This is a genomic window from Bacillus sp. XB1 (assembly GCF_053557995.1).
This window is the reverse complement of record NZ_JBNRIL010000001.1, coordinates 1,564,868-1,795,553: the sequence shown is the minus strand read 5'-3', so window position 1 is coordinate 1,795,553 and position 230,686 is coordinate 1,564,868. Positions and strand designations below refer to the sequence as shown.

The 230,686-nt window shown below is 34.0% G+C and carries 246 protein-coding genes, 9 pseudogenes and 2 other annotated features (2 of these 257 cut by a window edge); of the genes and pseudogenes, 196 read left to right on the top strand and 59 right to left on the bottom strand.

The window, feature by feature from the left end; genetic code table 11:
* A protein-coding gene (locus ACK1U5_RS09115) for an alpha/beta fold hydrolase (protein ID WP_001194306.1) crosses the window boundary here: on the bottom strand, positions 1–97 show its 5' end (the start). 668 nt of this gene lie to the left of the window's left edge; the window shows 97 of its 765 coding nt (coding positions 1–97); its start codon is at positions 95–97; the stop codon falls past the left edge of the window.
* 240 nt (positions 98–337) lie between these two features.
* Between ACK1U5_RS09115 and ACK1U5_RS09110 the strand changes: the two genes are divergently transcribed.
* From ACK1U5_RS09110 to hitS, 3 genes are all read left to right on the top strand, one after another.
* Positions 338–2,098, top strand: coding sequence for an ABC transporter ATP-binding protein (locus tag ACK1U5_RS09110; RefSeq protein WP_000453867.1), 1,761 nt, complete (start codon positions 338–340; stop codon positions 2,096–2,098).
* An 85-nt stretch (positions 2,099–2,183) separates the two neighbouring features.
* Positions 2,184–2,861, top strand: coding sequence for an envelope stress response regulator transcription factor HitR (hitR, locus tag ACK1U5_RS09105; protein WP_000612414.1), 678 nt, complete (start codon positions 2,184–2,186; stop codon positions 2,859–2,861).
* Positions 2,858–3,931, top strand: a complete 1,074-nt coding sequence (gene hitS / locus ACK1U5_RS09100; protein ID WP_001231622.1) for an envelope stress sensor histidine kinase HitS — start codon at positions 2,858–2,860, stop codon at positions 3,929–3,931. The genes hitR and hitS overlap by 4 nt, the downstream gene beginning before the upstream one ends.
* Before the next feature lie 24 nt (positions 3,932–3,955).
* Here hitS and ACK1U5_RS09095 read toward each other — a convergent pair.
* A pseudogene (locus tag ACK1U5_RS09095) lies at positions 3,956–4,024 on the bottom strand (DUF3139 domain-containing protein); the annotation flags it as partial.
* 196 nt (positions 4,025–4,220) lie between these two features.
* Here ACK1U5_RS09095 and ACK1U5_RS09090 point away from each other — a divergent pair.
* The 4 genes from ACK1U5_RS09090 (at position 4,221) to ACK1U5_RS09075 (ending at position 7,455) form a co-directional block, all read left to right on the top strand.
* Complete coding sequence (locus tag ACK1U5_RS09090; RefSeq protein ID WP_063217776.1) at positions 4,221–4,940, top strand: 3-ketoacyl-ACP reductase; 720 nt, start codon at positions 4,221–4,223, stop codon at positions 4,938–4,940.
* A gap of 287 nt (positions 4,941–5,227) precedes the next feature.
* Positions 5,228–6,100: an aminoglycoside 6-adenylyltransferase gene (locus tag ACK1U5_RS09085; RefSeq protein WP_001258503.1), complete on the top strand. Its 873-nt coding sequence runs from the start codon at positions 5,228–5,230 to the stop codon at positions 6,098–6,100.
* 118 nt (positions 6,101–6,218) lie between these two features.
* Positions 6,219–7,046 carry a peptidoglycan-N-acetylglucosamine deacetylase gene (locus tag ACK1U5_RS09080; RefSeq protein WP_000291215.1) on the top strand — a complete coding sequence of 276 codons (828 nt, stop codon included), beginning with the start codon at positions 6,219–6,221 and terminating at the stop codon, positions 7,044–7,046.
* Positions 7,047–7,116: 70 nt separating this feature from the next.
* On the top strand, positions 7,117–7,455 hold the full coding sequence (locus tag ACK1U5_RS09075; RefSeq protein WP_025966230.1) for an SdpI family protein: 339 nt from the start codon (positions 7,117–7,119) through the stop codon (positions 7,453–7,455).
* Between the two features lie 47 nt (positions 7,456–7,502).
* Here the strand turns inward: ACK1U5_RS09075 and ACK1U5_RS09070 are convergent, their stop codons facing one another.
* Positions 7,503–8,111, bottom strand: coding sequence for an NUDIX hydrolase (locus ACK1U5_RS09070; RefSeq protein WP_000141384.1), 609 nt, complete (start codon positions 8,109–8,111; stop codon positions 7,503–7,505).
* An 81-nt stretch (positions 8,112–8,192) separates the two neighbouring features.
* Here ACK1U5_RS09070 and ACK1U5_RS09065 point away from each other — a divergent pair, with 81 nt between their 5' ends.
* The 22 genes from ACK1U5_RS09065 (at position 8,193) to ACK1U5_RS08960 (ending at position 33,089) form a co-directional block, all read left to right on the top strand.
* A complete protein-coding gene (locus tag ACK1U5_RS09065) occupies positions 8,193–8,831 on the top strand; it encodes a pyridoxamine 5'-phosphate oxidase family protein (RefSeq protein WP_000402130.1) in 639 nt (212 codons plus the stop codon).
* A gap of 383 nt (positions 8,832–9,214) precedes the next feature.
* Positions 9,215–9,446, top strand: a binding site (T-box leader).
* A 114-nt stretch (positions 9,447–9,560) separates the two neighbouring features.
* Positions 9,561–9,792, top strand: a binding site (T-box leader).
* A 151-nt stretch (positions 9,793–9,943) separates the two neighbouring features.
* Positions 9,944–11,239, top strand: a complete 1,296-nt coding sequence (locus ACK1U5_RS09060) for a homoserine dehydrogenase (RefSeq protein ID WP_001066897.1) — start codon at positions 9,944–9,946, stop codon at positions 11,237–11,239.
* Positions 11,232–12,290 carry a threonine synthase gene (thrC, locus tag ACK1U5_RS09055; RefSeq protein WP_000276433.1) on the top strand — a complete coding sequence of 353 codons (1,059 nt, stop codon included), beginning with the start codon at positions 11,232–11,234 and terminating at the stop codon, positions 12,288–12,290. Before ACK1U5_RS09060 ends, thrC begins: the two co-directional genes overlap by 8 nt.
* Positions 12,287–13,180 carry a homoserine kinase gene (gene thrB / locus ACK1U5_RS09050; RefSeq protein WP_000612105.1) on the top strand — a complete coding sequence of 298 codons (894 nt, stop codon included), beginning with the start codon at positions 12,287–12,289 and terminating at the stop codon, positions 13,178–13,180. Before thrC ends, thrB begins: the two co-directional genes overlap by 4 nt.
* 131 nt (positions 13,181–13,311) lie before the next feature.
* Positions 13,312–13,521, top strand: coding sequence for a DUF6366 family protein (locus tag ACK1U5_RS09045; protein WP_001031483.1), 210 nt, complete (start codon positions 13,312–13,314; stop codon positions 13,519–13,521).
* Between the two features lie 207 nt (positions 13,522–13,728).
* On the top strand, positions 13,729–16,032 hold the full coding sequence (locus ACK1U5_RS09040; protein WP_000750825.1) for a glycoside hydrolase: 2,304 nt from the start codon (positions 13,729–13,731) through the stop codon (positions 16,030–16,032).
* Positions 16,033–16,352: 320 nt separating this feature from the next.
* Positions 16,353–17,354 (top strand): LCP family protein, encoded by a 1,002-nt coding sequence (locus ACK1U5_RS09035; RefSeq protein WP_001987131.1) that lies wholly within the window; start codon positions 16,353–16,355, stop codon positions 17,352–17,354.
* Between the two features lie 164 nt (positions 17,355–17,518).
* The gene (locus tag ACK1U5_RS09030; protein WP_044584364.1) at positions 17,519–18,766 is read left to right on the top strand and encodes a hypothetical protein; all 1,248 of its coding nucleotides are present in this window, start codon (positions 17,519–17,521) and stop codon (positions 18,764–18,766) included.
* Positions 18,767–18,778: 12 nt separating this feature from the next.
* On the top strand, positions 18,779–19,468 hold the full coding sequence (locus ACK1U5_RS09025) for a response regulator transcription factor (protein ID WP_044584365.1): 690 nt from the start codon (positions 18,779–18,781) through the stop codon (positions 19,466–19,468).
* A complete protein-coding gene (locus tag ACK1U5_RS09020; protein WP_044585073.1) occupies positions 19,465–20,823 on the top strand; it encodes a sensor histidine kinase in 1,359 nt (452 codons plus the stop codon). The genes ACK1U5_RS09025 and ACK1U5_RS09020 overlap by 4 nt, the downstream gene beginning before the upstream one ends.
* A gap of 101 nt (positions 20,824–20,924) precedes the next feature.
* Positions 20,925–21,746 (top strand): peptidoglycan-N-acetylglucosamine deacetylase, encoded by an 822-nt coding sequence (locus ACK1U5_RS09015; RefSeq protein ID WP_000409484.1) that lies wholly within the window; start codon positions 20,925–20,927, stop codon positions 21,744–21,746.
* Between the two features lie 14 nt (positions 21,747–21,760).
* On the top strand, positions 21,761–22,417 hold the full coding sequence (locus ACK1U5_RS09010; protein WP_000873574.1) for a YkyA family protein: 657 nt from the start codon (positions 21,761–21,763) through the stop codon (positions 22,415–22,417).
* A gap of 159 nt (positions 22,418–22,576) precedes the next feature.
* Positions 22,577–23,257: an MgtC/SapB family protein gene (locus ACK1U5_RS09005; protein WP_000119510.1), complete on the top strand. Its 681-nt coding sequence runs from the start codon at positions 22,577–22,579 to the stop codon at positions 23,255–23,257.
* A gap of 94 nt (positions 23,258–23,351) precedes the next feature.
* Positions 23,352–23,894: a GNAT family N-acetyltransferase gene (locus ACK1U5_RS09000; RefSeq protein WP_043328419.1), complete on the top strand. Its 543-nt coding sequence runs from the start codon at positions 23,352–23,354 to the stop codon at positions 23,892–23,894.
* A 315-nt stretch (positions 23,895–24,209) separates the two neighbouring features.
* Positions 24,210–26,018, top strand: coding sequence for an IucA/IucC family protein (locus ACK1U5_RS08995; protein ID WP_044584366.1), 1,809 nt, complete (start codon positions 24,210–24,212; stop codon positions 26,016–26,018).
* 60 nt (positions 26,019–26,078) lie between these two features.
* Positions 26,079–27,917, top strand: a complete 1,839-nt coding sequence (locus tag ACK1U5_RS08990; RefSeq protein ID WP_001261835.1) for an IucA/IucC family protein — start codon at positions 26,079–26,081, stop codon at positions 27,915–27,917.
* Positions 27,904–29,142 (top strand): AMP-binding protein, encoded by a 1,239-nt coding sequence (locus ACK1U5_RS08985; protein ID WP_069605453.1) that lies wholly within the window; start codon positions 27,904–27,906, stop codon positions 29,140–29,142. The genes ACK1U5_RS08990 and ACK1U5_RS08985 overlap by 14 nt, the downstream gene beginning before the upstream one ends.
* Positions 29,139–29,405, top strand: coding sequence for a petrobactin biosynthesis protein AsbD (gene asbD / locus ACK1U5_RS08980; protein ID WP_001250561.1), 267 nt, complete (start codon positions 29,139–29,141; stop codon positions 29,403–29,405). The genes ACK1U5_RS08985 and asbD overlap by 4 nt, the downstream gene beginning before the upstream one ends.
* A gap of 23 nt (positions 29,406–29,428) precedes the next feature.
* Entirely contained in the window at positions 29,429–30,412 is a 984-nt protein-coding gene (locus ACK1U5_RS08975; RefSeq protein ID WP_000200704.1) for a DUF6005 family protein, read from the top strand.
* A 37-nt stretch (positions 30,413–30,449) separates the two neighbouring features.
* Complete coding sequence (locus tag ACK1U5_RS08970; protein ID WP_000877671.1) at positions 30,450–31,292, top strand: sugar phosphate isomerase/epimerase family protein; 843 nt, start codon at positions 30,450–30,452, stop codon at positions 31,290–31,292.
* 124 nt (positions 31,293–31,416) lie between these two features.
* On the top strand, positions 31,417–31,623 hold the full coding sequence (locus ACK1U5_RS08965) for an alpha/beta-type small acid-soluble spore protein (RefSeq protein ID WP_000113545.1): 207 nt from the start codon (positions 31,417–31,419) through the stop codon (positions 31,621–31,623).
* A gap of 236 nt (positions 31,624–31,859) precedes the next feature.
* Positions 31,860–33,089: an MFS transporter gene (locus ACK1U5_RS08960; RefSeq protein WP_033667350.1), complete on the top strand. Its 1,230-nt coding sequence runs from the start codon at positions 31,860–31,862 to the stop codon at positions 33,087–33,089.
* A gap of 53 nt (positions 33,090–33,142) precedes the next feature.
* Here ACK1U5_RS08960 and ACK1U5_RS08955 read toward each other — a convergent pair whose 3' ends face one another.
* A complete protein-coding gene (locus ACK1U5_RS08955; RefSeq protein ID WP_001287305.1) occupies positions 33,143–33,757 on the bottom strand; it encodes a LysE/ArgO family amino acid transporter in 615 nt (204 codons plus the stop codon).
* Positions 33,758–33,875: 118 nt separating this feature from the next.
* Between ACK1U5_RS08955 and ACK1U5_RS08950 the strand changes: the two genes are divergently transcribed.
* Together ACK1U5_RS08950 and ACK1U5_RS08945 are read left to right on the top strand one after the other, a co-directional pair.
* Positions 33,876–35,318: an aminotransferase-like domain-containing protein gene (locus ACK1U5_RS08950; RefSeq protein ID WP_069605454.1), complete on the top strand. Its 1,443-nt coding sequence runs from the start codon at positions 33,876–33,878 to the stop codon at positions 35,316–35,318.
* Between the two features lie 12 nt (positions 35,319–35,330).
* Complete coding sequence (locus ACK1U5_RS08945) at positions 35,331–35,498, top strand: DUF3933 family protein (protein WP_000816389.1); 168 nt, start codon at positions 35,331–35,333, stop codon at positions 35,496–35,498.
* A gap of 113 nt (positions 35,499–35,611) precedes the next feature.
* Here the strand turns inward: ACK1U5_RS08945 and ACK1U5_RS08940 are convergent, their stop codons facing one another.
* Together ACK1U5_RS08940 and ACK1U5_RS08935 are read right to left on the bottom strand one after the other, a co-directional pair.
* Positions 35,612–36,577: a patatin-like phospholipase family protein gene (locus tag ACK1U5_RS08940; RefSeq protein ID WP_000686789.1), complete on the bottom strand. Its 966-nt coding sequence runs from the start codon at positions 36,575–36,577 to the stop codon at positions 35,612–35,614.
* A gap of 87 nt (positions 36,578–36,664) precedes the next feature.
* Positions 36,665–36,811, bottom strand: coding sequence for a YjcZ family sporulation protein (locus ACK1U5_RS08935; RefSeq protein WP_000540425.1), 147 nt, complete (start codon positions 36,809–36,811; stop codon positions 36,665–36,667).
* 223 nt (positions 36,812–37,034) lie between these two features.
* Between ACK1U5_RS08935 and ACK1U5_RS08930 the strand changes: the two genes are divergently transcribed.
* The 4 genes from ACK1U5_RS08930 (at position 37,035) to ACK1U5_RS08915 (ending at position 39,896) form a co-directional block, all read left to right on the top strand.
* The gene (locus ACK1U5_RS08930; RefSeq protein WP_001034836.1) at positions 37,035–37,787 is read left to right on the top strand and encodes a YwqG family protein; all 753 of its coding nucleotides are present in this window, start codon (positions 37,035–37,037) and stop codon (positions 37,785–37,787) included.
* A gap of 150 nt (positions 37,788–37,937) precedes the next feature.
* Positions 37,938–39,098, top strand: coding sequence for a transglutaminase domain-containing protein (locus tag ACK1U5_RS08925; protein WP_069605222.1), 1,161 nt, complete (start codon positions 37,938–37,940; stop codon positions 39,096–39,098).
* A 107-nt stretch (positions 39,099–39,205) separates the two neighbouring features.
* Positions 39,206–39,403, top strand: coding sequence for a DUF4083 domain-containing protein (locus tag ACK1U5_RS08920; RefSeq protein ID WP_001048102.1), 198 nt, complete (start codon positions 39,206–39,208; stop codon positions 39,401–39,403).
* A 31-nt stretch (positions 39,404–39,434) separates the two neighbouring features.
* On the top strand, positions 39,435–39,896 hold the full coding sequence (locus tag ACK1U5_RS08915; RefSeq protein ID WP_000024999.1) for an NUDIX hydrolase: 462 nt from the start codon (positions 39,435–39,437) through the stop codon (positions 39,894–39,896).
* 49 nt (positions 39,897–39,945) lie between these two features.
* On the opposite strand, the gene nadE is transcribed toward ACK1U5_RS08915, so the two are convergent.
* Entirely contained in the window at positions 39,946–40,764 is an 819-nt protein-coding gene (gene nadE / locus ACK1U5_RS08910; protein ID WP_000174891.1) for an ammonia-dependent NAD(+) synthetase, read from the bottom strand.
* Between the two features lie 269 nt (positions 40,765–41,033).
* Between nadE and ACK1U5_RS08905 the strand changes: the two genes are divergently transcribed.
* The 5 genes and pseudogenes from ACK1U5_RS08905 (at position 41,034) to ACK1U5_RS08885 (ending at position 45,182) form a co-directional block, all read left to right on the top strand.
* Positions 41,034–42,914, top strand: a complete 1,881-nt coding sequence (locus ACK1U5_RS08905; RefSeq protein ID WP_044584370.1) for an ABC transporter permease — start codon at positions 41,034–41,036, stop codon at positions 42,912–42,914.
* Positions 42,915–43,029: 115 nt separating this feature from the next.
* Positions 43,030–43,317, top strand: a complete 288-nt coding sequence (locus tag ACK1U5_RS08900; RefSeq protein ID WP_000648325.1) for an AbrB/MazE/SpoVT family DNA-binding domain-containing protein — start codon at positions 43,030–43,032, stop codon at positions 43,315–43,317.
* 276 nt (positions 43,318–43,593) lie between these two features.
* Entirely contained in the window at positions 43,594–44,541 is a 948-nt protein-coding gene (locus tag ACK1U5_RS08895) for a serine protease (RefSeq protein ID WP_000099756.1), read from the top strand.
* Positions 44,542–44,597: 56 nt separating this feature from the next.
* Positions 44,598–44,927, top strand: a pseudogene (locus tag ACK1U5_RS08890) (MFS transporter permease); the annotation flags it as partial.
* A gap of 48 nt (positions 44,928–44,975) precedes the next feature.
* Entirely contained in the window at positions 44,976–45,182 is a 207-nt protein-coding gene (locus tag ACK1U5_RS08885; protein WP_001101740.1) for a hypothetical protein, read from the top strand.
* 39 nt (positions 45,183–45,221) lie between these two features.
* Here ACK1U5_RS08885 and ACK1U5_RS08880 read toward each other — a convergent pair whose 3' ends face one another.
* Positions 45,222–45,446, bottom strand: a complete 225-nt coding sequence (locus ACK1U5_RS08880) for a hypothetical protein (RefSeq protein WP_000162602.1) — start codon at positions 45,444–45,446, stop codon at positions 45,222–45,224.
* Positions 45,447–45,530: 84 nt separating this feature from the next.
* Positions 45,531–45,878, bottom strand: a complete 348-nt coding sequence (locus tag ACK1U5_RS08875) for a DUF4257 domain-containing protein (RefSeq protein ID WP_000426317.1) — start codon at positions 45,876–45,878, stop codon at positions 45,531–45,533.
* A 196-nt stretch (positions 45,879–46,074) separates the two neighbouring features.
* Here ACK1U5_RS08875 and ACK1U5_RS08870 point away from each other — a divergent pair.
* The 5 genes and pseudogenes from ACK1U5_RS08870 to ACK1U5_RS08850 all read left to right on the top strand — a co-directional run bounded on the left by ACK1U5_RS08870 (position 46,075) and on the right by ACK1U5_RS08850 (position 51,209).
* Positions 46,075–46,616 (top strand): annotated as a pseudogene (locus ACK1U5_RS08870) (DinB family protein).
* A gap of 167 nt (positions 46,617–46,783) precedes the next feature.
* On the top strand, positions 46,784–47,836 hold the full coding sequence (gene rsgA / locus ACK1U5_RS08865; protein WP_001073075.1) for a ribosome small subunit-dependent GTPase A: 1,053 nt from the start codon (positions 46,784–46,786) through the stop codon (positions 47,834–47,836).
* A 200-nt stretch (positions 47,837–48,036) separates the two neighbouring features.
* Positions 48,037–50,019, top strand: a complete 1,983-nt coding sequence (locus tag ACK1U5_RS08860) for a methyl-accepting chemotaxis protein (protein WP_044584373.1) — start codon at positions 48,037–48,039, stop codon at positions 50,017–50,019.
* 196 nt (positions 50,020–50,215) lie between these two features.
* On the top strand, positions 50,216–50,521 hold the full coding sequence (locus ACK1U5_RS08855) for a hypothetical protein (protein ID WP_000539571.1): 306 nt from the start codon (positions 50,216–50,218) through the stop codon (positions 50,519–50,521).
* 322 nt (positions 50,522–50,843) lie between these two features.
* Positions 50,844–51,209: a DUF3979 family protein gene (locus ACK1U5_RS08850; RefSeq protein ID WP_000965059.1), complete on the top strand. Its 366-nt coding sequence runs from the start codon at positions 50,844–50,846 to the stop codon at positions 51,207–51,209.
* Positions 51,210–51,243: 34 nt separating this feature from the next.
* On the opposite strand, the gene ACK1U5_RS08845 is transcribed toward ACK1U5_RS08850, so the two are convergent.
* A complete protein-coding gene (locus tag ACK1U5_RS08845) occupies positions 51,244–52,284 on the bottom strand; it encodes a YkvI family membrane protein (RefSeq protein ID WP_000370203.1) in 1,041 nt (346 codons plus the stop codon).
* Positions 52,285–52,524: 240 nt separating this feature from the next.
* On the opposite strand from ACK1U5_RS08845, the gene ACK1U5_RS08840 reads away from it, so the two are divergent.
* The 3 genes from ACK1U5_RS08840 (at position 52,525) to ACK1U5_RS08830 (ending at position 54,685) form a co-directional block, all read left to right on the top strand.
* Positions 52,525–52,968: a Dps family protein gene (locus ACK1U5_RS08840; RefSeq protein ID WP_000105199.1), complete on the top strand. Its 444-nt coding sequence runs from the start codon at positions 52,525–52,527 to the stop codon at positions 52,966–52,968.
* Between the two features lie 102 nt (positions 52,969–53,070).
* Positions 53,071–53,526 (top strand): DUF3939 domain-containing protein, encoded by a 456-nt coding sequence (locus ACK1U5_RS08835; RefSeq protein WP_000488207.1) that lies wholly within the window; start codon positions 53,071–53,073, stop codon positions 53,524–53,526.
* 214 nt (positions 53,527–53,740) lie between these two features.
* Complete coding sequence (locus ACK1U5_RS08830) at positions 53,741–54,685, top strand: alpha/beta hydrolase (protein ID WP_000798318.1); 945 nt, start codon at positions 53,741–53,743, stop codon at positions 54,683–54,685.
* Positions 54,686–54,729: 44 nt separating this feature from the next.
* Here ACK1U5_RS08830 and ACK1U5_RS08825 read toward each other — a convergent pair whose 3' ends face one another.
* The gene (locus ACK1U5_RS08825) at positions 54,730–55,731 is read right to left on the bottom strand and encodes an LLM class flavin-dependent oxidoreductase (protein ID WP_069605220.1); all 1,002 of its coding nucleotides are present in this window, start codon (positions 55,729–55,731) and stop codon (positions 54,730–54,732) included.
* 104 nt (positions 55,732–55,835) lie between these two features.
* Complete coding sequence (locus ACK1U5_RS08820) at positions 55,836–56,027, bottom strand: DUF3896 family protein (protein ID WP_000683359.1); 192 nt, start codon at positions 56,025–56,027, stop codon at positions 55,836–55,838.
* A 177-nt stretch (positions 56,028–56,204) separates the two neighbouring features.
* Between ACK1U5_RS08820 and ACK1U5_RS08815 the strand changes: the two genes are divergently transcribed.
* Both ACK1U5_RS08815 and ACK1U5_RS08810 read left to right on the top strand, forming a co-directional pair.
* Entirely contained in the window at positions 56,205–57,668 is a 1,464-nt protein-coding gene (locus ACK1U5_RS08815; protein WP_061139427.1) for a flavin monoamine oxidase family protein, read from the top strand.
* A gap of 84 nt (positions 57,669–57,752) precedes the next feature.
* Positions 57,753–58,337 carry a GNAT family N-acetyltransferase gene (locus tag ACK1U5_RS08810; protein ID WP_001068743.1) on the top strand — a complete coding sequence of 195 codons (585 nt, stop codon included), beginning with the start codon at positions 57,753–57,755 and terminating at the stop codon, positions 58,335–58,337.
* Positions 58,338–58,361: 24 nt separating this feature from the next.
* Here the strand turns inward: ACK1U5_RS08810 and ACK1U5_RS08805 are convergent, their stop codons facing one another.
* Positions 58,362–59,264 (bottom strand): aldo/keto reductase, encoded by a 903-nt coding sequence (locus tag ACK1U5_RS08805; RefSeq protein WP_000442784.1) that lies wholly within the window; start codon positions 59,262–59,264, stop codon positions 58,362–58,364.
* 164 nt (positions 59,265–59,428) lie between these two features.
* Between ACK1U5_RS08805 and ACK1U5_RS08800 the strand changes: the two genes are divergently transcribed.
* Positions 59,429–60,379: a CobW family GTP-binding protein gene (locus tag ACK1U5_RS08800; protein WP_000613422.1), complete on the top strand. Its 951-nt coding sequence runs from the start codon at positions 59,429–59,431 to the stop codon at positions 60,377–60,379.
* Positions 60,380–60,491: 112 nt separating this feature from the next.
* Here the strand turns inward: ACK1U5_RS08800 and ACK1U5_RS08795 are convergent, their stop codons facing one another.
* Complete coding sequence (locus ACK1U5_RS08795) at positions 60,492–60,962, bottom strand: GNAT family N-acetyltransferase (protein ID WP_069605219.1); 471 nt, start codon at positions 60,960–60,962, stop codon at positions 60,492–60,494.
* A gap of 138 nt (positions 60,963–61,100) precedes the next feature.
* The gene (locus ACK1U5_RS08790) at positions 61,101–62,051 is read right to left on the bottom strand and encodes a metal ABC transporter substrate-binding protein (protein WP_001126151.1); all 951 of its coding nucleotides are present in this window, start codon (positions 62,049–62,051) and stop codon (positions 61,101–61,103) included.
* A 266-nt stretch (positions 62,052–62,317) separates the two neighbouring features.
* Here ACK1U5_RS08790 and ACK1U5_RS08785 point away from each other — a divergent pair, with 266 nt between their 5' ends.
* Positions 62,318–62,467 (top strand): hypothetical protein, encoded by a 150-nt coding sequence (locus ACK1U5_RS08785; protein ID WP_000540932.1) that lies wholly within the window; start codon positions 62,318–62,320, stop codon positions 62,465–62,467.
* Between the two features lie 115 nt (positions 62,468–62,582).
* Positions 62,583–63,242 (top strand): oxidoreductase, encoded by a 660-nt coding sequence (locus ACK1U5_RS08780; RefSeq protein WP_044584377.1) that lies wholly within the window; start codon positions 62,583–62,585, stop codon positions 63,240–63,242.
* Between the two features lie 29 nt (positions 63,243–63,271).
* On the opposite strand, the gene namA is transcribed toward ACK1U5_RS08780, so the two are convergent.
* Positions 63,272–64,309 carry an NADPH dehydrogenase NamA gene (gene namA, locus ACK1U5_RS08775; RefSeq protein ID WP_044584378.1) on the bottom strand — a complete coding sequence of 346 codons (1,038 nt, stop codon included), beginning with the start codon at positions 64,307–64,309 and terminating at the stop codon, positions 63,272–63,274.
* A gap of 133 nt (positions 64,310–64,442) precedes the next feature.
* On the opposite strand from namA, the gene ACK1U5_RS08770 reads away from it, so the two are divergent.
* From ACK1U5_RS08770 to ACK1U5_RS08745, 6 genes are all read left to right on the top strand, one after another.
* Positions 64,443–64,895 carry a methylated-DNA--[protein]-cysteine S-methyltransferase gene (locus ACK1U5_RS08770; protein WP_000283913.1) on the top strand — a complete coding sequence of 151 codons (453 nt, stop codon included), beginning with the start codon at positions 64,443–64,445 and terminating at the stop codon, positions 64,893–64,895.
* A 7-nt stretch (positions 64,896–64,902) separates the two neighbouring features.
* The gene (locus tag ACK1U5_RS08765) at positions 64,903–65,907 is read left to right on the top strand and encodes a DUF2628 domain-containing protein (protein WP_002061181.1); all 1,005 of its coding nucleotides are present in this window, start codon (positions 64,903–64,905) and stop codon (positions 65,905–65,907) included.
* Positions 65,908–65,991: 84 nt separating this feature from the next.
* Positions 65,992–67,653 carry a peptide ABC transporter substrate-binding protein gene (locus tag ACK1U5_RS08760; RefSeq protein ID WP_000824281.1) on the top strand — a complete coding sequence of 554 codons (1,662 nt, stop codon included), beginning with the start codon at positions 65,992–65,994 and terminating at the stop codon, positions 67,651–67,653.
* 59 nt (positions 67,654–67,712) lie between these two features.
* Positions 67,713–68,129, top strand: a complete 417-nt coding sequence (gene fosB, locus ACK1U5_RS08755) for a FosBx1 family fosfomycin resistance bacillithiol transferase (RefSeq protein ID WP_000943769.1) — start codon at positions 67,713–67,715, stop codon at positions 68,127–68,129.
* A gap of 13 nt (positions 68,130–68,142) precedes the next feature.
* Complete coding sequence (locus tag ACK1U5_RS08750; RefSeq protein ID WP_069605218.1) at positions 68,143–68,688, top strand: short-chain dehydrogenase; 546 nt, start codon at positions 68,143–68,145, stop codon at positions 68,686–68,688.
* 13 nt (positions 68,689–68,701) lie between these two features.
* Positions 68,702–69,313, top strand: coding sequence for a phosphoserine phosphatase 1 (locus tag ACK1U5_RS08745; RefSeq protein ID WP_044584380.1), 612 nt, complete (start codon positions 68,702–68,704; stop codon positions 69,311–69,313).
* A gap of 45 nt (positions 69,314–69,358) precedes the next feature.
* On the opposite strand, the gene exsB is transcribed toward ACK1U5_RS08745, so the two are convergent.
* Complete coding sequence (exsB, locus tag ACK1U5_RS08740; protein ID WP_000817498.1) at positions 69,359–69,937, bottom strand: exosporium protein ExsB; 579 nt, start codon at positions 69,935–69,937, stop codon at positions 69,359–69,361.
* A gap of 181 nt (positions 69,938–70,118) precedes the next feature.
* On the opposite strand from exsB, the gene cotH reads away from it, so the two are divergent.
* The 8 genes from cotH to ACK1U5_RS08700 all read left to right on the top strand — a co-directional run bounded on the left by cotH (position 70,119) and on the right by ACK1U5_RS08700 (position 77,968).
* Positions 70,119–71,195, top strand: a complete 1,077-nt coding sequence (gene cotH, locus ACK1U5_RS08735; protein ID WP_000937999.1) for a spore coat protein CotH — start codon at positions 70,119–70,121, stop codon at positions 71,193–71,195.
* A gap of 104 nt (positions 71,196–71,299) precedes the next feature.
* Positions 71,300–71,917: an NUDIX hydrolase N-terminal domain-containing protein gene (locus ACK1U5_RS08730; RefSeq protein ID WP_000153576.1), complete on the top strand. Its 618-nt coding sequence runs from the start codon at positions 71,300–71,302 to the stop codon at positions 71,915–71,917.
* Between the two features lie 104 nt (positions 71,918–72,021).
* On the top strand, positions 72,022–72,624 hold the full coding sequence (locus ACK1U5_RS08725) for a DedA family protein (protein WP_000880691.1): 603 nt from the start codon (positions 72,022–72,024) through the stop codon (positions 72,622–72,624).
* 97 nt (positions 72,625–72,721) lie between these two features.
* Positions 72,722–74,101 (top strand): putative polysaccharide biosynthesis protein, encoded by a 1,380-nt coding sequence (locus ACK1U5_RS08720; protein WP_000678847.1) that lies wholly within the window; start codon positions 72,722–72,724, stop codon positions 74,099–74,101.
* Between the two features lie 332 nt (positions 74,102–74,433).
* A complete protein-coding gene (locus tag ACK1U5_RS08715; RefSeq protein WP_000932389.1) occupies positions 74,434–75,375 on the top strand; it encodes a magnesium transporter CorA family protein in 942 nt (313 codons plus the stop codon).
* A gap of 198 nt (positions 75,376–75,573) precedes the next feature.
* Positions 75,574–76,470 (top strand): permease, encoded by an 897-nt coding sequence (locus tag ACK1U5_RS08710; protein ID WP_000418716.1) that lies wholly within the window; start codon positions 75,574–75,576, stop codon positions 76,468–76,470.
* A gap of 3 nt (positions 76,471–76,473) precedes the next feature.
* Complete coding sequence (locus ACK1U5_RS08705) at positions 76,474–77,343, top strand: TIGR03943 family putative permease subunit (RefSeq protein ID WP_000488043.1); 870 nt, start codon at positions 76,474–76,476, stop codon at positions 77,341–77,343.
* A gap of 118 nt (positions 77,344–77,461) precedes the next feature.
* Positions 77,462–77,968, top strand: a complete 507-nt coding sequence (locus ACK1U5_RS08700; RefSeq protein WP_000141164.1) for an acyl-CoA thioesterase — start codon at positions 77,462–77,464, stop codon at positions 77,966–77,968.
* 126 nt (positions 77,969–78,094) lie between these two features.
* Here ACK1U5_RS08700 and ACK1U5_RS08695 read toward each other — a convergent pair whose 3' ends face one another.
* Positions 78,095–78,181: a YjcZ family sporulation protein gene (locus ACK1U5_RS08695; protein ID WP_000505094.1), complete on the bottom strand. Its 87-nt coding sequence runs from the start codon at positions 78,179–78,181 to the stop codon at positions 78,095–78,097.
* Positions 78,182–78,341: 160 nt separating this feature from the next.
* Here ACK1U5_RS08695 and cls point away from each other — a divergent pair, with 160 nt between their 5' ends.
* The 4 genes from cls to ACK1U5_RS08675 all read left to right on the top strand — a co-directional run bounded on the left by cls (position 78,342) and on the right by ACK1U5_RS08675 (position 81,137).
* On the top strand, positions 78,342–79,526 hold the full coding sequence (cls, locus tag ACK1U5_RS08690; protein ID WP_030025390.1) for a cardiolipin synthase: 1,185 nt from the start codon (positions 78,342–78,344) through the stop codon (positions 79,524–79,526).
* A gap of 31 nt (positions 79,527–79,557) precedes the next feature.
* On the top strand, positions 79,558–80,016 hold the full coding sequence (locus tag ACK1U5_RS08685) for a spore coat protein (RefSeq protein ID WP_044584381.1): 459 nt from the start codon (positions 79,558–79,560) through the stop codon (positions 80,014–80,016).
* A gap of 216 nt (positions 80,017–80,232) precedes the next feature.
* On the top strand, positions 80,233–80,412 hold the full coding sequence (locus tag ACK1U5_RS08680) for a hypothetical protein (RefSeq protein ID WP_001045960.1): 180 nt from the start codon (positions 80,233–80,235) through the stop codon (positions 80,410–80,412).
* A 101-nt stretch (positions 80,413–80,513) separates the two neighbouring features.
* Positions 80,514–81,137, top strand: coding sequence for an NAD(P)-dependent oxidoreductase (locus ACK1U5_RS08675; protein ID WP_000861655.1), 624 nt, complete (start codon positions 80,514–80,516; stop codon positions 81,135–81,137).
* 24 nt (positions 81,138–81,161) lie between these two features.
* Here the strand turns inward: ACK1U5_RS08675 and ACK1U5_RS08670 are convergent, their stop codons facing one another.
* The 3 genes from ACK1U5_RS08670 to ACK1U5_RS08660 all read right to left on the bottom strand — a co-directional run bounded on the left by ACK1U5_RS08670 (position 81,162) and on the right by ACK1U5_RS08660 (position 84,031).
* Positions 81,162–81,644, bottom strand: coding sequence for a DUF456 domain-containing protein (locus ACK1U5_RS08670; protein ID WP_000217334.1), 483 nt, complete (start codon positions 81,642–81,644; stop codon positions 81,162–81,164).
* 1 nt (position 81,645) lies between these two features.
* A complete protein-coding gene (locus ACK1U5_RS08665) occupies positions 81,646–82,953 on the bottom strand; it encodes a hemolysin family protein (RefSeq protein ID WP_000353738.1) in 1,308 nt (435 codons plus the stop codon).
* Positions 82,954–83,161: 208 nt separating this feature from the next.
* Complete coding sequence (locus tag ACK1U5_RS08660) at positions 83,162–84,031, bottom strand: hypothetical protein (protein ID WP_030025400.1); 870 nt, start codon at positions 84,029–84,031, stop codon at positions 83,162–83,164.
* Between the two features lie 256 nt (positions 84,032–84,287).
* Here ACK1U5_RS08660 and cbpA point away from each other — a divergent pair, with 256 nt between their 5' ends.
* From cbpA to ACK1U5_RS08640, 4 genes are all read left to right on the top strand, one after another.
* Positions 84,288–84,935 (top strand): cyclic di-AMP binding protein CbpA, encoded by a 648-nt coding sequence (gene cbpA / locus ACK1U5_RS08655; RefSeq protein ID WP_001220526.1) that lies wholly within the window; start codon positions 84,288–84,290, stop codon positions 84,933–84,935.
* A 454-nt stretch (positions 84,936–85,389) separates the two neighbouring features.
* A complete protein-coding gene (gene brnQ4 / locus ACK1U5_RS08650; protein WP_011110049.1) occupies positions 85,390–86,727 on the top strand; it encodes a branched-chain amino acid transport system II carrier protein BrnQ4 in 1,338 nt (445 codons plus the stop codon).
* A 65-nt stretch (positions 86,728–86,792) separates the two neighbouring features.
* A complete protein-coding gene (gene csaA / locus ACK1U5_RS08645; protein ID WP_001263016.1) occupies positions 86,793–87,122 on the top strand; it encodes a chaperone CsaA in 330 nt (109 codons plus the stop codon).
* A complete protein-coding gene (locus ACK1U5_RS08640; RefSeq protein WP_000435829.1) occupies positions 87,103–87,669 on the top strand; it encodes a DUF1572 domain-containing protein in 567 nt (188 codons plus the stop codon). Before csaA ends, ACK1U5_RS08640 begins: the two co-directional genes overlap by 20 nt.
* Here the strand turns inward: ACK1U5_RS08640 and ACK1U5_RS08635 are convergent.
* Together ACK1U5_RS08635 and ACK1U5_RS08630 are read right to left on the bottom strand one after the other, a co-directional pair.
* Positions 87,630–87,947 carry a hypothetical protein gene (locus ACK1U5_RS08635; RefSeq protein ID WP_002098535.1) on the bottom strand — a complete coding sequence of 106 codons (318 nt, stop codon included), beginning with the start codon at positions 87,945–87,947 and terminating at the stop codon, positions 87,630–87,632. The genes ACK1U5_RS08640 and ACK1U5_RS08635 overlap by 40 nt on opposite strands.
* 4 nt (positions 87,948–87,951) lie before the next feature.
* On the bottom strand, positions 87,952–88,248 hold the full coding sequence (locus tag ACK1U5_RS08630; protein ID WP_000770734.1) for a hypothetical protein: 297 nt from the start codon (positions 88,246–88,248) through the stop codon (positions 87,952–87,954).
* Positions 88,249–88,336: 88 nt separating this feature from the next.
* On the opposite strand from ACK1U5_RS08630, the gene spoIIP (ACK1U5_RS08625) reads away from it, so the two are divergent.
* The 5 genes from spoIIP (ACK1U5_RS08625) (at position 88,337) to ACK1U5_RS08605 (ending at position 93,123) form a co-directional block, all read left to right on the top strand.
* Complete coding sequence (spoIIP, locus tag ACK1U5_RS08625; RefSeq protein WP_001079280.1) at positions 88,337–89,491, top strand: stage II sporulation protein P; 1,155 nt, start codon at positions 88,337–88,339, stop codon at positions 89,489–89,491.
* 255 nt (positions 89,492–89,746) lie between these two features.
* Positions 89,747–90,244 carry a GNAT family N-acetyltransferase gene (locus tag ACK1U5_RS08620; RefSeq protein ID WP_000617574.1) on the top strand — a complete coding sequence of 166 codons (498 nt, stop codon included), beginning with the start codon at positions 89,747–89,749 and terminating at the stop codon, positions 90,242–90,244.
* An 11-nt stretch (positions 90,245–90,255) separates the two neighbouring features.
* A complete protein-coding gene (locus tag ACK1U5_RS08615; protein ID WP_000747647.1) occupies positions 90,256–90,996 on the top strand; it encodes a M15 family metallopeptidase in 741 nt (246 codons plus the stop codon).
* Between the two features lie 23 nt (positions 90,997–91,019).
* Positions 91,020–91,466 carry an NUDIX hydrolase gene (locus ACK1U5_RS08610; RefSeq protein WP_000178289.1) on the top strand — a complete coding sequence of 149 codons (447 nt, stop codon included), beginning with the start codon at positions 91,020–91,022 and terminating at the stop codon, positions 91,464–91,466.
* 181 nt (positions 91,467–91,647) lie between these two features.
* Positions 91,648–93,123: an amidase family protein gene (locus tag ACK1U5_RS08605; protein WP_069605250.1), complete on the top strand. Its 1,476-nt coding sequence runs from the start codon at positions 91,648–91,650 to the stop codon at positions 93,121–93,123.
* Positions 93,124–93,172: 49 nt separating this feature from the next.
* On the opposite strand, the gene ACK1U5_RS08600 is transcribed toward ACK1U5_RS08605, so the two are convergent.
* Complete coding sequence (locus tag ACK1U5_RS08600; RefSeq protein WP_069605249.1) at positions 93,173–94,390, bottom strand: MFS transporter; 1,218 nt, start codon at positions 94,388–94,390, stop codon at positions 93,173–93,175.
* A gap of 274 nt (positions 94,391–94,664) precedes the next feature.
* Between ACK1U5_RS08600 and ACK1U5_RS08595 the strand changes: the two genes are divergently transcribed.
* The 6 genes from ACK1U5_RS08595 to ACK1U5_RS08570 all read left to right on the top strand — a co-directional run bounded on the left by ACK1U5_RS08595 (position 94,665) and on the right by ACK1U5_RS08570 (position 99,150).
* Positions 94,665–95,093, top strand: a complete 429-nt coding sequence (locus ACK1U5_RS08595) for an NfeD family protein (protein ID WP_000741974.1) — start codon at positions 94,665–94,667, stop codon at positions 95,091–95,093.
* Between the two features lie 2 nt (positions 95,094–95,095).
* The gene (locus ACK1U5_RS08590; RefSeq protein WP_000226253.1) at positions 95,096–96,064 is read left to right on the top strand and encodes an SPFH domain-containing protein; all 969 of its coding nucleotides are present in this window, start codon (positions 95,096–95,098) and stop codon (positions 96,062–96,064) included.
* A 15-nt stretch (positions 96,065–96,079) separates the two neighbouring features.
* Positions 96,080–97,288: a stage II sporulation protein P gene (gene spoIIP, locus ACK1U5_RS08585; protein ID WP_002098533.1), complete on the top strand. Its 1,209-nt coding sequence runs from the start codon at positions 96,080–96,082 to the stop codon at positions 97,286–97,288.
* An 89-nt stretch (positions 97,289–97,377) separates the two neighbouring features.
* Positions 97,378–97,968 carry a histidine phosphatase family protein gene (locus ACK1U5_RS08580; RefSeq protein ID WP_001166433.1) on the top strand — a complete coding sequence of 197 codons (591 nt, stop codon included), beginning with the start codon at positions 97,378–97,380 and terminating at the stop codon, positions 97,966–97,968.
* 6 nt (positions 97,969–97,974) lie between these two features.
* On the top strand, positions 97,975–98,751 hold the full coding sequence (locus ACK1U5_RS08575) for a Cof-type HAD-IIB family hydrolase (RefSeq protein WP_000278964.1): 777 nt from the start codon (positions 97,975–97,977) through the stop codon (positions 98,749–98,751).
* A 39-nt stretch (positions 98,752–98,790) separates the two neighbouring features.
* The gene (locus ACK1U5_RS08570) at positions 98,791–99,150 is read left to right on the top strand and encodes a hypothetical protein (RefSeq protein WP_003284084.1); all 360 of its coding nucleotides are present in this window, start codon (positions 98,791–98,793) and stop codon (positions 99,148–99,150) included.
* Positions 99,151–99,268: 118 nt separating this feature from the next.
* Here the strand turns inward: ACK1U5_RS08570 and ACK1U5_RS08565 are convergent, their stop codons facing one another.
* Positions 99,269–99,730 (bottom strand): DinB family protein, encoded by a 462-nt coding sequence (locus tag ACK1U5_RS08565; protein ID WP_000498002.1) that lies wholly within the window; start codon positions 99,728–99,730, stop codon positions 99,269–99,271.
* Positions 99,731–99,901: 171 nt separating this feature from the next.
* On the opposite strand from ACK1U5_RS08565, the gene alr reads away from it, so the two are divergent.
* Complete coding sequence (gene alr / locus ACK1U5_RS08560) at positions 99,902–101,077, top strand: alanine racemase (RefSeq protein WP_001987589.1); 1,176 nt, start codon at positions 99,902–99,904, stop codon at positions 101,075–101,077.
* A 22-nt stretch (positions 101,078–101,099) separates the two neighbouring features.
* Here alr and ACK1U5_RS08555 read toward each other — a convergent pair.
* From ACK1U5_RS08555 to ACK1U5_RS08545, 3 genes and pseudogenes are all read right to left on the bottom strand, one after another.
* Positions 101,100–101,362, bottom strand: a pseudogene (locus tag ACK1U5_RS08555) (class I SAM-dependent methyltransferase); the annotation flags it as partial.
* Complete coding sequence (locus ACK1U5_RS08550; protein ID WP_000354430.1) at positions 101,363–102,232, bottom strand: GNAT family N-acetyltransferase; 870 nt, start codon at positions 102,230–102,232, stop codon at positions 101,363–101,365.
* Between the two features lie 23 nt (positions 102,233–102,255).
* Positions 102,256–102,414 (bottom strand): annotated as a pseudogene (locus ACK1U5_RS08545) (nitrate reductase); the annotation flags it as partial.
* Between the two features lie 380 nt (positions 102,415–102,794).
* On the opposite strand from ACK1U5_RS08545, the gene ACK1U5_RS08540 reads away from it, so the two are divergent.
* Together ACK1U5_RS08540 and ACK1U5_RS08535 are read left to right on the top strand one after the other, a co-directional pair.
* Entirely contained in the window at positions 102,795–104,003 is a 1,209-nt protein-coding gene (locus ACK1U5_RS08540; RefSeq protein WP_069605248.1) for a macrolide family glycosyltransferase, read from the top strand.
* 180 nt (positions 104,004–104,183) lie between these two features.
* Entirely contained in the window at positions 104,184–105,029 is an 846-nt protein-coding gene (locus ACK1U5_RS08535; RefSeq protein WP_000755125.1) for a YitT family protein, read from the top strand.
* An 88-nt stretch (positions 105,030–105,117) separates the two neighbouring features.
* On the opposite strand, the gene pdxR is transcribed toward ACK1U5_RS08535, so the two are convergent.
* Positions 105,118–106,533, bottom strand: a complete 1,416-nt coding sequence (gene pdxR / locus ACK1U5_RS08530; RefSeq protein WP_000348039.1) for a MocR-like pyridoxine biosynthesis transcription factor PdxR — start codon at positions 106,531–106,533, stop codon at positions 105,118–105,120.
* A gap of 129 nt (positions 106,534–106,662) precedes the next feature.
* Here pdxR and ACK1U5_RS08525 point away from each other — a divergent pair, with 129 nt between their 5' ends.
* A complete protein-coding gene (locus ACK1U5_RS08525; protein WP_001101112.1) occupies positions 106,663–107,085 on the top strand; it encodes a GNAT family N-acetyltransferase in 423 nt (140 codons plus the stop codon).
* Between the two features lie 173 nt (positions 107,086–107,258).
* Positions 107,259–108,386 (top strand): metallophosphoesterase, encoded by a 1,128-nt coding sequence (locus ACK1U5_RS08520; protein WP_030025422.1) that lies wholly within the window; start codon positions 107,259–107,261, stop codon positions 108,384–108,386.
* Positions 108,387–108,406: 20 nt separating this feature from the next.
* Here ACK1U5_RS08520 and ACK1U5_RS08515 read toward each other — a convergent pair whose 3' ends face one another.
* Positions 108,407–109,033, bottom strand: a complete 627-nt coding sequence (locus tag ACK1U5_RS08515) for a DUF1648 domain-containing protein (RefSeq protein WP_030025424.1) — start codon at positions 109,031–109,033, stop codon at positions 108,407–108,409.
* Positions 109,034–109,170: 137 nt separating this feature from the next.
* Between ACK1U5_RS08515 and ACK1U5_RS08510 the strand changes: the two genes are divergently transcribed.
* The 27 genes and pseudogenes from ACK1U5_RS08510 to ACK1U5_RS08380 all read left to right on the top strand — a co-directional run bounded on the left by ACK1U5_RS08510 (position 109,171) and on the right by ACK1U5_RS08380 (position 134,085).
* On the top strand, positions 109,171–109,737 hold the full coding sequence (locus ACK1U5_RS08510) for a GNAT family N-acetyltransferase (RefSeq protein ID WP_001089593.1): 567 nt from the start codon (positions 109,171–109,173) through the stop codon (positions 109,735–109,737).
* A 6-nt stretch (positions 109,738–109,743) separates the two neighbouring features.
* Positions 109,744–110,304 carry a 2'-5' RNA ligase family protein gene (locus ACK1U5_RS08505; RefSeq protein ID WP_000270892.1) on the top strand — a complete coding sequence of 187 codons (561 nt, stop codon included), beginning with the start codon at positions 109,744–109,746 and terminating at the stop codon, positions 110,302–110,304.
* A complete protein-coding gene (locus ACK1U5_RS08500; protein WP_000221048.1) occupies positions 110,301–110,786 on the top strand; it encodes a GNAT family N-acetyltransferase in 486 nt (161 codons plus the stop codon). The genes ACK1U5_RS08505 and ACK1U5_RS08500 overlap by 4 nt, the downstream gene beginning before the upstream one ends.
* Positions 110,787–110,798: 12 nt before the next feature.
* Entirely contained in the window at positions 110,799–111,164 is a 366-nt protein-coding gene (locus ACK1U5_RS08495; protein WP_030025429.1) for a cupin, read from the top strand.
* Positions 111,165–111,167: 3 nt separating this feature from the next.
* Positions 111,168–111,596, top strand: coding sequence for a GNAT family N-acetyltransferase (locus ACK1U5_RS08490; RefSeq protein ID WP_000635649.1), 429 nt, complete (start codon positions 111,168–111,170; stop codon positions 111,594–111,596).
* Between the two features lie 298 nt (positions 111,597–111,894).
* The gene (locus ACK1U5_RS08485) at positions 111,895–112,191 is read left to right on the top strand and encodes a WXG100 family type VII secretion target (protein WP_000918601.1); all 297 of its coding nucleotides are present in this window, start codon (positions 111,895–111,897) and stop codon (positions 112,189–112,191) included.
* A 126-nt stretch (positions 112,192–112,317) separates the two neighbouring features.
* A complete protein-coding gene (esaA, locus tag ACK1U5_RS08480; RefSeq protein WP_061139415.1) occupies positions 112,318–115,848 on the top strand; it encodes a type VII secretion protein EsaA in 3,531 nt (1,176 codons plus the stop codon).
* On the top strand, positions 115,820–116,323 hold the full coding sequence (gene essA, locus ACK1U5_RS08475; RefSeq protein WP_000595655.1) for a type VII secretion protein EssA: 504 nt from the start codon (positions 115,820–115,822) through the stop codon (positions 116,321–116,323). The genes esaA and essA overlap by 29 nt, the downstream gene beginning before the upstream one ends.
* Positions 116,324–116,327: 4 nt before the next feature.
* On the top strand, positions 116,328–116,579 hold the full coding sequence (locus ACK1U5_RS08470) for an EsaB/YukD family protein (protein WP_001007571.1): 252 nt from the start codon (positions 116,328–116,330) through the stop codon (positions 116,577–116,579).
* A 73-nt stretch (positions 116,580–116,652) separates the two neighbouring features.
* Positions 116,653–117,852, top strand: coding sequence for a type VII secretion protein EssB (gene essB / locus ACK1U5_RS08465; RefSeq protein WP_000136611.1), 1,200 nt, complete (start codon positions 116,653–116,655; stop codon positions 117,850–117,852).
* 39 nt (positions 117,853–117,891) lie between these two features.
* Positions 117,892–118,173, top strand: a pseudogene (locus tag ACK1U5_RS08460) (FtsK/SpoIIIE N-terminal domain-containing protein); the annotation flags it as partial.
* Positions 118,168–122,397 (top strand): annotated as a pseudogene (gene essC, locus ACK1U5_RS08455) (type VII secretion protein EssC); the annotation flags it as partial. The pseudogenes ACK1U5_RS08460 and essC, both read left to right, overlap by 6 nt.
* Complete coding sequence (locus ACK1U5_RS08450) at positions 122,394–123,233, top strand: DUF3952 domain-containing protein (RefSeq protein ID WP_070183744.1); 840 nt, start codon at positions 122,394–122,396, stop codon at positions 123,231–123,233. The pseudogene essC and the gene ACK1U5_RS08450, both read left to right, overlap by 4 nt.
* Positions 123,234–123,247: 14 nt before the next feature.
* Entirely contained in the window at positions 123,248–124,831 is a 1,584-nt protein-coding gene (locus tag ACK1U5_RS08445) for a lipase family protein (RefSeq protein ID WP_000715953.1), read from the top strand.
* A 39-nt stretch (positions 124,832–124,870) separates the two neighbouring features.
* Entirely contained in the window at positions 124,871–125,131 is a 261-nt protein-coding gene (locus tag ACK1U5_RS08440; RefSeq protein WP_000363098.1) for a hypothetical protein, read from the top strand.
* Position 125,132: 1 nt separating this feature from the next.
* Positions 125,133–125,489: a DUF4176 domain-containing protein gene (locus tag ACK1U5_RS08435; protein ID WP_000656384.1), complete on the top strand. Its 357-nt coding sequence runs from the start codon at positions 125,133–125,135 to the stop codon at positions 125,487–125,489.
* Between the two features lie 70 nt (positions 125,490–125,559).
* Positions 125,560–126,381 carry a DUF3952 domain-containing protein gene (locus ACK1U5_RS08430; RefSeq protein WP_000768454.1) on the top strand — a complete coding sequence of 274 codons (822 nt, stop codon included), beginning with the start codon at positions 125,560–125,562 and terminating at the stop codon, positions 126,379–126,381.
* Positions 126,382–126,400: 19 nt separating this feature from the next.
* A pseudogene (locus ACK1U5_RS08425) lies at positions 126,401–127,073 on the top strand (lipase); the annotation flags it as partial.
* A gap of 37 nt (positions 127,074–127,110) precedes the next feature.
* Positions 127,111–127,371, top strand: coding sequence for a hypothetical protein (locus ACK1U5_RS08420; RefSeq protein ID WP_001016548.1), 261 nt, complete (start codon positions 127,111–127,113; stop codon positions 127,369–127,371).
* Positions 127,372–127,383: 12 nt separating this feature from the next.
* Positions 127,384–128,022, top strand: coding sequence for a hypothetical protein (locus ACK1U5_RS08415; RefSeq protein WP_000473571.1), 639 nt, complete (start codon positions 127,384–127,386; stop codon positions 128,020–128,022).
* 463 nt (positions 128,023–128,485) lie between these two features.
* Complete coding sequence (locus tag ACK1U5_RS08410) at positions 128,486–129,244, top strand: hypothetical protein (protein WP_000267149.1); 759 nt, start codon at positions 128,486–128,488, stop codon at positions 129,242–129,244.
* Positions 129,245–129,319: 75 nt separating this feature from the next.
* The gene (locus ACK1U5_RS08405; protein ID WP_069604982.1) at positions 129,320–130,123 is read left to right on the top strand and encodes a DUF3952 domain-containing protein; all 804 of its coding nucleotides are present in this window, start codon (positions 129,320–129,322) and stop codon (positions 130,121–130,123) included.
* Positions 130,124–130,156: 33 nt separating this feature from the next.
* Positions 130,157–130,975, top strand: coding sequence for a DUF3952 domain-containing protein (locus tag ACK1U5_RS08400; RefSeq protein WP_000044423.1), 819 nt, complete (start codon positions 130,157–130,159; stop codon positions 130,973–130,975).
* A 117-nt stretch (positions 130,976–131,092) separates the two neighbouring features.
* Positions 131,093–131,164, top strand: a complete 72-nt coding sequence (locus ACK1U5_RS08395; protein WP_117616460.1) for a DUF3952 domain-containing protein — start codon at positions 131,093–131,095, stop codon at positions 131,162–131,164.
* 218 nt (positions 131,165–131,382) lie between these two features.
* Positions 131,383–132,153 carry a hypothetical protein gene (locus tag ACK1U5_RS08390; RefSeq protein WP_070179288.1) on the top strand — a complete coding sequence of 257 codons (771 nt, stop codon included), beginning with the start codon at positions 131,383–131,385 and terminating at the stop codon, positions 132,151–132,153.
* 205 nt (positions 132,154–132,358) lie between these two features.
* Positions 132,359–133,135 (top strand): hypothetical protein, encoded by a 777-nt coding sequence (locus tag ACK1U5_RS08385; protein WP_078384704.1) that lies wholly within the window; start codon positions 132,359–132,361, stop codon positions 133,133–133,135.
* A 176-nt stretch (positions 133,136–133,311) separates the two neighbouring features.
* Positions 133,312–134,085, top strand: a complete 774-nt coding sequence (locus ACK1U5_RS08380) for a DUF3952 domain-containing protein (protein WP_113710723.1) — start codon at positions 133,312–133,314, stop codon at positions 134,083–134,085.
* 283 nt (positions 134,086–134,368) lie between these two features.
* On the opposite strand, the gene ACK1U5_RS08375 is transcribed toward ACK1U5_RS08380, so the two are convergent.
* Positions 134,369–135,154: a GNAT family N-acetyltransferase gene (locus ACK1U5_RS08375; protein WP_048567943.1), complete on the bottom strand. Its 786-nt coding sequence runs from the start codon at positions 135,152–135,154 to the stop codon at positions 134,369–134,371.
* A gap of 131 nt (positions 135,155–135,285) precedes the next feature.
* Between ACK1U5_RS08375 and ytfJ the strand changes: the two genes are divergently transcribed.
* From ytfJ to ACK1U5_RS08355, 4 genes are all read left to right on the top strand, one after another.
* On the top strand, positions 135,286–135,711 hold the full coding sequence (gene ytfJ, locus ACK1U5_RS08370) for a GerW family sporulation protein (protein ID WP_000349986.1): 426 nt from the start codon (positions 135,286–135,288) through the stop codon (positions 135,709–135,711).
* Between the two features lie 160 nt (positions 135,712–135,871).
* A complete protein-coding gene (locus ACK1U5_RS08365; RefSeq protein WP_000014087.1) occupies positions 135,872–136,648 on the top strand; it encodes an oxalate:formate antiporter in 777 nt (258 codons plus the stop codon).
* A 51-nt stretch (positions 136,649–136,699) separates the two neighbouring features.
* Positions 136,700–137,020, top strand: coding sequence for a hypothetical protein (locus tag ACK1U5_RS08360; RefSeq protein ID WP_000761171.1), 321 nt, complete (start codon positions 136,700–136,702; stop codon positions 137,018–137,020).
* A 69-nt stretch (positions 137,021–137,089) separates the two neighbouring features.
* A complete protein-coding gene (locus tag ACK1U5_RS08355) occupies positions 137,090–137,302 on the top strand; it encodes a hypothetical protein (protein WP_000798747.1) in 213 nt (70 codons plus the stop codon).
* 29 nt (positions 137,303–137,331) lie between these two features.
* Here ACK1U5_RS08355 and ACK1U5_RS08350 read toward each other — a convergent pair whose 3' ends face one another.
* A complete protein-coding gene (locus tag ACK1U5_RS08350; protein WP_001253202.1) occupies positions 137,332–137,670 on the bottom strand; it encodes a hypothetical protein in 339 nt (112 codons plus the stop codon).
* A gap of 335 nt (positions 137,671–138,005) precedes the next feature.
* Between ACK1U5_RS08350 and ACK1U5_RS08345 the strand changes: the two genes are divergently transcribed.
* The 6 genes from ACK1U5_RS08345 to ACK1U5_RS08320 all read left to right on the top strand — a co-directional run bounded on the left by ACK1U5_RS08345 (position 138,006) and on the right by ACK1U5_RS08320 (position 143,742).
* Entirely contained in the window at positions 138,006–138,686 is a 681-nt protein-coding gene (locus ACK1U5_RS08345; protein ID WP_000160044.1) for a class I SAM-dependent methyltransferase, read from the top strand.
* Between the two features lie 94 nt (positions 138,687–138,780).
* Positions 138,781–140,469 (top strand): formate--tetrahydrofolate ligase, encoded by a 1,689-nt coding sequence (locus ACK1U5_RS08340; protein WP_013141915.1) that lies wholly within the window; start codon positions 138,781–138,783, stop codon positions 140,467–140,469.
* A gap of 90 nt (positions 140,470–140,559) precedes the next feature.
* Positions 140,560–141,087, top strand: a complete 528-nt coding sequence (locus ACK1U5_RS08335; protein WP_000460219.1) for a hypothetical protein — start codon at positions 140,560–140,562, stop codon at positions 141,085–141,087.
* A gap of 19 nt (positions 141,088–141,106) precedes the next feature.
* Complete coding sequence (locus tag ACK1U5_RS08330; protein ID WP_000588613.1) at positions 141,107–142,276, top strand: DEAD/DEAH box helicase; 1,170 nt, start codon at positions 141,107–141,109, stop codon at positions 142,274–142,276.
* 217 nt (positions 142,277–142,493) lie between these two features.
* Positions 142,494–143,303, top strand: a complete 810-nt coding sequence (locus ACK1U5_RS08325; RefSeq protein ID WP_069604844.1) for a sugar phosphate isomerase/epimerase family protein — start codon at positions 142,494–142,496, stop codon at positions 143,301–143,303.
* 55 nt (positions 143,304–143,358) lie between these two features.
* Complete coding sequence (locus ACK1U5_RS08320; RefSeq protein ID WP_000581467.1) at positions 143,359–143,742, top strand: VOC family protein; 384 nt, start codon at positions 143,359–143,361, stop codon at positions 143,740–143,742.
* Between the two features lie 45 nt (positions 143,743–143,787).
* Here the strand turns inward: ACK1U5_RS08320 and ACK1U5_RS08315 are convergent, their stop codons facing one another.
* On the bottom strand, positions 143,788–144,426 hold the full coding sequence (locus ACK1U5_RS08315) for a zinc dependent phospholipase C family protein (protein WP_000535630.1): 639 nt from the start codon (positions 144,424–144,426) through the stop codon (positions 143,788–143,790).
* Positions 144,427–144,467: 41 nt separating this feature from the next.
* Entirely contained in the window at positions 144,468–145,442 is a 975-nt protein-coding gene (locus ACK1U5_RS08310) for a quinone oxidoreductase family protein (RefSeq protein WP_030025448.1), read from the bottom strand.
* A gap of 206 nt (positions 145,443–145,648) precedes the next feature.
* Between ACK1U5_RS08310 and ACK1U5_RS08305 the strand changes: the two genes are divergently transcribed.
* Both ACK1U5_RS08305 and ACK1U5_RS08300 read left to right on the top strand, forming a co-directional pair.
* Positions 145,649–146,227: a sigma-70 family RNA polymerase sigma factor gene (locus ACK1U5_RS08305; RefSeq protein WP_000675559.1), complete on the top strand. Its 579-nt coding sequence runs from the start codon at positions 145,649–145,651 to the stop codon at positions 146,225–146,227.
* Complete coding sequence (locus tag ACK1U5_RS08300; protein WP_000050675.1) at positions 146,224–146,904, top strand: DUF3600 domain-containing protein; 681 nt, start codon at positions 146,224–146,226, stop codon at positions 146,902–146,904. The genes ACK1U5_RS08305 and ACK1U5_RS08300 overlap by 4 nt, the downstream gene beginning before the upstream one ends.
* 56 nt (positions 146,905–146,960) lie before the next feature.
* Here the strand turns inward: ACK1U5_RS08300 and ACK1U5_RS08295 are convergent, their stop codons facing one another.
* From ACK1U5_RS08295 to ACK1U5_RS08285, 3 genes are all read right to left on the bottom strand, one after another.
* Complete coding sequence (locus ACK1U5_RS08295) at positions 146,961–147,395, bottom strand: hypothetical protein (RefSeq protein ID WP_001174543.1); 435 nt, start codon at positions 147,393–147,395, stop codon at positions 146,961–146,963.
* Positions 147,396–147,480: 85 nt separating this feature from the next.
* Positions 147,481–148,452: an MBL fold metallo-hydrolase gene (locus ACK1U5_RS08290; protein WP_069604800.1), complete on the bottom strand. Its 972-nt coding sequence runs from the start codon at positions 148,450–148,452 to the stop codon at positions 147,481–147,483.
* A 95-nt stretch (positions 148,453–148,547) separates the two neighbouring features.
* On the bottom strand, positions 148,548–148,757 hold the full coding sequence (locus tag ACK1U5_RS08285) for a DUF3925 domain-containing protein (protein ID WP_000844984.1): 210 nt from the start codon (positions 148,755–148,757) through the stop codon (positions 148,548–148,550).
* A 223-nt stretch (positions 148,758–148,980) separates the two neighbouring features.
* Between ACK1U5_RS08285 and bsaA the strand changes: the two genes are divergently transcribed.
* Positions 148,981–149,463 carry a glutathione peroxidase gene (bsaA, locus tag ACK1U5_RS08280; protein WP_000219434.1) on the top strand — a complete coding sequence of 161 codons (483 nt, stop codon included), beginning with the start codon at positions 148,981–148,983 and terminating at the stop codon, positions 149,461–149,463.
* A gap of 83 nt (positions 149,464–149,546) precedes the next feature.
* On the opposite strand, the gene ACK1U5_RS08275 is transcribed toward bsaA, so the two are convergent.
* The 5 genes from ACK1U5_RS08275 to ACK1U5_RS08255 all read right to left on the bottom strand — a co-directional run bounded on the left by ACK1U5_RS08275 (position 149,547) and on the right by ACK1U5_RS08255 (position 155,306).
* Complete coding sequence (locus ACK1U5_RS08275; RefSeq protein WP_113710722.1) at positions 149,547–151,775, bottom strand: transglutaminase TgpA family protein; 2,229 nt, start codon at positions 151,773–151,775, stop codon at positions 149,547–149,549.
* On the bottom strand, positions 151,772–152,986 hold the full coding sequence (locus tag ACK1U5_RS08270; RefSeq protein ID WP_069604798.1) for a DUF58 domain-containing protein: 1,215 nt from the start codon (positions 152,984–152,986) through the stop codon (positions 151,772–151,774). The genes ACK1U5_RS08275 and ACK1U5_RS08270 overlap by 4 nt, the downstream gene beginning before the upstream one ends.
* Complete coding sequence (locus tag ACK1U5_RS08265) at positions 152,986–153,948, bottom strand: AAA family ATPase (protein ID WP_030025451.1); 963 nt, start codon at positions 153,946–153,948, stop codon at positions 152,986–152,988. The genes ACK1U5_RS08270 and ACK1U5_RS08265 overlap by 1 nt, the downstream gene beginning before the upstream one ends.
* Positions 153,949–154,347: 399 nt before the next feature.
* Entirely contained in the window at positions 154,348–154,689 is a 342-nt protein-coding gene (locus tag ACK1U5_RS08260) for a hypothetical protein (protein ID WP_000877039.1), read from the bottom strand.
* 116 nt (positions 154,690–154,805) lie between these two features.
* Positions 154,806–155,306: a hypothetical protein gene (locus ACK1U5_RS08255; protein WP_000764324.1), complete on the bottom strand. Its 501-nt coding sequence runs from the start codon at positions 155,304–155,306 to the stop codon at positions 154,806–154,808.
* 477 nt (positions 155,307–155,783) lie between these two features.
* Here ACK1U5_RS08255 and ACK1U5_RS08250 point away from each other — a divergent pair, with 477 nt between their 5' ends.
* Genes ACK1U5_RS08250 through narI form a run of 4 tightly spaced genes read left to right on the top strand, consistent with a single transcriptional unit; the run spans position 155,784 to position 162,189 of the window.
* The gene (locus ACK1U5_RS08250; RefSeq protein ID WP_113710721.1) at positions 155,784–159,467 is read left to right on the top strand and encodes a nitrate reductase subunit alpha; all 3,684 of its coding nucleotides are present in this window, start codon (positions 155,784–155,786) and stop codon (positions 159,465–159,467) included.
* Positions 159,457–160,932: a nitrate reductase subunit beta gene (narH, locus tag ACK1U5_RS08245; protein ID WP_000692665.1), complete on the top strand. Its 1,476-nt coding sequence runs from the start codon at positions 159,457–159,459 to the stop codon at positions 160,930–160,932. The genes ACK1U5_RS08250 and narH overlap by 11 nt, the downstream gene beginning before the upstream one ends.
* Before the next feature lie 19 nt (positions 160,933–160,951).
* Positions 160,952–161,482 (top strand): nitrate reductase molybdenum cofactor assembly chaperone, encoded by a 531-nt coding sequence (gene narJ / locus ACK1U5_RS08240; protein ID WP_001249923.1) that lies wholly within the window; start codon positions 160,952–160,954, stop codon positions 161,480–161,482.
* 17 nt (positions 161,483–161,499) lie between these two features.
* Entirely contained in the window at positions 161,500–162,189 is a 690-nt protein-coding gene (narI, locus tag ACK1U5_RS08235; protein WP_000969225.1) for a respiratory nitrate reductase subunit gamma, read from the top strand.
* A gap of 136 nt (positions 162,190–162,325) precedes the next feature.
* Here narI and ACK1U5_RS08230 read toward each other — a convergent pair whose 3' ends face one another.
* Positions 162,326–163,018 (bottom strand): Crp/Fnr family transcriptional regulator, encoded by a 693-nt coding sequence (locus ACK1U5_RS08230; protein ID WP_000013866.1) that lies wholly within the window; start codon positions 163,016–163,018, stop codon positions 162,326–162,328.
* Between the two features lie 277 nt (positions 163,019–163,295).
* Between ACK1U5_RS08230 and moaA the strand changes: the two genes are divergently transcribed.
* From moaA to ACK1U5_RS08185, 9 genes and pseudogenes are all read left to right on the top strand, one after another.
* Positions 163,296–164,309, top strand: coding sequence for a GTP 3',8-cyclase MoaA (gene moaA, locus ACK1U5_RS08225; protein ID WP_000545033.1), 1,014 nt, complete (start codon positions 163,296–163,298; stop codon positions 164,307–164,309).
* A gap of 17 nt (positions 164,310–164,326) precedes the next feature.
* Positions 164,327–165,340: a molybdopterin-synthase adenylyltransferase MoeB gene (locus ACK1U5_RS08220; RefSeq protein ID WP_069604796.1), complete on the top strand. Its 1,014-nt coding sequence runs from the start codon at positions 164,327–164,329 to the stop codon at positions 165,338–165,340.
* 43 nt (positions 165,341–165,383) lie between these two features.
* Positions 165,384–166,673 (top strand): molybdopterin molybdotransferase MoeA, encoded by a 1,290-nt coding sequence (locus tag ACK1U5_RS08215; protein ID WP_000884819.1) that lies wholly within the window; start codon positions 165,384–165,386, stop codon positions 166,671–166,673.
* 43 nt (positions 166,674–166,716) lie between these two features.
* Positions 166,717–167,187 carry a molybdenum cofactor biosynthesis protein MoaE gene (locus ACK1U5_RS08210; protein ID WP_069604795.1) on the top strand — a complete coding sequence of 157 codons (471 nt, stop codon included), beginning with the start codon at positions 166,717–166,719 and terminating at the stop codon, positions 167,185–167,187.
* Entirely contained in the window at positions 167,184–167,417 is a 234-nt protein-coding gene (moaD, locus tag ACK1U5_RS08205; protein ID WP_000573673.1) for a molybdopterin converting factor subunit 1, read from the top strand. Before ACK1U5_RS08210 ends, moaD begins: the two co-directional genes overlap by 4 nt.
* Positions 167,418–167,497: 80 nt before the next feature.
* The gene (narK, locus tag ACK1U5_RS08200) at positions 167,498–168,667 is read left to right on the top strand and encodes a nitrate transporter NarK (protein ID WP_000841858.1); all 1,170 of its coding nucleotides are present in this window, start codon (positions 167,498–167,500) and stop codon (positions 168,665–168,667) included.
* Between the two features lie 238 nt (positions 168,668–168,905).
* Positions 168,906–169,034: pseudogene (locus tag ACK1U5_RS08195) on the top strand (PspC domain-containing protein); the annotation flags it as partial.
* Positions 169,035–169,343: 309 nt separating this feature from the next.
* The gene (locus ACK1U5_RS08190) at positions 169,344–170,261 is read left to right on the top strand and encodes an AEC family transporter (RefSeq protein ID WP_000497508.1); all 918 of its coding nucleotides are present in this window, start codon (positions 169,344–169,346) and stop codon (positions 170,259–170,261) included.
* A gap of 323 nt (positions 170,262–170,584) precedes the next feature.
* Entirely contained in the window at positions 170,585–170,962 is a 378-nt protein-coding gene (locus ACK1U5_RS08185) for an STAS/SEC14 domain-containing protein (protein ID WP_000043364.1), read from the top strand.
* A gap of 190 nt (positions 170,963–171,152) precedes the next feature.
* Here the strand turns inward: ACK1U5_RS08185 and ACK1U5_RS08180 are convergent, their stop codons facing one another.
* The 7 genes from ACK1U5_RS08180 to ACK1U5_RS08150 form a co-directional block, all read right to left on the bottom strand.
* Positions 171,153–171,626, bottom strand: coding sequence for a precorrin-2 dehydrogenase (locus ACK1U5_RS08180; protein WP_069604794.1), 474 nt, complete (start codon positions 171,624–171,626; stop codon positions 171,153–171,155).
* The gene (locus ACK1U5_RS08175) at positions 171,619–172,329 is read right to left on the bottom strand and encodes a sirohydrochlorin chelatase (protein ID WP_069604793.1); all 711 of its coding nucleotides are present in this window, start codon (positions 172,327–172,329) and stop codon (positions 171,619–171,621) included. Before ACK1U5_RS08175 ends, ACK1U5_RS08180 begins: the two co-directional genes overlap by 8 nt.
* A complete protein-coding gene (locus ACK1U5_RS08170) occupies positions 172,326–173,750 on the bottom strand; it encodes a uroporphyrin-III C-methyltransferase (protein WP_069604792.1) in 1,425 nt (474 codons plus the stop codon). Before ACK1U5_RS08170 ends, ACK1U5_RS08175 begins: the two co-directional genes overlap by 4 nt.
* A 58-nt stretch (positions 173,751–173,808) precedes the next feature.
* Entirely contained in the window at positions 173,809–174,126 is a 318-nt protein-coding gene (gene nirD, locus ACK1U5_RS08165) for a nitrite reductase small subunit NirD (RefSeq protein WP_000616684.1), read from the bottom strand.
* Between the two features lie 15 nt (positions 174,127–174,141).
* Positions 174,142–176,547, bottom strand: coding sequence for an NADPH-nitrite reductase large subunit (gene nirB, locus ACK1U5_RS08160; RefSeq protein WP_000746949.1), 2,406 nt, complete (start codon positions 176,545–176,547; stop codon positions 174,142–174,144).
* Positions 176,548–176,755: 208 nt separating this feature from the next.
* Positions 176,756–177,463 carry an iron-sulfur cluster repair di-iron protein gene (ric, locus tag ACK1U5_RS08155; protein WP_000401360.1) on the bottom strand — a complete coding sequence of 236 codons (708 nt, stop codon included), beginning with the start codon at positions 177,461–177,463 and terminating at the stop codon, positions 176,756–176,758.
* 202 nt (positions 177,464–177,665) lie between these two features.
* Complete coding sequence (locus tag ACK1U5_RS08150; protein ID WP_000025810.1) at positions 177,666–178,529, bottom strand: excalibur calcium-binding domain-containing protein; 864 nt, start codon at positions 178,527–178,529, stop codon at positions 177,666–177,668.
* A gap of 208 nt (positions 178,530–178,737) precedes the next feature.
* Here ACK1U5_RS08150 and exsG point away from each other — a divergent pair, with 208 nt between their 5' ends.
* Both exsG and ACK1U5_RS08140 read left to right on the top strand, forming a co-directional pair.
* Positions 178,738–178,890, top strand: coding sequence for an exosporium protein ExsG (gene exsG / locus ACK1U5_RS08145; RefSeq protein ID WP_000395679.1), 153 nt, complete (start codon positions 178,738–178,740; stop codon positions 178,888–178,890).
* A 218-nt stretch (positions 178,891–179,108) separates the two neighbouring features.
* Positions 179,109–179,318: a hypothetical protein gene (locus tag ACK1U5_RS08140; protein ID WP_000824207.1), complete on the top strand. Its 210-nt coding sequence runs from the start codon at positions 179,109–179,111 to the stop codon at positions 179,316–179,318.
* A gap of 96 nt (positions 179,319–179,414) precedes the next feature.
* Here the strand turns inward: ACK1U5_RS08140 and ACK1U5_RS08135 are convergent, their stop codons facing one another.
* Positions 179,415–180,254, bottom strand: a complete 840-nt coding sequence (locus ACK1U5_RS08135) for an arylamine N-acetyltransferase family protein (RefSeq protein ID WP_000988428.1) — start codon at positions 180,252–180,254, stop codon at positions 179,415–179,417.
* A gap of 553 nt (positions 180,255–180,807) precedes the next feature.
* Between ACK1U5_RS08135 and ACK1U5_RS08130 the strand changes: the two genes are divergently transcribed.
* Positions 180,808–182,409 carry an esterase/lipase family protein gene (locus ACK1U5_RS08130; RefSeq protein WP_001238691.1) on the top strand — a complete coding sequence of 534 codons (1,602 nt, stop codon included), beginning with the start codon at positions 180,808–180,810 and terminating at the stop codon, positions 182,407–182,409.
* 152 nt (positions 182,410–182,561) lie between these two features.
* Here ACK1U5_RS08130 and ACK1U5_RS08125 read toward each other — a convergent pair whose 3' ends face one another.
* A complete protein-coding gene (locus tag ACK1U5_RS08125; RefSeq protein ID WP_000536153.1) occupies positions 182,562–183,110 on the bottom strand; it encodes a hypothetical protein in 549 nt (182 codons plus the stop codon).
* A gap of 610 nt (positions 183,111–183,720) precedes the next feature.
* Between ACK1U5_RS08125 and ACK1U5_RS08120 the strand changes: the two genes are divergently transcribed.
* Positions 183,721–183,996, top strand: coding sequence for a stage V sporulation protein S (locus ACK1U5_RS08120; protein WP_000427801.1), 276 nt, complete (start codon positions 183,721–183,723; stop codon positions 183,994–183,996).
* 220 nt (positions 183,997–184,216) lie between these two features.
* Here ACK1U5_RS08120 and ACK1U5_RS08115 read toward each other — a convergent pair whose 3' ends face one another.
* Positions 184,217–184,456 carry a hypothetical protein gene (locus tag ACK1U5_RS08115; protein ID WP_000071988.1) on the bottom strand — a complete coding sequence of 80 codons (240 nt, stop codon included), beginning with the start codon at positions 184,454–184,456 and terminating at the stop codon, positions 184,217–184,219.
* A 210-nt stretch (positions 184,457–184,666) separates the two neighbouring features.
* Between ACK1U5_RS08115 and ACK1U5_RS08110 the strand changes: the two genes are divergently transcribed.
* Entirely contained in the window at positions 184,667–185,080 is a 414-nt protein-coding gene (locus tag ACK1U5_RS08110) for an HNH endonuclease (protein WP_232487518.1), read from the top strand.
* A 262-nt stretch (positions 185,081–185,342) separates the two neighbouring features.
* On the opposite strand, the gene ACK1U5_RS08105 is transcribed toward ACK1U5_RS08110, so the two are convergent.
* The gene (locus tag ACK1U5_RS08105; protein WP_000541074.1) at positions 185,343–185,690 is read right to left on the bottom strand and encodes a YolD-like family protein; all 348 of its coding nucleotides are present in this window, start codon (positions 185,688–185,690) and stop codon (positions 185,343–185,345) included.
* 190 nt (positions 185,691–185,880) lie between these two features.
* On the opposite strand from ACK1U5_RS08105, the gene ACK1U5_RS08100 reads away from it, so the two are divergent.
* On the top strand, positions 185,881–186,954 hold the full coding sequence (locus tag ACK1U5_RS08100; protein WP_000109862.1) for a response regulator aspartate phosphatase: 1,074 nt from the start codon (positions 185,881–185,883) through the stop codon (positions 186,952–186,954).
* A complete protein-coding gene (locus tag ACK1U5_RS08095) occupies positions 186,951–187,076 on the top strand; it encodes a hypothetical protein (RefSeq protein WP_000709202.1) in 126 nt (41 codons plus the stop codon). The genes ACK1U5_RS08100 and ACK1U5_RS08095 overlap by 4 nt, the downstream gene beginning before the upstream one ends.
* A gap of 521 nt (positions 187,077–187,597) precedes the next feature.
* Here the strand turns inward: ACK1U5_RS08095 and ACK1U5_RS08090 are convergent.
* Positions 187,598–188,734, bottom strand: coding sequence for a site-specific integrase (locus tag ACK1U5_RS08090; RefSeq protein WP_448814816.1), 1,137 nt, complete (start codon positions 188,732–188,734; stop codon positions 187,598–187,600).
* Between the two features lie 23 nt (positions 188,735–188,757).
* Positions 188,758–189,273 carry an ImmA/IrrE family metallo-endopeptidase gene (locus tag ACK1U5_RS08085; protein ID WP_078187620.1) on the bottom strand — a complete coding sequence of 172 codons (516 nt, stop codon included), beginning with the start codon at positions 189,271–189,273 and terminating at the stop codon, positions 188,758–188,760.
* Between the two features lie 209 nt (positions 189,274–189,482).
* On the opposite strand from ACK1U5_RS08085, the gene ACK1U5_RS08080 reads away from it, so the two are divergent.
* From ACK1U5_RS08080 to ACK1U5_RS08070, 3 genes are all read left to right on the top strand, one after another.
* Positions 189,483–190,478 carry an HNH endonuclease gene (locus ACK1U5_RS08080; RefSeq protein WP_448814815.1) on the top strand — a complete coding sequence of 332 codons (996 nt, stop codon included), beginning with the start codon at positions 189,483–189,485 and terminating at the stop codon, positions 190,476–190,478.
* 32 nt (positions 190,479–190,510) lie between these two features.
* A complete protein-coding gene (locus ACK1U5_RS08075; RefSeq protein WP_098773614.1) occupies positions 190,511–190,906 on the top strand; it encodes a (deoxy)nucleoside triphosphate pyrophosphohydrolase in 396 nt (131 codons plus the stop codon).
* 95 nt (positions 190,907–191,001) lie between these two features.
* A complete protein-coding gene (locus tag ACK1U5_RS08070; protein WP_448814814.1) occupies positions 191,002–194,193 on the top strand; it encodes a pentapeptide repeat-containing protein in 3,192 nt (1,063 codons plus the stop codon).
* A gap of 238 nt (positions 194,194–194,431) precedes the next feature.
* On the opposite strand, the gene ACK1U5_RS08065 is transcribed toward ACK1U5_RS08070, so the two are convergent.
* Positions 194,432–194,827, bottom strand: coding sequence for a helix-turn-helix domain-containing protein (locus ACK1U5_RS08065; protein ID WP_078187400.1), 396 nt, complete (start codon positions 194,825–194,827; stop codon positions 194,432–194,434).
* A 150-nt stretch (positions 194,828–194,977) separates the two neighbouring features.
* On the opposite strand from ACK1U5_RS08065, the gene ACK1U5_RS08060 reads away from it, so the two are divergent.
* The 12 genes from ACK1U5_RS08060 to ACK1U5_RS08005 all read left to right on the top strand — a co-directional run bounded on the left by ACK1U5_RS08060 (position 194,978) and on the right by ACK1U5_RS08005 (position 201,834).
* The gene (locus tag ACK1U5_RS08060; protein ID WP_078187399.1) at positions 194,978–195,157 is read left to right on the top strand and encodes a helix-turn-helix transcriptional regulator; all 180 of its coding nucleotides are present in this window, start codon (positions 194,978–194,980) and stop codon (positions 195,155–195,157) included.
* A 58-nt stretch (positions 195,158–195,215) separates the two neighbouring features.
* On the top strand, positions 195,216–195,515 hold the full coding sequence (locus ACK1U5_RS08055; protein WP_448814813.1) for a DNA-binding protein: 300 nt from the start codon (positions 195,216–195,218) through the stop codon (positions 195,513–195,515).
* A 67-nt stretch (positions 195,516–195,582) separates the two neighbouring features.
* Positions 195,583–196,098, top strand: coding sequence for a helix-turn-helix domain-containing protein (locus ACK1U5_RS08050; RefSeq protein ID WP_448814812.1), 516 nt, complete (start codon positions 195,583–195,585; stop codon positions 196,096–196,098).
* 30 nt (positions 196,099–196,128) lie between these two features.
* A complete protein-coding gene (locus ACK1U5_RS08045) occupies positions 196,129–196,350 on the top strand; it encodes a hypothetical protein (RefSeq protein WP_000151152.1) in 222 nt (73 codons plus the stop codon).
* Between the two features lie 178 nt (positions 196,351–196,528).
* Positions 196,529–196,813: a hypothetical protein gene (locus ACK1U5_RS08040; RefSeq protein WP_448814811.1), complete on the top strand. Its 285-nt coding sequence runs from the start codon at positions 196,529–196,531 to the stop codon at positions 196,811–196,813.
* Between the two features lie 117 nt (positions 196,814–196,930).
* Positions 196,931–197,908, top strand: coding sequence for a DnaD domain-containing protein (locus ACK1U5_RS08035; protein ID WP_448814810.1), 978 nt, complete (start codon positions 196,931–196,933; stop codon positions 197,906–197,908).
* Positions 197,909–197,913: 5 nt separating this feature from the next.
* Entirely contained in the window at positions 197,914–198,126 is a 213-nt protein-coding gene (locus tag ACK1U5_RS08030) for a hypothetical protein (RefSeq protein WP_000387013.1), read from the top strand.
* The gene (locus tag ACK1U5_RS08025) at positions 198,126–198,488 is read left to right on the top strand and encodes a cell division protein SepF (protein ID WP_448814809.1); all 363 of its coding nucleotides are present in this window, start codon (positions 198,126–198,128) and stop codon (positions 198,486–198,488) included. Before ACK1U5_RS08030 ends, ACK1U5_RS08025 begins: the two co-directional genes overlap by 1 nt.
* Positions 198,489–198,641: 153 nt before the next feature.
* Complete coding sequence (locus ACK1U5_RS08020) at positions 198,642–198,845, top strand: XtrA/YqaO family protein (protein WP_016512926.1); 204 nt, start codon at positions 198,642–198,644, stop codon at positions 198,843–198,845.
* A 134-nt stretch (positions 198,846–198,979) separates the two neighbouring features.
* Positions 198,980–199,462, top strand: a complete 483-nt coding sequence (locus ACK1U5_RS08015; RefSeq protein ID WP_448814808.1) for a hypothetical protein — start codon at positions 198,980–198,982, stop codon at positions 199,460–199,462.
* A 107-nt stretch (positions 199,463–199,569) separates the two neighbouring features.
* Positions 199,570–200,067 carry a sigma factor-like helix-turn-helix DNA-binding protein gene (locus ACK1U5_RS08010; RefSeq protein ID WP_448814807.1) on the top strand — a complete coding sequence of 166 codons (498 nt, stop codon included), beginning with the start codon at positions 199,570–199,572 and terminating at the stop codon, positions 200,065–200,067.
* Positions 200,068–200,334: 267 nt separating this feature from the next.
* Positions 200,335–201,834: a reverse transcriptase domain-containing protein gene (locus ACK1U5_RS08005; RefSeq protein ID WP_448814806.1), complete on the top strand. Its 1,500-nt coding sequence runs from the start codon at positions 200,335–200,337 to the stop codon at positions 201,832–201,834.
* A gap of 97 nt (positions 201,835–201,931) precedes the next feature.
* Here ACK1U5_RS08005 and ACK1U5_RS08000 read toward each other — a convergent pair whose 3' ends face one another.
* Positions 201,932–203,176 (bottom strand): hypothetical protein, encoded by a 1,245-nt coding sequence (locus ACK1U5_RS08000; protein ID WP_448814805.1) that lies wholly within the window; start codon positions 203,174–203,176, stop codon positions 201,932–201,934.
* 32 nt (positions 203,177–203,208) lie between these two features.
* Here ACK1U5_RS08000 and ACK1U5_RS07995 point away from each other — a divergent pair, with 32 nt between their 5' ends.
* Positions 203,209–203,385 carry a hypothetical protein gene (locus tag ACK1U5_RS07995; protein WP_448814804.1) on the top strand — a complete coding sequence of 59 codons (177 nt, stop codon included), beginning with the start codon at positions 203,209–203,211 and terminating at the stop codon, positions 203,383–203,385.
* 124 nt (positions 203,386–203,509) lie between these two features.
* Here the strand turns inward: ACK1U5_RS07995 and ACK1U5_RS07990 are convergent, their stop codons facing one another.
* Entirely contained in the window at positions 203,510–204,142 is a 633-nt protein-coding gene (locus tag ACK1U5_RS07990; RefSeq protein WP_448814803.1) for an HNH endonuclease, read from the bottom strand.
* A gap of 146 nt (positions 204,143–204,288) precedes the next feature.
* On the opposite strand from ACK1U5_RS07990, the gene ACK1U5_RS07985 reads away from it, so the two are divergent.
* The 29 genes from ACK1U5_RS07985 to ACK1U5_RS07845 form a co-directional block, all read left to right on the top strand.
* A complete protein-coding gene (locus tag ACK1U5_RS07985) occupies positions 204,289–204,621 on the top strand; it encodes a nucleotide pyrophosphohydrolase (protein WP_448814802.1) in 333 nt (110 codons plus the stop codon).
* Positions 204,622–204,637: 16 nt separating this feature from the next.
* A complete protein-coding gene (locus ACK1U5_RS07980) occupies positions 204,638–205,645 on the top strand; it encodes an HNH endonuclease (RefSeq protein ID WP_448814801.1) in 1,008 nt (335 codons plus the stop codon).
* 341 nt (positions 205,646–205,986) lie between these two features.
* Positions 205,987–206,877, top strand: a complete 891-nt coding sequence (locus ACK1U5_RS07975) for a DUF2726 domain-containing protein (protein ID WP_448814800.1) — start codon at positions 205,987–205,989, stop codon at positions 206,875–206,877.
* 245 nt (positions 206,878–207,122) lie between these two features.
* Positions 207,123–207,530 (top strand): hypothetical protein, encoded by a 408-nt coding sequence (locus ACK1U5_RS07970; RefSeq protein ID WP_448814799.1) that lies wholly within the window; start codon positions 207,123–207,125, stop codon positions 207,528–207,530.
* Between the two features lie 166 nt (positions 207,531–207,696).
* A complete protein-coding gene (locus ACK1U5_RS07965) occupies positions 207,697–208,512 on the top strand; it encodes a DUF5677 domain-containing protein (protein ID WP_448814798.1) in 816 nt (271 codons plus the stop codon).
* Positions 208,513–208,596: 84 nt separating this feature from the next.
* Positions 208,597–208,776 carry a hypothetical protein gene (locus ACK1U5_RS07960; protein WP_448814797.1) on the top strand — a complete coding sequence of 60 codons (180 nt, stop codon included), beginning with the start codon at positions 208,597–208,599 and terminating at the stop codon, positions 208,774–208,776.
* 21 nt (positions 208,777–208,797) lie between these two features.
* Positions 208,798–209,625, top strand: coding sequence for a phage terminase small subunit (gene terS / locus ACK1U5_RS07955; protein WP_448814796.1), 828 nt, complete (start codon positions 208,798–208,800; stop codon positions 209,623–209,625).
* On the top strand, positions 209,618–210,895 hold the full coding sequence (locus ACK1U5_RS07950) for a PBSX family phage terminase large subunit (protein WP_448814795.1): 1,278 nt from the start codon (positions 209,618–209,620) through the stop codon (positions 210,893–210,895). Before terS ends, ACK1U5_RS07950 begins: the two co-directional genes overlap by 8 nt.
* Positions 210,896–210,964: 69 nt before the next feature.
* The gene (locus ACK1U5_RS07945; RefSeq protein ID WP_448814794.1) at positions 210,965–212,443 is read left to right on the top strand and encodes a phage portal protein; all 1,479 of its coding nucleotides are present in this window, start codon (positions 210,965–210,967) and stop codon (positions 212,441–212,443) included.
* A gap of 113 nt (positions 212,444–212,556) precedes the next feature.
* Complete coding sequence (locus ACK1U5_RS07940; protein WP_448814793.1) at positions 212,557–213,075, top strand: phage head morphogenesis protein; 519 nt, start codon at positions 212,557–212,559, stop codon at positions 213,073–213,075.
* Between the two features lie 113 nt (positions 213,076–213,188).
* Positions 213,189–214,391 carry an XkdF-like putative serine protease domain-containing protein gene (locus ACK1U5_RS07935; RefSeq protein ID WP_448814792.1) on the top strand — a complete coding sequence of 401 codons (1,203 nt, stop codon included), beginning with the start codon at positions 213,189–213,191 and terminating at the stop codon, positions 214,389–214,391.
* Positions 214,392–214,408: 17 nt separating this feature from the next.
* Entirely contained in the window at positions 214,409–215,395 is a 987-nt protein-coding gene (locus ACK1U5_RS07930; RefSeq protein ID WP_448814791.1) for a phage major capsid family protein, read from the top strand.
* A 171-nt stretch (positions 215,396–215,566) separates the two neighbouring features.
* Positions 215,567–215,731: a YqbF domain-containing protein gene (locus ACK1U5_RS07925; RefSeq protein ID WP_000869888.1), complete on the top strand. Its 165-nt coding sequence runs from the start codon at positions 215,567–215,569 to the stop codon at positions 215,729–215,731.
* Complete coding sequence (locus ACK1U5_RS07920; RefSeq protein WP_017673848.1) at positions 215,731–216,267, top strand: hypothetical protein; 537 nt, start codon at positions 215,731–215,733, stop codon at positions 216,265–216,267. The genes ACK1U5_RS07925 and ACK1U5_RS07920 overlap by 1 nt, the downstream gene beginning before the upstream one ends.
* A complete protein-coding gene (locus ACK1U5_RS07915) occupies positions 216,264–216,635 on the top strand; it encodes a hypothetical protein (protein WP_017673849.1) in 372 nt (123 codons plus the stop codon). The genes ACK1U5_RS07920 and ACK1U5_RS07915 overlap by 4 nt, the downstream gene beginning before the upstream one ends.
* A gap of 6 nt (positions 216,636–216,641) precedes the next feature.
* Positions 216,642–217,052, top strand: coding sequence for an HK97-gp10 family putative phage morphogenesis protein (locus tag ACK1U5_RS07910; RefSeq protein ID WP_000024036.1), 411 nt, complete (start codon positions 216,642–216,644; stop codon positions 217,050–217,052).
* Between the two features lie 3 nt (positions 217,053–217,055).
* Entirely contained in the window at positions 217,056–217,478 is a 423-nt protein-coding gene (locus tag ACK1U5_RS07905; protein ID WP_448814790.1) for a hypothetical protein, read from the top strand.
* 12 nt (positions 217,479–217,490) lie between these two features.
* Complete coding sequence (locus ACK1U5_RS07900) at positions 217,491–218,093, top strand: hypothetical protein (protein WP_000118570.1); 603 nt, start codon at positions 217,491–217,493, stop codon at positions 218,091–218,093.
* A gap of 57 nt (positions 218,094–218,150) precedes the next feature.
* Complete coding sequence (locus ACK1U5_RS07895; protein WP_000146557.1) at positions 218,151–218,681, top strand: hypothetical protein; 531 nt, start codon at positions 218,151–218,153, stop codon at positions 218,679–218,681.
* Positions 218,633–219,070: a hypothetical protein gene (locus ACK1U5_RS07890; protein ID WP_448814789.1), complete on the top strand. Its 438-nt coding sequence runs from the start codon at positions 218,633–218,635 to the stop codon at positions 219,068–219,070. The genes ACK1U5_RS07895 and ACK1U5_RS07890 overlap by 49 nt, the downstream gene beginning before the upstream one ends.
* 34 nt (positions 219,071–219,104) lie before the next feature.
* Positions 219,105–222,041 (top strand): phage tail tape measure protein, encoded by a 2,937-nt coding sequence (locus ACK1U5_RS07885; protein ID WP_448814788.1) that lies wholly within the window; start codon positions 219,105–219,107, stop codon positions 222,039–222,041.
* Complete coding sequence (locus ACK1U5_RS07880; RefSeq protein ID WP_448814787.1) at positions 222,038–222,721, top strand: hypothetical protein; 684 nt, start codon at positions 222,038–222,040, stop codon at positions 222,719–222,721. The genes ACK1U5_RS07885 and ACK1U5_RS07880 overlap by 4 nt, the downstream gene beginning before the upstream one ends.
* Positions 222,718–224,265 (top strand): hypothetical protein, encoded by a 1,548-nt coding sequence (locus tag ACK1U5_RS07875; RefSeq protein ID WP_088346018.1) that lies wholly within the window; start codon positions 222,718–222,720, stop codon positions 224,263–224,265. The genes ACK1U5_RS07880 and ACK1U5_RS07875 overlap by 4 nt, the downstream gene beginning before the upstream one ends.
* Positions 224,266–224,275: 10 nt before the next feature.
* Entirely contained in the window at positions 224,276–224,659 is a 384-nt protein-coding gene (locus ACK1U5_RS07870; RefSeq protein WP_021727719.1) for a hypothetical protein, read from the top strand.
* Positions 224,660–224,701: 42 nt separating this feature from the next.
* On the top strand, positions 224,702–225,076 hold the full coding sequence (locus ACK1U5_RS07865; protein ID WP_088346020.1) for a Low copy number virion structural protein: 375 nt from the start codon (positions 224,702–224,704) through the stop codon (positions 225,074–225,076).
* 12 nt (positions 225,077–225,088) lie between these two features.
* Positions 225,089–225,466: a Low copy number virion structural protein gene (locus tag ACK1U5_RS07860; protein WP_088346022.1), complete on the top strand. Its 378-nt coding sequence runs from the start codon at positions 225,089–225,091 to the stop codon at positions 225,464–225,466.
* Positions 225,467–225,479: 13 nt separating this feature from the next.
* Positions 225,480–226,817, top strand: coding sequence for a hypothetical protein (locus ACK1U5_RS07855; RefSeq protein WP_089607452.1), 1,338 nt, complete (start codon positions 225,480–225,482; stop codon positions 226,815–226,817).
* A gap of 13 nt (positions 226,818–226,830) precedes the next feature.
* The gene (locus ACK1U5_RS07850; RefSeq protein ID WP_063536238.1) at positions 226,831–228,558 is read left to right on the top strand and encodes a hypothetical protein; all 1,728 of its coding nucleotides are present in this window, start codon (positions 226,831–226,833) and stop codon (positions 228,556–228,558) included.
* Between the two features lie 23 nt (positions 228,559–228,581).
* A protein-coding gene (locus ACK1U5_RS07845; protein WP_448814786.1) for a hypothetical protein crosses the window boundary here: on the top strand, positions 228,582–230,686 show its 5' portion. The gene runs 118 nt beyond the window's last position; the window shows 2,105 of its 2,223 coding nt (coding positions 1–2,105); it begins with the start codon at positions 228,582–228,584; its stop codon lies off the right edge, out of view.

The window sequence follows — 230,686 nt, the reverse complement described above, 5'->3', positions numbered from 1 at the left end:
AAAATCGTTTTTGCTCTTTTTTGAAGGCGCGACGATTGCCAACTAATCCATGAATAAAAATAATTGTTTCCTTTTCAGAATGTATATTTGTTTGCAAAAAGGATACTCCTTTCACTAACTGGAGATTTATATCGTGTTGTAAATTATTTATCTATAATTTACATAGAATAATATTAAGTACCAGGTAATAATATCAGATGTTTATATCTGTTGTAAAGATGAGTTTTTATGTATATTTTGTAAAAATAGAAAAAGTGTGTTTACATTCAGTTTACATTTGTATCGTATTCTAATTTTAGAAAGAACAGTTTTGTTTAACATGAGGAGATGAACAGGAATGGAAGTTAGAAATGAAATAAAGAAAAAAGGGAGTTGGAGGCAGTTTTTACGCCTTATTCAAGATACAAATCCTCCGAAAGGAATTTTAGTTTTTGCGTTGTTAATGAGTTTGCTTTCTACGGGAGCGAGTTTATTTATTCCTATGCTGACAAAAGGATTAGTAGATAATTTTTCGCTTTCTTCAATTAGTGCAGGACAAATTGTTGGGTTAGTTGCTTTCTTTGTAATGCAAACTATTGCGGCAGGGTTGTCTATATATTTACTAAATTATATTGGGCAGAAGATTGTAGCGGGACTAAGAGAACGTTTGTGGAAAAAGGTACTTATCTTGCCGGTATCTTATTACGATCAAAATAGAACAGGTGATACTATTAGCCGTATGACGAATGATACAGGTGTTGTGAAAACGTTAATTTCTGAGCATTTGTCAAACTTATTAACAGGTGGTATTTCAATTGTTGGATCGTTAATTGTATTATTTGTTTTAGATTGGAAAATGACTGCGTTACTTTTAACGGTTATTCCGTTGTCTGTGTTAATTTTAGTTCCACTTGGACGAAAAATGTATAAGATTTCAAAAGCGCTTCAAGATGAAACTGCATCTTTTACAAGTGTGTTAACGCAAGTGTTATCAGAAATTCGTTTAGTGAAATCTTCAAATACAGAAAAGAGAGAATATGAAACGGGTAATACAGGTATACAAAAGTTATTACAATTTGGTTTGAAAGAAGGAAAAGTGCAAGCATTAATTTCGCCAGTTATGTCGTTTGTTTTAATGGCACTACTTGTTATTATCGTAGGGTATGGCGGGATGCGAGTTTCTAGCGGTGCATTAACAACCGGTGAACTTGTAGCGTTTATTTTGTATTTAGTTCAAATTGTAATGCCAATGAGTCAATTATCTATGTTCTTTACACAATTCCAAAAGGCAATTGGTGCAACGGAAAGAATTAGTACGATTTTAGAATATGAAGTAGAAGATCATGAAACTGGTGTGAAAGTGACAAATGCTAAGCAACCGATCGTTCTTGAAAATGTACATTTTGAGTATAACGAAGAAGAGCAAGTTTTGAAAAATATTGATTTCACAATTGAATCTGGAAAAGTGACAGCGATTGTAGGACCAAGTGGTAGTGGGAAAACAACGTTATTCTCATTACTGGAACGTTTTTATGAGCCAACTAGTGGTGCTATTAAATTAGGAAAAGAATCAATTACGAGTTATTCATTAGAGTCATGGCGACGTCAAATCGGTTACGTATCACAAGATAGTCCGTTAATTGATGGAACGATTCGTGATAATATTTGTTATGGTGTCGAGGGCGAAGTAACGGATGAAGAAATTGAAAAAGTAGCTGCAATGGCATATGTTGATGCATTTATTCATGACTTACCAAACGGTTATGCAACAGAAGTTGGAGAACGCGGTGTGAAACTTTCTGGAGGACAAAGACAGCGAATTGCCATTGCCCGAGCGTTACTTCGAAATCCGCAAATTCTTATGTTAGATGAGGCGACTTCAAGCTTAGATAGTAAATCTGAGTCTGTCGTTCAAAAAGCGTTAAATAACTTAATGAAAGGCAGAACAACGTTAGTGATTGCGCATAGACTTTCTACTGTTGTAGATGCAGATAAAATTGTCTTTATTGAGAAAGGGAATCTTACAGGTAGTGGTACGCATGATGAATTATTACAGACGCATGATATGTATCGTGAGTTTGCAACGCAGCAATTGAAAATTAAAGAGGGGGCATTATAAAATGAATCATCAGTGGGATTTTACTCAACTGATGATTCATTTTTAAACAATATATTAGATGCTAAGTAGAAAGGAAATGGTTCCTTTGATACCTAAAATTTTAATAGTAGATGACGATCCACACATTAGAGAACTCGTTTCGGTATTTTTAGAACGAGAAGGTTTTCAAACATATGAGGCAATTGATGGAGTAGATGCACTTCAGAAAATGGATGACGTAAAAGTCGATATGGTTATTCTTGATATCATGATGCCAAATATGGATGGATTTGATGTATGTTTTGAATTAAGAAAATACTATGATATCCCGGTTCTGATGCTAACTGCCAAAGGGGAAACATCACAAAAAGTAAAAGGATTTCACCTTGGGACAGATGATTATCTTGTAAAACCATTTGACCCTATAGAATTAGTAGTGAGAGTAAAGGCATTATTGAAACGTTACCAAATTACAGTTTCCCAATCGATTCAAGTTGGAAATGTATTATTAAATCGTAAAACATTCGAAGTTACATCTGGAGAACAAACGGTTACATTACCGTTAAAAGAATTTGAGCTGCTCTTTACTTTAGGGTCTAAATCGGGAAGAACTTGTTCGAGAGAGCAATTAATTGAAGAAATATGGGGATATGATTTTGAAGGGAATGAGCGTACACTAGACGTTCATATTAATCGGTTACGTGAGAAGTTTCAAGAAGAGCAGTCGAAATTTAGTATTAAAACAATAAGAGGATTAGGGTATCGCTTAGAGGTAAGTAAATGAGAAAAAGAAAACGAATGAGTAAGTTGAAGATGCTGAAAGTATTTGGAGCGGTATTAGCGCTCTTTTCTTTTCTTACTATCATTTGGTCTATCGCATTTTATGTAGCAACTAGTATATTGAATGCTTTTGACGTAAACGTATCGCCGTTTGTTGCCTTTCTAATTAGTGATATGGTCGGTTTTGTATTTATTATTCTTATTTGGACATTGATTGGAATATTAATGAGACCAAAACGAGAGGCGATGATTTGGACTATTATTGAACCGATACAAAAAATTGCAAAAGGAGACTTCTCCGTAAAAATACGAAATGAAGAAAAGTATGATGGAGAAATTGGCGTGCTCGTAAAAAGTATAAATGATATGACAGATGAACTGAATACGATGGAGAAAATGAGACAAGAATTTGTATCGAATGTTTCTCATGAAATACAGTCACCATTAACTTCTATAAAAGGATTTGCTAGAGCACTACAAGAAGATAATTTTTCTGAGGAAAAAAGAAAGCATTATCTTACCATTATTGAAACTGAAACAACGAGATTATCTAAACTAAGTCAAAATTTACTAAAGCTAACTCTTTTAGAATCAGAAGAGTATACACCAGAAAGAGTGAGCTATCGATTAGATCAACAGTTAAAGCAAATTGTGTTAAATAGTGAACCACTCTGGGCTGAAAAAGAAATTGAGTTAGAACTAGATTTAGAAAAAGTACATGTTATTGCTGACCAAGAAAGTATGAGTCAAGTGTGGATTAATTTAATTCATAATAGTATTAAATTTACTCCAAGCGGTGGTACGATTACTATTCAGTTAAAGGAACATGAGACAGTAGTGGAAGTGCGTATCCGTGATTCAGGAATTGGTATATCAGAAGAACAGAAACAACATATTTTTGAACGTTTTTATAAAGCGGATTCTTCACGAAATCGTGCCTATGGAGGAAGTGGCTTAGGTTTAGCTATTGTAAAGAAAGTACTCGACCTTCATCAAGGAGAGATAAAAGTGGAGAGTGAGGAGGGAAAAGGTACTGAATTTATTGTGCGTATGCCGAATCATGAAGAGAAATAGTGTTAGAAGGAGAACCTTCTAACACTATTTCTCTTTAAAAATGCATTTGCCGTTACTGCAATTATATTGATAAGCTTTTCCTTCGCTTTTCATACTCATACACTCCCCTATGCTGGATTTGTTTTTATTTTACATGAATAATGGTAAAAAAATGAAACTTATAAATAAAAACTTTCTATAGTTACCTACAAGTAACCTACGCACATGAAAGTGCATCATTGCCTTTTTACATAAACATAGATACAATTTTAATATAATACATAACTGAAATGATTAAGGAGTGTTATACTTGGCAGAATTATTACAAGGTAAAAGTGCTTTAATTACAGGAGCCGGTAGAGGGATTGGTCGCGCTGTAGCGATTGCATTAGCGAAAGAAGGCGTAAATGTAGGACTTTTAGCTCGCTCAGAAGAAAACTTAAAAGCTGTAGCGAAAGAAGTAGAAGCAGAAGGCGTAAAAGCTGTTATTGCAACTGCAGATGTTTCTTCATACGAAGAAGTAACAACTGCGATTGAAACGTTAAAAAATGGTTTAGGATCTATTGATATTTTAATTAATAACGCTGGTATTTCTAAATTCGGTAAGTTTTTAGAACTAGACGTTGCTGATTGGGAAAAAATCATTCAAGTAAACTTAATGGGTGTATACTATGCAACTCGTGCAGCTTTACCGAGCATGATTGAACAACAATCTGGTGATATCATTAACATTTCATCTACAGCAGGACAAAAAGGTGCACCTGTAACAAGTGCATATAGTGCTTCTAAATTTGGTGTCCTTGGTTTAACAGAATCGTTAGCGATGGAAGTTCGCAAACATAACATTCGTGTAACAGCTTTAACTCCAAGTACAGTAGCAACTGATATGGCTGTAGATTTAGGATTAACTGATGGAAACCCTGATAAAGTAATGCAAGCGGAAGATATTGCAGAATTTATCGTAGCGCAGCTGAAATTAAATAAACGTACATTTATTAAATCTGCTGGGCTTTGGTCTACTAATCCATAGGAATTAAATTTAACTTTAAAAGAAGGGATATCTATTCTGTAAGGGGTAGATGTCCCTTCTTTATTTTTTGTATTCGAGACAGAATTTTCGGTATAATTAAAGGTGAATGGTAGAAAGCATTGGTAAATTGAAAGGAATGGCAGTTGTAAAAGAGTGATGTAAGGAGGGAAAAGGATGAGAAAGAAGTTTCAAAAATTATAACATGTATCGTGTATAACGAGATTAGCTCGTGGACCTCCAGTATACATAGCATTATTGTATATTAAAAAATTGGAGGCTATAAGTAGATGAGAACTGAAAAAGAAATGTTAGATTTAATTATAAATACAGCAATAGAGGATGAAAGAATTCGAGCTGTCATCATGAATGGATCGCGTGTAAATCCAAATGTGAAAAGAGATTGTTTTCAAGACTATGATATTATGTATGTTGTAAATGATATACAATCTTTTACGTCTAATCATAATTGGATTCATAGATTTGGAGAAATAATGATTGTACAAATGCCAGAAGAAATGTCGTTAGTTCCACCAGATGAAGATGGGAAGTTTCCATATTTAATGCAGTTCATGGATGGGAATCGGATTGATTTAACGCTAGTTCCAGTTGAGTTAATAAAAAAGTTCGTTGGACAAGATAGTTTAAGTAAACTGCTTCTTGATAAAGATAATTGTCTGGAAGAATTCCCGCCAGCAAGCGATAAAGATTACTTAGTAAAAAAGCCTACAGAAAAAGAGTTTTTAGATTGCTGTAATGAATTTTGGTGGTGTAGTACGAATATCGCAAAAGGGTTATGGAGAGAGGAGCTTTCTTATGCAAAAGGAATGCTTGAAGGACCAGTGCGAGATATGTTCATCGTAATGCTAGAATGGTATATTGGTATGAAAACAGACTTTACAGTTAATACAGGGAAGTTTGGAAAGCATTTTGAGCAATATATTGAAGAAGATATGTGGGAGCAATTTAAAAGAACATTTTCTAATGCAGAATATGAAAACATATGGGATTCATTCTTTGTCATGGGTGATTTATTTAGGGAAGTGGCGAACGAAATTGCTAACACGTATGAATATCAATATCCGCAAGATGATGATGATAAAGTGACGAACTATTTAAAACATGTGAAAGCTTTGCCGAAAGATAGTACATCGATTTATTAATAATATAAAGCAGCAAGACTGTCCTAATTAAGGACAGTCTTATTTTTTGTTTATGAATAACAATTTCTCTAACAAAGTGCAGATGAATCACATATGAAACTTTAGGGAGGTTTTTATTATGTATTATTTTTATTCGCCACAAATGTTTGCCCCATATCATTGGGGACTAGAACGAGATGTTTCATACGCCTATATGCCATATGACTCATTTTATTATGGAGACTATATAAGTTCATTGCCATACGTATATACCCCTCAAAACTATGAAGTACAAATGAAAGCAGATGATCGTGGATCGTGGACACCATTTTCATGGGTCGAAAAATATGCGTACGCATTTTCCGGACCGTACAATAAAGCGGAAGTAGCTCTTACATTTGATGATGGACCAGATTTAGAATTTACGCCAAAAATTTTAGATAAGTTAAAACAACATAATGTAAAAGCGACTTTCTTCTTACTTGGTGAAAACGCAGAAAAATTTCCGAACGTAGTAAAGCGTATTGCGAATGAAGGGCATGTAATTGGTAATCATACGTATAGTCATCCGAACTTAGCGAAAGTAAATGAGGATGAGTACCGTAATCAAATTATAAAAACGGAAGAAATATTAAATCGTTTAGCTGGTTATGCACCGAAGTTTATACGTCCACCATACGGTGAAATACTTGAAAATCAATTAAAATGGGCCACGGAGCAAAATTTTATGATTGTACAGTGGAGTGTTGATACGGTTGATTGGAAAGGTGTGAGTGCTGATACGATTACAAATAATGTGTTAGGGAATTCATTTCCTGGAAGTGTCATCCTCCAACATTCAACACCAGGTGGGCATTTACAAGGATCTGTAGATGCACTAGACAAAATCATTCCGCAGTTAAAAACGAAAGGGGCACGTTTTGTAACACTTCCAAGTATGTTCCAGACATCAAAAGAAAGAAAGTGAATGTGTTATGAATTGGGAAAATAAGGTTTATGTCGTATAATGAAAGTGTAAGTTAGGGGGGATATAATTGATTTATGCACTAGTAAACATAGGAATAAGCATATTGATTAGTATTATTTTTATATTTGCGGCAATTATTCTTCAAAAGAATCCACCGACCGATATTAATGCGGCATATGGTTATCGTACGAAACGATCTATGAAAAATAAGGAATTATGGGGTGCGGGTAACAGGTATAGTGCAGAAGTGATGAAGCAAAATGGATTCATCATGATGTTAATTGGAAGTGTTATTAGTATACTGTTTAGATACTCCCATACAACGTTAGCTATAATGATCTTTATGCTAGTACTAATCATTCGCTTATTCATACGAGTAGAGAAAAGATTGAAGGCACTTGAGCAATAATGAAAAATAGGACTCCACGCAATATAATGCTAGGAGTCCTATTTTATTTATAAACTATTATTTTCTAGTAAGTCTTTTCCTTGTTCAACAACAAATTCATAGTATGCAAGATCATATGGATAAATATCATCAAAAGTTATCGTTATCGGTTTATTGCTCAAAACAGAAGTAGCTGTAAAAGATGAAATTTCACCATTTAATAGCTGTAGAAAAGAAGTTGCATGTACTTTCATCACATCGTCTACTTCTTCACCTGGTGCGAATGGAAGTGGATTGATGACATTGTGAAAATACATATGACAAAATTCACGATCAGTAAGATTTGAAATTTCATAATCTATTTTAAAGATTCCTTTGTATACTAAATCAGTAGTTTGAAAGGAAAGCCCCAATTCTTCTTCGATTTCACGAAGACCACCAATTTGTACATCTTCATCATGCATAATATGTCCAGCTGAAGTAATATCCCATATAAGTGGAGCTTCTTTTTTATTTTTAGAGCGTAATTGGAAATATAAGAATATATCTTTAGCATCTTTTTCTACAAACCAACAATGAAATGTTTCGTGCCAATCACCGTCACGATGCACTTCATCGCGTAATTTCTTCCCAAGTGTATTTCTTTCAGAATCAAATATTGTTAACCACTCTGTCATTTTAATTCCCCTTTCTGCAAATTTTATTATACAATATTCGTATTGAATTTTGGGAAAATAAAGAAAAAGGGGCGATTATAAGTGGAGATAGAGCGTATGGAAATAAAATCGATTATTTCAACAGAGGAAGAGTTACGGAAAATATTGGGGAAACCAAGTGAGCGAGCATTGAAAAAAGTTATTTCATCATTAGACCACCATTGTGTAGATTTCCTTTCTAAATCTCCTTTTCTAGTATTATCTACTGCAAATAAGTTGGGGGAGTGTGACGCCTCGCCGAGAGGAGACGCACCTGGATTTGTATACGTACTCAATAATAATAAAATTATCATTCCAGAAAGGCCAGGAAATCGTCGTATAGACTCCATTTTGAATATTATTTCAAATCCACGTGTAGGACTAATCTTTTTTATTCCAGGTCTTGGGGAGACACTTAGAATAAATGGCCGAGCGTATATTACAAACGATGAAGAAATTTTGAAAGAAATGCAGGCGAATGGACGTAATCCGTTGCTTGGAATTGTTGTTGAAATAGAAGAGTGTTACATTCATTGTGCAAAAGCGTTTATTCGTTCGAAGATATGGGATCCAGAATCTTGGTTACATAAAAAAGAGTTACCTTCAGCAGCAAAAATGTTGTTAGAGCATGCGAAAGTGAATGCTTCAGAAGAAGATGTTGCACGTTCTTTAGAAGAAAGTTATACAAAAAGATTGTATTAAAAATTTTATTGATATAATTTTGTAAGGTGAGTATGTACGGGTTTTAGAATGGGGATTTATCCCGCATTAACGGGCAGTAACACCCCTACCTCAAAATTCAGCGAAAGCAAAGAAGTTAGGTGGGGATCAACTGCCCGTAAAAGCCCGATTGGTGAAGGCTAATAATCAGTGGGGATGAACAAAATCCCCACTGATTAAAGTTTCACTTTATATATGAACCGTTGATTTATAAACTGGAGAAATGACAAAATAGGTAAATTGAGTGGCAGTTGCATAATGCTATTGTGAAATATAATAAAAAATTATTTTGAAAATAGTTAGTAAAAATAGGCTTGCTTTTTAAAAATTTGATAACTATAATAAGTTAACAAATAGACATGAACGAAAAAGTAATGATAAGGACACGAAATCATTTTTACGGTTTACAGAGAGGGAAGCCAAGGGTGTGAGCTTCCTAACACGAGAAATGATTTTACCACCTTTGAACTTCAATAGTGAACGAGTAATCTAGTAATTATTGGCGGTATCAGCCGTTATCTGAACTTGAGCAATCTAGAAGGAGATACGTCTAGATTGGAACAAGGGTGGAACCACGAAAACACATTCGTCCCTTTCCTAGGGATGAGTGTGTTTTTTATGGTATAAGAGATTGAAAATTTAAAATAATTAAAAAATAGTATTGATTTTGTTTTTTATGCGAGTATAATGAGTTAACAAATAAACATGAACGAAAAAGTAACGATAAGGACACGAAATCATTTTTACGGTTTACAGAGAGGGAAGCCAAGGGTGTGAGCTTCCTAACACGAGAAATGATTTTACCACCTTTGAACTTCAATAGTGAACGAGTAATCTAGTAATTATTGGCGGTATCAGCCGTTATCTGAACTTGAGCAATCTAGGAGGAAATACGTCTAGATTGGAACAAGGGTGGAACCACGAAAACACATTCGTCCCTTTCCTAGGGATGGGTGTGTTTTTTTACTTTGAAAGGAGGTGCGGTAATATGAAACGATTTATAAGTACGGAAATAACCACCACCTGCATGACAAAAAAGCAGAGTAAGGTGATTTATAGATGTAATAATTAAACTTTTAGGAGGAGATTAGAAGATGAATAACGTTATAAATGTTGGGGTATTAGGTTTAGGTACGGTCGGAAGTGGTGTTGTTCATATTTTGAAAGAACATTATAAAAAAATCGCACTTGATACAGGATACGAAGTGAAAGTGAAAACAGTCGTTGTACGTGATTTGGAAAAAGAACGCGATGTTTGTATTGACGGGATTGCAGTAACAAGTCATGCAGATGAAGTTCTAAATGATTCAAATATTGATATTGTAGTAGAGGTAATGGGCGGAATTGAAGAAGCAAAACAGCATATTGTTAAGGCTTTACGAAATAAAAAACATGTCGTAACAGCAAATAAAGATTTAATGGCTGTATATGGTGCAGAGCTTCTTCAACTGGCGAACGATAATGATTGTGATTTATGTTACGAAGCGAGTGTAGCGGGCGGTATTCCAGTGTTAAGAGGACTAACTGATGGGCTAGCATCAGATCAAATTGAAAAAATAATGGGAATTGTAAATGGTACAACAAATTATATGTTAACAAAAATGAGTCAAAATGGATGGTCTTATGAAGAGGCTTTACAGGAAGCACAAAAATTAGGCTTTGCAGAATCGGATCCGACAGCAGATGTAGATGGACTAGATGCGGCGAGAAAGGTAGCAATTCTTGCAAACTTAGGTTTTTCGATGAATGTTTCATTAGATGATGTGCAAGTAAGAGGGATTCGAAAGGTCGAAAAAGAAGATTTACAAATGGCTGACAAGTTAGGATTTACTATGAAGTTAATTGGTAAGGCTGAAAAACAAGGACCAGCCATTCATTTAAGTGTAGAACCGACGCTTTTACCGAGCCAGCATCCATTATCAAATGTGAATAATGAATTTAATGCGGTGTATGTCCATGGCCAAGCGGTAGGAGAAGTGATGTTTTATGGACCCGGAGCTGGGAAGTTACCGACTGGTTCTGCTGTAGTAAGTGATATTATTTCAATCGTTAAAAATATGAATCAAGTTCCGAAAAATAAAAGTGCGTTAAAAGAACCAGTTCCTTATGAATTACAAGGTGATGAAGAAGTAGTTTCGAAATATTTCTTACGCATTTCATTACAAGATGAGCCTGGGATGTTACAAAAAATAACAGAATGTTTCGTTAATTATTCTGTAAGTTTAAAAGAGGTTATTCAATTACCTTTAAACCGTGAACTGGCAGAAGTCGTTGTTGTGACACATCGAACTTCCAAGTATCAATTTGAACGAGTTTTAGAAGCGATAGAAGCTGTCGCAAGTGAAATAAACAGTTACTACATTATTGAGGAGGAAAAACAATATGTATAAAGGACTATTAAAACAATATGCGTCTTATTTACCGGTGAATGAAAATACACCTGATGTCAGCTTAATGGAAGGAAACACACCACTTATTCCATTATTAAATATATCAAAACAATTAGGGATTCAGCTATATGGTAAGTACGAAGGAGCGAATCCGACAGGTTCTTTTAAAGATCGTGGTATGGTCATGGCAGTTGCTAAGGCGAAAGAAGAAGGTTCAGAAGCAATCATTTGTGCATCAACAGGTAATACATCAGCATCAGCTGCAGCATATGCGGCACGTCTTGGGATGAAATGCATTATCGTAATACCGGAAGGAAAGATTGCACATGGAAAATTAGCGCAAGCGGTCGCTTATGGAGCTGAAATTATTTCAATAGAAGGGAATTTCGATGATGCGCTTAAGGCTGTAAGAAATATTGCTGCAGAAGAGCCGATTACGTTAGTAAACTCAGTAAATCCTTATCGAATTGAAGGGCAAAAAACAGCAGCGTTTGAAATTTGTGACCAATTGCAAAATGCACCAGATGTTCTAGCTATCCCTGTTGGGAATGCAGGGAATATTACAGCGTATTGGAAAGGCTTCTGTGAATATGAGAAAGAAAAAGGTTATAAAAAGCCAAGAATTCATGGCTTTGAAGCGGAAGGAGCAGCTGCAATTGTAAAAGGGCATGTAATTGAAGAGCCTGAAACAATTGCAACAGCGATTCGCATCGGTAACCCAGCAAGTTGGGCGTATGCAGTAGAGGCTGCCGAGCAGTCTCGTGGTGAAATAGATATGGTATCAGATGAAGAAATTTTACATGCGTATAGGTTATTAGCAAAAACTGAAGGAGTTTTCGCTGAACCAGGATCAAATGCTTCATTAGCCGGCGTAATTAAACATGTTCAATCTGGGAAAATCAAAAAGGGAGAAACAGTTGTTGCGGTATTAACTGGAAATGGTTTGAAGGATCCTGATATCGCTATTTCTTCAAATCAACTAGACATCGCAAGTGTGTCAAATGATATAGAACAAATTAAAGATCATATTAAAGGGGTGATTATGTCGTGATACCATTTAGCGTTCGTGTCCCTGCTAGTACGGCGAATGTTGGTCCTGGATTTGATTCAGTTGGAATAGCTTTGTCATTGTATTTAGGTGTGGTGGTTAAAGAAAAAGCTGATAAATGGCAAGTAATCCATTCCTTTGAAGAATCAATTCCGACAGACGATAAAAATTTAATCGTTAGCACGGCATGTAAAGTATGTCCTTCTATATCACCCCATATAATAGAAGTTACTAGTAATATCCCATTAACGAGAGGGCTAGGAAGTAGTGCATCAGCGATTGTAGCTGGGATAGAGCTTGCGAATCAACTAGGCAATTTGAACTTAACTGCTGATCAAAAAGTTCAAATTGCTACAAATTTTGAAGGACATCCTGATAATGTTGCTGCTTCTATATTAGGTGGAACTGTAATTGGAGCACTTGATGGAAAGGATGTTTCCGTCGTAAGAATTGAGAGCAAGGAATTGGGTGTAATTTCTCTCATTCCGAATGCAGAATTAAATACAGATGAAAGTCGATCTGTATTACCAAAGATGTTTCCGTTTCATGAGGCAGTTAAAGCTAGTGCGATAAGTAACGTATTAGTAGCTGCATTATGTCAAAAGCGGTGGGAAGTTGTAGGTGAAATGATGGAGAGAGACCATTTTCACGAACCATATCGTTTAGAACTCGTACCATTATTACCATCTATTCGTAAATGCGCAAAAGAATTTGGTGCGTACGGCACAGCACTTAGTGGTGCGGGGCCATCTATTTTTATATTAACGCCATATGAGAAGCGTCAAGAAATCGCTGAGCAATTAGCGAGAGTATTTACAGATATGAAAGTATGTGAGCTTGAAATCGACCATAAAGGTATTATTGTAAATAAGGAAGAGCATATTGGATCGTAAAGAAAGCTGGCATGGCTAGCTTTCTTTACGTTGCAAACCTATTTTAAATTAGGTTTTTTCGGAAAAATATAAAACAAATGTTGATTTTGAATAATGTAAGTAAAGAGTGCATTCATTTTGGAGGTGATTAAATGAATAAAGAGTCACCAGAAGAAAAAAGAGAGCGTATGAGACAAAGTGAATTAAAAAGTAATCCTACGGGTTCTTTACGTGACGGACTCAATAGAGCGGAAACGGGTAGTCCAGTTGATATAGCAGGCGGTATGAATTGGAAAGGTACAGGAATAATCATTTTAGTACTACTTTTAGGATACATTGTATACACTTATTTTTTCAGTTGAAGAATGCTTGTTAAAATTTTGATTTGTTTAGTTTCATAATTGTTGAGAAAAAATGTAGTTACTGTATTACATATCTTCTAAGCGAATTATAGTTGTTCATATCAACTTTTAATACTCCAAACAGAGCTAGCAAAATGCTAGCTCTATTCTTTTTTGCCACATTCCTGTAACAAAGCATCTGTATATTCATTGGTGGAGGTGCAGAGGATGAAAAAAACGATAGCGATATGTCTTCTTACAACTATGTCGTTTTCGACTTTAGTCGGTTGTGACGTAAAAGGTAGTAATGCTGTACAAGAGTCTAAAATAAAGAAAGCGACGTATAAAGATTTTACTTATGATGTAAATCCAGAAACATTCACATTAACTGTAGAACATGAGGGGGCAAAGGAACAGGCATCACAACCCCTACCGAAAATGAAGGTATCGAATGTAAAAAAAGAAAAGGATCGTACATCGTGGGAATATCCAGATCAAAAAGTAAAAATAAAATTAGAAAAGAAAAAAGACCACTTAAACATTGAAGTGGAATCGACTGGTGCAGAAAGCTTTACATGGCCGAAAGTAGAAGCTGAAAATTATACACTTCCGTTATGGGAGGGTAAGCAAATTCCGAGCAATGATGAGAATTGGAAGAAGTTTTTAAAGGATGATGCATATTCATTTGCTGAATCATTTTCTATGAAGTTTTTCGCATTAAATGGTTCGAAATATTCAATTGTATATATTGCAACGAATATGTTTAATAATGAATTGAAATTTCATTCGGATCCGAAAATAGGATTTGATTTTACACATGAATTTCCGAGCATAAATAAAAATAAAACATATGGATTTCAATTATATGTGACAAATAATGATGCGGTAAGCATTGCTAAACTGTATAAGGATGATATTGTTCGAAAAGGTGAATTTAAAACATTACAAGAAAAGGCTAGAAAAAATAAAGAAATCGAAAAGTTATATGGAGCGGCGCATTTTTATTTTTGGAATCAAAATGGTTTATTAGAAAATAATATAAATTGGCCAAAACTAAGGGAGCAAATAAATAGCCCGCTGTTTAGTCATATAAAAGAACTTATTCAAAAGAATAGTTCCGAGCCTGGGGAACTGAATGTATTGGATCAAGTAAGTAAACAAGATTTCATTGATAAGTATCAAAAAAATGTTATTTTACGTTATATAAACGAAGTATTATCGATGAAGGAATTTTATAAAGAGGATATTTTTCAAAACGTTAATCAGGAAGCTAGTGTGCTATTAAAGAAAGGTGTAGGTCACTTAACGAATACAGAATTGTATAGCTTAAATAAGCATTTATTAAAGTCGCTACTTGGTGATGCGGTTGAAGAGGTAAGTAAATGGGGTAATGCAGATGGAACGGATATATTAAAGGAAATGAAAGAGGCAGGAATAGAAAAAGCGTGGATTGGTCTGCCGAACTGGGAACAAGGATTTATGCAACCTAATTTCGTAACAAAAGCTAAGGAAATGGGGTATTTAGTTGGTCCGTATGATTCGTATCATTCCATTCACGAAAAAAGTGATAAAAATTGGAACACAGCATCCTTTAATGACCCGTCATTATACGAAGAGGCTACTGTAACGAAGAAAAACGGAGAAAAGGTGCAAGGCTTTTTAGGAAGAGGTCGCAAGTTAAACCCGACTTTATCGCTGCCTAGTGTAAAGGAACGCATGAATGATATATTACAAAATGGTCCTAAATATAATTCATGGTTTATTGATTGTGATGCGACAGGTGAAATTTACGATGACTATTCAGCGAAACATATAACGACGCAAGAGCAAGATTTAAAAGCACGTTTAAAACGAATGGACTACATTGCGCAAGAAAAGGGTATGGTCGTTGGTTCTGAAGGCGGAAATGATTTTGCTAGTAGTACGATTGCATTTGCACATGGAATTGAAACACCTGTTATTAAATGGGACGATGAAGATATGCGGAAAAATAAAACAAGTCCGTATTATGTCGGTGGATATTGGTCACCAAATCAAAATGTGCCTGAAAAATATGCAAAACAAGTACCATTGAAAGAAGAATATAAACAAGTATATTTAAACCCAGTATATTCGGTACCATTATATAAATTAGTATACAATGATTCCGTTATTACAACACATCATTGGGAATGGGGAAGTTTAAAGGCAAAAGATGAAGTTGGAAATCGAATGCTGTCTGAATTATTGTATAATGTTCCTCCGTTGTACCATTTAGATGAAGTAGAGTGGAATAAGCATAAAAAAGAAATTACAGAGCATCTAAAAGTTTGGAATGAAGTTCATGAAAAAGCAGTAAAAGAAGAGATGACGAATTTTGCGTATTTGTCAGAAGATAAGCTAGTACAATCTGTTTCTTATGGAAAAGATATTAAAATCATTGTGAACTTCTCAAATGAAGACATGGAAGTAGAAAAAACAAAAATAAAAGCAAAGTCGGCTTACATTGATAATCAGGGGAAGAAAAGCGTGTATACGCCGTTTGAGAAATAATAACGTCAAATATACTGTATTCATAGAGATTTTATAATTAGCTGGATTCTTTATTCATATCGTTTGTTAAGAAAAAGACATCCTAATTTAAAATGAAAGAGTTAATAAATTTGTAAATTCATATGTTGCGAAGTGTTAAATTTTTGAAATTGGTAAATAGTGACTTGCCAAAAATAAGTACGAGAGTATAATGTGAAATGGAATACGTATTGGGTTTAAGTAGTAACCTTACAAAATTGTAAGGTTAGTGAAAGGAAATTCAATATGAAGATAAATAGACTTACATTATACTTGGTAAAGAGAAAGAGAGGCGAATGGGTATGAGCTCTGAATTAGAACAAAATACGAGAAGTAATAAAAAGCGTTCTAAAAGAAAGTCAATAAAATGGTTCATATTAATTCCATTTTTCCTACTTATTTTTGGAGGAGTAGGATATGGTTCGTTTATATATAATAAAGCAAAAGCTGTTGTAAATGATGCGTATGCAAAAATTGATAAGTCATCAAAGCGTGATAAAGAAGTCGAACCTTTAAAGGATAATATTTCAATATTAATCATGGGTGTAGATGGAAGTGAAATGAGAAAAAGCCAATATGGCGAAGCAGTTCGAACAGATGCACTTTTATTAGCAACAATTAATAAAGATGATAAGTCTGTTAAGCTAGTAAGTATTCCACGTGATTCACGTGTTTACATTCCAACTAGAAAAAAATTAGATAAAATTACTCATGCTCACGTATTTGGTGGCGTAGAAAGCACACGCGATACGGTGGAAAGATTTTTGAATGTACCTGTTGATTATTATGTGAAGTTTAACTTTGAATCATTCGTACAAATTGTCGATTCAATTGGTGGTATTGATATTGATGTACCAGTTACTTTCACTGAACAAGATAGTAAAGACCAAGCTGGTATGATCCATTTAGAAAAAGGTTACCAACATTTAAATGGAGAACAAGCTCTTGCACTTGCAAGAACGCGTAAAATTGATAGTGACGCAATGCGTGGACAGAGACAGCAACTTGTAATAGAAGCAATTGCTAAAAAAGCGATGTCTGTTCAATCAATTAGCAAAATGGGCTCTTTACTAGATGCGGTTGATAAAAACATGAAAACGAACTTAACATTTGACGATATGCTTGCTATTACAAAAAATATGGCAGGATCTAATTTGGAAATGGAAAAAATGCAAATAGAAGGTACAGATAAACGTATCGGTGGTATTTATTATTACATTCCAAATGAAAAAAATGTAAAAGATATTTCCAAAAAATTAAATGATCATTTAGGTGTAACGCCAAAATCAGTCCGAAACGAATAATAAAAAAAGATTGGCTTTTGCCAATCTTTTTTTTTGGAATGTATTTGTAACTTTTCTGTAACGATTTTTTAGTTTAGAAAAATTATACTCATATGTATGAGTATAATGGATAGGTAAAAAAGTAAAAGGACATATTCAAAATTTGTGGTAAGGAAAGATATCATATGCAGAAATGGTTAAGCATGATGGGAATTATCTTTATATTGACTGGATGTAAAATGTCTGAAGCTCCAACAAGTCTAATGGAAGCTCCTACAAATGAAAAATGGATTAATGAATTAAAGGAAGAAATTGATAAAGATTTACCTGTTAATTATCGCTTACTTACTCCAATGTCTAACAAAGATAAACAGATGATTTGGTCAATGAATTTTAAACAAGATAATAAGAAGGAAGCCATCTTATTTTATAAATTGCCGAATGAAGATCATAGCGTATATTTAGCCGTATATGAAGAAATCGGAAATGGCTGGAGAATAAAGTCCACACATAAATTTGATGGAGGAGATGTAGATATCGTTGAAGTCGGTGATTTTACAGGGAACGGGAAGAGAGAGTTGTTAATCGGAATCTCTGTAAATCGTGAATCGTTAGAACATGTTATGTATGTTTTTTCGGAAGAAAATGAAGAGATGAAGGAAATATATAATCGAAGTTATACGAAGTTATTCATAGAGGATCTAAATGAAAATGGACTGAAAGATATAAGCCTTGTTACATTTGAAAAAGATGAGAAGCTGACAGTTGAGTTCATGGAACAATTTAAGACTTTATCTGAAGTGTCATACGATCCATTTATAAATAGTATTCAAAGAATACAAATGGGTCGTATATCTAAATCACTAAAGGCGGTAGTAATTGATGCAGGAGTTGGCGCTCATTCAGGTATAACTTATGTAGCAAAATTTGATCAGGATCATTATGAAGTATTACCTATAGATGGGAAAGAAGATTTATTTAATGAATATGTTGTAGAAAGTAAAGATGTTAATGAAGACGGCATTATTGAATTTGTTCGTACTGTACGTCCAAAAGGTTGGGAGGATAAATCACATGGCGATAGTCCGCTTTTTGAACGTTACATACAGTGGAGTGAATCTGGAATTAAACCAATTGAAGAACGATATATAGATATAGAAAAAGGGTATTATGTGAAAATTCCTAAAGAGTTAATAGGGAAAATTACAATACCAGATCAGCAAAAAGAATCAAATTCTCAAAAGTTTTTGGATACAAGAACAAATAAAATATGGCTTGAAGTTCATATTTTTAAGCGGAAAGAATGGTTCAATATAAAAGGCTACAGCGCAGCAATTAAAACGGCTTCTCACGTATATGCAGTACCGAAGCAATCGGAATTTGAAAAAGTGAAAGCATATATAAAACCGCTAGCGGATTATCAACAAGAGTAGGAGGTGGGAATTATGTCAAAAATTTTAGTTTTAGAAGATGAATTAACGATCCGTAGCTTTATTGTTTTAAATTTAAAACGTGCTGGATTTTATGTAATAGAAGCTACTACTGGAGAAGAAGCGTTACAGATTTTGAGTGAACAAACTGTTGATATAGCACTGCTGGATGTTATGTTACCGGGAATTGATGGTTTAGAAGTTTGTAAGGCTATCAGGAAAGAAAATGAAAAAATAGGTATTATTATGTTAACCGCACGTGTACAAGATGAAGATAAGGTGCAAGGACTAGGAATAGGGGCAGATGATTATATTGCAAAACCGTTTAGTCCAGTAGTATTAACTGCACGTATACAGTCTTTATTAAGAAGAATAGAAGTACATGAAGAAAAAACGAATATTGTTACGTCAGGTCCATTTTCGTTAAATATTATAGAAGAAAGATTGTATAAAGATGGACAATTAGTCGATTTAACACCTACAGAGTATATGATATTACAGTATTTAATGAATCAGGCTTCAAAGCCAGTTTCGCGTGATGAAATTTTAAATATGATTTGGGGAACCAATTACGTAGGCGAGACGAAAGTAGTAGATGTAAATATGAGACGGTTACGTCAAAAGATAGAATGTAATCCATCAGAACCTGAATTTATTCTTACGGTGTGGGGAAAAGGATATGTGTGGAAGGAAAGTATGAGATGAAACGGAAAGTGACTTTATATTTTATGACAGTCATTACACTTATGCTTGTATTATTTGAAGTTGTATTTTCAGTCTCAATTTATCGATACTATTATAATGGTATTGTGCAATATATAGAGTCTCATGCGAAAACGAGTACACGTTTTTTTTCAGAATACAATTCACTATACTTTATTCGATTACAAGAATATAGTGGTGACATAATTAGTAGCTTTCAATTAGAAGGAACAGAATTACAGTTAATTGATCGTCACGGCTCGGTTATACAATCTTCAAGTGGTGAAAAGGTAGAAGGTAAAGTGAATATTCCACAATCATTATTAGAAGGTGAAATGTATAATCAAGTTACTACGAAAGGTAATAAAAAACAACTAGAGGTGCTAAGCCCACTTATACATCAAGGACAAACTATTGGTGTTTTAAAATATACGACTGTTTTAACAAATGTAAATAAAAAGATTATTGAAATTATTACGTTTACTATTTCTGTAGGTATTGTTATTTCGGGAGTCGCCTTCTTAATTAGTAGACGTTTGGCAAATTCATTTGTTGAGCCAATTGAATCCATTATTCAAGCCTCTTCACAAATTGCAGAAGGCACATTAAAGCAAAAAATTAAAGAAGATTATCCTGGAGAATTAGGTGAATTGGCACATAGTTTAAATTATATGGCCTATAAAATAGATAAGGCTGAGCAGATGAAAAATGAATTCATTGCTTCTATTTCGCACGAAATACGAACGCCTTTAACAGGAATTAAAGGTTGGAGTGAGACGTTAAAAACAGTAGATTATTTAACAGAAGAAGAAATAAAGCAAGGTATGGGCATTATTTCAGGTGAGACAGATAGATTGATTCATTTAGTAGAAGAATTGCTAGATTTTTCAAGATTACAATCAAATCATTTTAATTTATATAAACAAAAGGTGCAGTTGTACGATATACTAGAGGAGACGATTTGGCAATTAACTCCTAAATCGGAAGAGAAGGAAATTCAATTTATTACTACCATAGACCGAATTGAATTGATGGGAGATCGAAATAGGTTAAAGCAAGTTTTCTTGAATATTGTTCAAAATGCAATTAAGTATTCACATAAAAAAAGTACAATACACATTGAAGCGACTAAAATAGAAGGACAAGCAGTGATTAAGGTAAGAGACGAAGGGATTGGAATTGCTAAAGAACATTTACCATATATTGAGCAATCATTTTACCAAATTAATAATCATGCTGCAGGTGCAGGTATTGGTTTAGCTATCGTTAAAAAAATGGTAGAGCTTCATGGTGGTGTGTTTAGTGTTACAAGCAAAGAAGGAATAGGAACAACAATTTTGATAAAACTCCCATTATAATACAAATAAAATCTATTTATATGGTGAAATAAAAATAAATAGATGTATAATTATATTGGGCGATTTATATATAAGATTAATAGGGAGAGGAATTCGATAGAATGGAAAAAGCTTTAAAAATTAAACAAATAGTAGTCGTTTTAATAGCGATTGCCGCAGTAGCTATTGGGTATTACATGTTCCAATCAATTACTTCACCAGCAAAAGCTGTTGCGAAACAAGAAAATGTAGTGCAGCTTGCAAGTGAACAGCCGAAAGTTGAAATGAATAAAACGGCACCAAGTCGTTTTAATGGAAAAGAAAGAAAAGTTGCTTATCTTACATTTGACGATGGGCCAGGGAAATATACGGCTGAATTATTAAATACGCTAAAACAACATGATGCGAAGGCGACGTTCTTTTTAATTGGAGCGAATGTAAAAGAATTTCCTGATTTAGTGAAACGTGAAAATGCTGAGGGTCATTATGTAGGCATGCATAGTATGACACATAATTTCGCAAAGTTATATAAAAATGGCGAGTATGTAAATGAGATGAAAGAAGATCAAGGTTTAATCGCTAATATTATTGGGAAATCACCTAAATTAACACGTCCTCCATATGGTTCGATGCCTGGATTAAATGAAGGTCTTCGAAATAAAGTGGTAGAAGGCGGATTTAAAGTATGGGATTGGACAATTGATTCATTAGATTGGAGATACAATAAAATGCCAGTTGATGCAGCTGCAGCACAAATTGCTCAAAATGTATTAACAAACGCAACAAAACCACAAGAAGTAATTTTAATGCATGATATTCACCCGCAATCAGTTGCTGCTGTGCCAGCAATTTTAAAGGGGCTAAAAGAAAAAGGTTATGAGTTCGAAGCTTATCATGAAGAAAGTCACTTCCCAGTGAACTTCTGGCATGATAACCGTATGTAATGGAGGAATGAACGTTGAAGTATGGAAAAGTAGCAGTAGTTGGAGCATTATCAGTAGGACTTTTAACAGGTTGTTTCGGTGAAAAGCCAGAAGAAAATCTATATACAGCTTTTGAAACAGCAGCAACACAAGAAAAATCTTTAGTGGATGAAGCAAAAAAATTAGAGCAGTTAGAGAAACAAGGCCAAGAATTATATTCTCAAATTTTGCAAGAAGGCAAAGATCATAATGAAGCAGTTGTGAAGAAACTAGAGCAAGCTACTGCAAATGTAGATGATCGTGAAAAAGTATTGAAAAATGAAAAAGAAATGCTAGAAAAAGCTCAGAAAGAAACAAAATCTGTACAAGGAAATATAGAGAAGCTTGAAGATAAAAAGTTACAAAAACAAGCAAAAGCAGTAGAAGAGTCGTATAAGAATCGTTATGATGCATTCCAAAAGATGAATGAAAATTACACGAAAGTGTTAGCGACTGAAAAAGAACTGTATGAAAAATTAAAAGTAAAAGAAACGAAATTAAAAGAAATCGGTGAAAAAGTTAAAACTGTTAATGAATTAAATGTGGAAGCACAAAAGTCGAAAGAGCAGTTTAACAAATTTACAAAAGAGTATAATGACAGTAAATTAGCATTCTACAAAGATGCAGAAATTAAGATTAAAGATCAGAAATAAAGAAGAATCTAAAGTGTAATAAAAAGCCGGAGAAACATCGTTATAAATGTTTTTTCGGTTTTTTACGTTAAATGAATAGAAAAGACTGGAATTGATATCATAAAAGAGTTATAGTGAGTTATTCTAAGGGAAACATTGTAAAGTAAGGAGAATGGGAATATGTCATATGAATTTTTACTCAAATTAGGTTTAGCACTCTTTTTAGGATTATTCATCGGGATAGATAGGCAGCTAAAGAATAAACCACTTGGTGTGAAAACAAGTATGGTTATTTCTGTAGCAAGTTGTTTAATTACGATGGTTTCAATTGAATCTGTGCATGTATATTCTGTTCCAGGACATACAAATATGGATCCGATGCGACTGGCCGCTCAAATTGTTAGTGGAATTGGTTTTCTTGGCGCAGGTGTCATTTTACGAAGAAGTAATGACGTTATTTCTGGATTAACAACAGCTTCTATGGTGTGGGCTGCTTCAGCTTTAGGAATCGCAATTGGTGCAGGATTTTATTTACAAGCGACAGTTGCTATGGTTTTAATTATTTTAGCGATTAATGTACTTCCGCAACTTGTGAAAATTGCAGGACCGTATTCATTAAGACAAAAGGATTTATCTATAAAAATTACTGTTAAAGAGCATCATGAGTTAGATGGTATATTTAAGCAAATTAAAAATTTAGGCATGCATGTGAAACGCGTGAAAATTAAAGATATAGATAGTGGAGCATTTCAGCAACTGGAGATGGTTATTTTAGCTCCAGAAGATTTATATACAACAGAGTTATATAGTTCCCTGAAAGAGATTGATCGAGTAGTTTCAGTTGAAGTGGAAAGTAGATAATTGTGATAAAAAAGAGTGAAGTGAATTCACTCTTTTTTATTTGGATTTTTAAGGAATGAAATTGATATAATGATGAGTAATAAGGGGGGGAGAAATGATGGGAATACATATTAGAAGAGCAATAAAGGATGATATACAAGGTATAGCAAAGGTGCATGTTGATAGTTGGAAGACAGCGTATAAAGGGATATTTGCTGAAGAAATTCTAGATAATATAGCATATGAGAAACGAGAAAAACAATGGGAAGATATTTTTCAAAAAGAAGGTAATCATCAATTTAGATTTGTAGCAGAGAATTTAAATGGAGAAATAGTTGGATTCATCGATGGGGGAGTAGAAAGAACTGGTACATATAATTGTGATGGAGAATTATATGCAATCTACCTTTTACAACAGTATCAAGGAATGAAAATAGGACAAAAGTTATTTCAAGCTTTATTATCGGATTGTATAAACAATGATATGCAATCACTTTTAGTTTGGGTTGTTACGAATAATCCTTCTAAAAAGTTTTATGAAAAATTTAACCCTGAAAAAATTGATACGAAATTTTTAGAGAGAGTAAGGGTAGAAGAAACAGCGTATTGTTGGAGAGATTTGAATTTGTTATACAAAAAGTTATATAGATTTGCTTAAATAATATTATTATGTAAACTTTATGTTTGAAAGAGGTATACCAATTAAGGTATACCTCTTTTGTTTAACCATTTTGGATAGATTACTAATGAAAAATAATAAGTATGTAGTTTGAAACTGAGTATTTTTTTCTTGTATTTTTAACTAGATTAAAGAAAAGAGAGAAAACAAGAAAAATTAAATCAGATAAAAAAATTCTGAAATATACTCTTGAATTGAATATCATTATCAATTAGAATCATAATTGATAACGACATTCAATTATCGTTTATTATATAAAATTTCGATAGCTTTAATATAAAGAGGAGGACCAACATGCAGCTTGCGAAACAAATCGCAGAACATGCAACATTACAAAGCTTTTTAAACTGTTATTTAAGAGAAACAGGGAGTGGAGAATGGATTACAGAGGATGAAAGAATGAAAAGTATCTTCAGTAATACGTTGAATAGAGATACAGTCCCCACATATTTATGTTGTCGGCTATCGGCACAGAACGTTACTTTGTATGGAGAAGTTATATATAAATCACCAACAGATCGCCATTTGTTTGGAGAACAATTTTATTATCAAATTGGAGATAGTAATTCTGTTATTACAGCAGATTACGTTACAGTTATTACGTTTTTAATAAAAGAGATGTCGATCAACTACGGAGAAGGAACGAATCCTGCGGAACTTATGCTTCGAGTTATCCGTAGTTGTCAAAATATTGAGGAATTTACAAAAGAGAGAATAGAAGATACATCCGCATTATACGGTTTCCATACAACTTTTATAGAAGCGGAGCAGTCTTTATTATTTGGGCATTTAACTCATCCTACACCAAAGAGTAGACAGGGGATATTGGATTGGAAAAGTGCAATGTATTCTCCAGAATTAAAAGGGGAATGTCAGCTTCATTATTTTCGGGCACATAAAAGTATAGTAAATGAAAAATCATTATTATCAGATTCTACAACAACGATTATAAAAGAAGAATTAAGTAATGATGAGATGGTTAGTAAGGAATTTATAGCGAAGTACTGTAAGGAAGATCAATATGCATTAATTCCAATTCATCCGCTTCAGGCAGAATGGCTCTTGCATCAAGCTTACGTACAAGATTGGATAATTCAAGAATTGCTTGAGTATATTGGTCCTGTAGGTAAGTATTATATGGCAACATCATCACTAAGGACGCTATATCATCCCAATTCGAAGTATATGCTTAAGTTTTCATTTCCGGTGAAAGTAACGAATTCAATGCGTATTAATAAACTGAAAGAACTTGAGAGTGGTCTTGAAGGGAAGGAAATGTTAAATACGGCTATTGGTGAAGTACGAGAAAGATTTCCAGGATTTGATTTTATTTGTGATCCAGCCTTTATTACATTAAATTATGGAACACAAGAATCTGGATTTGAAGTGATTATTCGTGAGAATCCTTTTTATAGCGAACATGCAAACGACGCAACATTAATTGCTGGGCTAGTTCAAGACGCTATACCTGGGGAGCGTACGCGGTTATCGAATATTATTCATCGCCTAGCAGATTTAGAAAGTAAAAGCTGTGAAGAAGTAAGCTTAGAGTGGTTTAGACGATATATGAATATTTCTTTAAAGCCAATGGTATGGATGTATTTACAGTATGGTGTTGCATTAGAAGCTCATCAGCAAAATAGCGTTGTTCAGCTAAAAGATGGTTATCCGGTCAAATATTATTTCCGTGATAATCAAGGATTTTATTTCTGTAATTCAATGAAAGAGATGCTTAATAATGAATTAGCTGGTATTGGAGAACGTACTGGAAATTTATATGACGACTATATTGTGGATGAGAGATTTCGTTACTACTTAATTTTCAATCATATGTTTGGCCTCATTAATGGTTTTGGCACAGCAGGATTAATTAAGGAGGAAATTCTTCTCTCGGAATTAAGGTCTGTACTTGAATCATTTCTTCCATATAACCGGGAACCTTCTACATTTTTAAGAGAATTATTGGACGAAGATAAGTTAGCGTGTAAAGCAAATTTACTAACGAGATTTTTCGATGTCGATGAGTTAAGTAATCCATTGGAGCAAGCTATTTATGTGCAAGTACATAATCCACTCGTTAGAGAAGTGGCTGTTCGTTCATAAATAACGTTAAAATTTCATGTAATACAAATAATGGTATTTTGTCATAAAGTGGAGGGTTTTATGAGAGTGGACATGTATCATACGAAAGTATTGAAGGCGCTCGAATCAGAAGATTACATTTCAGTACGAAGAAGAGTGCTACGTCAATTAGTAGAATCGTTAATTTATGAGGGGATTATTACACCGGTTCGCATAGAAAAAGAAGAACAACTTCTTTTTCTAATACAAGGACTTGATGAAGAAGGCAAAAGTGTCACGTACAAATGCTATGGCAGGGAACGGATGACATTTGGACGTATTTCGTTAGACTCATTAATAGTAAGAGTTCAAGATGAACAGCAAGAAATACAATCTGTCTCGCAATTTCTAGAAGAAGTTTTTCGGGTTACTAGTGTAGAACAAGCTAAATTAGATTCTTTTATACACGAATTAGAACAAACAATATTTAAAGACACGATTGCACAATATGAAAGAAATAATAAGAGAGAATATACTCAAAAATCTTACGATGAGTTTGAAAGCCATTTAATAGACGGCCATCCATATCATCCTAGTTATAAAGCACGTGTTGGATTTCAATATCGTGACAATTTTCAATATGGTTATGAATTTATGCAGCCAATAAAACTCATATGGATTGCAGCGCATAAGAATTATGCGACTGTAGGTTATGAGAATGAAGTGATGTATAACAACCTTTTAAAAGAGGAGATTGGCGATCGTAAATTAGAAGAATTTATGGAACGAATTCGTAATAAGGGATGTAATCCAAAACAGTACGTGTTTATACCTGTTCACCCATGGCAGTGGGTGAATTTCATCATTTCAAATTATGCGGATCATATACAGGGGAAATTTATTATTTATTTAGGAACATCAGAGGACGATTATTGCGCGCAACAGTCAATGAGAACATTAAGAAATATTACGAGTCCAAAGAAACCGTACGTTAAATTATCGATGAATTTACTCAACACTTCAACACTTCGTACGCTGAAACCATACTCTGTTGTGAGTGCACCAGCAATATCAAATTGGTTAAATGATGTTGTAAGTAATGACGCCTATTTAATGGATGAAGCACGTTTAATCTTGTTAAATGAGTTTTCCAGTGTAACGTATGACACGAATAAAAAAGCTATATATGGTTCATTAGGATGTATTTGGCGCGAAAGCATTCATAAGTATTTAGATGCACAAGAAGATGCAATTCCTTTTAATGGTTTATACGCTAAAGAGAAAGATGGTACACCAATTATTGATGCGTGGTTGAATAAATATGGAATGAAGGATTGGCTACAATTACTTATTCAAAAAGCGATAATACCAGTTATACATCTTGTTGTAGAGCATGGCATCGCACTGGAATCACATGGACAAAATATGATTCTAGTTCATAAAGAAGGGGTGCCTGTTCGTATTGCGTTAAAGGATTTTCATGAAGGGCTTGAGTTTTATCGTCCATATTTGAAAACGGTTGACAAATGTCCCGACTTTACTAAAATGCATAAAACATATGCGAATGGAAAAATGAATGATTTCTTTGAAATGGATCGCATTGAATGTTTGCAAGAGATGGTGTTAGATGCACTATTCCTGTTTAATTTAGGAGAATTAGCATTCGTACTTGCGGATGAATATGGATTGAAAGAAGAACATTTTTGGATGATGGTTGTTGAAGAAATTGAAAATCATTTAAGAATATATCCACATTTGAAAGGTAGATTTGAAAATATTCAATTATATGCACCTACATTCTATGCTGAACAATTAACGAAACGTCGATTATATATGGATGTGGAATCGCTTGTTCATGAAGTTCCAAATCCATTGTATAGAGTAAGACAACTTATGAAACAAAAATCAGCTGTTACAGGGGGAAATTATGCTAATCGTTAATAAACAAGAGTATAGCAAAAGTGATTTTGAATTGAGATTACAAGTTTATGAGGAAATGGAACAATTTAAAGAAGCAGAAGGAAATAGATTTGCACTTTGTCTGAAAGATCCATTCGATATTATTACGATTGTGTTTTTCTTAAAAGAAAAGAAATCATCAGTATTACTTATACATGAAGATACACCAAAAGAAACAGCTATTGGAATGGCAAAGCGTGCAAATTGTGTAGGAATTTTATATGGAGAATATGGCGATTGTACAAAATTAGAAGTAGGGAACTTTTTACTAGAAGAGCCTTCTTTACTGCAATATAGTTCTGGAACTACAGGGGAACCGAAACTAATTCGTAGAGCATGGACGGAAGTTGATACGGAAATTACCGCTTATAATGAAGCTTTAAACTGTGAAGTAGATGAAGTGCCAATCGTTATGGCTCCTGTTTCACATTCATACGGACTAATATGTGGTACTTTATCAGCAATTACGAGGGGGAGCCAGCCTGTAATCATTACGAATAAAAATCCTAAATTCGCATTAAATATAGTTCGCAATACAGAAAAACATATTATATATGCAGTACCACTTATGTTACACATTATGGGGAGTTTTCCATTAGGAACGTTCCAGTTTCATAAAATTATGACATCAGGATCGCCTTTGCCAGAAGCACTATTTTATAAACTAAAAGAAATGACAACATATATGATGCAGCAATATGGTTGTTCTGAAGCAGGTTGTATTAGTATATGTCATGATATGAAGAGCCATTTAGATTTAGGAAACCCTCTACCTCATGCGAGTATAAGCATAGGTTCAGATGAAAATGCACCGGAAGAAATCGTCGTGAAAATGAATGATAAGGAAATCTTCACGAAAGATTTAGGGTATAAATCTGAGCGTGGCATTCATTTTATGGGGCGTATGGACGATGTAATTAATGTTTCGGGATTAAAAGTCTTTCCTATAGAGGTAGAAGAAACGATGCTTCGATTGGAAGGTGTTCAAGAGGCAATTGTATATCGAGGGAAACATCCTGTCATGGGCGAAATAGTTAATGCGAAAGTGATCTCTCATGTTGATCCAGTACAAATAAGAGAATGGTGTATTCAGCACTTACCTTCTTATAAAGTTCCCCATGAAATTGACAGTGTAAATGAAATTCCTAAAAATAAAACTGGAAAAGTAAGTAGAAAGTTACTAGAGATGGGAGAGGTTACAACATGAGACGGGAAGCGTTAAAGAATGCCGTGTTAAAAATTATGATTGAAAAAATGGAACTGAAAAATGTAACGCATTTAGAAGAAACGATGCGCTTAAATCAAGATTTATATATAGATTCGGTAATGATGTTACAGCTTATTGTATACATAGAAATGGATGTAAAGCTATGCGTTCCAGAGGATGAGGTAGATCCAAAGGCATTTCTTACTGTAGGATCTTTGCTTGATTTTATGGAGGAGTTACAGGAAATAAATGTGAATAACTAACCTTTAGGAAAGTGGATGAGAGTATGACTTCAATTAAAGTGCACTGTTTAGTGAGTTGTTTTTGTGAAATTATAAAAAGGCGTAGCGACATTGATTTTCGTCCATTTTATTTTGGACTATGGGATGGAGATTTTGATATAACAGAAGGCGGAATTATTTCATATCACTCTGAAAACATTAACCATGATCATTATTTACTTTGGTTTGAAAAATTGTACGGTATTAAAGTAAACGAATGGTATGATCATGCAAAAGATAAAGATAGCAATGTAGAAACGTTTTTAGAATTAGTAGAAAACAAGCCGGAAAATCGTTATGTCATTGTAATGGTTGATATGTCTCTATTACCAGAGAGGGAAAATAAATTTCATCAAAAACCGTTTCCACATTATTTAATGATATCAAAAACAGAGAAAGAAGAAGAGTGGTTCATGCTAGATCCTGATTTTCGTTGGGAAGGAAATATGGAAAGAGAAAAAGTACTTCACTCTATTCAAGATAACCCATTTGGTGGAGGGTATTTCATTGATATAGAAGGAATTGGGGAGCCAACGCAAGAAACAGTAGCTAGTTATTTCACAGAAACATTCAAAAAGAACGACAATGAACTGACTATGGAGCTGAAAAATTTAATTGTAAAAATGGCAAATGAGGAAGAAGGATATGCGCTTTCTGGACTTGTAGCAGCAGTAAAACAAATACCAGTACTTGCAATTCGTAAATATAGTTATGAGCATGCCTTTGCATACTTCCGTGAAACGTTGCAATATTCGGAGCAAGAATTTGATTATTGGTGTGATCGGGTAGAGGATATTGTACAAGGATTTACAAATGTACAGTATCGTGCAATTAAAATGGCAATGACGAATAATAAAGGTATGCTAGTATCGATTATTGAAAAACTGGATGAAATGAATGCAATTGAACTGCAAATTAAGAAGGAATTAGAGAGACAGTTTCTATCATGGAAAGGTATGAAAACAAATCAGTCTGTCGCAACTTTTTAATAAGCTAACTGAATTTAAGATAGGGGAGTTTAATGCTATGAAATATTCGCTATGTACCATTTCATTTCGTCATCAATTAATTTCATTTACTGATATTGTTCAATTTGCATATGAAAACGGTTTTGAAGGAATTGAATTGTGGGGGACTCATGCACAAAATTTGTATATACAAGAACGCGAAACGACAGAACGAGAATTGACTTTTCTAAAGGATAAAAACTTAGAAATTACGATGATAAGTGATTACTTAGATATATCATTATCAGCAGATTTTGAAAAAACGATAGAGAAAAGTGAACAACTTGTAGTACTAGCTAATTGGTTTAATACGAATAAAATTCGCACGTTTGCTGGGCAAAAAGGGAGCAAGGACTTCTCGGAACAAGAGAGAAAAGAGTATGTGAAGCGAATACGTAAGATTTGTGATGTGTTTGCTCAGCACAATATGTATGTGCTGTTAGAAACACATCCCAATACACTAACAGACACATTGCCTTCTACTATAGAACTATTAGAAGAAGTAAATCATCCGAATTTAAAAATAAATCTTGATTTTCTTCATATATGGGAGTCTGGCGCAGATCCAATAGACAGTTTCCATCGATTAAAGCCGTGGACACTACATTACCATTTTAAGAATATATCTTCAGCGGATTATTTGCATGTGTTTGAACCTAATAATGTATATGCTGCAGCAGGAAGTCGTATTGGTATGGTTCCGTTATTTGAAGGTATTGTAAATTATGATGAGATTATTCAGGAAGTGAGAGGTACGGATCTTTTTGCTTCCTTAGAATGGTTTGGACATAATGCAAAAGAGATGTTAAAAGAAGAAATGAAAGTATTAATAAATAGAAAATTAGAAGTAGTAACTTCGTAATGTGAAATGATGTGAGAGTCTCGTTTTAGAGGCTCTTTTTTTATGGTAAAAAATAACCAAAAATTTCCATGTATTTTAATTTGAATTTAACACAATTTATATATAAATAAGGAGGTGATTGGTAATGGCTAGAAATCGTAATTCTAATCAATTAGCATCACATGGAGCACAAGCAGCTTTAGATCAAATGAAATATGAAATTGCACAAGAGTTTGGTGTACAACTTGGCGCTGATACTTCTTCACGTGCAAACGGTTCTGTAGGCGGTGAAATTACAAAACGCCTTGTAGCGATGGCAGAACAACAACTTGGTGGCGGATATACTCGCTAATTGTAGAAGGTTATAGGAGAAAGGAAGGATTCTTCCTTTCTTTTTTTTTCAATTAATTGGTATGGATATATTGTGAACTGGATTCAAAGAATAGGAATAATACTATAATTTCCCCAATTTCTTTTGTTGTGAATGGGAAGTAGTAAAGATGTAATAGCCCTGGTGGAATGAAAAGTTACGTTCCAGCGGGGCTATTATATGGTAAGAAATATATGATGAAAGGTTTCGAAGCCAACATGTTAAAAAAAGAAAACTGTTGTTTAATTGCGCTTGCATCAGTTCCACTTGTTATGACATTAGGGAATTCAATGCTCATCCCAATTCTGCCGACTATTGAAAAGAAATTACATATTTCATCGTTTCAAGTATCCATGATTATTACAATTTACTCTATCGTAGCCATTCTACTTATACCGATTGCTGGTTATTTATCAGATAGATGGGGACGAAAGATGGTAATGGTTCCGAGTTTGCTGATTGCAGCTATAGGAGGAGCGATAACTGGTTGGGTATCTTGGAAAGTTGATAATCCCTACAATTGGATATTGATTGGTAGAGCGATTCAAGGTATTGGTGCTGCTGGTGCAATGCCAGTTGTTATACCGTGTGTTGGTGATTTATACAAAGACGAAAAACAAGTTAGTACAGGTTTAGGAATCATAGAAACATCCAATACATTTGGGAAAGTGCTGAGCCCTATTTTAGGGTCTGCTCTTGCTGCCGTTGTATGGTTCTTACCATTTTGGGCGATTCCAATTTTATGCGTAGTATCAATTGTTTTATTACTTGTTCTAGTAAAGGCAAAGAAACAAGAAGGAGAAGTACCACCACTTAAAGAGTTTATAAAATCTATTCTGTCTACGTTTCGAGAAAAAGGAAGATGGTTAATTGCCATTTTTGCATTAGGTGCAATTATTATGCTTATTTTATTCGGAATTCTCTTTTATTTGTCGACTATACTGGAATCAAAGTATGACATTCATGGTATATGGAAAGGGTGTGTGCTTGCTATCCCGTTACTTGTACTGTCACTTAGTTCATATATGGCCGGTAAAAAAATTGGAGATAATCAAAATGTTATGAAGAAGTGTATCTATATTGGTTTTTTAATGGCAGCTGCATCAGTCATCATTCCTTTATTTATAAAAGGGATTTATTTACTACTTCTTTGTCTCGTTATTATGGGGATAGGGATTGGTATGGCACTCCCATGTTTAGATGCCCTCATTACACAAGGAATTGAAAAGGAGCAAAGGGGAACAGTTACGTCATTTTACAGTTCAATGCGATTTATCGGTGTAGCAGCTGGACCACCTTTATATTCTTTTTTCATGAAAGGGGCGGACCATGAAGTGTTTTATTTGACTAGTATTTTCGCTGCCATTGGTGCTGTCATAGCAATCATTTGGATTAAACCAGCAAAGGATGCAAAGGCGGTAAAACAGAAACCGGAACCTACTTCATAATTTGTAAGAGAATTGCATGATGTTTTGAGTAACATGCAATTCTCTTTCGTTCATTAAGAATAAATAACTTGTTTTAACATATAAAGTGCGACACCCCATATGATGAGACCAGAAAATTTATTTAATAATAAAATTGTCTTTCCGGTTGAGTCTAGTCTTTTTAGAAATTTCCCCGCTAAAGCTAAGCTTATAAACCAAATCCAAGAAACGATAATAGTTGCAAGTGTGAAAGCCCATTTTTCACTTCCTATGTATTGAATAGAATTTGTTCCAATTACACCGATTGTGTCTAAAATAGCATGTGGATTTAATAACGAAACTGATGCTGCGAAAAGGATTTGCTTTTTTAAGGGCATACTTTTTTCTTGTGTTACATCGTTGGAAGGGCTACTTCTCCAAATAACAAAGCCCATGTATAGGAGAAAGAAAAATCCAATTATATATAATGAGTTAGTTAGCCAAGAAAAAGTAAGGAGTACAAGGGAGACACCTTGCACTGCAATCAATATGAGTAACGTATCACATATAGAGGCAGTTAATACTACAGGGGCTGCCCTCCAAATGTTTGGTTGGCTCGCACCTTGGTTAAAGACAAAAACATTTTGTACACCTAATGGAATGATAAGTCCAAATGCAAGAATGATACCATGAATAATTGCTTCACTCATCATATTACCTCCTATTTTAATTCATTATGATAGTGTATATTGTATAGAAGAAATGAAAATTTGTATCCATCCATATGGTTGGGGAGGTTACCAACCAAAAAGAATATAAGGTGATATGATGGAAAGATTCGTTTGGAAACCGGATATGTCTCTAGCGACGCCGCTGTATAAACAAATAGAAACGTATATAAAAGAAAGGATCGTTAATGGAGAATGGACCGTTGGAACGAAATTACCTTCACAAAGAGATTTGGCCCATACATTTGGTGTGAATCGAAGCACAATTGTAATGGCTTTCGATGAACTAGTTGCGAAGGGATATATTGAAGGGAATGGCAGGAAAGGAACAATTGTTGTAAATAATAATGAGAATGTTTCAACTTACGCACCCCCGCCTAATTGGCAGTCTTATGTAGAAACAGGACTTCATTATCCGAATCTCCCAGCTATTCAAGAGATTAATCAAGCTGAATTTTACCCACATGTAATTCGGTTAGGAACAGGTGAGCTCGCGCCGAGTCTCTTACCTGAGAAAAAGATGAAAGAAATTATGAATAACCTTTTAAAGTCAAATGTGACGCTTGGGTATGAAGAGCCGAAAGGAAATCTTTATTTAAGGGAAAAGATTTCCGAATACTTAAAGGAGCATGGCGTATATGTATCTCCTGACTCTATATTAATTGTTTCAGGAGCAATTCAAGCGCTGCAACTTATTTCTATGGGGCTTCTTTCGAAAGGGGCATCAATCTTATTAGAGAAACCATCCTATTTATATTCGCTTAATGTTTTTCAATCAGCAGGAGTACGTTTAATTGGAATCCCAATGGATGAAAGCGGGTTACATACATCATATATTAAGAAATATAAGAAGCAATTTAATGCCTCTATTTTATATACAATCCCGTCTTTTCATAATCCAACGAACTTTAGTATGAATGCGAAGAAACGAATAGAAGTGATGGAAATATGTAATGAAATTGGATTACCTATTATAGAGGACGCAGTGTATCAAGACTTATGGTTTGATGCACCTAGTTCGAAACCTTTAAAAGCCTATGATAAAAATGGAATCGTACTACATATTGGAAGCATGTCCAAAGTAATTAGTCCAGGTTTAAGAATTGGATGGATTGTTGGACCCGAGCCAGTAATTCAAAGATTGTCAGACATAAAGATGCAAACAGATTATGGTTCAAGCACTATATCCCAGCAAATTGCAGCAGAGTGGTTTACAAATGGTCTATATGATGAGCATTTGCGATTTGTAAGAAGTGAATTGAAAAATCGAAGAGATTTTATGTTACTAATGTTAGATAAATATCTTCGTGAAATAGCAACTTGGCATGAACCAACAGGCGGGTTTTATATATGGGTACATATAAAAGTACCCATTTCATATCGCAGTTTATTTGATAAAGCTCTGCAAGAAAAGGTTTTATTAAACCCAGGTACTTTATATGATAGAAGTGCAAATCAATTTTTGCGCCTATCGTATTCATACGCAACGTTAGAAGAAATTGAAATAGGTATAAAAAAACTTGCACAACTAATGAAAAAGTAAGAGGAGAAAGTAATGAAACAATATGTAATTTGCCAAATGATCAATGGAGAAAAATATTTAGCTGCTTATGCGGAGACGAAGCAAGAGGCGATTGAAAAAGCAGAACTGTTAGGATTAAGAACGGGAAATCGTTACATAGTTATAACTGCAGAAGAAGCCGAAGGCTTAACGTATCCTTAAACAATGTATGAGATTATATAGGAAGTAAATAAGTCTAGTAATATAAGAATTTACTAGGCTTATTTACTATTAAGTTGTTAAACGTTCTCGTATTTATACGCAAAGTAATAATATTATGAGTCAAGTTGACGAAAAAATCGATTTGTCTTTCGGTCTTGATTTCCTTTTCTATACTCATCAATATATTGCCTAAAGTTCCAAGCTTGTAAAAATTTATTAGCAGAGTTATAACCAGAATTGTAAAGCCAGTCTTTTTCTTCCTTCGTCAGTTCAAAATTAGTACTTGTAATCGTTCCTGTTGGAATTGTAATCGTTCTTGCTTTTGATTCCTTATCTAAATGACGTAAATCATGAGCTTGCATCATTGTTTTAAATAGTCCTTTGAACATAGAAATAGGCTCGTTATAGTGAGCAGGGTCAGCTTGAATCTCATCTTTTACAAAATGAAATCCGAAAGTCGGCCAGCGAGGAGCGGTAGGTGAATCGAAGATCCAAATTGGATAATTACTTAGAATTCCTCCGTCAACCATATAACAAGGCTGCTTCCATTTTGGAGTTCTCCATTTTACGGGTTCAAAGAAGAAGGGGATTGTACTACTCATTCTTACCGCTTTAGCGATAGAGAAGCGATAATTTAAAAATCCATAGTTTGGTAAGTCGTCAGGAAAGACAACCATTTTACCATTACTAATATCAGAAGCGATGATTTTGAGTTTGTTTAGATCCGGTAAATCAGTAAATAAATGAACACCTTTTTTTCGAAGTAATTCTTCAATCCATTCTTCTATAAATACATTAGAGTATATACCTAGAGTAGTCCATGCACTTAGTCCTTTTCCGATAAAGGGGATTTTGTCAATAAAGGTTTTCTTCGTAAATTTGTTATAATCGATATCAGTTATAATGGTTTTTAGCTCTGAACAAGAATATCCTGCAGCTAAAAGTGCCGCGATAATTGCACCAGCTGATGTTCCAGCTACACGTTCCCATTCATAACCTTTTTCGGCTAACGCGCAAATTGCCCCAACATGCGCAATACCGCGCACACCGCCTCCTTCAAAAACACCATCAATCTTCATTAAACATACTTCCTTTCAAATGAAAGATTTGGAAATGGCAAAAAAGCACGTATTGTACGTGCTTTTTTACAATGGTTTTTAAGTTTACTAGCAGCCTACAAAGCCGCCCCAACAGCTAGCTCCGATGATGATTAGAAGGATGAATAAAACGATTAATAAAGCGAAACCTCCGTAACCACAACCACCACAGCTACCGCCGTAACCGTAACCGCCGCAACTATATCCGTAACCCATGTGGAATTCCTCCTTATATTAAAAATAAAAATGAACGAGGGGAAAATGTACTGGAAGAACTAAAGAACTATCGTGTTTGTAGGAACAATGTATAGTATGCTTTTTTAAACTTGTTCGCGTACGAAGGATAAGCCCGTTTTTTGGAGGCTTGTTGATTTTGTAAAGAATGAAGTATAATCTTTGTACTATGATATAAATAAGTATGTAAATGTAAGGAGAATTTATGAATAAAAAAATTGAAGTATTAATTGATAAATATGAACTAACACACTTGAAAGAGGAACTTATTAATACTGTATTTCCTTGTATAAAAGTTGTGCCAAAGCAGCAGGAAACTGTTGCGATAGGTAGTTCGAAAATGGGAGGAGTTCCTGATTTACCAGCTTTATTTGAATATCCAAAGCATAAAGGAAATCCACTACAATTTATCGCGCAATTTAACTTAAGTGATTTACAAAACGTTGGTATGGATCACAATCTTCCTAAGACGGGGATGCTGTATTTCTTTTGCATTGAAAATTATTTTGAAGAAAATGTGAAGCTAACAGAGGCTGGGCGTGTACTTTATTATGATGTTCCTGTAGAGCAATTACGAAGAGGAAATGAAGTACAAGCGAAATATAACCAGTGTGCAATTACTTTTGAACTGACATACAAATTACCAGAACTTTTCATTGAAGATGAGGCTGATTCAGATCGTTTCTTGCAATTACTTGAAGAGCTAATTCCGGATAACTACGATAACCATCAAATGTTTGGCGAGCCATTCTCTGTACAAGAAGAAGTGTTATATGAGACGGGAGAATATATGGGAGTAGACCCGCAGCAAATGACTCTTTTATTCCAAATTGATTCAGATCATAAAAATTGTAATATGGTTTGGGGAGAACTAGGGATGCTATATTTCTGTATTAGTAATGAAGATTTGAAAAATCAACGTTTTGAAAATACATGCTGCGTATTACAAACATGCTAATGAAAAAAGGTTGTTCTTTTAAAAAGAACAACCTTTTTATGTGAATTAGTTAATATGCATAATCTCATATGACCTATACGAAAAAGTATTGTATACTCTGAAACTATACGATACTTTTTCGTATAGTTATAGAATATAAGGAGTGACAAGATGGGAAAGACAAGTAAGTATGTGACAGCTGCCGCACTTTGTTCAACTATAGTAATGGGAGGCTTACAAGCGTCATCTGTATCTTATGCAGCTACAAATCCGACTACAGTGACAGCACAATCAGATGTAAAGTTATTAGATGATTTCAGAAAAGAATTAAAAAAACAGATTGATAATCGAGAAGAAAATATTACAATCACATATAAAACAAAAGATAGAAATGCTAGAAATATTATGGATCAATTGTATGGTGAGTTTAATAAAATTGTAGATGCTGATGAGTATGTAAAATATAATGTAGCGTCTACTAGATATTCCATTAAAGGAATGCCAGGGGACTATACGTTTACACTGCAAGTAAAATACCGTGAATCAAAAGAACAAACTCAATATGTAAAAGCTCAGGCGAAATCAATTGTTGGATCAATTGTAAAACTAGGGATGGATGAGCATGAGAAAGTAAAAGCTATTCACGATTACGTTGTTAAGCATGTGTCTTATGATACGTCTTATCAAGCGTATACAGCATATGAAGCATTAGCGAATCGTTCTGCCGTTTGCCAAGGATATACATTATTGACGTATGAGTTGTTAAAAGAGGCAGGTATTCAAAATCATATTGTAACAGGCACAGGAAACGGACAAGCTCACGCGTGGAATTTAGTGAACATTGAAAACAAATGGTATCACCTAGATACTACATTTGATGATCCAGTACCAGATAAAGCAGGGCGTGTAACTTACTCATATTTTAATATGTCTGACGAACAGTTAAGTAAAGATCATGAATGGGATCGTAGCAAATATCCAGCGGCAACTACAAGTTATTTTGGTGAATTAACAAATAAAATAAAAGCTGGTAGCTCAAAAACTGTCGTATATGAGCAGATGTTAAAAGAAACAAATTTACAATACTTATCTGCAGAATACGGAGCAGAAAATTATAATGAATTTAAGCAAAAGTTGCAGCAAAAGTTTGCAGCCAAACCAGAAAAAGTAGAAGTACGATATAAGCAGTCCATGGATGGGACGATGCAAGATATAAAGAAAGTATTAAATGAAATAAATTGGCCAAAAGGTGCAAAGCGTGTGTCTTATCAAGTAGCGCCTTATAGTGCATTGGCGGGTTATTCATTAGCGACAATTACATTTACGTATTAAGCAATGAGAAAGAGCATCTGTAAAAGATGCTCTTTTTATATTTATCGATCACTTTAAAATTTTGGGAATTATGTGATAAAATAAAAAGGAGAGGATGTGAATGCTGAATGAACTTGTTCGAAAGTAATATTTTTACATTGATATATACTTGTTTAGTAATCGGACTTATCGTTTTGTTTTTCATATCATTTACTTTGTTTATTAGAAGAGTATTACAAAGCAGTGCTGCAAAGAAACACCACGTGATTAATATGAACCAGAAGCTAGATCGAATCATTGAATTGCTTGAAAAAGATAAGAAATAGCGATAGAAGAGGTATGAAAAGGGGAAAGAGAATGGCCAATTATATAAAAGAATTACGTGAAAAAGTAGGACATGATTATGTTTTCTTAAACTTTGCCGGTGGTTGTGTATTTAATAAAGAAGGAGAAGTATTACTGCAAAAAAGAGGAGACTTTAACGCTTGGGGATTTCCAGGTGGTGCAATGGAGATAGGAGAATCAGCTGCGGAAACTGCAATCCGAGAAATAAAAGAAGAAACCGGGTATGATGTAGAAATAAATGAGCTTATTGGAGTGTATACAAAATATTTTCAATCATATCCAAATGGAGACAAGGCCCAGTCAATTGTGATGTTCTTTTCATTCTCAATAGTTGGAGGTGACAAAAAAGTAGATGGTGATGAAACGTTGGATTTGAAGTTTTTCCCGTTAGACGACATGCCACCGTTATTTTGTAAACAACATGAAGATTGCCTGCAAGATTTATTGGAGAAAAGAGTAGGGGTATATCGTTAACATATAAAAAAGAAGCTAAATGAAGATTAGCTTCTTTTTTATGTTTCATTTATTTCCACCAATCATCAAACATTGACGCTGGTACTTGTCTTTTATGCTCACTCACTGTGTAACGTTTTTCAATTTTCTCTGCAACGTCAGCTGGAACTGCTTTACCTTCTAAATAATCATCTAATTGATCATAAGTAATACCTAACTCTGTTTCATCAGCTTGACCTGGTTTTTCATCTAATAAATCAGCTGTTGGCATTTTTAAGTACAGTCGCTCGTCTGCGCCTAACTCTTGTAATAATGCACGTCCTTGGCGCTTCGTTAATCCCGTTAATGGTAATAAATCTGCACCACCATCTCCGAATTTTGTAAAGAACCCTGTTACAGCTTCTGCAGCGTGATCTGTTCCGATAACAAGTAGCCCTTTTTGTCCACCAATTGCATATTGAGTAACCATACGGATACGTGCTTTCACGTTACCTTTATTGAAATCTGTTAATGATTCACCCAATAAGTTTTCATATTGATTTGAAAAAGCATCAACAGTTGAAGCTATATCAAATGCAACAGATTGATCTGCTTGAATGAATTGTAATGCTAATTGTGCATCATCTTCATCTTTTTGTACTTTATAAGGAAGACGCACGGCGATAAACGTTGCATTACCACCTTCGTTACGAATTTCTTCAACTGCAAGTTGTGCTAAGCGTCCTGCTAATGTAGAGTCTTGTCCGCCGCTAATACCAAGTACAAATCCTTTTGCACCTGTTTTTTTTACATAATCTTTTAAGAAATCAACTCGTTTACGAATTTCAATTTTTGGATCAATTACAGGCTGAACATGTAATGCTTTCATAATCTGTTCTTGTAATGTCATTATGTTTCCTCCTATTCATATTAAAGCGGTAATTAAGTTTATATGTATAATGGTACATACTTCTATCCTTTATTATTTCGCAAAATTAACGAATATACAATAGGATGTGTGTATGAATATGAATGTAGTCATTATAAATAAAGTACTACGTATAAGCAATTTTTTTAAACCTTTCAAAAATGTAAGGTTTTTGTCATTTGAATCGATGGAAGGTATTTCCGCACTTTACTAATATAAAAACATAGATAGTAGAAGGGCGGAGAAGTAATATGAACATTAGAGAACTAGCATATCGGAATGTAACCCGAAATAGACGGACATACTCAGCCTATTTTTTGAGTAGTGCATTTGCAATTATGGCCTTTTTTGTGTATTCATTTTTTGCGTTTCATCCGGCATTAAGTGCAGGAGAATTAGGTCAGTACGTATTCGTAAGTATGTCTTTTGCACAGTCTATTATTTACTTATTTACATTCTTCTTTATTTTATATTCGATGGGAATGTTTTTAAAAACGAGAAAGCGTGAACTAGGGATTTTAATGATGTTAGGTATGACGAAATATCAATTAAAGCGTCTAATCTTTTTTGAAAATATTATGATTGGAATAGGGGCAATTATTTTTGGTATTCTTTCAGGTATGTTATTTTCAGGGGTATTACTATTTTTCGCTCCGATGATATTGAAACTAGATATCTCCTTATCCTATTACATACCGATGAAAGCAATTGTTGTAACGAGTATTATGTTTTTTATTTTATTTATGATCATATCGTTGTTTAGTGCAGGAATGATTCGTAAAAATAAGATTATGAAGTTGTTTAGAGGATCGGCAGAGGCGAAACCTGAACCGAAAGCATCAATCATTTCTTCCATATTAGCAGTAGTATTGCTTAGTGCTGGCTATGTAGGAGCTCTTCTATCACATGGAGCAATGGTATTTATTATGATGATTCCTGTTACAACGGTAGTTATTATTGGGACGTATTTGTTGTACAAGCAGCTGAGTGTCTTTATTATTCGATTATGTAAAAAAAGTAAACGTTTCTATTGGACACAGACTAATATTATTACGTTATCAGATTTAGCGTATCGCATGAGAGATAACGCAAGAATGTTCTTTATTGTAACCATTATTTCTACTGTAGCATTTTCCGCAATAGGGACATTAGTTGGCTTCGCATCCATGACGAAAGGGATAATGGAGAGACCGATTTCGTTTCATTACCATTCTAAGCAAGGGAATAGTAACGAATCACAGCATATACAAATGATTGACAAAGGATTAAAGAAACATAGTATAGCAGCTTCAAAAACTAATATTTCGACAAAGAAAACGGAGGAACAGTCGTTAAGAAGCGCCATTTTTATAAAAGAATCAGACTATAAGAAATATGCAAAGTTAACAGGAGAACCATTTAATACTGTAGCAAATAAAGAAGTTGTATTTTTGTCAGCTAATATACCAGGGCCAACGATGAAAGAAAGAAAAGAAATTACTTTACCTAATATGAATGAAAATTTAAAAGTGAAAAAAGTTACTTCATCTTCATTGGGGAAAATATTAAGAGGAAATGTTTATGTAATCTCTAATCATCAATATGATTCATTACAAGATGGATTTATAGAGACAAAAGATTATATGTATAAAACTGAAAGAACGAAAGATGAGATTGAAATTGGTAAAGAGCTTACGCATCAAATTAAACCGTATCAAGAATATTCAACGTTTAGTGCGGAAGAGTACGAGCAAAACCAAAGTTTACAAATTGCAGGACCGATTTTATTTGTAGGTTTCTTTATTGGTATAGTATTTTTCGTTTGCGCAGGAAGTTTCCTTTACTTCCGTTTATTCTCCGATTTGGAGGATGATGTTCGTTTGTTCGAAATGATTCGTAAAGTTGGATTGACAAGTAGGGAATTATCGAAGGTAGTTACAATTCGATTGGCGCTTTTATTCTTCGTTCCAATTGGTGTTGCAACATTACATGGAGCAGTAGCTTTAACGGCGTTAGGGCAAATGTTTGAGTACTCATTGTTTAAAGAAAATACAGTTGTATTAAGTATTTTCATAGGTATTCAAGTTGTATACTTCTTACTTATAAGATCCCGTTATGTAAAACAATTGAAAGAGAGATTACGTATGCATTAAATGTGTTTTTTTAACTCGAGTACAAAATTTTCTAAAAAGAGGCAAGTATTGTCAAAAAGTGATAAAATGGAAAAAGCGAGGTGAAAAAATTAATAGAGAGTAAGGGGGGAGAAATATGAAAGCAACAGGAGTTATTCGAAAAGTAGACGAATTAGGACGAATTGTTATCCCTAAAGAATTACGCGATGTATTGGGAATACAAATCAAATCACCGCTTGAAATTTTTGTAGAAGCAGATAAAATCATTTTACAAAAATATCAACCTTACAATGCTTGCCAAATCACAGGTGATGTTTCAGGGCAGAATATTACATTAGCAAATGGAAATATTACAGTTGGCATAGAGGGAGCGGAATATTTAGTAAAAGAAATAGAAAAGTTTTTAAACAAGAGTGAGGTTTAGTCTTAATTTATATTATTTTTCAAATTACATATCATTCTTTTAAAAAGACTGTAAGAGGACCATTAATTGGTCCTCTTATTTTGGTTAGTAGTTGAACGACTCGGGTTGTTACTTCCTACAAATCATAGGGAAAATAAAGAAGTATTATAGAGGTAGTAAATGATGTTGAGAAATATTTGAAAAGAAGGAAAACAAAAAGAATAAAACGAATGTTACATTTACACGTATTCAAAAGTGGTCTGAAATGAAAATAATACATTTTCAGGAGGGATTACGATGAGTAGTACAGTGAATAAACAAAAAGGTATACAATTGATTCCGTTTACCGTAAATAAGGTGGTAGAACAAGTAAATGAAATTCCACCAGGTGTACAACTGATTCACGCTCCGCAAGTATGGGAAAAGAGTGTGAAGGGGCAAGATGTAGTCGTTGCCGTATTAGATACAGGGTGTGATACTAATCATATAGATTTAAAAGATCGTATTATCGGAGGAAGAAATTTCACAAAAGATTATGAAGCTGATCCAAATGTGTATCTTGATAATAACGGACATGGTACTCATGTTGCGGGAACGATTGCCGCGACTGAAAATGGTGTCGGTGTATTAGGAGTTGCACCACTTGCTAAAATGTTAGTATTAAAAGTTTTAGCGGGAGATGGTTCTGGAAGTTATGAGCAAATTATTGAGGCGATTCATTATGCTGTAAATTGGAGAGGGCCGAATCAAGAGAAAGTGAGAATTATTTCAATGTCACTTGGTGGTCCGCAAGATGTTCCAGAATTACATGAAGCAATTCAAAATGCGGTAAAGCAGGATGTTCTCGTTGTATGTGCTGCTGGAAATAATGGAGATTGCGATGATGAAACAGAGGAACTAGACTTTCCGGGTGCGTACTCCGAGGTAATTGAAGTTGGTGCCGTTAATTTAGAGAGGAAGATTGCATGTTTTAGTAATTCAAATCAAGAAATTGATCTAGTAGCGCCAGGTGATGAAATATTATCTACGTATCCAGAAGGAAAATATGCTGTGCTAAGTGGAACTTCCATGGCGACGCCGCATGTTGCTGGAGCGCTCGCCTTGCTCATTAAACAGTGTGAGAAAGAATACGGTCGAAAGTTATCGGAGCCGGAAATATATGCACAACTCATTAAAAGAACTGTACCTTTAGGGTACGAACGTACATCTGAAGGGAATGGATTAATAGATTTATTAAAAGAATAGCCATAAAAAAAAACATCTCATATGAATATGAGATGTTTTTTTTTATGGCTCTGTCGCATGTAATACTTCCCTATTTAAAGAGTCTTATTGTTGTTGAATACTTTTTCTTTGTTTTATTTTTTGTGACAGGAATTTTGTTTGTATTAATGATGAGGCACTTACAAAACATGTCTAGTGTAGCAAGAGGAACAGGAGCCGTGCTTGCAAATGCTTCTATGTACATTGGTCAAATGATTGATGCGGCAATAGCTGGAATGTTATTTGCAACATCTCACAATTTTATACTTATAGGTAGTTTTACTGCGTTACTATATATAGGAGCTTTATTTTTGTTTAGAAAAAGTGAAAAACTTACTGAAAATAGTGAAACAGGAATTGCATCATAAAGCTTGTATAAATATTTCACAAATCAGAATTAATAAGAGTGTGAATACATGAATGTGCTTTTAATTAAAGTGGTTACTAAAAGTATAGAGATAGTAGAAGAAATGTATTGTAACAAAGTTATGAGGAATCAAAAAATAAAGATCCCTATAAAGATAGGGATTTGTATATCGGCATATAGTTCCTTGGAAAAGGATATACTTAGTTTAGCATATCGGACTACTTATATTTGTGAAATAGATGTGAAAGTAATGTGAAAAGTATTGTAATAAAAAGCACTGTTTTAGCTAATGTAGCTAAAACAGTGCTTTTCTCTTTGATTGAACAGTTGCAGCATTTTCATCATGTATACCTGCATCTTTTATAATTCGTTGTTTTGCTTTATTTAATAGATGGTTTACTGCTTCGCCAAAATAGTTAGCTTCGCTTTTTGTGCGGGCTTCTCGTAAACATTTATAGTTTTCTAGCAGTTCCTCTTTTTCGGAGTTTGTTAAGAAATCTTCTATTTTCTTTTTTGTCATACGAAACACCCTTTCTCCTGACAAACGACGCAATAGAAAATATTTATTTCTCATTATAACAATAATTTTAAAAGAAAGTATACACTAACGTCGCAATAATTTGTCAATTTCTTGAATCTTCTCATCAGCTTTCCCAATTTGCGTATTTTTAGCCTGTTCGCCACCAAGAGCTTGATGTAGTAAAAAAGTTTGACCGGAAATAGCAGTTACAATGGATACTTTTATAATTTCTTTTATTGCGGTGACATCGAATAAAACGAGCCCAAGAAGTGCGGCTAGGCTACCAGTAAAAATATCAGTTAAAAATCCAAAATGAAAAAATGTTTTCAAACGGCGTGGAAGCAATAACTTACCTTGGTTATTGATTAGATGGGAAACGAAGCCGGTAATGCCACCAACGAGAACAGCGGTTAGCCATTGATACATTTCCATCGAATCCACTCCTTTTAGTGAATAAGATTCGATTATTTTATATTGATTCCTTTTAATATTTCATATAAGCATATTGAGAAAGTTTGTTTGGGTATATTTTGTATTCAAATTAATTATAACAGAAAATTTAGATAGATTTCAGTCTATTATATGAATCATTTTTACAATAATATGAATGCAGAAAGGGGTGCGTGATATGAATATAGATTATCGAATAAGAAGTGTAGATGGTTATACAAAAAAATAGGGGAATTAGTAAGCCTGCTTGAGCATACGAGAGCTGTAACATTAGGCGAAGTGAAAAATTTATCAGTTGAGCAATTAGATTTAATTATGCAAAGCAGCGGAAATTCAATTGGCGCCTTATTAAAGCATATAGCAGCTATTGAAAAAGTTCATCAGCTTATTTCATTTCAAGATCGTGACTTTACAAAAGAAGAATTAGAAATATGGGAAGGTGCACTGTATTTAGGGGGAGCGGGTAGAGCAATCCATGGTCATGAAATACAGTATTATGTACAACTTCTACAAAGTGTTCGAGAAGAATCTCTGAAGTATTTAAGTGAACAAGGTGATGAGTGGCTCATGTCAGAAAGAAAGTGGCCTAACGGTGTAGCATATAACCAGCACTATCTATGGTTTCATGTGCTAGAAGATGAAATTAGTCATCGAGAACAAATTAGAATGCTCAAAAACAAGTTATTTGAAAATTACGTAAAATATTGTAGCTTTTTATAGGAGAATTCCATATAATGAGAATAATCAAAATAAGAACGGGGTGATGTATTATGGCGAAAATAACTTATATGAATAATCAACCAAATACAAAGGTGGATGGAAAGGGCGATATTATATAAGGTAATTCGCAATCCTTCCACTTAGTACAAACTAGGGAGGATATTTATTTGAATCAAAATATTTTAGAATCTTTCGGCTGGGATTCATTTTTTGAAGAACAAGTTACAGAGAAAAATTATGAAGTAGGTCGTATTTTACTTGAGCATAAGCATATATATCGCATTATTTGTAATGATGGTGAATATATGGCAGAACTGTCTGGGAAGTTTCGGCATGAAGCGATTACGAAAGGCGATTATCCAGCAGTTGGTGATTGGGTGTATATAAAGAAAATAGAAGATGAAAAGAAAGCGATTATTCATCGTATTTTCCAGCGAAGAAGCTCTTTCTCAAGACAAGAGGCTGGAACAAGAACAGAAGAACAGATTATAGCAGCAAATGTAGATTATTTATTTTTAGTGAATGCACTTAATCATGATTTTAATGTTAGAAGGATGGAACGTTATTTATTATTAGCGTATGAAAGCGGCGCTATGCCAGTTATTGTTTTAACAAAGAGTAGTATATGTAATGATGTGGAAGAGAAAATTGTAGAAACGGAAGCTATAGCAATTGGTGTTCCTATTTTCGTTGTTGATAGTTTAGAGCATACAGGTATAGATTCGTTGAAACAATTCGTTTCTTCAGGGAAAACAATTGCTTTAGTTGGATCATCAGGGGTAGGAAAGTCAACTTTGTTAAATGCTCTAATAGGAATTGATGTAGCAAAAACGGGAGATATACGTGAAGAGGATAGTAGGGGGAGGCATACGACAACGCATCGAGAATTATTCCAATTGCCTAGTGGCGCTCTCGTGATTGATACGCCTGGCATGAGGGAATTGCAACTTTGGGAAGGCAGCGAAGCGATTCAAACAGCATTCTCTGATATTGAAGAACTTGCGACAACATGTCGTTTCCGTGATTGTAAGCATGAGAATGAACCAGGATGCGCGGTGTATAGTGCAATTGAAAACGGACTTATTACGATAGATCGTTTGAAAAGCTATAAAAAATTACAAAGAGAACTGGCGTATTTTATGAGGAAACAAGATGCAATCCTTGCCAGAGCAGAGCGTGATAAATGGAAGAAAATTTCTAAACAACATAAAAAAATGTAAAAACCAAAGGGGCCCCTTTGGTTTTTTCTATTTGTAAATTTTATAATAATGTTATTCATATATATAGACAAAGAGAAATTAATTGTTTAAACTTTACAAAGTATTCACCATAATAGGTTATGAAAATAATAATTAAGGAATGGGAAATATTCATAATTAACTCAATTTAACTTTTAAATTTGAAAATTAGGAGGTTCATAATGGGTAAACTATTAAATTTGTTTCGTGATATGAAAGTAGCAAAAAAGCTATTAATTTCATTCTTTGTAATTTTAATTGCAGCCGTTTCTATAATCGGGGGCATGTCTTATCAAACTGCTAAAAAGAATTTTGAATCACAAATTACGAGTAGTGCTAACGATAATATAAAAATATTAGATAATTTAATCAATCAAATGATTGAAGCAAAATTTAACGATGTGAATAACTTTGCACGAGTAATTCAAGGGAATATGTATCAAGGGGATAATCAGGATGAGCTAAGAAAGACATTATCTCAGTATATCAATTTGAATATAGATGTTGAACAAGTGTATGTTGCCGGTAATGATAAGAAATTTGTACAGGAACCAAATATACAAATGGCAGCAGATTATGATCCAACAACACGACCTTGGTATAAAGATGCAGTGGCAAAACAAGGTGGTATTGTTGTTAGCGAGCCATATAAGGCAAAAGGAAATGGACATATTGTCGTAACGATTGCAAAACAAACAGAAGATAAAAATGGGGTTGTTGCGCTAGATTTAAGTTTAGACAATTTATTAAAAACAACAAAGTTAATCAATATTGGTAAAAAAGGATATGCCTTCATTTTAGATGGAAAGCAAAAAATCATTGCTCATCCACAAGAAAAATCAGGGGATAAAGCAGCTGATTCTTGGGCAAAGAAAATTTATGAAGATAATCATGGTGCTTTTACATATTCTTATGGTGGTAGTGAAAAGAATATGGTATTTGCTACAAACGTAAAAACAGGTTGGAAAATTGGTGGGACGATGTACGCAACTGAAGTAATTGAAGCTGCTCAACCTGTATTTTATAATATGTTAATTGTTATGCTTATTTCGTTAGTAGTAGGTGGAGTACTTATTTATTTTGTGACACTTTCAATTACGAAGCCTTTAAAGAGACTAGTTATCACTTCTAAAGAAATAAGTGAAGGGGATTTAACGCAAACAATTGAAATTCATTCTAATGATGAAATTGGTCAACTTGCGAAAGGTTTTAACGAGATGACAAATTCATTACGGACGTTAATTGCAAGGATTAACACTTCGGCAGGACATGTTGCAGCAGCATCAGAAGAACTAACTGCAAGTGTAAGACAAGCGAGTGAAGCAACTGAGCAAATTACAACAGCAATGGATGAAATATCAAGTGGGGCAACGACGCAAACAACAAGTGTAGAAAATGGTGCTATGTTACTGTTTGATGTAACGGAAGGAATTCAGCATGTAGCAAATAGTTCATCATCTATTAATATCGCTTCTGCTCATACTCGTGAAAAAGCAGAAGATGGTGGGAAACTAGTAGGAAGAACAGTAAACCAGATGCAGTCTATTGCAGAATCGGTTTCACAATCAGATGCTGTTATACAGTTATTAAATAATAAATCAAAACAAATTGGTGATATATTGGAAGTAATTCAAAACATTGCAGATCAAACAAATCTTCTAGCTTTAAATGCGGCAATTGAAGCGGCAAGAGCTGGTGAACATGGAAGAGGTTTTGCAATTGTTGCAGATGAAGTACGTAAATTGGCAGAGCAGTCTAGCATATCTTCCAGTGAAATTAGTAAATTAATAGGCGAAATACAAGACGATATGGGTAAGACAGTCAAATCAATGAATCATGTAAATGAAGAAGTTCAATCTGGACTTGTTATTGCAAATGAAACGAAGCAAAATTTTGCTGAAATTTTACAATCTACAAATGAAATAGCTAATCAAATTAAGACGATGGTTGAAACGGCTAATGGAATGTCAAAAGGGGCAAATGAAGTATCTATTTCAGTAGGACAAATTGCAATGACAGCACAAAATAATGCGACAAGCACACAAAATGTTGCGGCTTCAGCTGAAGAACAGCTAGCTTCGATGGAGGAAATTGGATCAGCGGCGGGTACGCTATCTCAAATGGCTGAAGAATTGCAAGTATTAATTGAGAGATTTAAAGTTTAATAGAGAACAGACTCCCCCTAGTAGCATTATGACACTAGAGGGTAGTCTGTTTTATTATGTAAAATCAAATGGAGATGTAAACTTCCTTTATGACGTTTAAAATGGTATTTTGCATAATATTTGTCGAAAAATAGAGGTGTTTGTTAGCTTTGTGTATAATTATTAACCTATAGAATACAAATAAAAGGAGAGTATTATGGGAGTGTATTGGGGGACAAAAAGACATTCTTGGCTTAGTTACGTCTCATTTTGGCTAAGTATTTCATTTTTTATTGTTTTTCTAATTGAAGTGTTTATATTAAAAACACTTTCGAATAGCTCGGTGCAAATTGTTAAATATTTTTATTTTATACTTGTACCAGTAAATATTTTTCTTAGTTTAAAGTTACTATTTAAGAAGAATGAAAAGAAAGCGTTACCTATTTTTAGTTTCATTGTCTCATTATTATTTGCAATTTTAATAATCGTATTAGTTTTAGCAGCTATAGGGAAGTTCTTTTAAGGGGAGTGGTATAAGTCACTCTCCTTTTTTATTTGTGGTAGTCTTACTATATGTAAAAGTGTGAATGCTGTGAGCTAATAAAAGCGGAGAGTAGACAATATTTGCATGGATTAAAGTCTGTCGTTATTTGAACTTGTAAGAGTGTATGGAGTAATGAGGTAATATACATAATAATGGAGATAGAATTAGTTATTTTATAAGTGTGTATGAAGCAAATGAATACGGTAAGAACGGTGATATATGGTACAATAGCTATGGATAGTGATAGAGATAAAGGGTATATAAAATACTCATCGTTTTTTAGTAAGAGAGGGGTTATCTTATGCTATACGAGGATTTGGAGACATTATTTCAAACAGCTCCGAAAGAAGATAGAGGCGGATGGAAATATATAATCCAAGAACAAAATGATACATTTAAAATTGGTGATGAAATACTGAAAAATCAAATGAGTGTCGAATTGTATTTTAATGAATACGATGAGGTGAAAATCACTTTATATAAAGATGGAATTCCCATTACGACTATGCAAAAAATTACGATTTCAAAAGTTGAATTAGACGAAGATGAAGAAGGTATTCAATTTGTTTTAGAACGCATGCCTAGTCGAATGATTCGGTTGCAGTTAAAGCCGTATTTAGCATTAGAAATGGGACCGTACTGGGAAGTATGTGATGATTGTGAATGAACATAAAAAAGCATCCAATAACATGGATGCTTTTTTATGTTTTTTGAAGTTGTTTAAACGCAATGATTGGAAGTATAACAATACTTACCCATCCGATGATAGGATATAGAATGTGAAGTAAGTCACTGTAACCGATGTAACTAAAGCAATAACTAATTAGTAAAATGAAGAAAATAATATTGTGATTTTTCCACCCAGTAATAGATTGCATCTGTTTTGTCATTCCGAACACATTACCAACTAAAGTTGTGAAAACTTCACCGAAAATAATGAGAACGAAGAAGAAGTGAAAAGTTGCATTAAATCTTCTTATGACTTCAGCCATTGGGATATTATATTGATAAAATTGATCGACTGATAAGATTGCTAAATGGCTGCATAATAAAATTAAAGAAAGTCCAGCACCACCTAAAATCCCACCCCAAAAAATGGCTTTTCGATCCTTTACTTCACTGGCTAATGGGACGAGAACACTTTGGGCGAGAGAAAGGTTTAAGGCGACATATGTAATAGGGCTAGTAATCCATTTCATATTCCAGCTCTCTGCAGGAATAGTGTTATTAATAGGAGGTGTACCGTGAAAAAAGGTTGTAATAGCAAGTCCGATAATAAAAATCATCATAATAGGTACGACAAGTGTATTTACTTCAAAAACACCTTGTAACCCGCGGCTACTTATAATGAGACAAGCGATAACTGTAATGAGAATACCGAGTTGTCTTGGTAAGCGAAGTTGCTCTTCAAATACTGCACCGGCCCCTGATAACATAACGCTCGTTACGCCGAATAAAACGAGTAATAATAATGTGTTTACAACATTCCCAAATACATCCCCAAATAAATATTTGTTAAATTCTTGCGCTGAAAATGCCCCGATTTGTGATGAAAGTAACATCATCTTTGTGCCAAGCCAAATAAAAAAAAATCCACTTACACATATGCCAATTGTCCCGTATAATCCATTCACTGTGAAAAATTCAACAATTTCTCGTCCAGTAGCAAATCCAGCTCCAACGACAGTTCCGATATAAGTAGCAGCTACTTTCTTTGCTACTTGCCATTGTTGATTGTCCATGTTATCCCTCTTTCTACTATGATGAGCTTGATGTACTATTATGCATATGTATGAGCTTGGACAATTAGACGTATGAAGTGGTTGAAAAAATACATGAATTAAATGATATTAGGGAAGCATTAAAGGTGTTAAAACTTTGTTACATATAAGCCAATTGTTCGAAAGGAAAGGGAATGTATGGTAAAATGTAATTAAGTTATTAAAAGATAAACATTACAAAATGATAAGAGGAGTGATTGTATGAGTACGAAAACAAATGTTGTTGAAGTATTAAACAAGCAGGTAGCAAACTGGAATGTGTTATATGTTAAATTACATAATTATCACTGGTATGTGACAGGGCCACACTTCTTTACATTACATGAGAAATTTGAAGAGTTTTATAATGAGGCTGGAACGTATATTGATGAGTTAGCAGAACGTATTTTAGCTTTAGAAGGTAAACCATTAGCGACAATGAAAGAATATCTCGCAACATCTAGTGTCAGCGAAGGGACAAGCAAAGAATCTGCAGAAGAAATGGTGCAAACATTAGTGAATGATTATTCTGCACTTATTCAAGAATTAAAAGAAGGTATGGAAGTTGCGGGTGAAGCTGGCGATGAAACATCAGCTGACATGCTGTTAGCAATTCATACAACATTAGAACAGCATGTATGGATGCTAAGTGCATTCTTAAAATAACGATAAATATATAGAAACCCATTGAAAAATTATTTCAATGGGTTTTTTTATGATTTTTCAGTTTTCTTTTATGCTATAATATAGTAAAAAGGAGGCGATGCGATGTTTCGCTTTTTCAGAACTGGAAAAGAAGAGCGGGAAATTACGAAAGATGAATTAGAACAAGCGATGGCTCAGTTTTTAGAAACGAATGCTAATATCGTTTATACAGTATTAGTAAATGATGATTATACAGTAAATTATGATTTGTTAAAACCATATTTACCTGCATTTCCAACAAATGTTTTTCTCATAACGAAGGAAACGCTTGAGGTATTTGAACATACAGCAGAAAATTTAAACCTAGTGAAAGAAATTGATGTCGTACAAAAAGCAGTAGATCAATACGTAACAGAAAAAGAAATGTTCCCAATTGTTGAAGGTAGCGAAGATCGCCTCATATGTGGAATGAAATTAGGACCTTACTTAACTCGTAGCTTAAAAAGAGACTTATATATTTCAGAAAAACATTATTTAGTTTCAAGTAAACCAGATAGAAAAAAACAAAAGAGTGGGTAGACGTAATGAAAACAACAATACATATATTGTTGTCTTTTTTTGTTTGTTAAAATATTGATTTTTCAGTCTATTATTATTTATACTAAATGTATTGGGCAGGGAAGAGCAACTATTAAGCATCATTCTGAGAATAAGGTATTGTTAGCGTGGGTTATACAAAGTGGTATAAAGATTCGCAAACAAATATTATAAAAGGTTTCGGGGGAATTGGTACATGAAAAATAGTATGACTTACATTCAATTATTAAATGAAACGTTACGTTGTTATGCAAATAAAGGAAGTTTTGAAGCGTACAATTATATAATGGAAAACGCTACAGGTGTAATAGGGAATGAGGCGCAAATATATAATTTTAAGTATGCACTCGCAAGTGCATCGGGACTTGAAAAAGAAGCATTACATTTAATGAGAGAGGCCATTATAGAAAAGGGATTCTGGTATGGAAATGAGTATTTAATTTCCGACGAAGATTTAAAATCACTACATAAATTTGAAGAATTTCATACAATGGTGCAATTATGTAAAGAAAGAGAAGAATTAGCACATAAAAAGGAAAGACCAGATGTGAAATATATATACAGTAAGAAAGAGGGAAATCTACTACTTACATTGCATGGTAACCAAGAAAATATACAAATAGTAGAACCATATTGGAAATCTGTTTTGATACAAGATTATATGTTAGCTTTACCACAGTCTTCACAAATTGAGTTTTCAGATGGATTTGTTTGGGAGGATATAGAGAGAGGGAAAGAGGAATTAAAAGAGCATTACAATAAGTTTATAGAAAATCATACAGTAGAAAGTGTAATCATTGGTGGTTTTTCTGCAGGGGCGAGAGTAGCTTTATATACGATTTTACAACAAGATATAAATGTAGATGGTTTTGTTTTTATGGCACCATGGATTCCCGAGATTGAAGAGTGGGATGAGTTGCTAAGAGTGCTGAAGGATAAACATATAAAAGGATATATAGTATGCGGGGATCAAGATGAAGATTGTTTCGAATCCACGCAGCAATTTGTACAACTATTAAGAGAGAAAAATATAGAACATAAGTATAAAGTTGTGCCTGACTTAGATCATGATTATCCTATTAACTTTGAAGAGCTATTAAAAGAAGCTATTGAATATATAGGAAATGAAAACAATAAGTAGTAAGAAAAAGAGATGCATCACATGTGATGCATCTCTTTTTAGAATTATAAATTAAAAGCATTTGCTAGTAAGCGATAAGAATTTAATTTATGTTCAAATTGATGAGTAATCGTGACAATCATAAATTCGTCAGTATTGTATGCTTTGCTTAAGTTTATTATTTTTTCTTTTACAGAAGACGGATCACCAACAATCATACGTTGACGATTTTCTTTTATACGGAATAAATCATAAGCGCTGTATGAATAATTTTGAGCAGTTTCAATAGAAGGAGTACCAGTAGTTCGTTTTCCTTGCTCTAATAATAAGATTGATAAATCTAAACTAGAAGCAATTTTTTCCGCTTCTTCATTTGTTTCTCCGCATATAACAAAGATGGCAACGATTGAATTAGGCTTATCTCCTAAAAATGAAGGCTCATATTGTTCTTGGTAAGCCCTCATAACTTCAGGGCCTCCGAAGCCGTTAATAAATTGTGCAAATGCGAAAGAAGCTCCGTTGTTTGCAGCAATTTTAGCACTCTCTCCGCTAGAACCGAGCATCCACATTTCAGGAGACGTTGGGATAACTGGAGTGGCTTTTAAGGTTGCATAGTGATGGTTTTCTGGTACTTGATCATGTAAGTACATTGCAACGTCTGCAATTTGTTCTGGGTATTGATCAAGTGAGACCATTTTCCCTTCTTGAAGTGCGCGAGTTGCTATTGGCATACCACCAGGCGCTCTACCAACACCGAGATCGATGCGGTTCGGATACAATGCTTCTAGAACACGGAAATTCTCAGCAACTTTATATGGGCTATAATGCGGTAACATAACACCACCTGAACCGACTCTAATATGGTCCGTTTTTGCGGCAATATGAGAAATAAGTATTTCTGGACTTGAACCAGCTAAGCTTACGGAATTATGATGTTCGGATACCCAAAAACGTGTGAATCCGAGTTTTTCAACTTCTTGTGCAAGCGTAACTGTATGTGAAAAAGCTTGGGCTGCTGTGCTACCATCTGAAATAGGTGATTGGTCTAATACACTTAACTTGATCATAGAATATACCTCTCAATCTTAATGTACATCCTATTATATATTTACTTATGAAAAATGCGTAGTGAAATGCTCAAAATGAAAAGCGGATAATCTTATTTCCGCTTTTAACGAGAAAATCCGCGTTCATAATGATTCATTTCGACTAGATTTAAAATATATTCATAGTTGTCAATTTCACGCTTTAGTTGTTCACGTTCTTTTTCAGATAGTGTCATATTGCTAAGTTTTTTACATAAGTTTTGTTTCTTTAATTCTAAATGTTTTTTTGTAGCATCGTAGTCATAAGTATGTTTCATTTTTAACCACTCCTTCTTTGTAGTTGCTATATTATACGAAGTATAAAGAAAAGTGAGATCTGTCTCTTATGTACTTTTAGTGAATATTCAAATTGCAATGGTGTTATGTTTATGGGGATTTATGAATAAAATGCACTAAACCACTAACGTCCATTTGATGAAGTAAGGGGTGGAATTGTGCAGAAAGATATAATGTATAATACTGAAATGGATGAAGCGTTAAAAGTTATAGATAAAGGATTGAAGAAGACGATAAGCCCAAAACAAATTATTGTAGTGGGAGCTGGTATGGCTGGGTTAGTTTCAGCTTCTTTATTAAAGGCTGCAGGACATGATGTGAAAATTTTTGAAGCAAATAACCGGGTAGGTGGTCGTATAGAAACAGTTAGAATGGAAGATACCGGATTATATTTAGATGTTGGAGCAATGAGGATTCCTTATTCACATACATTAACGATGGCATATATAAGAAAATTTAGGCTACAGGTGAGACCTTTTATTAATAGGAATGAGACGGATATTATATACGTAAATGGACGGAAAACGACGTTAAAACAATATGAAAAAGATCCAAGTATTCTAAGATATCCTGTGGAAATGAATGAAGTTGGAAAAACGTCAGAGGAATTATTATTGTTAGCGGTACAGCCCATTATAAATTTTATAAAAAAGAACCCAGAAAAAAATTGGGATATTGTTGTAAAGGATTTTGGGAGATACTCTACTGGACAATTTTTAAAGTATCATCCTTATCAGTATAATACTTACTTTTCGCCAGTAACAATTGAGATGATTGGTGTTCTATTAGATTTAGAAGGTTTTTTGGAACGGTCGTTTGTAGAGACTTTACGCTTTCTATACATTATGCAAGAGGAGAGCGGATTTTGTGAAATTGTGGGCGGGAATGATAGATTGCCAAAGTCATTTTTACCGCAATTAGAAGAGAATATTATATATAATCAAAAATTAATGAAGTTACATCAACACGATAATGGTGTGACAGCTTTCTATCGGAACGAGGAAACTTTTGAATATAGTAGTATTACAGGAGATTTAGTTATTGTTACCATTCCGTTTTCGACAATGCGTTTTGTAGAAGTAGATCCGTTTGATTCTATATCTCATGAAAAATGGAAAGCAATTCGTGAATTACATTATATGCCTGCGACGAAAATAGGAATTCAATTTAAAAGCCGATTTTGGGAAGAACAAGGACAATTAGGTGGCAGAATTATAACAGATTTGCCAATTCGTTATGCCTATTATCCAAGTTATGGAATTGGGGAGAAAGGACCGGCTATGATGTTAGGTAGCTATACATGGTCTTATGACGCGTTGTTATGGGATGGTTTATCAAAAGGGGATCGTATTTATTACGCATTACACAACTTAGCAACAATATTAGGTGGTCAAGTGTATGATGAGTTCATATCTGGAATTTCAAAAAGCTGGACATTGGATCCGTATGCGCTTGGAGGATTTGCACTTTTTCAAGCAGGTCAAGAAACTGAGCTGCAACCAGCGATTGTCAAACCAGAGGGGAGAATATTCTTCGCTGGAGATCATACAACGCTATATCACGGATGGATTCAAGGTGCGATTGAATCTGGAATTCGTGTAGCGGTGGAAGTGAATGAGTAAAAGGTTTTCAATTCAGAAAATTCTTTACTATATAACTTCAGATGGATATTATTATATATAAAAGAAATATAGGGAGTGTTTACAGTGAATCCGTTATTATTCGATTTTCCTTCTGAATTTTATACTGACAGGCTTTTTATTCGAATGCCGAAACCAGGAGATGGTAAAGTTGTATATGATGCAATTCAGGCTTCAATACAAGAACTAAAACCTTGGATGGTGTTTGCACAGAAAGAGCAAACAGAGGAAGAAGTAGAAGTGAGCATTAGAAAATCGCATATTCAATTTTTGCAGCGTGAGGATTTAAGATTACTAGTATTTTCGAAAGAAACAGGTGAGTTTATTGCATCAGCTGGATTACATCGTATTAATTGGGATATACCTCAATTTGAAATTGGATATTGGATTGATACAAGGTTTAGCGGAAAAGGCTATATGGTAGAGGCTGCGAAAGGTATAACGGATTACGCTTTTTCTGAATTAAAAGCAAATCGTGTAGAAATTCGTTGTGATTCTTTAAATAAGAAGAGTAGAGCGATACCTGAGAAATTAGGTTTTAAGTTAGAAGGTACGTTAGAAAGTGCGAGTGTTGCGGTAGATGGAAACGGATTAAGGGATATGTGTGTATTTGCTATGACTAGAAATACATATGAAAAAGAAGAGCTGTAAGAAAACAGCTCTTCTTTTTATGCATTATGGTACAGGATGTCCATTAGAGCTTTCGAAAATTGTAAACCATTGTTGACGGTCTAAGTTAACTTTTGTAGCAAGAGCGGCAGTTTTTACGCGATCTAATTTACCAGAGCCAACGATTGGCATCATATTAGCTGGATGAGCAAGTAACCAAGCATACATAACCGTATCTATACTAGAAACACCTAGCTCAGTAGCAACTTTTTGCACAGTTTCACGTACACGTACAGCACGTTCTGATTGACCAGTAAAAATCTCCCCACCAGCAAGAGGTGACCAAATCATTGGATTGATTCGTTTTTCTTGGCATAAGTCAATTGTTCCTTTTTCAAAATGCTCAAGCTGCAATGCAGAAACTTCAATTTGGTTCGTAATAAGTGGAAAATCTAAGTACGAATTTAACATATTAAATTGTGAAGGTAAGAAGTTAGATACACCGAAGTGACGAACTTTTCCTTCTTGTTTTAATTGTGAAAAGGCTTTTGCCACTTCATTTGGATCCATAAAAGGATCGGGACGATGAATAAGTAATACGTCAATATAATCTGTATGTAAATTTTTAAGTGATGCTTCTACACTTTGCATAATATGCTCTGTACTAGTATTGTAGTGAGCAACATATCGTTCTGGAAATTTCGGTGATGGGGGAGCGATTCCACACTTTGTAATAATTTGCATGTTTTCTCGTAAGGAAGGCTTTAATTGTAAAGCTTCGCCAAATAACCCTTCACACGTATATGCGCCGTAAATATCAGCGTGATCAAAAGTAGTAATTCCCATATCCATACAATCTTCAATGAAAGAAAGTAATTCTTGTTTTGTCATATTCCATTCTGCTAAACGCCAAAATCCTTGAATAATACGAGAAAATTCTAGCGTCTCAGCCATTTGAACTCGCTCCATTATAAGTACCTCCTAGAAGAATAATAATGTTTTGAAAAGGCTTTCTTACTACATGTTATTATATAGTTAATTAGGTGTACAGACAATAAATATGTTTTGCTACAAAAACGATTTTCTCTATATGCTATAATATAGAAACATATAGGTATAAGGAGAGATACGAAATGATTCCAGTAACAATATTAACTGGTTTTCTTGGATCAGGGAAAACGACTTTATTAAATCGTATTTTATCAGAAAATCACGGTAAGAAATTAGCAGTGATTGTAAATGAAATAGGGCAAATTGGCATTGATAATCAGTTGATTATGAATGTGGAAGAAGAAATTATGGAAATGACAAATGGATGTTTATGTTGTACTGTACGTGAAGATTTACTCGTCGCTTTAAAACAATTACTGGACGTAAAAGCAGAAGGGAAAATGGATTTTGATGGTTTAGTAATTGAAACGACTGGCCTTGCAAATCCAGGGCCGATTATTCAAACATTCTTTTTAGATCCAGTCATCCAATCTGCTTACCAAATTAACGGTGTTGTAACGGTGGTAGATAGTTATCATATACATAAACATTTTGAAAAAGGATTAGAAGCAAAAGAGCAAATTGCGTTTGCTGATGTCGTTTTAGTAAATAAATTAGATTTAATTGAAGAGAATGAGAAAGAAAATCTCTTGCATGAAATTCAAGGGATTAACCCGACTGCAAAGTTAATTGAGGCGACTAACTGTGAGGTAGATATACCATCTTTATTACAAATCCAAACGTTTAAAACGAAAGATACGTTGCAAATTTACCCTCATAAAGAACATAACCACTTAGAAGGTGTGAAATCATTTGTATTACGTGAAGAACGTCCGCTGGATTTACAAAAGCTTAATGAGTGGATGTCAGCTGTCGTTCAAGAGCTAGGGGAATATTTATATCGTTACAAAGGAATTTTATCGATAGACGGAGTAGATAAACGTATCGTTTTCCAAGGCGTACATACGTTATTTGCTGCTTCGTATGATAGAGAGTGGCAAGAGGGCGAAGAGCGAGTAAGTGAAGTAGTTTTTATCGGAAGAGATATTAATAAAGAGTGGTTCCAAGAACATTTCGAGGAGTGTGTGAAATAAGTCTGCGTAAATTGCAGGCTTATTTTTTATGAACATTCTATTAGATTGCAAAACAGAATTAAATAAGGGAAAGAAACTAAAAATTGATAAATGTATAATAAAAAGCCTGTTTTCACAGGCTTGTATTTTCGTCTATTAGTAACTCCATTACAACACCTACAACTGGACCTTCATCATCAATATCCCCATTTAAGCGGAAACCAAATGATTCATACAGTCCCATTGCAAGTTTGTTGTCTGGATGTAAACTTAAGTAAATTATTTTGCATTCAAATTTTTCTTGTAAGAATTGAATGAGTAAGCGAAGGAAACGTTTTGCGTATCCTTTTCCTTGATAGTGTTGGTCAATCATAAAGCGATCGAGCCAGACACTTTTATGTTTTACTGAATACCATCCATACATTGCGTATCCTACAAGTGTTTCTCCATCATATAAACCTACTGACGTTCCGTTTCCTTCATATAATGATTCTGCTAAAGAAAACGCGTTACTTTCAATAAATTGTTGCTGATCTTTTGCGACGTCTAAAGCAACTACTGAACGCCAATTTTTTGCTGTTACTTCACAAATGTGAAGATTCATAATTCCAACTCACCTTCTAAATTAATATAGCTTTAAAGCTAATATGGATAATTTTACTTGTTATTTTAGTCAAGTCAAGGATAAATACATAAAAAGGCAGCTGAATAACAAATTCAGCTGCCTAGAAAGTATAATGGATTAGTTTGTTGCTTCTTTCAATGTATTTACGTTTTCTTCCATTAAAGTGAAGTAATCTTTATTATTTTTTGCATCATCTTCAGAAATAGTAGCTAAGTGATTTAAGCGTAAAACTTTTGTACCAGTTTCTTTTTGAATTACCGATGCTACTTTTGGAGTAGAGAATGTTTCGAATAAAATATATTTTAGATTATGTTCTTTTACTGTTTTTGTAATGTCAGCAAGCTGCTTTTGAGATGGTTCATCAGAAGCTGAAATTCCAGCGATAGGAATTTGTTTTAGGCCGTATCGTTGTTCCCAGTAACCATAGGCAGCATGAGAAACTAAAATTTCTTTCGTTTTTGCGTTCGCTACAGCTGCCTTAAATCCATCGTCTAAATCAGTAAATTTAGTTTGAAGTGCTGCAAAGTTTTTTTCGAATTCTTGTTTATGTTCAGGTTGTAATTCTACAAGTGCATTTTTAATTTTTTCTGCCTGTTTCATTGCTAGAGTAGGATCTAACCAAACATGCGGGTCTTTATCGTGATGATGTTCATCTTCTTTATGGCCATCTCCATGATCATGATGCTCTTCTTCAGTAGAAGCACGAAGCTCAATACCTTTAGATGCATTTACAATTTTAACATTTTCTTTTTGTAATGTTTTTTCCATTTTTTCAGCAAATGGTTCTAATTCAGCGCCGTTATAAACAAATAAATCGGCTTTTGCAACTTGTACTGTTTGTTTTTGACTTGGTTCAAATGTATGTGAATCTGCACCCGGTGGGTAAATCGCTTCAACATTTACATAGTCGCCACCGATTTTCTTTGCGAAATCAGCAAGTGGGAAAATCGTTGTATAAACTGTTAGCTTTCCATCTTTCTTGGCATTACTTTCTTTTTTATTTGAGCAGCCAGCGAAAATTAAGGTGAAAATAAGTAAGAATGAAAATATAGTCAATCTTTTAGGCATGAAGTTCTCCTCTTTTCTTTTTTTACGGATATATTTTCCCCAATTATAGAAGAAAAATATCATTTTAATACAAAACGGAATAATTACGTTTTAGTTTGCGAACTTAGTATAATACATCTTTAATAAAGTTGCAATAAATAATAATCATTCCGATTTGTTTTTGTTATAAAGTTGTCAAATATAGGTGTATTATTTTTGCAAATGCATGCATATGTGACAACGCTGTTTTCATATATTGAAAAGGAGGTAAAGAGGGGGATGAGCGCTTGGGTTACTTAATGGAAGCTATTTTATTAATATTAGCGGTAGTATTGCCATTATCTTTCGTATTAATTTTTTTAAGAAGATTAATAAGTAATTTAGGGGACGCTACAACAATAACGAAATTACAAGAGAGAGATGAGAAAAAAGAGTGAGTAAAGCACTATGCGTACGCATAGTGTTTTACTTGTGGTAAAATAAGAGCAGGAAACTCCTAAAGGTTGTATTTTACTAAAGGAGAGAAAAGTAAAATAAGAGGTATATGCATATATGAATAAGCGAACAGCGTTAATACTCGGTGCAAGTGGTTTAGTTGGACAAGAGATAACGCGTCTATTACTTGAATCAGATTACTACGATTCGGTTACTATTTTTGTAAGAGAGCCAATGCAATTGCAACATGAGAAGTTACAGCAGAAACAAGTTGATTTTTCGGTATTAGAGGAATATAAAGAGTTCTTTGCTGTGGATGATGTTTTTAGTTGCTTAGGAACAACAATAAAAAAAGCAAAAACAAAAGCAAATTTTAAAAAAGTAGATTATGAATATACGTTACGAGCTGCTTGTTTAGCTGAAAAACAAGGGGTACAAAATTTCCTTGTCGTGTCTTCTATGGGAGCGAATCCTAAATCATTCTTCTTTTATTCACAAGTGAAAGGAAAAATGGAAGAAGAATTGCAAAAGTTAGTGATTGGTGGTATTCACATTTTTAGACCATCATTATTAGTAGGAAATCGACAAGAATTTCGTTTCGGCGAACGAATGGCTGAAAAGTTATCTCGTATTATTCCGTTTATCTTTAAAGGAGCTTTCAAAAAATATAAACCAATTTCAGCTAAAGATGTGGCGAAAGGGATGTATATAACCGCGCTGCGAGAAGAATCGGGTATCCATGCTTATAATTCAAATGAAATTACAACGATAGAATAAATAAAACCGAGAAGAATGACTTCTCGGTTTTATTTATTCGTATGAATTTTTCCTGATGCTCGCTTATATTGGTGAGGTTCTTGCAATTCAAAGCCAAGTTCATTGGCCGCTATTCTCGGGAAGTACGGATTGCGAAGTAACTCACGTCCGATAAAAATTAAATCTGCTTCGTTATTATTTAAAATTTGCTCTGCTTGTACTCCGGTCGTAATTAATCCAACTGCACCAGTTGCAATGTTAGCATGCTCTTTAATATGTTTGGCATATTGTACTTGATAACCAGGATACACATCAATATGTGCTGGTACAACTGCGCCAGAACTACAATCGATTAAATCTATTCCCTGTTCTTTCATCCACTTTGTATACTGAACGTAATCTTGAACCGTTAGCCCGTCAGGATGATAATCATTTGCTGAAATACGGACAAATAACGGCCCGTCCCAAACTTCATTTATCGAGTCAATGATTTCGCGTAAGAAACGATAGCGGTTTTCAGGTGAACCACCATATTCATCAGTCCGCTTATTGGAAAGCGGAGAAAGAAATTCATTAATAAGATAACCGTGAGCACCGTGTATTTCAATAACATCAAATCCAGCTTGTTTTGATCGTACTGCAGCTTGCTGAAAAGCTAATACAGTATCTTTAATTTGGTGTTTGCTCATTTCTATTGGCATTTTCATTGTTTCATTAAATGGAATGGCTGAAGGAGCTAACGCATCTGTTTCTAATTCTGCTTTTCTTCCGGCGTGAGCGAGTTGAATGGCAGCTTTTGCACCATTATCATGTATAAAAGTAGTCGTTTTATGTAAGCCTTCAATTAGGTTGTCATCCCAAATGCCTAAGTCTTTATTTGAAATTCGACCTTCAGGTAACACGGCTGTTGCTTCAATCATAACTAAACCAACTTGACCGGCAGCTCTTGTTCCATAATGAATGAGATGGAAATTCGTTACTTGGCCATCCCCGTTTTCCGATGAATACATGCACATAGGTGACATAACAATCCGGTTTTTTAATGTAACGTCCTTAATTGTATAAGGTGAAAAAAGTTCGGAATTCATCCAATAGCCTCCTAGATTGAATTTTCTTACATTGTATCATTCTCTTTTTTGTTTCTCTAATAAAACGCTTATACGAAAAATTTTGTATATTCGTGTTACAATGACTAATATGAACTGAATTGGAGGATGGCATATGTACCAGGCTTATTATGAAAGCGAAGTAGGTTTGCTTGAAATTACAGCGAATCAAGAAGGAATTACGTCTGTTATATTTGTTGATGAACGACAAGAAGAAAATAAAAATGAAATGATAGAACAATGTATAAATGAGTTAGATGAATATTTTAAAGGGAAAAGAAAAGAGTTTACGGTCCCGCTGTCTGCGGAGGGAACAGCATTTCAAAAAAATGTATGGGATGCACTTTATACTATTCCATACGGCGTAAGTGCTTCATATTTAGATATTGCAGAGAAAGTTGGAAATACAAAAGCTGTACGGGCAATAGGAGGGGCAAATAGTCGGAATCCAATTTCAATAATTGTTCCATGTCACCGTGTAATAGGGAAGAGTGGAAAGCTTGTTGGATATGCTGGTGGTTTATGGAGGAAAGAGTGGTTATTAAAACACGAAGGTATTTTGAAATGACGTATGGATGGGAAGAGGGATTGTTTTGAAATGTATAAATTGTGGGCAACCTTGCGAGGAGGAACAGTTAAATTGTGCAAGTTGTCAGCGAAACTTGGATAATGAACAAGAGGAAGGTAGCTCGTTAATAGATAAAGAACTAGAAGTATATGTAGGGAGACAATATCCGTATTACAAAAGGAAATGGGAGCTTGAGAATAAGCGGATTGCTAGGTGGAGCTGGAATGGTTGGGCTGCTATTTTCAATATAGGCTGGCTAGGATATCGTAAGTATTATGTACCAGCTGCTTTATTTATGTTGTTATTAGTAGCGTGTGATGCATTTTCGTATTATATGGGATTTAATGTAGCGTTGCCAATCATTAATATGGTGCCTCTTACGTTTTTATTACTCATTTTTATTCTGTTTGGAATGGGGATTTTTGCAAATGGATTGTACTATCAATTTGCGGAAAGACGTATATACCGAATAAAAGCAAGAGAAATAAAAGATAAATCAGTTGAAAACTATCTAATCAATGATAGCGGCGGAACGAGCAAAATGGGAGCGACAATCGTTACTATTTTAGCAGTTGCTAGCATATTTTTTAGTCATTTCTTTTTTCCGACTGATCGAGACGTTATTCAAAAGGTTCGTACAAGCTCGCTTTATGAATATCCTTTCTTTTCAATAGGTGAATCTTTCGAAAATTATTTTCAAAATTCAGGTTGGATATATTATCGTGGAACGGAAGGGTTAGAATTAGTAGAATTCCAAGGATATAACACCGGAACGCCAAGACAAAAGGTGAAGATTCAATTTGTTGTCGATTATAAATTAGGTGAAGTGGAACCATACTCATTTATGGTTAATGGTGAATCTAAAACTGAAGAAGAGTTTTTGAAGCTAATGGAAGAAATATTTAAAGTTCAAAATCCATTTGATATAGAGGATGGATTACAAGTAAATGCTATTCAAGAAAGCGGCTGGAAAGAAATTTCCGATCGCTTTTTTCTATGTTTGTTAAAATAAATATTTAAAATAATCAGAATCTTTTGTATAATAAAATATATTATATAGGATTTAACTTATACATATAGATTGGGGGAAGGAAGAATGAAGAGAAAGACAACAACAATTGCTGCACTTGCGTTAACGACGAGTGTATTGGTTGCAGGGTGTGGGAATGGTGAGAAGGCTTCGACAACGAAGAAAGAATCGAATAAGGGAATGGCCGATAAACAAGTTTTAAATTTGCTAGAAACAGCTGAAATTCCTTCAATGGATACATCTAAATCAACGGATTCTGTATCTTTCCGTGTATTTGTAAATGCAATGGAAGGTTTATATCGTCTAGATAAAGATAATAAACCAACACCAGGTATGGCAAAAGATGTGAAGATTAGTGAAGATAAAAAGACATATACATTTGAATTACGTGATGCGAAATGGTCAAATGGTGATCCAGTTCGAGCACAAGATTTTGTATATGCATGGCAACGTACATTAGATAAAGCAACAGCGGCAGAATATGCATTCATTTTATTTGATGTGAAAAATGCACAGAAAGTAAATAAAGGAGAATTACCATTAGATCAACTGGGTGTTAAAGCGAAGGATGATAAAACGTTGGTAGTAGAATTAGAGCAACCAGCACCTTATTTTCTTGAACTTACGTCGTTCCCTACATTTTTCCCATTAAATGAAAAATATGTGAAAGAACAAGGAGATAAATACGGATTAGAAGCAGATAAATTAGTATATAATGGACCATTTACAATGAGTCAATGGAAACATGAACAAAATTATCAGTTAAAGAAAAATCCTAATTATTGGGATAAAGATACTGTAAAGTTAGACGAAATTAATGTAAGTATTGTGAAGGAAACAAGCACGGGAGTAAATTTATATGATAGTGATCAAGCAGATCGAGTTATTTTAACTTCTGAATTTGTTGATAAATATAAAAAGAATAAACCAGATGAATTTAAAACGAAGTTAGACCCGCGCATATATTTCTTACGTTTTAACCAAAAAAATGCAACATTTAAAAACCAAAAAGTACGTGAAGCGATTGATTTAGCATACGATAAAAAAGGAATTGCTGATGTCATTTTAAATGACGGTTCATTGCCAGCATATTTCTTAGTACCTGAAAAATTCACGACAGGTCCGGATGGAAAAGATTTCCGCTCTGTAAATAAAAACTTCCGTGATAGTAAAGATAACGCAGAGAAAGCAAAAAAATTATGGGAAGAAGCGAAGAAAGAGCTTGGTCAAGATACAATTACGGTTGAATTACTAAACGATGATAACGGTAGCCGTAAAAAAGTAGGCGACTTTATTAAGGAAGAACTAGAGAAAAACTTGCCTGGTATTAAAGTGAATTTGAAACAGCAACCATACAAGCAGAAGCTAGATTTAGAAAAGAAATTCCAATATGAATTCTCATTATCTGCATGGAGCCCTGATTATCCGGATCCAATGACTTATATTGATATGTTTGTTACTGGAAGCTCATTTAATGAAATGGATTATTCTAATCCGAAGTATGATGATTTAGTAGCGAAATCAAAAGGAGAGCTATTAAAAGATGATAAAGCACGCTGGAATGCACTTGCGGAAGCTGAAAAAATCTTAATTGGTCAAGACGCAGCAATTTCTCCTACGTACCAACAAAGTACAGCTTATTTAGAGAAGCCATTTGTAAAAGGCATTGCTAACCATACGTTTGGCGGGGACTTCAGTTATAAATGGGCATATATTACAAAAAAATAGTATAATAAAAGATGAGTGAATTTTCGCTCATCTTTTATTTGTATAAGGAGGAATTATAGTTGTTAAGAGGAATCAATCATATTTGTTTTTCGGTATCTAATTTAGAAAACTCTATTATGTTTTATGAAAAAGTATTAGAAGGAGAATTATTAGTTAAAGGAAGAAAATTAGCTTATTTTAACATATGTGGAGTATGGATAGCGCTTAATGAAGAGACGCATATTCCGAGAAATGAGATTCATCAATCTTATACGCACATTGCATTTTCTGTTGAACAAGAAGACTTTAAATGTCTAATACAGCGATTAGAAGAAAATGATGTTCATATTTTACAAGGAAGAGAACGTGATGTAAGAGATTGCGAATCTATATACTTTGTTGATCCTGACGGTCATAAATTTGAGTTTCACTCAGGGACACTGCAAGACCGTTTAAATTATTATAGAGATGAGAAACCTCATATGACATTTTATTAGGGAGGGATAGCATTTGCATGCACTTGTAATTGGTGGGACAGGAATGCTAAAGAAAGTTTCTATGTGGCTTTGTGAGAAAGGATTTTATGTTTCTATTATTGGACGAGATGAAGTGAAATTAAAAAATGTTAAGCGAATGAGTTCTGCACCAGAAAATATTACATGCCTTTCGTTAGATTATCATAATGATGAAGATGTAAAGCTAGCTATTAAAAGTACAATTAAGAAAAATGGCCCGATCACATTAGTTGTTGCATGGGTACACACAAGTGCAAAGCATGCACTATCAAATATTTGTAAAGAACTAGATTTGTCGTCTAAAACATATAGTTTATTTCATATTTTAGGTAGTAAAGCATCACGTATGCCTGCACAAAAAATAGGGAGTACGCGATGTATTTATCATAGAATTATTTTAGGTTTTATTTTAGAAGGTACATATGGAAGATGGCTTACTCATGAAGAGATAGCTGATGGAATTATAAAAGGGATTGAAAGTAAACGAGCGGAGTGGATTGTAGGGAGAGTTGAACCGTGGGAATTACGACCAACATGGTGAGGGGGAGTAAGAAATGAAAACAACTATATATGTAACAAGGCATGGTGAAACAGAGTGGAATGTAGCGAAGCGAATGCAGGGACGGAAAAATTCTGCTTTAACTGAAAATGGTATAGTTCAGGCGAAACAATTAGGGAATCGAATGAAAGATTTACCAATCCATGCGATCTATAGTAGTCCGAGCGAAAGAACACTTCATACGGCAGAGTTAATAAAGGGGGAACGTGATATACCCATTATAGCGGATGAGCATTTCTATGAAATCAACATGGGTATATGGGAAGGACAAACAATCGCGGATATAGAAAAGCAATTTCCAGAAGAAGTACATCTGTTTTGGAATGAGCCACATCTTTTTCAGTCAACATCAGGCGAAAATTTTGAGGCCGTTTATGAAAGAGTAATTGAAGGGATGCAGCTTCTTTTAGAGAAGCATAAAGGACAAAACATATTGATTGTGTCTCATGCGGCAGCAGCAAAATTACTTGTAGGGCATTTCGCGGGAATTGAAATAGAAAATGTGTGGGATGATCCATTTATGCATAGTGCCAGTTTGAGCACAATAGAATTTGAAGAGGGTATTGGTAAAGTGAAACAATTTGCAGATATAAGTCACTTTCAATAAATGTAAAAAAGGCCGCAAAACGGCCTTTTTTGGGTGGTATAAAAACTAGCAGTTACGTTTTTTATACCAGAAGTGATCGAATTTCTTATTTTTGCAAGATGGGAATTTATGTCCGCCTTTGCAATCATTCCATTTGTGTCCGCTATCGTGACAGTCTTTACCATGATCACATGAATCATCGCAAGAGTGACCGTGTCTGTTAGGGAAGAATTCGCATTTTTTACAGAAACTTCGTTTTGTCCAGAAAAATTTCTTTTCAAAGCGTATGCATTTTGTAATGAATGTACAATGTTTTCTGCGAGTACGTTTTGTAACTAATACGCATTCTTTTCTACGCGTTACTTTCGTAACGAACGTCCATTTTTGAACACGTACACGTGTACATTTCGTAACAAATGTCCATTTTTTTACATGCGTACATTTTGTAACGAACGTACAATGTTTCACGCGAGTACATCTTGTTCTAGGACATTTACCCCCAGTTGTACATTTACATCCAGTTGTACAATGATGATGAGTGAATTTATCATCATCGCACTCAAATGTACTTGGATCTTGGTGTAAGAAATCCTCCATCCCAGCACTTTTGATTTCTTCGACAGCTTTTCTAATATCACGTTTCATAGAAATCCTCCTTATCATGTATTAAAGTGAAAAGGTATTCTTTTTCCTTAACATGATATGTATGTAGGCATCTTTCTGAACAGGACAAGAGTGTAATTTTATATAAATAGATGATTGCGGATGTATGGACAAGACAAGGCGCATACATTGAATGAAGAGAACTGAGAAGGGATGAGAAAACATGCTGCCTTCATATGATTTTTTTGTTCATCCAATGTACTTAGTGGAATTGAAAAAGGACATTTGGTCAGATAGTCCAGTACCAGCAAAATTGACTTATGGAAAAAAGAAGTATGATATTGATATCGTATACAGAGGAGCTCATATTCGCGAATTTGAGAAAAAGTCTTATCATGTTATGTTTTATAAGCCTAAAAAATTTCAAGGTGCGAAAGAGTTTCATTTGAATTCGGAGTTTATGGATCCGTCTCTCATACGAAATAAATTATCTTTAGATTTTTTTCATGATATTGGTGTACTTTCGCCAAAATCACAACATGTATTTATAAAAATTAATGGTCAAATTCAAGGTGTGTATTTACAGTTAGAATCGGTTGATGAAAATTTTTTGAAAAATAGAGGATTACCGAGTGGTTCTATTTATTATGCGATAGATGATGATGCGAATTTTTCATTAATGAGTGAACGAGATAAAGATGTTAAGACAGAGCTCTTTGCGGGTTATGAATTTAAATATTCGAATAAAAATAGTGAAGAACAGCTGAGTGAATTTGTATTTCAAGCGAATACTTTGACGAGGGAAGCCTATGAAAAAGAGATTGGGAAGTTTCTACATGTAGATAAATATTTACGATGGTTAGCAGGAGTTATTTTTACGCAAAACTTTGATGGTTTTGTTCATAACTATGCACTATATCATAACGATGAAACAAATTTATTTGAAGTTATACCGTGGGATTATGATGCGACTTGGGGGCGAGATGTACAAGGGAGACCGCTTAATCATGAATATATTCGTATTCAAGGTTATAATACGTTGAGTGCAAGATTGCTAGACATACCTGTATTTAGAAAGCAGTATCGAAGTATTTTAGAAGAAATATTAGAAGATCAATTTACAGTTTCGTTTATGAGGCCGAAAGTAGAAGGGTTGTGTGAATTGATTCGTCCATATTTACTACAAGATCCATACATGAAAGAAAAATTAGAAACATTTGATCAAGAGGCTGATATGATTTATGAATATATAAATAAGAGAAGAAAGTATATACAAGACCACTTACATGAATTGGATTAATTTTGAAAGAGATTGAAACGTTATCAATCTCTTTTTTTTGTATAATAAAGATGTATCAATAAAAATGAAGTAATATATTTGATAGAGAATGGGGATGCGGATATATGACGATTAAATGGATTGATTGGGTAAAACAAATACAATCTATAGCTCAAGCAGGTTTAACGTATTCTAAGGATGTGTATGATATTGAACGTTTCCAGCAATTACGAGATATTTCTATTTCAATGATGTCACATTACACGAAAACAGATTGGGAAATCGTAGAGAAGTTATTTGCAAGTGAGACAGGCTATCAAACACCTAAAGTTGATATAAGAGCGGTTGTTTTTCAAAATGAAAAGTTATTATTTGTGAAAGAAAAAAGCGATGGGAAATGGGCATTGCCAGGTGGATGGGCTGATGTCGGTTATACGCCAACCGAAGTTGCAGCAAAAGAAGTTTTCGAAGAGACTGGTTATGAGGTAGATCATTTTAAGTTACTAGCTATATTTGATAAAGAAAAACATCAACCATCTCCATCGGCGACGCATGTATATAAGATTTTCATTGGATGCGAGATTATTGGTGGAGAAAAGAAAACTAGCATTGAAACAGAAGAGGTGGAGTTTTTTGGTGAAAATGAATTGCCTAATTTATCAATTGCTAGAAATACAGAAGACCAAATTAAAGAGATGTTTGCCTACATGAAAGACCCGCAGAAAGAGAAATTAATAGATTAATCCTGCTTGAATTGTACATATTGTTAAAATGAAGATATTGGCAGATTGCAGCCTTTATGTAATAATGGGATGGTATGTGAAGAAAAAAGGAGATAAAAAAGAACATGTTAGCAAACATAATAGATCAGTTATTGCAATTTTTTGCAAGCTTAGGTTACTTTGGAGTAGCTCTTGCTTTAATGATTGAAGTAATCCCGAGTGAAATTGTACTTTCGTATGCTGGCTTTTTAGTAGCAAATGGTAAAATTAGTTTTGTGGGTGCAGTTATCGCCGGAACGATTGGTGGTACTTTAGCGCAAATCTTTTTATACTGGCTTGGATACTACGGAGGGCGTCCGGTTGTAGAGAAATATGGGAAATATCTACTTATTAATAAACATCATTTAGACATAGCGGAAGGTTGGTTTAAGCGTTATGGAGCAGGCGTAATATTTTCTGCGCGCTTTATCCCAGTAGTGCGTCATGCGATCTCTATTCCAGCAGGACTAGCTAAGATGCCATTAAAACTATTTACACTTTATACGGTTGTAGCGATCATTCCATGGTCAATTCTATTTATATACTTAGGTGAAAAACTTGGTGGGAATTGGCGACAAATTAAAGAGTATGCATCTGATTACACACATTACATAATTATAGGAGCTGTTCTTTTTATTGCTCTATACTTTGGTTTAAAGTATTTCAAAAAGAAAAAAGCAGCGCGTTAAAGTCAATGATAATTCATTGGCTTTTTTTGTTTGTTTCGGTTCTAAAGAAAAGGAGTTGTCCATAATGTGTAATAATAAAGCGTAGCGGAGGAATGTGATGAAAGGGTCACCGTTTATACGTGGAACGATATTTTTAACGATGGCAACGATGATATCAAAAATGTTAGGGTTTATATATGTTATACCATTTACAGCGATGGTCGGTACGAGTGGTTACGTTCTATACACATACGCATATCGTCCTTATACCATCATGCTCAGCATAGCAACAATGGGATTACCGCTAGCTGTTTCAAAGATGGTATCAAAATATGATCAACTGAATGATTATCATACGGTTAAGAGAGTGTTGAAAAGTGGAATCGTGTTTATGTTTATAATGGGAGTCATTTCGTGTTTTACGTTATATATGCTAGCTCCGCATTTAGCTAAACTTGTCATCGATGGGAATGATCAAACGGGGAATAGTGTAGGAGCGGTTACTACTAATATTCGAATTGTAAGTTTTGCGTTAATACTTGTGCCAGTAATGAGTTTATTAAGGGGCTTCTTTCAAGGATTCCAATCGATGGGGCCTTCTGCATTAAGTGTAGTTGTGGAGCAATTTTTTCGGGTTTTAACCATTTTAATAGGAAGCTTTGTTGTTTTATATGTTTTAAAAGCTTCTGTTTCGCTAGCAGTTGGTATTTCAACGTTCGGTGCCTTTATGGGAGCTGTAGGTGGATTAACTGTTTTAAGTGCGTATTATATGAGAAGGAGAAGGCACTTAAAGAAAAAAGAAATGGCAAGTATACCACAAACAACGAAATCTTTTTTCTCGCTTTATAAGGAGCTCTTTACATATTCTATTCCATTTGTTGTAGTAGGCTTAGCAATTCCGTTGTATCAGACGATTGATACATTTACAATTAATAAACTACTTATACAGATAGGGTATATGCAAGGCGAAGCGGAAAAAATTAATGCAATAATTGGCCTTGTTCAAATGGTTGTGCTTATCCCGGTATCCGTTGCGACAGCTTTTAGTATGTCTCTCGTACCAGAGATGACGAAAGCTTATACAGCAGGAAATACGAAGCTATTGTACAAACATTTTACGAGAACAAATGTATTAGTAGTAGCGATTACGGTACCGGCGGCAATTGGAATGATGGTGTTAGCCAAGCCTGTATATACCCTTTTATTTGGTGCTGGAAATGATCCAGAGATGGGGAGAATCATTTTACAGTATTATGCTCCTGCTTGCATACTATTTTCTCTTTTTACAGTAACGGCTGCTATGCTACAAGGAATCAATCAACAGCAGAAGACGGTGCTAGGACTAGTGATTGGAATTATTGTGAAGATAGTTTTAAATATTGTATTGCTTCCGTATTTCGATTATGTAAGTTTTATCATTTCAACATACGCGGGCTATACGATTTCAGTTGGGTTTAACTTGTGGATGCTTTCTAAATATGTTATAAAGGCAACATAAGCTTTTAAGGCAGAGAGCACTCTGTCTTTTTCTATGTTTATCCCGCTCTAACGGGCAGTAAGATCCTCATCTCAAAATTCAGCGAAAGAAAAGAAGTTTGGTTGGGGGCGGGCAGCCCGTAAAAGCCCGATTGGTGAGGGCTGAAAATCAGTGGGGGATGAAGCCCCCACTGATTAAAGTTTCACTTTATAATATTTTTCTTATAAAAACGTTTTCAAAATAATTTTTCTATTGAAATTTAAACGTATGTTTCATATGCTGAGAATGGCGGTTTAAAAACTGTGATTTAAGAGAGGTAGATTCCTACATGTAAAAAGAATCGGGGTGATAGTATGTTAAATATATATTTAACAGACCGAAACGGAAAACTACAAGAGATTGAGGAAATGCAAAAGGGGTGCTGGATTAATGTACTTCATCCAACAGAAGAAGAAATTCAATATCTAGTACAAACTTTAAATGTAGACTTAGATTTCATTAAAGACCCTTTGGATGATGAAGAACGCTCTCGTATTGAAAAGGAAGACAATAATACTTTAATTATCGTCGATATTCCGACAGTTAGACATGACGAAGAAGGAAATTCGATTTATGACACGATTCCAATAGGTATGATTGTGATGCCGGATTGTTTTGTTACAATCTGCTTAGAAGAGAATCCAATTTTTGAACGTTTTATTAATCAACGTATTAAAGAATTTTATACGTTTAAGAAGACGCGCTTTGCACTTCAGCTCTTATATACGATTTCTACTTATTATTTAAGATACTTAAAGCAAATAAATCGAAAAACAATTGATTTAGAGCATCAATTAAATCAGTCAATGAAAAATAAAGAGATTTTCACATTGTTAGGCCTTGAGAAAAGCTTAGTATACTTTACAACGTCATTAAAGGCTAATAAAATTGTAATTCAAAAGTTAATGCGTAATAGTACATTTTTAAAAATGTATGAAGACGATCAAGATTTATTAGAAGATGTATTAATTGAAAATAAACAGGCTATTGAAATGGCGGAAATATATAGTCATATTTTAAGTGGAATGATGAATACTTTTAGCTCCGTTATATCAAATAATTTAAATAGTGTTATGAAACTGTTAACGTCAATTACGATCATTTTATCTTTACCGACGATGGTTTCTAGTTTCTTTGGAATGAACGTAAAGGTTCCGTTTGAAGGAGAAGCCCACGGTTTTGTAATTGTACTCATCATATGTGTAACACTATCTTTCACGTTAGCTTTTGTTTTTTGGAAGAAACGTTACTTTTAACGATAAGAAAGCTGCTCTAGCATAGTTATACAACTACGCTAGAGCAGCTTTTTTGCTATGAAATCTCAAATTTTGAATAGAATATAACTTGTACAATGTAATGTATATAAAGGGTATGTATTCCATATAAGCCTTGTTCAATTAATGAAATGGGGTTAAAATTACATATTGTTAATGAAAAGTTGGAGGAAATACATCATGGAATTGTTTCAATTACCGAAAGCATTCCTGCAAATGAATACAATTTTTATCTCCATATTGATCGAAGCACTTCCTTTCGTGCTCATTGGTGTATTTATTTCAGGATTCATTCAAATGTTCGTGACAGAAGATATGGTGGCAAAATGGATGCCGAAAAACCGATTTCTGTCTGTTTTATTAGCTACTTTTTTAGGTATGTTGTTTCCGGGCTGTGAATGTGGAATTGTTCCGATTGTAAGACGATTAATTGGAAAAGGTGTTCCACCATACGCAGGGATTGCATTTATGTTAACTGGACCTATTATTAATCCAGTTGTATTATTTGCTACTTATGTTGCCTTTGGGAGTAGTATGCACATGGTATGGTATCGTTCTATTGTAGCGATTATCGTAGCCATTATCGTTGGAATTATATTATCCTTTATGTTTAAAGAACATCAATTAAGAGATGATCACTTCCCAGAAGTGAATAATAAGCGTCCACTGCGTAAAAAAATGTGGGATGTATGTACACACGCTGTTGAGGAATTCTTCTCAATGGGAAAATATTTAGTACTAGGTGCGTTAATTGCAGCAGCGGTACAAACGTTTGTACAAACTTCAACACTTCTTGCTATTGGACAAGGTCCGTTTTCTTCATCAGCTGTTATGATGGGACTTGCTTATATATTATCACTTTGTTCAGAGGCAGATGCATTTATCGCTTCTTCGTTCCAAAGTACGTTTTCAACAGCTTCACTTGTCGCGTTCCTCGTTTACGGACCGATGGTGGATATTAAAAATATGTTTATGATGCTTGCGACATTTAAAACGAAATTTGTAATTGTTGTTATAGTTACAGTTACTCTTGTTGTTTATGCAAGCTCACTACTCATTTATGCGATGGGGTGGTAGGTTATGTTTCGAGCATATATATTATTAGGTTTTACAATATTAATTGCGCAGCTTCATATTTCTGGTAACATTACGAAGTATATCAATATGAAGTATGCCTATTTATCAACAACAGCAGCAATTATTTTAGGTTTCTTAACGATTATACAAATTATCGTCGTTTTCCAAAAAGAGCACCAAAAGGAAAAAGAGAAAAATGATTGCAGTTGCGACCATAGCCATTGCGGGCATGATCATTCAAAAGATGAGAATACATGGTGGAAAAAAGCATTTTCGTACTCATTGTTTTGTTTTCCAATTATCTCAGGGTTATTTTTCCCAATTGCGACGCTAGATTCGGATATTGTTAAAGCGAAGGGCTTTCACTTTCCTGTTGCACAAGCAGAAAGTAAGGATCCATTTATGACAAGACAATTCCTAAGACCTGATACGAGCATTTATTACGGGAAAGAAGGATACCGCGGTGTAATGGAAAAAGGGAAGAAAGAGTTTGTTACGAAAGACAATATTAATTTGAAAGATGAAGACTTCCTAAAGGGTATGGAAACAATTTATAATTATCCTGGCGAGTTTACTGGGAAAAAATTATCTTTTAAAGGGTTTGTTTTTAGAGATGATTCTTCTAAAAAAGAACAATACTTCTTATTCCGTTTCGGTATTATACATTGCGTAGCAGATTCTGGTGTGTATGGTATGTTAGTGAAAAAACCAGAAGGCGTAGAGTGGAATAATGATGACTGGATTCAAGTAGAAGGAGAGATAACTACTGAGTTTTATCAGCCGTTTCATGCGAATATTCCTGTATTAGAAGTAACAAAATGGAATAAAGTTGAACAGCCGAAAGAACAATATGTATTTAGAGGAGCCGATTGATAAAATCGGTTCTTTTTTGTGGACTAAAAGTTCTGAATGTTGTTAATATTAAACGTGTAGTTCATTAGTATAGTGATTATTGAAATATTAGGGATAGATCATTAAAGGGGTGATAACAATGACAGAAGTAAAGGGGAAAACAGCTAATGAGTCAAGGGTGTTCAAAACGAGCCGAGTCTTCCCAACAGATTTAAATGATCATAACACGCTATTTGGTGGGAAGATATTAGCGGAGATGGATATGGTTGCTTCTATTTCAGCATCCAGACATTCAAGAAAGGAATGTGTCACAGCATCTATGGACTGGGTCGATTTCTTACATCCTGTTCGTTCTTCAGATTGTGTTAGTTATGAATCTTTCGTAATTTGGACGGGAAGAACTTCGATGGAAGTGTTTGTGAAGGTAGTGGCTGAAGATTTAATTTCAGGTGAGAAGCGTATAGCGGCAACGTCATTCGTTACTTTTGTGGCACTTAGTAAGGAAAATAATCCAGTTCCAGTACCGCGTGTTATCCCTGAAACCGAAGAAGAGAAAGAATTACATCGTATTGCTGTGTTACGTGCAGAACAGCGTCATATACGTAAGGCAGAGAGTAAGAAAGTAGCCACATTGTTAACCTTTTGAGATGAATATTTAGCCATTTAAGTTACTATAGCAGTCGGAAATGGTTTTAAAATGAAAAGCGGACACCTAAAAATAGGTGTCCGCTTTTATAGTTTTTTCATCCACATATCATATGACAGTAGCTACTTAGCAGAAGCAAGCAGCACCGACGATGATTAAGAGGATAAATAATACGACTAATAGCGCAAATCCATTACCATGTGCGAAGCCCATTGTTATTTCCTCCTTTTATTTTAAGATACAACATACAATATGCAAATGAGCTATTGTTTGATATGGACATATATCATGCAATGACATATTTTCTTGAATGATAATGTAATAAAAAAGGGAAGATATAGAAATAACAGTAAGTGGAGAAAGGAATTTATCCATGAAGCACTTTTTCGCTATAATCCTTTGTTTAATAGGTGTATTCATTTGGATGAACATCGATGTGGAAATGGGGAAGGAAATGGCTAGTGAATATGAATTAGGACAAGTTCGATTAGGTGAATTTCAACTATATACGAACGGTGAAGAGTTATATAGAAAATTATTTGACGATATAAACGATGCAGAAAAGTATATATATATCCATTTTTATATTGTAGGAAAAGACGAAATAAGCCAAGAGTTTTTACAGTTATTAGAGAAAAAAGCATCTAGCGGAGTAGAAGTGAAATTGTCAGTCGATCGGGTAGGCGGATATAAGCTGAAGAAAAAGGTAATTAGCCGATTAAAGGAAAACGGTGTGAAGTTTACATTTAGTAAAAAACCGAAACTGAAAAATATGTTCTATTCTTTGCATCAACGAAATCATAGACGTATTGTTACGATAGATGGAAAGGTATCATACGTCGGTGGCTTTAATATCGGAAAGGAGTACCTTGGACAAAATCCAAAGTTTGGGCCATGGCGTGATTATCACGTGCGTATCCATGGTGAGGGTGCAGCGGATATGGAAAGAAAGTTCGCCGAAGATTGGAAAGAAGATACAGGAGAAAAAATGCCTATACATGAAAGTATACCTACATTAGGGAATATAAAATATCAATATTTATTTTCAAATGGAAAAGGCTTATGGGAAAAATATGGAGCACTATTAAAGCAGGCTAAAAAGTCTTTAATTATCGCTACACCATATTTTGTACCAAGTAAAGAAATGGTGAAAGAGTTAAAAGCTGCATTAAATCGTGGTGTTAATGTGAAAATTCTCGTGCCATTTAAAAGTGATGCCATATTGTTAAAACAAGCTGCCTATCCATATTTGAAAGATATGTTACATGCTGGAGCGGAGATTTATCAATATCGAAATGGATTTTTTCATGGGAAAGTAACAATCATTGATGGAGAAATTGTTGATATTGGGACAGCGAATTTTGATAATAGAAGTTTTTATTTAAATTGCGAGTCTAACTGTATCATATATGATAAAACAGTTGTTGATGAAGTATGGAGTCGATTACAGGTAGACTTTCATAAATCAAAACGATTTTCTGAAGAAGATTTTGAGAAAATTAGTAGATGGGATTGGTTTTTAGCAAGAATAGCGAATGTTTTAGCATCATATTTATAGTATATGGACAAAAGAGAAGGGAGGCGCTTTAATGGACTGTATGAAAGAATTAATGAGATATAGTTATATGCTAATATACAAGGTTGGAGAGTATACTGGAAAGGTCAGAGACGAAGAATTAAAAAATCTATTACAGCACCATTTACCATATATGTTACAAGCATATAATGAACAAGTAAATTTTCAAGAAGGAGAGAATGTGCAGCATATAACCTGTGAACCAACGGAGTTTGATTTGCATGAAATGGAAAAGGAAACAGTTAGTAAATATACAGGGGATATTCATATTGCAACCAGTTATATTGCGCACTTGAAACGATTAGCTTTAAAGTTTGCTCAAGTTGCAGTGGAAGTTGCTAATCCAGAGTTTCGCTCATTTTTGGAAAATTGTTTCCTGAAAATGAACCGTTACGCTTATAGTGTGTGGCAATATGTTATGAAGAAGGAATATAAGATTACACATCTATATGAAAATGAAAAGTTTGCATGAGAAACTAAGGCGAAATGGTATGCGCCTTAGTTTTTTTACGTCCATTGAGAGAAAAAACTAGTTTTATTGTGTATCGATTGGAAATAAAATAAAATCAGGTTTTGTTATCAGAAAATTTACAAAAATTTACCGTATATTTACTGTTTTTCAATCTCTCCTTTAAAAATAGAGAGTAATATGAGGTTGTACATATTCTATCACAAGGAGGAAACGCAAATGAACAAATGGGTTAAATCATTAACTGCTATGGCACTTGCAAGTTCTTTATTAATGGTAGGTTGTAGTAAAGGTGAGGACAAGAAGAAAGAAGACGACACAACAACACAACAAGAGGATAAAAAGGATAAAGAAACAAGCGGAACCGAGAAGTCTACTGATTCTAAAGAAAAGAAATAAAGTAATAATAAAGCTTCCTCTCATATATGAGGAAGCTTTTTTGTTGTAAATTGACTGAGATTATTGAAAAATAGAAAGAGAATGAAAGAGGGGGAAAACAAATGAAAGTATGTATATTGGGAGCAACAGGACGAGTAGGTTCAAACATAATTAATTTAGCATTAAAGGATTCAGCTGAAGTGACTGCATTAGCGCGTGATTTAAATAGAATAGAAATACAACATGAAAGGCTACGAGTGATAGAAGGTAATGTATTGAACGAAAATGATATAAAGAAAGTGATAGAAGGAAGCGATATAGTAATTAGTACACTTGGAACGGATCAAAATGGAACATTAGGGAAGAGTATGCCACAAATCATTAAGCAAATGGAAGAAGAAGGGGTTCGTAGAATCATAACAATAGGAACAGCTGGTATTTTACAAGCAAGAACAAATCTAAATTTATATCGTTTTCAATCAACGGAATCAAAAAGGAAAACGACAACGGCAGCGGAAGATCATTTGGCTGCATATAAAGTACTAAGTAATAGTAATAATTTATGTTGGACAGTTGTTTGTCCGACACATTTAATAGATGGTGAGGCGACAGAGGTATATCGAACTGAAAAAGATATATTGCCAGAGGGTGGATCAAAAATTACAGTGGGTGATACAGCACACTTTGCATGGGATCTATGTAAGAAAAACATATATGAAAATAGTCGAGTAGGTATTGCATATTAAAAAACCATCCCGAAGTCGGGATGGTTAAAAGATGATATAACACAAGAAGATGATAATCATAATGATTTGGAGAATTGCTTTCGCTACTGTACTGCTTAAAAAACCAACTACAGTAGCGACTCCAACTAGAAAGGCATCTTTTGGCGCTTTTTTATGCACTAGTTCTGTTATAAATACTGATAAGAACGGTATGATAATAAGTCCGAATGGTGGGAAGAAGAACGATCCGACAATGATAGAAATCATTCCGACACGTTCGCCCCATTTAGAACTACCGTATTTTTTTAAGAAATATCCATTTGCAATAAAATCAGCAACGAAAATGAAAAGAGTGAAAATGACTTGAATAATCCAAAAAGAAGTTGTTAATTCGCCTCCATTTATACCGAAATGGTAAATCAAATATCCAGCCCAGACAGCTAGTATGCCAGGGATAATTGGATAAATAAAGGCGAGAAATGAAACAATGAAACAGGCAATGATACAAATTGTTAATAAAACGGTCACTTTATAGCTCCTTTTTAATATCTAGTTTATGTACAGCAACTTTTTTGACTTGATGTCCATCAAGTTCTAATACTTTAAATTGAAAACCAGCATATTCAATGGAATAGCCAGCTTCAATATTTAAGTCAACTGCTTGAGAAAGAAGCCATCCTCCGATTGTATCTAAATCACTATCATCAATATGTAGGCCAAACATATCATTTACTTCAGAAATAAGCACCTTTCCATCTAAAACAGTAAGCTTAGGTGTACGCTTTTCAATCATAGGTGATTCATCCGCATCGAATTCATCTTGAATTTCTCCAATGATTTCTTCAAGAATATCTTCCATCGTTAAAAGTCCGGCAGTACCACCATATTCATCCATAACGATTGCCATCTGAACGCGATTTTTTTGAAGATGGACTAACGTTTTACGAATTGGAACTGTTTCAAATACAGTTAGAACAGGATGTATATAAGATTCAAGTGGTTTATAAATACCTTTCGTTTGATCATGGAATACTTCTTTCGTATTGATCATCCCAATGATATCATCTTTATCTTTTTCGATAATTGGATAGCGTGTATATTTTTCAGTAGCGACGATATCCATATTTTCTTCTAACGTATTTTCAGTAGATAAGCAAATCATTTCGGTACGAGGAACCATAATTTCTTTTGCAACTCGATCATCAAATTCAAAAATGTTATTTACATATTTATATTCGGTTTGGTTTATTTCACCGCTTTTAAAACTTTCACCTAAAATGAGTCGCAATTCCTCTTCAGAATGAGCAAGTTCACTTTCTTTCGCAGGTTCTAATCCGAGTAATTTTGTGAAAAATATAGCTGTACTATTGAGTAGCCAAATGAATGGGTACATAATTTTATCAAATAAAATAAGCGGTCTTGCAAATTTGAGTGTGATCGCTTCTGCTTTTTGAATTGCGAAAGACTTTGGAACTAATTCACCTAATACAACGTGGAAAAATGTAATAACGCTAAAAGCGATAACAAAAGATAAAGTGTTAGCCATTGTTCCAGTAATATTAATTTTTTCAAAGAGCGGTCGTAGTATATGCTCCACAGTTGGTTCACCAAGCCAACCAAGTCCTAAAGAAGTGATTGTAATTCCGAGCTGACAAGCTGATAAATAAACATCTAAATTAGATAGGACGCTTCTTGCAGCTAAAGCTTGTTTATTACCTTCATTTGCAAGTTGGTCAATTCGACTTTTTCGTACTTTTACAACAGCGAATTCTGATGCAACGAAAAAGCCAGAAATAAGAATAAGTACAAAGATGAGAAAAATATTTAATATGTCCAAGCGTGTTCTCCATTCCAAGGTTTGGAATAAAGATGTCACCTCCTGCAATTATGTTATACTTTTATAATAAATCCAAATGAAAAGAATAGTCAAAGGAAAAGGGTAAATATTGGTATGTTTCTGTAATAGTTTTTGAATTTGCTGTTATTTTGTCCGCTATACAAAAGGAATAACCCCCTACTTTTAGATTATAGAGGGTTATTTTAAATTAAGGTTTTGGAACACTTCTCGTTAAAGTGTATGACTGTTGCTTGGAGTAGTTTGTGGTCCATAGTGTTTGAAGGAAAGAAAGTATGCTATATGGGATATAGAGTAGTAATAAGCCGATTGTAACAATTATGGGTGAATTTCCGCCAAATTGAACGATAAATTGTAACAGTCCATTTGCATGAAAAACGCATTCCATAAAAACGAATGAAAGAATAATGGAACCTAAAATTGATTTATGATTCGAAGTAAGCGCCAAAAACAATGTATCCACAAGAAAAGAATCATGTTTTATTTCATATTCATTTGTGTTTTTTAAGAAAGGAATCCATTTTTTTACTGCTTGCATAACGATAATCATGGAAGTACTACATACGATGATAAATGATGAGTAGTAAGGAAGGTTTATAAATTGTGCGACGTATAGAAGTAGTAATAAGACTGAACATTGTAATACCACAGTACAAAAAGAGTAAGGAATCCATTTCAATACAGTAGTAAACTTTTTAAACGAGTTAGGTACTTTGAAAAATAAATGGCCGATACCCAAACTTATGAAAAATCCGATCGCAAGGGTAAAAGTAAAACGAACAATCGATATAAAATATATTTCCCATATGTAAGGGAATAATGGTGTTGAATGATTAGAAGTATGTATCATTTGGTTTGCTGAGAAAAAGATAGATTCATGCATCCAATCAACCTTTGGAATTGATATAGAAGAAAGCTGTGCGAAGTTTTGAAAAATGCTAATAAATCCATTTTGATAAGAATAATTGTGTGTAATAAAAAGAGCTGGAATAGGACTTATGGCAAAAATAACAATAATGCCAATTATAAATTTACATATATGTGAGCGTAATAAGGACATATAACCACCTACTCTTAGAATATTCAGAAAATTCTTATTCTTATTTTAGCTTTTTTTGAAAGAAGTTACAATATATTTTTCATTCAGTAATTCAGAGAGAAGATTTGATAGCAAAAATATGCAAGTGAAGGATTCATGAATAAATTATGACAAGAAAATGAATAATTTTCAGAAAAATAAAATAAATTATTTATTTTTTTCTGAAAATATAATATAGTTATGGCACAGAAAGTATTTTAACATAAGGAGGCTTTTTATGAGGATTAAAGGGAATTACGTGCCGAAAAGGGAAGTTTTACTGTGCTCAAGTTCGATTACGATAGGGGAAGCGTTAGAGCATTTAAATAAAACGGGGTATCGTTGTGTACCAGTTTTAGATGAAAAAAAAGAGAAATTTTTAGGGAATATATATAAAGTAGATATTTTAGAATATAAAGGATCACTTGATGAGAGTGTAATACAATTATTAAACGATAAAGAAGGATTTGTGAGAGAAGATTCATCTTTCTTTAAAGTATTTTTTACAATAAAAAAATTGCCTTATTTATCAGTAGTTGATGAAAAAGGGGTTTTCCTTGGAATTTTAACGCATAAAAAAGTTTTTGAGTTATTAGAGGATGCATGGGGTGTTCACTCTAGTAAATACTCTGTCATGATTGGAACGCAAGACTATAATGGAGCAATCCAAAAGTTATCGACAGTTTTAAAGAAATACACTGGTATTCAAAGTTTGATGACTTTTGATAATGATGCCTTATTAGTTCGTAGAATTATGTTTACATTAGGAGAAGAGTTTAACGACGGTGAATTAGAGACATTATTGAAAGATTTAGAAGATCACGGATTTAGAGTTGTGTATGTGGAAGAGATGAAAAATCCACGCGAAGTTGAAACGATAGAGTAACATACAAAAGCCATCTAAATTATATTAGATGGCTTTTGTATGTTACGTGTATAAAGTTATTTGAAAATAACGATCGAATAATAGGTGAGATTATAACAATATTTGTGTAAGAGAATAAAAAATGTAGATAATTTCGATTTTCAAAAAAATCAATTTGAAAATATGTTTTTATTTTGCAACTAAATATGTTACTATATGTGTGATAAAAACAAAGAGGTCTGACAACTATACTCCACGTAATAACACTCTAATGATTTAAAAATTCAAAAAAATCAAAAATTAAAATAATAATTATATTAATGATTAGAGTAAAAATAAGGGGAATGGAGAAATTATGGAGAAAGACACTGCTTTGTAAGGGGCATATTTTATCATCTTGAGCAGAGAGGAGGATGCATAGCATATTGTAAAATATAGAGATAAACAATGAAAAAGTGCTATGCAAATGAAGAGCATGAAGGGACGTTTAAGGCCAGGTGATACGGTAGCAATTGGTTTAATGCTATTTGCATTATTTTTAGGAGCAGGAAATTTAATTTTTCCGCCAGTTTTAGGTCAACAAGCAGGAGAGAATGTTTGGATTGCTACAATAGGATTCCTTGTAACGGGAGTCGGATTACCCCTACTAGCTGTAACAGCTGTCGCGTTTGTAGAGGGGGACTTGAAAGCGCTATCTTCTAGAGTCCACCCTATATTTGCGTTTATTTTCCCATTGATTAGTTATTTAGCAATTGGACCATTTTTCGCGATTCCTCGTACTGGAGCTGTTTCGTTTGAAATGGGTATGAAGCCTTTTTTATCAGAGGCAATGGTTTCAGAGTGGTACATGCTATTTCTTTTCACGATAGTTTTCTTCGGAATAACGTGGTATTTATCATTAAATCCATCTAAATTAGTGGATTGGTTCGGAAAGTTTCTTACACCATTATTAGTATTAATTGTGGCTGTTATTGTCGGAAAGGCAATTATTGATCCAATTGGAGAGCCAGCTGCGCCGTTAGCTGCTTACAAAGAAAATGCTTTCTTTGGTGGATTTATTCAAGGATATTTAACGATGGATGCAATTAGCGCGCTCGTATTCGGAATTGTCGTTGTACAAGTTATCCGCTCTAAAGGGATAAAAGAGAGTAGTCAAATTGCAAAAATAACAGTAGTATCAGGTATTATTGCTGTACTTGGTTTAACGTTAATTTATTTATCACTTGCTTATCTTGGTTCAACAAGTACATCACTTGGTATCTCAGAAAACGGTGGTCTTATTTTAACGAATGTTGTAAATGAGCTATATGGGACGAGTGGTAAAATTTTATTAGGGCTTGTTATTATACTCGCTTGTTTAACAACTTCTGTTGGGTTAACATCTGCGTGTGCGGGTTTCTTTACAAACTTATTCCCAAAACTTTCGCATAAAACGATTGTAACAATGGTATGTGTATTTAGTTTAATTGTATCTAACCTAGGTTTAACACAATTAATCGCAGTAACATTACCTGTGTTAATGATCATTTATCCAGTTGCAATCGTATTAATTGTACTTTCGTATTTCCATAAGTGGATTGGGAAGCGTAATACAATTTATATTGGAGCTATTTTAGGTGCATTGTTAATTAGTTTCTTTAACGGTTTAGAAAGTGCGAAAATTAAAATTGACGCGATTTCTAATGTACTACAAATGTTACCGTTATATAACGAAGGAATCGGATGGTTAATTCCATCATGTATTGGCGGGATTCTCGGTTTCTTCTTCTATAAATCAAATGAATCAAGTGAATTACAAAAGAAAGGTGCTTAGGCACCTTTCTTTTTTTGAAGGGGATTTTTGTATTTTGTCTAAGTAATAATTGGGGGGGATGATAAATGGCTAATTTTGAAGATTTTTTAAATTTGGATTTGAGAATTGGAACTGTAATACATGCAGAGGAATTTAAAGAAGCGAGAGTACCAGCGATTAAACTAGCAATAGATTTTGGAGAAATCGGGATAAAGCAGTCAAGTGCTCAAATTACGAAAAGGTATAGTCCAGAAGATTTAATCGGTCAACAAATCGTTGCTGTTGTAAACTTTCCACCAAAGCGTGTAGCTGGATTCAAATCAGAAGTGCTTGTGCTTGGTGGTGTTCCTGAAGCTGATGATGTTGTGTTACTTCAGCCTAATATGAAATTGCCAAATGGAACAAAAATTAGCTAGGGTGAAGGTAGGGGCTAATATGGATATCGGACGAGAATATTTGCAATGTGCGATTTCGAACTTTAAAGCAACAAAGAAACAAGGGGAGCGGGCACTTTCTCAATTATCATATGAACAAATACAATGGTCTTCTCATGAAGAAACAAATAGTATAGCGATTATTATTAAGCATCTTCACGGTAATATGCGTTCTAGATGGACGGATTTTTTAACGTCTGATGGTGAAAAAACAGATCGTAATCGAGATGGTGAATTTGAAGGATGCTATCACTCAAAAGAAGAAACCCTTATAGCTTGGCAAGAAGGATGGAAATATGTTTTTAATACGATGAATACTTTAACGCCGGAACACTTATTGAAGACGGTATACATTCGCGGTGAAGCACATACTGTCATGCAAGCAATTGAAAGGCAAATTGCTCATTATGCATTGCATATTGGTCAGATTATTTACATTGGGAAGATGTTAAAAGAAAATGAGTGGGAATGTTTAAGTATTCCGAGAGGTCAGTCTACGCGTTCTGTAGAGAAAAAACGTTCAACATAATAATAAGAAAGAAACCGATAAAAAATGGGAAAAAAGAAAGTCAGCCAAATAATAGATGGTTCTGTAATCATAAGAATACTGCCAAAAATAAGTCCATATATAATAAGAAAGAAATTGAAAAGTGTATTCACAGGGAGAAATCGTGAGATAAACACTTGCTGTCGTTTAAAACAATCACTGTGAAATAAATAAAAGCGGAAGTACCATGTGGCTGTAATAAGGTCTTTCTTTCTCACAATTCTTTTTTTGCATGTATGACAGATAAATGGTGGTTGCATTTCATTACGCTCCATTTTTTATTTTCATAATAATGTGAGACAAAAGTAGGTACAAAGTGTATGTTCCTATATACGCTCCTGCAATAAGGAAAAATGGATTCAGTAAAATTCCATGAATGCTCGTCATGAAAACTAAATCTTGTATTAAAACATCGTATATATTAATGGAAATAATTATACCGAGTACATACAGTGCCAAGTACGCAGAAATATGTAGCACAATAGCGATTTTTGGTTGCTTAGCGGACAAATAAAAAATGAATGATAGAGCAATTGGTAATATTCCTATTAATAGCTTCAATTCATTTCACCTCATTAACAATATAGCCGAAATTTTAACGGTCTATTCTCTAGGGCTTGTACATAACTTGAAATAGAGAGGTGATAGTATGAATCGGGGCTTTTTTTTTATGAAGTTTACAAGTATGCGTAAGTTAGTTTTATTTGTTATTACTACAATGCTAGCGACTTTTTTTCTTATTAGTATGATGGTAACCTCTATGAAAGAGACAAAGTCAACGTATTTATATAATTGGTTAAATGAGTTATCGATGAATGGTTACATGTATGTACTTGGAAAAGAGAATCATTATTTTACACAGGAGTATCGAAATTTGAATCAAGATTTTTCAATTTCTTCTTTTCTCTTTTCTATGGCTACAAATATTCGCTTTAATGATGTACGCAGTTTCGTCGGGAAAGAGCTCCCGGGGTTTGGTAAGTACGATACAGAAATTGTTATTGCGGGTGAGGGTACAAATTATTCTAACTTACCGATAGAGTCGAGTGTTCCTCTTGAAGAAGTGGTGAAGGAACGGACTAGTGGAACTGGACAAGTACCTAAACAAGATACGAGTAAAGAGAAAAAACAGCCGTCCCAAACGACTGGGAAGAGACAAGTTGCGTTTATTTATCATACACATAGCTGGGAATCTTATTTACCTTTACTTAACTTAACGAATGACCCGAATCCGAATAAAGCAACGAGTTCTGTATCGAATATTTCTATATTAGGAGATCGTTTCCGTGAACAACTAGAAGGTGAAGGGATTGGAGCTACTAACGATAAGAGTGATGTTGGTCAAAAGTTAATAAGTAAAGGTTTAAACAGTAATAGTTCGTATAAAATGTCACGAGAAATTGTGCAGCAAGCTATGGCTGGAAATAAAGATCTTCAATACTTTTTTGATTTGCATCGTGATAGTGCCCGAAAGAATGTAACGACAAAAACAATTGGAGATAAGTCATATGCAAAGCTTGCATTTGTAGTAGGGAAAGGAAATAAAAACTATGAAAAAAACTTACAATTAGCGACAGCTTTACATGAGGCGATTAATAAGAAATATCCAGGAGTGAGCCGTGGGGTCATTCAAAAAGGGTTCCAGACAGGAAATGGAATCTATAATCAAGACCTATCAGGACAAGCAATATTAATTGAAGTTGGCGGTGTAGATAATACAGAGGAAGAATTGAATCGATCAATTGATGCACTTGCTAAAGCATTTGGTGAATATTTTTGGCAGGCAGAAAAAGTGAATGGATAAAGTGAAACGTGAATTAGCCAGGACATCTATCGATAATTATTAGCGCACTTCAATCTTGAAAAAACGTAAGTGTAATGCTTGCGTTTTTTCTTTGTAATGGTGAGACGTCACAGAATAGACATAATTTGTCGTTGTTATAGTAATATCGAAATTTGTCAATTTATAGTAGGAGATTTACAAAGGAATTTTCGGGAAAGTAGAGAAAATCTTTTTATAAGGAAAACTTTTTATTATGAAACTGGTAGGGTGATTGAAGTGATTAGGGAAATCGAAATAGAAGATGCAGCATCATTTTTGCAATTAAGTAAGCAATTAGATGAAGAAACGAAGTTTATGCTATATGAACCAGGAGAAAGGAAAACTACAGCTGAGCAACAAGAAAAAATGATCCATCGATTTATGGAAAATGAATATGCAACAATATTTGTAGCAGTTGAAGATGAGAGAATAGTAGGTTTTATATTAGTGAATGGAAATAACATTCAAAGAAAGAGGCATGTGGCAAGCATTGTAATTGGTATTTTGCAAGAGTATAGCGGGCGAGGTATTGGGACGAGATTGTTTAAAGAGGTTGAGAAGTGGGCAAAATTACATGATGTATGGCGTTTAGAATTAACAGTAATGGCCCACAATACAAGAGCTCAGGCACTATATAAAAAAGCTGGATTTGAGAAAGAAGGTGTCAAAAAAGCTGCTCTTATTATCGATGGAAAGGGCATCGATGAGTATGAAATGGCCAAATTATTAAAATAAGAGGTCGTTATATGAAAAAAAGATGGGCACTACTTGGTATTGTAGCTGCAATAATTATTATTGGAGTAGCAGGAATCAATTATAAAATGTATAAGGATAAGCAGGCGCGGGAAGTAAGTGTAAATAGCATATTTCCGAAAGCGAAAGAAACGATTGCTAATATGGATGGGGATATTGCGGTAATTAATAATCCGAATTCAATGCTTGTACTTGTAAATAAAAGTAGGCGTTTACCAGATGGGTATAGACCGCCAGATTTAGTTATTCCGAAAGTGCGCTACTCTAGTGAAGGTGATCAAGAAAAGAAAAAGATGAGAAAAGAGGCAGCGAGGGCGCTTGAGGATATGTTTCAGCAGGCTGACAACGAGCGTATTTTTCTTTTTGCAGTTTCTGGATTTAGATCTTTTGATCGACAAAAAGCATTAAATACGATGTATAAAAAACAAGACGGGGAAGCAAAAACAGCAATGTCTAGCGCGGTTCCTGGCACAAGTGAGCATCAAACTGGACTAGCTATGGATATTACGTCTCAATCTGCTAAATTTCAGTTAGAGACGGTTTTTGGGGAAACGAAAGAAGGTCAGTGGCTTTCTGAAAATGCCCATAAATTTGGTTTTGTTGTTCGATACACAAAAGCGAAAGAAACGATTACGGGTTATCGGTATGAACCATGGCACGTAAGGTATGTGGGAAATCCACAAGCTACATATTTGTATGATAATCAACTGACGCTTGAAGAAGTAACAGAGTAAATGATTGAGGGGAGAGACGTATAATGACGATGTTATATAAGAAAAAAGTACATGCATATATTACAAGAGAAAAAGAGGGGGTTATGCAATTACTTGTTTTTAAACATCGTGATATACATGAAGCTGGTATTCAAGTGCCAGGAGGAACGGTTAATGAAGGTGAAACGTTAGAAGCGGCTATATTGCGTGAAGTACAGGAAGAATCCGGATTGCGTCATTTATGCATAGAACGTTTTTTAGCAGATTACATCATACATATGAAAGAAAAACAGGAATATGAAAAACGCCACTTTTTTCATGTAACTTTACTAACAGATGTAAAGGATACTTGGGAACATATTGTAAGTGCTGGTGAGGAAGATAAAGGATTAGTATTTTGCTACGAATGGGTTGATATTGCAAAATGCCCTGAATTAGCTGGGAAACAAGGTGAGTTTTTACATTTGTTAGATGAAGTATACGCACAGTAATGTAAGAGTCTGAAGCGAAGTTTAATCCGTTTCAGACTTTTTTTATTTTTCGGGAAATTAAAGGTGTTTAAATAAGGATATTGAATTTCTTTAAAGGGATATTAATTTAGGATGTGTTGAGGTGAAAAATTGAAAAATTAAGGGTTATACGCTAAAAAAGTTCATATAAGGGAGAATATAAATGGAAATTCAGTTTAATCCAATCTTAAAAAAGGAATTAACAATTCAAGATATTCAAAATGAAATGGAATCTGGAAAGTTAACTTCAAAAGAGCTAGTAATGTATTATCTCTATAGAATCGCAAAGTATGATCAAGACGGACCGAAAATCAATTCAATTTTAGAAATCAATCCAGATGCTATTTTTATTGCAGAAGCGTTAGATTATGAAAGAAAGACAAAAGGCGTAAGGGGACCATTGCATGGAATACCTGTTTTGCTTAAGGATAATATTGAAACGAATGACTCCATGCATACAAGTGCAGGTACAATAGCTCTAGAACAAAATATAAGCAGTGAAGATGCATTTCTTGTTACTAAACTGCGAGAAGCAGGGGCAGTGATAATTGGAAAAACGAATATGACAGAATTAGCAAATGCAATGTCTTTTGAAATGTGGGCTGGATATAGTGCAAGAGGTGGTCAAACAATCAATCCATACGGAACGGGCAAGGATCATATGTTTGTTGGCGGATCTAGTACAGGATCTGCGATAGCAGTTGCTGCTAACTTTACAGTAGTATCTGTTGGGACAGAAACCGATGCTTCTATTTTGAGCCCCGCTGTTCAAAATTCTGTAGTAGGTATTAAACCGACTGTCGGTTTAATTAGTCGTAGAGGAATTATTCCATTTACTTATTCACAAGATACAGCTGGACCATTTGCTAGAACGGTAACCGATGCTTCTATTTTGCTAGGGAGTTTAATTGGGGTAGATGAGAAAGATGTTGCTACTCATAGAAGTGAAGGTAGGGCAGAGCATGATTATACAAAATATCTTGATGTTAATGGCTTAAATGGAGCGAAGATTGGTGTGTTTAACGCTGCACCAAAAGATTATTACGAAAATGGTGAGTATGATGAAATCTTGTTTAAGGAAACGATCCAAGTATTACGTAATGAAGGAGCGACAGTAGTAGAAAATATTGATATTCCTTCTTTTCATAGAAAATGGAGTTGGGGAGTTCCGCTTTATGAACTGAAGCATAGTTTAGATAACTATCTTTCTAAATTACCTTCTACTATTCCGGTACATTCTATTTCAGAGTTAATGGAGTTTAATAAAAACATAGCAGAAAGAGCTTTAAAATATGGACAAACCAAGTTAGAGGGAAGAAAAGACTTTCCAAATACGTTACGAAATCCAGAATATTTAAATGCGAGATTAGAAGATATATATTTTTCTCAAGAACAAGGCATTGATTTTGCATTGGAAAAATATAATCTTGATGCGATACTGTTTCCTTCCTATATAGGTTCTACTATATGTGCGAAAGCGGGTTATCCGTCTATAGCAATACCAGCTGGGTATATGGAAAGCGGGAGACCTTTTGGAATTACGATTGCAAGTACTGCCTTTAGTGAAGGGGTATTAATTAAGCTAGCTTATGCTTTTGAACAAGCGACAAAGCATAGAAAAATCCCCAACTTATCATGAATAGAATAAACAAAGAGGACAGGAATCCCTGTCCTCTTTGTTTTAGTGATTAAAATGAAATATCGTTCTGCTCTGTCTTATGATATTTTAATAAACTAAAGGATAAACAAGCGGAACATAAAATAAGAATAGAAGCAATGATATAAATTGTACGAACACCGAACATATCAGTAATAATGCCAATGCTAAGCATAGATAGTCCAGAGGCTGTTGAAAGAAGTGCACCATGTGCTGTATACATTTTGGATAATAAAGCAGGGGCGACACTTGATTGTAAAACAGTCGTTTGGGAAATATCTCTAATTTGATAACATGGTCCCATTAGAACACATAGAAAAAGCGCAATAAATCCGCTGCTTGTCATACCGTATAAAAATGTAAGAATACTAAACATAAGAGAGCCAATCGACATAGATCGTATTAAATTGTTTTGAATATAGGAACTCATTTTCCAGGCTAATAGACCACCGATTAACGTGCCAACATAATAACTTGTATTAATATATCCCCACCATTCTTCGCCCTTATGAAGGATAGTCGTAACGTATGCCATCGTAATAGCACCAATCCATATTGTCCCTGCGAAAGTTTCGATTAAGTCCATATATGTAACGGTACGGAGAGAAGGATTTTGAAATAGGAGTTTCCAACCTTCCAATAAAACAGTACTTTTGGAAGAGGGAGAATCTGCTATTCTTTCAGTATGTATGGAACGTAATGAAAAATGTAATGCAATGCATCCGAAAATCATTAAAATGTTATTAATCATGAGTGTAGAAGTAGCGCCAATGAGAAGAACGACAATACTCGTAAATGAATAAGCAACGGCTTGCACAATTTGTGTTGAAAAGGAAAAGATACTATTTACTTTTACTAATTTTTCTTTCGGTGTAAGGCGCGGAAGAATACCGTATAATAATGGAGCACTCCACCCACTACATAATGAAATGACAAAAATAAAAGTTAATAGAGCTATAATGTTTGTGGATAAGACCGGGAACAAAATCATTAATAATAGTAAAAAGACTGTTTTCAGCCATTGGAGCGTATATAACAGCGTATAAGATGGAAAACGATTTATTATAAGTGGTGCAGAGATGTTAGCAATTAGATTTGTGATAACTTGTAATAATGGAAAAAGAGCAGTAATAGTAGCTGATTTAGTTGCTATATAAATATGAGTTGTAATAATCATTACATATACGATGTCAGCGAGAGTAATGCATATTTTGGAACCTAAATAGTAGATTAGTGACAGGTTTCTCAATAAGATTATCACCTCTATAAAAAATAGTATTTAGTAATTAGAATAATTGTAATTTAAAAATTAAAATTTTTAAAGAATTTAATTTTTTGTCACTTTTTGAAAGGGATTTTCATGTATAATGAAGAATATATTGATATAGTATTATATTAATGATCATTGTAACAGTGAGTATGTACAATAGCTTGTAGCAAACGCCCAAGTGTAAGAAAGGGCGGATAAACCATTCTTTTCTTCATATACATATAGAAAATGAGAAAGAAAGTGAGGGTTGCATATGGCTGCTTGGGTAATTTGGTTTATAATAGCTGGTATTTTATTTATCGCAGAAATGTTGTCGATTACATTTTACATGCTTTGGCTTGGAATTGGAGCTGTTGTCGGAGGTCTTATTGCTTTGTTTGCTCCTGATGCACTACTGTTACAAGTTACTGTTGGTGCAATTGTAAGTTTAACTTTGACATTCTTTACGAAAAGAATTTCAAAAAACTTTCGAGAAGCAAAAGGTTTTACTGATACAGTAGATATGCTTGTTGGTAAAAAAGGGATTGTTATGCAAGCGATTACAAATGAAGCGAATGGTATTGTGAAAGTGGATGGAGATACTTGGACAGCTATTGCAGATTCTTCAATTGATGCTGGAGAAAAAGTCGTTGTTATAAAGAGGCATAGTACTATATTACAAGTGAAAAAGGAGAGTGAATAAATATGGTAGCATTAACGTTAACGATTATATTCGCACTAATTGTAGTTACATTTATCGCATTAACAATTAAAATTATTCCTCAGCAAAAAGTTGGGGTTGTTGAAAGATTTGGTAAGTTTCAACGTATCATGCACCCAGGGTTAAATATTTTAATACCAATTGTAGATCGTGTTCGTGTATATCATGACTTACGTATTCAACAAACGAATGTACCACCGCAAAAGGTAATTACGAAAGATAATGTTCAAGTAGAAATTGATACTATTATTTTCTATCAAATTGTTGAACCAGAACTTGCGACATATGGTATTTCAAACTATGAATATGGTGTTCGTAATATTACTTCAGCAACGATGCGTCAAATTATCGGTAAAATGGAACTGGATGAAACGTTATCTGGTCGTGAAAAAATTTCAACAGAAATCCGCTTAGCGCTTGATGAAGCAACAGAAAAATGGGGCGTACGTATTGAACGTGTCGAAGTTGTTGATATTAACCCGCCAAAAGATGTGCAAGCATCAATGGAAAAACAAATGAAGGCTGAGCGTAATAAACGTGCGATTATTTTAGAAGCTGAAGCAGCAAAACAAGATAAAGTCCTTCGTGCTGAAGGGGAAAAGCAAAGTAAAATCTTGATGGCTGAAGGGGATAAAGAAGCGCGTATTCGCGAAGCTGAAGGTATAAAAGAAGCAAAAGAATTAGAAGCGCAAGGGGAAGCAAGGGCAATTGAAGAAATCGCAAAAGCAGAACAAAATCGTATTGAATTGCTTCGTGAAGCGAATTTGGATGAGCGTATACTTGCTTACAAATCATTTGAATCATTAGCTGAAGTTGCAAAAGGACCAGCAAATAAAGTCTTTATTCCGTCTAATGCAATTGAAACACTTGGTACTCTTGGGGCAATTGGAGAAATATTTAAAGAAAAACAAGTGAAGAAACTACCTTCAAATGATACAGGAAAAGAACAATAAAAGTGAGGAAGAGAAATGGGATACCATTTCTCTTTTTTTGCGTATATTCCGAAAAGCTTGTACATATCCATGTATAAAGAAGGTGATGCAGTGAAAAAGTATGCAACTCGAATACATGGGAAGAAACTGATTTCGTTACTCCTTTTATATGCGCTAATAGTAATTATGATAGCGTCGATTTTGACGTCATTTTTACATACAATGAAATCGAATTATGCAAATCAATGGTTTGGAAAAGTATCGATGCAAGGTTTTGTTCAAATGATAGAAAGTGAGAATCGCTATTACGGATTTGATTATTTTAAGAAGAATAAAAGAGAGTCAGTTGGAAATTTAATGTTCTCTATTGCGACAGATTTGAAAATTAAAGATTTAAGAACATTCGTCGGTAAAGAAGTACCTGGTATGTCAAAGTATTATTCTAATATTATCGTAGCTGGGGAAGGGACAAACTTGACGAATATCCCAAATGAATCTAGTGTACCGATTGAAGAAGTAACGAAAGAACGGGAAGTAGCAAAAGATAAAGTTACAGAAGCGGAAAAGAATAATCCGGTTCAGAAAAAGAACGGAGCGAAAAAAGGTGAAAGTGCAGTATATATTTATCATACACATAGCTGGGAATCCTTCTTTCCATTATTACCAGGGGCTACGGATCCATCAAGTCCAGATGTAAATGTGTCCTTACTAGGGAAACGTATGAAAGAGCAACTTGAAGGACAAGGAATTCCGGTAGTTCACGATAAAACGAATATGGGTGATTTATTAGCGAGTAAAAAATGGAAATGGCCGCAATCATATAAAGCGTCTCATGAATATGTAAAAGAAGCATTAGCACAAAATAATAAAATTGCGTTTCCAATTGATATACACCGTGACGATCAGCGTAAGAAAGTAACAACAAAAGTAATTAACGGAAAATCGTATGCAAGATTATATTTTATAATTGGGATGGAAAATGAAGGCCGTGCTGAAAATGAAAAAATTGCAAGAGCGATCAATAGTTATTTAGATGAAAACTACTACGGATTAAGTAGAGGGATTTTTCCCAAGTATAAAAAAGATGGAAATGGCGTTTATAATCAAGATTTATCGAAAAATGCGATGTTAATTGAAGTTGGTGGTGTTGATAATACGTTAGATGAATTATATAACACAATTGATGTGTTAACAGAAGCGTTTAGTAAATATTATTGGAATGATGCGGAAAAAGTGAATGGATGAGGGACGGGAGACCGTTCCTTTTTTATTTTGGAATCTTAAAATGTGATATAATGGAATTTTATGAATGTTAAATAAAGGGAGAGAGAAACATGCAAATACTACTAATACGCCACGGAGAATCAGAAGCTGATATTTTACATGTGCATGAAGGTCGAGCTGATTTTGAGTTAACTGACAAAGGGAGACAACAAGTACAAAGACTTGTACAGAAAGTGAAAAAAGATTTTGCGCCAGATTTCATTTGGGCAAGCACATTAAAACGCGCTCGTGAAACGGGTGAAATATTAGCAGAAGCAATTGGTTGTCCAATTCAATTAGAAGAGGAATTAATGGAGTTTAATAATGGAGTGCAAGCAGGCTTATCATTTGAAGAAGCAAAGAAATATCCAGAGCCAAAGTTTCTTCATGACCGTTTTGAAAACGGAGAATCATTTATTGAGTTTCGAATGAGAATAGAAGGAATCTTTTCTAAAATTATGATAGAGAATACATATGATCGAATTGCAATTGTTGCCCATGGAGGCGTAATTAATAGTCTATTACGTGCATTTTTCAAAATGCCAATTTCAATGGACTACTATTTCAAAATGGGAGATACGGGAATAAGTTTAATTGAAATTGAGGGTGAACAAAAAACGGTGCATTTCATTAATGATACGAATCATTTGGACGGGATGTAAAGACTTATGTACAAAGTTGTATTTTTCGATGTTGACGGTACGTTATTAAGTGAGATTGATAGAAGCATGCACGAAAGTACAAAAGAAGCGATACGAAGGTTAATAGATAAAGGAATTCACGTAGTTGTTACAACTGGAAGACCGTATAGTTTATGCTCACAATTTAAGGAACTAGGTATAAATACGTTTATTTCAGCAAATGGTGCACATATAAAATGTGGGAAAGAAGTTATACATAAATCAGTACTTTCAAGCGAAATCGTTCATGATATTTCAAATTTTGCTGAATTACATGGTCACAGTGTTTCTTACTTTACAGAAGAATTTGCAATGAATAATATTGCTTCCAAAGATGAACGTGTCATGCGAGCGTTAAATGAAACTTTAAATTTAGAGCGGTATCCTGACAAAGTTAGAAACTTATCAGATGAGATGTATTGCATATGTCTGTATGCTGATGATACAGAAGCTCAAAAATTCATTGAAAGATATCCAGCACTTACGTTTGAGCGTTTTCATGGTTACGTTATAAATGTATTGGAAGATAGTAAAGTATCGAAGCTAACTGCAATTCAAAAAGTATTGGAACATTTAAACATTAGTAAATTAGAAGCCATTGCTTTTGGCGATGGTGGAAATGATATTGAGATGTTGCAGTATGTAGGATTAGGAGTTGCGATGGGAAATGGTGGAGAGGAGTTGAAGAGAAGGGCTGATTTCGTTACAACGAAGGCGAGTGAAGGCGGAATTTCTTATGCCTTAAAGAAGTTGCGAATTATTTAAAACTAATAGTTAGTCAGTGTGAAAAATCCTGTTTTAATAATGGCTTTTGTTAATATGTATACTGTTTTAGGGAATTATTTGAGCTCTCCTACTTACAATTTAACTGCAGAACAAATCCTTTATTTTCGCTTAGCAGGGCTGTTTGGTATGTTGCTGTCACCACTTGCAGGTCTTTTAACAAAGAGGTTTGAAGTAAGGAAAGTTCTTCAAGGAGGATTGTTGATTGTTATTTTTAGTCTAAGTTCAATGGGCTTTGTTTCGGATCTATCTCTACTTGTAATGATGAGTGTCTGTTTTGTAATAGGTATTGCTATATCCGTTCCGTCTTTAGTTTCTCTTGGAGGTCAATTAGGAGGGAAAGCAAGGGGAATATACTTTTATTTTATTTTTAGGTACTAGTATAGGACCTATCATTTCTATTTATCTTATGAAAATAGGAGGTTATGCTCAAACATTTATTTTATTAGGAATGATACTTTTTATTGGTTTTGTAGCTAATTAATGAATGAGTGGAAAATCACTCAAATAAAGGAATGCGAGGATCTTTCATATGCTCGCATAATAAAATATGAATTTGTCCACGATGATGATAAAAGTGTGCAACGATTTCAAGTAACCATTCAAAGCGCGAATAAGAAATCCCCCAATAGGCAGTCATAACTTCTGCTAATTCTATTTGGGAGTAGGAAAGAAATGTTTTAGAGAGAAGGTTGTATCCTTCAATCATCGTTTGTTGCATGTGAGCAACTGTTACGGGTGTATGTTCTATATAAAAGGTATGTAATTCTTTTTCTGAAATACCATTTAAAATGAGTAAATCAGCATGACAAATAAGAGAAAGATGTGCACACATTTCAAATAATGATCGTTTTGAGTGAATCGGTTGTATTTTTAAATCGTTTTCACTATATTGGTTAAGCATATAAATAGAAGTATCAATAGCAACTTTTAGTTGATGCAATGCAGATTGAACAAACATTGTAATTCTCCTCGTCTCCGTATATAATAGTTTCTTGAGGATATTATATCATACTCAAAATTCCGAAAATTCTAGTAGTTTGACTAGCATAATGAAAAGTATTATATTGTAAAAGGTCATATGAAACGTGAAATAGAATGGAATGCAATTATTGAGTTAGGAGTTAGACCAATGAGTTTGAAATATGGAAGAGATACAATTGTAGAAATTGACTTAAATGCTGTAAAACATAATGTAAAAGAATTTAAAAAACATGTAAATGATGAAGAAATTAAGATGATGGCTGCTGTAAAAGCGAATGGGTATGGCCATGGGGCAGTTGAAGTTGCCAAAGCTGCAATTGAAGCTGGGATACATCAACTTGCAGTTGCATTTGTAGATGAAGCAATAGAATTAAGAGAAGCAGGAATTACTGTGCCGATTTTAATTTTAGGATACACACCAGTAGCGGCTGTAGAAGATGTAATTCAATATGACGTTATGATGACTGTTTATAGAGTAGAAGATTTACATGGTATAAATGAAATTGCAAACCGTCTTCAAAAGAAAGTACAAATTCAAGTGAAAATTGATACAGGAATGAGTCGTATCGGTTTACAAGAAGAAGAAGTTAAACCATTTTTAGAAGAATTAAACCGTATGGAGTATGTAGAGGTAGTAGGGATATTTACGCATTACTCTACGGCAGATGAAATCGATAAATCATATACGAATATGCAAACAAGTTTATTTGAAAAGGCTGTTAATACAGCGAAAGAATTAGGAATTCAAATACCATATATTCATAGTTCAAATAGTGCGGGATCAATGGAATTAAGTAACACATTTCAAAATATGGTACGCGTTGGAATAGGAGTGTACGGTATGTATCCATCAAAAGAAGTGGATCATTCAGTCGTTTCTTTACAGCCTGCGTTGTCGTTAAAATCAAAAGTAGCTCATATTAAACATGCGAAGAAGAATCGTGGTGTAAGTTATGGGAATACGTATGTAACAACTGGTGAAGAATGGATTGCGACTGTACCAATTGGTTATGCTGATGGTTATAATCGTCAATTATCTAATAAAGGCTATGCGTTAATTAACGGGGTTCGAGTACCTGTTATTGGCCGTGTTTGTATGGATCAGTTAATGTTGGATGTTTCAAAAGCGATGCCAGTACAAGTAGGAGACGAAGTAGTATTCTACGGTAAACAAGGTGAAGAAAATATCGCAGTAGAAGAAATAGCGGATATGTTAGGCACAATAAACTATGAAGTTACATGTATGCTAGATAGAAGAATTCCGCGTGTCTATAAAGAAAATGACGAAACAACTGCAATTGTAAATATATTAAGAAAAAACTGAATCATTTCGATTCAGTTTTTTTATTCATATCAAATGCGAATATACCCTCGTTATGTAATACGGAGTAAACTTTGCGAAACACACTTTTTAGTTCATCTAAATTAAACTATCACCGGCAGAGATGACCAGTCCCGCAACAAAAATCTAATATACGAGAGTAGGGAAGAGCATCTTGTAAAACGAGGCTGGATAGGAGTATTCAACAAAATGTCCCCAATGTTTATTATAGATGTCTGCTAAAATATCATAATTAAAATAAATTGTTTTTTTAACATATGTATTCACCTAAAAATTCATTAAATTATAATAGTCATGCCTCGTGTTAATTTCAAAACCACATTGTGTATATAGTTTTAAAGCGTGGATATTTTTCGTTTCGACGTCTAACTCAATTGTTGAAACTCCTTCTGTAATAAGAGTATGTACTATATTACAAAGAATATCTTTTCCGTATCCTTTACCTTGATAAGAAGGATGAACGGCGAATCCTGATAGTGTAGTAGATTGCTCTTGTTTAGAAACTGTAATTGTTCCTATCACTTTTTCAGCAATAAGGGCACTGTAAACTTGATGGGAAGATGAATTCATCATTTTTTGTAACCATGTGGTCGTATTTTCTACTGAATCACCAAAAGCTTTACTAGAAATTTTAATAAGATCAAGAAGTGATTCTGAAGGTGCAAGAGTAAGCTGTATATTATTATCTGTTGTTTTTTGAATTTCGTTTGTTTTGCACTCCATACTATATTCACTATATAAATATGGTAACTTCATATGTTTTACAAATTCATTCCCAGAAATAGAATCCCCATTAATAATAAGAAGAGCTTCATCTGTCTCTCTATTTTGTATTTCTTTCATTGCAGTTTGTAAAAGGATAGTTCCGAAACGTTGTTTTCTAAAATGAGGATGTACAAAGCCTATTAGTTCAAGCTTTGTTGGTCTTTCGAAATCATACATATTTAAAGCGCCAATTAATTGAGTACCGTTATAAAGAAGAAAATCGTTTATATAATCTTCATTTCGATTTTTTAAAAAGTTGATATGTAAATCTGAAGAGTAATCAAGATTGTCTTGTTGCCCACAAATATAAGCCAAATCCTTCATTTGCTGTATTTCACTTTCTGTTACATAACGCTTTTTCTGAATATCCATTGTATACTCCCTCTCATTTGTATTTAAAAATAGGATGGGTGACTTAACCATTTCTTTAATTCCACATTACCTTGCACAGATAACAGTCGGTATAAATAACGATAAGGCTGTCTATATTCTTCTAATTGAGGAATAGACATAATTGTTTCGTAACCACTTTTAAAGGCATGTACTTTTTTCTGTAAATTCTATAAATTCATTATATAACAGATGATGTGTTATGAGGATAAAGATAAAAAGATAGACAGCATACTTACATTTATAGTGAAAACTCATTAAAAATATTATATTTCTCTATTTTTGTATGAATTGTCTAAAAATAATGGTGGTAATACTTGAATGTAAGACTCGTATCTTTAAATCTATGAAGAGTAAAAGTAAAATTAAGCATTCATTTATAAGATTGTGAATCACAATAATGTAGACTATAGAAAATATTTCTCAATAATAAAATGAAGAGAAAAGCATGAAGAAGTAGAATGCATTCATTTATAATAGACTTAAATTAATTAATATAATTAATTGTTAATTTTATTATATTAATTGGATAGGAGAGAATGTTATGGCAAATGTACTCGTAATAAATTTTCCTGGGGAAGGTCATATTAATCCGACTTTAGCTGTTGTAAGTGAGTTAATTCAGCGAGGGGAAACAGTTGTTTCTTATTGTATTGAAGATTATAGAAAGAAGGTTGAAGCAACAGGTGCGGAATTCCGAGTGTTTGAGAATTTTCTCTCTCAAATTAATATTATGGAACGAGTAAATGAAGGTGGGAGCCCTTTGACGATGCTATCTCATATGATTGAAGCATCAGAGCGTATTGTTACTCAAATTGTAGAAGAAACAAAAGAGGAAAAATATGATTATTTAATATATGATAATCATTTTCCAGTAGGACGTATTATAGCGAATATTTTACAATTACCAAGCGTTTCATCCTGTACAACGTTTGCTGTTAATCAGTACATTAATTTTCATGATGAGCAAGAATCAAGACAAGTAGATGAAATGGATCCATTATATCAATCTTGTTTAGCGGGAATGGAAAGATGGAATAAGCAGTATGGAATGAAATGTAATAGTATGTATGATATTATGAACCATCCTGGTGATATTACGATTGTATATACTTCAAAAGAATATCAGCCACGTTCAGAGGTATTTGATGAATCGTATAAATTTGTAGGTCCATCAATTGCTACTCGAAAAGAAGTGGGGAGTTTTCCTACCGAAGATTTAAAAAATGAAAAAGTGATTTTCATTTCTATGGGAACAGTTTTTAATGAACAACCTGCTTTGTATGAAAAATGTTTTGAAGCGTTTAAAGATGTTGATGCGACAGTCGTATTAGTCGTTGGTAAGAAGATAAATATAAGTCAATTTGAAAATATCCCGAAAAACTTTAAGTTGTATAATTATGTCCCGCAATTAGAAGTTTTACAGTATGCTGATGTATTCGTGACACATGGTGGTATGAATAGTTCGAGTGAAGCGTTATATTACGGTGTTCCATTAGTTGTAATTCCGGTAACAGGAGATCAGCCATTCGTGGCAAAACGATTGACTGAAGTAGGGGCAGGAATAAGACTTAATCGCAACGAGTTAACTTCTGAATTATTACGTGAGACTGTAAAGAAAGTAATGGATGATGTGACGTTTAAGGAGAATAGTCGTAAAGTGGGAGAGTCGCTTAGAAATGCCGGTGGATATCAAAGGGCAGTTGAGGAAATATTCAAATTAAAAATGAAGCCGTACGTAAAGATTAAATAGATGTTAAAAACACACTTACTTTTAATTTGTAAGTGTGTTTTTAGTATTACGCGTTACATGTGTTACATAAAAATAGCGATAAAGGAGAAACTTTTGTGTATATAAATCGATACCTTTGAATTAGTAGTAAAATTACGTTAAAATAATACTAAGAAAATATATAAGTTTTGGGGGTAATGAATGAAGAAAGTATTTGAATACGTATTATTAACAATTGGCTCAATTATAGTAGCAGGTTCATTAGAGCTTATTTTAGCACCTAATGGATTAGTAGATGGCGGGGTAACGGCTATTGCTATTATGGCAAATAAAGTTGCAGGATTGCCGCTTTATGGTGTGTTCTTAGGAATTAATATCCCAATTTTATTATTTACTGCAAAAGTAATGGGAAAGAAATTTTTTATCCGTACATCTTATGCGAATGTAGTTACAACACTCGGATTAATTTATTTAAAACCCTTTCCAGCAATTACGACTTCTGAGTTATTAATTGTACTTTATGGTGGAGTACTGTTTGGAATTGGTGTTGGGATTGTTGTTAAAATGGGTGGAGCAATTGACGGTTCGGAAATGTTAGCAGTTTGGATGAATAAACACTTTAATGTACCGATTAGTACATTTTTACTTGCAGTAAATGCAGTTATTTTCATCTTTGTTGCCATTTTATTTTCAATCGAACAAGCGATGTTCTCATTAGCAATTTTCTATATTGTTACGAAGATGATTGATTTTATATTAGATGGTATTAATCAAGGTAAGAGCGTTATGATTATTTCTGGTAAGAATAAAGAAATAGGCGATTTACTTATGAAAGAATTACAACTATCTGTTACGTATCTACATGGAGAAGGTGGTTTTTTAGGGGAGCATAAGAGAATCATTTATTGCATTACAAACCGATTCATTTATCCGAAAATGAAAGATCTCGTTCTCTCTGTAGATCCAGCCGCTATAATCGAAGCTTCCTATTCAACAGAAACGACTGGTGTGAAACGTCCGGGAAGGAAAGCTAGGTCAGGTGAATAACTAGAAGAAGGCTGTCCAAAAAGTTATTTTGGACAGCCTTCTTTTTTATTTTGTTGAATTGTTAACATGTTACAAGTTAAATCCACTGTTAAAAAGTTTCCTTGCAACTAGGAAACCAAGCGTCTTTTAATAATGTAGCCAACGTTTCAATTTTATTTTCTGGAATACTACCAAAGCCGAGTAATACGTATGATTCCTTACGTAAATCATTCACGAAATCATATGGAGAAAGTGGGTATAATTTAACGCTTTGTTTTTTAGCGGATTCAATCAGTTCATTTTCATTCATACTGTTATGGACACATAAAACAATATGAAGTCCGGACTGTTCGCCAAGAATTTGAACATTAGCCCCCATTTCTTTCATAATGGATTTTACTAACGCATGATGTTTTCTTTTATATAGTGTACGACTCCGATTAAGGTGACGTTCCCAATTCCCGCTTTGTATAAAGTTAGCAAAAGCAAGTTGTTGTATTGTAGCGACTGTTTGTTTGAAAATTCCATGCAGTTCTTGATATGTTTTTAAAAGGTGTGGTGGTAAAACAACATATCCCATTCGTAAAGAAGGTAAAAAAGATTTTGAGAAAGTTCCCATATAAATAACGCGTTCATTTGAATCAAGACTTTGTAAAGAAGGAATCGGCTTACCAGCGTAGCGAAACTCTCCGTCATAGTCATCTTCAATAATGTATCCGCTGCAATTATTAGCCCACTTTAACAATTCTAATCTTCTAGATAAAGGCATAATAATCCCGAGCGGAAATTGGTGTGATGGTGTAACGTATGCGACATTGGAATTTGTATTGTATAAACTAGAAATATCAATCCCTTTTTCATCCAATGGTATGGGATGAATTTGTCTATCACAGCTTTTAATGATTGCGTGTATACGGTGAAATCCAGGGTTTTCAATGCCGTATTCTTTTGTAGGGCCAAGCAGTTGAAGTAGCAGCCAGAGAAGTGGCTGCGTTCCGGCGCCAATCACAATTTGATCAGGTGAAGAATGGACACCGCGAGAATGATATAAATATGTTGATATATGCTCTCGAAGAGCGAATTCACCTTGAGGGTCTTCTTTGGCAAATAGTGCATTTTCGTATGTAAGTATGGATTCTTGTAATGCTCGTTTCCAATTTGTAATCGGAAATGCATTTTGATCAATAAGTCCTTGGCTACAATCATATTCAAATTTTTCGTCTATCAAATTGCTCGTCTTCTTTGCTGCATTTCGCTTTTTATTTGGGATAACGTCAATATCGAAATTTGCTACAAAAATACCACGTTTCGGTTTACTTTCTACATAACCTTCAGCTAATAATTGTTGATAAGCTGATTCAACAGTAATGCGGCTAATATTAAGTTGTGATGCTAAATTTCTGTGTGAGGGTAGACGTGTGCCGACAGAAATAGTCCCTTGTATAATTTCAGCTTTTATATATTCGTAAATTTGCAAGTAAATAGGTGTGTTACTTTGTAATTGCAATGGGATAGTAAAATCCATATAAAACTCTCCTTTAAAACTGGCCTTATAAAAAACACTTAAACTGTCACTTAAGTGAAGGGTAGTTACTTTCTATAATAATGATATAACATTTAGAAAATTAAATAAATAGTTAGAGGAGAGTTAAAAATGAATGTTAAAGAAGTAGTAACAGAAGAGCAATTACATGAAGTATTACCTGTTTTACAGCAATTACGAATGAAACTTTCAAAAGAGGAAACAAGCTCTTTATTTCGAAATATGAAAGAAGAAAATTATAAACTATTTTCGCTGCGTAATGAGAATGATGAAGTTGTTAGCCTTGCAGGTGTAGCGATTTGTACGAACTTTTATAATAAGAAACACGTTTTCGTATATGACCTTGTAACAGCAGAAGCACATCGTTCAAAAGGACATGGGAAAGTATTACTTTCGTATATAGAGAACTGGGGAAAGGAAAACGGATGTGAGTCTATCGTCCTCACGTCAGCATTTTCAAGAATTGATGCTCATCGTTTTTATGAAAGAGAAGGGTATGATAAGGTGAGTTATTCTTTTTATAAAGAATTATAAAAAATAAGAAGAAGCTGTCCTGCAAAAGTTGGGAACAGCTTCTTCTTATTTTTTAAGTTATTATTAAACCGTAAATAGGTTGTAAGTTATGGTATATGTATTTGAAAAGGTTATATAGTGTATTTTGTCGAATTGTTTTAATTTAATAAAGAGGATGATTGGAGCGCTTATACTTGAAAAAAATAAAGAAACTATCAATCCCTAATGATGCTAGAGTTATCGTCATATCTGATATTCATGGAGAATTAAATCTTTTAAAAGAAGCACTACATAAAGTTAACTTTAAAGATGAAGATTATTTAATTATTAATGGAGATCTTTGCGAGAAAGGACGAGATAGCCTAGGCGTAGTAAACTACGTTATGAATCTTGTAAAGAACAATTCAAAGGTTCACGTTGTTGAAGGGAATTGTGAAGTTTTAGTTGATGCTCTTCTAAATGAAAATCCTGGTCTTATTAATTATTTATGTACGAGGAAGCATTCAATTTTTAATGAATGGCTAGAGCAATTGGGTTTTTCAGTTCATGAGGGCACTTCAATTCGTGAAGTGAAAGAAGCATTGTTAAGTGAATTTTCACAAGAACTATATTGGCTAACAGAGTTGCCAACGGCGATTGAAACAGAAGATTATATTTTTGTGCATGCCGGTCTAGAAGATAGAGTAGATTGGAAAGAAACTGAGCGCAAAAATGCGATAGCAATGCCGGAGTTTTTCAATCAATCACATAAAGCAAATAAGTATGTAATAGTCGGTCATTGGCCTGTCGTGAACTATTCTGAAGAAGCACCGTCTAATAATCCAGTTATTGATAAGGAGAAAAAAATTATTGCAATTGATGGAGGAAATGCAATTAAAGAAGCAGGGCAATTAAACGTATTTATTATTCAGAGGAAACAAACGGGCGATACGTTTTCTTATACATATGTAGACTATTTTCCAGAGTACGAAGTAATAGCGGATTTTAATGCGAATTCAGAAATGCAGGGCGGAGTGACATATCCGTATTATTACATAGAGCCTATCGAGAAGATGCAAGATTACACCGTATGTAAACAAAAGGAAACGAATAATGTGCTCACTGTAAAAAATGAATATATGAAACAACTTAAGTCAGGTGAATATACAGTGAAAACCGATATTTCTTGTGCGCAAATAAGCGTTAGGAAGGGAGATATCGTTTCTCTCATTGATGATAGCTGTTCAGGATATGATTTAATTAAAAAAGATGGCGTAGAGGGTTGGATAGAGAAAGGGATTTTAGTTGAGATAGAAAAAGTGAAAAATAAAACATTAAGCTGAAATAGGAGGGATATAACCTCCTATTTTTTTAAAGGAGTAGATTGCTTGCTGTCTTTAATAAGGAAATAAATCGTACTTGGCAGAATGATAAGCGTCATTCCTAAAAGAATTGCTAGTATAGCATAACCTCTATAGGGAGCAGAAACGATAAAAGGAAGTATCGCTAAAAAAATACCTGCTATCATCATTGAAATACTACTAATATTTGAAGCTCTTTTTTCAAGGTACTTATCATTCCATTCTAATGAAACGGTTGATTTAGTCGTATCAATTTTGGAACTGAAATAACCTATTAATATAAATAAAAGCCCTAATGCTAAAAATATGAAATGATCAAGAGGAAGTGAAAAGCCAAGAGCGATGAGGGCGATGACAATATCGACAAAAAATAAGAATAGTAACATTGTGTTGCCGATCCAATGGAGAAATTTCTGGTTACTCGCTGCTTTAGATAAAGCTAAAAATACAAAGAATAAGAAGGAACATATAATTATATTTACGATTACAAAAGTGCTTTTATCCATTGTTGATGTAGGCGTTCCATTAAAGTCCCATTTCGTAACAATACTTAATGGTAAGAAGAAATAGAGAATAATATTTGTCATAATAATAGTAAGAAATAAAGCAATACTAAATCGTTTATTCATTGAATCACCAGCTTTCTAAATCAATAATTGGTACCTTATAACAAAATTATACAATATAATAAATGATATTTGTTTTGATTTTTCAGAAAAAATATTATAATTATATTATGAAATAAAGAGGAGTGTAGGAGGAAATTATGAATAGCGTAATAGTAAAAGGGGATAAAGTAACAATTCGTACAATTGAAGAATCAGATATAAAAACATTATGGAATCTCGTGTTTAAAGAAGAAAATCCAGAATGGAAAAAATGGGATGCACCGTATTTTCCGTTTTCAATGCAAGAATACTCATCCTATAAGGAAAAGATGCAAACTCGTTTAAAAGAAGAACCGCTATCCAATTTAATTATAGAAAATAACGGTCAAATCATTGGGACAGTTGGGTTTTATTGGGAATACAAACCGACGCGTTGGTTAGAGATGGGGCTTGTGATTTATGACCCAACATACTGGAATGGTGGATACGGTACAGAAACATTGACATTATATAGAGATTTGCTATTTGAAAAAATGGAGATTGGTAGAGTAGGAATCACGACTTGGTCTGGCAATGAACGAATGATGAAAGTAGCGGAGAAAATAGGAATGAGCTTAGAAGGTAGAATGCGAAAGTGTCGTTATTATAACGGAACATACTATGATTCTATTCGAATGGGCATGATTCGTGAAGAATGGGAAGCGCTATGTGTAACGAAGGGGTGAGAAAGATTGTACGCTATTATTGCTACATTTGATCGTGTGTTTACTAATAAAATTACAGAACTGCAAAATGAATTAACAAATGTAATTGGAACAAATCAACTAGCTGGAGTAGAACCTCATATTACGTTAGCTGATTATAATGAGTTAGATGTTCATTTGTATACTGAGAAACTAGGGGAGTTTGTAGCTATTCAAGAAAATATGGATGCAGTAACTTTTCCTTCTGTTGGAATTTTTCCTACTAATGGAACGGTCTTTCTAGCGCCGACTGTTACCAATGAATTGTTAAAACTTCATCATTCTTATCATGATTATTTTAAAACTTTTCATGACAACCCAAATTCATATTACGTACCGGGAAAATGGGTACCGCATTGTACAATTGCAAATAGATTACATACAAAGCAGTTTTTAAGTGTAATGGAATATATTTATGAGAAATTTGATTTTGTAACAGCTTCAATTGAGAAATTAAAATTAATTAAGGTGAATTATGAAAATGGTTCTGCCATTTCTTCTAGTATATTAGCAGAATATAATTTAAAGAGAATGGAGACATCGAGATGACATATATAATTAGAGAAATGAAGCAAGAAGATATTCATGCTGTACAATCAGTAGCAAAAATAGCTTGGCATGATACATATGAAGGCATTATTCCAAGAGAAATTCAAGACAGTTTTTTAGACGAGGCATATTCTGATGAAAAAATGAAATATCGTCTTAAAAATACGCATTTATTCGTTGCGGAAGAAGAAGGAGAAGTAATAGGGTTTGCGAACTTTTCACCTGTTAGACTACAAAATGAAGCGGAATTAGGTGCGATTTATTTGTTACCAGATCAGCAAGGAAAAGGGATCGGAAGTGCTTTATTACAAAAAGGAATTAAAGCATTAAATGGGATACGGAAATTGTACATACATGTAGAAGCAGCAAATGAAAAAGGAAAACGCTTTTATGAAGCGAAAGGTTTTGCTGAATTAGAGCAATTTGAAGAAGACTTTGAAGGACATATGATGCAGACAGTAAGGATGGTTTTATACGTATAAGGAGAACTAGTAATGAAAATTTTTGATTTTAGTGAAAAAGTAGGAAAGCACCTATCAGTATTTCAACCTAATTTCATCATGTCGAAAATATTAAACCATCGAGGGAATATACATATCGGTGCTATGCATTTACACGAGAATGGAATCATCGGTAATCATGAAGCAGTTGTATCTCAACTGCTTCTTATTGTGAAAGGAGCAGGATATGTATGTGGGGTAAATAAAGAAAAGATAAATATAGAGGCGGGACAAGCTGTGTTTTGGGAAAAGGGAGAGCTCCATGAAACAAGTACAGAACACGGATTAACAGCAATTGTTATGGAAGCGGAGAATCTTGAACAAGCGATAGTAATGCCTATTATTCAAGGGGAGTTGTGAAAAATGATTGTTAAGGCGAATCAAGAAGATACCAATGAAATATTAAAATATTCGGCTCAATCGCTTTTTGAAGGGACGAGAGGGAATTGTCAATTAAGTACCGAGAAAGCAATTGAGATTACAAAGCCGATTGTAGAAAAAGGAGCATGCTATTTAATTATTAAAGAAAAAAATAAAGTAATGGGATGGATATTAATAGGGGAAAATACAGACTATTTTTCTCGTGAAAAACTTGGATTTATATATGAATTGTACGTTTTCCCAGAATATCGCGGGAGAGGATTATCGCGAGAACTGATGGAAGCTGGTATTAAGGAATTAAAGGAGAAGTATTCAGAAATTCGGTTGAATGTATTTGCTGGGAATTTTGCAAAAGAGATGTACGAAGAGTTTGGGTTTGTTGAAAGGCAGGTAATTATGACTTTGAAGTGAGTAGAATAGTCTGAATGAGAGAAGAGAAAATAATGATTTAGTGGCTACTTTATCGCTGGAATTTAAAGCGAATAAGTATAAAATAGATGGTTTGCCTTTATTTTATAGTAGATTTATAGAGTGTGCTTAAAAAACAAATAAATTAGTATTATACAATATATCGTTATTATAGTAAAAGAGAAATTTTGGAAAAATATCATTTTTTTGTTTAGAAATTTTTAAATTATTGATATAATCAATTTGTAGAATTGATTATTGGTTAATTTTACTATTTTTTAATTTTAAGGGGGATTTAATAATGGCAGGACAAATTCGTATGTCACCAGAGGAGCTTAAATCGAAAGCGACTCGATATGGACAAGGTGCAAATCAAATTGAGGACATTTTACGTCAACTACAAAACTTACAAAATGAATTAAGAGGAGAATGGGAAGGTCGTGCTTTCGAAGGTTTTGACCAACAGTTCAATCAATTAAAGCCAAAAGTACAAAACTTCGCACAGCTATTACAAGAAATTAATATGCAGCTTAATAAAACTGCAGAAGCTGTTGCTAGACATGACGAAGATCTTTCTCGTAATTTCGGTCTACAATAAGACAGATAAAAAGAAATATATAATTTAGCCATGCAACCATACGTTGTATGGCTAAATTACTTTAAAACTAGAGTAAGATACGAAGTCTTTCATTAGATAGACTCGCAGTCGCAGGAGTGATAAGTAGTGAAAAAGTTCAAATGGAGCATCTTGTTGTTTATTATTTTAGCTCTTGTACTATCAACAGGGGTCTCCTATTTAGCATTAAATCAAAATGTTAAGAAAGCTAATGAGAATACTACACCAAAAATGACAGTTGCGTTGGTAAATGAAGATCAGGGCACTGTATTTGAGGGCAATAAAATAGCGTTTGGAGATCAATTTGTTAAAAATGTAAATAAAAATACGAAACAAGAATGGTACGTAGTTAGCCGCGGGGTAGCGGAAAATGGATTGAAAAATAATAATTACAATATGATGATTGTTATTCCAAATGATTTTTCTAGGAAGGCAGTTGCGATTGATTCAGAGATTCCAGAGAAATTAACGTTAAACTACAAAGTAAATGCAACTGGGAATAAGGATTTGAAAGCTGAGGCAGAAAATACAGCTTCTGTTATTTTAGAAGATTTCAATAAGCAAATAATCGACGTTTATTTTGCGAGTATTATCGGTAAGCTACAAGGTGCACAAGATAATATAGGTAAAATAATTGAAAAAGGAAACGTTCAAACAACTATGTATAAAAAAGATATACATAGTCCGTTAGCAAATTACACAAATCAATTTAAAACAGTACAAGATTATACAGGTGTTTCTGTTAATAGTTTCAAAGGATTTCAGGATGTTTTAAAAGGTTTCGGTCAAGCGTTAGATGAAGGGAATAAATCTAACAGTACGTACTTAGATGGTTTTAATAACTTTCAAAAAATGCAAACTGATAACAATTTGTTAGCGAATAATTTCACAAATCAATTCAATCAATATATGAATGATATGAATACAGGCGATGCTTTAAAGCAATTAAGTGCATTGGAATCCGCTAATAAAATTATTTCAAATCAATTTACGTTTTCAGAGAAAGAACCGAATATTTTAACTGATGCTGCAGCGATTCAAAAATATTTAGCAGATGTAAAAAAACAAGTATCTGAATATGATACAGAACTTGCAGGAAAGTTAGAAAGTGATATTCAAGAGACGGTAATTAAGAAGTTAAAGCAATCTATGTCGAATGATGGAAAGCAAGAAATCTTCATAAATACATTAATGAAACAACCAGATGCTCGAATAAAGAAACAAATCGAGAATTTAATTGCGAAATTACCTAGTTTAAACATGGAAGAAATCGGTCAAAGTGATTTGCCAGATACAACGAAATTACAACTGCAAAATGTAATTCAATTTACAAAAAAATATAATAAAGAAAATAATTTTTATTATGATCCTGTAAATAAAATATCTTTAGGAAACGCTATTAAAGAAGTAAAGGATAGACTTTATACAGAGGGAATTACATTTAGTGATACTGCGAAAGTAATTAAAATGGAATCTCCGCAAATTTTGAAGATAAGTATTCCGGAAGAGTTTGAACTATATGGAAGTACAGAAGCTTTGAAGATTGATGATGTGGATTACACAAGTATGTTTCTGGAGAAAAACGGAGAAATCACTATACCTCCTCGTAATGAAGGGGATATAAAAATTAATCTGAATGTGAAGTTAAAAGATCCAAACATCAATATAGATGTTTTCTCTCCTGTAATGTGGCAGTGGGAATTGAGTGGGACTCATAAAAAAGAAACTAGTCCTGAAAAAGAAAAACCTAACAAAGAAGATAAAGGAACACAAACGGAAAATAGCAAGGTGGAAAATGTGGTTCATAAATCACAGTATGGCATAATGCCGTTAGTACACAGTGCTAAAAACCCTATTATTAAAAAAATGGAAAACACAACAGGGAAAGATAACGGAACTGGAGGAAACCCAGGAGGCGGAACGGGAACAGACAACGGAACCGGAGGAAACCCAGGAGGCGGAACGGGAACAGACAACGGAACCGGAGGAAACCCAGGAGGCGGAACGGGAACAGACAACGGAACCGGAGGAAATCCAGGAGGCGGAACGGGAACAGACAACGGAACCGGAGGAAACCCAGGAGGCGGAACGGGAACAGACAACGGGACCGGAGGAAATCCAGGAGGCGAAACGGGAACAGATAACGGTAAAGTTACTGAAAGTACAACGAATCAAGTAGTACATCAAAAAGCAGAAGTATTAACAAAAAATATATCTAGTGTATTAATAAAAGAAGCAGTAGATACAGTCGAAAGTTATCAAGGTTTAATGAGCCTTTACGAAATGTATTATGGGATTGATTTAAGAACGAAAGATGTAGGTCCTAAGTTAGAAGAGGGAAGTTTAGATGCAATTGCGACGGATCAATCTTTGTACTACGTATTAAATAAACAAAGTTTAATTGATTTAATTTCAAATCTTGTTTCATCAAGTATTACTACAGAAATAAAGCAAGATATGTCAGGTTTAAAACAAAAAATAAACTCTTATCAACAATCTATTACTAGTGCGGATCAAAATTCTATGCTACTAGCGGAGAAATTAAATGGAACGACGCAACAAGCAACTAGTATGAATGAAAATTTAGGAGAGTATTTAAAAGGTTTAGCGAAATGGCGTGAGAATAGCTTAAAGCTAGTTGAAGAGCAGCAAGTATTAACAACAAATCATGCTGGTGAGCAAACAGCTATTTTATCGTTAGATTCTGGTATTAAATCATTAATGATGCAAAGTCAGTCATTGGTCGAAAGTTCGAAGCATAGTTTAGCAACTTCAGACGATGTATATAAAACATTTGATCAAATTAATGGACAAGCAAAAGAAATTCAAGACAGCGGAACGACAATTGTTTCAAAAGCTGATCTATTATTAAATGACTTTACGAAGAAAATGGAAGATGATAAATCATTCTCCAAAAACTTTACGAAAATTTTAGCGAATAGCCGTATTGGAGATCGTCAAAATGAGATGCTATATGACTTTTTAGCTAGTCCAGTTCAAAAGCAAAATGATGGAGTAATTGTAGCAGGAAATGCTTTTACACCATACTTAATTGTATTAACTTGTTTCATTGTTGCATTATTTACAGCATACGCAATTGCGAATCAAGAAAAGAAACGAATGCAATCAGATCATTTTGAAGAGAAATTCTCATTAATTGATATGAATGTACCAACTACAGTAGTAGCTTTCGGTATATCAATTGTGGAAGGGATTAGTATAGGTATCATTTCTGGGCGTCTTTTAAAGTTCGGTCAGGATCAAAGTTTACTATGGATTGCGTTCATCACATTTATTATGATGGCGTTTGTATTGGTCTCAACCTACTTATTACGACAAATAAAAATGGTAGGAATGTTTATACTATTAGTATTTTTAAGCATGTACCTATTTTTAACTGAGGCAGTTGGAAGTAAAGTAGATCAAATGTCGTCTGTCGGAAAGATACGTCAATTCTCACCGCTTCAGTATATAGAAAGTTTTCTAAATGATTTTATTAGTGGTAAAGATACTGGGAAAGTTATTTTTGTCGTATTGTTTGTAATTGCCATTATTGGATTGGTTAGTAATCTATTTGTATGGCATAAGAAATGGGAGGAAAAAGAAGTAAATGATCAAACAATGGAGCATAGTGGCTAAGTTATCATTTCTCTCTATCCTTTTACTGTTTGTCGCGCTACCGATAAGGAGCGCGGCTGACAGTTATCTTGGTGATGATGGGAAGATTAAGTTTAAAGTGGATCGACTTGAAGAAAGCGACCAAGAAAAAAATAAAAAGGAACATAAGGAAACAGAATTAGATAAAGCATCGATTGAGTTATTTAACAAAGATATAGAAGAAGAAATTGAGAAAAAGAAAAAGAAAGAACAAAAAGATATGGAAGCTTTGCGAGATTCTCTTTTTACAAAACCAAAAGAGAATAATAGTGTTAAAGATACGAAAAATAGTTTGTTTAGCAGTGAATACATTGTCAGAAAAAGTGCAGATGAAGTAGCGAGTAATGAAACAATGAATGAAGAGCCAATTAGTATAACAATAATATTATTATTTGGCGGCGGCATTCTACTTATTTGCATCGGTATTTATACGGTTCTTCGTAAAAGTTGGAGGTAAAGCGATGGCAATACAAACACATATCAATGTGACAGTAGATTTTAGTAAATGGAATGGAAATACATATGATTTGCGTATTCCGAATCATCAATCTATTAAATATTTATTAAAAAACTTATTAGATACGCTAAAGATTGATAATCATGAAGGTTCACATTTTGTAATTAAAGTGAAAAATAAGTCAATTGTTTTAACAGATAATGATCGTTTAATTGATCACCAAATAACAGATGGAGATATTTTGCAAGTTTTATAAAGAATATTTTTTACTTTTAGTTATTTGAAAATAAGTTATTACGGGTTATAAAGAAAAGGAGAAGAGGATAAACATGACGGAAAAAATAATTCAAATTGATGCAATGAACTATCAATTTCAAATAGAAAAAGAAAATTGGAAATTGGAGATGACCAAATCTCAAACACGTATAAAAGACTTCCGTCAATTCGATATAATTACGGGCGAATCATCTGAATTTGTACCATTAACAATAGAAGAAACGGATGATATGTTTACGTTTCTATATCAAGTAGATAAAAAATTATATAAGTGGGACGATCTTAGCCGTTTTGGAAGAAATGAGAAATTAAGACTACTTCGGAATGTTGCGCAGTTTCGTAAATATTTAAATAAACGAATCACGTTCTTTTTACATCCAGACAATATAGTTTTTAATGCTAATTTAATACCAAGTATTATACATAGAGGAATTCGAGATATTGTTCCGCCAACCCCGTTATTAGAAGAGCAATTTTTAACACAATATAAGTGTCTAATTATTGCTTTATTCTCCCAAAAACATAACTTTGATGATTTGTATGCTGGGTTACTAAAAGATGCAAAAGAAACAACATTTGAACAGACCGTTGCTCAAATGGAAAGCTTAGATGCATTACTGCAGTTTCTTGATGACAGCTTTGAGAAGGAACAAACAAAAACAGAAAAAAATATGCAGTTAGTACCTAAAAAAAGCTATAAATCATTTAAATACTTAGCTTTTTCCTTCATAGCGGCGACAGTTATTTTAGCTGCTCCTTTAATATATTTCACTTTTATAAAATTTCCTTATCAAAATAAATTGTTAGAAGCAAATGCAAGTTTCATAGCAACTGATTATGACAAAGTCATTACGCAATTGAATGAAGAGGAGTTTGAATCATTACCGATTGCATCTAAATATGAGTTAGCATTCGCATACATTACAGCTGAAAAACTAGGTGAAGCTCAAAAGAAATCGATTATGAAAAATATTAGTTTGAAAAGTGATGAAAAGTATTTGCTGTATTGGATGTATAACGGAAAAGGTAATTTTGATAAATCATTAGATTTAGCTAAGACACTTGATGATCCTCAGCTTATTATGTACGGCCTTGTTAAACAAATTGAATCACTGAAAAATAATCCGGATTTATCAGGGGAAGAACGTGATCAAAAGTTAAAAACATATGAGCAACAATTAGATGAATATAAAAAGAAATATGGCAATTCATCAAACGATAAAAATTTGTCGGACACAGAGAAAAAAGAGTAAGCACTTGATGAGACAGTTGAAAAGGAGCAGTGAACACGGATGGAGCAACTATTAGTATTGACTTATGGAGACAAAATATATAAGTGCACATTACATCCAAATGAGCAATCAATAGTGTCGATTGGAAAAGAGTGGACAAATGATATTACGAATCCAAGTTTAGAACAAGAAGTAGAGTTAAAGTGGAATAATGAAGTAAATGCTTGGATGGTACAGGATCAATTAATAGAATTCAATAAGGAAATTGAGATTGGGAAAACAAGAGATGTGAGCTTGAAAATCTTTATATCTATTGTTGGCACAACTAAAGTGTTTGATATTGGAACGAAACATTCTCTTACAGTGAGTCAAAACGATTACGATGATATTTCTATTACCGGGACTAGTGTAGATTTAATGCTATCTCGCGAAACGTTGTACGATTCTTTTAAAGTGAACGTGTATGGCGGGGATGTATTTCATAATTATACGAAGTTAAAAGATAGCGTTATGTTGGAATCAGGAGACGTATTATATTTTGATGGTATTTTATTGGAGATTGGTAGTGAAGACATTCAAGTACTTTCTTCAGAAGATAAAGTGAAATCTGCGTTACCTATTTTAGTAGAATCAGAAACGAATTATCAAAGTGGTTATCCAGACTATCATCGTTCACCACGTATTATTTACCGTGAACCAGAAGAGAAAATGACAATTGCAAAGCCTTCAAGTATGCCATCAAAACCAACGGAGCATTTAGCAAGAATCATTGCACCTTCACTTGTCATGATTGTCGTAACTGTATTACTTGCTATTTTCATGAAATATGGAATGTTTATTATCGCATCGATTGCGATGACATTAGTAACAATCATTGTTTCTGTCACATCGTATATTAAAAATTTGAAGCAATATAAAGTCGACATTGTTGAACGAGATAAAAGCTATAGAGAGTATATAAAACAAAAAACGAAAGATTTACATGCAGAAAGTGAAAAACAGCGTCACGCATTACATTATCACAATCCAAATGTAGAAGTAATACGTAATATGGCAGTTCAAGTAAATCCTAGAATTTATGAAAAAACAATGTTACATCATGATTTCTTAACATTTAGCGTTGGAACAGGACAAGCTAATACGAGTTTTGAAATTCAATTTAATGAAGAAGAGTTTAGTCAAACGAAAGATGAATTAATCGATATAGCACGTGAACTAAGACAGCGTTATCTATCATTGGAAGATGTACCAGTTGTAACAGATTTAATGAATGGACCAGTCGGTTATATTGGCCAACGCTCTTTAGTGTTAGAACAATTACAATTATTAGTTGCACAAACGGCTTTATTCCATAGTTATTATGACTTGCAGTTTATTACTATTTTTCCGGAAGAAGAAAAAGAAAAATGGGATTGGATGCGCTGGTTACCTCATGGAAGTGTTCGCGATATAAATGTACGTGGATTTGTATACCATGATCGTAGCCGTGATCAAGTGTTAAATAGTTTGTATCAAATATTGAAAGAACGAAAATTAAAACTAGATGAAAAAAGTTCTACTAATGAAAAAATGTACTTTGCACCGCACTATGTCGTTCTCATTACAGATGAAAAACTAATATTAGACCATGTTGTTATGGAATTCTTTAATGATGATCCGAGTCAATTAGGTGTATCACTTGTATTTGTACAAGATGTTATGCAAAGTTTACCGGAGCATGTGAAAACGGTAATAGATATAAGAGATGCAAAACAAGGGAACATCATCTTAGAGCAAGGAGAGCTTGTTAACCGTCAATTTAAACTAAATCACGTACCGAAAGGGTTCAATTTAGAAGATATTTCACGGGCATTAGCACCATTAAATCATTTGCAAAACTTAAAAAATAGTATTCCAGAAAGCGTAACATTTTTAGAAATGTACGGCGTTGAAAAAGTAAAAGAACTGAATATCACAAGTCGTTGGGAGAAAAATGCAGCGCATAAATCTTTAGCTGTACCACTTGGATTACGTGGTAAAGAAGATATCGTAAACTTAAACTTACACGAAAAAGCACACGGACCACACGGATTAATAGCAGGTACAACAGGTTCAGGTAAATCGGAAATTATACAATCGTATATTTTATCTCTAGCAGTCAATTTTCACCCGTACGAAGTAGCCTTTTTACTAATTGACTATAAAGGCGGCGGAATGGCGAATTTATTCAAAAACTTACCGCATTTATTAGGAACAATTACGAACTTAGATGGAGCACAAAGTATGAGAGCGCTCGCATCAATTAAAGCTGAATTACAAAAAAGACAACGATTATTTGGCGAAAATGATGTAAACCATATTAATCAGTATCAAAAACTGTATAAAGAAGGCTTAGTAAGTGAACCGATGCCACATCTATTTTTAATTAGTGATGAATTCGCGGAACTGAAGTCAGAACAACCAGAATTTATGAAAGAGTTAGTTTCAACAGCGCGTATCGGTCGTTCACTCGGAATTCATTTAATATTAGCTACGCAAAAACCAAGTGGTGTTGTAGATGATCAAATTTGGAGTAACTCGAAATTCAAACTAGCACTAAAAGTTCAAAATACGTCAGATAGTAATGAAATTTTAAAAACACCAGATGCTGCTGAAATTACATTACCAGGACGTGCTTACTTACAAGTTGGGAATAATGAAATTTATGAACTATTCCAATCAGCTTGGAGCGGAGCAGACTATGTAGAAAACAAAGAGGATAAAGAACATTTAGACGCAACAATCTATGCAATAAATGATCTAGGACAATATGAAATATTAAGTGAAGATTTAAGTGGACTTGGTAGCAGTAAAGAAGTAATAAGCGTACCATCTGAACTGGATGCTGTTATTGACTACATTCACGATTACGCAGAAATAAATGAAATTGAAGCATTAGCAAGACCGTGGTTACCACCACTTCCAGAAAGCGTATATTTACAAGACTTACATGCTATTCAGTTCAAAGAAGCATGGACGAAAGAAAAGAAACCATTACAAGCAACAATTGGCCTACTAGATCAGCCTGAATTACAATCACAAACACCATTAACACTAGATATTAGTAAAGACGGACACGTAGCGGTCTTCTCAAGCCCTGGCTACGGAAAATCAACATTCTTACAATCAGTCATTATGGATGTAGCTCGTCAGCATAGTCCGGAGCATTTGCATGTGTATTTAGTGGACCTTGGAACAAATGGTCTTCTACCTTTGAAAGGATTACCTCATGTAGCGGATACGATTACGATTGATGAATCTGAAAAATGTTTAAAGTTTGTTGAAAGATTAACTCAAGAAATGAAAAATCGTAAACGATTATTAAGTGAATATGACGTTGCAAATATTGAAATGTATGAAAAGGCAAGTGGGAAAGAAATACCACATATTATTATTGCGATCGACAATTATGATGCAGTAAAAGAAGCGAAGTTCTATGAAAGCTTTGAAATGCTAATTATGCAAATTGTCCGAGATGGAGCAAGTTTAGGAATTCATACCTTAATTAGTGCAGGGCGACAAAATGCACTTAGAATTCAATTGTACAATAATATTAAAATTCAAACTTGCCTATATATGATTGATCAAAGTGAAGTAGCTAGTATTGTAGGGAGATCTGATATAAAAGTGGAAGAAACAGCAGGAAGAGCGTTAATAAAACTAGAATCTCCTACATTATTCCAGGTTGCATTACCTACGAAAGCAGAAGATGAATTACAGCAAATTCAATTATTACAACAAGAAGCAAATGATATGGACCGAGAATGGGATGGAGAACGTCCGAAGGCAATTCCAATGATGCCAGAAATTATTGATATTGCTACTTATCGTAAAAATAAAGACGTTACAAAAGCCCTACAAGCAGCAAGAATTCCAATGGGGCTTGATTTTGCAAACGTAGAAGTTGTAGCTCATGATATTGCAGTGAATGATCATTTAATGATTTATAGTGTAGATGATAGTATGAGAAAACAAATTGTATCTAGCATCCTATCTCAATTGAATAAAGATTATTTTGAAAGTGTGACGTTAGTGGATACAGCAGAGTATAGTTTCGTTCAATATAAAGATAATGTGACGCACTACATTGTAGACGAAAATGAAATCAATATGCATGCGAAGTATTGGATGGAAGTAATTCGCGAACGAGCTCTTGAATTAGCGCAAGCAAGACAAGAAGGTAGAGAAATTCCTGCATTCACAAAACAACTCATTATCATGACAAATGTTGAAGAGTTTAGTAAATTTGTTTATTTAGAAATGGAGGATGCAGCAACTTTAATTGATCTATCTCGTACAGTAGGCATTTACTTTGTATTAGCAGGTCACCACGACTACATGGACCGAAATCGTGAAGCTCTACCTATTAAAATGAGAAGTAAGCTAACAGCAGCAATTATCGCAATGCCATTAAATGATCAAAGTATCTTCAACATAAAATATATAAGCAACGAAGCGCCATTAGGTAAAGATGAAGTGTATTACTATCAAAAAGGGAACATAATGAAACTAAAAATGCCTAGAGTAACTAACGAGGTGACAGTATGAAATTAAAGAAGAAAGCTAAGGTGATGATAGTCGTGTCAATAGTGGCAAGTTTATTAAGTGGATGTGGTTTTGGGGAAAAGCAAATAGATTATAAGCCATTTGTCAAAGCTTTGGATGAAGGTGACATGAGAAAGGTTATGTCTGCGAGTGATGATGGGTATGCGTATGTGAAGGAACGGGTTATTGATTTTACGACAGAAAAAAATGGTGATGACAGAATTCATAATACACTATATCAAACTACTGAAGGTATATATAATTTGAAAGAAAATTTATTGTATGGAGAGACCACTCAAAAAATAACAAGTGATATTAAGAACATAAAAGATAGACATAAGGATAATAAATATAAAGAAGAAGAAAAATATAGCACTAGGTTCATGTATAAAGATAGAAAGGGTTACAGTACTGATTCGAGCTTGGATGTTTCACATGTAAAACTAATTTTTAATAGATTGCAAGGTGTTGGGAGTTTACAACTGAAAGTAGATGGAAATAAAAAGAAATTTAATGAACCAAATACAGTTGGTTTTACGTTAACGGAATCACAATTTCAAGAAATAATTAACGATAAATTGAATTTGCAATATGATAGTTTTGAAACAGCATCAATTGTATTTAATTTTAACGATTCTAAAGATACGAAACAGCATCCAATGCAAATAATACAATTAATAATTTCAATTGTATATGAAAAGAAAAATAGTGAGGGAAAATTATTAACACATACTCAGCAAATATCTGTGAATTTTAGTAGTAAAAAGGATAATGATCAGGAAGCCAAGCAAGATTATGTGAATTATGAAAAGTCTTTTCAAAATAATAAATCATTCTAAGGGAGCTGATTTTTTTGAAGAAAGGTGTGGAAAAAAAAGAGGATTTAAGAATAAACTCTGATATGGGAAAGTTAGAGCTCGCTGGGCAAGATATATATAATTTTAGAGATGGCAAAGAACCGTATAATAATATTGGGGAGGATGCCGAAGAGAAAAACGAAGATCTCTTAGAAAAAAAATTTAATGCAAGACTAATAGATTCAGCAGAAGATAAAGACACCGGATTTGCTGCTTACGCATTTAAAGATAATAAAACAGGAGAAGTTATTATTTCATATGTTGGGACGGAACCTGGAAAAGACAACAATAGTGATGTAGTAGTAGATGCAGAGATAGGTGTTCACAATTTAACAAATGCAAATAAATTAGCATTTAGTAATTGGGAACATGAATTAAAAGTAAAACAATATGACCAAGGAGAGGCATTTTATGAAAAAATGAAACAATATGCTAATGGTAAAACTATTAGTATAACAGGACATTCTTTGGGCGGAGGTATTGCAAATACAGTAGCATTAAGGCATCAAAAAGACGATATTGATGTTTTAACACTAAATCCAGCTCCAGTTTTAAATCGAGATGTAGATAAATTCGGTAATGGGTTTGATATGAAAAATGTTCGGAATATCATTAATCAGAATGATCCTCTACATATTGGGATAAAGGCAGCAGACTTCACACTTCCAGGAAGAATGTATAAAATTCCGAATCAAGCAGGACACTCATATGCTTTTACAGAGAAGGATTATGATGAGAATGGACATCTAATATGGATTGATAAACTAACAAGTGATAATGACACGGGGTGGGATGCTATCCCGGGGTTTCTGGAATTTGCTCAATCTGCTGGGGCTATTTACACAGGAACTATACATGATGTATTTCATAGAAAAGTTTCTATACATGAAGAAAAGATAGCTGGAGTTACACTTAATTTGATATTAAGTGCAACGCCAATTTCTACTATTATAAACGGAATATTAGGTTACTCGGACATTGTACAAGGTAGCAAGGAGCTTGAAAAGCTAAAAGATAAAGTTCAAGAAGGTTTTTCAAGATTAAATACAAAGTATGAAGGGCTAAAATCTCAAATTACAGCAGAAGCAATCCAATTTAGTATAATGGCTACAGTTGAAATAAAAGGAGCGATAGATATCGCTGTAGAATGGATTGAAACAACTTTAGCGAAATGTAAGGAAAAAGTTTTAGAAGTATTAGAGTCTGTATTTAATACTGCTATAAATTTTTTAGCTGGAAGTGTTGTAGTATATTTAGCTACAAGTGAAATTTTAGAAATTGCAAAAGAAGTTGCAGCTTCTTACGTGCAAGATTTACTAGATTTGTTTAAAGGAGATTTTGTAGTTGATACAAATGTAGCTGCAATTGTATCTGAACATATATTAAGTCATCGTCACTCATTGTTAAATCTTTTTATGAATGACAACAGCAGGGGGATAAACCGTTCTTTATTAGGTGAAATTGCTAAAGATGTGAAGGAGTTATCAAAAGATTTAAAGCAATTAAACGACGATGTTTCAGAAGCGGTATTTTCTATGTTTGCAAAAGACGAAGAATTAGGAGCAGTTTCATATTATTAAAACTCCAAGTTTATAAATTTAAAAGAGAGGGGAATGAAGGTGGATTTACATACAATAATGTCAAGAGTTCATAGTACATTTCCAGCTAGTGGTGGACGAGAACAAATTATAAACGTTGTAGTGCAATTGGAAAAAGCAGCTGCATCTTTAACGGGGGATATTAGAAGGTTAGAGAGTAGTATTGATAGCACATTACAAGGAAAAACACGTGAGGCATTTATTGATCGTATCCGTCAATTAGAGAAAAAAAGACAAAAAATAGAAGAGAAAATTAGCGTACTAAAAGGGACAGTGAATTAATATGAAAGACTATATGGATAAAGTATTACCTTTAGGCAGTGTTGTAAGATTGGGTCTTAAAGAAGAGGAAGATGTGGAGTATGTAATCACTACGAGAGGTTTATTACTTGATGAAAACACATTCTATGATTATGGTGGAGTGTTGCATCCAGTGGGTTTAACCGAAGAAACGTATAAATTATTTAACCACACGGATATTGCAGAGGTTAAATTTGAAGGGTATCGAAATAAAATTGAAGGTCAATTCGCAGCTAAGTTTAAAATGTGGCGAAATGAGTTTGTTGAAAAAGTAATTGAAAAAAATAAAAAGCAACAACAAGCACAAGAGTTAGAAATAAAGGGAAAAAAAGAAATTTAAAAGGAAATAAGCTTTCCTCTTCCAAAAATGGAAAGAGGAAAGCTTATTTTGATTGAATAAGGGTGTCAGTATGAAGTTAAAGAAGAAAGCTAAGATGATAATAGTTCTGTCAATAGTAGCAAATTTATTAAGTGGATGTGGTTTTGGGGAGACGAAGATAGAGTATGAGAGATTAGTAAAGGCATTGGATGAAGGTGATATGAAGACGGTTATGTCTGCGAGTGATGAAGGGTATGTGTATGTGAAAGAAGAGGTTAGGGATAGCACTTTTATTGAGGATAATAATAAGCAAATAGGAGTAGTTTATCAAACAACGCAAGGTATTTATAGTATTAAAGATAATATTCTTTTTGGTGAGGCACAAAAGAAAGTCAATACTCCAGTTGAGGATGAAAAACATAGTGACAACCCACAATATAAAGAAGAAGTTGTATTCAAGTCAGATATAAGATACGAAAATGGACAGCTAGAAGCTTCAAATCGAGGGAAAGATATGTCTAATATAAAATTAATGCTTAATAGAGTGCAAGGAATAAAAGAATTGAAACCAAATGTGAATAAAAAAAGCTTCAGCCAACCAGCTACGATAAGCTATAATTTATCAGAAATTCAATTTAAAGAGATATTTAATGGGAATTTAGAATTAAAGTATGGGAAGTTTAGTTATGCAACACTACTAATTGAATTTAATTCTGCTAAGGATACAAAGGAAAATCCGATGGAAATAACAGAGATAACAATTTCGATAGGCTATAAACAAAGAAATGAAGAAAATAATATGATTAGGCATGATCAAGAAATAACAACATATTTACGTAATAAAGAAGAAAATAATCGGAAATCAAAAAAAGATTATTTACAATATGAAAAGAAATTTAAAGAAAGCCATTAATATATATAAGGGGGAGAATATGGCGAACGAGGAAGATTATAAATTAAGTAGTGATGTAGGAAAATTAAGATTATCGGCAAGAGATATTTATGATTATAATGCACAAGAAAAAATATAATAATTCTGATCCAATAATAAATAAATAGAAATTACAAGACAACTTTAATGCTAATCTTATAGTTTCTGATGATATTCATTCAGTAACTGGATTTGGGGCATATGCTTTAGAGGATAGAAACACGCATGAAATTTTCATTGTATACGTTGGAAACCAACCGAGCCAAATAGGCTATTTAGCAACCGATGGAGCAATTTGGCTGCATAATTTAACTAATTCACCTATATTGGGGTCATTAGCGGAATTTCAGTATAGTCAAGCAGAAAAATTTTATGAAAAAGTCAAGGCGGGTAATAAAGGAAAGAAGATAACTTTACTAGGGCACTCTTTAGGTGGCGGAGCAGCGAATACAGTTGCATTAAGACATCAAGAAGATAATATAAACGTATTAGCTTTAAATCCTGCGCCTGTTTTAAATAAGGATGTGGTTAAGTACGTATACGGGACCAATATGAAGAATTGCCGCAGTCTTATAAATGAATATGGTCCTTTGGATGGCGCCATTAAAGCCACAGATTTTGTAATACCTGGACAGGTTTATAAAATGGAAAATGGGGATATTTCGGTATTTTTATAGTTAGGAAAAAGTTATTCTAAAAGGAGTAAGTTGGGTGAATCATAGACGCAAGAAAAAGAAACCGAAACAAATAAGAAAAGAAGCTGTTCAGATAAAACCGATAGTAGAAGAAAAACCACTAAAGAAGAGTAGCAACAAGTTAGTTGATATTCTCCTAGGTATTCTTCTTTTTCCAATTCTTATATGGGCTGTCTTGGAAGGTTGTACAACACAAGTAAGCAAAGGGAAGACTTTCCTTATTATCGTTTTCTTTCTCTTAATTGCAATAGGGTTATCTATGATAGGAAACAAATAAGGGGGAGTGCAGATGTTTAAGAAGAAGGAGAAAAAAAACATTTACGTTAGATTGGTAAACACACAAGGGGAAATCATTCGAGAGTTTAATTGTACAGAAAAAGACTTGCGAAAAGTAAAAGAAAATGGTACTGAAATTCGTTTGGTTGGAGATAACTCATATGAGATGGTAGCAACCGATGAACAATTACAAAAACTAGCAAGAGCTGAAGCAGAAATCGAAGCGGAAATTAAGGCATGGGAAGATGCTTTAAATGAGAGTTTGGATGAACGCGAAGAAAGAGAAGCGAGACAGAAAGAATTGAAAGAAAAGAATAAATGGAGTACAAAGAAGAAAGTAATCGTATTTGGACTGATATTTTTTGTATTTATTGGATTACCTATTATCGAAGGGTATCAAAATAGTAAATTAGTTGAAGAAGGTACATCATTAAATGCAGAAATTGTAGGTAGGCATGTAGAGAAGGAATTCATGTTTACACACCCCACATTAGTAGTTGAGGTAGATGGTAAAAAGCATAATGTATGGGTAAGTGAAGAGACATATAACGGAGCAGAGTGGTTAGGTAGACTAAAAGTCATCAAAACAAAAGATGGTAAAGTTGAGAAAGACCCTAGATATGAGGGGAAAGACTTAATTACGAGTTATTAAGCAGTATGTTTTTAGTATTCGCTTCTCTCAAATTAAATAACATTATTATTTGCAAAAATCGAATCCATTAAAATAAAAAACAAATTTTAAATAACTGTAATAACCTCCTAGCATATTGTTGATGGGAGGTTATCACCTTTCTGAAGATAAAATTAAAGCTATATTATCTCGATACAATTGTGATGACAGTAACGTTTTTACTAAGTGAGTGCAATTTCAGAGAAACAAAAATAGAGTATGAGGGATATGGTTAAGTGAAAGAGAGAAGAATATTTAGAGCTTTTGAGGAGAAAGAAGGCTATTTGAACTATCAAAAGTATTCTGATTATGTACGGTAATTAATATAGAGATAATATTATCTGAATATAGTTACACAAAGATGAATGTACTTAAAAAGTTAGGAATGTAATGGGATTTTAGTGAATGAAAATTATTTAAACTGTATAGAAGGTGAAAAGTCAGGATGTGGAATATAAAAGAGGAAGATTTAGAAGCATTTCGGATGACATGCAGAAGGCGTTTAAGTCTTGAAGGTGCGACGGGATTTATGCTCGGAACGATATTTTATACTTCATTATTTATGGTTATTATTTTTATAGGAGGAATAGATTATTATACTACCTTGTTTGATAAGGTAATTGTTAGGATTGAATTAGTGTTATATGGTTTGCAAGTAATGTTTTTAATTCTATATTTATTCCCTAAAGCTCGTTATAAATTTCAAAAATTACAAACGCTCGTTATATTATTATATGCATTTCAACTTGGAACTATCGGATGCACGTTATTTGTTCTTTCTGGAATGATTGAGCATTCAATTGATCTCAATACACGTGTTTATGTAGGTCTATTAGTATTAGGTGGAATTATTGTTCATATTGTGACAACAGTTGATACATTTAAACAAGCAAGCGAAGGTGCATTTAGTAGTGGGGACAAATCAGATTCGTTTTTTAGTAAAACAAAGGGACATGTTATACAAGGTGCTGTAATTTATGTGTTAATTCTTCTTGTTTTGATTTATATAAATAATAATTACTCATTAAACACAATGTTTGGTTATGTTATGTGTAATGTTGTTATGTATGCAGTAGCCATTGGAGCGGCAGAATTCCAACTATTGGCGTACTGTAGATTTAAATTCAAGTCATTTAATATGTCATGGGAAGAGAATGAGAGAATGCGAAAGCGAAATACAAAATCTAAAACGAAAAGTAAATAAGGGTGAAATGTATTACTTTCCAAAAAGGAACATAATGAACTTAAAAATGCCTAGAGAAATCAACGGGGTGTCAGTATGAAGTTAAAGAAGAAAGCCAAGACGATGATAGTTCTGTCAATAATAGCAAATTTATTAAGTGGATGTGGTTTTGGGGAGACGAAGATAGAGTATGAGAGATTAGTAAAGGCATTGGATGAAGGTGATATGAAGACGGCTATGTCTGCGAGTGATGATGGGTATGCTTATGTGAAAGAAGAGGTTAGGGATAGCACGTTTGGGGCGGAAAATGATAATCGCATTAGCGTTGTATATCAAACAACAGGAGGAGTATACAATATTAAAGAAAAAAAGTTCTATGGAACAACTTTGCAAGAAATTGCTAGTTCATTAAATAGTGAGCAAAAAAAAGAAGAGATTGTATATAGAACTAGTATTAAATATGAAGATAATCAATCAAAAAGTCCAAATCAAAATTTGGATGTTTCGAATGTTCGATTTATATTTAATAGATTAAAGGGAATAGATAGTTTAAGACCAAAAAAAGATAAAAAAAGATTTAGTGAGTCATCCAAGGTAACATATTACTTAACTGAATCGGAATTTCAAGAAATAATTAATAATAAGTTAAAGGTGGACTACGATAAATTTGATGAAGCAATATTATTAATGGAATTTAGTTCGGCGAAAGATTCAAAAGAAAATCCAATGGAATTCACTACAATAAGCATCACAATGGGATATGAAAAAAAGAATAAAGAAGGCCGATTAATAAGGCATGATCAAAAAATAGCAATCTATTTAAATACTAAAGAAGATAACGATAAAGCTTCTAAAACCCGATATGAGGAGTATAAAAAACAATATTTGAATAATAAGTAATGTATAAAATAAGGGGAAAGGTGTAGTTATGGCATGAGTAAAAGGTTAGTTAAAAAAATAGTTATTGTAATGACAGTAACGTTTTTACTAAGCGCGTGCAGTTTCGGGGAAAAAATAGAATATGAGAGATTAGTAAAGGCATTGGATGAAGGTGATATGAAAACGGTTATGTCTGCGAGTGATGATGGATATGCATATGTGAAAGAAGAGACTAGCGACAGTACTTATGAAGAAAAAGAAGATGGTGAACATAGCAGGATAATATATCAAACAACCCATGGAGTATATAATGTGAAAGAAGACGACTTATATGGGAAAACAACTCAAAAGGTTGTTACTGATATAAAAAATGATAGAAACGTTGGTAGTAATCAAAATTACAAAAAAGAAACGGTCTATAGTACAAATTTAAAAAATGAAAAATCCCGTTCAGTAGCCCAGGATCAAGCTATGAATGTTTCATATGTAAAATTAATGTTTAGAGGATTAAATGAACTTAGTAAATTGAAACCGAGTGGAGATACAAAAAGATTTAGTGAACCGAGCATAATAAGCTATGATTTAACTGAATTACAGTTTAAAAACATCATGAATGATAAGTTAAATTTAAAATATGATAAATTTGATTCTGCAATATTGATGATTGAATTTAATACGCCTAATGATACAAAAGAAAATCAAATGAGAATAACACAAATAACAATATCGGTAAATTATGAAGAAAAAAAAGAAGATAAGCTTATAAAACGCAATCAAGAGATTTCAACATATTATCATACCAGGGAAGATAATAATCAAAGCTCTAAAAAAGAATATGTAAATTATGAAAAAGAGTATATAAATCAAAAATAATATATTTTAATTGAATTTTGAGAACGATAAATGTTGTGAAGATATGAGTAAAGGGGTAGTGAAAAATAGTTACTGTGATAACAGTTATGTTTTACTGAGCGCGTATAGTTTTGGTAAATCAAAATAGAGTATGAGAGTCTAATAAAGGCATTGGATGAAGGTGACAAGAAGACGGTTATACTTAATTGAAAGAAGAATATTTGGAACTTTTGAGGAAAAAAGACACTACTTGAACCATCAAAAAGCATTCTGATTAGATGATTATGGTAATTAATATGGTAATGATATACCTAAAAGATTATCTGAATTTAGTTGTACAAAAATCTATGTACTTAAAAATATTAAGAATGGAATAGAATTTTAGTGGATGAAAATTATTTAAACTGTATAGAAGGTGAAATGTCAGGGTGTGGAAAATAAAAGAAGAAGATTTAGATAAATTTCGAATAACATGTCAAGGCCGTTTAAGTCCTGAAGGTGCTACGGGTTTTATGCTTGGAACAATATTTTATATTTCAATATTTATGTTTATTATTTTTGTAGGGAATTTGAATTACTACAACAATTTTTTTGATAGAACAATTGTTAAAACTGAAATTGTGTTATTTAGTATTCAAATTATATTTTTAATTATATATCTATTTCCGAAAGCATGTTTTAAATTTCAAAAGTTACAAACGCTCGTTATATTATTATATGCGTTTCAGCTTGGAACGATATTATTTGTAGTTTCGATTGTCTCTGAAATGGCTGACAATTCAACTGGTAGGATGTATACTGGGCTACTATTTGTAGGGGCAGTTATTATTCATATTGTAGCAACGCTAGATACATTTAAACAAGCAAGTGAAGGTGCGTTTAGTAGTGGTGAAAGATCCACCTCTTTTTTTAGTAAGACAAAAGGAGCTATGATTAAGGGGGCTATAATATATGTATTAATACTACTTATTTTGATGTATTTTCAAAATGATTATTCAATTGATTTTTTTGTTATGTATGGAGTGGGAACTGTATTAATGTATGCGGTTGCAATTGGAGCGGCAGAATTCCAACTATTGGCGTACTGTAGATTTAAATTCAAGTCATTTAATATGTCATGGGAAGAGAATGAGAGAATGGGTGGGAGAATTCGAAAGCGAAATAAGAAATTCAAAACGAAAAATAAAGTGAAACTTTAATCAGTGGGGGTTTTCTTCATCCCCCACTGATTATTAGTTGAACCAATCGGACTTTTATGGGCAGTTGATCCCCCACCTAACTTCTTTGCTTTCGCTGCATTTTGAGGTGGGGGTCTTACTGCCCATTAAAGCGGGATAAATAATATATTAATAGAATTTTAGTGTTTGAAAAATAATTGAAACGTATAGAAGGTGAAGGGCCAGGATGTGGAATATAAAAGAAGAAGATTTAGATAAGTTTAGGATGACATGTAATGATCGTTTAAGTCCTGAGGGTGCTACAGGGTTTATGTTTGGAGGAATACTATTTAGTTCAATAACAATTTTTTCTATTGTTTTATCAGCTGGGTGGGATTACTGCATGCTTCTCTTTAATATAGGAATTGTTAAGTTAGAAGTATTCTTATATATTATACAAATAATTCTTTTCGTCATTTATTCATTTCCGATAGCTCAATTTAAATTTCAAAAACTACAAACCCTTGTCGTATTATTATGTTCATTCCAATTGGCAACAATAGCTCCTATTGCTTTGACTGTTACTAAAATGGCTAATAATTCAATTGACTGGATTACAATACTGTATGCGGGTTTATTGCTTTTAGGAGCAGTAATTTTTCATGTTTTGACAACAATTGATACGTTTAAACAAGCGAGTGAAGGTGCGTTTAGTATGGATGAGAGGTCTGCTTCTTTCTTTAGTAAAACAAAAGGAAAGATGATGAAGTGGGCTACACTATACGCAGTAACTATTCTTATTTTGATATATTTTCATAACGATTATGGGTTTGATGATTTATTTATGTATGTAGTAGGGACCTTTTTAATGTATACGATAGCAATCGGTGCAGCTGAATTTCAGCTATTAGCATATTGCAGATTTAAATTTCCATCATTTAATAAAACGTGGGAGCAACATAAAAGAGAGACTCCAAGATATCGAAAGAAAAATAAAAAAGGTAAATCGAAACGTAAGGCATAAAGAAAGTGCGTATTGTAAGTTTTGATGATAGAAAAGTAATTATTTACAGGAGAGTATTTTAACTTCTAAAAGAAAATTTAATTATGTAAGGTGATTAAAGTGATTAGAAGGTTATCTGATCGAAAATGTAGAGTGGGTAGTGTGATGATGAAATGAACACAAAAAAGGTTTCTAAAATGATTACTATCATAATAACAATCAGCCTACTACAAGCATGTAGTTTTTTTGAAAAAAAGATAGAATATGAGCCATTTGTCAAAGCTTTGGATGAAGGTGATATGAAAAAGGTTATGTCCGCTAGTGATGATGGATATGCCTATGTGAAACAAAGAGGTATATATAGTACATATGAGCAAAAGGAAGATGGAGAGCACAGTAAAACAATCTATCAAACTTCGAAAGGCATATATAATACGAAAGATAAAAGTTTATATGGAAATACAACACAAGAAATTACCTCGGAAGTAGATAATAAAAATTATAAAGAAGAAGTTAATTATAGTACAAATATTAGTTATGAGAATGGACAGGTACAAAGTACGGATTCAAGTCTGGATGTTTCATACGTGAACTTAATTGTAGATCGTTTAAAAGGGATAGGGAAACTAAAGATGAAGCCAGGAGGTGATATAAAAAAGTTTGGTCAGCCTAGTACTGTTGGATATACATTAACTGAATCAGAGTTTCAAAATATCATTAATGATAAGTTGAAAATACAATATGATGAATATGGTGGTGGATCAATCGCATTGCATATTGATTCTAAAAATGGTTCAAAGCAGATATTGGAAGTAAGTATTGTAATAAATTATAAGAAGCGAAATGATGAAGGTAAGTTAGTAGAATATATATCACAAATACATACATCTTTTGATAGTCACCAAGGTAATAATCAGGATGCGAAACAGGAATATATTGATTTTAAAGCACAGTATAATAAGAAGCAGTAATATTAAGGAGAGCATTTGCACGTAATGATAATAGCGATATAAGTGGAATAAATGTTTCATAAATATAGTGGAAAGAATTTGAGGATAAACGCCCCGATTACTGGAGTAAATGCAATAATTGGGGCCGTTAATCTGTCTGAATTTAGTTTGAATACATAACATGTTTTAGTTAGAGTATTGCTCCGCAAGTAGTTTTTCCATTTTCATAATAACGGTGTAAAGTTTTTGTATAATCTGCTTTTACTGCTAGGTTACAACTATTTCCGCTTATAGAGTCCCCTTATTATCGATACATCGTCCACATTCCAATGTCTTTAAATCCTAGTCGTTTATAAATTCGTCCAGCAGCTGGATTGTTATAAAATAAACAAAGTGTTCGGCCTTCTTTCGTAAAGTCTTGGATCATTTTTTGTAATATGAGTGAAGCGTAGCCATTTCCACGATAATTCGGGTGTGTACATACACCAACTACCATAGCGGATAATGAATTTTCAGCGGAAGTAGAGGCGGATGCGATGATCACGCCATCTTTTTCAATATAGTATGTGCGTCCTGTATTTGTTTCGATAGCCTGCCTTAATATTTTCTCTGATTCATTGGTAGTCGGAAATTCAGCGATGTCACTTCGTAATTTCATAATTCGTTCTATATCATCGAGTGAGGCAAGTTTAATTGTTTCATGAATAGGCGTGTCAGGTAAGTTGTTGTCATTTAGACATTCGCAAAAATACATTTCATTTTTAGTACCTAGTTGTATATTTGAAGCAGTTTCAAATCGTTCTACGATAGTTGACTTACCAGAGAGTTTAAGCGGCTTATATGCGGAAAGAAGTGCCTCATAATCAGTGGTAACAAAGTCTTCTTTACTATATGGTATAAATGAATCGTGGAATCGGAGTAAAATTGATTTTAATGTTCCATTCTCTTTAAATACTCCCCATAGTTCTTGAAAATCTGTGTCATAACCGAAAGCTTCAATATCTCCAATAATAAACAAGTTAAGGGCTGCTTCTTCTTTTAGGTAAGCGAATACTTGTTCATGATCTTTCTTTGTTAATTTTCGCATCATAACGAATCGACCTCTTTTTTATTTTTCTAAATATTACAACTTAAGTTTTTTGAAATCAATATTAAATTTTATGTTTAGTTCACAAACTTTCGGAAAAACTAGGAAAGATATGACAAAGGAGGTTATGAACGGTGGATCATCCAATTCAAGGGTTAATGAAAGCAGCAATGGAAAATTTAAAAGAAATGGTTGATGTAAATACGATTGTTGGAGAGCCTGTTCAAACGGCTGACGGTGGTGTGGTGTTAACGGTTTCTAAAGTAGCGTTCGGTTTTGGAGCAGGAGGTTCTGATTTCCAAACGAATGATGGACAAAGAGCGAACGGTAACGCTGCATTTGGTGGCGGTAGCGCGGGTGGTGTTTCTATTACACCAGTAGCATTTCTTGTGGTGAATAAAGATGGAGTAAATATTCTTCATCTACAAAATGCGACACATTTAGCAGAAAAAATGATTGAATTAGCTCCACAAACAATTGATAAAATTCAATCGATGTTCCAAAAAGAAGAAAAGAAAGAGGGAAATCATCATCCTCAAAACCCTGATGAAATCCTTTAAAAACGCCTGCTTATGAGCAGGCGTTTTTTCTTGTAATCACTATGTAATAAAACACATGAAATTGTAAATAGTTTTTGAAGTTTTTTCTATGTTTCTAAAATTTTTCATGTTAAAATATGCTATAGAATTGAAACATATAAAACGAAGGTGGCTAGGTGCTTTGTCTGGAGGATCTGACCAAGTAAAGAATATGATATATATTAATGGTAATCGTCGAGGTCATTGTTTTATTACATCAGGAATTACGTTTAAAGAGTTTGCGAGTAACATCCCTTCACCGCTTCATCAAGTGTTGCTTTTGAAGCACAACTTTGAATGGACGGATTTTCATTATCATACTTTATTTGAATATGTTGAGGAAGAAAATATACATAAGTTAATTCAAGCAGAGATTGATGAATTTGATGAATTTTGTTGGGTAGATTTTGATGATGCAAGCGATTTAGATGAATTAGAGCCGAAAGAAATTGCAGAATTATTATATTTGGCTCACAAAAAAGAACCACTTGCAAGAACATTCTTTCCGCTGTTGAAAAATCGATTTGTTTATTTTTCACATGATGACGGATGGTACAACAAAGTGTATTATCGTAGAATTGCTGATTTTGTAGGAATGTTAAGTAAAGTCATTCCGTATAAACTCGGTGCTTTCGGTAAGAAACGTTTTTCTTTCTTCCAAAAATCAAAAATTTTCCCAGCAATTTCAAAAGAATTGATCATGGGACTGATTCCACTAATGGAAGATGGTCTTTACATAGATCTAGCAGGGAAGATTGAGTCAAGAAGAGGTCTTGAAATTCCGGTATATGTAGTTGGTTCGTATGAAAGTACGGATGAGGTGTTAGATAATATCGATGAATTGAAAGAGGAAGCAACAGAAACAGGTTGGCTCATTTTTGATAAGAAAGAACAAGAGTGGCAATGGGTTGTTGACTAAGAAAACTTGGCGTATGAAGTCAAGTTTTCTTGTCATTTGAAAGGAGTACAAATGAAGAAATATTATACAATTGTGGGTATTATAAGTATTATTCTCGTGGCAATATTACTTATAACTTGTCCGAAAGAATCAGATTTTAAAGTGTATGTAGAGGATAAGTATGCGTTGAATTGTAATGAGAGTAGTTTTGAATGCACGCAAAATGTAGATGGTAAAAAAGAAAAACTACAATTTGAAAGTACAGATGCACGAAATGGTGTATTCTTTATGACTGTAAAGCAAACATTTAAAACAGAAGCTGGTGTTTCAAAAGAATATAGCGGAGTAGGAATGTTTGGTACATTTCTTTTTGTTTCAGAGAAGACTTTCTAGTAATAGAAGGTCTTTTTTTTATGCTTATGTTCATATAGATGAAGTAAGACAAGCATAGGAGGGATAGCGATGAAGAACACATGTATCGTTTGCGGTGGTGAGGAGTTTTTTTCCTCAACGTTATATGCACGTACGAAACAAGATTGGGCATATGCACCAAACATGTATCGATTTGAAAAAGTATTTATTGAGCATCGAGATGAAGAAAATTATCCAGTGTTTCAAGAAATTACAGCGAAACATTGTTGTGGATGCGGTCATATTATGTTGTATCATGAATGAACACACCAAGTATAACTTGGTGTGTTTTTTTAAAACGCTGACAAAGCAAGCGGATAAAGTAAAGTAAATAAAACAGAAAAACTACCAAAACCAATTGCTGTATATCCAAGTGTTCTTGCTCCGAAATTGACAGCTAATAGGCCAACTAAAATTGCTAGGGAGCCGAGCGTAACTGGATAAAAAGCAATGGAGAATAACGAAAGAAATAAAGCGACATAGCCTACCATTGTGCCGGTATTTGTACCTTCTATCTCATTTGCAATTTCTTTACGCTTATGTCTAATTGGAATGCCAGCTGGTGATATTTCAGCAGCATACTCTTCGTTTTTTTCACCACTTTTAAAATGATGATTTCTCTTTCTTCGCATGTACATCCCTCTCTTTCAATTGGGTGTATCTATAGTATCTTTCAAAATGAGAAGAGCATGAGTATGAGTTAAACCCAAGTAAAGCAAAAATTGGAGAATACGCATTCCATCGTTAACATATCCATCTCCTATTGAAGATAAAGTGTGGGATTTTTTCCACTAGGACTGATTATCAGCCAGCAACAATTGGATTTTTATGAGCAGTTCTCTCCCATTAACTAATCCGCATCCATTGAATTTTGAGGTAGGTGTCTTACTGCAAGCGGGATAAAACAGGAATTTTGGAAAATGATGTAGAATGAAATGAATGATAATACGTGAAGGTAGGGGAATGTATGACGAAATTTAATTGGCACGAGTCAGCGGAGAAGAAATGGGATAGTAGCGCAGAGTTTTGGAATCAAAATAGTCAAGAGATGTGGGACAGTGGTAGCAGAAGTACAATTATTCCGTTTTTTGAACAATACGTGAAGAAAGAAGCACAAGTGCTCGATGTTGGTTGTGGTGATGGCTACGGTACATATAAATTAAGTCGCGCAGGCTATAAAGCAGTGGGAGTAGATTTATCGGAAGTGATGATTCAAAAAGGTAAGGAACGCGGAGAAGGACCGAATTTATCTTTTATAAAAGGAGATCTTTCTGCATTACCATTTGAAAATGAGCAATTTGAATCAATTATGGCAATTAATTCTTTAGAATGGACGGAAGAGCCATTACGAGCGTTAAATGAAATAAAGCGTGTGTTAAAGAAAGATGGATATGCATGTATTGCAATTTTAGGACCGACAGCAAAGCCACGAGAGAACAGTTATCCTCGCTTGTACGGAAAAGACGTTGTTTGTAATACGATGATGCCTTGGGAATTTGAACAGTTAGCGAAAGAACAAGGTTTTAAAGTTGTAGATGGCATCGGCGTATATAAGCGCGGAGTAAATGAGAAGATGTTAGGTCAACTACCTACAGAGTTGCAACAATCGTTAACATTCTTATGGGTATTTATGTTAAAAAACGTATAAAGAAATGAAAGAATTTTTAGGAGGTAAATAAGTGCAGAAAATACAAAAAACTGATACAATATCATCAGAACCAATTAAAGGGGGACTAGGGTATATGACAACTACTACAACAGTGAAATCCGATATTGAAATCGCACAAGAAGCGAGTATGAAGAAGATTCAAGAAATTGCAGCTGATTTAAATATTTTAGAAGATGAATTAGAGCCATACGGGCATTATAAAGGTAAGTTATCTCTTGATATTTTTAAGCGCTTACAAGATGAGGAAGACGGTAAAGTTGTTTTAGTAACAGCAATTAACCCAACTCCAGCTGGAGAAGGTAAATCAACAGTAACAGTTGGTTTAGGTCAAGCTTTTAATAAAATTGGTAAGAAAACAGTAATTGCACTTCGCGAACCATCTCTTGGACCAACGATGGGACTAAAAGGCGGAGCAGCAGGTGGTGGTTTTTCACAGGTAGTACCTATGGAAGACATTAACCTTCACTTTACTGGAGATATCCATGCGATCACAACTGCTAATAACGCATTAGCAGCGTTTATTGATAATCATATCCAACAAGGAAACACACTTGGAATTGATACACGTAAAATCGTTTGGAAACGCTGTGTTGACTTAAATGATCGTGCCCTTCGTAACGTAGTAATTGGTCTTGGTGGACCAGTTCAAGGTGTACCACGTGAAGACGGTTTTGATATTACAGTAGCATCTGAAATTATGGCGGTATTCTGCCTTGCAACAGATATTCAAGACTTAAAAGCGCGTCTATCTCGCATCGTAGTTGCTTATAACTTTGCAAATCAACCTGTAACGGTTAAAGACTTAGGTGTAGAAGGTGCTTTGACACTATTATTAAAAGACGCATTAAAACCGAACTTAGTACAAACGTTAGAAAATACACCAGCTATTATTCATGGCGGACCATTTGCGAATATTGCTCACGGTTGTAACAGTGTTATCGCTACAACAATGGCAGCAAAATTAGGTGATTATGTTATTACAGAAGCTGGATTCGGTGCTGATTTAGGTGCAGAGAAGTTTTTAGATATTAAAGCTCGTGCAGCTGGCATTAAACCAGAAGCAGTTGTTATTGTTGCGACGATTCGTGCGCTTAAAATGCATGGTGGCGTAGCAAAAGATCAATTAAAAGAAGAAAATGTAGATGCATTAGCAAAAGGTATGGAAAACTTACAGAAGCATGTTGAAACAATTCAAAGCTTCGGTGTGCCTTTCGTAATTGCAATTAATAAATTCATTACAGATACAGATGCAGAAGTTACATACTTACAAGAGTGGTGTAATGAGCGTGGCTATGCAGTATCCTTAACAGAAGTTTGGGAGAAGGGTGGCCAAGGCGGAGTTGACCTTGCTGAAAAAGTACTAAAAGAAATCGAAAAAGGTGAAAACAACTACGCACCACTTTATGAATTAGAATTACCATTAGAAGAAAAAATTCGTACAATTGCTCAAAAAGTATATGGCGCAAAAGATATTGAATTTGCTCCGAAAGCACGTAAGCAATTAGCTCAATATGAAGGAGAAGGTTGGAGTAACCTACCAGTTTGTATGGCGAAAACACAATACTCTCTTTCTGACGATGCAACAAAATTAGGTCGTCCATCTGACTTTATCGTTACAATTCGTGAGTTAAAACCATCTATCGGTGCAGGCTTTATCGTTGCGTTAACAGGTACAATGTTAACAATGCCAGGTCTTCCAAAACAACCAGCAGCACTTCAAATGGATGTAAATGAAGATGGAAAAGCAGTAGGTTTATTCTAAAAGGTTGTAATTCATCTCGTTTATCTGTAAACTATATATACATCAAGTGGCGCCTTTCCATCGAAAGGCGCCTGTTTTTTGGAGGAAATTATGTTTGATCCAACTGCTTTTGACAATTTAAAAGTAATCGTAGAAGGTGCTGTGTATGATTTTGATCTACATGGAGATATTCTTGTAACAGATCGAAAAGATATGATGGATCTTGCTTCATTAAGTCGTATATATCATATCTCATTTCAATTAACAGAACCGTTTGAACCATTAGTAGAAGCAACATTTTCATTATCTGTGGATGCAAAGAACTTGTCTGGTGAAATACTAGAAGTGCCTCAGTTTACACCAGGTTGTGAAATGAAGCTAGCATTTTCATTCCCGTTAGAGCAACCAGAAGTAAAATGCGAAGAAATTGAAACATTAATGCGTTCTATATGGGGAAAAGAAAGAATGATTATGCAGAAAGTTTCATACGAATATAATAAGCAAGCGATTTCATATCATAATAAGGTAGAGGTTCTATTTCAAAAAGCGATTACAGAAGACCATGTTGATGATTTAATAGCTGTTATTTCACACATGATAGAAACGGTGCGAACAATACAGCATTTTCTTCAAAAATAGAGATAAAGGAGAAAAACAAATGATAAAAGATATGCAACCATTTTTACAACAAGCTTGGGAGAAGGCTGGTTTTAAAGAGTTAACTGAAATTCAAAAACAAGCGATTCCAACTATTTTAGAAGGACAAGACGTTATAGCTGAATCTCCAACTGGAACAGGAAAAACATTAGCGTACTTATTACCACTTTTACATAAAATTAATCCTGAAGTAAAACAGCCACAAGTTGTTGTTTTAGCGCCAACACGTGAACTTGTAATGCAAATTCATGAAGAGGTTCAAAAGTTTACAGCAGGAACTGAAATTTCAGGTGCATCTTTAATTGGTGGTGCAGATATTAAGCGCCAAGTTGAAAAATTAAAGAAACACCCAAGAGTAATTGTCGGTTCACCAGGCCGTATTTTAGAATTAATTCGTATGAAAAAGCTAAAAATGCATGAAGTAAAAACAATTGTATTTGATGAGTTTGATCAAATTGTAAAGCAAAAAATGATGGGCGCAGTGCAAGATGTAATTAAATCAACGATGCGCGATCGTCAATTAGTATTCTTCTCGGCGACAATGACAAAAGCGGCAGAAGATGCGGCACGTGATTTAGCAGTGGAACCACAATTAGTACGTGTAACACGTGCAGAATCAAAAAGCTTAGTTGAGCATACGTATATCATTTGTGAGCGACGCGAAAAAAATGATTACGTAAGAAGAATTATGCATATGGGCGATGTAAAAGCAGTTGCTTTCTTAAACGATCCATTCCGTTTAGATGAAATTACAGAGAAATTGAAATTCCGTAAAATGAAAGCGGCGGCTCTTCATGCAGAAGCAAGTAAACAAGAGCGTGAAGCGACAATGCGTGCTTTCCGCGGAGGGAAATTAGAAATTCTACTTGCTACTGATATTGCAGCGCGCGGTATCGATATTGACGATTTAACACACGTAATTCACCTAGAATTACCAGACACAGTAGACCAATACATTCACCGCTCAGGACGTACTGGACGTATGGGTAAAGAAGGAACTGTCGTATCTCTTGTAACTCCACAAGAAGAGCGCAAATTACTGCAATTTGCGAAAAAACTAGGCATCGTATTTACGAAGCAAGAAATGTTCAAAGGATCATTTGTAGAAACGAAACCGAAAGCACCAAAGAAAAAGAAACCAGCATTTACTGGGAAGAAAAAGCCTAGATAAATGATGGAGAAGGCGTAACTATTTGTAGTTACGTCTTTTTTGTTTGTAAACAAGTGATAATGGGAATTGTATTAGTGTTTTTAATGTGCCTATCATATATATGCTTCTACTGGGAGTATCGAAAAAAGGGTAGTTTATTTATTTGGTTTATACGAGGAAATAATATAAAAAAGTCGTATATTAAAATGATGCGAAATAATAAAAAGAAGGTACATATATGGATAGGAAATTAGGAATGTTTTTGAATACGAAATATATTGAAGTAAACGAAGGAATAAAAAAGGCGAGAGAATGGGGGTTAGAATATATTCAATTATATGCTATGAATCCGACTTTCAACTTAGCTAACATCTCAAAGATACAATGGAATACATTAAAAGAAAACTTATCTTTTAATGAGATTCAAGTCCCGTCATTAGCAATTAGCTTCGGAGAAAATGGAATAATAGGAACTGAAGCTGAATGTGTAATAGAGAGTTTTAAATATATTACTGATAAAGGGTTAAGGTTAGGAGCTAACATAGTAACAGCCCATATTGGGAAAATCCCTGATGATGAAAATAGTGAGTACTATGATAAAATGCTACGTGTTTGTAATGAAATAGGGGACTTAGCGTTCAGATTTGGAGGATTCTTTGCCATTGAGACGGGATCTGAAAAAGCAATAGTATTAAAACGATTTTTAGAAACTGCAAACTCGAAAGGACTAGCTGTTAACTTTGACCCAGCAAATTTAATAAGTGATGTAAATGAAAATCCGGGAGAAGGTTTATTACTATTAAAAGATTATATAGTACAAACTCATATTAAAGATTGTAAAGAAGTGAAAAGTGATCGTTCAACTAAGTATATAGAAGTCGCAGCAGGGAATGGTGAAGTAGATTTCGATATATTCTTCAAAGTATTAGATAAAATTGGATTCGACGGATATAACATGATTGAAAGAAATGATTATTTTGATGAACTGGATGGGATGAGTCAGTCGATAAATTTTGCAAAGAAGTACATACCAACTCAAAAGGAATAACGATAGTATTTGTAGAAAGCTACATAGAATATAAAAACCATTAGGGGGAAATGTAATGATTCATAAAGTAGGACAAATTATGTTATATGTAAATAATCAAGATGAGGCAGTAAATTTTTGGACGGAGAAGGTAGGGTTTCATGTAGTTGCAGAGGAAGATAATAAGCAAGGAATGAGATGGATTGAAATCGCTCCGAAAAGCGGTGCGGAAACGAGCATTATATTACATAATAAAGAAGTTATTTCGAAAATGAGCCCAGAATTGAATCTTGGTACACCGTCTTTAATGTTCTTCTCAGAAAATCTTGATCAACTATATACAGATTTAACAAATAAAAATGTTACTGTTGGAGAAATGGTAACTATGCCTTCTGGTAAAGTGTTTAACTTTGCTGATAGCGAAGGGAATTATTTTGCAGTTATGGAGAAGAACCAATAATAATATTGCTATGTGAAAATCCCCCTCAAATATATTTGAGGGGGATTAAATTTTTGAAGTGGATTTTTCATTAGAGAGTTGTTTAATAAAAAATACTCCTTTTTCAATAGCTGTCTCAATATAGCCAACGATTTGATCAAACGTAAATACTTGTAAGTCTTCATGCAGATGTTGCTTTGGATACAACATATCTTCAAAAAGATACTTTCGAAAAGCTAAAACGTTTTCTTTAGAAACCTCTTCAATATCCACAATGTGAGCCTCTTGATTGAGAAGAGAGAAAAGCTGTTGTTCTTGATCGTAATGATGAAGCAACTTTGCATTTAACAATTTAAAATCGTTATAGTACAGGGGTGCGATAGTTTCGTCATTCTCTATTCTATTTTTTAGCCAAGGTAGAAAAAATCCACTTAGCCAATTATCATCGGCAATGAGGTGGGTATAATAGCCTAAAATAAATGGGGAATCTATATGTGATTCATATTTATGAAAAAATGAATCATAATCTATTCTTCTCGTATAGTTCTTCGTTGTACCGGCATAAAAATGTGAGGTTCCTTTTTCTTTTTTTGAATGAACAGCATCAGGGGCTACAGCTCCAAGTAAGAAAGAAGTCTTATCGTGAATTGATAGTTTCTCAGCAATACCACTAGCGATAATAACATGCATAATTCGTGATCCCATGAATGCCACCTCTGTTTCCAGTATTCATTTCAGGAAGAGGACTAAACAGTTAGTATTACTTTCCCTGTACTTTTTCTACTTTCGACCCATTCATGTGCTTTCCCTGCATTTTGAAGTGGAAAAGATTTCGTAGCCTTAATTTGTAAACGTCCGTCACGCAAATAACGGAAAACTTCATTTGCAGTTTCTTGGAGCAGTTCAGGACGCTTTTTTCGTGTGGTTCCAAAGCTAAAACCGAGTATAGAGCGGCAACTTGCATGTAAATCTTTCGTTTGAAAGTTACCAATTTCACCGCTAGCATTACCGAAATGAACGAGGCGACCGTAATAAGCAAGGCAGTTTAAACTTCTTTCAGAAACCGTTCCAGAAATAGAGTCTAAAATTACATCAACCCCTTCACCATTTGTCAGTTCATTGACTTTCTCTACAAAATCTTCATCTTGATGACAAATAACATAATCAGCTCCAGCATCTAAAGCAATTTCTTTTTTTGCTTCACTTCCGACAGTGCCTATAACTGTTCCAGCCTCTAATAGTTTAGCAAGTTGAATAGCAGTAGTGCCAATTCCGCCAGCAGCCGCATGAATGAGTACAGATTCACCTTGTTGAAGCCTTGTAACATTTGCGAGTAAATTATAGCTTGTAAAAGATACGATTGGACAAGCGGCTGCAGTTTGAAAGTCAACTTCATGGGGTAATACGAAAGTAAGATTTTCATTTGCAACAACGTATTCTGCGTAAGATCCATTTTGAGGAAAAGCAATGACACGTTGTCCAGGGTGAATATTTTTCACATGAGAACCGACACGTTCTACAATACCAGTGGCATCTATACCTGGAATAAAAGGTAGTGCTTTATTTCCTTTTTTACCATAACGTGATTTAATATCAGCGAAATTTACACTAGTAGCAACAACGCGAATTAAAACTTGATCTTCTGAAATAGACGGTATATCCAAATCTGTATATTTCATCACTTCAGGACCACCGAACGACGTTACAACGATAGCTTTCATCATATCTCCTCCTAAATTTGACTATATAAATTATTTTAAATCTTTATCAGAAATTGGAAAAATATATAATAGTTATGTGTGGTTATAAGTGAAGCTTATGAACTCAATGAATCATAATATTAATTTATATAAAAAAACTTTAAAAAAATCGAACGAAATATGAATTACTTTCCAATATATAGTGTAAGACAAAGGAGGGCTGGAATATGAAGGGTGAAATAGATTACGCACATTTAATCCAATTAACTTTATCAGGAAATAAAGAAGCATATAGCAAGTTGTATGATAAAACGATTCAAGAAATATATAAAACAGCACATTTTTTAATAGAGGATAAAACGGATGTAGATGATGTCGTTCAAGAAATATACATACAACTATATGAATCGCTTCGTAAGTATGATAGCGAGAAGCCATTTCGTCCTTGGCTAATTGGACTTGCGATTAAACAAATACACTCTTATAGAAGAAAGAGGTGGATGCGACTACGAATTATAAAAAAAGCAGAAGAGCAAAGAAAGTCAGTGCAAATTGATTTTTCTAACGATGTTGTAAGTAAAATATCAAACCAAAAACTAATTGAACTCATTCATAAATTACCGTATAAATTGAAACAAGTTATTATCTTAAGATACTTACATGATTATTCACAAGAAGAAGTAGCACAAATATTACATATTCCAATTGGTACTGTGAAATCTAGAATTCATGCGGCATTAAAGAAACTACGTCAAAAAGAGCAAGTAGAAGAAATCTTTTTAGGAGAGGTAGGGAATGTGAAATGAGTTTAGATTGTAGAGTTAGGGAATCTATACAAGAAGAAGCAAAAGGTATTGTTGCCCCGCCGGATTTAAAAGAAAAAGTAATCGTACAAATAAAAATGAAGCACGGGCGGAGTAAGAGGAAGAAACGCCTTATCGCAGGAGTACTTGCAGCAGCTCTTTTAATCCCGACGACTGGTTTTGCGTATCAATCTATTATGGCGGATGGTATATACGGATCTTTCGAGAATTTAAAAAAACATGCCGGAACGATGACATTAGAGGCGTATATGCGTTTTAGTGCAAAATTATCAGAGGCGAAAGATGAAATGGGTACGAAGGAATATGAAGAGTTTACAAAAGAACTAAAAAAATTAACAAATGCAAAACTTACGTACGGAGATTCGAACGGTAATATTGATTATGATCAATTATTACCGGCTAAAAAAGAGGAATTGAAAAAGGTGGTAATGGAGCTTCATCCGTATTTTGATAAATTAAATGGCCATAAGTCTAGTAAAGAGGTATTAACTCCTGAAGAGTATGAACAATATATGGAAGCATTAATGTCATATCAAACCGTTTTAGTAAAAACGAAATCGAGTGGGGGGATAACAATAGAAGAAGTACCTGAAGCGTACAAAGAAAGATTTATTAAAGCAGAGCAGTTTATGGAATATGTAAATGAAAAGGTGCAATAATTAGAAAAGCTCATAGCCTTAGCTTTGAGCTTTTTTATTGAAACAAAAAAGAGTGTTCAATTATACTTTTTCATATTTGCATTATCTTTTTGTATAAAACAATCTAAAAGAGAATAACCAGCTATTAAACTAATTATCGTAACAAAAGTTGTATTTATTAGAATAATATTAACTAAATAAGGTAGGTATTCTGCAAGTGGTGAAAAGAGTAGTGCTGGGGAAAAGGAAATGAATAGTGTAGGCACTGTAATAGCAATAAATTTATCCGGTTGAAAGCTCCAGTTTTGTTTACTTGTTTCGCGATTAATAGATTGAAGGAATCGTAATAAAATGCCAACTATAAGAGGGAAGAGTGTAAAGTAGAATAATCTTGGATAAACGTTAAAGTTCACTTGCGTGTCTGTATCTAAATAAAATTGAATTTTTACTCCTACAAATAATAATAAGACGATAAATAATGTAAAGCAGAGGTATAGCATCACTTTTTGCATTATATTCCACCATCCTTTACTCAAAATATATTCAAAAAAAGAAGAGATATACAATAACTACTGTTGTATATCTCTTCTTTTACTGTTAGTTAATAGTGGAGTTTGCTTTTTCTTGCTTCGTGAAATAATCAATAATGCCCATTGCACTAATTTCTATATCTAGATGTAAAATATTATAAACGGAATGATCTGATGGAACGTTTAACTTTGTAAGATGAGAAGATATTTTATCCATTAACAAAGTTTGTAAAGCTTTAGTCGCTTCATCGAAATCATTATACTTTTCAAAGACTTCCTTACCAGTATGAACGAAGATAGGTAGCCAATGTTCCAGTTGATTGTATACTTCTGTAACATGAGAGGATGCGCCGTAATGACCGAAATAAATAGTATCTACATCCATACTTTGAATATGATTTTTAGAAGCAATCATCGCATCTGGTTGAAATTGTGAAGGGGACGTTGATGGTAGATACAGTTCTACACCAACGTTTGCGAGTTCTCTATAATAAATTCCAATTGTATCACCAGTGAAAATCCCGTTTGTTAATGAATCGTGAATGCTAATATGGTGCTTCGCATGTCCTGGTGTATCGTAAAATGTAAGGATACGTTCTTCGGCAATTTTTAACGTATCACCATGTTGTACAATACGAACACGTTCTTCTTCTATAGGAAGAATTGGATCAAATAGTTTATCAAAATCTTCTTTGTATACAGCTTTTGCACCTAAAATGAGTTTTGTTGGGTCAATCATATGACGAGCACCGCGAGAATGCACATATAAAGTAGCATTTGGGCACTTTTCCATCATTAAACCAGCAGCCCCTGCGTGATCTAAATGAACGTGTGTAACGATAATGTTTTTAACTGCGTTTAAATCAATATGTAATTGTTGTAAGCCTTCTAAAATATACGGAAGAGAAGGGGCTGCACAAGTTTCAATTAAAGTAATATCGTCACCTAATAAAACGTACGTACCAGTTCGTTCATTATGTTGTAAATCGAAATCATCAATCAGATATAGGTGAGAAGATAATTGCTCTACTTTTTTCATATTTACCACTCCTTATATACTGCATGTTTCTATTATACGATAAAATAGAAAAAAGGCAGAAAACGAAGCTCGTCTTCTGCCTTTTTGTAATATTATTATTTCGTTTGTTGTTTATTAATAGACATAATGAACAGTCCAACAATCCCGCCTACTAATGGAAGCATAATTTCTCCTGCTAAATTAAAGTAGGAGCTTAAGAATAAACCATTTACATCGATTACCCAGCCAGTAACATACAATAACATCATATATAGTACGAAATAAAACTCGCGATTTGAAATCGTTTCATGTTGTGCAGTTTTCATAATGGACACCATCCTTTTCTTTTATAATGGAATATAAACTGTCACATTTTGTTCACATTTCAATTGTAAAACTTTCCATCATAAAAGTCTAGTAGTATGTGTCGAATTTTGAACGGAAATAAAGCGTTATCATTATATCTTATAAGTACGTAATAAGAGATGTATATTCACGAATGTAGTATAGTATAAACATAGAATGATAGTGAAGAGAGGGGCAAAGACAATGACAGTTTATGATTTTTCAGCTAAAACAATTACCGGTGAAGAAAAATCGTTAAAAGATTACGAAGGAAAAGCACTTCTTATTGTAAATGTAGCTAGTAAATGTGGTTTCACACCGCAATATAAAGGATTACAAGAGGTATATGATAAATATAAAGACCAAGGACTCGAAATACTCGGATTTCCTTGTAACCAATTCGGGGGACAAGAACCAGGTACAGAAGCGGACATTACTAGTTTTTGTGAATTAAACTACGGTGTAAACTTCCCGATGTTTGCAAAGGTTGATGTGAAAGGTGATAAGGCTCACCCTCTATATACATACATGACAGAACAAGCACCAGGTTTACTTGGTATGAAAGCAGTGAAATGGAATTTTACGAAGTTTTTAATCGGAAAAGACGGGAAAGTAGTAGGGCGTTTTGCTCCGCAGACGAAGCCGGTAGATTTAGAGGTTGAGATTGAGAAGGTGCTTGGGGAATAAGTAGGAGTTTCACTTTATTAAAAAACGTCTCAAAGAACAATGTAGTTCTTTGAGACGTTTTCTTTAAACTCAAATTTTCAAGATTAAATAACTGTATCAAAGCCATCTGATTTAGGTAGAGAACCTGCTTTTTTCATAAGCACTTCCCATAAGTGTACGGATTTCTTCCATTCTACCGTAGCCTGTCCCTGTTGATACATAGCGTTCTCATAACTGGCAGTAAGTTGTTGCATATCGGCCGAGTTGTAAAGTGTATCGATATGGAGAGCGTATTCTCGGAATGTTTGACTTTCACCCCGTGGTATGCCAATTCTCGCAAATTGTTTTAAAAGTGCACCGTAAGCTTTTTGATAAACAGCATCATCTTTTCGGTATTTATAGAAATGAATAATAAGAAATGTCATCCATTTCATTCTAGTGGTGAAGAGAATGTATCCTATAATACTAATTAGTATCGTAGAGAGGAATACGTACCACCAAGAAAAACTAGTTTTAGAATTTGTGACCTTTTTAGTAGAAGCTTCTTCTGTATTTTCAATTAAACTTTTAAGTTTTGCTTCATTATTTCGTTGTTGTATTTGCTCGTTATTAGAATTATTTGCTTCGCTATTTTGTGAAATAGGAGCAGGCGTATTATTTATAAAATTATAGGGATTAGTAAATCCTTTTGTCGGTTCGAATGGAATCCATCCGTATTCTGGGAAATATACTTCGACCCAAGAGTGTGCGTTATCGTTCGTGATTGTATAAACATCCTCACCTTCTGCAGAGGCAAGTGTATTGTCAAGAGTTCCTTCTGTATAGCCTTTCACCCAGCGAGCTGGAATCCCGGCAGAACGAAGTAGTACAATCATAGACGTCGAAAAATTATTACAGTAGCCGCTTTTTGTATCGAAAAGGAATTGATCTACATAATCTTGGCTTTTGGCAGGGAATAAGACATTCGTTGATTCGTATGTAAAAGAGTTGTCTGTGAAGTAATTTTCAATAGCTAATACTTTATCATATCGGTTGTCTTTATCATTTGTAAGATTGACAGCCAAGTCTTTTACGCGCTGTGGTAATGACTTGGGAAGTTGTGTGTACTTTGTCATAAAATAAGGATTTGTTTCTTGACCTTCATTTGTTTTTACAGCTTTCAAGTTTTCTATGGAAAACTCAGGGATCTCATATGTTACTTTATACGAATGTAAAGTAGTAGAAGAGTCTCCATTCATTGTATAAATTTTTTCTGAAAACGGGTCAACACTGTATGATACATCAGAAGCAGCCTCAACTGATACTAATCCTGCTGGATAGGTAAGGTGAGGGTAACTTTTTTGCATGGTAATTGTTGCCTCAGTCGTTTTCATTTTTGTATTTTGTTCGTACCAGCTTACGACGTCGTTTTTATTTTTAAAAGAAATCTTTTTCGGATTTTCAGAAATTTCCCAGCCTTTTCCTGTATAAAAATCTTTTGTTTCTACTCTCCAATATTGTTTGTTTTGCGTTCGTGCTGTGAAAACAACTGTAGGATCCGCCTTAAAAGGACCGCCTAATCGCGAGTCATCTAAACCATACCCAATTGTAGAAATTTTTTGTTCTTTACTTGCTTCAGATGTGTTGAATTTTAAAAAATCCATTGGGTTTGGCCATTGAGGGCCAAATTTTGGAGCAAAGTATGCAATGGTTGCTAATAATACGATAAATATTGTAAGTGGTCTAAGTAATTTTGAGATTTCTCTAGCATAATTTTGTAAGTGTTCACGTTCTTTTATTCGTTCTACTTGAAGAAGACTAAGCATAAAAAAGCCGATGACAACAGTACGAATAATAGCGTAGTTTGCATTGTATAAATGTAAGTTATGAAAAGTTGCGATATAAATAATAGTCAATACAAGGAATAGAAACCCACGTTTTTTATGAATAATCCAAAATGAAGTGAAAGAACTCAAAAACCAAAATGAGAGAAAAAATAAAACCGTCGGAAAAACTGGAGAAATATCTAGTAAATTCCCTTGGAAAAACAGGGAGGAATTTCGAAACATATCAGAAAAGAATGTTGTTAGCCAAGATGGATTTATAAAAGCATTTTTATAATATAGGGAATGAATGATAAATAAGACTGTGACAATTTTTATAGGAATCTGCCACCTCGTTTGAAAAAAAGAGAGAGCGAAGCAAATTCCTATAAATGTTACGAAAATATCTAATCTACCTACATTTGTAATACCTATAAGAGGTCTTAGCCATTCTAGTAAAAGAAGAAATACACATGCATGCATGAAGAATCTGTTCGTATCCCACTTGTGTTTTGCTTGTAATATCATCATTTGTTCACCTCAAAAAACACGTTTGTATACCGGTTTTCATAAACCGTGTTTACAAATATTTGTCGTTTTTTTAGAGTTTCTAGTATACTGAGTTCTCGGTGTGAAAGTTGATTCGCTTTTTCTTTCACGACAAAAACCATACATTTTCTATTTCTTATAGCAGCACAATCAGCCGCCTTTTGAATATCGGGAGAAAGATTACTGGTCACGAGTATAACCGTGACGGGCTCATAAATTTTTCTTAGTTCCATGTCTACACTCTGGGAGAGCGGGAATACACTGTCTGCTTGTACTTTTGCTAAATGACAAAGGATTTGTTGTAACTGCGTATCTCCATTGTCTAAAGGGAAAATAGTTTGTTCTTTTCCGATAGACACGAATGATGCTGGTGAATTTTGTTTCAAGACAGCCCTTACGATAGAGGTAGTAAATGTGACGACTGATTCGAATAGAGGAGACTCGGTTCTGTCTATGAATATCATGATATTATGGCTGCGCTGTTGTTCAAACTCTTTTGTCATAATATTGTTTGTTCGTGCAGTTGCTTTCCAATCGATCCATGAAAAGCGATCGCCAGGTTTATAGTCTCTGACACCGACCGAGATTGTAGAGTCTTTTGCTGAATTTATATTTGCTGAAAGCGCTCCTTGTTCGAAATGATTTTCCAATTGTCGATACGCTATATCTACATACTGGGGATAGACTAAAAATGTATTTGGAACTGAAAAAGTTACTTCTTTCTCCATCATGCCGAATAAATCGCCAGTTTTGACACGAACGCTTGAAAAAGTGTGCTCGCCTCTAGGGATTGTGTCAATAACATATTGAAACGAAATATTTCGTTTCAATCCTGGGAAGAGTACTACCTTATTCATCTTTATTTGTTTACAACTTATAAATTGTGGTGGCAGTTCATCTTCTATAACTAAATAAAGTAAGGGAAAAGGAAATTTTCTTTTTATTGTAATCGTGCTTACAAATTGTTCTCCTACTACATATCCATTTTGGTTTGTTATTCGCTTTACTTCAGCGTCCCGTAAAGCGTAGAAGGGGAGTAGTAGTGAATAAAGAGCAATGGGAATTATGCTGTAAAATAAAAACCAACTGACAAACCCTCCTTGAAACATAGCGTACACAAATGTTAAGACTAGGCATAAAGGGAGTAGCAATAACTTCATAACGTGATATAGCGCTCGCAGCATTCGTTTCATCAAGGGTTCATCGCCCTTTGAGTAGGCACGGTAGTTCGTGCAACGATTTTTGCGATAACTTGTTCGCCAGTTATTCCTTCAAATTTTGCTTCCATTTTTAGAATGAGCCTATGCGCTAAAACGTAAGGAGCTAAAAGTTTAACATCGTCTGGAATAACATAATTTCTGCCATGGATAAATGCATAAGCTTGTGAAGCTTTCATTAAAGCAATTGAGCCACGTGGACTTGCACCTAGCTGTATAGAACTGTACGTACGAGTCTGATTAACAAGCTTTACAATGTAATGCTTAATTGCTTTGTCCATACTTACTACCCGTACGCTTTGTTGTAAATAAAGTAATTCTTCTATTGTAGTAATGGTCTGTAATTGAGAGAGTGGATTTGTTTTTTCCATCCGGTTTAAAATTTCAAATTCTTCTTCTGGTGTAGGATATCCCATTTTTAGTTTCAATAAGAAACGATCGAGCTGAGCTTCTGGTAGAGAATATGTTCCTTCATATTCGACCGGATTTTGTGTAGCCATGACAAAGAACGGCTTTGGTAAAGGTCTTGTAATACCATCTATTGTAATATTGCCTTCTTCCATACATTCAAGTAAAGCAGATTGTGTCTTTGGAGATGTACGATTAATTTCATCAGCAAGTACAAAATTCCCCATAATTGGTCCAGGCTTGAACTCAAATTGGAGCTCTTTCGGATTATAAATAGAAACTCCTGTTACATCTGACGGCAATAAATCAGGTGTAAATTGAATTCGCTTATAATCAGCATCAATGGATTTAGAAAGAGCACGTACTAGCATTGTTTTCCCGACACCAGGAACATCTTCTAATAGCACATGACCTTCAGCTAAGAGAGTTGTCAAAACTAAGATGGTTTCTTTTCGTTTTCCGACCATTATTTTTTCAATATTATTGATTATTTTTTCTACAGTGGGATGTAATGAATCAAGCTGGGGCATCGTAATCCTCCTAATGTTATTATCGTTTTCTAATCTATTTAGTGGACATATTTCTAATTCTATTTGTAGATAGTAAAACTTCCACCTTTAATTCTGAGAATATTCAGATTATTTATTTCGATTACATCTAGTATAATTGTTTCCGTAACTAAGGGCAATACAGTAAATAATGATTTGTAGTTTTATGTAAAATATATCTTGATATAAACTATTGTTGTGGGTAAAACATATAGGAAGGGAAGGAAAGATTGTCCTCAATGAGCAAAATAAATAGCGTAGGAAACCCTACGCGTAAAGTTTGGAACATATATTAATATGCCTTGTGATTAAAATGTATATGAATAAAAAATAAAGTCGACTTCACATGAAGAGGTCAGCTATTTAATTTATTACACTCTTTTATTTTTTATCTTTCTTATATTCTTTTCGTTTATTTAACCAAATATGAATTAATTCTACCAATTCCATTGTTTCAATCTCACAATATTCTCCTTTACCATCTTCGGCTAAATTGTCTAATACAGTAGTTGTGTCGTTCCGAATTTCTAAACCACAAATATTGCCATTTACTACTACATAATTTTTTTCTCCGTTTAAAACATTATGTATTTCTTCTAAAATCCAATCTCCAAAAGCTGTAACTTCAATTCCTAAAAAAGTTTCAACAAGTTTAATTTCTTGAGGAAGTCTCATAACTAAATCACTACTGTTAAGCACTTCAAAACTATATGGATATTTCATGACTATTTTACTCCTTTATTTCTGGCTTTAGTGACTCTATTTACTTCTCTATTAATCTCATAAGCTCTATTAAGGTAATAAATTCTTATACTATCATCACTATTTTCCTACTTAAATTATAGTGAAAATAGATTATTATTAAACTTATCTATCCAATATTTCTCTGATGTAGGTATGAATTCAGTGAAATCTTCATATGTACCACTCCAATCTTTTGGTACATAGTTTTCGTAGGATGCCAGTTCTGGAAACATTGAATATAGTATTTTATTATCAAAGTTAATTAATAAGATTGGACTAAAATCTAATAGATCTTCTCCTGCATTTTTCCTTTTAATATTTTCAAGTAGTAAATAATTTAATTCTTCTTTAGTTGTTTTATATTGATTAATCCTTACTAAAAATACTTCTACATTTTCATGATCTAATACTTTTATTCCATTTCTTTCTTCCGTTTCGTCATTATCTTCAATGCTTATACCTAAATTTTTATATGCATTATCTAATTTATTATAATCTAAAAACCATAGTTCTTTATCTGTTACATACCATCTAAACTCATTTTTATATATGACGGCTACTATAATGTTTTCTGCGTAAAGCGGTTCTAATTTCATAATATACTCCTTGTATTATTATCTTAAAATCCTGCCATTCTTGTTGTATTCTTCTATTGATTCAATCTAAGTTGCTGACAATTCATATGGATTTCCTGGCGTTTTTTGTTCAACTATTTTCAGGATAGTTGCCCTTGATATGGTGGATTTAAAGTATTGTATTTTCATTTATTAACTCATCTAACGATTTAGGTATATTAAATTTAACTACTCCCAAATTACTGCCTCTATTATATAAGAAATTTTTTGCAAGCTCATTATTATCTGTACTTCATCTTAAACTTTGCTAGAAGCAAGGAAGTAATTTAACAGTCGGTGAAGGATGTGAGCCCTCCACACTGATTAGATTTTCACTTTTTTATATTTTTTCCGGAATTTTTGACAATCTCTTGAACTGTGCGAAATGTCACATCTGTATTTTACAACCTCTCTTATAGTAAGGGTATGTAAGAGAGACGTATTAAAGGAGTGAACAGTATGAAGAAAAAAACTTCAGCACTAATGAGACGTTTAAAATATTTTTCGCCAATAGATCGTTATAACGATAATCATACACAAGAAACATATGAAGATCGCGAATGGGAAAATGTGTACAGAAAGCGTTGGCAGCATGATAAAGTAATTCGTTCTACACACGGCGTGAACTGTACTGGTTCATGTAGCTGGAATATATATGTGAAAGATGGAATTGTAACTTGGGAAGGGCAGGAGCTTAACTATCCGACTACAGGTCCTGATATGCCAGATTTTGAACCGCGAGGATGCCCACGTGGAGCAAGTTTTTCTTGGTACATTTATAGTCCACTTCGTGTGAAATACCCGTATGTACGTGGTGTTCTTTGGAATATGTGGCAAGAAGAATTGCAAAATAACGAGTCACCATTAGAGGCTTGGAAAAGCATTGTGGAAAACCGTGAAAAGGCACGTACGTATAAGCAGGCGCGTGGTAAAGGGGGATTCATTCGTGCGAATTGGGATGAAGTATTACAACTCGTTTCAGCCTCTCTACTTTATACAGTAATTAAATACGGGCCAGATCGAAATGTTGGCTTTTCACCAATTCCAGCTATGTCGATGTTAAGTCATGCTGCTGGTAGTCGCTTTATGCAACTTATGGGTGGACCGATGCTTAGCTTCTATGATTGGTATGCGGATTTACCACCAGCTTCTCCTCAAATTTGGGGCGATCAAACAGATGTACCGGAAAGTAGTGACTGGTATAACTCTGGGTACATTATGACATGGGGTTCAAATGTACCAATGACGAGAACACCAGATGCACACTTTTTAGCAGAGGTTCGATATAAAGGAACGAAAGTCGTTTCTGTCAGTCCTGATTTCGCTGAATCAACAAAGTTTGCGGATGATTGGATTAGTGTGAAACAAGGTACAGACGGTGCACTTGCGATGGCAATGGGGCATGTAATCTTACAAGAATTTTACGTAGATAATCAAGTGGAATATTTCACAAAGTATGCGAAGCAATATACTGATTTTCCTTTCTTTGTCACATTGAAACAAAAAGGAGATCAATTCGTTGCTGATCGGTTCTTAAATGCTTCTGATATTGGACGAGAAACGAAGTTAGGGGAATGGAAACCTGTTCTTTGGAACGAGAATACGAATGATTTTGCAACACCTCACGGCACAATGGGGTCACGTTGGGATAATGAAAAGAAATGGAACTTGCGTTTAGAAGATGAAGTAACAGGTGAAAAGATTGATCCACGTCTTTCTTTACTTGGAATGGAGGATAGTGTTCAAACTGTACAAATTCCGTACTTCTCTGATGATGGAAACAAAATATTAGAACGTACGATTCCAGTGAAAAAGGTTATGACAGAAGAGGGCGAATTGTTCGTTACAACTGTATACGACTTAACGTTAGCAAATTACGGTGTGAACCGCGGGCTTGGCGGACAAGAACCGAAAGACTTCAATGATGACATACCGTTTACACCTGCATGGCAAGAGAAAATGACAGGAGTAAAACGTGAGCTTATTATTCAAATCGCTCGTGAGTTCGCACAAAATGCTGTTGATACGAATGGTCGCTCAATGATAATTGTCGGAGCGGGTATTAACCATTGGTTTAACTCTGATACGATTTATCGCGCCGTTTTAAATCTTGTTCTTCTCGTTGGAGCACAAGGTGTAAACGGCGGTGGTTGGGCTCATTATGTTGGTCAAGAAAAATTAAGACCAGCAGAAGGATGGCAAACAATCGCGATGGCAAAAGATTGGCAAGGTCCACCGAAATTACAAAACGGTACATCCTTCTTCTATTTCGTAACAGATCAATGGCGTTATGAAGATACACCTGTTGGACATTTAGCATCACCAGTTGAAGGTAACTCTCGTTATCAACATCACGGTGATTACAACGTATTAGCTGCACGACTTGGCTGGTTACCTTCTTATCCAACATTCGAGAAAAATGGAATTGAATTATATAAAGAGGCTGTTGCTGCTGGTGCAACAACGCAAGAAGAAATCGGAAAATATGTTGCACAAAAATTAAAAGAAAAAGAACTGAAATTTGCGATTGAAGATCCAGATAACAATAACAACTTCCCGCGCAATTTATTCGTATGGCGTGCGAATTTAATTTCGAGTTCTGGTAAAGGACATGAATATTTCTTAAAACATTTATTAGGTACAACAAACGGGTTAATGAATGACGACAGTGATTCATTACGACCAGAAGAAATAAAGTGGCATGAAGAAGCGCCAGAAGGGAAGCTTGATTTACTCATTAATTTAGATTTCCGTATGGCTGGAACAGCACTGTATTCTGATATCGTCTTACCTGCTTCAACTTGGTACGAAAAACACGATTTAAGCAGTACAGATATGCATCCATTTGTACATCCATTTAATCCGGCAATCGGTTCACCGTGGGAAGCGCGCTCTGACTGGGATATTTTCACTTCACTTTCTAAAGCTGTGTCAGATTTAGCGAAGAAAATTGATCTTGAACCAATGAAAGAAGTTGTTGCAACACCACTTCTTCATGATACACCGCAAGAATTAGCGCAACCACTTGGCAAGATTAAAGATTGGAGTAAAGGTGAATGTGAACCAATCCCGGGTAAAACGATGCCACAAATTCACGTTGTTGAAAGGGATTATAAAACGATTTATGACAAAATGACTGCGCTTGGACCAAATGCCGGAAAACAACCGATTGGTACGAAAGGGATCTCTTGGTCAGCAGAAAAAGAGTATGAGCAATTAAAGAGCAAATTAGGAGTCGTTCGAACGGATTCTATCGCGAAAGGTTGTCCAGACATCAAAGAAGCAATCAATGCTGCTGAAGCGGTATTAACACTATCTTCTACAACAAACGGTCATATGGCAGTAAAAGCATGGGAAGCACTTGAAAAACAAACAGATTTAAAACTACGTGATTTAGCAGAAGAACGTGAAGAAGAATGCTTTACATTCGAACAAATTACAGCACAACCGAAAACAGTAATTACTTCTCCGGCCTTTACAGGTTCAGAAAAAGGTGGACGACGTTACTCACCGTTTACAACAAATGTGGAACGTCTCATCCCTTGGAGAACGATAACTGGTCGACAATCTTTCTACTTAGACCATGACATGATGAAAGAATTTGGTGAAACGATGGCAACATTTAAACCAATTCTGCAACATAAACCGTTCCGTAAATCACGACCTGAAGTAGAAGGGAAAGAAATTACATTAAACTATTTAACACCGCATAATAAGTGGTCGATTCATAGTATGTACTTCGATTCATTACCGATGTTAACGCTATTTAGAGGTGGTCCAACTGTTTGGATGAATAAAGAGGACGCTGCTGAAGCGGGTGTTGCAGATAATGATTGGATTGAGTGCTTTAATCGTAACGGTGTTGTTGTAGCGCGTGCTGTTGTAACGCACCGTATACCGAGAGGAATGGCATTTATGCATCATGCGCAAGATCGTCACATTAACGTACCTGGTACGAAATTAACAAGTAATCGCGGGGGAACGCATAATAGTCCAACTCGAATTCACGTAAAACCGACACATATGATTGGTGGATATGGTCAATTAAGTTATGGATTTAACTATTATGGTCCAACTGGGAACCAGCGTGATTTAAATGTTGTAATCCGTAAACTGAAGGAGGTAGATTGGCTTGAAGATTAAAGCACAAGTCGGAATGGTAATGAACCTAGATAAATGCATCGGCTGTCATACTTGTAGCGTAACATGCAAAAACACCTGGACAAATCGTCCAGGTGCTGAATATATGTATTTCAATAACGTAGAAACGAAACCAGGTATTGGTTATCCGAAACAATGGGAAGATCAGGAGAAATATAAAGGCGGCTGGGAATTGAAAAATGGTGAAATTCAGCTAAAATCCGGTTCGAAAATGAAACGTCTTATGAATATTTTCCACAATCCAGATCAACCAACGATTGATGATTACTTTGAACCTTGGAACTATGATTATGAAACGTTAACAAATAGTCCGCAGCGTAAGCATCAGCCAGTTGCTCGTCCGAAATCAGCAATTACAGGCGAATTTATCGACAAAATTGAATGGGGTCCAAACTGGGAAGATGACTTAGCAGGCGGACATATAACTGGATTGCAAGATCCAAACGTAAAGAAAATGGAAGAAGAAATTAAAACAGATTTTGAAAACGTCTTTATGATGTATTTACCACGCATATGTGAACATTGTATGAATCCATCTTGCGTATCATCTTGTCCATCTGGTGCGATGTATAAGCGTGAAGAAGATGGAATTGTTCTTGTAGATCAAAATGCATGTCGCGCATGGAGATTCTGCGTATCATCTTGTCCATATAAAAAAGTGTATTTTAACTGGCAAACGAATAAAGCTGAAAAATGTACAATGTGCTTCCCACGTATTGAAGCTGGTATGCCAACAATTTGTTCAGAAACATGTGTAGGACGTATCAGGTATATTGGAGTAATGCTATATGACGCTGATAAAGTAAAAGAAGCAGCTTCTGTTGAAGACGAAAAAGATTTATATGAATCGCAGCTTACTGTTTTCCTAGATCCAAATGATCCAGAAATAGCAGCTGAAGCGAAAAAACAAGGCATTCCTGAAGAATGGATTAAAGCAGCACAACAGTCACCTATCTATAAAATGATTATCGATTGGAAAATTGCTCTGCCTCTTCACCCGGAGTATCGTACAATGCCGATGGTTTGGTATATCCCTCCGCTTAGCCCAATTATGAACATGGTGGAAGGGAAAGGTAGTAACTGGCAAGCAGAAGAGGTTTTCCCTGCAATTGATAATATGCGTATTCCAATTCAATATTTAGCGAATTTACTCACTACAGGGGATGAATCACACATTCGTCTTACATTGAAAAAAATGGCTGTTATGCGAACATATATGAGAGCACTGCAAATTAATAAAGAGCCAAATGAAGCTGTATTAAAAGAACTTGGTTTAACGAAACAGGATGTAGAAGATATGTATCGTCTTCTTGCCATTGCGAAATATAAAGATCGCTTCGTTATCCCGACATCTCACCGTGAACAAGTGGCAGATTTATATAGCGAACAAGGAAGCTGTGGTTTATCATTCACAGGTGGTCCAGGCTCTTGTATGACAATTTCTTAAATAAAGGGGGCAGAAAATTATGAGACAAAGTTTACAAACAGCTTTTTCTTGTTCTTCTTTTCTTCTCTCCTATCCTGAACTAGGGTGGAGAGAAGCTGTAACTGAATTGCAAGAAGAGGTTGAAACAATAGAACAGGAAGACGTTAAAGCGTCACTTACAGCCTTTATAAAGCAAGCGCTAGATAAAACGAATGATCAACTCATTGATAGTTACGTATATACATTCGATTTTGGTAAGAAAACAAATATGTATCTTACTTATATGAACACTGGTGAACAAAGAGAAAGAGGTATTGAATTACTGGAGTTAAAACAGCATTATAAAAAATCTGGTTTTGAAGTAACAGATAAAGAATTACCTGATTATTTACCGCTATTGCTTGAGTTCTTTGCAAATGCAAATGAGATAGACAGTGAACCAATTATGAGTAAATACACGGAGAATATACAAGCGTTACACGTTCAATTAAAAGAAGCAGACAGTATGTATGAACCAATTCTTGCGGCTGTTCTACTCGCTATCGAAACATGGGGTGTACAGACAAATTAGAAAGGAGAGTTGTTAAAATGATGGATCAATTTCTATGGGTATTGTTTCCCTATATCATTTTTGCAATCTTTATCGGTGGACATATTTTTAGATACAACTATGATCAATTTGGATGGACATCAAAATCTAGTGAACTATTAGAAAAGAAGATGCTCCGGGTCGGGAGTCTATTATTCCACTTTGGGATCATGTTCGTAATTGGCGGTCATGTTATGGGAATTTTAATTCCAGAAGCTGTATACCGTTCAATAGGTATCTCTGAGCATATGTATCATGTAGTAGCAATTAGTTTCGGACTTCCGGCAGGTGTTGCTTCTATTATCGGTTTAATTATATTAACGTACCGCCGCGTAACTGTAAAACGTATCATTGCAACGAGTACAAAGGGAGATTATATTGCGCTTATTTTATTACTTATCGTAATGCTAGCAGGGCTTTCTTCAACATTTTTAAATATCGATTCAAAAGGATTTGATTATCGTACAACGATTGGCCCTTGGTTCCGAAGTCTCTTTATTTTCCAACCGAAAGTTGAATATATGATGGAAGTACCAATATGGTTTAAAATTCACATTCTCGCAGGGATGGGGCTTTTCGCAGTGTGGCCATTTACAAGACTTGTACATGTATTTAGTGCCCCAATTAAATATGTAAGCCGTAGTTATGTGATTTACAGAAGACGTATTCCTAATGAGTTGAAAAAATAATACTGCTGTAAACGGATAGGAGCTAATGGTTAAAACGAAACGAGGTCTAATATGGAAGGCCTCGTTTTTGTTTACATAGGGAATAAACGTTAATAAGTAGTTTAAATTGAAAAAAGATTAGCATCTAAATAAGATGCTAATCAATGCTACAAACAGAAGCAGAGCAATCTTCACAAGCAATTTCACATTTTAAAAATTGTAAATCGTGGATTGTAATCTTTCCTTTATGAATTGAAATTGTACCTTGCTTTTTTAATTCATTTAACATTCGATTTACACTTTCACGTGAAGTTGCACAGAAATTAGCGAGTTCTTGATTCGTTAATGGTAAATCGATGAGAATACCATTTTCTTTTAATACACCGTAACTATTTGTCATTCGTATAAGAGTAGAGTACAGGGCACCTTTTTTGCCGTGTAATACTAAATCTCGGAACTTCGTTTGCATTCTTCTTAAATGTTCACTAATCCATTTCATAAATTCAAATACAAGAGCGGGTTTTTGGAGTAATGCTTTTTCTAACGCTTCACGTTTTATTACACCTACTTCAACATCTTCAAGACATTTTGAGTTTAATAAATATTTTGCATTATCCGTGAACAATGTTAATTCTCCAATAATGTCATATTCCGAACAAATTCGAAGTGTTAATTCTTGTCCGTCAGCACTAAGTTTACTAATTTGTACTTTCCCTGAGTGAATGATATAGAGTTCTGTTGCCTCCATACCTTCTTGAAAAATAAAACTACCTTTTTTTATCTGCATTTTATATTCAACAGATGCAAGTAATTCTTTTAAATCTTGAGATAATGTCATACTGTTTGCCACAGTGATCACCTTTCTTCTTATAAGCAATACATTTCCTATTTTGAGTGTAAGTATGATGAAAATGCAAGAGCTATTTAAAAATAAATTGAAATTTCAATGACCGTAAGGAGGAGTAGCTAAAGATGTGAACAAAATGCGAACAGATTTGTGAAAATTTTTTGAATGGGGAAAGTGATGTGAGAAAAGTCACATTGAATATGTAGCTTCTTTTTTATAATGAAGGCAAATAAAAAAATGAAAACTTACTAAGGATTGCAGCAGAAAAGAAGGGATATAGATGCACGAGAACATGAAAGATTCTTTAAAGCGGCCACTTCAAGATTTACGCATTTCAGTTATTGATCGTTGTAATTTTAGGTGCACATATTGTATGCCTGCTGAAGTGTTCGGACCTGATTATGCTTTTTTACAGAAAGAGTGTTTATTAACATTTAATGAAATAGAAAGGTTAGCTAGATTATTTATAAGTATGGGAGTTAATAAAATTAGGCTTACTGGCGGTGAACCTTTATTGCGTAAAGACTTACCGAAATTAATTGCAAGACTTACAAATCTAGAAGGCTTAAAAGACATTGGACTCACAACAAACGGAATTCATTTAGCAAAACAAGCTAAGGCGCTAAAAGACGCGGGATTAAAACGTGTAAATATTAGTTTAGATGCGATAGAGGACCATGTCTTCAAAAAAATTAACGGAAGAAATGTAAGTACAAAACCTGTACTGAAAGGAATAGAAGCAGCAAATGCTGCTGGATTAGAAGTAAAGGTAAATATGGTCGTAAAAAAAGGGATGAATGATAGTCAAATTCTTCATATGGCGCGTTATTTTAAAGAAAAAGAAATTCAGCTCCGTTTCATTGAGTTTATGGATGTAGGCAGTACAAACGGATGGAATTTTGAAGAAGTCATTACGAAGGAACAATTAATAGAGAAAATTAATCGTGTATATCCAATTGAGCCCGCTCAGCCCCGTTATTTTGGAGAGGTTGCGAAATTGTATCGATATGTAGGGAGTAATGCAGAAGTTGGATTTATTACTTCTGTTTCTGAGTCATTTTGTTCTTCTTGTACGAGAGCTCGTATTTCGGCAGACGGCAAGTTTTTCACATGCCTATTTGGAGCGAAAGGAACGGATTTGCGAACGCTTCTTCGAGAAAATATTTCTGATGCATCACTATTAAAAATTTTAAATGATACATGGCGATATAGAACAGATCGATATTCAGATGAAAGAACGGTTGAGAATACAAGTAAACGTCCAAAAGTTGAAATGTCTTACATTGGTGGATAGTGAAAGGAGGATTTCTTATGCAAGAGCGTTATTCAAGACAAGTGTTGTTTTCTGGAATTGGTGAAATGGGACAAAGAAAAATAAGAGAAAAGCATGTGCTCCTAATCGGTGCGGGTGCGCTAGGAGCTGCGAATGCAGAAGCACTTGCTAGGATGGGAATTGGGAAATTGACAATTGCTGATCGTGACTACGTCGAATGGAGTAATTTACAGCGGCAGCAGTTATATACAGAAGAAGATGCGCAGCAGTGTAAACTAAAAGCAATTGCAGCAGCAGAACATGTAAGAAAGATTAATTCTGAAGTGGAAATTGTACCAGCTGTAACAGATGTCACAATGCGAGAAATAGAAGAGTTAACAAAAGATGTGGATCTCATATTAGATGCGACTGACAATTTCGATACGCGTCTACTTATAAATGACATTTCACAAAAAGAAAATATACCTTGGATATATGGCGGATGTATTGGGAGTTACGGTGTAACGTATACAATTCTTCCTGGGAAAACACCATGTTTTCGCTGTCTAATGGATCATCCTATGGGCGGTGCAACATGCGATACAGCCGGAATCATTCAGCCAGCTGTACAAATGGTCGTTGCTCACCAAGTTACAGAGGCGATGAAAATATTGGTGGGTGATTATGAATCATTAAGAGGGACGATGTTGTCATTTGATATTTGGAACAATCAATATCTCTCATTAAAAGTAAATAGACAGAAGAAAAGTACATGTCCTTCTTGTGGGAAATCACGAACGTATCCAAGCTTAATATTTGAAGCGCAAATGAAAACGGAAGTGTTATGCGGACGGAATACAGTTCAAATCCGTTCAGGAATAAAGAGAAATCTTAATTTAACCGAAATTCAAAAACGATTACAAAAAAGTGTACATGTCAAAAAAACGCCTTACTTACTATCATTTCTAGTTGATGAATATCGTTTTGTTTTATTTATAGACGGTAGGGCATTTATTCATGGGACAAATGATGTGAAAATAGCAAAACGATTATACGCCAAATATATAGGATGAACAGAAAAATCGTTTTTTCCTTATTAAAACGAGGTGAAAAAGAATGTTAGATAAACGTATACCAATTCCAGTAGCAGAAGCAGTTGCTCGTGTAATGAAATATGCCTACCAAGGTGAAATGGAAAAGGTTTCTCTTATAGAAAGCTACGGTAGAACACTTGGAGAAGATGTTATTGCAGATCATGATGTTCCGCATTTTGATCGCTCTCCATACGACGGGTTTGCGATTCGAGCGGAAGATACAAAAGAAGCGAGTAGTAGTAACCCCATTCAATTTGAAGTAATTGGCGAAATTGGAGCAGGCTTTGTTTTTACAGAAGAAGTGAAAGAATTTCAAGCTGTCCGTATTATGACAGGTGCCGCAATTCCGGAAGGGTGTAATGCGGTTGTTATGTTAGAGCTAACGGAAGGATTTGAAGAAAACGAAAAGATTTATATGGTATTAAAACGCTCTTTCTCTTCTGGCGATAACATTTCTTTTAAAGGAGAAGATGTAAACCAAAATAGCATCCTTGTGAAAAAAGGGACTGTTATTAATCCTGGAGTAGCAGCGCTTCTTGCTACGTTTGGTTATAGTTCCGTACATGTTATAAAACAGCCGGTTATTGGAATTGTAACAACAGGAAGCGAACTGCTTGAAGTACATGAACAATTAAAGCTAGGGAAGATTCGAAATAGTAACTCTTATATGATTGCTGCTCAAATTGAACGAGCCGGCGGAGTTGTACAGTATTATGGGCAATTCGCTGATGATTTAGAGACGTGTTATAACACTGTAAAAAAAGCGATGAAAGAAGTCGATATTTTAATTACAACTGGTGGCGTTTCGGTAGGAGATTATGACTATTTACCTGCTATTCATAAGAGGTTACAAGCTAATATACTTTTTAACAAAATAGCGATGCGACCAGGAAGTGTGACAACTGTAGCTGAGGTAGAAGGAAAACTACTATTTGGTTTATCTGGTAATCCTTCTGCTTGTTATGTCGGATGTGAGTTATATGTTCGACCAGTCATTGGAACATATTTGCATAGGAAAGATCCACACATTTATCGTGCAGAAGCAATTTTACAAAAAGACTTTTCGAAAGCAAATCCGTTTACTCGTTTTGTAAGAGGGAGAGTGGAATTTGTAGATGGTCAATTACAAGTTACACCAGTTGGTTTAGATAAATCTAGCGCAATTTCTTCACTTGCAGAAGCGAATGCATTTATCGTTTTGCCGGGGGGAACGAGAGGATTTGAAGCCGGAATAATCGTTTCGGTACTGTTATTAGAATCAAACGTCGGAAGTGAGTGGCCGTGGGATGAACCGCTTCGATCATATAAATAATAGAAAATAGATTGCTAACTTATACAAAGATAAGAGGTGCAAAATGACACATACGTATTATGAAGTAATTGATACACCTATTTCAATTGAGGAAGTTACAAACAAAGTAATTCGTCGTGAGTGTGGCGCAGTTACTACTTTCGTTGGTACTGTTAGAGAATTTACGAAAGGGCGTCGTACGCTACATTTAGAGTATGTAGCATATAAAACAATGGCAGAAAAACAACTTGAGAGAATTGGTACTGAAGTAGGAGAGAGGTGGCCTGGGACATTTGTCGCCATTACACATCGCATTGGTACATTACAAATTTCTGATCTTGCTGTTGTCGTCGCTGTTTCTACACCACACCGGAAAGCTGCATATGAGGCGAACGAATATATTATGGAGCGTATTAAACAAATTGTTCCAATTTGGAAGAAAGAGTTTTGGGAAGATGGTGAGTCATGGATAGGTGATCAGTTAGAGAAGGTAACATATGCAAATGGTGAGCCTGGAAAGGGGATGAGTATATGATTGAAGTACTATTATTTGCACATTTACAAGAAGAAGTAAGTAAGCCAGCATTACACATAGATTGTGAAAATATTACAGTTGCGAAGCTGAAGGAAGTTCTGATTAAGGAATATAATGTAGCAATTTCAAACGAGATTATGGTCGCGATAAATGAAGAATACGCAAATGAGGATGACATCATTCAAACTGGCGATATCGTAGCGATGATTCCGCCAGTAAGTGGTGGTTGATTCTTTTCAGCCTAATCATGTAAGAACGTGATTAGGCTGGAGGGAATGAATATAACTACGTATACATAGGAGGGAACAGGATGAAAAGTCCTAATTTTCAATTAAGTTTACAAACTTCTAATCTAATTATAGGTTTTATGGTATGGGTCATTTTATCATCATTAATGCCTTATATTAAAGTGGATATCCCATTAACTGCGGGGCAAATTTCTATGGTCACAGCAGTACCCGTTATTTTAGGTTCTGTTCTTCGCATTCCAATTGGTTATTGGACAAATCGTTTCGGAGCAAGAAAATTATTCTTTATTAGTTTTATTCTATTATTACTTCCTGTCTTTTATATTAGTGTTGCCAATTCTATGATGGATTTAATTATTGGTGGATTATTTGTAGGAATCGGTGGTGCTGTATTCTCTGTAGGAGTAACTTCTTTACCAAAATACTTTCCGAAAGAGAGTCATGGTTTTGTAAATGGTATTTACGGTGTCGGTAACGCCGGAACAGCAATTACTTCATTTTTAGCGCCTGTTATCGCAACTTCAGTTGGCTGGAGAACGACAGTACAATGTTATTTAGTTTTACTTGCAGCATTTGCACTTATGAATTTTTTATTAGGTGATCGTAGGGAGAAAAAGGTGAATACACCATTAATGGAACAAATAAAAGGTGTATATAAAAATGAGAAACTTTGGTTTTTATGTATCTTTTACTTTTTAACATTCGGATCATTTGTCGCATTTACAGTATACTTACCAAACTTTTTAGTATCTCACTTCGGATTAGAGAAAGTAGATGCTGGTATGCGAACTGCAGGATTCATCGTACTCGCAACAATTATGCGTCCGATTGGTGGTTGGCTCGGCGATAAGTTTAATCCATTTAAAATATTAATCTTCGTATTTATCGGTTTAACACTTTCAGGTATTATTTTATCATTCATGCCTAGTATGAACGTGTATACATTTGGTTGCTTACTAGTCGCATTTTGTGCAGGCATTGGTAATGGTACAATCTTTAAACTCGTTCCAATGTACTTCTCAGAACAAGCAGGTATTGTAAATGGACTCGTTTCAGCTTTAGGGGGACTAGGAGGGTTCTTCCCGCCCCTAATTTTAACATTACTATTCCAACTAACAGGCCATTATGCAATTGGATTTATGGCATTATCAGAAGTCGCACTTGCTTGTTTAATCATTACAGTGTGGATGTATAGTCAAGAAAAGCTGTTAGTGATGTTAAAGAATCATTAATAAGGAAAAAGAACCATCCCAAAGTATTTTGGGATGGTTCTTTTAGTAATAGGCTTCAACATGTTTTTATTGATCTCTCAATAAACGCTTGTTTTCTATAAGAATGTGCTTTTAAAATGAAGATGTCAAAAGTTATTCAATTAAAGGGCAGATTAGTTAAGGAAATCTTAAATCTATTCTAAAGATCGAACTCATTTTTAGAATGCAAATATTTAATTGAATCGGGATGTTTAGATGAAAAAAATATAAGTCCACTCAAGATAAACAAGTATCAGGTGTGTTAGGTAGTTTAAGCGACAAGTATAGGATTGATGCAAGTATCCTTCGCATAGTAACTGCATTATCAGATTTTTTTAGGGCCAAATTTTTTGGTAAGGTTAATGGATATTGTGAAAAAGTATACTTAAAATAAAGAAGATAGTTTAGGTCAATAAGATAAAATTATGAATTTGTATAAATAATCCATAATTTTCTTTATGAGTTATATTTGGTATGTTAAAGAAAAGAGAGGAGAGGAGAGGGAAATGAAATAAGAATTTTTGATGCACATTTTCATATTATTGGTTTAAGTTTTTCTGATTATTGAGAATTGAAGGGGTTTTCCGACTGATTAAATGTGATTCATATTTAGTAAAGTGTTTAATCCAACTAAAATATATTTAGAATGAGGTTTTACATGTTTGTTTTTATTATACTAGACGTAATATTACCAATATTAATATTAATGCTAATTGGTGCAATCTTACAAAGAAAGTTCCAATTTAACTTAAAGCAGCTTTCTACACTTATTACTTATTGCTTAATGCCAGCGGCTGTATTTGTGAATATATATGATATTAGTATAGAGACAGGTTTGTTGCTCCAAATAATATACTATTTAATGCTTTATAGTCTGAGTCTGATCATAGTAAGTCATTTCATTTCAAAAACATTAAAGTTAGAAAAAGGAGAAAGTGCAGCTCTAAAAAATAGCATTTCGTTAATGAATTCCGGTAATTATGGGTTACCAGTAAGTCAATTGATTTTCAGTCACAATCCAGTGGGGGTTTCCATTCAGATTTTTATTGTGATTTTCCAGAATCTTTTAACTTATTCATATGGGATATATAACTTACTATCAGCAACAAAAACAATCGGAGGTATTATTCAATCATTTCTAAGACTGCCTGTATTTCATGCGCTCGTATTAGGGGTTCTCTTTCAATCTTTTAAAATTCAAATACCTAATTCTATCTTGCTACCTCTTAATCAGCTTGCGAATGGTTTTGTTGCAATAGCACTCATATTGCTAGGGGCGCAATTATCCAACATTAAACTTAATTTTTTCCATCGAGTCATAACATGGGCTTTAATTGGAAGGTTACTGATGGGACCATTATTAGCACTTGCTGTAATATACATACTAAACATCGATGGTATTGTTGCACAATCGTTATTTATTGCAAGTTCTTTTCCTACTTCAAGAAATACATCAACCATTGCTATGGAATATCAAATAGAGCCTGAATTACATGCACAAATCGTTTTATTTTCAACAATTTTCAGCATTATTACAGTAACTGTCGTTATTTATTTATCATATATTTTGTTTTGAATATACGTGCAAAAACGAAAAGATTTGAGGCGGTAAATGATGGACAGAAGTCCTATAGATATGAGAAGAAAGCAGTCTTTCATATATTGGGTGTCGTTTACAATTGTACCATGTTTCAAAATCTAGTGATTTAATTCAAAAAAAGAAACTTATTAGGGTTTATTTCGTATGGAAATCTTTAAAGTATTTACATATAGACTTGCGAAAAAAAGACACAATCTCGCTTATAATTAAAGTTATATGAGCTTAGGGTGATAGCGATGGGGTGGGAGTGTCAAGTAAGAATTTTATGCATAATTGCCACTAAGGGAGATGATTAAAAGTTGAGTAAACAGAATATCAGCACAATAGTTTCAGGAGATTTGATTGTTACCCATCTAATTGGCCAGATTAATACAGAAGATGTGTATGAATGGTTTAATGATTTTGAGCAGGTTTGTCAGCAATTTATTTCTGAGGGTCGGAAATACAAAGTGTTGGTGGATAGAAAAGGGTATACCCCAAATCATTTTTCTGTTCAAAAAGTATGGAAAGATAAGTTCTTCAATGAAACCATTTTGAATCATAGTAAGGCAATTGCATTTCTTCTTGAAGAAGGAGAGATACTGAAGTATTTACAACAATCCAATACAAAAGAATCCGTGGAGTTTTTTGATGATTATGAACAAGCGCTAATTTGGTTGAATGAATATCCAATATAAAAACTGAATAGAAAGAGTTGCTCGTAATGTTACACTTGTCATGAAATTTATTTGTTTACAAGTTGCAAACACCATTTATTTTCTTCATAGATTACTTGTGAAATAAAAGAACGGAACTACAACAAAAAGAACAAACGTCCCCTAAAAAACGTTTGTCCAAAGGTAATTACTATTTTAACTAAGAAATAGATTACAATTTATGTGTACGAGAAATCTTTTTTATAAGTTTAGGCAATATAGATGTTAGTTCTTGCTTCAAACGCTTCGTAAATGATGGATCTTTACCAGAAGTTGAAATAGTGACAACATATTCATTATTTCTTATAACGCCAGGTGTGTGAAAAGATGATTCTGTACCATCACTTACAACGTTAACCCACTGGAAATCATGAGCGGCCTGTTTGACCATCATATTTACAGCGTGTTGATTTGTAGCTGCATAAATAAGGTGAGCATCTTTAATATCATCATTACTAAAAGCTTTTTGCTTCCAAGTAATATAAGAAAGTTCCTTCATTTCCTCGCAAATTTCTGGGCTGACAACAGTGACGAAAGCGCCTGTATCTTTTAATCTAGACGCTTTTCGATATGCAATTTTACCTCCACCAATGATAACAACGACTTTATTTTGTAGATTAAACATAAGAGGGTACATGTTATACATATATGCATTCCTCCATTCGTTCTAACAATGTTAGTTTCATATATGTATCAAACTGAAGACAGTTACAAGTCGTAACATGATTATATTTTTTTGTATGCAATTCAATTTTTTGAAGTAATAATCCGGTAAAGAGAAGGTATGGCATGACATATACATGGGACGCAGTCGATGTTATATCCTTGAGCTCGGCAGTAAAAGAGGGAGTTCCTTTCGTTAAAAAGGAACAGGATACTGGCATACCAAGTTTTCGTTCGACAGCTGCTCCGATTAGTTGTAACTCATGTATCGGTTGTGTATCACTACTGCCTCGTCCTACGAGTAAAATACTACTATTTTGCATTGGCATAGCTTCACGTATTCTTTTCACTACAAGTTCCACCATATGTGGATGTGTACTAAAAGGAGGTACAACTGAAAATGTTATTTGTGGATATTTCTTTTGTAGTTGTTCTATTTCAAAAGGAATATCACGTTTATAGTGAGCTGCTGCAAATAATAAAACAGGTACAATCATTATTTCAGTTACTCCCTCTATTATCGTTTCTGTAACTGCATCCGAAATAGTAGGTGTCGTTAGTTCTAGAAAAGCTATTTTTTGAATTCTTTCGTTTCGCTCTTTCATAACAGATTGAATTAATTGAATGAATTGTTCATTACCTTCTTGTAGCCGGCTCCCATGTCCAACATATACAATTCCTTTCATTGTCTTACCATGTCTTTCTTCATAAGAGTTTCTTGTAATTGATGATCTACGTTATGAAACCCAACTTTATTTGCATAGTATAAAGTTGGAACGTCGGTATACGAGAATGGGAGAGTAAGAATATTGATAAAGCCAAGGCGTTTTATTTCTGCTAGAAACGTATCAATAGAAGCACGACCTTCAAATACAATGCTATCCCATGAGAATTCAGAAAGCATACGTGAATGAATTTCATCGAAGCGATGATCAATTGTGTACTCATGAGTCATCATATAGGAACCAGCACCAATTTTTTCTTGTATAAAAGCAATTCGGTTAATGTTTCGTCCTAAATAAAATGTTGTATTGGAAGAGAACTCTGCTTGTTTACTTAGTAGCCCATATTGCATAAGTTTTTCTTGAGTGGCAACGTTCATATGTTGTAGTTGCGCTTGTAAAGAACGAATATCTTTTTGGTGTTTACTACATGATTGCATCAATATTTCTACACTTTCAGCTGAACAAAAAACAAGACGATTAACGTTAAAAATTTCATTGATTTGTTCAAGTGTTAATGTGTATTCTACCTTTTTGAAAGTAGGAATTTGATATATTTCTGCACCGGCTTCTTGTAACTTTTGCTTCATTGAACTTGTTTTATTCGTTGCAGATGCAAATAAAACTTTTTTCTCGTGTAATGGTTTACGTTCTTTCCAAGCGATCTGATCCCGTAAGGAAACGACATCACCAATAATTGTCATAGAAGGATTAGAAATATTTTCGTTTTTGACAATAGAAACAATGGTAGACAGTGTCCCTGTGACAACGCGCTGTTTACCAGTTGTACCCCATTCAATGACTGCTACTGGCGTATCTTCTTTTTTTTCTGCTTGTAGTAAGTTTTCACAAATTGTAGGTAAGTTTTCTATACCCATGTAGTAGGCAATTGTGTCGCTATTGTGAGATGAATTATATTTTCCATGGTCGGTTAAAGGACCTTTTGCATGTCCGGTTAATAAAGTGACGCTATTACTGTAGTCACGGTGGGTGAGGGGAATACCTGCATAGATACTAGCGGCGATGCTAGATGTAATACCTGGTACAATTTCATATGGAATATTTGCTGATGCTAAAGTCTCTGCTTCTTCACCAACACGGCCAAAAATAGATGGATCTCCGCCTTTTAAGCGGACTACGATTTTTCCCTCTTTCGCAAATTGAAGGAGGTGTGCGTTAATCATTTCTTGACGCATAGTATGATTCTTTGGCATTTTTCCGCAATAAATAAGTTCACATGTTTCTTTTGTATAATTAAGAAAGGAAGGGTTTAATAAGCGGTCATATAAGACGATATCTGCACGATTTAAGCACTCTATCGCTTTTTTTGTAATAAGCCCTTCATCACCTGGTCCTGCACCAACTAAATATACATATCCGTTCATATTCGCACCTCGTCTATTTTTATTTAAAAGGAAGCCAGGGGAGGCTTCCTTTTGTAAATTACATGTATATATAAATATCTCCGTCAATAACTTCTACTTCATACGTTTGAATACAACCATCATCAGGTTTTTGAACTTCACCTGTTAGTAGTGAAATTTTCCAATCATGTAGTGGACAAAAGACGAATTCTCCAGATACAATACCTTCCGCTAATGGCCCGTTTTTATGAGGACAACGATTTTCTACAGCTTGAATATCGCCATTTGAAAGGCGGAATAGGGCGATAGACATACCTTTCATTTGTACCTCTTTACCGATTTGAATAGGAAGGTCTTCTGCACGCATAACTTTTATTTTTTCTTTCGTTTGTATCATATAGATCACAGCTCCTTATTTCACAGTTTCTACTTCATACATCGCTTTTAATGATTTCGTTTCTAGTGCTTGTCCCCATGCTTCTTTATATGTGCCACGAGCTTTTTGGAAACGTTCATTTAACTTAGTGACCATATTTGCATCTTGCAGTATTTCCTTTATGTGATCGAAGCCTAATCGTTCTGTCCAGTAGGCAGTACGCTCTCCATAAATACCAGTTTCACGATAATACTGCATGTAAGCTGTAGCGATGCGAAGGACATCATCTTCAGTAGGGACAATCATTACAAAATCAGCTTCGCGTACTTCCGTACCACCATTTCCGCCAATATAAAGTTGGTATCCATTTTCGACACAAACAACGCCAAAATCTTTCGTCAGTACTTCCGCACAGTTACGCGGACAGCCCGTTACACCCATCTTCATTTTATGAGGTGTATCTACCATTTCTAATGATTGTTCAAGCAACATACCAAGTCCTAATGAATCTTTCGTACCGAAACGGCAGAAACGAGAGCCAACACATGATTTTACATTACGAAGAGATTTTGAATACGCATATCCAGAAGCCATATTTAATTCAGCCCATACGTTAGGTAAATCTTGTTTCTTAACACCGTATAAGCCAATTCGGCTCGCACCTGTAATTTTCACAAGTGGAACATCGTACTTTTTCGCAACTTCAGCAATTTTCATTAAATCATCTGCTGTTGTAACGCCTCCGTACATACGTGGAATAACAGAGAAGGTACCATCGTGCTGGATGTTACCATTCATTCTTTCATTCACAAAACGGGATGATTTATCATCTTCATATTCTTCTGGAATCGCCATACGTAAATAGTAGTTTAAAGCAGGACGACATTTCGAACATCCATCTTCATGTACAAAACCAAGAACGTTTCGTACTTCTTTTGGAGATTTTAAACTTTTCTCATGAATGGCCGCTACGACTTCATCACGTGATAAAGGTGTACATCCGCACATACCGGTAGACTGTGCAGAAGCATCAAAAGCATCTCCAAGTGTATGAGATAAAACTTGTTCTACAAGCGGACGACATTTACCACAAGACCCTGCGGCTTTCGTACAGGCTTTAACTTCTTCAAAAGTCTTTAACTCCTGTTCTAAAATGGCGTGAACGATTGTGCCTTTCGTAACACCATTACATCCGCAAATTGTGTCATCCGCACTCATAGTAGCAACGTCAAGTTCACATTCTTCACCAGCTTTGTGAAGAATGGAAGCTGGTGTATATTCTTGTATATCTTCTTCTTTCTTTAACATGCTAAAGAGGCGGGTACCGTCAGCTGTATCACCGTATAAAACGATACCGACGACTTTATTATCACGAATTAATACTTTTTTATAGGAACGTTTACATTCATTAAAGATGGATATTGCTTTCGTTTGATCATCTTCATAAATTTGGCCAGCAGAGAATAAATCACAACCAGCAACTTTTAATTGTGTACCGACGATACTGCCCGAATATCCATCAGTTTGTAAATTTGTTATATGTTTTGCTAATATCGCACCTTGTTCATAAAGAGGAGCAACAAGTCCATATGCGATACCGTCATGCTCTGCACATTCTCCAACTGCATAAATGGACTCATCATTTGTTAGCATATAGTCATTGACTACAATACCGCGATTTACAATTAGACCAGCATCTTTTGCTATTTGCGTATTTGGGCGTATACCGACAGCCATTACGATTAAATCACAATCTACAACTTCACCATCTTCAAATTGAATGCCCTCAACATGGTCTGTACCAAGAATTTTTACAGTTTTCTTTTCCATTAAAAACTTCATGCTTTGTGCTTCTAAATCTTCACGCAGAAGAGCAGCTGCTTTCGTATCTAGTTGTTGCTCCATTAAGCTAGGCATTAAATGAACAACATGTACGTCCATTCCTAAATCAATTAGACCTCTTGCGGCTTCTAAACCGAGTAACCCGCCACCAATGACAACGGCCTTTTTCTTTTCTTTAGCGGTATCTATCATAAATTGTGTATCTTCAATAGTTCGAAATCCTGTTACACCAGAAAGTGCGGAACCTTCAACAGGTAAAATAAAAGCACTAGAACCTGTTGCGATAATGAGCTTGTCGTATGTAAGAGTACGCTTCTTTTCTGTAATAATAATTTTTTCTTCTCGGTTAATACTTTGAACTCTTTCATTCGTATACAAAGTTATTTCGTTTTCTTCATACCAACTGTATTCATTCATAATGATATCTTGCATATTTGTTTTGCCTTGTAAAACATGAGAAAGCATAATGCGGTTGTAGTTTGGATGCGGTTCATCTCCAAAAATAGTAATCTCATATGAATCACTATCATGTTTTAAGATTTCTTCCATACAGCGAATGCCAGCCATACCATTTCCGATCATAACTAAACGTTTTTTCATTTTCGTTTCCCCTTTTTATGTGAAATATTGAACAAAGGATTATATTTTTATTATAGAAAATCAAATAAGGGGAAGATGTGATATTTATCACATTTTTATAATGATTCACAAATTGTTGAAATTCGGTTTTATGTGAAGGGGATGTGAATATTTTTCGCAAAACGAAAAAGCAGGCCATAAGTATTTACACTCATGTCCTGCACTTGATTTATGCTTTCGTAATGGCACGCGGAAATAAAATATTATTTTCTAAATGAATATGCTCAAATAAATCAGACTCTAGAGCTTCAAGACGTTGGTAGACAAGTCGATAAGTACCGCAAGCGCCTTCTGGAGGAGTAAAGTCATTTGTCACTTTACGAAGTTCTTTTATAATATTTCCGGCATGATTGTGCTCATTTTCTAGTTCATCCACTACTTTACGTAACTTTGTATAATTTTCATCAGTTGGATTTTGTTCAAATTCTAAAATTAATGGGAAATCTTCCATTTCTTCTTTAATTAAATGCTGTTCTAATTCCATTTTAAGTTCATGAAATAGCTTATGAATTTGAGCTAAATGAGGCTGACTTGCCCCATGAACACGTAATACTTTTGTCACATATGGACTTAACTGTGGTAATTCTTCATTTAAATAGCGATGATGCTTATTTATAACATAATCAATCAATTCACGATAAGAAGCATTTTTCCAATCAATTTCCGATTCATTTAATCGTTTCGTATTATGATAAAGCGTATTTAACTCTGTAAGCACTTCAGTAGCGGATAAATTTCTTTCATGAATTGCATCAATAAGTGGCTTATTACCGCCACAACAAAAATCTATTCTATATGATTTAAAAAGATCACTAGCTTTCGGAAATTGTGTAACAATCTCACCAACAATTGAAGTTTCAGTAAATGTATGTTCCATATGAATGCCTCCATAAAGTTTTAATGTAATATCTAAATTAAGAATAGCGATAAATTAAAATCTATGTAGTGATTGAAATCACTTATTCTGTGTCGTTTTTGAGAATAATAAGAAGAATGTTATTAAAATAAGGGGGAAAGTAATAAGTGGTAATATTTTACGTTAATAAAAAAGAAGCTTAGTAAAAGCTTCTTTTTTATTACTATTTTTCACATGCAATTCCATCGCCATCACGATCAAGATGAGAGCTATAACCTGGTTGCCCTTTATGTAAAGGAGCTTTCCCAGCTGCTCTAACTGCAGCACAATTTTTGTAGTATGCACTATCAGTATTACCATTAGCTGGTTGTGTTTGAGCTTGCTGTGCTTTTTGTTCTTCTTGTTGTTTACGAGCTTGTTCATCAGCCTGACGTTTTTGTTCTTCTTGTTGTTTACGAGCTTGTTCATCAGCCTGACGTTTTTGCTCTTCTTGTTGTTTACGAGCTTGTTCATCAGCCTGACGTTTTTGCTCTTCTTGTTGTTTACGAGCTTGTTCATCAGCCTGACGTTTTTCATCCTCTTGCTTACGAGCTTGTTCTTCGGCTAGACGCTTCTCATCTTCTTGCTTTTGAGTTTTTTCGTCTGCCTCTTTCTTTTCTAGCTCTTTTTTCTGTTCGCTATCTTTTGGCTCTTCATTATTAGAGGCAACTTTTGTACTAGTTGCTGTCGTTTTTTCAGAAGAAGGAGCTGAAATACCTAATAACGCAACAAAAATGACAAATAATACAGCTGTAATAATAAATTGTTTTTTCGCTACACCTGTTTTCTTAATAACAGATAAGATTGCTAGAACAAGGAAGAATATAAATAGAATGAAACTTAAAGTAGAAAAAAACTCGACGACGGGGTGTTCCGATTTTGTTGTACCGGCCGTTATTAATATAATAGAAATCATAAAAAGAATAACGGTAGGACGTCCATATTGTTTTGCTTTTCCATTTTTCTTAAAGAATGAAATGATACATAAGATTAAAAGAATAAAAGCAATAAAAAATAAAGCTGCACCAATATTACTTAAAATCGACATTTTCATACCTCCATTTGTAAGATTCTTCTTATTGATTATATAGGAGTTTATTGGATATTACACGGTTTGTATAAATTTAGAAAATTAATATTTTTAATAGACTTATAAACATTTATTTTATATATAAGGAAAAATGGATATATTTCCTATTACTTTTTGAAAGAGATTTCATAAATTATAGTATATCGATTGAAAGGAGGAGATTTGAATGGAATTTCAATTGTTGGTAACTTGTATATTACAAGAAGGTAATGCTTACTTTTTAGTAACGAAGGTAGATGATGTTATTACGTTAAAAGTACCGATTACTGCGGGAGTAGCAGGTTTATTTTTAGCTTTAGGTGTACCAAGATGTTCTTAATTTAAATCTCTATAGTAGAAGGGGAAGGGACATGCCTTCCTTTTCTACTATTACATAATATAATTATGTAAACTTAAATATCATATTTGTGATAGCACGTTTGAAATGGACATGCATATACTATAATGTTTCATTGGATGTTAGCGGTGAAAGGTAGTTTTAATAAGTGCATCCAGTGATATTTTTAAGCTATGAAAATAAAAGAGGTGCTATTATATATGAAAAGAAAAACATTGGATATTCCAGTTACATTGCGAAGAGAGTGGTTTTTAATAGAGTTAGCTCATTTAACGAAAAAATATGGAATTGAAATTGCAACTAGTAAAATGGATGCTGCACCGTTTTTAAGAGATCAAGTTACGGAGTCAAAGATAGGGAAAGGCCTACAATACGATAAATATGATGATGAGTATATAATTGAAAATTAAAGGGTAACAACAAAATTAAATTAATTTATAACAAAATATAAAATAAAGCAGATTCTAAATATAGAATCTGCTTTATTATGAAATACTTGTAGTCAACTAGCCTCTTTCTAGTGTTTTTCCTACATATTTCTCTTGCGTTATTCCAAAAGAGTCACGAAGAATGCGAGCATAATCTTTAGATTCTATTGGTCGTTTATTTTTGGTGCCTTTAAAGGTTTCTGTATAATTTTTATTTGTTAATGATATGTGACCATAAGTAGTTAATTTACAAGTGATAGCTCCTTTATTAAAAGGAGATTCTTTATGCTCTACAATCACTTTTTGAATCTTATTCACTTTTTTCTCATCTATTGGATCTACAGTGAAAGCATAGCCTATTTTCCATTCGTTTGAAGGTTCAGATTGTAAGAAACTTGTAGATTCCCCGTTAGCTCCTTTTCTCATTTCTAAAATATGCGTACCTTTTCGAGTATTTCGCTTACGAATTCGATATTCTCCTGTTTGAGAGGAGATGACTTCTCCGTTAAAAGGGACTGGATGTAAAGGGAGATGAGATGCAAAACCTGCATCCACAACATAATCTTTATCCTCATGACTTAATATGATAATGACATGACCATCATCGGGTTTCCATTTATTATCGTAAAGGTCATAAACAGTACCGGCTACTTTGTATACTTGAAACCCACAATCAATTAAAAAATAATACAATAGGGAGTTTAATTCATAACAAAGTCCACCTCGTTTTTGAATAAGTAACTTTTCTATTAAGTTATCTTTTGAGATATTTTTAATAGTACCAGCCATAATATCAAGATTTTCATAGGGGAGAATCATTCCCATTTTCAAGAGAATTCCATCTAAATCATCAAATGTTATTTCTTTTGCAGGAATTTCTAAGCGTTTAAAAAACTCCTTTTGTAATTTGGTCATCATAAAGTATTCTCCTTTCTTTTTACAGAATTTTCTTCTGCTCACCGATAGGTTAGTACTTCTAAAAAGTTAATTCAAGTGTGCGGAAATTATCATAATATATGTTTCTGGAAATATGATTTTCTATTCGGAAATTTCAGTTTAATTTTTAATCGTAGGAAAGTCTTATAATACAAGCTCCTTTAAAATTAGTTTGTATTTAATGAAAAGAAAGTACATATCTTTATTATATTTTTAAATAACTAACTAGTAATAAAATGTTTTTTTACTAAAATTTTTTCAAGATTTGTATGCTTTATATAAACAATAATGATTTAAAAAATATCTGGGTGTAGCGAAGTTAACAATTATTGAGAAACTTTTTTGTCGTATTCTATCAAAAGGAAGAGGTAGAAACAAAGAGAATAACGAGAGTTAAGGAAGAGGGTATACAACTAGTAACCTTCTAAAAATAGGGCTAACATCTTTTAAAAATAAAAGATTAGCTATTATTAAGGAAGGGAAAATATAAAATATTATAAAGAACACCTTCTTTCAAAAAAATAGGGGGAGTAATATGCGACTGATGAGAAGATGTGTGGCCTTACTAATTGTATTTTTTATCATGGCTCCAACGATTAGCACAAATGTACAGGCAGAAGTTATAAAAGAGCTTGGAAAGGGGTTTCCTGATACAGAAGTATTCACACCTGGAGAATGGTTTTTAGGCCAAAAACCTGCTAATTATGATGAGAATAAACCGCCAATTCTCTTTGTACAAGGAAGAAATGGTAATGCTGATAGTTGGTATGGAAAGACAGTATATCATGATATAAATGATATGTATGATTATGCTTTAAAAGCAGGCTATCAAACAGTGTTTATACAATTGTATGATGCTGCAGGGAAAGGTTCCGCTAGTCAGTGGGATAACGGAAAGTTGTTAGCACAAAAACTTGAAGAAATATATAATCATTTCGGTAAAAAAGTTAATATTGTAGCGCATAGTAAAGGTGGTATTGATACACAAGCCGCATTAGTTGAATATGGTGCGAATCGATTTGTTGGAAATGTTATTACACTTGCTACACCGCATCACGGCTCAAATTTAGCAGATTTGTCATATAGTTGGTGGGCAGGGTGGCTTGCTTCTATATTAGGTCAAAAAGATGATGGTACGTATTCGTTACAAATAGGTGAAATGGCAAAGTTTCGTTCAATAATAGATAACAACCCAGCAGCTAAATTAAACCGTTACTATACGGCTACTGGAACTAGCTGGGGGCCAACATTTTCTGCATTATCTATGGGTGGGTTATATTTATCATCGTACGGTTCAAATGATGGACTAGTAAATGAATGGAGTGCGAAGCTATCGTACGGTACACATTTATTTACAGATTCCAGATTTGATCATGACAATATAAGAAAAGGATCAGCTGTTTTTGCACGAATTGAACCATATTTACGTACGACAAATGTGGGATTACCAGCTTTAGTAGCATCCAGCACTAGTTCAAATGGAGATCTAGAACAATTAAATACAACTTCAAATCAAAATATTTTAGGAGGCGAATTACCACAAAATCAGTGGATAGAGCAAACCGTTACAGTTGATAAAAAAGCGGAAGGAATCGTTTCTATACTAACTGCTTCTTCTGATGTAGAAGTACAAATGGTATCTCCAAAAGGAAAAATCTATGCAAATAAAGATAGCGCTATAACTACTGGTGAAGGCGAATCTTTTTTTAATGGGGCGACAATTAGAACGTTTAAGTTTGATAAATTAGAAGTAGGCGAATGGAAAATCAAAATGATGGCGAAGCAGTCGAAAGATGCATATTTAGTTGTAAGCGATTACAAGGATGACGCACCATTTGTTCTTCGAATGCCTACAAAAGTTAAAATAAATAAACCTGAGTATAAACTGAAAAAATCACCTGTAGCACCTGAAATGAAAGGGGATCTTTCCATAACAGTAAGAGTCGTTAATAAAGAAGGTAAGTTAGTCTCTGAATTTAATGAATTACAAAATGTTAATACGAATACATTTACAGGTGCTTTGAAAGATATAAAACAACCGGGAGTATATAACGTTACGATGGATATAAAAGGGATGAATAAAGAAGGAAAACCATATAATCGTACGATTGTTAAGTCGGTTTATGTAGAGAAATAAGGAAGAATAAATAAGTATAATAAAAAGTGCAGAAATCTTGTGTTAGAAAGAATTCTGCACTTTTTTATGTGGGGAGAGATAATAAAAGTTGAAAAAACTGTTATTCAATAAAAAAAGATGCTGAAATAGCATCTGAATGTGAAGAAATAATTTTAACTTAGTTTTGTAACTGTTAATTCAACTGAATTTATACCATTGTCACAAGTTACAATACTTTGACGATTAAAACCACTATTATTTCTAAGTTGAAGAGTTGAATTAGCAGGCACTGTAACAATTGTTTCGCCAACGAGTTGAAGACATTCGTTATTTGATGAAGTATTCATTTGAATAGCGAAGTCACCTTGACTATTAGCAAGTGGATTGTTATTTAAAAATATAGTTATGACTGGGATATGTGGAAATACAGGATTTAAAGTAGTATTAATACTGGAAATGAACGAAACTCTATAATCACCAGCTTGTCTAAAGTGTATAGTAGTAGGATTTAGTAAGGAAACACCTCCTGCTAAAGGTCCAACGTGATTAAATGGAAAAGGATCGCCAAAAGGAACAGTTATAAATTCAGTTTGCCAAAAAGTTCCGTATGCAGGACAGCTTCGTTTATGTGAATGGTCACATGAACATTTTTTATTTGAACTGGAAGAAGATTTGCATGAGCATTTTTTATACGAGTTTGAAGAATGATAGTATGAACCCAAAATATTACCTCCTATTCTTAATAAATTTAAACCACATAGTAGTTTATGAAGATGAATCACAATTGGCGTGTATGCTTGTACTATAAAAGGAAATAGATTTGGAATATAAAGTGGTCAAATGATGAAGTGTAGTATTTGGGTATTACCTGTAACACCTTTTGAAGATGATAAGGTTTATAATTTGATAGAAAAATAAATGGAATTTCTAAATAGATTGAAGTAACGAGGAAACGTTTATCCCACTATTTTCCGAGCAGTAAGACTCCCATCTCAAAATTCAGCGAAAGCAAAGAAGTTAGGTGGGGGATGAATTAAACCCCCACTCATTAAAATTTCACTTTACTATATTTATTTAGTCTGACAAAACAGAAATATTACCTTTAGCTGTATGGATGTTATCATTTGGTGAAAATATAATATTTATCTATATTTATATTAGGTTATTTAGTTTATTTTTTATTTGCGTAGCTGAGCAGGAAAAAGTCAGAAAATATAGAATAATATACATATGAAGCATCGTTTGTTTTTGGTGTGAATAGTAATTAAAGATACGCTAAAATATTTAAAATTGTAACGAAAGAGAGATTAAATAATAGAGGGAGCAACTTACATGGAAAATATATTAAAGGTATCTTCAAAATCAAGCCCAAATTCAGTCGCAGGTGCAATAGCAGGAGTACTAAGAACAAGTGGTAATGTGGAAATTCAAGCGATTGGGGCTGGAGCTATAAATCAAGCGATTAAAGCAATTGCGATTGCAAGAGGGTTCGTCGCTCCAAGTGGTATTGACTTAGCTTTTGTTCCAGCGTTTCAAGAGATTTCTATCAATAATGAAGAAAGAACAGCGATTAAATTAATTGTAGGCCCTAGAAAGAAAAGGTCTTAGTAGAAGAGAGCGTTACTATAAGGGAAAAAGGCCAATAGACTTCCCAGGTTAGATACGCTATTTTATGTAACCGATCCTTGGGTGTGGACACGGCATTATACCGGACTCATGTCTGTTAATTTCTCCTTAAATTTAGCGCGTGTTCTAGATACTTAAAAATGCCAAATCCTTTGTGATATAAGGGATTTGGCATTTTTGATGTTTTTAAAAATAAACAACCTTAAAACTGCTCATTTAGAAGATTTAGTTTTAGTAGCGGCCATTGAACGTTTTTATGATAGTTTACCTGATAAATGGTCTTTCTAATTCTTGCAGCTATAGACTGTTCGTGTTGGTATCTATTCAAGTCAATTTTATTACGCTCCATAACCTTTGTTTTAATTTGATTCAGTGTTCCTGCTCCATCTAGTTCGGTTAATATTGCTATAATTTCATCTAGCCATGAAGTGCTGTTGGACATACATATACCTCCTAATAAAACATGTGTACTTATTTTTATTTTAATCTTTTAAATTTATATATTCATATATTGATTCAACAAAATTAGCAAAATATAAATCTATTGATAATATTATTAAAGCGTTGAATGAGAGCTTTATTCTTTCTGAGGATGAGCAAGAGGAAGATATGTATCAGGCTAATATTGATTCGGATTTTAGTAAAGTAAAGATTGCAGAAGAAGAGAAACCGGAAAATCGAAAAAAAAACTAAAATGGAATCTGGTAGGGAAGTATGGCCTCGTGATCCGAAAAAAGCTAAACAAGCTATTAAACAGGCAGAATTTAAATGTGAAATAGATGACACACATGAAACATTTGTATCGGAAGCCAGCCGAAAAAATTATATGGAGGCCCATCATCTAATACCGTTAAGAATGCAACATGATTTTGAAAATAGTTTAGATGTTGTTGGAAATATAGTTAGTATATGTCCGAACTGTCATAGGTTGATTCATTATGGAAGAGACAAAGATAAGAAAAAAGTTTTAGAACTTCTCTTTGAACAAAGAAAAGATTCTTTGAAGAAGTTCGGTATTGAGGTATCTCTCAAAGAGCTATTTGGATACTATGGAATTCTAAAATAAGAATATTCATAGCTATAGTGAAGGTAGAATGTTTCATACTTAAACATAGCTATTATTGTGATGGAAATTTAAATTTCGTCTTTTGAAAGTATCAATAATTTGTATTATTTTTATAGGGTTATATATTTTTCTTTTGCTCTGCTGTATAGCAGAGCTCTTTTTTTTTGTCGTACAAAAGCCACCTATATATGTGAACTGCATCCCAATTGTTAGACTGTGTCTAACAATTGGGGTGCAGTTCAGTCCTGTCGGGCGGCTTCTTTTAATTTATATTCACCAATTCATTAAACTTAAACTTAGTATTCAAACCAAAGGCATCTGTACAATATATAGTTTTCGTCATCGGTTCAATATGTAATACATTTATGTACATGTCTTGCACCATTCCATCACGATAGTATGAGATATGTATTTCTTCTTCCTCGTGAAAAGATTGCATTAACGCTCTTTCTATTCGTTCCATAGTATCTTGTGTTAAAAAAGGTTTAGGTACTTTATATTGTTCCTCAAACATTCTATGTATTTCCTCGTATTGCTCCGGTATTGAAGCAAACGGATTCCATTTCACCATACCTCTTCCACGTACTACAGGAAAGCTGTTATATCCCATGATGTAATACCTCACTTTTGTTTTTTTAATGCCACTACAAACAAACATGTGTTCTTTTTTAAGGTTTGAAAAGGGACCATTTTGTTAACATGAATATTCAAAAATAATTTTTTCAAGTTAGAATATTCAAAAACTTATTTATGCAAACAAGCATGTCATGATAACATTTAACAAAAGGGGGTAGAAGTAGATGAGTGTTGACATTATTTCTAAAGAAGAAATCACAAAATTATTAAACGAATGGTATCAAGCTATGATTTCACAACGTGTATTACAGTCTCAGAAAATAAAAGAAGATATTGCAAATAAAATCAATAATATTAAGGAAGACCAAACAATATTAGTCTACTACGCTTTATTGAATGCACGGTATAAACTGCTAATTCGGGATATGGATAGTACAAAAGATATTCTGGACAAAATCGAGCCTTTACCAGAGTCTACAGAAACATTTTTAGAGTACTATCATCATTTATTTAAAGCAATTTACGCTATTAATAAAGCAAACCATAGTGAAGCAAGAATGCAATTTGAAAAAGCTGAAACATTTTTAGAGTACATGCATGATGAAATTGAAAAAGCTGAATTTAATTATTGGCTTGCAGTCCATTACTATCACGTATTAAAACCGATCCTAGCAGTTCAATTTGCTACAAAGGCGAATGAAGTATTTTCAATTAGTCCAGGGTATGAATTAAAAACTGCAGCATGCTTAAATACTTTAGGAATGGCACACATTCGACTAAATGAATTCGAAAGTGCAGAGGAATATTTACTTTCAGCACTAGGTACCTTCCAAAAATCTAATGATGAACTTCTTATTAAACGAGTTAAGCATAATTTAGGACTTTTATACGCAAGTCAAAACATGCCAGAGTTAGCAATTAAACACTTAGAGGATTCATTAGAAAATAACGCTAAAACTATGTTTCTTTTAGCAAGAGAACATTTTAAGTTAGGTTATAGTCATATCGCTAATGAATATATTGAGAATGGCTATAAGATTAGCGACTTATGTTATCGTCATCATTTCCGAATTTTAAAAGCAGTACATAACTATGTACCGCAAGAAGAATTAGAAAATGTGGTTATAGAAGGTATTTCGTATTTTGAAAAAGAAGAATTATATGATTGGGTAAAAGAATATGCTTCTCTTTTAGGTGAAAGATTCTATGGTTCAGAAAATCACAGAAAAGCAAGCAAGTATTTGCACATCGCTTTAGATGCAGACAAAAAGAGCATAGAAAGAAGGGCGCTAAAATGAAAAAAGCAATCTTATTAATGATGATGTTATCCGCTGTTTTTACTTTTGGTCTTACTAATGTAAAAGACATACCACAAAACGAAGCAATTGAAGTGTTTATGGATCATGGAGAACATATTTAAAACCTAAGGAAGAGGGCGCTTATAGTGTCCTCTTTTTAATATCTATTATTTATATGATGAGGTTGCAGGTACGTCTTTTGGTTATTGTTTGATAAACGTAAGATGTTTCTAAAAATGTGTATACAAAGGTGTAATTTTGTACTGTATATGTTCACGTACTATATAAAAAAGTATGTAAATCTATAAAAATAATTATTTCAATAAAATTTGTTTTAGATATTAAAAAGTGCCAAAACCCTTGTGGTATAAGGGGTTTGGCACTTTTGTGTTTTTTATATTTTATCAAATAAACAATTCTAAAACTGTTCATTCTTCTCCCAAGATTCAACGATATAGTATGAGAAACCTTATTATATCAAGGTTTATAAGTGGTGATTCACCTCGATGTTCACATTTTGCNTGTTCATTCTTCTCCCAAGATTCAACGATATAGTATGAGAAACCTTATTATATCAAGGTTTATAAGTGGTGATTCACCTCGATGTTCACATTTTGCTCACATTTAATTTGTTCATTTTTTATCAGGTGTTTTCATTAGATTTTATTACGCTCTCGAAGTTTTCTGCTGCTTGTTGCTGCATGTTCTGTGTGATGTGGCTATACTTGTCTAACGTCATTTGAATAGATGAGTGTCCTAAGCGATCTTGTACGATTTTAGGGTGTTCTCCAGCCTGAAGCATGAGTGTAGCGTGAGTATGTCGTAAGTCATGTATACGAATTCGGGGAACACCAGCTTTTTTATAGTGATCATTCAAAAAGCGATGGGGAGCATCTATATGTAAGGGCGAATGTATCGTATTGCCAGTGAAAATATAGGTCTCTTCATTCAAGTGTATACCCCAGCGGAAAAATTCTTTCTTTTTATAGGAGTAGTAGGATTGTAACTTCCCTATAACAAAAGAAGAGATACTAATGCTTCTATTTGAAGACTTAGTTTTTGTAGCAGCTTTAAAAAGTCCTTTTTCTGTTTTTACAAGCGATTTATTAACCAGGATACGTTTATTATCAAAGTCAATATCTTTCCATGTTAGTGCAAGTAATTCTCCGCGTCTCATACCTGTATAGATTGCAAGTAAGAAGAACATATGGTACTTAATATTTTTTTCTTCTAGATACTGGAGGAATCGATTACATTCTTCGCTGGACCATGTTTTCATTTCACCTTGCTCTTCACGTGGTTTTTTAACCTTATTCATTATATTATCATGTATGATTTCCCATTCTACAGCGTGTTTGAAAATGCATCTTAGACAGCGATGGATATTGCTGATTGTACCATTTGATAGTCCTTTTTCCTTAAGTTCAGCATAGTAGCTTTGAATCATTATGGGCTTAATACTTTTAATTTTTTTATAACTAAATGGGGGAAGGATATAGAGCTTTACTAAGCTCATGTCTTTCTCATAAGATGTAATTTTTAATTCAGCTTTACGAAGAGGCTTTAACTTTTCCCATACATCTAAAACAGTTAATTGTTTGTCATCAAAATATATTCCTTTCTCTATCTCTGTAATCATCGTTGCAGCAGCATTTTGAGCTTCTTTTTTTGTTCTAAATCCACCTTTATTTTTTTGCTTTCTTTTGCCTGTCAATGGATCTATACCAACATCTATAGTAAACGCCCATCTGTCTCCACGTTTACGAAAGTATCCCTTCAAATTGAACCCTCCTTAAAAAGTTATTAACTCATTTTGTAGTGTTGAGTAATGTCATCTTGTAACTTACTAGCTAATAGTTGATTTTCAAAACGCAGTAGCCTTTTTTCAGCGAATTGGAGTGAGACGTTAAAAGTCTCAGCTATAAAATGTGCTGTTAAATATGAAGGAGACAAGTTTCTTAACATAAAAGTTGGAATACAAAACTGTAATTCAAAATTCTTAGCTTTTGCTTCTTGGTAATCAAGAAACATCTTAGACATTAATAATTGGTTACCAGAATGTAAGAGTATGTGACATAGTTCATGTCCAAAATCCTCCCATTGCTTTTGTTTTGTTTGTCGATTATCAATTATTAGGCTATACATTCCGTTCCTTTCGATAGCATGGCTACCAAATGGAGCACAATAGAGCCAAATATTTAATTTATTCGCAATCTCAATCATATCAATTTGTTCTGGAACAATAATAGATAAGGAATGGTACATGTGCTGAATATAGTCTTCGAGTTGTGTCGTGTAGTAGGGTTGCGATTGAAACATAATTTTCACTCCGTTTAAATTATAAAATAAGAACATTTGTTCTTATTTTATAATAAAAGAGAAAAAGTTTGAAGTTTTATTTTTATATATTGATTTTAAAATATTAAACTATGTGAGATTGCTAATTTATATCTTGCCAGGAATTAAATGTTAAGATACGGTAATAAATGAAAGAAATATATGGCAAAGAGGGTTGAGAGTAGTTGGAAATGAAAACAATGGTAACACAAAAACAAATTATAAAACATTTCAATTTATCTAGAGATACTTTGGTCACTATGGAAAAAGAAGGATTACCTTTCTATAAAATTAGTACTCGTGATAAAGGGTATGATATAGAGAAAGTAAGAGAGTGGTTAAAAAGTATTAGAAAAGACATCGATTCAATGGAAATAGGTAAAATATACGATAATAGTGAAATTGCTAAACATTTTAAATGTGGAAACATGGGTGGAATGAGGCGATCTAAAAAGACAAATACATTAGTATTATTTTCTGATCATACAAAAGGTATTTATGATGATCGTTGGGATAAAGATATATTATTTTATACAGGAATGGGACAAGAAGGACATCAAACACTAGATGGAAACCAAAACAAAACATTGTACGAATCCAATGAAAATGGAGTAAGTATATATTTGTTTGAGGCGTTTCGACCTGGTGAACATATCTTCATGGGGCAAGTTAAACTTATAGAGGAACCTTTTCAAGAGATACAGGAAGATACACAAGGTAAAGATAGGATGGTATGGGTTTTTCCAATTCGTTTATTAAAAGATAATGTAATACTTTCAAATAAAGTGGTTCAAAGCAAACAGGAGAAAGAACAAAAGGAAGCAAGAAAATTAGATTACCAAGAATTAAAGGAGAGAGCTAAGAAAGCTGCGCCTGTTAGTAATAAACGATATACAAAAACTGAAACGTACCAAAGAAATGAATTTGTGGCAGAGTGCTCAAAAAGGCGTGCAAATGGCATATGTGAGTTATGTGAGCAAGAAGCTCCATTTGAAGATAAAAAAGGGAATCCTTATCTTGAATCTCATCATGTAGAATGGTTATCTGAAGGAGGAGAAGATACTATCTATAACACAGTAGGAGTGTGTGCAAACTGCCACCGTCGTCTACATGTTCTAAATGATAAAAATGATGTTATGAAGTTAAAAGTAAAATTAGACCAATATAAGAATGAAGATGATAATTGAATTACACTAAAACCTCTAAGGAATGATTGAACATGAAAAACATAGTTTCCGTCGTTGGAGCGGTTATATTTAATGATGATAATGAAGTGTTGTGTGCATTGCGTTCTCCTACAATGTCACTACCCAACTATTGGGAGTTTCCGGGTGGAAAGATAAAAGAGGGAGAAACTTTACAAGAAGCTTTAGTACGTGAGATTAAAGAAGAACTAAATTGTATTATTTCTATAGGAGAAAAAGTAGAAGAAATTGAGTATGAGTATGAGAATATTATTGTTCATCTAGTTACATTTAAAGCGTGTATTGAGTACGGTATACCTGAAGCTTTTCAACATGCGAAACTGAAATGGGTTAGTGTCGCTAATTTGCTAGAGCTTGAGTGGGCCCCAGCTGATATACCAACAATAGAAAAATTACAGAGTTCCCTTTAATGAATCGATACATAAAACTTAAGTATAAATAGGTATTAATTAAAAAAGAATAATTTTATTTTTGAAAATAATTAATTAAAAGGATAAGTGATAGTATGAGTAAAATGTTGCAAAATAAAAAAATATTGGAGAGTTTCAAAGATACAATTCCATTCATTTCTAAGTTTACTGTGGATAATCTTAAAGATTATGTTGAGAAAAATGCAGTTAAAGCTCTTGAAAATACAAACGGTTTAGTGGGGATAACCGTAAAGTTATTTGGCCAACAACTAATTGATAAATATTTTGAGCGTCAATCTGAAAAAAAACTTGAGAATTTTGGATTAGGTACTTATTTCCTTTCAGCGTGTATACAGGCAGAGCAGTCTTTGGGAAAATTAGAAGATTTTTCAATAGATATTCATGTGCAAAATCATATAATAGATTTATTTGAGACAAGTATAAAAAACAAACAGGATAATATTTGTAATTCGGATATTATCTTGCACTATACTCCAATAAAACATCCAGCTGTGCATTTTATAAGGGAATCATGTGAGCATTTGTTAGATCAGATTATTTTAGAAGAGCCATGTGAGAAGCAACGAATAATTAATTTTTTTGTAAAAGATTTTAACGAGAATATTGCGAGTGAAGTGGAAAAGCAGTTTGGTGAGGATTATCCTCGGCATTTTGAAGAAATACAGGATGCATTGTTAAAAAATAATGAATTAAGATTATTAAATGACACTCTAAACTTAGAAAAAATTGGATATGTTCAATCAGAGGAGTTTAGATATCAAACAACTTATGCAAGTTGGAGGAAGGTTACACAGTATAGAAATGAGAGTAGTGAATACTCAGATGAAAATATAACTGATATTGATGAGGAAGAAAAAAAATTAGAGCCAATTGAAAATTTAATTAAACAATATTTTTCTGAAACAGAGGATAATATAGAAAAAGTACTATTTGTAATAGCTGACTTTGGAAAAGGGAAGTCGACTTTTATGAAGTATTATGCCTCACAGTTAGCAAAGAAATATCAACAACGTGGTGAGGGCTTATTCCCAGTATATTTTAATTTAAGAGAATTTGATACTTATAATCAAGATAGTGTATATGGTGTCATTAGTGATTATTTAGGAAGGAGGTATGGTATTGATTTAGCTGAGGATTCCTTCAAATCAAAGGAATATTGTTTTTTAGTTGATTCATTAGATGAATCGGGGAATCTGAATGAAGAACATATTGAAAAAGTTGTTTTATCTGTTAAGCGAATACAGAATCTAGATGTAACAAGATCTAGAAAAAATAGAGTAATAGTTACATCTAGACCAATAGAATACGGACTACAAAAACAATTAAATCAACATAGACCATTTACAATAAATAATGATGAGGAAAGGCCAATAGCGCATTATATTTCCCTATATGGTTTTTTAAAGTTTCAATTTAATGATTGGTTATATGATAGTTTATTAAGAGAGGAAGATTTAAAACTTGATAGCTATAAAGGGATTGGGAGAGAAATCATCAATAGCCTGAATACTGGATTAAGAATAGATGTTTATAAAGAATTAATAGATAAAAAAATATTAACACATGATGAATTGAAGAGACCTATTTTTGCCTATATTCTATATAAATTAATAATAAATAAGGAGGAGCTTTCTGGTACCAATAAAATTGGAATATATTTATCTTTTATTAATCTACTTACTAAAGAAGCAAAGTACATGGAGTCAGTTAAGGTGATTAATTTATTAGATGAATTTAGGTTTAGAAATATTTTGCATTCTACGGCAGCTTTATGGTTATTTGAAAATCATATCGGCAAAAGTAGAAGCTTATTAACTAAAGAAAATATAAGTAATACGTTAGAAGGTGCTGTAATAGATAAGAACGATAATGCAAAAAAAGAACAATATAAAGAAGTAGAGGAGATAAGATTTTTATCACAGTGTTATTTCGGACAAGATGGAAATCATTTTTATTTCCAGCATCAATCTTTCGCGGAAATGCTTCTTGCTGAATACTATTTAAAAGTATTCATAAATTATGCTCTTAATGACAATACAAGTGTTGAAGAGGCTAGGATTAGATTGAATATAGGAAATCCTACTGCACAAACTATAGAATTTTTTAAAGGATTATTAAATCTATTAAAAGAAAGTGTTTCTGATAGTTCAGTGGAAGAGGTAATGAAAAGACGAAGATTGCTTTTCCCAATGTTAGCATCACTATGCATTCCGGAATATGGTAAAGACCTATTTACACATAAACTAAAGTATAAATGGTTTGATGAAGTCACATTTGATTCTAATACTACTAAAATACCAGACATACTTTTAAATGAATGGCCAATAGATGAGAAAGTATTGAATAAAATAGTTGAATTATCATTATCTATAATTCAATCAAGTTCGAATTACTTTCTAATTAAACCGATTTCGCAACATACAGCTCTATTTGATAATGAATTATTAAAGGTGCCGTTACCAATAGATCAAAATGTTCCTGATATAGATCGATGGCTAGGGCTTATTACAGGGACTACATTGTACAATGATATAAACAATAAACAATTTTTCTTATCTAAGATGGAGGATTATTCAGTTTTGTTTAAAATGTTTAAAAACTGGAATCATTTTGCTGGTAGTGCGGCCCCTGAATGGAGTCAGGATTGTTTTCAGGGGATAAATATGGAATCTATAGATAATGATTATAACTTAGGGCGTGAGAGATCCAGAACCTATTTGCTATCGGGGTTACGGCTAGGAAATATAGATTTTTCTTATAGTAAATTTAATAATATTGTTTTTGAAAATTGTCATTTAAATAACGCGAACTTTGAGAATTCAACCTTTAAATATGTAGATTTTGAAGATTGTAATTTAAGGTATGGGAATTTTGAAAATACATACATTCGTAATTCCAAGATCGAGACATCTATGATTCAAAACTGTAAATTTCAAGGAATCAAATTTTCGAATTTTATTATAAATATGAATGAAATTTTACAAGGGGTATTGGTACCATATTATTTGGAAGAAAAACTGTACGGCTCATATGTTGGAGGTGGCATGTTGATTAATCTTGGTGGTAGAAGTTTTCTAAATGGATCAGAGCATTATAGAATAGGATCTAAAGAGATAATTAGTATGTTTACTACACTAAAACCATTCATATCTTTTGTAATTGAAAATTCTAATGTAGAATTAGATGAAGTAAAGGGATGGTTTGTAACAGATGATGAGGGAATAGATGGGATAATCGATGAAACTTTATCTAATTTGTTTGAGTAGATTTAATTTTAATTGAGAAACAACAAATTAATAATAGCACAGGAAAAAATTCTTGTGCTATATGATTTACCTATGATTATGTTAATGAAAAAATAGGCTAATGGTATATGTAAAGTTAGTAAAAGAGAATTTATACATATAATAATTAAAATATTTTTTGAATTCCTCAAAAGGGTCTTTTTTATAAAGGGAAAATATTAAAATAAAGATAAATAGGGTTGAGGATTAGTTCTTGACTTTATTTATCTTTATTTTGTTTAGTCTTTTCATTCTGCATTATAAACTCCCAAAACCGTTTTAACTCTTCACGTTTCTCAGGAGAAGCTTCTTTAATATCTTTAAACCAAAGTCCAAGTTCTGGGTCATTAATTATATCTTTTTTTGCGTCACTTCTTTCCCCTTCAATAAAGCCTATTTCTTCTAAAAGATTTTCTGTTTTTTTATCCATAGCTTTTGATATTTTTTCTATTACTAATAGTGTCGGTTCTACAGGTTTGCCATTTCTGGGATCAATACCTTTTTCAAGCTTGTCTATGTATGCATGACTGACATCACATTTTTGAGCAAAATCTCGCAAGGAGAGTTTATGTGTTAAACGATAATTTTTAATGATTTCACCAAGAGTTTTTTTCATACTTCATCCTCCTAATATAATTGTAAACAATAATTTACAAAAAGAAACAAAAATAGATAAAAAGATAAGTAAACCATTGTTGACAATATAGTAAATCATAGTTTACAATATGTTTTGTATTCATATGAATACAACGAAAGGAGAAATTGTATGAATAAATTAGCTTTATTCAGAAAGGAGAAATTACTATCTCAAGAACGGTTAGCGAGCTATGTTGGTTTATCTCGTACGTATATTTCTGAAATAGAAAATAATAAAAAGCAGCCCAATGTAAAATTAGCAATAAAGATTGCTAAAGTTTTAGGGACTAATGTAGAAAATATATTTTAGATGTTTTTGTAAACCATAATTTACAAAAAGATACTGTAAGCAGAAAGAGGTGTATACGATGATTAAATTTGATATTGAATCATTTCGTCAAATCATCCGAGAAGAAGTACGAAGAGCAACAGAACATCTACAACCAATGAAAGAACTACCACCATTTTTAACTATTACAGAATTAATGGCATTATTACATATTAAACGCACTAAAGCATCTGAGTTATTAAACCGTTCTGATTTTCCAGTATGTCGCGAAGCAGGAGTTCTTATTCCTACACATCTTCTTTTTAAATGGATGGAAAATCATACTGACTGGGTAGAAAATAATACAGAGTATTACAATCCATTTAAAGAATCCGTCTAATAGTACATTACCATAGTAAGTTGTCACAAATAAATATTGCTTTAGGTACGAATGGGGGAAGTAAACGATGTCCATAGGAAAAGAAGTTGCTATGGCACGCAAACGAAAGGGAATCACCCAAGAACAACTCTCCTTAGAAATCCCCGTGAGTCGTGAGTCACTAGCAAAATATGAAACTGAACAACGACGCTTACCAGAAGATTTACGAAAATGCATTACTGAAGGAATTAATGATCCGCAGTTGTTTTTTAAAATGTGGAGTGAAGCAACAGGGGATGTAAGTATCCCGTTCTTCAATGGAGAGCACATAGATCATCATCCTACAAGTATGAGATACATGGTTTATCAAGAGACAAACAAAGCTTTGGAACAACTTGATACAGTATGTTGGTCTAAGCCCTCAGAAACTTGGTCCGAAAGAGAGAAAGAGGATTTGAAAAAGGTAATGCATGAAATCTTGGATGCTACAGGTTCAATGATGAGCCTCGTAGCGGTCCTATGTGATCAATATGGTTTTTCAATGAAAGAAATTTTTAAGTACTGGAAAGTATCATTACGAGCTAGGAAGTATATAAAAGGTTAATTTAATTATTTTATTGGGGAGGTTTAAGTTATGACAATTGATTATGCAAGTCCAACTTTAAATCAATATAAAACGCTAATTCGTAAGGAAGCAAATTTATATGGTGATATTAGAATTGCAGCAGTTTGTGGAGACTATATGAAAGCTAGGGATTTAAAACAAGAGAAGAAATTAATGGAGATAAGAATTCGAATTATAGAAGCAGCATTTGTTTTGAAAAACAAAAAGAAAAAAGGAAAGGCCACCGCGTAGCTTGCGATAGCCAATCATGACGATAGATAAATTATAGCATATAACAATTTAGTGCGACAAGCTGTTGTGCTTGTCGTTATGACCAGAAAGATTGGTTAACTCTAACCGCTTAATATACTTTACATTCTGGTCATAACGATGCGTACAGTATCAAATTATTAAAAATGGGGAGCAAATTATGAAAGTAGAATGTAATCGTCTGTTCGACTTAGTTCTACCAGGTGATTTTGCTTTTGCAAATGAATTACATAACTGCATGGTGACATGTATTCATAGCATGTTCAATGCTAGTTCATTAGATGAAGCAGATCATTGGGAGAATGAATTAAATAGATGCGCAAAAGAATTCAAGAGCCTTCGTAATGAAAAAGAGGTTCACGATGTATCAAAGAGTTATCGTGTAGTTGTTAAAAGCCTTCAAGGGCAGGGGATTAATGCATCAGTAGTTAGTCGAAGAAAATAAAAAATCTATCACTTGGCAGAGTGATAGATTTTAGACTCTAATAGAGAGTCATTCTAAAAATTGAATTGGATTAAGTATATCAAAGTAAATCAAGTAAAACAATGGAGGATGAATAATATGGCAGTTTATAGACCTGTTCAAGTTTCATATTGGCAAGATGCGTTCGTTTTAGATCTTACACCGGAGGAGAAATACTTCTACTTATACTTAATGACTAATAGCAAAACTTCTCAGAGTGGTATCTATGAGCTTCCATTACGAGTGATAGAAATGGATACAGGATATAACCGTGAAACGGTTGAGAAGCTGCTAGAGCGTTTTGCTGATTACGGGAAAATTCATTACAACAAAAAGACGAAAGAAATTATGTTGCTTAATTGGCTTAAATTCAATGCTATTACAAATTTGAATATTGAAAAGTGTGTGTTAAAAGAAATTCAGAATATTAAGTGTGAAGATTTTTTAATTGATTTTTATGAGACATGTTTAGAGTTAGAAAAGCAGCAAGATTTTAAAATTCCTCGTATTAAGGAATACTTCCAAGCTCGTTTTGAGTGGCTTATAAGGGGCTTCGAAGACCCTATGAAGGAAAAAGAAGAAACAAAAGAAGAAACAAAAGAAAAAGAAGAAACAAAAACAAAAGAAGAAGCAGCAAGCTGCTCAAGAGATAAAAAAGTTGCAGAAGAAAATCCAATAGCATTTTATGAGCAAAACTTTGGAGTTCTTAAACCATTTGTGGCTGAAGGGATTAATGCGTGGATTGAAGATTTGAATGCACAGCTTGTTATTAAAGCAATGCAAATAGCTTTAGAAAAGAATGCACCTAATATGTCTTATGTTCAAGGTATATTAAGAGATTGGCATGCTAAAGGGTATAAGAGTATTACTGACGTTGAAGCTGCACAAGCTCAATTCCGTAAGAAATACCAGTCTCGTGGTGGAAGAAGTAATACTAGACAAGAAATCGTCCCTGATTGGTTACATACACAAGATACAGAAGTGCAATCTCAGCCTGTAAAGCACGAGAAAATGGATTTAGAGGGTGAACGTAAACGTTTAGAACAAGTATTAGCTAAATATCGAAAAGAGGCTTAAGTCAAATGGAAGCAGATTATATTATGCTAGAGCAATTTAATCATGGGTGGAGTAACCAACAGATTAATGATTTTCGAGAGATGTGGAAGGCTGGTATTTCCGTAGAGAACATTTCGAAGGTATTTAAACGGAAACCTCAAGAAGTCATTTTGCTAGTCTATGATCAAGCCGAGAAACGAAAAGTATCTCCAAGAAGTACGGGTTTGGAGGGATTGTAATGCCTGAACAACTAACGATATTTGATGTTGAACCAGTTACTGCATTTGATATTAAAAAGGCCAATGTCAGGAGGGTAAACTCTAAAGTTCGCTATACAGATATTATTGTCCAAATACCAAGTAAAGCAAAGGCGATTGATGAAATTCCAAAAACAACAGCACCAGATGATTGCTATGAGTTGTTTGAAGAATATACACTTGGAATCTGGCGGTATAAACGAGTTGAGGATAATGGATTTGATTGGGAAAGAGCTGAAGAACTGTGTAAATATGCCCGTGATATAAAAGAGCCAATTCTTATACGTTTACATTTATCGGTAGAACAATCATTTATGCCAGTATATGTTGTAGGGTATGTATAAAGGGAGATTCATGATGCTTTTATAAGTATTTTAAAGCCTTAATGAATAGGGTAGGAGGTGAATTGTATATTCGTAGTGGCAATTTATAAAATACAAAACTGAGATCACTCCCTACTTACAAAAAAATAACTATAATAAACAGGAGTGTTTAGCGTGAGAATAAAAGAAATGAAAATAAATGTAGAAGAAATGAAGATTGAGCAGAAAATTGAATCGGGAAAAATAATTGTATTAGTGTTAGATGGAACTCAGGGGAAAGTGAAGATGTGTGAAGCTGTTGAACATGGTTTTACAATTATTGAGACAGTAAAGGGACAAGCAAAAAGGATTAAATTTGAAGAAAGTGAGTTGTTTTAATTAATATTTTTATATTAATATTAAATTATATAAAAATATTTAGAATGATTTGAGAGGAATCTTTTTTGTCTGAGGTTAATACAAATGAGTAAGTTCAAAATAGTAGTAATACAAATATCCAAGAGGAAGCAAGAATGCGTGGGATAGAGAAAAGTCGTAGCATATATAGTTACCTAAATGAGGAGTATACAAGCTTTAAAAAGGGTAACAACCTTCGGGAAATGGAAAAGTTTAAAGAGTATATAGACTTAGAAATCAGTGATAAGAAGCAGCTAAACCTTTATTATTCTATGTTAGTTTCTTATATTGATACTGCAAAAATTAATTTTCAAATTTATACAATACTTGCTACTTTTATCGGGATTATAGTATCGATATTAATAGCTACCACGGCACAATTAGCGCAAATTTCCAGTAAGGTTGGTGGAACGGATATAAGTTATGTTAAAACAATTATAGACATTGTAGGAAACAGTAATATGAACATAATGCTAATTCCAAGCATTATATTTCCAGTGATACTGATTTTGGCAATAAGAAATCATCGTATTATAGATAAAGCAAATTTGTTTTTAGCGATTTTAGGATCCATCAAAGAAGATAGAGAACAAGATTAAGTAGTCCGAGAACGAAAGCGTGAGGACACTGATTCTTTAGAACAGTTATTTAACTGTTCTAAAGAATCAGTGTCCTTTTTTATTTTGGAAAGAAAGGGAATGAGGTAATGGAAGAATTAATTAAAGAGTATAAGCAGTCTTTGAAGACCATCAAACAAGCTAAAGGAACAGCTGAGGAAGAAGAGCATAAGATATATTCTGAAATGATTTCAGATCTAGAGTTTGCTTTGGAATGGATGCAGACAGCGAGACGGCCTGGTAACCGAAGAGGGATTGAAAGAAGAGCGGCATATCAACGTGAAAAGGTTTATGATCCATTGTTGATGCAACGTTATTTTCGGAATATGGATGATAATATTTATGAGTGGGATAATCAAGTGCAAGAGCACACAATTGGCGAATGGGCAAGGGTTCAATTAGAAGATGCATTATCTACATTAACTGAGCGGGAAAAAGAATTATATTTGATGTCTAGGGGATATTGTTTATCATATAGTGAGATTGCTAGTTATTTAGTGATAAGTCGTAGTACGGTGCAAACAGTGGTGGAGAGGGGGGAAAGAAAAATTGCAAAGCGAATTCAGGAAAGTATTTTTTGTTTATAGTAGTGATGAGATTTAATTGAGAAGTTGTTTTAATTATACAGGAATAAGTTGTAAATATCTAAAGAATAATATTTACATTTTAGAATCTTTTTTGTAATATGTAGATATGTCATTAGATGACGAGCGGATTCTACATTCTTCAGGTAATACTGAATTTGGAGAACGATTAATACTCCTTTAATCGTTCGAAAGTGGAGACTTATTTTTAAGTGTAGATACCGTGTACCTTGTTCGTTTGAACAAGGTTTTTTTATGTGGGGGGATTATATGTTAAAACAGCAAATTTCAAAGCATATTGAAGAAGTTGCCTCTAGACAAGCTCAAGAGCATCATGATTATCATAATAATTTAGAGTTGGTATATCAAAGAAATTTAAGAAGAATAGAGAATCCAGAAAAAAAAGAGGTAAAAACACCTGAACATTGGCATGAAGATAAAAAGCATAACCCTTTCTATGTATTGAAACATAAAGAATCTATTACCAAATCGATTTTTAAAAAACTTATTGATGGTAGTTATGAACCATTTAAACCATATTTAAAGCAAGTCCCAAAGAAGAATAGTTCCAAAACTAGACCAGTTTATATTTTTCAGCTTCCAGATGAAGCAGTCTCCAACTATCTGTATCAAAGTTTGATAGGCAAAAATAAGCATAGATTTAGTTCCTTTTCTTATGCATATAGAAATGATAGAAATGTACATTTCGCTATTCAAGACATAGCATTAGATATAAAAGAAAGTCCAAGAATGTTTATTGCTGAGTTTGATTTTCAAGATTTTTTTGGCTCCATTGAACATCATTATCTTTTAAAGCAACTTGATAATAATGGATTTTTAGTAAGTGAATTTGAAAAGGATTTAATATATAAATTTCTTAAGCCGCTTGGTAAAGGAATTCCACAAGGAACTTCAATTTCTCTTTTTTTAGCAAATTTAGTATGTTGGGAATTAGATAAAAAATTAGAAAAAGAAGGATTACGATTTGCAAGGTATGCAGATGATACCATTATATGGTCAGAGGATTATGCAAAAATATGTAAATCTTTTAATATCATTAATGAATTCTCTAAGCAAGCTGGTGTTCGAATAAATTTTCAGAAATCAGAGGGAATTAGTTTATTATCAAAAAGGGGAATGCCGTCAGAATTTGATAGGAATAAATCGTATATCGATTTTTTAGGATATAGTTTATCAGGTGATAATGTTAGCATAAAAAAGTCATCTGTTAATAAGATAAAAAAACAAATAAGTTATCTTTTATATAGGAATTTAATACAACCTTTAAATGTTCCAGCATTAAAAGCTGTCATCATTCCAAGTAATGATAACGATGCAAATTTTGTTACAGCTATCATGCAAATTAGAAGATATTTATATGGGAATTTAAATGAAAGAGCACTTAAAAATTACTTGAATCGCTCTCATAAGCGTCTTAACTTTAAAGGTATAATGAGCTTTTATCCCTTAGTAGATGACGAAGAGCAAATGAAATACTTAGATAGATGGTTAGTATCGACTATTCTAAATGCTCTTAAAAAAAGAAATAAACTTTTATTGAGTCATGGACATAACAGGTCTAATCAATTTCCTTTTAATATGGATGCTGGGGAATTAATTAATGAATGTAAAATCAGAGTGATAAAGGAAAAAAAAGGTTTAATAGAAATTCCGAGCTTTTTAAGGATTTCTAAAGCTATTAGGCAGCAAGTTATAACTAGAGGTATAGAAGAAACGATGCATCCACGTTCAAATGAATATAATTATTGAAAAATTGTCATACAGAAGCCACCAATATGTAAGAAGGAAATTTTAATAAAACTAGCATTTAAGTATAAAAGATCCCCACTCTTAGAGTGGGGATCTTTTATATGAATTCTATGATGAAATTTATAAAATCATCATATTTTTCTTGAGTAGGTTTTCCATCTGTAATTTCTTCATTACTTTTTTGTAGAATCCTAATATTAGCGGTATCTAATGAAAACTCTAAGTTAGAGACTATATTTCCGCTAGCAAGTATTTTTACTATTTGTAAGAATTCAACAGCCTGTCTATTTTGTAATACAGGTAAATTTAACCAATAAAGATTGTTTGTAGAAATACATTTAAATCCTTTGTCTTTAATTGTGATTTCTGCATATCTTCTATCGTTATCATCTTTGTTATTCCGGAATTTAATTCCTACAACATCTCCAAGTTCATTCATTTTTAGACCAGTCGATATAATGGATAAAACACCATTTGAAATGTACTCTTTTGGTGTAATTTCATTATCTTGAGGAGGTGAAAATTTGTCACATACTAGCTTAGTAAAATGTTCAACTTCACTATCAAATTCTTTTAATTTTTGATGAGCAAGGTCTCTTTTTTCGCGCAGTAGATATTCTTCAATGTTGTACAGGTTTTTCCGGAAATTTTCTATTTCTTTATAATGAATTTCAGGTTTGAAGGAATCAAGAAAGGATAAAGTATTCTTTATTCTTCCAGACATAGTACTAATTTTTTCTGGTTCATTAACAATGTTATCCACATCTTTTAAACGTATGTGTAGTAGAGATCTTCTAAAATCTATCTCAACAATTGTTGGGAAGATCACCTTTTTCGTATTTTCATTTTTAAAGCCGACTTCTATAGTTTTATTGTCTAGTAATAGTAATCTTAATAATTCTAAATTACCGTCATCATTAAGTTCTCTATAACCACATATAACAAAGTCTTTTGAATGTTCTTTATCTATATTATTCAAAATTTTGTGATCGTTAGGTATATTCCAGGAATTTAGTAATTCTGTGGAAGTATACAAACCGGATTTAGGACTAGTAAGTTTGAATAAATAAGAATTGAAAAGGGAATCTTCTAGTAATAAAAATAGTAATTCGTCTAAATCTGATTCATTAATTTGTTCTTGTTCTAAACCTACAATTAAAGTCTTTGCAACAAGATGGGAAGTGTCGTCTTTTTTATTACTCTCTCTAATTTGTTGGTATGTCTGGTTAAAGTTTTGAAATTTGTTAATGTAACCATTTAATTTTTCTATCGTAGTAGCCTTTTTTAAATAGGGGTGAAATAATAATAATTTTTCAAGTAAGTTGTTATAGTACTTATTCATGATATATTCCTTTCTTGTAAGGTGGTGATAAAATGAAATGTGAAATTCATACAAATAATCATTTTGTAGGAGATTTTTCTTTAAGTGATTTATTTGAAGCAAGTAATATATTAGGCTGCGGAAGTCTTATTGATATAAATCAAAAACGCTATTGTATTGGTAATGTTATGATACGTAGAGATGGTACAATTGTATTAGAAGTTTATTAATCACCTCCATAATTAGAATATCTCCTAATGAGAGATATTCGACAAAAATAACCATTTTCCTTTATAAATAGACAATACTGGAAGATGGTTATTTGTTTTATATGAAATAATTTTGTTGGGAAACTTATTTAAATAAAAGTTGTAGGTTTTCTTTAGTCAACCAAGGTCTTTTCCTATGTAGCATCCTATGACAATTAGCACATACCATTACAATATCCTCTACTTTGGTTACAGAGCCCTTTTTAAGCTCGGAGACAGGTACAGTGTGATGACCTTCAATGAAATCTTTTCCTAACTCTCCGTAAGCCTTATAAAAATCAAAACCACAAACTTCACAGAACAGCCTTCCATTATGTAGTTGTTTAAATCGTTCCTTAGCCAATTTAATCACTTTACTGTTACGCTCGTAGGATAGGTGAGTCTTAAGAATTTGTCTACCTTCAGCAAATGCTTCTTCGCCGTTTATTAGATCAGAATTACTATTATTATCGTAATCTCTTAGCCCCCATAAACCATTTCCTTTACCATTTACAGCATAAAATAAATCCTGTTCACCTTTGTAAATATCACATTCACTTGAATGTTGATAAATGGTCTTTCTAATTCTTGCAGCTATAGACTGTTCGTGTTGATATCTATTCAAGTCAATTTTATTACGCTCCATAACCTTTGATTTAATTTGATTCAGTGTTCCAGCTCCATCTAGTTCGGTTAATATTGCTATAATTTCATCTAACCATGAATTGCTATTGGACATACATATACCTCCTAATAAAACATGTGTACTTATTTTTATTTTAATCTTTTACATTTATATATTCATATTTTTTTGCAATGGAAGCAAATGGTTATATATAATTATAGAAGAGTTTACCAATGAAAAGTAACTGGGGGATTTGAAAAATGAATCAAACTATTTTAGAAAAAGTCCTAAGGTTTCGAGACGATAGGAACTGGAAGCAGTTTCATAATCCTAAAGATTTAGCTATCTCTCTTTCTTTAGAGGCGAGTGAGTTGTTGGAGAATTTTCAGTGGAAAAGCAGTGAGGAAGCTGTAGAAACAAAAAAAGAAGACATGAAAGATGAGTTGGCAGATGTACTCATTTATTCAATGTTGTTAGCAGATCAATTGGATATTGATTTAGAAGAGATTATTATAAACAAAATAGAAAAAAATAATAAAAAATATCCAGTAGAGAAATCTCGAGACTCTAAAAAGAAATATAATGAAATTTAAAAAGGTGGAATTAAATATGTTATATTATTTTACTGCAAGTGATGATAGTGCTCAAGGACATTGGCAAGATACTATACAAAATCCATATTCTATTTCTAAATGTTTAACAGATTTAGATGTAAGTACGGTAACTAAACTTAAAGATAATGGATTACATGAACGTGTACATATGTGGGGAGCAACTCCTGGTTCTTCAAATATTAAAAGGTGGGGAAAGTTAAAAGAAGGTGACAGAATTTTAGCTTATTCAAAAGGAGAGTTTCATTTTTATGGAACGATTTTTGCTAAGACACATAACCCCGAAGTAGCCAAAAAAGTTTGGGGAATAAATAATAATGATGAAACGTGGGAATACATTTATTTTATTAAGGATGTAAAATCTGTAAATATTAAAGCGATTGAATTTGCAGCTTTCTTTGGCTATAAGTTAAACTTTACTCCACAAGGATTTAGTAATATTGATCCAACGAAATTAGAGATTAAACTAGCAACATATAAATCAATTGATAATCTTATTAAAGCATTAAATGAAAGTTTTATTCTTTCTGAGGATGAGCAAGAGGAAGATATGTATCAGGCTAATATTGATTCGGATTTTAGTAAAGTAAAAATTGCTGAAGAAGAGAAACCAGAAAATCGAAAAAAAACTAAAATAGAATCTGGTAGAGAAGTATGGCCGCGTGATCCGAAAAAAGCTAAACAAGCTATTAAACAGGCAGAATTTAAATGTGAGATAGATAGCACACATGAAACATTTGTATCAGAAGCCAGCCGGAAAAATTATATGGAGGCCCATCATCTGATACCGTTAAGAATGCAACATGAGTTTGAACATAGTTTAGATGTTGTTGGAAATATAGTTAGTATATGTCCGAACTGTCATAGGTTGATTCATTATGGTAGAGACAAAGATAAGAAAAAAGTTTTAGAACTTCTCTTTGAGCAAAGAAAAGATTCTTTGAAGAAGTTTGGGGTTGAGGTATCTCTTGAAGAACTCTTTGGATATTATGGAATTCTAAAATAGGGATATCCATAGCTATAAGTGAAGGTAGAATGTTTCATACTTAATAAATGTAAGCGAAAAAGAATTAGCTAAGAAAATAGCTTCGCTATGTATGGGTTGTTCAGATGCTTGGGCAAAATATGGTGCGAAAATTAAGAAAAACAGCCCTTCGTAACCCATTTCAGAATAACCTTTAAAAAATCCATATCTTCAACCTTGAAATGTAGATTAACATTGTTTCTAAAAATTATTACATAGACTTGCTTTTAGTTACATCCTCTAAAAGGAAATAGTGACACCTAGTAGAAATAAATAAGTGAGAATGTTGTGTGATTTATGGAGATTTAGGAGGTAATTTAGATATGTTAAAGAAACTTATGAATTGGTCAGAATCAATAACACATAAAAAAGTACTAGAAATTTGTGAAAGAAATAATGCTGTTGCTTATCCAAAGGTCCGTCTTGCAGATATCTTCTCTATCGAAGGTAGTGGTATCTCCAATGAATTATATTCTTTTGCGTTAATGGCGCACTTTGACGTTATTGTTACAGACCTACAGGGTTACCCACTTTTTGCTGTTGAGTTTGATGGCCCACCACATGCCGACCCAAAACAGATTGAAAGGGATATGAAGAAAGACACTTTGTGTAAAAGGTTTGACTTGCCGATTTTAAGAATTACATCTGAATTTTTAGACGGAAAACACACGAATATGAATCTACTTGGTTGGTTTATTGAATATTGGTTTGTTTATAAAGATTTTGAAAAAGGGAAACAAAAAGGTGAGTTAGCGTATGACGAACCATTCATGATAGAGAGTGTAATCTCTATACCAGGGACAAAACAGCTATTTCCTCTTTGGCTTTCTGCTCCTACAAGAAGTGAAATTAACAAACTATATGACAAAAATCTAATTGAGGATGGTGCCCCCTCAAGCTTGGTGTGGGAAGACAGAGAAAGTTCAGAATATCATTGTCTTGCTTGGATAGTTATTGATGACAACAGAGCGGTCTACACAACAGGAAAGATGAAAGTTCAAAATTTTATTCCATATATGGAGGACGCATTAGATGAAGTAACAGTTGTACAACTTTATTTAATTCTTACTGAAGTGTTAAACGGTGGGGGAAGTCCTGTGTCAGTTGCAGAAATCAACAAAACCATTAGCAACATGAAAGCAAAGTATGGTAATGTAATTTCCGGTGGAGGACCAGGTAATTCTAAAATCGATTTTTGGAAATCCAAAGCATAACAGAGAATCAATAATTTGTATTGTTTTTATAGAGGTATATATTTCTTGCTCTGCTGTATAGCAGGGCTCTTTTTTGTCGTACAAAAGCCACCTATATATGTAGGGTGAAACTTCACATACCGTATATGTTTTACTAATTTAAAAGGATATTGTTATTGCGTTATTTTAAATCTTTATATATTATTTTTGTGATTCATTTGTTAAAATATTCTTCTGATGTATTTTTAATAGAAAGAAGGATAGTTTTGAAGAAAATAAAGTGGATTATTGGACTTATAAGTGTTTTAGCAGTAGTGACCATACCTACAGTAGCAATTGCAGTTGCGAAGGATGTATCTAAATTAGAAGAGGTTATAAAAGAAACAACGAAGTTAGGAATGAGTTTAGTTATAGGGTTAATCGCTATTTCAATAGCTTGTATAGCTCTTCTGTCTAAGAGAAAAAGAAATTTAGATAAACAGTATTATTTAGATTATTTGATTCTAATGATGGGAATGTTAGTGCTCTTTTTTCTAGTTTTTCTTTTTGGATATATTCCGATAAAAACTAACTTTGCAATTGCTACAATTATCATGTATTTTGTAATAACTTTTGGTTTAATAGTATTAGCAGTCTCAGATACATATAAAGTTATAAAGAAAACTTTGGAATAAAAATAAATAAAACAAACACAACTCAAACCAGATATTTCAAGATGAGATTGATAAATCATTAGAAGATTTCAGTTTGTAAATAAAATTTGTGCGGTTGGGTGCAAATTGGGCACAATTTAACCAGTACTTTGTATTAAATAAAAAGCAAAGCGAGGTAATGAACCTTATGGAATCATCCCTATATAGACTGAGTCAGAGTATAAAATTTGGAGAGAAATATTTAAAGGGTTTAGAGAAAAGAACAGATCTAGAATTAGAGCATAAAATAGTTTCCTCTCTTTTTAGAAAACTAATCGAACAAGCTAATGCTGGTTATGTGTTAGCAGAACAGAATTTAGAAGGACCGTTAACAGTAATGAAGCGTTCTATTCTAGAAACATATCTAGCATTAAGATATATCTTACAAAAAGAAGAATTGGCAAAAGATAGAGCGTATAGTTATTACGTAGGATTTTTAATAAATGAAAATAATGATAAGAGAACTTGGAGTAAACAGCAACAAGTAGATGTATCTCATTTAAATTTACAAAGTTCGATTGATACTAATACAGAAATATTAAATAATCCTAAATTTAAATACATTCTACAGGAATGGGAAAATACAAAAAGAAAATCCAAAAAGAAACATGAGCCTAAATGGTACTCTTTATTCAATGGACCATGGTCATTAAAACAACTATCTGATTGTTTAATGGAAAACGAACCCCTTGCATACACATTTTATGGAACATTATCTCAAGAAGCTCATAGTTACAAAGCACTAGATGCGACAAATTATACAGAGCTTATGGACCAACCGATTGAACTTAAACCAATCAGATGCAGAGTGTCTCCAAGTGATGTAAACAATATACATTCTTTATGTACATGGGCCATGTTCGAGGCGATAATATATTTATTTCCAGAACGTACTCATGAATGTTGGAAATTTGGTATAGAAATGGGGATGCTACGAGAAGAAGACATCCCCTTCGATGAATAACAAAATTTATTTTTGATAAGGTGAAAAAAGTAGCGGATTCGCTGCTTTTTTATTTTGTAAAGCGATTAGCGTGGGGTGATGTAAATGGAAGAAGAAAATATAAACGTTCCTACATGCTCTGCTTGTAATGAACCGTGTATGTGGACGTTAAAAATGCCATTAACTATTAATTACTTCGATAAAACGTATATCCGTGAAGTAACTACAGATAACGCTAATATATGCATTGAATGCTTAGAAAAAGAAGTACAAGCAATTGGATAAGGAGGCAGGTGTTATGTAATTATGGCTAGACAAAGAAGTCCAGACCGTGATAAAGCGTATCACCTATTTAAAGAATATAATGGTGATATTACTAATCGTAAAATTGCTGAATTATTATCTACATCTGAAAGAACTGTTTCAGAAAAAACGGTAGGCGGATGGAAAACGAAAGATAAATGGATGCAGCAATTGAATGGAGTACTCCATAAAAATAAACGGAGTACTCCAAAGAAAGATGCGGAGTACTCTAAAAAGAAACCAGGAGCACCTAAAGGCAATAAGAATGCTTTAAATAATCGTGGTGGAGCTAAAAAGGGTAATAAAAATGCCGTCGGTAATTCCGGAGGTGCTGCTCCACTGCGTAATGGTAATGCTGCTACTCATGGTTTATATAGAAAGTATTTACCACAAGAATTATATGATTTGAAAGAAGAATTAGAGGAAGCGATTAACAACGATCCGTTATCGATTTTGTGGGAAAGCATAATGCTGCAGCACGCTCAAATCATTCATGCTCAACGTATTATGTTTGTTAATAATAAAGAGGATATGACAAAGGAGCTACGAAAGAAAAAGCTTACCGAAAGTGGTTTTGAAGAAGAGTGGGAGATTCAATTTGCTTGGGATAAACAAGCGAGTTTCTTAAATGCTCAATCTAAGGCCCTTTCTACTTTATCTGCTCTTATTAGAGATTTTGACAGGTTAGCTAATATAGATGATGAACGACGCGCTAAACTTGAATTTATACAGGTTCAAATCGATAAGATTAAATCCACTACTAATAATGATGATAATAATATTGAGCCAGTTGTCATTGTAGATAATATCAGTGGTGATTTAAATGTCTAAAAAGAAGATTGATGAAATACTTCCACCGGCGTTTCACCAAGTTTGGTTAGCCCGTAAATGTGAAGCGATATTAAAAATCGTTTGTAAAGGCGGGCGTGGTTCCGGTAAATCTACTGATATATCCATTTGTATTGTTATGGATCTTATTCAGTTTCCTATTACAGTGCTATGCATACGTAAAGTAAAGGATACAATAAGAGAATCCTGCTATGAACAAATAAAAGAAGCGATAGAAATACTAGGTGTAGAGCATTTATTTCGTTTTAAAGAAAGTCCTATGGAAATCATTTATAAGCCGCGCGGAAACAAAATGATATTCCGTGGTGCTGATGACCCTGCAAAAATAAAGTCTATTAAAATAGCGAAGTATCCGGTTGCTATTGCATGGTTTGAAGAATTGGCCGAATTTAAATTAGAAGAAGATGTTTCTACAATAGAGAAGTCTATTTTGCGTAAAGAATTACCGAATGGATTACGATATAAAATGTACTATTCATATAACCCACCAAAGAGAAAACAGTCCTGGGTTAACAAGAAGTTTGAAACGCAATTCAAACCGAAAAATACATTTGTACATCATAGTACATATCACGATAATCCCCATATTTCTAAGCAATTTGTGGAAGAAGCAGAAGAAACGAAAAGGCTTAAGCCACAGCAATATGAACACGAATACGAAGGGAAACCAACAGGCAGTGGCATTGTTCCATTTAGTAATCTCACATTCAGACGTATTACAGATGATGAAATTAAAACATTTGATAATATACGTCAAGGGATTGACTGGGGTTATGGAAATGACGCGCTGTCTTTTGGTCGTATGCATTATGATAAAACGCGTAGGAAACTTTATATATTCGGTGAAATACATGGCGTTAAAATCAGTAACCGTTTATTAGCTGAAAAGATTAAGAAACTCGGCTGGGATGATGTTGAAATAATTGCGGATTCATCGGAACCAAAATCAATTGATGAAATGAAAAATGATCATGGTATTAAGAAAATCAAGGGTGCGGTTAAAGGGCCTGGTTCTGTTGAATACGGTGAAAAATGGTTGGATGATTTAGAAGAAATCATAATTGATCCGGAGCGTTGTCCAAAAACTGCAGGAGAATTCGAAAATATTGATTATGAAGTTGATAAAGACGGTAATCCCAAAAATAGATTACAAGATAAAGATAATCACAGTATCGATATGACCCGTTACGCATGTGAGGATGATATGAGTAAACGTAAAGTAGTTATGGGTGGAAAGGTGAAAAGAGTGTAGTCGGACATTTATTGTTCGGCTATTTCTTTTGCTCTTTATTAATAGAAGAAAGGAGGACATACAAACGATATGAGCGACAAGAAAACCATAAAGAATGTAAAAGTATTTGGTATTAATAAAGCAGCAGATGATCCAAAGAATAGGGAAGACAACAGTAAGCAAATGGCTGTAGATCCATTCGCGCAAATATATGGCGATAAAGGGTTGGTTAAACCACCTTATGATATGTCGGTGCTGCTGGAAATAAAGGAAAGTAATCCAATCCATTCTGCTTGTATTAGCGCAAAAGTCGATGATATTGCTGGTGTTGGTTTTGACTTTGCTCCTTTTGAAGAAGTAAAAGAAGCAGCGAACCAGGAGCAATATAAAAGGTTAAAAGACTTTATGAGGAATTGTAATCCGGAAATGACAAGCTCCGAGATTATAAGGGCCGTATGGGACGATTATGAAACAGTCGGATGGGGCATTATTGAAGTTGTTCGTAATAACAAAGATGAACCGTCAGAACTATACCACATTCCAGCTCATACGGTTCGTGCTCATAAAGATAAAATACGCTTTGCTCAAATTGTAAATAACAAAGAACGATGGTTTAAAAAGTTTGGTTATCCTGATGATTTCCGTCTTGCTGATGGTAGACCTTTAAATGAAGAAGATATTGCAGAAAGCGGAACAGAAAAAGCCGGAGAAGTAATTGTTATTCGTAAGTTTGGTTCTCGTTCTTCTTATTATGGGATACCTAATTACGTTAGTTCTATAGGTTCGATAGTTGGCTCACAAGCTGCAAGAGATTATAATATCGACTTTTTTACAGGCAAAACCATTCCTGATTCCATTTTATTTCTTGAGGGAGTCGATGAAGTAGATTCTGGAACAGAAAATGAACTGAAAGCATTCTTCTCTGCAGAAACAAAAGGAGAACACCATAAATTAGCCGTTGTACCTGTTCCAGATGGTGCAAAAGCAAGGTTAGAAAAGATTAGTCCAGACGTAAAGGAAGGTAGTTTCCGTTTATATAAGCAGGATAGCGCAATGGAGATATGTGTGGCCCATCGTGTACCACCTTACCGTATCGGTTGGGCTATGACAGGTTCATTAGGACAAACAACTGCTAAAGAAATGAACGAGATGTACAAGCGTTCTATTATTGAACCTGGACAAGAAATATTAGAACATCGATTAAATAATCAATTGTTCCGTGTATTTGCTAAAATACTAGGCGGTTTAGATTGGTATTTCAAATTAAATGAAATTGATACGGATGATCGTGAAGCAGATTTGAAGTATGCAAAAGACAGTTATGAAGGTGGAATATTAAAACTGAATGAGTCCCGTAAAGTAGTAGGTTATGAACCTGTACCAGAAGGAGATAAATTCTTTGATGGTACAACTGAACCTTCTCCACCGGAACCTATTGCAAAAGCTGCAGATAATGAGCAAGATAACTTAATTGCTATTAATGCATTTAGGGAAAAGCATGAAGAAATAGAGAAAGCTATGCAAAAGAAGGTAGCTGATTTTTTTCTGAACAGGGAAAACGGCTCTTAAACCTGCTTCCCATAATTCGTATTAATAAAGCAGATGAAGAATTTGTTCCTGTAATTAATGAAGCAGAAGTTGATGAATTTCTTGATAGTGTCGATTGGGATGAAGAAAGACAAATGTTTGTCGATCAAGTCACAGACACTCTGCAGGATGATGTAACAGAATTTGTACAAAGTGCTATTGCATCAAACGGTTTAACCTGGATGGTATTAGATCCAATAGGTGACGTTGCTGCAAAATGGGTAGCTACTTACGCTTTTGAATTAGCAAAGGGGATCCATGAAACCACTAAAGATAGATTAAGAGAAACAATGCTAAAGAATCTTAGTGAAGGAATGGGTGTCGATGCATTAAGTGTTTCCATTGCAGATGTGATGTCAGAAGCAAGTAACTACAGAGCAATGATGATTGCACGTACAGAAACAACATATGCAATGAATTACGGCAATTTAATTGCTTATAAGGGTGCAAATAGAAACAGGAAAACATGGCTTACAGGAAACGATGAGCGTGTTTGTAAAGAATGTGGTGGTTTACATGGGGAAACGGTAGGTATTGATGATCTATTTAGTAATGGAAAGATGTGTCCGCCAGCTCATCCACATTGCCGATGCACTATGATTTCAGAAGAGTAGTAAAATACACCTATTTGATTGGGGTTTCATCGTCAAAACGTATATGGCTTTAAATTAGCTGCTATGCGTTTTGACAGTGGAACCCCAATATTTATAGGGAAGGAGGTAAAACGATGGGATATGAACTAAAAAACGCCAATATCAGTTATGTTTCATTAGTTACAAAGGGCGCAAATGGTCGTCAATTTGCCATTATGAAAAGCGAATCTGCTAAACAACCAAATATATCAAAACAAGTTCCAATCCTTAAAACAGAGGAAGAGAAGCAGCTTGTTACAGGTGTTGTGTATGAACCGGATGTAGAAGATTCACACGGGGATACAATGACTGCAGAAGAAATAGAAAAGGCCGCTTATACCTTTATGGAAAATTACCAGCACATCGACAAGCAACATGACGAAATCGCTGGTAAAGGTACAGTAGTCGAAAACTGGATTGCTAAAAGTGATATGACAGTAGGCGAACAAGAAGTACAAGAAGGAACATGGCTTATGACTGTTCGCGTTGATGATGCAGATACGTGGGAAGAAATTAAAAAAGGTGAAGTCACTGGTTTTTCTATGGGTGGATTTGGTGAACGTGTGGAAATCGCTAAGACTGATGATTTTACTCATGAAGATAAAGGTCTTATTCGAAAGATGTTAGATTTCGTTAAAGGTGAAACTCACAAAATCATAAAAGGCGAAGTAAAAGACCGCTTTATTGATGAAAAACAAAAACGTGATTTACGAGCTGTATTTAATTTGTTTGAAGATGTGTTCTATTGGGAGATTTGGGAAAGTAATCCCGATATCGACCGAATGACGGCTGCTCTTAATGATATGAAGGACATACTTTCTTCTATTAAAGGCGGTTATACCATTGCGAAATCAGAAGACAGTGTACAAGCAGAAAGCATTGTTTTAGAAAGTATTAAAAAAGCTGGTAAAGTATTATCCCAAAAGAATCATACAAAATTAGATGAAGCATTAGCTTTAATTACTGAAATAAAAGAAGCTGCTTCACCACAGGAGGAAGATGAAATGAAAGCAGAAGATATTGCAGAGATTGTAAAACAAGCAGTAGAACCACTAGCTACTAAGTTAGAAAAGATTGAAAAGCAGGTGAATGGTGAAGAGGTAGAGCCGACGCCAGAAGAGCAAGCAGAAGAAGAAAAAGCTGCAGCAGTTATTCAAAAAGCACTAGAACCAATTACAAAGCGACTTGAAAATATTGAAAATGCTGCTTCTATCCGTAAAGGTTTAGATCCAGATGAAGAAGTTACACCAGGACAACAACAAATTAAAAAATCTAAATGGGCAGGATTGAACCTGTAAGGGGAGGATTTATCATTATGACAATGACTAATGCACAATTATTAAAACGTTTAGATCGTATTGAAAAGGCAGCAATGACAACAAGTGGAATGAATGCAGGGTTATTAAATCCGGAACAAAGTAAAGAGTTCTTCCGTATGGCATTTGATACAACGCCATTCTCACAATTACACCGTAAAGAAATGCGTAAAGCAAAACAAGGTGAATTAGATAAAATTGCAATTGGCGGCCGTATTTTACGCAAGAAAACAGAAAACAGCGATGATAATTACCGCGCAGGTGTTCAAACTTCTAAAATTGAGTACAATACAAAGGCTATTCGTTTACCTTGGGAAATTACAGAAGAATTACTCCGCGAAAATATTGAAGGTGAAGGTTATGAAGATACTGTAATGGCTCTTATGTCTACACAATTGGGTATCGATTTAGAGGATTTACATTGGAATGGTGATACAGAATCTTCCGACGGAATGTTATCTATCAATGATGGATGGTTGAAAAAAATCAAGAAATCGAAAGAGTCTCATATTGTCGACCATGCTAAATTGGTAACTGGTACAGGTGAAGCTGCTACGGCAAATGGATTTGGAAAAGGCTCTATCTTTGCTTTATCCGGTGCAATGCCAAATAAATATAAAAACAGCAACCTACGTTGGATTATGTCTCCAAGCCGTAAAGAGAAATGGATTGAGTATTTAACAAATCGTCCTACTGGTGCTGGTGATGCTGCGTTACTTGGAGCAGGAGATCAAGTTAATAAACCAATGGGATACGGAATTGTTACGGTTCCATCTTTAGAAGACGATGTTATTATTCTTGCAGACCCTAAAAACTTTATTGCAGTTAATACATACGACACTCGTGTTCGTAAAACTACAGAAGGTAAAACTGCAGTAATGGAAGATAAACGATTCTATGTAATTCACTTTGATGATGATGCTGTAATTCAAGAAATGGATGCAGTAGCAATCCTAACAAATATTCCGGATACGTTTGGAGCTTAATATCCAGGCGTATTTTTTATGGGAATAAACCCTTTGTTATTAGGGTTTTGAATGTATACTTTTTTATCATTTTCTTTATTTTTAATAGAAAACGAGTTAGAACCAATAAAACCAACAATACGAATGTAAACTTTCATGCAATAGTTTACATTCGTGAAAGGGGTGTTAATTATGAAAGTAGTTACGCTGCGATACGGTGGCACTTACACCGCTTATGGACAAAAGTTTAAGAATGGCCAAGAAGAAACAGTTGCAAATGAAAAAGCTGATTACCTTGTAAGTACTGGACATTTTGAACTTGTAAAAGAAGTCGATAAGAAGGAGAAAGAAACATAATGGATATTACCTTGCAGGACATTAAAGACCGCGTAAATGTGCAGAGGATGCCTGATACAGTAATTCAAGAACTAATAGATTACTATGCAGTTGTTGTTAAAAAGTATTTAAGAGTTAAGCCGGAGAATCCAATGAAAGAAGTCATTCAAACAAGCAAACTAGCTTGGCTTTCTTTTCCTGCTGAATCTATAGCAAAAGTCACTCATGTTAGTTCTAAACAAGATATGACCGATTCTATTACTCTAAATGGGCGTATTGTTTATGGTTTATCCGAAAATCAGCTTTATGAATTCGAATATAAGATAAAAGATTATGATGATCTACAGGTACTTATGAAGAAATGTATTATTGATTTGGTTGTTTCTGCAGTAGTTCGTGCTAACTTACAACGAAAAGGTCTGAAGACATCAGAGAGTATTGGGGATTATTCGTACCAGATTAGCCCAGAAACGCTAGATGAACCAGCTACAAACAATAAGATACTCAATGGTTTAAAAGGCTTTAGAGCAAGAGTTAAGCCGGTGATGTCCACATGAACGAAATGTATTTCGATGATGGTGGAATGGATGATTTATATATTCATGAGGTAGTTGTAAAACGAAAACAGAAAAAGAAGCAATCCTCTGGTAACTATGCAGAAGTACCAGAGGACGTTTACGAGAAGATGATTTGCCGTGTAACTACTAATTCTGCTACTGATAATGAGAGATTTAAACGTGATAAACAAAATTTTGATACAACATTTAAGATATATGCACCTGCTTCTTACATAATTAAACCCAATGATCTTATTCATTTCAAAAATGAAGATGTGGGTGTTGATTATACATTTGAAGTAAAAGGAGAGCCGCGTAATCCTGCATTTATGAATCATCACATTGAAATTTATTGCGAAAAGGTATGATTCTATATGGCGAATTCAGTAGAAATTGAGTACTCAAGTAATATGGAGCAAGTAAAGACGCATATTAACGCTATGTGTGTTGAAAAAGTCACAGCAGCATCTATTCATTTACAAAATCAAGTTAAGAAGAATCTCACAGGTAGCCGTAGCGGTAAGCAATACAAAATACCTCATACGAGTCGTAAATATACTGCTTCTAAACCAGGTGAAGCTCCTGCTGTTCGTACCGGTGACTTGTTAAATTCGATTAAATACAATGTTAAACGGTCACAATCAGAGGTATTGGGTGCAGTAGGGAGCGATTTAAAAAAAGCAATATGGCTTGAAACTGGTACAAGTCATATGGAAGCCCGTCCATTCCTATTAAAAACGTTTGAAAAAGAACGTAGAGAACTTAAAAGAATGATGGGAGGGTAATACATGTTTAACGCAATTGCAGCTATTAGAATGCTTGTAGAGAACGATGAAATAATAAAAGATAATCTATCAGAGTATGGTGAAGGCGAGGACAAAGGGCCTGCTCTTTCATTCCAAACTGCACAAGATGATATGGAAATGCCTTATGTAGTGATGAGAATTGAAGCAGATAATCCGGATGATGTTGAAATTATAGATCGTATGATTCTAAATTTCGATGTGTATTGTGATAATGGGGATTATGATAAGGCAAAGTTAATTGCTACACGTATTGAGAAGTTACTAGATAGAGAAGTGGGTTTAAAAGATGATGGGATACTTTCTATACATCGTGCAGGGAAACTGCCGGTACCGGATGAAGACCCATCTATCATTCATATAAATGCAAAATTTCTTGTCCGAACCATGCGAACGGACTTGTATTAGGGGGTAGGACAAATGAGCTGGAAATTAATTAATGGTGTCCGTGAAGGGACTACAGATAATTTTGTTATCGGTCCTGGTGTCATGTACAAAGGATTTAAAAGTGTAAAAGAATTAGGTGAACTTGTAGGAGCGACTACAGGCGGAACTAAAGTGGGTTTTGATCGTGAGTATTATGATGCAGATATTGATGGTGTGCTAGGTAAAATGGTGCGTGGTAAGTGGTTATTAAAAGATGAACCACATGTAGAACTTACATTAGTAGAGTTCACAAAAGAAAACCTGCAGTTAGCTTTACCTGGTATGACGGTAGATAGTACAACTGAAGAAGAATACGATATTATGAAACCTTCAAATGATATTCCAGATTCAAATTATCATGATATTGCACTCATTGGTATGATTTCGGGTAGTGAGCTACCAGTTATTTTTGTAATTCGTAATGCGATGGTAGTTTCCTCTATTGAAGTAGATCTTAAAGACGGTAAAGGAACGGTTGGTTTGAAATGTAAATTTATTGGTCATTACAGTGAATCTGCACCAACTACACCACCATACGAAATTTATTTACCAAAGAAAAAGAAAACAACAGTACAAAAAGCACCGGCTACCGCATAAATGGTAGTCGGTTTTCTATTACATAAAACGAGCTAAATGCTAAAAGGAGAGAACAAAATGGCTTCTATTTTAGAAAAAATGATGAATACCGGTACAGAAATTACAATCCTAGGCGAAAAAGTAGCAATGCGCCGATTAAATGTAACGGACGTTTGGCGATTTGCAAAAATTATCTCAAAGGTTGGACGCAGTGCAATGGCTAACTTTGCTGGTTTCGGTAAGGATAAGCAAGAAATGGATGAACTAACTAAAGCTGCTGAATCTCTTCCAGAAGAAGAAAAACAAGCGCAATTATCTGCACTTAAAGAGAAGCAACAACAAAAAGGATTAGAATTTGCTTTCCGTGTTCTAACGATGATCCCTGCTTGCGAAGATGATTTTACAGAGTTCTTTGCTAGTTTATTAAAAGTGAAAGCAGAAGAATTTAGACAGTTCCCTCCGGAAGCAATGGTTGCTGTTATACAGGGCCTATTAGAAAGTGAAGACTTAATGACTTTTTTCAACCAGGTCAAGGGACTCGTGAAAGTTCAGAGCGAGAAATGGAGCCAATCAGCAGTAATTCCAGCAGCAGCTCCGATTCAAGCGTAAATGAAAATTCAGATGAATATTTAGATGAAGCCGAACAAAACATGTTACGTGCTTTCGACAAGATCCAAAAGCGGTATGGATGGACAGATGAATATGTCTTATCTATACCGTATTCGCGTTTAATGGACCTATTTTCTTTAATTGCACGAGAAGAGCAGCAAGAAGAACTAAATGAGTGGAAGAAGATGGCGTTCATTGGCTTTCAAACTCGTCAGCTTGAAGAAGGTACTACTTTCAATGATTATCTTCAAGCCTTTGGACTCACTGACAATCAGGGCGATAAAGAATCGTCTTATGAAATGGGTGAAGTATGGAGCAAAGAAGAATGTGAAGCGCATGTTGAGCAGATCATGGCCCACTTCCAAGAAGATGAAGACGATGAAGAATAAAATGGTTATCGGCCCCGTGAAAGGGGGTGCGTAAATGTTAGCTGAAATGTTCCAACTGTTCGGAACGATTGGTATTAAAGCAGAAGGCGCTTATAAGGATTTACAACAGTTTGAAGATCGAGTACAAAAGACTGCAAATGGAATGCATGATAAATTCCAAAAAGCAGGGGAATCAATTAGTCATGTAGGTAACAAAATGAAAGATGCTGGTACAAACATGACAACGGGCGTTTCCTTACCTTTAGCTGGTATCGGTGCTGCAGCTGTAAAAGTGGCTTCTGACTTCGATACTTCTCAAAGAAACATCCAATCTTCTTTAGGTCTTACTGAAAAAGGTGCTGAAAACCTTGGTAAAATCGCAAAAGAAACTTGGAAAGATGGATTTGGCCAAAGTATTGAAGAAGTGGATCAGTCTCTTATAAAAGTGTATCAGAATATGAAAGACGTTCCTCACGAAGAATTAGAAGAAGCTACAAAAAGCGCTATGACATTGGGGAAAACATTTGATTCTGATATCAATGAAGTAACTCGTGGTGCAGGACAGTTAATGAATCAATTTGGTATTTCTTCCAAAGAAGCATTTGATTTATTTGCTGCTGGTGGACAAGAAGGTTTGAACTATTCAAATGAAATGTTTGATAATGTGGCCGAATATGCGCCATTGTACAAACAAGCCGGCTTCTCTGCTAACGAGATGTTTACCATTATGGCAAACGGGACTCGTGATGGCAGTTATAATCTCGATTACATTAACGACCTTGTAAAAGAGTTCGGTATTCGGGTACAGGATGGTTCTAAAGGTGTATCTGATGCCTTTGCTGAAATGTCACCCCAAACACAAAAGGTCTGGGATAACTTCAACAAAGGTAAAGGAACTTCTGCAGATGTGTTTAATGCCGTCTTAGGTGATTTAGGTAAGATGGACGATAAAGTAAAAGCAAACCAACTTGGTGTTGCTGTATTCGGTACAAAGTGGGAAGACATGGGTGCTCAAGCTGTATTAGGTCTTAATAATGCAAATGGTGCGTTAGGCGATGTCGAGGGCACAATGGGAAAAATGCAGAAGACGCAGCAAGAAGCTTTTGGTGTTCGTTGGCAAAAGTTAATGCGTACTACAATGGCATCTTTAGAACCATTAGGACAAGCTATTTTAGATATTGCAGAAGTGGCACTCCCTCCAATTATTAAAGCGGTAGAAGTTGCTGCAAAAGCATTTAGTTCTATACCTAAGCCGATTCAAATTGGTATTGTAGCAATTTTAGGTATGGTCGCTGTATTAGGTCCATTAGTAGCCATGATGGGATTTATGACAAGTGGAGTTGGTGCATTTGTTGGTTCATTAAGATTCCTAGTACCAATACTTACTAAAGTACCAATGCTATTTACAGGAATTCTTAAAGTCGGCCCTAAACTTATCGGTATGTTTGGTGGAATCGGGAAAGCTCTAGCGCTGTTGGGCAGATCCATGATGACCTTACTGATGAATCCCTGGACGATTGCCATACTAGCAATTGTAGGATTAGTATATCTGATTTACAAAAACTGGGATGACATCGTTAAATACACCAAAAAAGCTGTTAAATGGATTGGTGATGTCTGCTCTAAGGCTTGGAACGCAACTGTAAAAGGTGCGAAAAAGGCATGGAATGGTTTAGGTAAGTTCTTCTCTGGATTCTGGGAAGGTACGAAAAAGGTATTCAGTTCTGCAATGTCATTCATAGGTAAAATATTTTCAAAAGCTTGGGATGGCTATGTAAAAATAGTTAAATGGTATTTTAACTTGTTGAAAAATATAATCGAATTCGGTTGGAATGCTATTAAATTCATCTTCAAATTTGCATTAGATGGATTAAAAAAAATTGTAGATGGCACATGGAAATTCATTAAGAATAGTGTCCAAAAGGCAGTTAACACCTGGAAGAAAATTTTCTCTACTGGATGGAATGCTATTAAAAGAATTTTCTCTATGGCTTTAGCAATAATAAAGCAGTACGTAAAAACCGAATTCGAAAAAATGAAAAATACAATATCCAGTGTTTTTAACACGATTAAGGAAATTGTAAAAAAAGCCTGGGACGCAATTAAATCAACCTTTACTACAGTATTAAAGTTCTTAAAAGATTTTGTGAAATCTTCTTGGGAATCTATTAAAGATACAATTTCTAGCGTTATGCACACAATTAAAAATGTGATTCAATCAGCTTGGAATTTTATAAAGTTTACAATCATTAATGCAGTTCGGGAATTTGTTGGGTTTGTAATTACTAATTTCAACAAATTATATAACACAATAACTGATGTTGTTGGCGGTATAAAAGAATTTATTGTTAGTAACTTTAAAACTATAAAGAAAGCAATCACTGGTGCATTTACAGGGGTTGTAGATACTGTAAAAGATGTATTCGGTAAAGTTGGTTCTATAGTAAAAAATGTAGCAAAAGATGCAGTTAGCTGGGGAAAAGATATTATTGCCGGTATTGGTGAAGGTATGTCAGGAATGGCAGATTGGCTTATAAAAAAAGCTAAAGGAGTTGTTTCGGGAATACCTAAAGCCGTATTAAAGTTCTTTGGTATTCGAAGCCCATCCCGGTTAATGATGGAATACGGGGGCTATATTACAGAAGGTCTTGGTGTAGGGATGGAAAAAATGATTCCTGCAGTAGACAAAGCTTCTGAACTATTAAATAAAGCTGTCGTACCACCTAAACCAATGAAACTAGTAACCGATGTATCTAATCAAATTGGACAAATGGGCGCACGTTCTGCTGATCTAATCGGTAAAACTGCACATCCATTTGCTGGACAAACCCACGTTGAGAAGAAAACGGATAATGGCGTAACAATTCAAAATGCTACATTTAGAGTCTCTGTTGAAAAACTACAATCTGCAGACGACTTTGTAAAAATGAGAAAGCTGCTACAAAACGTAGTTGCTGACGATCTAATGGGAATGGCGGTGCGAAATGTATGAGTATATTAAAAACATTACATAGAAGAGCTGGTTCATATCACCTCTTATGGGATGCTACAGAATTAGTAAGTACAATTAAATATACTATTAATTTTTCATGGCCTGGGACATATAACTTTTCTTTTATGTCCCAAGTTCCTATTGGTTGTGATGGTATGTTACCGGATAAACACTTTATTGTTCGAGTAAATGGTATTGAAAAATTTAGAGCAAGAGGTGCTTATGCCTGGGAAGCAAGAGAAATTTTTGTTGGTGCAGGGCCACAAACAATTGAATTTACAACAATCGGTTACGGTTCCTCTGACGTAGCCTATTTGCGTGATGTTTATTATCATGCATATGGACCTATACCTACAATTGCAATGATTGAACAAACAAAAATGCCTAAATCATTAGACGGATTAAAAAACTATAATATTATGCATGGTTATCCCCGTTTCCAAAGTAACGGGAATAAAGGATGCGAAGTAGAATTCAATGTTTTATTCAACGATATTAGTTATTGGCGTGATTTCATGAAGGAAATATATCGCCCTCATATTATTACTGGGGATTACGGTACCTACGGGGGTATAATTCCGCCGAATGAAGTAGATGCAATAAGAAAAGGAACTCTAGTTATAGCCAAATGTAAATTAATATCTATGTCACAAGCAGGAGTAGGAGTTGATGGAATGTGAGGGAAGGATCTATTTCTTTAATTAGAATGTTGGGGAGCTATTTCCAGGTAGGGAATAACTCCCCTAATTTAATTGTTTATATGAAAAAAAGAGACTCTTCTACTTATGTCCAAATACAACATCGCGTAACGGGACTAGAAGTACAGGAGAACGCAGATCAGTTCGCTAGTACATTTACTATTACCTTTGCGAATGAATACGGTCAAATGGCTCCTGACAACTGGTATGGTAAGTTCTCTTCTATTCAAGAATGGTTTTATAACAGTGAAGTAACAAATACAAACCAGCTATATCCGCAGACTGAATTTAAGGTGTCTATCGGATACGGTGAAGAAGCTTTACCGTATATACATGGTTTTGTATCTGATGTGAAGGTAAATGCCGAAAGTGGGACAATATCCGTCACCTGCACAACATCATATAAAAAGGTTTTACACAAATCCGTTATCCCAACACCAGGATCAGATGAGATCGTAGCACCAACTGGTAATGTTTATGATGTGGTGAAATTCTTCTTTGAAAAAGCCGGAGTTACATTGCACGGTAACAGAGTAAACATTCCTGGCACCAATCAAAGTTGGATTGTTGAGGGAGCAACTGGTAAGAGGTTTCAAAAGTGGGATGAAATTGTTCGCGATATTATAGATACAACATTCCATTATATAAAACATGAACCGGATGGAAGTTGCACATTCATGAAAATGCCGGACTATGCAATTAATGAACCTGCAAAATTTAGTTTTAGAGAAGGGGTAAATCTTATCTCTTTAGATATGCAGCTAACTGATCAGGATATAAGTAACAGTATTGTTGTTAAATGCGGAGATTACGCAAACGGATTTCTTAATTCGTTTCTATTAAAAAATGTATCGCAAGGTGATTTACGTGAGGAAATGGTGGAGGTTCCTTGGGCGACAACGTTCTTTGCAAGAAGAGCGGTTGCTGCAGCATATCATTTAAAAGCAATCCAGAAGTTCAGAACGTTAACGGTTGCAGTTGTTGGGGATCCAAGGATTCAATTATTCGATGTTATTTCAGTTTACAATAGAGATTCTGGTCAACAGTGGAATTACTTTGTCAAAGGTATTAATACAATGATTTCTGCAGATGATGGATTCTATCAAACTTTAGATTTAACTGTTAACTATGGGTATGAACCGGCTCCATATACAGATATAACTGGTATTACAGTAAATGTAGATACATTACGATTAAAACTTTGGGACTATGATTATGAAGATGGCGACTTATTAAATATTTATTGCAATGATAAGTTAATAGAGGAAAATTACTTTATACGTAATAATCCTACATATGTTGATATACCACTCGAATACGGTGCAAACATGATTGTTTTCGAAGGGGTACGGACTCCTTTAAAATGGCTTACCGGACGGATACAAGTATTAGATACACAAAATAATATTTTATATGATTATGGTTCTTTACCCGATTTAACATTTAAACGAGTAAATATAGATGAATCAACTGGTTATTATATCAAACGCCCAGCGAAAACTTGGGCTGTCACAAGGGTGAATTAGGGGTGATCTTATGATAATGCAAAAGAATTTATATGATCCGATTATGTATCTAATGAAAGGGTTGATTGACAGGCAAATATATAACGGCGGTAAACCAATGCCTGGAAATGACCCGAACGATGTATTTAAAGAAGGTATGACAGAAGGCTATACCCTTATTCGTGATGGTGCTCGTTTATCCCAAGTTGATGGAGATAAATATCTTCATTACGATCTAGATTTTAATAACCAAGGGATGTTAGACAAGGTTATATTATCCCACAAGATAACAGGAAAGAAGATGGAAATTCAATTAATATACAATGCACAAAAACAATTACAGCGTGTACAACCGCGTTTACTGGATAAAGGCAGCGGTATACTGTCTGATTTACCAATTCCCGATGTGTCGTAATGATGCACGGGAATTTTTTAATACAAGAAAGGGTGATTGCTCTTGTTTGAAACAACCTATTTAGCCGGTGGCCGATTAGATCCACCTTTTCATCCAACTAAAACAGAACCATTCATACCAGGTTTCATTATGGATTCATTTTCATTCCAAACAAATGAAACTACATATACTTTACCTGCAGACATGGAGCTGTATGCAATAAGTGTAAGTGCATCTATATATGAATTAGATGATAAATGGAGCTTAATTGTAAACGGCAAAACGATTTGTAAAAACATATATACCAAGGATATTCCCGAAGGTATGCACTTTATGGTTTATAAACCTTTAGCAGCAGGAAGTACGGTTCAATTTTCATTTAAAAATCAAGGAATCCTTGATAAAACAGTATGGTTTGAATTGCATTTTTTATCATAAAGGAGGGGTATCATGAGTTTTGCTGTTACATATATGGCGGGCGGTAGATTTGACGCTCCTTATTTCCCTACAAAAACGGAACCGTATATAGAAGGTAGAAGAATCGGAATAGATGCTGCAGTAAAAAAAGATGAATTCTCACTGCCATTCGATACAGAGTTAATTGCATTCTCTATAGCTGCATCAAATTATAGTGATCGTGATTATTGGAATCTATTTATCGATGGAAAACAAATATTTAAAAATGTTTATGTAAAAGACGTACCAGAAGGATTCAATTTTTCTATTATTAGACCTATTCCGGCTAACGCTGTATTAAAGTTTGAATACCACAATATAACCGGAACATCCAAAGTAGTAAAGCTGAATTATCAACTATTAAGAGATTAGGAGCGTGAAACCTATGGCATATATTGAAAAAATAGTATCAGAAGCAGAATTCCATATGGAGTTAATAAATACCATGATTGAAAATGGATGGAAGAAAGTAAGTAGCTTTTACAAGGTTATTTATAAAGCTACAAAATCAGACGATCCTGTTCATAATTATTGGGCTGCAAAGCATGTAATTTTAAAAAACAACGATGGTGGTTTATACGGAATTGTTCAAGCTTGGAAGTGGACCGCAAAGTCTCAATTAGACATTGATTTTTCTAAGCCTGATGGTAAAACTGCATTTAAAACATACTTAGAAAACAACCCACAATATAAAGATCGTTCATGTATGTATTTATATATGATTGAAAAACTTCCAAGCTATCAAGAGGATAGTGTAATTATTATGGGAGCAGAAGACAAGAAAGAGTTCCAATCCATTCTAGATGTAGAATTGGCCGAAGTGATAGCTACAGAAAAAACAGAAATAAACAACGGAAGACCTTATACATATACCGTTTATGACTATACAGATAAGCCTGATTTAATGATGTCTCCTTGGGTTAAATCTACTTTGAGAAACCCTAAATTGCTAAATATAGATGCTGATACAAATTGGTGGCCAGATTCTTTAGTTCGTATTACAGGACAAGTTGATAAAAATAGAGTTGTCCTACTAATACAAGCAGATAAAACGCCAGCATTTGAAAATAATACTGTCCCTGTAACCCCAGTATACATGGGACGCTTAGAAAGCTATGGAAATGACGACACCATAGCAGATGCTCTTTGGGCTGGAACTGCTTACGATGAAGGTGGAGAAAGTTCTTCTCACAGCTTTAATTTTGAAAGTAAAACGCCATTTAGGGACGTATCGAACTATATGCCACGCACAAAGAAATACCCTAAGTCGCCAGGTAATGGAATTGATAATGTAATTATTAAACGTTCCCGTTTTGGTGCAAGATACCAAGCGCATTATATTGCGTGGAATATACCGAGTAATATAATGCCGCCGGATCGGAAAGGTGCTAATGGTGGCCAATACCCTACAGCATGGCAAAGCCACGATAATGACGAATATAAGTATCAATTTAATCCATCTTTATATAGCGGCAGAGTTCATACATCTAGGGCTTATATTGTACATCCGGATGAAGGGGTACGTGGTTATATGCCGTATGTTGTACTTCTCTCCCCGTTAGGATTGCTAAATGGAGATAAATTAAAAGTTAGAAAAAATACATGTCCAGATACACATGACATCTACAGATTCTTTACCGTGGATGCAATTTCACCAATTACAAAAATGCCAGCTACTGCATATCGTCCAGCAGGTTTAGGTATTTTCGAGAAAACTATATAGGGGATGAATATAAATGTGGTTCGATAAAATTGTAAATTTACAAACCTTACCTACAGAATTAGAAAAGTTATTTGTAGATCACGGATGGAAACGTGATCTATTTTTCCGTATTCAAAGAGAAAGCAGCAAATTCATAGATGTGCGATTATTCGAATCAACCGGAAGTGATTTGGAGCGTAGAAGATTTGGTTTTGCAGTTGCATACGATACTGCGGATTCTGATTTCGCAGATTCCAGATATGTAGCCACAGAATCACGATTAGGGGATTTTGGAGTAGGTGATGGTAAGAAAACAAACTTCATTATTCCCACTTCTCCAATCATTGCTAGTTCCTTATCTGTTTATATAAATAGTATCTATCAAGAAAAAAACACTTATACAGTGGATGGTAGAACAGGATTAATTAAATTTAATACACCAGTAGCAAAAGGAGCTAGAGTTACGGGGGAATATCGTTTAGCTAACGATGCCTATGAACCAACGAACGATATTATTTTCTTCACTTATACTCGATACTTTATTGAGAAGGAAGTGAAAATGAGTGATCAAGATGCAGATTTAGGAAATGGTAATGGTACAAAAACAGCTTTTAAATTACCATACCCAGATTTTGATGAAAGCCGTTTTGCAGTATACAAAAACGGAACAATTTTAGATGCAAACAACTATACATTTACAGGCGATACAATTATTTTCAAAGTTGCTCCTGCAAGTGCAGACAACATAAAAATTGCAGGTACACGTTTGCTAGAATCTAGTAACGGTAGCGATGTAACAGAAATACTACCTGCTAAGACGCAATTTACCGTACAGAGTACAAATAGTGTCCTGGCTGAAATTTTTACATCTATCAATTTTGTGAACGCTTCTCCCTATACAGTACTAAGTTTGACACCGGAGCAAAGATTCACAAAGGACTGGAAACGTGATTCCGTTGTTTACATGTACGGTAACGCTCATAAAGATCGTGTTGTAATGTTTATGCGAATTGATCCAACACCAAGCCCTGTACGAGCACTATTTGTTCCATTGTACATCGGAAGAATGTATACATTTGATAATAAACCGCAAAAGAATTTAATTATTATGGGCGGCTGCCGTTCTGGGGAAGAATTCAGCAATTCTACAAAAAAAATTGGTAATGCAAATATGGATTATGGCGAAAATACATCTGGTGGAAATCTTACGCCTGTTTTGTCTCAATCATTAACTGGATCTATGTATCAGCAGCATTACCTTGCCTTTATAACTCATAATGCCGATATCGATAGTGGACAAGGGAGATTTAATCCCTCTATGTATAGCGGTAAATACCATTTATCACAAATTTATATCGTACATCCTAATGATGGATATGTAGGGAAACTTGACGATGTATACGCAGTACATCCAAAAAATATTCAACAAGCAGATGAGCTTGAAATTGAAAAAACTGTAACAGATGAAGTAATTGGTAAAGGCGATGGAACTAAAAAGATATTCCATTTAGAGCACAAACCAAAAGAAAATACATTGAACCTATTCATGGATTGTAAGGAAGTTCCTAAAACGGATTACGATTATAATGCGGAAGATAAAACTGTAACTTTTAAGGAATACCCTGGCGGTGAAATTCTAGCTAATTATCAAATGGCGCAATTATATCGCTACACATTGCCAACAACAGCAGTTTCTCCATTCACAAGTAAGTTTTCGCCTTTCAATCCAATTGGCCTAGCAATCTATAAAGAAGATATTTAAACAAGAAAGGGGGAAGGCAAAAGATGAACGAGAAAAATTATTCGATTGCTGCCCCTTCTTTATTTATAAATGAAAAGAATCATATAGTTTCTGTTAGTCCAAGTCTTTCGTATGAAAAGACTTATTGTGTTTCTATTTCAATTGCTAATCCTTTTGGTGAAAACGTGCATGAGTTTCCTGTAAGTATGCCACCTAATTCAAGGTTTAAGGCTATTAAAGAGGATAATGCAGGTGTATTCGCAACAAAAGTAAACAGAATTAAAGGTGTCTTTTCTGATGTAATTAACCAGGCTTCCAGGGACATTGAAGTTGAAGCAAGTATTACAACATTAAACGCTTTCGGTATAGATCGTAACGTTAATATAGATATTTCTGAACTGGAAAACCTCACACAATCAAGATGCTTTGCAATAGATATTACAGCTGATGAGTCAGCGCAGCAACGCAGTCGTATTTTTGATATGGATTATGTGAAAGAAGAACTTGCAGATAAACCATTTGATACGCGTGAAATTAAAATCGTAAATGAATCTATTATGTCTAGAACTACAGATGAATATGAAATGAATGAAAGTATAGAAGAAGAGCTTCTTCATAAGAAAATTCGTGAGTTTGCTACAGAAGTAGAAGAACTTCCCGACTGGGTGAAAGTAGCTCGTGTATTGTATGGAGAAAAATTCTACGAAAGTATATTGGCAGACCGAAAAGAAAAAGAACTGCAGTCTAATATATTTGAGAATGGCACGGGTGAGATTGTATTTAAAGAGTTAACTGCAGTAACAACACATCCTTTAGAAATGGCAGATAGATGTATTCATGAAGTTGCTGCTTCTTATGAAGAGTATGATTTATTTAATGATTTAGGAATACCTGTTTATTTGCCTGATTATGATCTATTTGCAAGAATCCAAAGAGAATTAAAAGCAGATTATACAAAATTTGATACTGCAGATAGAAATATTATTCAAGTTGATGGAGGTTCAATATCATTCGAATTAGTTGAAAGAGAACAGATAGAAACCATAGCAGCGGTCCCAACAGACGAAACATTTATACGAAAAAACTTATCTTTGGAACTAGAAACCTTTGATATGGAAGATTCAAAAAGAACTCAAAATGAAGTAATAACATCATCTGCACGATATGAACAGGCAAATAAAATTCACTCATGTCACGAAAGTGAAATTGAAGATGAAACACAATCAATTCGAGTTACAAATGAATTAATTGGGAATTCTATCGAAGTATTGGAATCGATAGATAATAAGGTCCGTGAACTTGCTATTGATGTGGTCGATACTGCAGGTGATTTTGTTTTAACTCGGGATCTTATCGCAGAAAACATTATTGGATTTGATAATGCTACTCGTGAAAAAGAACTAATCTATACCATATTAGACAATGAAACTAATGCCCACAAAGTAGTGCCAGAAGTAATAGCAGATTCCATTGAATCACGGGAGTTTAATAGGAAATCACAAAATATCCTTTCATACATTACAACAGATGAATTGAGCACACGAGAAAATAAACAAATTGATGTTATAGAGGGAGAATCCTCTACAGCAGAAAGAAGTGTTATCGAATTAGAAGCCCAAAATGAAGAAATGGATTTATTTGAAGGTATGGGATTACCTGTTTATTTACCCGATTATGATTTATTTGCAAGGGTTAAACGGGAGTTACAAGCAACGACGGTGTTGTCCGATATAATGGATCGTTCCAAAGTTACTATAACTTCTGAAATTGTTGATAGTATTGATATGGAGCGTTGCACCCCAAATATCATTACGGATGTGTCCGGAATAATAGATTTTAAAAGACCTGTATTAGAATTAGATTCACAAATTGCTAATAATTATGATGCAGCTGACAAACCTGCAAAGCAATCCTTAATCCATGAGCAAGATGTATTTGATGTCTCCCGTCAATTTGTAGCTGATGAAATAAAAGATAATACATTTGATAGAGAAACTAATATAGAAACCGTTGTGGAGGAAGCTGAACAATTTGAGAAGGTTCTTGGAGTAGATACTGTAATTATTGAAAGCGAGTCATTTATTATTAATAAATTTATTGATACAGAATGTATACAATTTGATGAGTTTCTTGTTAATAATATTTACCC

What these genes read in the sequence shown, in the direction of transcription:
- ACK1U5_RS09110 (WP_000453867.1), top strand. Translation starts at nt 338, where the DNA reads ATGGAAGTTAGAAATGAAATAAAGAAAAAAGGGAGTTGGAGGCAGTTT.
- hitS (WP_001231622.1), top strand. Translation starts at nt 2,858, where the DNA reads ATGAGAAAAAGAAAACGAATGAGTAAGTTGAAGATGCTGAAAGTATTT.
- ACK1U5_RS09085 (WP_001258503.1), top strand. Translation starts at nt 5,228, where the DNA reads ATGAGAACTGAAAAAGAAATGTTAGATTTAATTATAAATACAGCAATA.
- ACK1U5_RS09080 (WP_000291215.1), top strand. Translation starts at nt 6,219, where the DNA reads ATGTATTATTTTTATTCGCCACAAATGTTTGCCCCATATCATTGGGGA.
- ACK1U5_RS09070 (WP_000141384.1), bottom strand. Translation starts at nt 8,111, where the DNA reads ATGACAGAGTGGTTAACAATATTTGATTCTGAAAGAAATACACTTGGG.
- ACK1U5_RS09060 (WP_001066897.1), top strand. Translation starts at nt 9,944, where the DNA reads ATGAATAACGTTATAAATGTTGGGGTATTAGGTTTAGGTACGGTCGGA.
- thrC (WP_000276433.1), top strand. Translation starts at nt 11,232, where the DNA reads ATGTATAAAGGACTATTAAAACAATATGCGTCTTATTTACCGGTGAAT.
- ACK1U5_RS09045 (WP_001031483.1), top strand. Translation starts at nt 13,312, where the DNA reads ATGAATAAAGAGTCACCAGAAGAAAAAAGAGAGCGTATGAGACAAAGT.
- ACK1U5_RS09040 (WP_000750825.1), top strand. Translation starts at nt 13,729, where the DNA reads ATGAAAAAAACGATAGCGATATGTCTTCTTACAACTATGTCGTTTTCG.
- ACK1U5_RS09035 (WP_001987131.1), top strand. Translation starts at nt 16,353, where the DNA reads ATGAGCTCTGAATTAGAACAAAATACGAGAAGTAATAAAAAGCGTTCT.
- ACK1U5_RS09030 (WP_044584364.1), top strand. Translation starts at nt 17,519, where the DNA reads ATGCAGAAATGGTTAAGCATGATGGGAATTATCTTTATATTGACTGGA.
- ACK1U5_RS09025 (WP_044584365.1), top strand. Translation starts at nt 18,779, where the DNA reads ATGTCAAAAATTTTAGTTTTAGAAGATGAATTAACGATCCGTAGCTTT.
- ACK1U5_RS09020 (WP_044585073.1), top strand. Translation starts at nt 19,465, where the DNA reads ATGAAACGGAAAGTGACTTTATATTTTATGACAGTCATTACACTTATG.
- ACK1U5_RS09015 (WP_000409484.1), top strand. Translation starts at nt 20,925, where the DNA reads ATGGAAAAAGCTTTAAAAATTAAACAAATAGTAGTCGTTTTAATAGCG.
- ACK1U5_RS09005 (WP_000119510.1), top strand. Translation starts at nt 22,577, where the DNA reads ATGTCATATGAATTTTTACTCAAATTAGGTTTAGCACTCTTTTTAGGA.
- ACK1U5_RS09000 (WP_043328419.1), top strand. Translation starts at nt 23,352, where the DNA reads ATGATGGGAATACATATTAGAAGAGCAATAAAGGATGATATACAAGGT.
- ACK1U5_RS08995 (WP_044584366.1), top strand. Translation starts at nt 24,210, where the DNA reads ATGCAGCTTGCGAAACAAATCGCAGAACATGCAACATTACAAAGCTTT.
- ACK1U5_RS08990 (WP_001261835.1), top strand. Translation starts at nt 26,079, where the DNA reads ATGAGAGTGGACATGTATCATACGAAAGTATTGAAGGCGCTCGAATCA.
- ACK1U5_RS08985 (WP_069605453.1), top strand. Translation starts at nt 27,904, where the DNA reads ATGCTAATCGTTAATAAACAAGAGTATAGCAAAAGTGATTTTGAATTG.
- asbD (WP_001250561.1), top strand. Translation starts at nt 29,139, where the DNA reads ATGAGACGGGAAGCGTTAAAGAATGCCGTGTTAAAAATTATGATTGAA.
- ACK1U5_RS08975 (WP_000200704.1), top strand. Translation starts at nt 29,429, where the DNA reads ATGACTTCAATTAAAGTGCACTGTTTAGTGAGTTGTTTTTGTGAAATT.
- ACK1U5_RS08970 (WP_000877671.1), top strand. Translation starts at nt 30,450, where the DNA reads ATGAAATATTCGCTATGTACCATTTCATTTCGTCATCAATTAATTTCA.
- ACK1U5_RS08965 (WP_000113545.1), top strand. Translation starts at nt 31,417, where the DNA reads ATGGCTAGAAATCGTAATTCTAATCAATTAGCATCACATGGAGCACAA.
- ACK1U5_RS08960 (WP_033667350.1), top strand. Translation starts at nt 31,860, where the DNA reads ATGTTAAAAAAAGAAAACTGTTGTTTAATTGCGCTTGCATCAGTTCCA.
- ACK1U5_RS08955 (WP_001287305.1), bottom strand. Translation starts at nt 33,757, where the DNA reads ATGAGTGAAGCAATTATTCATGGTATCATTCTTGCATTTGGACTTATC.
- ACK1U5_RS08950 (WP_069605454.1), top strand. Translation starts at nt 33,876, where the DNA reads ATGGAAAGATTCGTTTGGAAACCGGATATGTCTCTAGCGACGCCGCTG.
- ACK1U5_RS08945 (WP_000816389.1), top strand. Translation starts at nt 35,331, where the DNA reads ATGAAACAATATGTAATTTGCCAAATGATCAATGGAGAAAAATATTTA.
- ACK1U5_RS08940 (WP_000686789.1), bottom strand. Translation starts at nt 36,577, where the DNA reads ATGAAGATTGATGGTGTTTTTGAAGGAGGCGGTGTGCGCGGTATTGCG.
- ACK1U5_RS08935 (WP_000540425.1), bottom strand. Translation starts at nt 36,811, where the DNA reads ATGGGTTACGGATATAGTTGCGGCGGTTACGGTTACGGCGGTAGCTGT.
- ACK1U5_RS08930 (WP_001034836.1), top strand. Translation starts at nt 37,035, where the DNA reads ATGAATAAAAAAATTGAAGTATTAATTGATAAATATGAACTAACACAC.
- ACK1U5_RS08925 (WP_069605222.1), top strand. Translation starts at nt 37,938, where the DNA reads ATGGGAAAGACAAGTAAGTATGTGACAGCTGCCGCACTTTGTTCAACT.
- ACK1U5_RS08920 (WP_001048102.1), top strand. Translation starts at nt 39,206, where the DNA reads ATGAACTTGTTCGAAAGTAATATTTTTACATTGATATATACTTGTTTA.
- ACK1U5_RS08915 (WP_000024999.1), top strand. Translation starts at nt 39,435, where the DNA reads ATGGCCAATTATATAAAAGAATTACGTGAAAAAGTAGGACATGATTAT.
- nadE (WP_000174891.1), bottom strand. Translation starts at nt 40,764, where the DNA reads ATGACATTACAAGAACAGATTATGAAAGCATTACATGTTCAGCCTGTA.
- ACK1U5_RS08905 (WP_044584370.1), top strand. Translation starts at nt 41,034, where the DNA reads ATGAACATTAGAGAACTAGCATATCGGAATGTAACCCGAAATAGACGG.
- ACK1U5_RS08900 (WP_000648325.1), top strand. Translation starts at nt 43,030, where the DNA reads ATGAAAGCAACAGGAGTTATTCGAAAAGTAGACGAATTAGGACGAATT.
- ACK1U5_RS08895 (WP_000099756.1), top strand. Translation starts at nt 43,594, where the DNA reads ATGAGTAGTACAGTGAATAAACAAAAAGGTATACAATTGATTCCGTTT.
- ACK1U5_RS08885 (WP_001101740.1), top strand. Translation starts at nt 44,976, where the DNA reads ATGAATGTGCTTTTAATTAAAGTGGTTACTAAAAGTATAGAGATAGTA.
- ACK1U5_RS08880 (WP_000162602.1), bottom strand. Translation starts at nt 45,446, where the DNA reads ATGACAAAAAAGAAAATAGAAGATTTCTTAACAAACTCCGAAAAAGAG.
- ACK1U5_RS08875 (WP_000426317.1), bottom strand. Translation starts at nt 45,878, where the DNA reads ATGGAAATGTATCAATGGCTAACCGCTGTTCTCGTTGGTGGCATTACC.
- ACK1U5_RS08860 (WP_044584373.1), top strand. Translation starts at nt 48,037, where the DNA reads ATGGGTAAACTATTAAATTTGTTTCGTGATATGAAAGTAGCAAAAAAG.
- ACK1U5_RS08855 (WP_000539571.1), top strand. Translation starts at nt 50,216, where the DNA reads ATGGGAGTGTATTGGGGGACAAAAAGACATTCTTGGCTTAGTTACGTC.
- ACK1U5_RS08850 (WP_000965059.1), top strand. Translation starts at nt 50,844, where the DNA reads ATGCTATACGAGGATTTGGAGACATTATTTCAAACAGCTCCGAAAGAA.
- ACK1U5_RS08845 (WP_000370203.1), bottom strand. Translation starts at nt 52,284, where the DNA reads ATGGACAATCAACAATGGCAAGTAGCAAAGAAAGTAGCTGCTACTTAT.
- ACK1U5_RS08840 (WP_000105199.1), top strand. Translation starts at nt 52,525, where the DNA reads ATGAGTACGAAAACAAATGTTGTTGAAGTATTAAACAAGCAGGTAGCA.
- ACK1U5_RS08835 (WP_000488207.1), top strand. Translation starts at nt 53,071, where the DNA reads ATGTTTCGCTTTTTCAGAACTGGAAAAGAAGAGCGGGAAATTACGAAA.
- ACK1U5_RS08830 (WP_000798318.1), top strand. Translation starts at nt 53,741, where the DNA reads ATGAAAAATAGTATGACTTACATTCAATTATTAAATGAAACGTTACGT.
- ACK1U5_RS08825 (WP_069605220.1), bottom strand. Translation starts at nt 55,731, where the DNA reads ATGATCAAGTTAAGTGTATTAGACCAATCACCTATTTCAGATGGTAGC.
- ACK1U5_RS08820 (WP_000683359.1), bottom strand. Translation starts at nt 56,027, where the DNA reads ATGAAACATACTTATGACTACGATGCTACAAAAAAACATTTAGAATTA.
- ACK1U5_RS08805 (WP_000442784.1), bottom strand. Translation starts at nt 59,264, where the DNA reads ATGGAGCGAGTTCAAATGGCTGAGACGCTAGAATTTTCTCGTATTATT.
- ACK1U5_RS08800 (WP_000613422.1), top strand. Translation starts at nt 59,429, where the DNA reads ATGATTCCAGTAACAATATTAACTGGTTTTCTTGGATCAGGGAAAACG.
- ACK1U5_RS08795 (WP_069605219.1), bottom strand. Translation starts at nt 60,962, where the DNA reads ATGAATCTTCACATTTGTGAAGTAACAGCAAAAAATTGGCGTTCAGTA.
- ACK1U5_RS08790 (WP_001126151.1), bottom strand. Translation starts at nt 62,051, where the DNA reads ATGCCTAAAAGATTGACTATATTTTCATTCTTACTTATTTTCACCTTA.
- ACK1U5_RS08780 (WP_044584377.1), top strand. Translation starts at nt 62,583, where the DNA reads ATGAATAAGCGAACAGCGTTAATACTCGGTGCAAGTGGTTTAGTTGGA.
- namA (WP_044584378.1), bottom strand. Translation starts at nt 64,309, where the DNA reads ATGAATTCCGAACTTTTTTCACCTTATACAATTAAGGACGTTACATTA.
- ACK1U5_RS08770 (WP_000283913.1), top strand. Translation starts at nt 64,443, where the DNA reads ATGTACCAGGCTTATTATGAAAGCGAAGTAGGTTTGCTTGAAATTACA.
- ACK1U5_RS08765 (WP_002061181.1), top strand. Translation starts at nt 64,903, where the DNA reads ATGGGAAGAGGGATTGTTTTGAAATGTATAAATTGTGGGCAACCTTGC.
- ACK1U5_RS08760 (WP_000824281.1), top strand. Translation starts at nt 65,992, where the DNA reads ATGAAGAGAAAGACAACAACAATTGCTGCACTTGCGTTAACGACGAGT.
- ACK1U5_RS08745 (WP_044584380.1), top strand. Translation starts at nt 68,702, where the DNA reads ATGAAAACAACTATATATGTAACAAGGCATGGTGAAACAGAGTGGAAT.
- exsB (WP_000817498.1), bottom strand. Translation starts at nt 69,937, where the DNA reads ATGAAACGTGATATTAGAAAAGCTGTCGAAGAAATCAAAAGTGCTGGG.
- cotH (WP_000937999.1), top strand. Translation starts at nt 70,119, where the DNA reads ATGCTGCCTTCATATGATTTTTTTGTTCATCCAATGTACTTAGTGGAA.
- ACK1U5_RS08730 (WP_000153576.1), top strand. Translation starts at nt 71,300, where the DNA reads ATGACGATTAAATGGATTGATTGGGTAAAACAAATACAATCTATAGCT.
- ACK1U5_RS08725 (WP_000880691.1), top strand. Translation starts at nt 72,022, where the DNA reads ATGTTAGCAAACATAATAGATCAGTTATTGCAATTTTTTGCAAGCTTA.
- ACK1U5_RS08720 (WP_000678847.1), top strand. Translation starts at nt 72,722, where the DNA reads ATGAAAGGGTCACCGTTTATACGTGGAACGATATTTTTAACGATGGCA.
- ACK1U5_RS08715 (WP_000932389.1), top strand. Translation starts at nt 74,434, where the DNA reads ATGTTAAATATATATTTAACAGACCGAAACGGAAAACTACAAGAGATT.
- ACK1U5_RS08710 (WP_000418716.1), top strand. Translation starts at nt 75,574, where the DNA reads ATGGAATTGTTTCAATTACCGAAAGCATTCCTGCAAATGAATACAATT.
- ACK1U5_RS08705 (WP_000488043.1), top strand. Translation starts at nt 76,474, where the DNA reads ATGTTTCGAGCATATATATTATTAGGTTTTACAATATTAATTGCGCAG.
- ACK1U5_RS08700 (WP_000141164.1), top strand. Translation starts at nt 77,462, where the DNA reads ATGACAGAAGTAAAGGGGAAAACAGCTAATGAGTCAAGGGTGTTCAAA.
- ACK1U5_RS08695 (WP_000505094.1), bottom strand. Translation starts at nt 78,181, where the DNA reads ATGGGCTTCGCACATGGTAATGGATTTGCGCTATTAGTCGTATTATTT.
- cls (WP_030025390.1), top strand. Translation starts at nt 78,342, where the DNA reads ATGAAGCACTTTTTCGCTATAATCCTTTGTTTAATAGGTGTATTCATT.
- ACK1U5_RS08685 (WP_044584381.1), top strand. Translation starts at nt 79,558, where the DNA reads ATGGACTGTATGAAAGAATTAATGAGATATAGTTATATGCTAATATAC.
- ACK1U5_RS08680 (WP_001045960.1), top strand. Translation starts at nt 80,233, where the DNA reads ATGAACAAATGGGTTAAATCATTAACTGCTATGGCACTTGCAAGTTCT.
- ACK1U5_RS08675 (WP_000861655.1), top strand. Translation starts at nt 80,514, where the DNA reads ATGAAAGTATGTATATTGGGAGCAACAGGACGAGTAGGTTCAAACATA.
- ACK1U5_RS08660 (WP_030025400.1), bottom strand. Translation starts at nt 84,031, where the DNA reads ATGTCCTTATTACGCTCACATATATGTAAATTTATAATTGGCATTATT.
- cbpA (WP_001220526.1), top strand. Translation starts at nt 84,288, where the DNA reads ATGAGGATTAAAGGGAATTACGTGCCGAAAAGGGAAGTTTTACTGTGC.
- brnQ4 (WP_011110049.1), top strand. Translation starts at nt 85,390, where the DNA reads ATGAAGGGACGTTTAAGGCCAGGTGATACGGTAGCAATTGGTTTAATG.
- csaA (WP_001263016.1), top strand. Translation starts at nt 86,793, where the DNA reads ATGGCTAATTTTGAAGATTTTTTAAATTTGGATTTGAGAATTGGAACT.
- ACK1U5_RS08640 (WP_000435829.1), top strand. Translation starts at nt 87,103, where the DNA reads ATGGAACAAAAATTAGCTAGGGTGAAGGTAGGGGCTAATATGGATATC.
- ACK1U5_RS08635 (WP_002098535.1), bottom strand. Translation starts at nt 87,947, where the DNA reads ATGCAACCACCATTTATCTGTCATACATGCAAAAAAAGAATTGTGAGA.
- spoIIP (WP_001079280.1), top strand. Translation starts at nt 88,337, where the DNA reads ATGAATCGGGGCTTTTTTTTTATGAAGTTTACAAGTATGCGTAAGTTA.
- ACK1U5_RS08615 (WP_000747647.1), top strand. Translation starts at nt 90,256, where the DNA reads ATGAAAAAAAGATGGGCACTACTTGGTATTGTAGCTGCAATAATTATT.
- ACK1U5_RS08610 (WP_000178289.1), top strand. Translation starts at nt 91,020, where the DNA reads ATGACGATGTTATATAAGAAAAAAGTACATGCATATATTACAAGAGAA.
- ACK1U5_RS08605 (WP_069605250.1), top strand. Translation starts at nt 91,648, where the DNA reads ATGGAAATTCAGTTTAATCCAATCTTAAAAAAGGAATTAACAATTCAA.
- ACK1U5_RS08595 (WP_000741974.1), top strand. Translation starts at nt 94,665, where the DNA reads ATGGCTGCTTGGGTAATTTGGTTTATAATAGCTGGTATTTTATTTATC.
- ACK1U5_RS08590 (WP_000226253.1), top strand. Translation starts at nt 95,096, where the DNA reads ATGGTAGCATTAACGTTAACGATTATATTCGCACTAATTGTAGTTACA.
- spoIIP (WP_002098533.1), top strand. Translation starts at nt 96,080, where the DNA reads ATGGGATACCATTTCTCTTTTTTTGCGTATATTCCGAAAAGCTTGTAC.
- ACK1U5_RS08580 (WP_001166433.1), top strand. Translation starts at nt 97,378, where the DNA reads ATGCAAATACTACTAATACGCCACGGAGAATCAGAAGCTGATATTTTA.
- ACK1U5_RS08575 (WP_000278964.1), top strand. Translation starts at nt 97,975, where the DNA reads ATGTACAAAGTTGTATTTTTCGATGTTGACGGTACGTTATTAAGTGAG.
- ACK1U5_RS08570 (WP_003284084.1), top strand. Translation starts at nt 98,791, where the DNA reads ATGGCTTTTGTTAATATGTATACTGTTTTAGGGAATTATTTGAGCTCT.
- ACK1U5_RS08565 (WP_000498002.1), bottom strand. Translation starts at nt 99,730, where the DNA reads ATGTTTGTTCAATCTGCATTGCATCAACTAAAAGTTGCTATTGATACT.
- alr (WP_001987589.1), top strand. Translation starts at nt 99,902, where the DNA reads ATGAGTTTGAAATATGGAAGAGATACAATTGTAGAAATTGACTTAAAT.
- ACK1U5_RS08550 (WP_000354430.1), bottom strand. Translation starts at nt 102,232, where the DNA reads ATGGATATTCAGAAAAAGCGTTATGTAACAGAAAGTGAAATACAGCAA.
- ACK1U5_RS08540 (WP_069605248.1), top strand. Translation starts at nt 102,795, where the DNA reads ATGGCAAATGTACTCGTAATAAATTTTCCTGGGGAAGGTCATATTAAT.
- ACK1U5_RS08535 (WP_000755125.1), top strand. Translation starts at nt 104,184, where the DNA reads ATGAAGAAAGTATTTGAATACGTATTATTAACAATTGGCTCAATTATA.
- pdxR (WP_000348039.1), bottom strand. Translation starts at nt 106,533, where the DNA reads ATGGATTTTACTATCCCATTGCAATTACAAAGTAACACACCTATTTAC.
- ACK1U5_RS08525 (WP_001101112.1), top strand. Translation starts at nt 106,663, where the DNA reads ATGAATGTTAAAGAAGTAGTAACAGAAGAGCAATTACATGAAGTATTA.
- ACK1U5_RS08515 (WP_030025424.1), bottom strand. Translation starts at nt 109,033, where the DNA reads ATGAATAAACGATTTAGTATTGCTTTATTTCTTACTATTATTATGACA.
- ACK1U5_RS08510 (WP_001089593.1), top strand. Translation starts at nt 109,171, where the DNA reads ATGAATAGCGTAATAGTAAAAGGGGATAAAGTAACAATTCGTACAATT.
- ACK1U5_RS08500 (WP_000221048.1), top strand. Translation starts at nt 110,301, where the DNA reads ATGACATATATAATTAGAGAAATGAAGCAAGAAGATATTCATGCTGTA.
- ACK1U5_RS08495 (WP_030025429.1), top strand. Translation starts at nt 110,799, where the DNA reads ATGAAAATTTTTGATTTTAGTGAAAAAGTAGGAAAGCACCTATCAGTA.
- ACK1U5_RS08490 (WP_000635649.1), top strand. Translation starts at nt 111,168, where the DNA reads ATGATTGTTAAGGCGAATCAAGAAGATACCAATGAAATATTAAAATAT.
- ACK1U5_RS08485 (WP_000918601.1), top strand. Translation starts at nt 111,895, where the DNA reads ATGGCAGGACAAATTCGTATGTCACCAGAGGAGCTTAAATCGAAAGCG.
- essA (WP_000595655.1), top strand. Translation starts at nt 115,820, where the DNA reads ATGATCAAACAATGGAGCATAGTGGCTAAGTTATCATTTCTCTCTATC.
- ACK1U5_RS08470 (WP_001007571.1), top strand. Translation starts at nt 116,328, where the DNA reads ATGGCAATACAAACACATATCAATGTGACAGTAGATTTTAGTAAATGG.
- essB (WP_000136611.1), top strand. Translation starts at nt 116,653, where the DNA reads ATGACGGAAAAAATAATTCAAATTGATGCAATGAACTATCAATTTCAA.
- ACK1U5_RS08450 (WP_070183744.1), top strand. Translation starts at nt 122,394, where the DNA reads ATGAAATTAAAGAAGAAAGCTAAGGTGATGATAGTCGTGTCAATAGTG.
- ACK1U5_RS08435 (WP_000656384.1), top strand. Translation starts at nt 125,133, where the DNA reads ATGAAAGACTATATGGATAAAGTATTACCTTTAGGCAGTGTTGTAAGA.
- ACK1U5_RS08430 (WP_000768454.1), top strand. Translation starts at nt 125,560, where the DNA reads ATGAAGTTAAAGAAGAAAGCTAAGATGATAATAGTTCTGTCAATAGTA.
- ACK1U5_RS08415 (WP_000473571.1), top strand. Translation starts at nt 127,384, where the DNA reads ATGTTTAAGAAGAAGGAGAAAAAAAACATTTACGTTAGATTGGTAAAC.
- ACK1U5_RS08410 (WP_000267149.1), top strand. Translation starts at nt 128,486, where the DNA reads ATGTGGAATATAAAAGAGGAAGATTTAGAAGCATTTCGGATGACATGC.
- ACK1U5_RS08405 (WP_069604982.1), top strand. Translation starts at nt 129,320, where the DNA reads ATGAAGTTAAAGAAGAAAGCCAAGACGATGATAGTTCTGTCAATAATA.
- ACK1U5_RS08400 (WP_000044423.1), top strand. Translation starts at nt 130,157, where the DNA reads ATGAGTAAAAGGTTAGTTAAAAAAATAGTTATTGTAATGACAGTAACG.
- ACK1U5_RS08385 (WP_078384704.1), top strand. Translation starts at nt 132,359, where the DNA reads ATGTGGAATATAAAAGAAGAAGATTTAGATAAGTTTAGGATGACATGT.
- ACK1U5_RS08380 (WP_113710723.1), top strand. Translation starts at nt 133,312, where the DNA reads ATGATTACTATCATAATAACAATCAGCCTACTACAAGCATGTAGTTTT.
- ACK1U5_RS08375 (WP_048567943.1), bottom strand. Translation starts at nt 135,154, where the DNA reads ATGATGCGAAAATTAACAAAGAAAGATCATGAACAAGTATTCGCTTAC.
- ACK1U5_RS08360 (WP_000761171.1), top strand. Translation starts at nt 136,700, where the DNA reads ATGAAGAAATATTATACAATTGTGGGTATTATAAGTATTATTCTCGTG.
- ACK1U5_RS08355 (WP_000798747.1), top strand. Translation starts at nt 137,090, where the DNA reads ATGAAGAACACATGTATCGTTTGCGGTGGTGAGGAGTTTTTTTCCTCA.
- ACK1U5_RS08350 (WP_001253202.1), bottom strand. Translation starts at nt 137,670, where the DNA reads ATGCGAAGAAAGAGAAATCATCATTTTAAAAGTGGTGAAAAAAACGAA.
- ACK1U5_RS08345 (WP_000160044.1), top strand. Translation starts at nt 138,006, where the DNA reads ATGACGAAATTTAATTGGCACGAGTCAGCGGAGAAGAAATGGGATAGT.
- ACK1U5_RS08340 (WP_013141915.1), top strand. Translation starts at nt 138,781, where the DNA reads ATGACAACTACTACAACAGTGAAATCCGATATTGAAATCGCACAAGAA.
- ACK1U5_RS08335 (WP_000460219.1), top strand. Translation starts at nt 140,560, where the DNA reads ATGTTTGATCCAACTGCTTTTGACAATTTAAAAGTAATCGTAGAAGGT.
- ACK1U5_RS08330 (WP_000588613.1), top strand. Translation starts at nt 141,107, where the DNA reads ATGATAAAAGATATGCAACCATTTTTACAACAAGCTTGGGAGAAGGCT.
- ACK1U5_RS08325 (WP_069604844.1), top strand. Translation starts at nt 142,494, where the DNA reads ATGGATAGGAAATTAGGAATGTTTTTGAATACGAAATATATTGAAGTA.
- ACK1U5_RS08320 (WP_000581467.1), top strand. Translation starts at nt 143,359, where the DNA reads ATGATTCATAAAGTAGGACAAATTATGTTATATGTAAATAATCAAGAT.
- ACK1U5_RS08315 (WP_000535630.1), bottom strand. Translation starts at nt 144,426, where the DNA reads ATGGGATCACGAATTATGCATGTTATTATCGCTAGTGGTATTGCTGAG.
- ACK1U5_RS08310 (WP_030025448.1), bottom strand. Translation starts at nt 145,442, where the DNA reads ATGAAAGCTATCGTTGTAACGTCGTTCGGTGGTCCTGAAGTGATGAAA.
- ACK1U5_RS08305 (WP_000675559.1), top strand. Translation starts at nt 145,649, where the DNA reads ATGAAGGGTGAAATAGATTACGCACATTTAATCCAATTAACTTTATCA.
- ACK1U5_RS08300 (WP_000050675.1), top strand. Translation starts at nt 146,224, where the DNA reads ATGAGTTTAGATTGTAGAGTTAGGGAATCTATACAAGAAGAAGCAAAA.
- ACK1U5_RS08295 (WP_001174543.1), bottom strand. Translation starts at nt 147,395, where the DNA reads ATGCAAAAAGTGATGCTATACCTCTGCTTTACATTATTTATCGTCTTA.
- ACK1U5_RS08290 (WP_069604800.1), bottom strand. Translation starts at nt 148,452, where the DNA reads ATGAAAAAAGTAGAGCAATTATCTTCTCACCTATATCTGATTGATGAT.
- ACK1U5_RS08285 (WP_000844984.1), bottom strand. Translation starts at nt 148,757, where the DNA reads ATGAAAACTGCACAACATGAAACGATTTCAAATCGCGAGTTTTATTTC.
- bsaA (WP_000219434.1), top strand. Translation starts at nt 148,981, where the DNA reads ATGACAGTTTATGATTTTTCAGCTAAAACAATTACCGGTGAAGAAAAA.
- ACK1U5_RS08275 (WP_113710722.1), bottom strand. Translation starts at nt 151,775, where the DNA reads ATGATGATATTACAAGCAAAACACAAGTGGGATACGAACAGATTCTTC.
- ACK1U5_RS08270 (WP_069604798.1), bottom strand. Translation starts at nt 152,986, where the DNA reads ATGAAACGAATGCTGCGAGCGCTATATCACGTTATGAAGTTATTGCTA.
- ACK1U5_RS08265 (WP_030025451.1), bottom strand. Translation starts at nt 153,948, where the DNA reads ATGCCCCAGCTTGATTCATTACATCCCACTGTAGAAAAAATAATCAAT.
- ACK1U5_RS08260 (WP_000877039.1), bottom strand. Translation starts at nt 154,689, where the DNA reads ATGAAATATCCATATAGTTTTGAAGTGCTTAACAGTAGTGATTTAGTT.
- ACK1U5_RS08255 (WP_000764324.1), bottom strand. Translation starts at nt 155,306, where the DNA reads ATGAAATTAGAACCGCTTTACGCAGAAAACATTATAGTAGCCGTCATA.
- ACK1U5_RS08250 (WP_113710721.1), top strand. Translation starts at nt 155,784, where the DNA reads ATGAAGAAAAAAACTTCAGCACTAATGAGACGTTTAAAATATTTTTCG.
- narJ (WP_001249923.1), top strand. Translation starts at nt 160,952, where the DNA reads ATGAGACAAAGTTTACAAACAGCTTTTTCTTGTTCTTCTTTTCTTCTC.
- narI (WP_000969225.1), top strand. Translation starts at nt 161,500, where the DNA reads ATGATGGATCAATTTCTATGGGTATTGTTTCCCTATATCATTTTTGCA.
- moaA (WP_000545033.1), top strand. Translation starts at nt 163,296, where the DNA reads ATGCACGAGAACATGAAAGATTCTTTAAAGCGGCCACTTCAAGATTTA.
- ACK1U5_RS08220 (WP_069604796.1), top strand. Translation starts at nt 164,327, where the DNA reads ATGCAAGAGCGTTATTCAAGACAAGTGTTGTTTTCTGGAATTGGTGAA.
- ACK1U5_RS08215 (WP_000884819.1), top strand. Translation starts at nt 165,384, where the DNA reads ATGTTAGATAAACGTATACCAATTCCAGTAGCAGAAGCAGTTGCTCGT.
- ACK1U5_RS08210 (WP_069604795.1), top strand. Translation starts at nt 166,717, where the DNA reads ATGACACATACGTATTATGAAGTAATTGATACACCTATTTCAATTGAG.
- moaD (WP_000573673.1), top strand. Translation starts at nt 167,184, where the DNA reads ATGATTGAAGTACTATTATTTGCACATTTACAAGAAGAAGTAAGTAAG.
- narK (WP_000841858.1), top strand. Translation starts at nt 167,498, where the DNA reads ATGAAAAGTCCTAATTTTCAATTAAGTTTACAAACTTCTAATCTAATT.
- ACK1U5_RS08190 (WP_000497508.1), top strand. Translation starts at nt 169,344, where the DNA reads ATGTTTGTTTTTATTATACTAGACGTAATATTACCAATATTAATATTA.
- ACK1U5_RS08180 (WP_069604794.1), bottom strand. Translation starts at nt 171,626, where the DNA reads ATGTATAACATGTACCCTCTTATGTTTAATCTACAAAATAAAGTCGTT.
- ACK1U5_RS08175 (WP_069604793.1), bottom strand. Translation starts at nt 172,329, where the DNA reads ATGAAAGGAATTGTATATGTTGGACATGGGAGCCGGCTACAAGAAGGT.
- ACK1U5_RS08170 (WP_069604792.1), bottom strand. Translation starts at nt 173,750, where the DNA reads ATGAACGGATATGTATATTTAGTTGGTGCAGGACCAGGTGATGAAGGG.
- nirD (WP_000616684.1), bottom strand. Translation starts at nt 174,126, where the DNA reads ATGATACAAACGAAAGAAAAAATAAAAGTTATGCGTGCAGAAGACCTT.
- nirB (WP_000746949.1), bottom strand. Translation starts at nt 176,547, where the DNA reads ATGAAAAAACGTTTAGTTATGATCGGAAATGGTATGGCTGGCATTCGC.
- ric (WP_000401360.1), bottom strand. Translation starts at nt 177,463, where the DNA reads ATGGAACATACATTTACTGAAACTTCAATTGTTGGTGAGATTGTTACA.
- ACK1U5_RS08150 (WP_000025810.1), bottom strand. Translation starts at nt 178,529, where the DNA reads ATGTCGATTTTAAGTAATATTGGTGCAGCTTTATTTTTTATTGCTTTT.
- exsG (WP_000395679.1), top strand. Translation starts at nt 178,738, where the DNA reads ATGGAATTTCAATTGTTGGTAACTTGTATATTACAAGAAGGTAATGCT.
- ACK1U5_RS08140 (WP_000824207.1), top strand. Translation starts at nt 179,109, where the DNA reads ATGAAAAGAAAAACATTGGATATTCCAGTTACATTGCGAAGAGAGTGG.
- ACK1U5_RS08135 (WP_000988428.1), bottom strand. Translation starts at nt 180,254, where the DNA reads ATGATGACCAAATTACAAAAGGAGTTTTTTAAACGCTTAGAAATTCCT.
- ACK1U5_RS08130 (WP_001238691.1), top strand. Translation starts at nt 180,808, where the DNA reads ATGCGACTGATGAGAAGATGTGTGGCCTTACTAATTGTATTTTTTATC.
- ACK1U5_RS08120 (WP_000427801.1), top strand. Translation starts at nt 183,721, where the DNA reads ATGGAAAATATATTAAAGGTATCTTCAAAATCAAGCCCAAATTCAGTC.
- ACK1U5_RS08115 (WP_000071988.1), bottom strand. Translation starts at nt 184,456, where the DNA reads ATGTCCAACAGCACTTCATGGCTAGATGAAATTATAGCAATATTAACC.
- ACK1U5_RS08105 (WP_000541074.1), bottom strand. Translation starts at nt 185,690, where the DNA reads ATGGGATATAACAGCTTTCCTGTAGTACGTGGAAGAGGTATGGTGAAA.
- ACK1U5_RS08100 (WP_000109862.1), top strand. Translation starts at nt 185,881, where the DNA reads ATGAGTGTTGACATTATTTCTAAAGAAGAAATCACAAAATTATTAAAC.
- ACK1U5_RS08095 (WP_000709202.1), top strand. Translation starts at nt 186,951, where the DNA reads ATGAAAAAAGCAATCTTATTAATGATGATGTTATCCGCTGTTTTTACT.
- ACK1U5_RS08085 (WP_078187620.1), bottom strand. Translation starts at nt 189,273, where the DNA reads ATGTTTCAATCGCAACCCTACTACACGACACAACTCGAAGACTATATT.
- ACK1U5_RS08080 (WP_448814815.1), top strand. Translation starts at nt 189,483, where the DNA reads ATGAAAACAATGGTAACACAAAAACAAATTATAAAACATTTCAATTTA.
- ACK1U5_RS08075 (WP_098773614.1), top strand. Translation starts at nt 190,511, where the DNA reads ATGAAAAACATAGTTTCCGTCGTTGGAGCGGTTATATTTAATGATGAT.
- ACK1U5_RS08070 (WP_448814814.1), top strand. Translation starts at nt 191,002, where the DNA reads ATGAGTAAAATGTTGCAAAATAAAAAAATATTGGAGAGTTTCAAAGAT.
- ACK1U5_RS08065 (WP_078187400.1), bottom strand. Translation starts at nt 194,827, where the DNA reads ATGAAAAAAACTCTTGGTGAAATCATTAAAAATTATCGTTTAACACAT.
- ACK1U5_RS08060 (WP_078187399.1), top strand. Translation starts at nt 194,978, where the DNA reads ATGAATAAATTAGCTTTATTCAGAAAGGAGAAATTACTATCTCAAGAA.
- ACK1U5_RS08055 (WP_448814813.1), top strand. Translation starts at nt 195,216, where the DNA reads ATGATTAAATTTGATATTGAATCATTTCGTCAAATCATCCGAGAAGAA.
- ACK1U5_RS08050 (WP_448814812.1), top strand. Translation starts at nt 195,583, where the DNA reads ATGTCCATAGGAAAAGAAGTTGCTATGGCACGCAAACGAAAGGGAATC.
- ACK1U5_RS08045 (WP_000151152.1), top strand. Translation starts at nt 196,129, where the DNA reads ATGACAATTGATTATGCAAGTCCAACTTTAAATCAATATAAAACGCTA.
- ACK1U5_RS08040 (WP_448814811.1), top strand. Translation starts at nt 196,529, where the DNA reads ATGAAAGTAGAATGTAATCGTCTGTTCGACTTAGTTCTACCAGGTGAT.
- ACK1U5_RS08035 (WP_448814810.1), top strand. Translation starts at nt 196,931, where the DNA reads ATGGCAGTTTATAGACCTGTTCAAGTTTCATATTGGCAAGATGCGTTC.
- ACK1U5_RS08030 (WP_000387013.1), top strand. Translation starts at nt 197,914, where the DNA reads ATGGAAGCAGATTATATTATGCTAGAGCAATTTAATCATGGGTGGAGT.
- ACK1U5_RS08025 (WP_448814809.1), top strand. Translation starts at nt 198,126, where the DNA reads ATGCCTGAACAACTAACGATATTTGATGTTGAACCAGTTACTGCATTT.
- ACK1U5_RS08015 (WP_448814808.1), top strand. Translation starts at nt 198,980, where the DNA reads ATGCGTGGGATAGAGAAAAGTCGTAGCATATATAGTTACCTAAATGAG.
- ACK1U5_RS08010 (WP_448814807.1), top strand. Translation starts at nt 199,570, where the DNA reads ATGGAAGAATTAATTAAAGAGTATAAGCAGTCTTTGAAGACCATCAAA.
- ACK1U5_RS08005 (WP_448814806.1), top strand. Translation starts at nt 200,335, where the DNA reads ATGTTAAAACAGCAAATTTCAAAGCATATTGAAGAAGTTGCCTCTAGA.
- ACK1U5_RS08000 (WP_448814805.1), bottom strand. Translation starts at nt 203,176, where the DNA reads ATGAATAAGTACTATAACAACTTACTTGAAAAATTATTATTATTTCAC.
- ACK1U5_RS07995 (WP_448814804.1), top strand. Translation starts at nt 203,209, where the DNA reads ATGAAATGTGAAATTCATACAAATAATCATTTTGTAGGAGATTTTTCT.
- ACK1U5_RS07990 (WP_448814803.1), bottom strand. Translation starts at nt 204,142, where the DNA reads ATGTCCAATAGCAATTCATGGTTAGATGAAATTATAGCAATATTAACC.
- ACK1U5_RS07985 (WP_448814802.1), top strand. Translation starts at nt 204,289, where the DNA reads ATGAATCAAACTATTTTAGAAAAAGTCCTAAGGTTTCGAGACGATAGG.
- ACK1U5_RS07980 (WP_448814801.1), top strand. Translation starts at nt 204,638, where the DNA reads ATGTTATATTATTTTACTGCAAGTGATGATAGTGCTCAAGGACATTGG.
- ACK1U5_RS07975 (WP_448814800.1), top strand. Translation starts at nt 205,987, where the DNA reads ATGTTAAAGAAACTTATGAATTGGTCAGAATCAATAACACATAAAAAA.
- ACK1U5_RS07965 (WP_448814798.1), top strand. Translation starts at nt 207,697, where the DNA reads ATGGAATCATCCCTATATAGACTGAGTCAGAGTATAAAATTTGGAGAG.
- ACK1U5_RS07960 (WP_448814797.1), top strand. Translation starts at nt 208,597, where the DNA reads ATGGAAGAAGAAAATATAAACGTTCCTACATGCTCTGCTTGTAATGAA.
- terS (WP_448814796.1), top strand. Translation starts at nt 208,798, where the DNA reads ATGGCTAGACAAAGAAGTCCAGACCGTGATAAAGCGTATCACCTATTT.
- ACK1U5_RS07950 (WP_448814795.1), top strand. Translation starts at nt 209,618, where the DNA reads ATGTCTAAAAAGAAGATTGATGAAATACTTCCACCGGCGTTTCACCAA.
- ACK1U5_RS07945 (WP_448814794.1), top strand. Translation starts at nt 210,965, where the DNA reads ATGAGCGACAAGAAAACCATAAAGAATGTAAAAGTATTTGGTATTAAT.
- ACK1U5_RS07940 (WP_448814793.1), top strand. Translation starts at nt 212,557, where the DNA reads ATGTTTGTCGATCAAGTCACAGACACTCTGCAGGATGATGTAACAGAA.
- ACK1U5_RS07935 (WP_448814792.1), top strand. Translation starts at nt 213,189, where the DNA reads ATGGGATATGAACTAAAAAACGCCAATATCAGTTATGTTTCATTAGTT.
- ACK1U5_RS07930 (WP_448814791.1), top strand. Translation starts at nt 214,409, where the DNA reads ATGACAATGACTAATGCACAATTATTAAAACGTTTAGATCGTATTGAA.
- ACK1U5_RS07925 (WP_000869888.1), top strand. Translation starts at nt 215,567, where the DNA reads ATGAAAGTAGTTACGCTGCGATACGGTGGCACTTACACCGCTTATGGA.
- ACK1U5_RS07920 (WP_017673848.1), top strand. Translation starts at nt 215,731, where the DNA reads ATGGATATTACCTTGCAGGACATTAAAGACCGCGTAAATGTGCAGAGG.
- ACK1U5_RS07915 (WP_017673849.1), top strand. Translation starts at nt 216,264, where the DNA reads ATGAACGAAATGTATTTCGATGATGGTGGAATGGATGATTTATATATT.
- ACK1U5_RS07910 (WP_000024036.1), top strand. Translation starts at nt 216,642, where the DNA reads ATGGCGAATTCAGTAGAAATTGAGTACTCAAGTAATATGGAGCAAGTA.
- ACK1U5_RS07905 (WP_448814790.1), top strand. Translation starts at nt 217,056, where the DNA reads ATGTTTAACGCAATTGCAGCTATTAGAATGCTTGTAGAGAACGATGAA.
- ACK1U5_RS07900 (WP_000118570.1), top strand. Translation starts at nt 217,491, where the DNA reads ATGAGCTGGAAATTAATTAATGGTGTCCGTGAAGGGACTACAGATAAT.
- ACK1U5_RS07895 (WP_000146557.1), top strand. Translation starts at nt 218,151, where the DNA reads ATGGCTTCTATTTTAGAAAAAATGATGAATACCGGTACAGAAATTACA.
- ACK1U5_RS07890 (WP_448814789.1), top strand. Translation starts at nt 218,633, where the DNA reads ATGGAGCCAATCAGCAGTAATTCCAGCAGCAGCTCCGATTCAAGCGTA.
- ACK1U5_RS07885 (WP_448814788.1), top strand. Translation starts at nt 219,105, where the DNA reads ATGTTAGCTGAAATGTTCCAACTGTTCGGAACGATTGGTATTAAAGCA.
- ACK1U5_RS07880 (WP_448814787.1), top strand. Translation starts at nt 222,038, where the DNA reads ATGAGTATATTAAAAACATTACATAGAAGAGCTGGTTCATATCACCTC.
- ACK1U5_RS07870 (WP_021727719.1), top strand. Translation starts at nt 224,276, where the DNA reads ATGATAATGCAAAAGAATTTATATGATCCGATTATGTATCTAATGAAA.
- ACK1U5_RS07860 (WP_088346022.1), top strand. Translation starts at nt 225,089, where the DNA reads ATGAGTTTTGCTGTTACATATATGGCGGGCGGTAGATTTGACGCTCCT.
- ACK1U5_RS07855 (WP_089607452.1), top strand. Translation starts at nt 225,480, where the DNA reads ATGGCATATATTGAAAAAATAGTATCAGAAGCAGAATTCCATATGGAG.
- ACK1U5_RS07850 (WP_063536238.1), top strand. Translation starts at nt 226,831, where the DNA reads ATGTGGTTCGATAAAATTGTAAATTTACAAACCTTACCTACAGAATTA.